The 230,686-nt window shown below is 36.4% G+C and carries 211 protein-coding genes, 2 tRNA genes and 1 other RNA gene (1 of these 214 cut by a window edge); 92 read left to right on the top strand and 122 right to left on the bottom strand.

Annotation, left to right across the window (positions count from 1 at the left end):
• A protein-coding gene (locus tag BUC16_RS14185; RefSeq protein ID WP_141226165.1) for a hypothetical protein crosses the window boundary here: on the top strand, positions 1-1,517 show its 3' portion. It extends 103 nt beyond the left edge of the window; the window shows 1,517 of its 1,620 coding nt (coding positions 104-1,620); the start codon falls outside the window, past its left edge; the stop codon is at positions 1,515-1,517.
• Positions 1,518-1,628: 111 nt separating this feature from the next.
• Here BUC16_RS14185 and BUC16_RS14180 read toward each other — a convergent pair whose 3' ends face one another.
• The 4 genes from BUC16_RS14180 to BUC16_RS14165 all read right to left on the bottom strand — a co-directional run bounded on the left by BUC16_RS14180 (position 1,629) and on the right by BUC16_RS14165 (position 4,982).
• Positions 1,629-2,072, bottom strand: a complete 444-nt coding sequence (locus BUC16_RS14180; RefSeq protein WP_244534369.1) for a DUF8439 domain-containing protein — start codon at positions 2,070-2,072, stop codon at positions 1,629-1,631.
• A 209-nt stretch (positions 2,073-2,281) separates the two neighbouring features.
• On the bottom strand, positions 2,282-3,367 hold the full coding sequence (dnaX, locus tag BUC16_RS14175) for a DNA polymerase III subunit gamma/tau (RefSeq protein ID WP_073371443.1): 1,086 nt from the start codon (positions 3,365-3,367) through the stop codon (positions 2,282-2,284).
• 111 nt (positions 3,368-3,478) lie between these two features.
• Complete coding sequence (locus BUC16_RS14170) at positions 3,479-4,591, bottom strand: class I SAM-dependent methyltransferase (protein WP_073371442.1); 1,113 nt, start codon at positions 4,589-4,591, stop codon at positions 3,479-3,481.
• An 85-nt stretch (positions 4,592-4,676) separates the two neighbouring features.
• Positions 4,677-4,982 carry a hypothetical protein gene (locus BUC16_RS14165; protein ID WP_073371441.1) on the bottom strand — a complete coding sequence of 102 codons (306 nt, stop codon included), beginning with the start codon at positions 4,980-4,982 and terminating at the stop codon, positions 4,677-4,679.
• Between the two features lie 215 nt (positions 4,983-5,197).
• On the opposite strand from BUC16_RS14165, the gene rnpB reads away from it, so the two are divergent.
• Together rnpB and BUC16_RS14155 are read left to right on the top strand one after the other, a co-directional pair.
• An RNA gene (rnpB, locus tag BUC16_RS14160) (RNase P RNA component class A) lies at positions 5,198-5,514 on the top strand.
• A gap of 35 nt (positions 5,515-5,549) precedes the next feature.
• Entirely contained in the window at positions 5,550-6,428 is an 879-nt protein-coding gene (locus tag BUC16_RS14155; protein WP_073371440.1) for a cupin-like domain-containing protein, read from the top strand.
• Between the two features lie 15 nt (positions 6,429-6,443).
• Here BUC16_RS14155 and BUC16_RS14150 read toward each other — a convergent pair whose 3' ends face one another.
• Both BUC16_RS14150 and BUC16_RS14145 read right to left on the bottom strand, forming a co-directional pair.
• Complete coding sequence (locus BUC16_RS14150) at positions 6,444-7,037, bottom strand: RsmD family RNA methyltransferase (RefSeq protein ID WP_073371439.1); 594 nt, start codon at positions 7,035-7,037, stop codon at positions 6,444-6,446.
• The gene (locus BUC16_RS14145; protein WP_073371438.1) at positions 7,034-7,852 is read right to left on the bottom strand and encodes a DUF3822 family protein; all 819 of its coding nucleotides are present in this window, start codon (positions 7,850-7,852) and stop codon (positions 7,034-7,036) included. The genes BUC16_RS14150 and BUC16_RS14145 overlap by 4 nt, the downstream gene beginning before the upstream one ends.
• A gap of 176 nt (positions 7,853-8,028) precedes the next feature.
• Between BUC16_RS14145 and BUC16_RS14140 the strand changes: the two genes are divergently transcribed.
• The 8 genes from BUC16_RS14140 (at position 8,029) to BUC16_RS14105 (ending at position 17,017) form a co-directional block, all read left to right on the top strand.
• Positions 8,029-9,450, top strand: coding sequence for an ATP-dependent DNA helicase (locus BUC16_RS14140; protein WP_073371437.1), 1,422 nt, complete (start codon positions 8,029-8,031; stop codon positions 9,448-9,450).
• A gap of 113 nt (positions 9,451-9,563) precedes the next feature.
• Entirely contained in the window at positions 9,564-10,394 is an 831-nt protein-coding gene (gene ygiD / locus BUC16_RS14135) for a 4,5-DOPA-extradiol-dioxygenase (protein ID WP_073371436.1), read from the top strand.
• Positions 10,395-10,502: 108 nt separating this feature from the next.
• Entirely contained in the window at positions 10,503-11,474 is a 972-nt protein-coding gene (locus BUC16_RS14130) for a c-type cytochrome (protein WP_073371435.1), read from the top strand.
• 80 nt (positions 11,475-11,554) lie between these two features.
• Entirely contained in the window at positions 11,555-12,835 is a 1,281-nt protein-coding gene (locus BUC16_RS14125; protein WP_073371434.1) for a calponin homology domain-containing protein, read from the top strand.
• Between the two features lie 75 nt (positions 12,836-12,910).
• Positions 12,911-13,327: a hypothetical protein gene (locus BUC16_RS14120; protein ID WP_073371433.1), complete on the top strand. Its 417-nt coding sequence runs from the start codon at positions 12,911-12,913 to the stop codon at positions 13,325-13,327.
• 12 nt (positions 13,328-13,339) lie between these two features.
• The gene (gene kdsB / locus BUC16_RS14115; protein ID WP_073371432.1) at positions 13,340-14,065 is read left to right on the top strand and encodes a 3-deoxy-manno-octulosonate cytidylyltransferase; all 726 of its coding nucleotides are present in this window, start codon (positions 13,340-13,342) and stop codon (positions 14,063-14,065) included.
• A 237-nt stretch (positions 14,066-14,302) separates the two neighbouring features.
• Positions 14,303-15,616 (top strand): M16 family metallopeptidase, encoded by a 1,314-nt coding sequence (locus BUC16_RS14110; protein WP_073371431.1) that lies wholly within the window; start codon positions 14,303-14,305, stop codon positions 15,614-15,616.
• 3 nt (positions 15,617-15,619) lie between these two features.
• Positions 15,620-17,017 (top strand): M16 family metallopeptidase, encoded by a 1,398-nt coding sequence (locus BUC16_RS14105; protein WP_073371430.1) that lies wholly within the window; start codon positions 15,620-15,622, stop codon positions 17,015-17,017.
• A gap of 57 nt (positions 17,018-17,074) precedes the next feature.
• Here BUC16_RS14105 and BUC16_RS14100 read toward each other — a convergent pair whose 3' ends face one another.
• Positions 17,075-17,740 carry a spermidine synthase gene (locus BUC16_RS14100; protein WP_073371429.1) on the bottom strand — a complete coding sequence of 222 codons (666 nt, stop codon included), beginning with the start codon at positions 17,738-17,740 and terminating at the stop codon, positions 17,075-17,077.
• Between the two features lie 60 nt (positions 17,741-17,800).
• Between BUC16_RS14100 and BUC16_RS14095 the strand changes: the two genes are divergently transcribed.
• The gene (locus BUC16_RS14095; protein ID WP_073371428.1) at positions 17,801-18,358 is read left to right on the top strand and encodes a 1-acyl-sn-glycerol-3-phosphate acyltransferase; all 558 of its coding nucleotides are present in this window, start codon (positions 17,801-17,803) and stop codon (positions 18,356-18,358) included.
• Here BUC16_RS14095 and BUC16_RS14090 read toward each other — a convergent pair whose 3' ends face one another.
• Entirely contained in the window at positions 18,359-18,823 is a 465-nt protein-coding gene (locus BUC16_RS14090) for a helix-turn-helix transcriptional regulator (protein ID WP_073371427.1), read from the bottom strand.
• Positions 18,824-19,134: 311 nt separating this feature from the next.
• Here BUC16_RS14090 and BUC16_RS14085 point away from each other — a divergent pair, with 311 nt between their 5' ends.
• The 4 genes from BUC16_RS14085 to BUC16_RS14070 all read left to right on the top strand — a co-directional run bounded on the left by BUC16_RS14085 (position 19,135) and on the right by BUC16_RS14070 (position 24,051).
• Complete coding sequence (locus BUC16_RS14085; protein WP_073371426.1) at positions 19,135-20,289, top strand: M14 family metallopeptidase; 1,155 nt, start codon at positions 19,135-19,137, stop codon at positions 20,287-20,289.
• Between the two features lie 63 nt (positions 20,290-20,352).
• Positions 20,353-20,832: an Lrp/AsnC family transcriptional regulator gene (locus tag BUC16_RS14080; RefSeq protein ID WP_073371425.1), complete on the top strand. Its 480-nt coding sequence runs from the start codon at positions 20,353-20,355 to the stop codon at positions 20,830-20,832.
• Between the two features lie 85 nt (positions 20,833-20,917).
• A complete protein-coding gene (locus tag BUC16_RS14075) occupies positions 20,918-23,503 on the top strand; it encodes a phosphoenolpyruvate carboxylase (protein WP_073371424.1) in 2,586 nt (861 codons plus the stop codon).
• 32 nt (positions 23,504-23,535) lie between these two features.
• Entirely contained in the window at positions 23,536-24,051 is a 516-nt protein-coding gene (locus BUC16_RS14070; RefSeq protein ID WP_073371423.1) for a DinB family protein, read from the top strand.
• Between the two features lie 97 nt (positions 24,052-24,148).
• Here the strand turns inward: BUC16_RS14070 and BUC16_RS14065 are convergent, their stop codons facing one another.
• The 5 genes from BUC16_RS14065 to aroB form a co-directional block, all read right to left on the bottom strand.
• Complete coding sequence (locus BUC16_RS14065; protein WP_073371422.1) at positions 24,149-24,550, bottom strand: DNA primase; 402 nt, start codon at positions 24,548-24,550, stop codon at positions 24,149-24,151.
• Positions 24,551-24,558: 8 nt separating this feature from the next.
• Positions 24,559-25,530, bottom strand: coding sequence for a deoxyhypusine synthase family protein (locus BUC16_RS14060; protein ID WP_073371421.1), 972 nt, complete (start codon positions 25,528-25,530; stop codon positions 24,559-24,561).
• A 90-nt stretch (positions 25,531-25,620) separates the two neighbouring features.
• Positions 25,621-27,021 (bottom strand): type III PLP-dependent enzyme domain-containing protein, encoded by a 1,401-nt coding sequence (locus BUC16_RS14055; protein WP_073371420.1) that lies wholly within the window; start codon positions 27,019-27,021, stop codon positions 25,621-25,623.
• Positions 27,022-27,075: 54 nt separating this feature from the next.
• Positions 27,076-27,255 carry a hypothetical protein gene (locus tag BUC16_RS14050; protein WP_073371419.1) on the bottom strand — a complete coding sequence of 60 codons (180 nt, stop codon included), beginning with the start codon at positions 27,253-27,255 and terminating at the stop codon, positions 27,076-27,078.
• Between the two features lie 59 nt (positions 27,256-27,314).
• A complete protein-coding gene (gene aroB, locus BUC16_RS14045; protein WP_073371418.1) occupies positions 27,315-28,382 on the bottom strand; it encodes a 3-dehydroquinate synthase in 1,068 nt (355 codons plus the stop codon).
• A 92-nt stretch (positions 28,383-28,474) separates the two neighbouring features.
• Here aroB and BUC16_RS14040 point away from each other — a divergent pair, with 92 nt between their 5' ends.
• Positions 28,475-29,644, top strand: a complete 1,170-nt coding sequence (locus BUC16_RS14040) for a proline dehydrogenase family protein (protein WP_073371417.1) — start codon at positions 28,475-28,477, stop codon at positions 29,642-29,644.
• A gap of 96 nt (positions 29,645-29,740) precedes the next feature.
• Here BUC16_RS14040 and BUC16_RS14035 read toward each other — a convergent pair whose 3' ends face one another.
• Complete coding sequence (locus tag BUC16_RS14035) at positions 29,741-30,478, bottom strand: NUDIX hydrolase (protein ID WP_073371416.1); 738 nt, start codon at positions 30,476-30,478, stop codon at positions 29,741-29,743.
• A 354-nt stretch (positions 30,479-30,832) separates the two neighbouring features.
• Here BUC16_RS14035 and BUC16_RS14030 point away from each other — a divergent pair, with 354 nt between their 5' ends.
• The 4 genes from BUC16_RS14030 to fucP are packed head-to-tail and all read left to right on the top strand — an operon-like array spanning position 30,833 to position 35,490.
• On the top strand, positions 30,833-32,215 hold the full coding sequence (locus BUC16_RS14030; protein WP_073371415.1) for a carbohydrate porin: 1,383 nt from the start codon (positions 30,833-30,835) through the stop codon (positions 32,213-32,215).
• Positions 32,216-32,264: 49 nt separating this feature from the next.
• Positions 32,265-33,119, top strand: a complete 855-nt coding sequence (locus tag BUC16_RS14025; RefSeq protein ID WP_073371414.1) for a sugar phosphate isomerase/epimerase family protein — start codon at positions 32,265-32,267, stop codon at positions 33,117-33,119.
• A gap of 51 nt (positions 33,120-33,170) precedes the next feature.
• Positions 33,171-34,109 (top strand): carbohydrate kinase family protein, encoded by a 939-nt coding sequence (locus BUC16_RS14020; RefSeq protein ID WP_073371413.1) that lies wholly within the window; start codon positions 33,171-33,173, stop codon positions 34,107-34,109.
• Positions 34,110-34,119: 10 nt separating this feature from the next.
• Entirely contained in the window at positions 34,120-35,490 is a 1,371-nt protein-coding gene (gene fucP, locus BUC16_RS14015; protein WP_073371471.1) for an L-fucose:H+ symporter permease, read from the top strand.
• Between the two features lie 285 nt (positions 35,491-35,775).
• On the opposite strand, the gene BUC16_RS14010 is transcribed toward fucP, so the two are convergent.
• Positions 35,776-36,282: a DUF2911 domain-containing protein gene (locus tag BUC16_RS14010; RefSeq protein WP_073371412.1), complete on the bottom strand. Its 507-nt coding sequence runs from the start codon at positions 36,280-36,282 to the stop codon at positions 35,776-35,778.
• 177 nt (positions 36,283-36,459) lie between these two features.
• On the opposite strand from BUC16_RS14010, the gene BUC16_RS14005 reads away from it, so the two are divergent.
• A complete protein-coding gene (locus tag BUC16_RS14005) occupies positions 36,460-38,376 on the top strand; it encodes a DUF294 nucleotidyltransferase-like domain-containing protein (RefSeq protein WP_073371411.1) in 1,917 nt (638 codons plus the stop codon).
• 2 nt (positions 38,377-38,378) lie between these two features.
• On the top strand, positions 38,379-38,975 hold the full coding sequence (locus tag BUC16_RS14000; RefSeq protein ID WP_073371410.1) for a 3'-5' exonuclease: 597 nt from the start codon (positions 38,379-38,381) through the stop codon (positions 38,973-38,975).
• Here BUC16_RS14000 and BUC16_RS13995 read toward each other — a convergent pair.
• The 5 genes from BUC16_RS13995 to BUC16_RS13975 form a co-directional block, all read right to left on the bottom strand.
• Entirely contained in the window at positions 38,972-39,469 is a 498-nt protein-coding gene (locus BUC16_RS13995; RefSeq protein ID WP_073371409.1) for a 4'-phosphopantetheinyl transferase family protein, read from the bottom strand. The genes BUC16_RS14000 and BUC16_RS13995 overlap by 4 nt on opposite strands.
• Positions 39,466-39,720 (bottom strand): acyl carrier protein, encoded by a 255-nt coding sequence (locus BUC16_RS13990; protein ID WP_073371408.1) that lies wholly within the window; start codon positions 39,718-39,720, stop codon positions 39,466-39,468. Before BUC16_RS13990 ends, BUC16_RS13995 begins: the two co-directional genes overlap by 4 nt.
• Positions 39,717-40,994: a beta-ketoacyl-[acyl-carrier-protein] synthase family protein gene (locus BUC16_RS13985; RefSeq protein ID WP_073371407.1), complete on the bottom strand. Its 1,278-nt coding sequence runs from the start codon at positions 40,992-40,994 to the stop codon at positions 39,717-39,719. The genes BUC16_RS13990 and BUC16_RS13985 overlap by 4 nt, the downstream gene beginning before the upstream one ends.
• A gap of 126 nt (positions 40,995-41,120) precedes the next feature.
• Positions 41,121-41,549 (bottom strand): 3-hydroxyacyl-ACP dehydratase FabZ family protein, encoded by a 429-nt coding sequence (locus BUC16_RS13980; RefSeq protein WP_073371406.1) that lies wholly within the window; start codon positions 41,547-41,549, stop codon positions 41,121-41,123.
• A 94-nt stretch (positions 41,550-41,643) separates the two neighbouring features.
• Entirely contained in the window at positions 41,644-42,033 is a 390-nt protein-coding gene (locus BUC16_RS13975; protein ID WP_073371405.1) for an acyl-CoA thioesterase, read from the bottom strand.
• Positions 42,034-42,103: 70 nt separating this feature from the next.
• Here BUC16_RS13975 and BUC16_RS13970 point away from each other — a divergent pair, with 70 nt between their 5' ends.
• The 5 genes from BUC16_RS13970 to BUC16_RS13950 all read left to right on the top strand — a co-directional run bounded on the left by BUC16_RS13970 (position 42,104) and on the right by BUC16_RS13950 (position 46,748).
• Positions 42,104-42,505 carry a glyoxalase gene (locus tag BUC16_RS13970; RefSeq protein WP_073371404.1) on the top strand — a complete coding sequence of 134 codons (402 nt, stop codon included), beginning with the start codon at positions 42,104-42,106 and terminating at the stop codon, positions 42,503-42,505.
• A gap of 206 nt (positions 42,506-42,711) precedes the next feature.
• Positions 42,712-43,821 (top strand): carboxylate-amine ligase, encoded by a 1,110-nt coding sequence (locus BUC16_RS13965; RefSeq protein WP_073371403.1) that lies wholly within the window; start codon positions 42,712-42,714, stop codon positions 43,819-43,821.
• A gap of 52 nt (positions 43,822-43,873) precedes the next feature.
• Positions 43,874-44,704, top strand: a complete 831-nt coding sequence (locus BUC16_RS13960; RefSeq protein WP_073371402.1) for a type 1 glutamine amidotransferase — start codon at positions 43,874-43,876, stop codon at positions 44,702-44,704.
• A 52-nt stretch (positions 44,705-44,756) separates the two neighbouring features.
• Complete coding sequence (locus tag BUC16_RS13955; RefSeq protein ID WP_073371401.1) at positions 44,757-45,953, top strand: ATP-grasp domain-containing protein; 1,197 nt, start codon at positions 44,757-44,759, stop codon at positions 45,951-45,953.
• 30 nt (positions 45,954-45,983) lie between these two features.
• Positions 45,984-46,748 carry a hydroxypyruvate isomerase family protein gene (locus BUC16_RS13950; protein ID WP_244534368.1) on the top strand — a complete coding sequence of 255 codons (765 nt, stop codon included), beginning with the start codon at positions 45,984-45,986 and terminating at the stop codon, positions 46,746-46,748.
• On the opposite strand, the gene BUC16_RS13945 is transcribed toward BUC16_RS13950, so the two are convergent.
• The 12 genes from BUC16_RS13945 to pckA form a co-directional block, all read right to left on the bottom strand.
• Entirely contained in the window at positions 46,749-48,401 is a 1,653-nt protein-coding gene (locus tag BUC16_RS13945; RefSeq protein WP_073371400.1) for a M1 family metallopeptidase, read from the bottom strand.
• A 55-nt stretch (positions 48,402-48,456) separates the two neighbouring features.
• A complete protein-coding gene (locus BUC16_RS13940; protein WP_073371399.1) occupies positions 48,457-49,887 on the bottom strand; it encodes a leucyl aminopeptidase family protein in 1,431 nt (476 codons plus the stop codon).
• Positions 49,888-49,902: 15 nt separating this feature from the next.
• Positions 49,903-51,030, bottom strand: a complete 1,128-nt coding sequence (locus BUC16_RS13935) for an alpha/beta hydrolase (RefSeq protein ID WP_073371398.1) — start codon at positions 51,028-51,030, stop codon at positions 49,903-49,905.
• Positions 51,031-51,159: 129 nt separating this feature from the next.
• On the bottom strand, positions 51,160-51,756 hold the full coding sequence (gene hisIE, locus BUC16_RS13930) for a bifunctional phosphoribosyl-AMP cyclohydrolase/phosphoribosyl-ATP diphosphatase HisIE (protein ID WP_073371397.1): 597 nt from the start codon (positions 51,754-51,756) through the stop codon (positions 51,160-51,162).
• 27 nt (positions 51,757-51,783) lie between these two features.
• A complete protein-coding gene (gene hisF, locus BUC16_RS13925) occupies positions 51,784-52,539 on the bottom strand; it encodes an imidazole glycerol phosphate synthase subunit HisF (RefSeq protein ID WP_073371396.1) in 756 nt (251 codons plus the stop codon).
• A complete protein-coding gene (gene hisA / locus BUC16_RS13920) occupies positions 52,529-53,260 on the bottom strand; it encodes a 1-(5-phosphoribosyl)-5-[(5-phosphoribosylamino)methylideneamino]imidazole-4-carboxamide isomerase (RefSeq protein ID WP_073371470.1) in 732 nt (243 codons plus the stop codon). Before hisA ends, hisF begins: the two co-directional genes overlap by 11 nt.
• 75 nt (positions 53,261-53,335) lie before the next feature.
• Positions 53,336-53,917, bottom strand: coding sequence for an imidazole glycerol phosphate synthase subunit HisH (gene hisH / locus BUC16_RS13915; protein WP_073371395.1), 582 nt, complete (start codon positions 53,915-53,917; stop codon positions 53,336-53,338).
• Between the two features lie 70 nt (positions 53,918-53,987).
• Positions 53,988-55,124 carry a bifunctional histidinol-phosphatase/imidazoleglycerol-phosphate dehydratase HisB gene (hisB, locus tag BUC16_RS13910; protein ID WP_073371394.1) on the bottom strand — a complete coding sequence of 379 codons (1,137 nt, stop codon included), beginning with the start codon at positions 55,122-55,124 and terminating at the stop codon, positions 53,988-53,990.
• A 3-nt stretch (positions 55,125-55,127) separates the two neighbouring features.
• Positions 55,128-56,168: a histidinol-phosphate transaminase gene (hisC, locus tag BUC16_RS13905; RefSeq protein WP_073371393.1), complete on the bottom strand. Its 1,041-nt coding sequence runs from the start codon at positions 56,166-56,168 to the stop codon at positions 55,128-55,130.
• A 93-nt stretch (positions 56,169-56,261) separates the two neighbouring features.
• On the bottom strand, positions 56,262-57,548 hold the full coding sequence (gene hisD / locus BUC16_RS13900; RefSeq protein WP_073371392.1) for a histidinol dehydrogenase: 1,287 nt from the start codon (positions 57,546-57,548) through the stop codon (positions 56,262-56,264).
• Positions 57,549-57,580: 32 nt separating this feature from the next.
• On the bottom strand, positions 57,581-58,438 hold the full coding sequence (gene hisG / locus BUC16_RS13895) for an ATP phosphoribosyltransferase (protein WP_073371391.1): 858 nt from the start codon (positions 58,436-58,438) through the stop codon (positions 57,581-57,583).
• 336 nt (positions 58,439-58,774) lie between these two features.
• Entirely contained in the window at positions 58,775-60,433 is a 1,659-nt protein-coding gene (gene pckA, locus BUC16_RS13890) for a phosphoenolpyruvate carboxykinase (ATP) (RefSeq protein WP_073371390.1), read from the bottom strand.
• A 368-nt stretch (positions 60,434-60,801) separates the two neighbouring features.
• On the opposite strand from pckA, the gene BUC16_RS13885 reads away from it, so the two are divergent.
• Both BUC16_RS13885 and BUC16_RS13880 read left to right on the top strand, forming a co-directional pair.
• On the top strand, positions 60,802-62,211 hold the full coding sequence (locus BUC16_RS13885) for a threonine/serine exporter family protein (RefSeq protein WP_073371389.1): 1,410 nt from the start codon (positions 60,802-60,804) through the stop codon (positions 62,209-62,211).
• An 80-nt stretch (positions 62,212-62,291) separates the two neighbouring features.
• Entirely contained in the window at positions 62,292-63,992 is a 1,701-nt protein-coding gene (locus BUC16_RS13880; protein WP_084546248.1) for a putative transporter, read from the top strand.
• Positions 63,993-64,071: 79 nt separating this feature from the next.
• Here the strand turns inward: BUC16_RS13880 and BUC16_RS13875 are convergent, their stop codons facing one another.
• A complete protein-coding gene (locus BUC16_RS13875) occupies positions 64,072-64,581 on the bottom strand; it encodes a DUF2231 domain-containing protein (protein WP_073371468.1) in 510 nt (169 codons plus the stop codon).
• A 469-nt stretch (positions 64,582-65,050) separates the two neighbouring features.
• On the opposite strand from BUC16_RS13875, the gene BUC16_RS13870 reads away from it, so the two are divergent.
• A complete protein-coding gene (locus BUC16_RS13870; RefSeq protein WP_073371388.1) occupies positions 65,051-65,785 on the top strand; it encodes a YoaK family protein in 735 nt (244 codons plus the stop codon).
• Between the two features lie 5 nt (positions 65,786-65,790).
• Here the strand turns inward: BUC16_RS13870 and BUC16_RS13865 are convergent, their stop codons facing one another.
• From BUC16_RS13865 to BUC16_RS13800, 14 genes are all read right to left on the bottom strand, one after another.
• Positions 65,791-66,759, bottom strand: a complete 969-nt coding sequence (locus BUC16_RS13865) for a YeiH family protein (protein WP_073371467.1) — start codon at positions 66,757-66,759, stop codon at positions 65,791-65,793.
• Between the two features lie 38 nt (positions 66,760-66,797).
• On the bottom strand, positions 66,798-68,825 hold the full coding sequence (locus BUC16_RS13860) for a hypothetical protein (protein ID WP_073371387.1): 2,028 nt from the start codon (positions 68,823-68,825) through the stop codon (positions 66,798-66,800).
• Positions 68,826-68,896: 71 nt separating this feature from the next.
• Positions 68,897-69,643 (bottom strand): 3-oxoacyl-[acyl-carrier-protein] reductase, encoded by a 747-nt coding sequence (gene fabG / locus BUC16_RS13855; protein WP_073371386.1) that lies wholly within the window; start codon positions 69,641-69,643, stop codon positions 68,897-68,899.
• 119 nt (positions 69,644-69,762) lie between these two features.
• Positions 69,763-70,191, bottom strand: a complete 429-nt coding sequence (locus BUC16_RS13850; protein ID WP_073371466.1) for a hypothetical protein — start codon at positions 70,189-70,191, stop codon at positions 69,763-69,765.
• A gap of 128 nt (positions 70,192-70,319) precedes the next feature.
• Positions 70,320-71,192: a succinate--CoA ligase subunit alpha gene (gene sucD / locus BUC16_RS13845; protein ID WP_073371385.1), complete on the bottom strand. Its 873-nt coding sequence runs from the start codon at positions 71,190-71,192 to the stop codon at positions 70,320-70,322.
• Positions 71,193-71,290: 98 nt separating this feature from the next.
• Positions 71,291-71,650, bottom strand: coding sequence for a hypothetical protein (locus BUC16_RS13840; protein WP_073371384.1), 360 nt, complete (start codon positions 71,648-71,650; stop codon positions 71,291-71,293).
• A 72-nt stretch (positions 71,651-71,722) separates the two neighbouring features.
• Positions 71,723-72,658 carry a UDP-3-O-(3-hydroxymyristoyl)glucosamine N-acyltransferase gene (locus BUC16_RS13835; protein WP_073371383.1) on the bottom strand — a complete coding sequence of 312 codons (936 nt, stop codon included), beginning with the start codon at positions 72,656-72,658 and terminating at the stop codon, positions 71,723-71,725.
• Positions 72,659-72,731: 73 nt separating this feature from the next.
• Entirely contained in the window at positions 72,732-73,298 is a 567-nt protein-coding gene (gene efp / locus BUC16_RS13830) for an elongation factor P (protein ID WP_073371382.1), read from the bottom strand.
• Between the two features lie 40 nt (positions 73,299-73,338).
• Entirely contained in the window at positions 73,339-74,124 is a 786-nt protein-coding gene (gene lpxA, locus BUC16_RS13825; protein WP_073371381.1) for an acyl-ACP--UDP-N-acetylglucosamine O-acyltransferase, read from the bottom strand.
• Positions 74,125-74,192: 68 nt separating this feature from the next.
• A complete protein-coding gene (locus BUC16_RS13820) occupies positions 74,193-75,581 on the bottom strand; it encodes a bifunctional UDP-3-O-[3-hydroxymyristoyl] N-acetylglucosamine deacetylase/3-hydroxyacyl-ACP dehydratase (RefSeq protein ID WP_073371465.1) in 1,389 nt (462 codons plus the stop codon).
• A complete protein-coding gene (gene lpxD / locus BUC16_RS13815) occupies positions 75,574-76,620 on the bottom strand; it encodes a UDP-3-O-(3-hydroxymyristoyl)glucosamine N-acyltransferase (protein WP_073371380.1) in 1,047 nt (348 codons plus the stop codon). Before lpxD ends, BUC16_RS13820 begins: the two co-directional genes overlap by 8 nt.
• Before the next feature lie 131 nt (positions 76,621-76,751).
• Positions 76,752-77,981, bottom strand: coding sequence for an HD domain-containing protein (locus tag BUC16_RS13810; protein ID WP_073371464.1), 1,230 nt, complete (start codon positions 77,979-77,981; stop codon positions 76,752-76,754).
• Positions 77,982-78,220: 239 nt separating this feature from the next.
• Entirely contained in the window at positions 78,221-78,904 is a 684-nt protein-coding gene (locus BUC16_RS13805) for a 2'-5' RNA ligase family protein (protein ID WP_073371463.1), read from the bottom strand.
• Between the two features lie 184 nt (positions 78,905-79,088).
• Complete coding sequence (locus tag BUC16_RS13800) at positions 79,089-80,294, bottom strand: IPT/TIG domain-containing protein (RefSeq protein ID WP_073371379.1); 1,206 nt, start codon at positions 80,292-80,294, stop codon at positions 79,089-79,091.
• Between the two features lie 372 nt (positions 80,295-80,666).
• On the opposite strand from BUC16_RS13800, the gene porX reads away from it, so the two are divergent.
• The 4 genes from porX (at position 80,667) to BUC16_RS13780 (ending at position 84,456) form a co-directional block, all read left to right on the top strand.
• Positions 80,667-82,250: a T9SS response regulator signal transducer PorX gene (gene porX / locus BUC16_RS13795; RefSeq protein ID WP_073371378.1), complete on the top strand. Its 1,584-nt coding sequence runs from the start codon at positions 80,667-80,669 to the stop codon at positions 82,248-82,250.
• Between the two features lie 61 nt (positions 82,251-82,311).
• Entirely contained in the window at positions 82,312-82,719 is a 408-nt protein-coding gene (gene tsaE, locus BUC16_RS13790; RefSeq protein WP_073371462.1) for a tRNA (adenosine(37)-N6)-threonylcarbamoyltransferase complex ATPase subunit type 1 TsaE, read from the top strand.
• A gap of 52 nt (positions 82,720-82,771) precedes the next feature.
• On the top strand, positions 82,772-83,965 hold the full coding sequence (locus tag BUC16_RS13785; RefSeq protein WP_073371377.1) for an alanine dehydrogenase: 1,194 nt from the start codon (positions 82,772-82,774) through the stop codon (positions 83,963-83,965).
• A gap of 116 nt (positions 83,966-84,081) precedes the next feature.
• On the top strand, positions 84,082-84,456 hold the full coding sequence (locus tag BUC16_RS13780) for a DUF4258 domain-containing protein (protein ID WP_073371376.1): 375 nt from the start codon (positions 84,082-84,084) through the stop codon (positions 84,454-84,456).
• A gap of 256 nt (positions 84,457-84,712) precedes the next feature.
• Here the strand turns inward: BUC16_RS13780 and BUC16_RS13775 are convergent.
• Positions 84,713-84,787 (bottom strand) — tRNA-Val (locus tag BUC16_RS13775).
• Between the two features lie 177 nt (positions 84,788-84,964).
• Between BUC16_RS13775 and BUC16_RS13770 the strand changes: the two genes are divergently transcribed.
• Entirely contained in the window at positions 84,965-86,752 is a 1,788-nt protein-coding gene (locus BUC16_RS13770) for an ABC transporter ATP-binding protein (RefSeq protein WP_073371375.1), read from the top strand.
• Positions 86,753-86,818: 66 nt separating this feature from the next.
• On the opposite strand, the gene BUC16_RS13765 is transcribed toward BUC16_RS13770, so the two are convergent.
• The 5 genes from BUC16_RS13765 to BUC16_RS13745 form a co-directional block, all read right to left on the bottom strand.
• Positions 86,819-88,090 (bottom strand): NAD(P)/FAD-dependent oxidoreductase, encoded by a 1,272-nt coding sequence (locus BUC16_RS13765; RefSeq protein ID WP_073371374.1) that lies wholly within the window; start codon positions 88,088-88,090, stop codon positions 86,819-86,821.
• A 141-nt stretch (positions 88,091-88,231) separates the two neighbouring features.
• A complete protein-coding gene (locus BUC16_RS13760; protein ID WP_073371373.1) occupies positions 88,232-89,815 on the bottom strand; it encodes a T9SS type A sorting domain-containing protein in 1,584 nt (527 codons plus the stop codon).
• 173 nt (positions 89,816-89,988) lie between these two features.
• Positions 89,989-91,332 carry a DEAD/DEAH box helicase gene (locus BUC16_RS13755; protein WP_073371372.1) on the bottom strand — a complete coding sequence of 448 codons (1,344 nt, stop codon included), beginning with the start codon at positions 91,330-91,332 and terminating at the stop codon, positions 89,989-89,991.
• Positions 91,333-91,562: 230 nt separating this feature from the next.
• Positions 91,563-93,101: a DEAD/DEAH box helicase gene (locus BUC16_RS13750; RefSeq protein ID WP_073371371.1), complete on the bottom strand. Its 1,539-nt coding sequence runs from the start codon at positions 93,099-93,101 to the stop codon at positions 91,563-91,565.
• A gap of 109 nt (positions 93,102-93,210) precedes the next feature.
• On the bottom strand, positions 93,211-93,738 hold the full coding sequence (locus BUC16_RS13745; protein ID WP_073371370.1) for a DUF6155 family protein: 528 nt from the start codon (positions 93,736-93,738) through the stop codon (positions 93,211-93,213).
• A gap of 159 nt (positions 93,739-93,897) precedes the next feature.
• On the opposite strand from BUC16_RS13745, the gene BUC16_RS13740 reads away from it, so the two are divergent.
• The gene (locus tag BUC16_RS13740) at positions 93,898-94,191 is read left to right on the top strand and encodes a DUF3817 domain-containing protein (protein ID WP_073371369.1); all 294 of its coding nucleotides are present in this window, start codon (positions 93,898-93,900) and stop codon (positions 94,189-94,191) included.
• Positions 94,192-94,279: 88 nt separating this feature from the next.
• On the opposite strand, the gene BUC16_RS13735 is transcribed toward BUC16_RS13740, so the two are convergent.
• The 9 genes from BUC16_RS13735 to BUC16_RS13695 all read right to left on the bottom strand — a co-directional run bounded on the left by BUC16_RS13735 (position 94,280) and on the right by BUC16_RS13695 (position 105,347).
• Positions 94,280-95,332, bottom strand: a complete 1,053-nt coding sequence (locus BUC16_RS13735) for a type III polyketide synthase (RefSeq protein ID WP_073371461.1) — start codon at positions 95,330-95,332, stop codon at positions 94,280-94,282.
• Positions 95,329-96,042, bottom strand: coding sequence for a methyltransferase domain-containing protein (locus tag BUC16_RS13730; RefSeq protein ID WP_073371368.1), 714 nt, complete (start codon positions 96,040-96,042; stop codon positions 95,329-95,331). Before BUC16_RS13730 ends, BUC16_RS13735 begins: the two co-directional genes overlap by 4 nt.
• 1 nt (position 96,043) lies before the next feature.
• Positions 96,044-97,177 (bottom strand): NAD(P)/FAD-dependent oxidoreductase, encoded by a 1,134-nt coding sequence (locus tag BUC16_RS13725; RefSeq protein WP_073371367.1) that lies wholly within the window; start codon positions 97,175-97,177, stop codon positions 96,044-96,046.
• Positions 97,178-97,431: 254 nt separating this feature from the next.
• Entirely contained in the window at positions 97,432-98,901 is a 1,470-nt protein-coding gene (gene ilvC, locus BUC16_RS13720; protein ID WP_073371366.1) for a ketol-acid reductoisomerase, read from the bottom strand.
• A gap of 49 nt (positions 98,902-98,950) precedes the next feature.
• On the bottom strand, positions 98,951-99,481 hold the full coding sequence (gene ilvN, locus BUC16_RS13715; protein ID WP_073371365.1) for an acetolactate synthase small subunit: 531 nt from the start codon (positions 99,479-99,481) through the stop codon (positions 98,951-98,953).
• 6 nt (positions 99,482-99,487) lie between these two features.
• Complete coding sequence (gene ilvB, locus BUC16_RS13710; protein WP_073371460.1) at positions 99,488-101,176, bottom strand: biosynthetic-type acetolactate synthase large subunit; 1,689 nt, start codon at positions 101,174-101,176, stop codon at positions 99,488-99,490.
• Between the two features lie 111 nt (positions 101,177-101,287).
• On the bottom strand, positions 101,288-102,961 hold the full coding sequence (ilvD, locus tag BUC16_RS13705; protein WP_073371364.1) for a dihydroxy-acid dehydratase: 1,674 nt from the start codon (positions 102,959-102,961) through the stop codon (positions 101,288-101,290).
• A gap of 48 nt (positions 102,962-103,009) precedes the next feature.
• A complete protein-coding gene (gene leuB / locus BUC16_RS13700; protein WP_073371363.1) occupies positions 103,010-104,125 on the bottom strand; it encodes a 3-isopropylmalate dehydrogenase in 1,116 nt (371 codons plus the stop codon).
• Positions 104,126-104,171: 46 nt separating this feature from the next.
• Positions 104,172-105,347 carry a 2-isopropylmalate synthase gene (locus BUC16_RS13695; protein ID WP_073371362.1) on the bottom strand — a complete coding sequence of 392 codons (1,176 nt, stop codon included), beginning with the start codon at positions 105,345-105,347 and terminating at the stop codon, positions 104,172-104,174.
• Positions 105,348-105,500: 153 nt separating this feature from the next.
• On the opposite strand from BUC16_RS13695, the gene BUC16_RS13690 reads away from it, so the two are divergent.
• Positions 105,501-107,045 (top strand): hypothetical protein, encoded by a 1,545-nt coding sequence (locus BUC16_RS13690; RefSeq protein ID WP_073371361.1) that lies wholly within the window; start codon positions 105,501-105,503, stop codon positions 107,043-107,045.
• A 48-nt stretch (positions 107,046-107,093) separates the two neighbouring features.
• On the opposite strand, the gene BUC16_RS17505 is transcribed toward BUC16_RS13690, so the two are convergent.
• From BUC16_RS17505 to BUC16_RS13670, 4 genes are all read right to left on the bottom strand, one after another.
• Complete coding sequence (locus tag BUC16_RS17505) at positions 107,094-110,753, bottom strand: RemA C-terminal-like gliding motility protein (RefSeq protein ID WP_141226163.1); 3,660 nt, start codon at positions 110,751-110,753, stop codon at positions 107,094-107,096.
• 307 nt (positions 110,754-111,060) lie between these two features.
• Positions 111,061-111,411 carry a transketolase C-terminal domain-containing protein gene (locus tag BUC16_RS13680; protein ID WP_396181127.1) on the bottom strand — a complete coding sequence of 117 codons (351 nt, stop codon included), beginning with the start codon at positions 111,409-111,411 and terminating at the stop codon, positions 111,061-111,063.
• A gap of 263 nt (positions 111,412-111,674) precedes the next feature.
• Positions 111,675-113,417, bottom strand: coding sequence for a DUF885 domain-containing protein (locus BUC16_RS13675; RefSeq protein ID WP_073371359.1), 1,743 nt, complete (start codon positions 113,415-113,417; stop codon positions 111,675-111,677).
• Positions 113,418-113,479: 62 nt separating this feature from the next.
• Positions 113,480-115,456 carry an alpha-ketoacid dehydrogenase subunit alpha/beta gene (locus tag BUC16_RS13670; RefSeq protein WP_073371358.1) on the bottom strand — a complete coding sequence of 659 codons (1,977 nt, stop codon included), beginning with the start codon at positions 115,454-115,456 and terminating at the stop codon, positions 113,480-113,482.
• Between the two features lie 169 nt (positions 115,457-115,625).
• On the opposite strand from BUC16_RS13670, the gene BUC16_RS13665 reads away from it, so the two are divergent.
• A complete protein-coding gene (locus BUC16_RS13665; RefSeq protein WP_073371357.1) occupies positions 115,626-116,057 on the top strand; it encodes a hypothetical protein in 432 nt (143 codons plus the stop codon).
• A gap of 115 nt (positions 116,058-116,172) precedes the next feature.
• On the top strand, positions 116,173-116,955 hold the full coding sequence (locus BUC16_RS13660; RefSeq protein WP_084546242.1) for an RMD1 family protein: 783 nt from the start codon (positions 116,173-116,175) through the stop codon (positions 116,953-116,955).
• 5 nt (positions 116,956-116,960) lie between these two features.
• Here the strand turns inward: BUC16_RS13660 and BUC16_RS13655 are convergent, their stop codons facing one another.
• Entirely contained in the window at positions 116,961-117,530 is a 570-nt protein-coding gene (locus tag BUC16_RS13655) for a DNA polymerase ligase N-terminal domain-containing protein (RefSeq protein ID WP_073371356.1), read from the bottom strand.
• A 449-nt stretch (positions 117,531-117,979) separates the two neighbouring features.
• Between BUC16_RS13655 and BUC16_RS13650 the strand changes: the two genes are divergently transcribed.
• The gene (locus BUC16_RS13650) at positions 117,980-118,720 is read left to right on the top strand and encodes a hypothetical protein (protein WP_141226162.1); all 741 of its coding nucleotides are present in this window, start codon (positions 117,980-117,982) and stop codon (positions 118,718-118,720) included.
• A 53-nt stretch (positions 118,721-118,773) separates the two neighbouring features.
• A complete protein-coding gene (locus BUC16_RS13645) occupies positions 118,774-119,040 on the top strand; it encodes a YciI family protein (protein WP_073371354.1) in 267 nt (88 codons plus the stop codon).
• A gap of 53 nt (positions 119,041-119,093) precedes the next feature.
• Here BUC16_RS13645 and BUC16_RS13640 read toward each other — a convergent pair whose 3' ends face one another.
• From BUC16_RS13640 to rocD, 13 genes are all read right to left on the bottom strand, one after another.
• The gene (locus BUC16_RS13640) at positions 119,094-120,218 is read right to left on the bottom strand and encodes an ABC transporter permease (protein WP_073371353.1); all 1,125 of its coding nucleotides are present in this window, start codon (positions 120,216-120,218) and stop codon (positions 119,094-119,096) included.
• A 97-nt stretch (positions 120,219-120,315) separates the two neighbouring features.
• Positions 120,316-121,422, bottom strand: a complete 1,107-nt coding sequence (locus tag BUC16_RS13635; RefSeq protein ID WP_073371352.1) for an ABC transporter permease — start codon at positions 121,420-121,422, stop codon at positions 120,316-120,318.
• Between the two features lie 97 nt (positions 121,423-121,519).
• Positions 121,520-122,254: an ABC transporter ATP-binding protein gene (locus BUC16_RS13630; protein ID WP_073371351.1), complete on the bottom strand. Its 735-nt coding sequence runs from the start codon at positions 122,252-122,254 to the stop codon at positions 121,520-121,522.
• Positions 122,255-122,412: 158 nt separating this feature from the next.
• On the bottom strand, positions 122,413-123,309 hold the full coding sequence (locus BUC16_RS13625) for an ABC transporter ATP-binding protein (RefSeq protein WP_073371350.1): 897 nt from the start codon (positions 123,307-123,309) through the stop codon (positions 122,413-122,415).
• 43 nt (positions 123,310-123,352) lie between these two features.
• Positions 123,353-124,228 carry an HlyD family secretion protein gene (locus tag BUC16_RS13620; protein ID WP_073371349.1) on the bottom strand — a complete coding sequence of 292 codons (876 nt, stop codon included), beginning with the start codon at positions 124,226-124,228 and terminating at the stop codon, positions 123,353-123,355.
• A gap of 25 nt (positions 124,229-124,253) precedes the next feature.
• Positions 124,254-125,498: a TolC family protein gene (locus BUC16_RS13615; protein ID WP_073371348.1), complete on the bottom strand. Its 1,245-nt coding sequence runs from the start codon at positions 125,496-125,498 to the stop codon at positions 124,254-124,256.
• Positions 125,495-126,088 carry a TetR/AcrR family transcriptional regulator gene (locus BUC16_RS13610; protein ID WP_073371347.1) on the bottom strand — a complete coding sequence of 198 codons (594 nt, stop codon included), beginning with the start codon at positions 126,086-126,088 and terminating at the stop codon, positions 125,495-125,497. The genes BUC16_RS13615 and BUC16_RS13610 overlap by 4 nt, the downstream gene beginning before the upstream one ends.
• A gap of 80 nt (positions 126,089-126,168) precedes the next feature.
• Positions 126,169-126,471, bottom strand: a complete 303-nt coding sequence (trxA, locus tag BUC16_RS13605) for a thioredoxin (RefSeq protein WP_073371346.1) — start codon at positions 126,469-126,471, stop codon at positions 126,169-126,171.
• Positions 126,472-126,506: 35 nt separating this feature from the next.
• Positions 126,507-127,931, bottom strand: a complete 1,425-nt coding sequence (locus BUC16_RS13600; RefSeq protein ID WP_073371345.1) for an MBL fold metallo-hydrolase — start codon at positions 127,929-127,931, stop codon at positions 126,507-126,509.
• Between the two features lie 80 nt (positions 127,932-128,011).
• Entirely contained in the window at positions 128,012-128,815 is an 804-nt protein-coding gene (locus BUC16_RS13595) for a sulfite exporter TauE/SafE family protein (RefSeq protein WP_073371344.1), read from the bottom strand.
• 71 nt (positions 128,816-128,886) lie between these two features.
• Positions 128,887-129,270, bottom strand: coding sequence for an SMU1112c/YaeR family gloxylase I-like metalloprotein (gene gloA2, locus BUC16_RS13590; RefSeq protein WP_073371457.1), 384 nt, complete (start codon positions 129,268-129,270; stop codon positions 128,887-128,889).
• A gap of 97 nt (positions 129,271-129,367) precedes the next feature.
• Positions 129,368-129,970, bottom strand: coding sequence for an HD domain-containing protein (locus BUC16_RS13585; RefSeq protein WP_073371343.1), 603 nt, complete (start codon positions 129,968-129,970; stop codon positions 129,368-129,370).
• Between the two features lie 173 nt (positions 129,971-130,143).
• On the bottom strand, positions 130,144-131,394 hold the full coding sequence (gene rocD / locus BUC16_RS13580; protein ID WP_073371342.1) for an ornithine--oxo-acid transaminase: 1,251 nt from the start codon (positions 131,392-131,394) through the stop codon (positions 130,144-130,146).
• A gap of 287 nt (positions 131,395-131,681) precedes the next feature.
• Between rocD and BUC16_RS13575 the strand changes: the two genes are divergently transcribed.
• Together BUC16_RS13575 and BUC16_RS13570 are read left to right on the top strand one after the other, a co-directional pair.
• Complete coding sequence (locus BUC16_RS13575) at positions 131,682-132,455, top strand: dienelactone hydrolase family protein (RefSeq protein ID WP_073371341.1); 774 nt, start codon at positions 131,682-131,684, stop codon at positions 132,453-132,455.
• A 34-nt stretch (positions 132,456-132,489) separates the two neighbouring features.
• Positions 132,490-133,509 (top strand): M28 family metallopeptidase, encoded by a 1,020-nt coding sequence (locus BUC16_RS13570; protein ID WP_073371340.1) that lies wholly within the window; start codon positions 132,490-132,492, stop codon positions 133,507-133,509.
• A gap of 128 nt (positions 133,510-133,637) precedes the next feature.
• Here the strand turns inward: BUC16_RS13570 and BUC16_RS13565 are convergent, their stop codons facing one another.
• The 12 genes from BUC16_RS13565 to BUC16_RS13510 all read right to left on the bottom strand — a co-directional run bounded on the left by BUC16_RS13565 (position 133,638) and on the right by BUC16_RS13510 (position 141,054).
• Entirely contained in the window at positions 133,638-134,117 is a 480-nt protein-coding gene (locus tag BUC16_RS13565; RefSeq protein ID WP_073371339.1) for a hypothetical protein, read from the bottom strand.
• A 96-nt stretch (positions 134,118-134,213) separates the two neighbouring features.
• A complete protein-coding gene (locus tag BUC16_RS13560; protein ID WP_073371338.1) occupies positions 134,214-134,519 on the bottom strand; it encodes a hypothetical protein in 306 nt (101 codons plus the stop codon).
• A 188-nt stretch (positions 134,520-134,707) separates the two neighbouring features.
• Positions 134,708-135,772: an ACR3 family arsenite efflux transporter gene (gene arsB, locus BUC16_RS13555; RefSeq protein ID WP_073371337.1), complete on the bottom strand. Its 1,065-nt coding sequence runs from the start codon at positions 135,770-135,772 to the stop codon at positions 134,708-134,710.
• A gap of 2 nt (positions 135,773-135,774) precedes the next feature.
• Complete coding sequence (locus BUC16_RS13550) at positions 135,775-136,407, bottom strand: arsenate-mycothiol transferase ArsC (RefSeq protein ID WP_170860877.1); 633 nt, start codon at positions 136,405-136,407, stop codon at positions 135,775-135,777.
• 232 nt (positions 136,408-136,639) lie between these two features.
• Complete coding sequence (locus BUC16_RS13545; RefSeq protein WP_073371336.1) at positions 136,640-137,110, bottom strand: DUF6428 family protein; 471 nt, start codon at positions 137,108-137,110, stop codon at positions 136,640-136,642.
• Between the two features lie 16 nt (positions 137,111-137,126).
• The gene (locus BUC16_RS13540; RefSeq protein WP_073371335.1) at positions 137,127-137,459 is read right to left on the bottom strand and encodes an ArsR/SmtB family transcription factor; all 333 of its coding nucleotides are present in this window, start codon (positions 137,457-137,459) and stop codon (positions 137,127-137,129) included.
• A 139-nt stretch (positions 137,460-137,598) separates the two neighbouring features.
• Complete coding sequence (locus BUC16_RS13535) at positions 137,599-137,928, bottom strand: YegP family protein (protein ID WP_073371455.1); 330 nt, start codon at positions 137,926-137,928, stop codon at positions 137,599-137,601.
• Positions 137,929-138,059: 131 nt separating this feature from the next.
• Positions 138,060-138,521, bottom strand: coding sequence for an SRPBCC family protein (locus BUC16_RS13530; RefSeq protein WP_073371334.1), 462 nt, complete (start codon positions 138,519-138,521; stop codon positions 138,060-138,062).
• Positions 138,522-138,628: 107 nt separating this feature from the next.
• A tRNA-His gene (locus BUC16_RS13525) sits at positions 138,629-138,702 on the bottom strand.
• Between the two features lie 62 nt (positions 138,703-138,764).
• Positions 138,765-139,481, bottom strand: coding sequence for a bacillithiol biosynthesis deacetylase BshB1 (gene bshB1 / locus BUC16_RS13520; protein WP_073371333.1), 717 nt, complete (start codon positions 139,479-139,481; stop codon positions 138,765-138,767).
• An 80-nt stretch (positions 139,482-139,561) separates the two neighbouring features.
• Positions 139,562-140,617 carry an isochorismate synthase gene (locus BUC16_RS13515; protein WP_073371332.1) on the bottom strand — a complete coding sequence of 352 codons (1,056 nt, stop codon included), beginning with the start codon at positions 140,615-140,617 and terminating at the stop codon, positions 139,562-139,564.
• 2 nt (positions 140,618-140,619) lie between these two features.
• Positions 140,620-141,054 (bottom strand): PaaI family thioesterase, encoded by a 435-nt coding sequence (locus BUC16_RS13510; protein WP_073371331.1) that lies wholly within the window; start codon positions 141,052-141,054, stop codon positions 140,620-140,622.
• A gap of 119 nt (positions 141,055-141,173) precedes the next feature.
• Between BUC16_RS13510 and BUC16_RS13505 the strand changes: the two genes are divergently transcribed.
• From BUC16_RS13505 to purL, 3 genes are all read left to right on the top strand, one after another.
• Entirely contained in the window at positions 141,174-142,700 is a 1,527-nt protein-coding gene (locus BUC16_RS13505; protein WP_073371330.1) for a right-handed parallel beta-helix repeat-containing protein, read from the top strand.
• A gap of 99 nt (positions 142,701-142,799) precedes the next feature.
• Entirely contained in the window at positions 142,800-143,888 is a 1,089-nt protein-coding gene (locus tag BUC16_RS13500) for an endonuclease (protein ID WP_073371329.1), read from the top strand.
• Between the two features lie 85 nt (positions 143,889-143,973).
• On the top strand, positions 143,974-147,627 hold the full coding sequence (gene purL, locus BUC16_RS13495) for a phosphoribosylformylglycinamidine synthase (protein ID WP_073371328.1): 3,654 nt from the start codon (positions 143,974-143,976) through the stop codon (positions 147,625-147,627).
• 70 nt (positions 147,628-147,697) lie between these two features.
• Here purL and BUC16_RS13490 read toward each other — a convergent pair whose 3' ends face one another.
• Positions 147,698-148,333: a porin family protein gene (locus BUC16_RS13490; protein ID WP_073371327.1), complete on the bottom strand. Its 636-nt coding sequence runs from the start codon at positions 148,331-148,333 to the stop codon at positions 147,698-147,700.
• Positions 148,334-148,658: 325 nt separating this feature from the next.
• On the opposite strand from BUC16_RS13490, the gene BUC16_RS13485 reads away from it, so the two are divergent.
• The 13 genes from BUC16_RS13485 (at position 148,659) to BUC16_RS13420 (ending at position 163,168) form a co-directional block, all read left to right on the top strand.
• On the top strand, positions 148,659-149,819 hold the full coding sequence (locus BUC16_RS13485) for an outer membrane protein assembly factor BamB family protein (RefSeq protein WP_073371326.1): 1,161 nt from the start codon (positions 148,659-148,661) through the stop codon (positions 149,817-149,819).
• A 35-nt stretch (positions 149,820-149,854) separates the two neighbouring features.
• The gene (locus BUC16_RS13480; RefSeq protein WP_073371325.1) at positions 149,855-150,328 is read left to right on the top strand and encodes a hypothetical protein; all 474 of its coding nucleotides are present in this window, start codon (positions 149,855-149,857) and stop codon (positions 150,326-150,328) included.
• Between the two features lie 229 nt (positions 150,329-150,557).
• Positions 150,558-151,592: a PEGA domain-containing protein gene (locus tag BUC16_RS13470; RefSeq protein WP_141226160.1), complete on the top strand. Its 1,035-nt coding sequence runs from the start codon at positions 150,558-150,560 to the stop codon at positions 151,590-151,592.
• 3 nt (positions 151,593-151,595) lie between these two features.
• On the top strand, positions 151,596-152,036 hold the full coding sequence (locus BUC16_RS13465) for a hypothetical protein (protein ID WP_073371322.1): 441 nt from the start codon (positions 151,596-151,598) through the stop codon (positions 152,034-152,036).
• A gap of 22 nt (positions 152,037-152,058) precedes the next feature.
• Positions 152,059-152,376 (top strand): hypothetical protein, encoded by a 318-nt coding sequence (locus tag BUC16_RS13460; protein WP_073371321.1) that lies wholly within the window; start codon positions 152,059-152,061, stop codon positions 152,374-152,376.
• A gap of 279 nt (positions 152,377-152,655) precedes the next feature.
• Positions 152,656-153,744 carry a PAS domain-containing sensor histidine kinase gene (locus tag BUC16_RS13455; RefSeq protein WP_073371320.1) on the top strand — a complete coding sequence of 363 codons (1,089 nt, stop codon included), beginning with the start codon at positions 152,656-152,658 and terminating at the stop codon, positions 153,742-153,744.
• 93 nt (positions 153,745-153,837) lie between these two features.
• Complete coding sequence (locus BUC16_RS13450; protein ID WP_073371319.1) at positions 153,838-155,610, top strand: AMP-dependent synthetase/ligase; 1,773 nt, start codon at positions 153,838-153,840, stop codon at positions 155,608-155,610.
• 200 nt (positions 155,611-155,810) lie between these two features.
• Complete coding sequence (locus BUC16_RS13445) at positions 155,811-156,242, top strand: MarR family winged helix-turn-helix transcriptional regulator (protein ID WP_073371318.1); 432 nt, start codon at positions 155,811-155,813, stop codon at positions 156,240-156,242.
• Positions 156,243-156,337: 95 nt separating this feature from the next.
• Complete coding sequence (locus tag BUC16_RS13440) at positions 156,338-158,728, top strand: 3-hydroxyacyl-CoA dehydrogenase/enoyl-CoA hydratase family protein (RefSeq protein ID WP_073371317.1); 2,391 nt, start codon at positions 156,338-156,340, stop codon at positions 158,726-158,728.
• 48 nt (positions 158,729-158,776) lie between these two features.
• Complete coding sequence (locus BUC16_RS13435; RefSeq protein ID WP_073371316.1) at positions 158,777-159,133, top strand: four helix bundle protein; 357 nt, start codon at positions 158,777-158,779, stop codon at positions 159,131-159,133.
• A gap of 51 nt (positions 159,134-159,184) precedes the next feature.
• On the top strand, positions 159,185-160,366 hold the full coding sequence (locus BUC16_RS13430) for an acetyl-CoA C-acyltransferase (protein ID WP_073371315.1): 1,182 nt from the start codon (positions 159,185-159,187) through the stop codon (positions 160,364-160,366).
• A 162-nt stretch (positions 160,367-160,528) separates the two neighbouring features.
• Positions 160,529-162,319 carry an acyl-CoA dehydrogenase FadE gene (locus tag BUC16_RS13425; protein WP_073371314.1) on the top strand — a complete coding sequence of 597 codons (1,791 nt, stop codon included), beginning with the start codon at positions 160,529-160,531 and terminating at the stop codon, positions 162,317-162,319.
• Positions 162,320-162,334: 15 nt separating this feature from the next.
• Complete coding sequence (locus tag BUC16_RS13420) at positions 162,335-163,168, top strand: DUF2971 domain-containing protein (protein ID WP_073371313.1); 834 nt, start codon at positions 162,335-162,337, stop codon at positions 163,166-163,168.
• 135 nt (positions 163,169-163,303) lie between these two features.
• On the opposite strand, the gene BUC16_RS13415 is transcribed toward BUC16_RS13420, so the two are convergent.
• From BUC16_RS13415 to BUC16_RS13310, 22 genes are all read right to left on the bottom strand, one after another.
• The gene (locus BUC16_RS13415; protein WP_073371312.1) at positions 163,304-164,374 is read right to left on the bottom strand and encodes an AI-2E family transporter; all 1,071 of its coding nucleotides are present in this window, start codon (positions 164,372-164,374) and stop codon (positions 163,304-163,306) included.
• Positions 164,375-164,419: 45 nt separating this feature from the next.
• Positions 164,420-165,115: a potassium channel family protein gene (locus BUC16_RS13410; RefSeq protein WP_073371311.1), complete on the bottom strand. Its 696-nt coding sequence runs from the start codon at positions 165,113-165,115 to the stop codon at positions 164,420-164,422.
• 10 nt (positions 165,116-165,125) lie between these two features.
• Positions 165,126-166,694, bottom strand: coding sequence for an efflux MFS transporter permease (locus BUC16_RS13405; protein ID WP_073371310.1), 1,569 nt, complete (start codon positions 166,692-166,694; stop codon positions 165,126-165,128).
• 2 nt (positions 166,695-166,696) lie between these two features.
• Positions 166,697-167,758, bottom strand: coding sequence for an HlyD family secretion protein (locus BUC16_RS13400; RefSeq protein ID WP_073371309.1), 1,062 nt, complete (start codon positions 167,756-167,758; stop codon positions 166,697-166,699).
• 9 nt (positions 167,759-167,767) lie between these two features.
• A complete protein-coding gene (locus BUC16_RS13395) occupies positions 167,768-169,114 on the bottom strand; it encodes a TolC family protein (RefSeq protein WP_073371308.1) in 1,347 nt (448 codons plus the stop codon).
• Positions 169,115-169,275: 161 nt separating this feature from the next.
• Positions 169,276-170,193, bottom strand: a complete 918-nt coding sequence (locus BUC16_RS13390; RefSeq protein WP_073371454.1) for a YihY/virulence factor BrkB family protein — start codon at positions 170,191-170,193, stop codon at positions 169,276-169,278.
• Positions 170,194-170,438: 245 nt separating this feature from the next.
• Complete coding sequence (locus BUC16_RS13385) at positions 170,439-170,885, bottom strand: META domain-containing protein (protein ID WP_073371307.1); 447 nt, start codon at positions 170,883-170,885, stop codon at positions 170,439-170,441.
• Between the two features lie 151 nt (positions 170,886-171,036).
• The gene (locus BUC16_RS13380) at positions 171,037-171,519 is read right to left on the bottom strand and encodes a hypothetical protein (RefSeq protein WP_073371306.1); all 483 of its coding nucleotides are present in this window, start codon (positions 171,517-171,519) and stop codon (positions 171,037-171,039) included.
• Positions 171,520-171,681: 162 nt separating this feature from the next.
• Positions 171,682-172,932 carry a BamA/TamA family outer membrane protein gene (locus BUC16_RS13375; protein ID WP_073371305.1) on the bottom strand — a complete coding sequence of 417 codons (1,251 nt, stop codon included), beginning with the start codon at positions 172,930-172,932 and terminating at the stop codon, positions 171,682-171,684.
• Between the two features lie 355 nt (positions 172,933-173,287).
• The gene (locus tag BUC16_RS13370; protein ID WP_073371453.1) at positions 173,288-173,944 is read right to left on the bottom strand and encodes a DUF4136 domain-containing protein; all 657 of its coding nucleotides are present in this window, start codon (positions 173,942-173,944) and stop codon (positions 173,288-173,290) included.
• Positions 173,945-173,988: 44 nt separating this feature from the next.
• On the bottom strand, positions 173,989-174,780 hold the full coding sequence (locus BUC16_RS13365; protein WP_073371304.1) for a DUF3575 domain-containing protein: 792 nt from the start codon (positions 174,778-174,780) through the stop codon (positions 173,989-173,991).
• A 107-nt stretch (positions 174,781-174,887) separates the two neighbouring features.
• Positions 174,888-177,128, bottom strand: a complete 2,241-nt coding sequence (locus tag BUC16_RS13360; RefSeq protein WP_073371452.1) for a tetratricopeptide repeat protein — start codon at positions 177,126-177,128, stop codon at positions 174,888-174,890.
• Positions 177,129-177,222: 94 nt separating this feature from the next.
• Positions 177,223-177,753 (bottom strand): DUF4251 domain-containing protein, encoded by a 531-nt coding sequence (locus BUC16_RS13355; protein WP_073371303.1) that lies wholly within the window; start codon positions 177,751-177,753, stop codon positions 177,223-177,225.
• Between the two features lie 39 nt (positions 177,754-177,792).
• The gene (locus BUC16_RS13350) at positions 177,793-178,680 is read right to left on the bottom strand and encodes a transporter (RefSeq protein ID WP_073371302.1); all 888 of its coding nucleotides are present in this window, start codon (positions 178,678-178,680) and stop codon (positions 177,793-177,795) included.
• A gap of 139 nt (positions 178,681-178,819) precedes the next feature.
• Positions 178,820-179,446, bottom strand: a complete 627-nt coding sequence (locus tag BUC16_RS13345) for an outer membrane beta-barrel protein (RefSeq protein ID WP_073371301.1) — start codon at positions 179,444-179,446, stop codon at positions 178,820-178,822.
• Positions 179,447-179,532: 86 nt separating this feature from the next.
• A complete protein-coding gene (locus tag BUC16_RS13340; RefSeq protein ID WP_073371300.1) occupies positions 179,533-180,285 on the bottom strand; it encodes a porin family protein in 753 nt (250 codons plus the stop codon).
• A gap of 16 nt (positions 180,286-180,301) precedes the next feature.
• Entirely contained in the window at positions 180,302-181,423 is a 1,122-nt protein-coding gene (locus BUC16_RS13335; protein WP_073371299.1) for a hypothetical protein, read from the bottom strand.
• Positions 181,424-181,627: 204 nt separating this feature from the next.
• Positions 181,628-182,824, bottom strand: a complete 1,197-nt coding sequence (locus BUC16_RS13330; RefSeq protein ID WP_073371298.1) for a porin — start codon at positions 182,822-182,824, stop codon at positions 181,628-181,630.
• Between the two features lie 233 nt (positions 182,825-183,057).
• Positions 183,058-183,933, bottom strand: a complete 876-nt coding sequence (locus BUC16_RS13325) for a DUF5777 family beta-barrel protein (protein WP_073371297.1) — start codon at positions 183,931-183,933, stop codon at positions 183,058-183,060.
• A gap of 9 nt (positions 183,934-183,942) precedes the next feature.
• Positions 183,943-184,713 carry a T9SS type A sorting domain-containing protein gene (locus tag BUC16_RS13320; RefSeq protein WP_073371296.1) on the bottom strand — a complete coding sequence of 257 codons (771 nt, stop codon included), beginning with the start codon at positions 184,711-184,713 and terminating at the stop codon, positions 183,943-183,945.
• 7 nt (positions 184,714-184,720) lie between these two features.
• Positions 184,721-185,233 (bottom strand): ankyrin repeat domain-containing protein, encoded by a 513-nt coding sequence (locus tag BUC16_RS13315; protein WP_073371295.1) that lies wholly within the window; start codon positions 185,231-185,233, stop codon positions 184,721-184,723.
• 10 nt (positions 185,234-185,243) lie between these two features.
• On the bottom strand, positions 185,244-185,639 hold the full coding sequence (locus tag BUC16_RS13310) for an OB-fold protein (protein ID WP_073371294.1): 396 nt from the start codon (positions 185,637-185,639) through the stop codon (positions 185,244-185,246).
• An 89-nt stretch (positions 185,640-185,728) separates the two neighbouring features.
• On the opposite strand from BUC16_RS13310, the gene BUC16_RS13305 reads away from it, so the two are divergent.
• The 6 genes from BUC16_RS13305 to BUC16_RS13280 all read left to right on the top strand — a co-directional run bounded on the left by BUC16_RS13305 (position 185,729) and on the right by BUC16_RS13280 (position 191,492).
• Positions 185,729-186,100 carry a c-type cytochrome gene (locus BUC16_RS13305; RefSeq protein WP_073371293.1) on the top strand — a complete coding sequence of 124 codons (372 nt, stop codon included), beginning with the start codon at positions 185,729-185,731 and terminating at the stop codon, positions 186,098-186,100.
• 15 nt (positions 186,101-186,115) lie between these two features.
• On the top strand, positions 186,116-186,661 hold the full coding sequence (locus BUC16_RS13300; protein ID WP_073371292.1) for a YceI family protein: 546 nt from the start codon (positions 186,116-186,118) through the stop codon (positions 186,659-186,661).
• A gap of 204 nt (positions 186,662-186,865) precedes the next feature.
• On the top strand, positions 186,866-187,393 hold the full coding sequence (locus BUC16_RS13295; protein ID WP_073371291.1) for a superoxide dismutase family protein: 528 nt from the start codon (positions 186,866-186,868) through the stop codon (positions 187,391-187,393).
• Between the two features lie 138 nt (positions 187,394-187,531).
• On the top strand, positions 187,532-188,101 hold the full coding sequence (locus BUC16_RS13290) for a YdeI/OmpD-associated family protein (protein ID WP_073371451.1): 570 nt from the start codon (positions 187,532-187,534) through the stop codon (positions 188,099-188,101).
• Positions 188,102-188,311: 210 nt separating this feature from the next.
• Complete coding sequence (locus BUC16_RS13285; RefSeq protein WP_073371290.1) at positions 188,312-190,192, top strand: PAS domain-containing protein; 1,881 nt, start codon at positions 188,312-188,314, stop codon at positions 190,190-190,192.
• A gap of 97 nt (positions 190,193-190,289) precedes the next feature.
• A complete protein-coding gene (locus tag BUC16_RS13280; RefSeq protein ID WP_073371289.1) occupies positions 190,290-191,492 on the top strand; it encodes an LETM1-related biofilm-associated protein in 1,203 nt (400 codons plus the stop codon).
• Between the two features lie 104 nt (positions 191,493-191,596).
• Here the strand turns inward: BUC16_RS13280 and can are convergent, their stop codons facing one another.
• A complete protein-coding gene (gene can, locus BUC16_RS13275; protein ID WP_073371288.1) occupies positions 191,597-192,232 on the bottom strand; it encodes a carbonate dehydratase in 636 nt (211 codons plus the stop codon).
• Positions 192,233-192,430: 198 nt separating this feature from the next.
• Here can and BUC16_RS13270 point away from each other — a divergent pair, with 198 nt between their 5' ends.
• Positions 192,431-193,372, top strand: a complete 942-nt coding sequence (locus tag BUC16_RS13270) for a LysR family transcriptional regulator (protein ID WP_073371287.1) — start codon at positions 192,431-192,433, stop codon at positions 193,370-193,372.
• Between the two features lie 43 nt (positions 193,373-193,415).
• Here the strand turns inward: BUC16_RS13270 and BUC16_RS17910 are convergent, their stop codons facing one another.
• Together BUC16_RS17910 and mnmC2 are read right to left on the bottom strand one after the other, a co-directional pair.
• The gene (locus BUC16_RS17910; RefSeq protein WP_073371286.1) at positions 193,416-193,613 is read right to left on the bottom strand and encodes a hypothetical protein; all 198 of its coding nucleotides are present in this window, start codon (positions 193,611-193,613) and stop codon (positions 193,416-193,418) included.
• Positions 193,614-193,757: 144 nt separating this feature from the next.
• Entirely contained in the window at positions 193,758-194,423 is a 666-nt protein-coding gene (gene mnmC2, locus BUC16_RS13260; RefSeq protein ID WP_073371285.1) for a tRNA (5-methylaminomethyl-2-thiouridine)(34)-methyltransferase MnmC2, read from the bottom strand.
• Between the two features lie 283 nt (positions 194,424-194,706).
• Between mnmC2 and BUC16_RS13255 the strand changes: the two genes are divergently transcribed.
• Positions 194,707-195,777: a branched-chain amino acid aminotransferase gene (locus BUC16_RS13255; RefSeq protein WP_073371284.1), complete on the top strand. Its 1,071-nt coding sequence runs from the start codon at positions 194,707-194,709 to the stop codon at positions 195,775-195,777.
• 97 nt (positions 195,778-195,874) lie between these two features.
• Here the strand turns inward: BUC16_RS13255 and BUC16_RS13250 are convergent, their stop codons facing one another.
• Positions 195,875-196,258, bottom strand: coding sequence for a pyrophosphohydrolase domain-containing protein (locus BUC16_RS13250; protein ID WP_073371283.1), 384 nt, complete (start codon positions 196,256-196,258; stop codon positions 195,875-195,877).
• An 80-nt stretch (positions 196,259-196,338) separates the two neighbouring features.
• Here BUC16_RS13250 and BUC16_RS13245 point away from each other — a divergent pair, with 80 nt between their 5' ends.
• The gene (locus tag BUC16_RS13245; RefSeq protein ID WP_073371282.1) at positions 196,339-196,527 is read left to right on the top strand and encodes a hypothetical protein; all 189 of its coding nucleotides are present in this window, start codon (positions 196,339-196,341) and stop codon (positions 196,525-196,527) included.
• Between the two features lie 90 nt (positions 196,528-196,617).
• On the opposite strand, the gene BUC16_RS13240 is transcribed toward BUC16_RS13245, so the two are convergent.
• Positions 196,618-198,645, bottom strand: a complete 2,028-nt coding sequence (locus tag BUC16_RS13240; RefSeq protein WP_073371281.1) for a dipeptidyl-peptidase 3 family protein — start codon at positions 198,643-198,645, stop codon at positions 196,618-196,620.
• Between the two features lie 304 nt (positions 198,646-198,949).
• On the opposite strand from BUC16_RS13240, the gene BUC16_RS13235 reads away from it, so the two are divergent.
• The 7 genes from BUC16_RS13235 (at position 198,950) to BUC16_RS13205 (ending at position 206,703) form a co-directional block, all read left to right on the top strand.
• A complete protein-coding gene (locus tag BUC16_RS13235; RefSeq protein ID WP_073371280.1) occupies positions 198,950-200,062 on the top strand; it encodes an SRPBCC family protein in 1,113 nt (370 codons plus the stop codon).
• A 62-nt stretch (positions 200,063-200,124) separates the two neighbouring features.
• Positions 200,125-200,667 carry an RNA polymerase sigma factor gene (locus tag BUC16_RS13230; RefSeq protein ID WP_073371279.1) on the top strand — a complete coding sequence of 181 codons (543 nt, stop codon included), beginning with the start codon at positions 200,125-200,127 and terminating at the stop codon, positions 200,665-200,667.
• A 33-nt stretch (positions 200,668-200,700) separates the two neighbouring features.
• Positions 200,701-201,117 carry a hypothetical protein gene (locus BUC16_RS13225; protein ID WP_073371450.1) on the top strand — a complete coding sequence of 139 codons (417 nt, stop codon included), beginning with the start codon at positions 200,701-200,703 and terminating at the stop codon, positions 201,115-201,117.
• Positions 201,118-201,123: 6 nt separating this feature from the next.
• Positions 201,124-201,594, top strand: coding sequence for a sensor of ECF-type sigma factor (locus tag BUC16_RS13220; protein WP_073371278.1), 471 nt, complete (start codon positions 201,124-201,126; stop codon positions 201,592-201,594).
• 217 nt (positions 201,595-201,811) lie between these two features.
• Positions 201,812-203,263, top strand: coding sequence for a hypothetical protein (locus BUC16_RS13215; RefSeq protein ID WP_073371277.1), 1,452 nt, complete (start codon positions 201,812-201,814; stop codon positions 203,261-203,263).
• 129 nt (positions 203,264-203,392) lie between these two features.
• On the top strand, positions 203,393-205,354 hold the full coding sequence (locus tag BUC16_RS13210) for a KUP/HAK/KT family potassium transporter (RefSeq protein WP_073371276.1): 1,962 nt from the start codon (positions 203,393-203,395) through the stop codon (positions 205,352-205,354).
• Positions 205,355-205,446: 92 nt separating this feature from the next.
• Positions 205,447-206,703: an RsmB/NOP family class I SAM-dependent RNA methyltransferase gene (locus BUC16_RS13205; RefSeq protein WP_073371275.1), complete on the top strand. Its 1,257-nt coding sequence runs from the start codon at positions 205,447-205,449 to the stop codon at positions 206,701-206,703.
• A gap of 103 nt (positions 206,704-206,806) precedes the next feature.
• Here the strand turns inward: BUC16_RS13205 and rho are convergent, their stop codons facing one another.
• The gene (gene rho / locus BUC16_RS13200; protein WP_073371274.1) at positions 206,807-208,609 is read right to left on the bottom strand and encodes a transcription termination factor Rho; all 1,803 of its coding nucleotides are present in this window, start codon (positions 208,607-208,609) and stop codon (positions 206,807-206,809) included.
• Between the two features lie 182 nt (positions 208,610-208,791).
• Here rho and BUC16_RS13195 point away from each other — a divergent pair, with 182 nt between their 5' ends.
• Positions 208,792-209,205, top strand: coding sequence for a DUF4293 domain-containing protein (locus BUC16_RS13195; RefSeq protein ID WP_073371273.1), 414 nt, complete (start codon positions 208,792-208,794; stop codon positions 209,203-209,205).
• 228 nt (positions 209,206-209,433) lie between these two features.
• On the opposite strand, the gene BUC16_RS13190 is transcribed toward BUC16_RS13195, so the two are convergent.
• The gene (locus tag BUC16_RS13190) at positions 209,434-209,928 is read right to left on the bottom strand and encodes a metallophosphoesterase family protein (RefSeq protein WP_073371272.1); all 495 of its coding nucleotides are present in this window, start codon (positions 209,926-209,928) and stop codon (positions 209,434-209,436) included.
• A 221-nt stretch (positions 209,929-210,149) separates the two neighbouring features.
• Between BUC16_RS13190 and truA the strand changes: the two genes are divergently transcribed.
• The 15 genes from truA (at position 210,150) to BUC16_RS13115 (ending at position 230,641) form a co-directional block, all read left to right on the top strand.
• On the top strand, positions 210,150-210,884 hold the full coding sequence (gene truA / locus BUC16_RS13185) for a tRNA pseudouridine(38-40) synthase TruA (RefSeq protein WP_073371271.1): 735 nt from the start codon (positions 210,150-210,152) through the stop codon (positions 210,882-210,884).
• Between the two features lie 134 nt (positions 210,885-211,018).
• Positions 211,019-212,773, top strand: coding sequence for an ABC transporter ATP-binding protein (locus BUC16_RS13180; RefSeq protein WP_073371270.1), 1,755 nt, complete (start codon positions 211,019-211,021; stop codon positions 212,771-212,773).
• A 179-nt stretch (positions 212,774-212,952) separates the two neighbouring features.
• On the top strand, positions 212,953-214,341 hold the full coding sequence (lpdA, locus tag BUC16_RS13175) for a dihydrolipoyl dehydrogenase (RefSeq protein ID WP_073371269.1): 1,389 nt from the start codon (positions 212,953-212,955) through the stop codon (positions 214,339-214,341).
• A gap of 128 nt (positions 214,342-214,469) precedes the next feature.
• Positions 214,470-215,801: a glycoside hydrolase family 28 protein gene (locus tag BUC16_RS13170; protein ID WP_073371268.1), complete on the top strand. Its 1,332-nt coding sequence runs from the start codon at positions 214,470-214,472 to the stop codon at positions 215,799-215,801.
• A gap of 218 nt (positions 215,802-216,019) precedes the next feature.
• On the top strand, positions 216,020-216,514 hold the full coding sequence (locus tag BUC16_RS13165; protein ID WP_073371267.1) for a YybH family protein: 495 nt from the start codon (positions 216,020-216,022) through the stop codon (positions 216,512-216,514).
• 524 nt (positions 216,515-217,038) lie between these two features.
• Entirely contained in the window at positions 217,039-217,401 is a 363-nt protein-coding gene (locus BUC16_RS13160; protein ID WP_073371266.1) for a cupin domain-containing protein, read from the top strand.
• Positions 217,402-217,490: 89 nt separating this feature from the next.
• Complete coding sequence (locus BUC16_RS13155) at positions 217,491-218,441, top strand: NmrA/HSCARG family protein (protein WP_073371265.1); 951 nt, start codon at positions 217,491-217,493, stop codon at positions 218,439-218,441.
• A 485-nt stretch (positions 218,442-218,926) separates the two neighbouring features.
• Positions 218,927-220,144, top strand: coding sequence for a site-specific integrase (locus BUC16_RS13150; protein WP_073371264.1), 1,218 nt, complete (start codon positions 218,927-218,929; stop codon positions 220,142-220,144).
• Positions 220,145-220,527: 383 nt separating this feature from the next.
• A complete protein-coding gene (locus BUC16_RS17750; protein WP_170860876.1) occupies positions 220,528-221,280 on the top strand; it encodes a hypothetical protein in 753 nt (250 codons plus the stop codon).
• Between the two features lie 89 nt (positions 221,281-221,369).
• A complete protein-coding gene (locus BUC16_RS13140; protein WP_073371263.1) occupies positions 221,370-221,651 on the top strand; it encodes a helix-turn-helix domain-containing protein in 282 nt (93 codons plus the stop codon).
• 97 nt (positions 221,652-221,748) lie between these two features.
• Positions 221,749-223,908, top strand: a complete 2,160-nt coding sequence (locus BUC16_RS13135) for a VapE domain-containing protein (protein ID WP_073371262.1) — start codon at positions 221,749-221,751, stop codon at positions 223,906-223,908.
• A 441-nt stretch (positions 223,909-224,349) separates the two neighbouring features.
• Positions 224,350-227,079, top strand: coding sequence for a class I SAM-dependent DNA methyltransferase (locus BUC16_RS13130; protein WP_073371261.1), 2,730 nt, complete (start codon positions 224,350-224,352; stop codon positions 227,077-227,079).
• 39 nt (positions 227,080-227,118) lie between these two features.
• Complete coding sequence (locus BUC16_RS13125) at positions 227,119-227,796, top strand: hypothetical protein (RefSeq protein WP_073371260.1); 678 nt, start codon at positions 227,119-227,121, stop codon at positions 227,794-227,796.
• Positions 227,797-227,892: 96 nt separating this feature from the next.
• The gene (locus BUC16_RS13120; RefSeq protein WP_073371448.1) at positions 227,893-228,966 is read left to right on the top strand and encodes a PDDEXK nuclease domain-containing protein; all 1,074 of its coding nucleotides are present in this window, start codon (positions 227,893-227,895) and stop codon (positions 228,964-228,966) included.
• Positions 228,967-229,114: 148 nt separating this feature from the next.
• On the top strand, positions 229,115-230,641 hold the full coding sequence (locus BUC16_RS13115) for a DEAD/DEAH box helicase (protein ID WP_211517992.1): 1,527 nt from the start codon (positions 229,115-229,117) through the stop codon (positions 230,639-230,641).
• Positions 230,642-230,686 lie beyond the last annotated feature (45 nt).

Genomic DNA, 230,686 nt, shown 5'->3' with positions numbered 1-230,686 from the left:
AAAAAGGATATATGTACGATATCACCAAAAATGATGCTGGCAACAGCAACATCACTTTTAAAATGAAGGTTAATAAAAAAAGTGATGATGTGTCTTTTGAAGAATACAGTTTTGACAAAAACATTAAATTCCTTGCAACTACTGAAGCGAAAGAAAAGAAAGAACAGAAAGCAGATGTTGAACGCACTTCATTAAATGTTTATGTTGGAGGTTCCAATTCGTTTGATGTGTTGAGTATGAAACTAAAATTGAACAAAGTGGTTAGATTAAAAACATGGAATCATGAAAAACAAGTTTATGTGACCAAGAAAGTACTTTCAGATGAAAGTATAAAACCGAAGAATGACAATGGAAAAGTATACTATGGATATGCTTCTTATTCTTCTTTGGATGATACAAAGAGCGATGTTTTGGCACTTGCCAAAGTAGAATCCAAAGACAAGAACAAAGCAGATCAATTTCTGGTCTTGATGATAAATGACAAATTGGAGCTGAAAGAAAAACCATTGGATTTAAACGTATCCTACTCTCTTGTATATTGCCAACAAATGCCAAATGAAAATATTGTTACAATATTTGCTCCTAATAAAGGAAAGTCAGATCCTTCTAATTATGTGTTTTGTGAATTTGATATCGAAGGAAATATTAAGAATAAAGTTGAATTCAAAAGCCCTGCATCGGCACTTCTTATTACTGCAGCTTATGAAAAGGACGGAAACATTTACTTCTTTGGAACTTCGACAAAATCGAAAGATGCATTTGCAGAAGTGTTTAACGAATATGCCCCTATTTATAATCCAGGAGGAGGTGGCAGTAATAAATTAGACCTAAAATGGAGAAAATCTTTGGATGAAGACATGGATAATTTTCATTTGCTGAAATTTAAGGGAAACCAACTTGCATTTGCCTCCACCACGGCAGTGCCGGAATTTAAATCTAAATTTAAAACCGCTCCCGGCGATAAAGGAGCAACGGTTTACAAAGGGAAAAAATTCTATATCGAGAACTTTTTCGTCACTAATACCGAGGATTATTTAATTGCGGGTCAATTAACCAGTTCCGTAAATATGGGTATGGGAAATCCGGTAGACTCCTACGAAGATATTATTTGCTTTCATTTTGACAAAACCGGGAGTTTAAAAGCACAATATGGTATTGGTAAAATGAACAACGACAAGAAAAGTGAAATTTTCGACATGAAACAAAATTTTTATCTTTCTTCAGACGGAAAAAGCTTGTATTGGGAACTTATGGAAATAAAAGGAGCGAAAGGCTATGAATCATTTCTTGATGCATATTATGGTTCTGCAACAGTATTTCCACTTTATTTCCCTCGCATCGTTAAAATTGATTTGGCCAATTCCACTCTTGGAACCATCAAGGCTTTGGGAGATCGAAAATATTTTTTGAAAAGAGATTTTCCTTCAATATTTGATAAATCCGAGAACAGTATCACTTATATTGGACTTGATGAAGATTGGGAAAAACTATGGGTTGGGAAAGTTTTGCTTCAATAATAGAACTACTCACGTAACAAAACTAAAAAACTGGCTGAAATTAATTTCAGCCAGTTTTTTTATTGCTTGAAAATCTCGGTAAATTTTAGAAATTAAGCTCAATAATATTTATTAAATATCCAAATCGAACGTCTTTTTCAACAACTCTAAATTGGGGTTGATTTCATTCAATCTATTGAATTTGTCCAAAGCCGTAAATGCAAATTTTTTCTCGATACTTTCATTTACAATAATTTTGATGTCAATATCGTGATTGTGCAAATGTCCTCTCAAATAGCCCAAAAGTCCGTTTAATTCGGTTTCGAAGTCTATCTTGGAACCTCCGTTGGGCAATTCGTGAATGATGGTGGTACCTTCTAATTTGGGATCGCTTATCATCAAAAGCGATTCCATTATCTTGTGTCCTTTATCTCCCAAACGCATTGCATATTTGTTCCAATACAACAACATGTCGGTTTCGTTGAAAGTCTCTGTTGGAAGATGTACTTCTTCTTTAACAATTCCTTTACTGCTTTCCTGCAATTCTCTTTTGGCACGAATGCTTGAAAGTGACAATGCAGAAAATTTAGGTCCTTCAGAAAGGTTTGCAGTTTGTGGTTCAGGTTGTGAAGTTTCGTTTGGGACAACTACATTAGAATGGTTGATTTCAACTTTTGGTTCTGCAACCTTTTCAATTTGACTTTTTTCATTGGCATTGGAATTGTTATTGCCATTGATTTTTTCAACAATTGAATAATCAGTTCTTCTAAAATAAGTGGGTGGAATTATAAATTGCTCAACTTTTTTTTTTCTCCATCAAAGGTGATGGAGGCAAGTTGCATCAAGCAAAGTTCAACGAGCAGTCGTTGGTTTTGGCTCACTTTGTATTTCAAATCGCAGTCATTGGCAATTTCGATTCCTTTCAACAAGAACTCTTGTGATGCTTTTTGACATTGAATGGCATACAGTTTTTGGGCTTGTTCGCCCACTTCCAATAAAGTTAAAGTAGCAGGTGTTTTGGAAACCAATAAATCCCTGAAATGCGAAGCCAAACCTGATACAAAATGGTGCGCATCAAATCCTTTGGCAAGAATATCATTGAAAGCAACCAATAATTCCGGGATTTTGTTTTCCAAAATCAAGTCGGTTACCGTGATATAGGTTTCGTAATCAAGAACATTCAAGTTTTCGGTAACGGCTTGACGGGTCAAATTATTGCCGCAATAGGAAACCACTCGGTCAAAAATAGACAAAGCATCACGCATCGCACCATCGGCTTTTTGGGCAATAATATGCAAAGCATCGTCTTCGCAAATCACGCCTTGGCTTTGGGCAACTTCGGCAAGATGTTCTTTGGCATCTTTTACGGTAATTCTTTTGAAATCAAATATCTGGCAACGAGAAAGTATCGTCGGAATAATTTTGTGTTTTTCGGTCGTGGCCAATATAAAAATGGCGTGTTTTGGCGGTTCTTCCAACGTTTTCAAGAAAGCGTTAAAAGCTGCCGAAGACAACATGTGTACCTCGTCAATGATGTAAACCTTGTATTGTCCTGTTTGTGGCGGAATGCGAACTTGGTCAATCAAATTTCGGATGTCGTCCACGGAATTGTTGGAAGCAGCATCCAATTCGAAAACATTGAAAGCAAAATCTTCATTCGGGTCGTCATAACCGGGTTGATTGATTTTTCGGGCAAGAATTCGGGCGCAAGTTGTTTTTCCAACACCACGAGGTCCCGTAAACAATAGGGCAGAAGCCAAGTGGTTGCTTTCTATGGCGTGTAATAAAGTACTGGTAATCGCCTTTTGTCCCACAACATCATTAAATGTTTGTGGACGATATTTACGTGCCGATACAACAAATTGTTCCATAGATTTTTATTCGAAAGCAAATATAGGTAATGGGATTATATTATGAAACCCTTAATTTGTTTAATTCTCATAATTTTCAAAATTTATAAAAAGAGAAGGATTTCAAATTTTTCAGGCAAAGACAGTTTTTGAAGAGTTCATAAATTTTAATCCCAAAAGAGGGTGTTTAGGCATTCCTTTTTGTTGTATCATTACTTTTAATTTCATCCCCATATCTACCAATAATCTGTAATTTATTATTGATTCCTGCATTGCAATTTCCAAATTTCCCTGATTGTTTTTTAAAGCGGCTTCTTGATATTCCTTGATTCCAAGTCCCAATAAAAAACTTGCTTGATCCACTATTCCACAGCAGTCCAGACCAAATTGCGAACCCCAATGGATGAGGGCGGAAAAATTGGTGTGTGTGGTAATGTCTTGTTCTCCGATGAATTGGTATGGGTTGTCGTTTGTTTGATGTTTATGATAACATAAAAGCGTGCCGCAACTTCTGTTGTTTTTATACAATTCAGATGACATATAGCCATAATCTATCGTTATCGCGTAGCCTTTGCGTAAGTATTGTGCGACTTCTTTCATCCAAGACAGTGCTTCCAAATTTACTTCTGTTCGGAATCCTTTTGGCAGATGAATGTTTAAGTTGTCAAAATAATCTATGAGTTCTTCTTTGGCAGGTTTCAAGACTTCTACAAAACCATCTTGGTAATCCACGAAAACTTCCATTAGCTGGTCTTCCATAATGACTTGATGAACCGAAAAATTATCGATTAATTCATTGGATAAAATACAACCCTCAATTTCATAAATCTCTTGGATTGCGGAATACCAACAGACCTTTTCGATCAAAAGTTTTTTTTGGAGTTCCTGCATATGGACACTTTTCTCGATAATGCAATAGTTTAGGTTTTTATACAAAAGAGTGTTGTTTTTGAGATAATCCAAAATATCGTGACACAACAAACCGGTTCCAGCACCGTATTCCACTATTTTGAATGGTTTTTTTTCTAAAATTTGCCACATTTCCTCTATTTGTCGACCTATCATGGCTCCAAAAGTTCCAGAAACATTGGCACTGGTATAAAAATCTCCATTGGCTCCAATTTTGTCCTGTTGAGAATTATAATATCCTAATTCAGGATAATACAGCGCCATTTCCATAAAGTCCCGAAACAGTATTGGACCTTCTTTTTTGATTCTTCCTATTATTATATTGGAAAGCAACATTGAAAAGTAGGATTAAAATATATTTTTGAAGTTAATTTATTCTTGCATGTATAAGCTAAGTAGAACTTTCAAAAAAGTATGATTTCTAGATTAGCTTGTTATTTCCTTCGATGCATAATTTGGCCAAAACAGTTGCGGCTTCACTTTCGGAGTTTGCCGAAAATCCAGCAACATAAACACCTCTTTCACCCGAATGGGCGGTTATGCCATAAACGACGGCTTCTTCATCGGGATCGGTGTCGCCTTCATAGCGATAGACATGTTCTATTTCATAATTATGTGGATTTTTTTGGATGGTTTCATCTTGAAGATTAAAATCGTGGATGAAACCCTTTTTATTCAATTGTTCCAAAGCTTCCGAAACGGTGGCATAATGATAGATCGGTTTCATAATATGTAAAATTTATTTGTTAGTGGTCATATCTGTTATCGCCTTTTATTTATAGGTGTTTGCTTTCGCAAACATGCTGATAGTGGCGATTTCATGATAAGTGATTTTATAGTTGACTATTAAAGGTAACTATTTTATTATGAATGTGTTGTGAAATAGTTGTTAAAGTGAAGTGGCTAAATATTGGAAAACCTTGTTAATTATAGTAAATTTGTACCGCAGGCCGCCTTATCGTCGTCCCGATTCATCGGGAGGGAGGAAAGTCCGGACACCACAGAGAAGCATAGCGGGTAACGCCCGTCGGTTCAAGAAATTGGATTAGGACAAGTGCAACAGAAAGTATGTACAGGTAATGCTGTAGTGAAACCAGGTAAACTCTATGCGGTGAAATTTCAAGTATATCGGCATTTAAGGGTTCTCGCCCGTTGTCGAAGGGTAGAAAGATTGATCCCGATAGTAATATTGGGACTAGATAAATGATAAGGCTCCGATTTATCGGGGACAGAATCCGGCTTACAGGTCTGCTTTTTTTATTTTTTTTATTTTCAAATTTATTTCTTAAAAACGATGAAATTGAATCTAGTTGAAATCCCAAGAGTTAAAACCATTTCCAAAGAAGATTTTTTCAATACTTATGTAAAAAATCAAAAACCGGTAGTAATCGAAGAACTTACAGTCGGTTGGCCTGCGTATCAAAAATGGAATTTGGAGTACATCAGGCAAGTTGCCGGCGACAAAATTGTACCACTTTATGACGATAGGCCCGTGTCCCACAAAGATGGATTCAATGAAGCCCACGCCAAAATGAAGATGAGCGATTACATCGACTTGATGTTGAAACAACCTACCAATTATCGCATTTTTCTCTACAATTTAATGAATGAGGTTTCCGTGCTACAGAAGGATTTCAAATGGCCGAATATTGGGCTTCGATTAGTGAAGCAATTGCCTATGTTGTTTTTTGGTGGAGAAAACTCCAAAGTATTCATGCATTTCGATATTGATTATTCCAATATTCTCCACTTTCATTTTCACGGCAAAAAGCAATGTATTTTGTTTCCTCCGTCTGAAACCCCATACTTGTATAAAGTGCCGCACGCCTTGATTTCCAGGGAAGATATTGACTTTGACAATCCCGATTTTGAAAAATGGCCAGCCTTGAAAAAAGCCAAAGGAATGATTTGCAATTTGAATCATGGTGAAATGCTATACATGCCCGAAGGATATTGGCATTACATGAAGTATATGACACCCGGATTTTCAATGAGTTTGAGAGCTTTTCCAAGAAAAATAACCAACTTGGGCAAAGCCGCATTTAATGTTTTTGTAATGAGACATTATGACGTTTTGATGCGCAAATGGAAAGGACAAGACTGGATTGACTATAAAAACAAACAGGCAATAATTAACACCAACAAAAATTTAAGAGATATTCAGAAAAACTAGAGTAGTCTTATAGATTTATTCTTCTTGAGAATCGTCGAAATCCTCTTCATCAATTTCTTCTTCAGAAGATTTTCCAATTTCGAAGAAACTAAAAAAAGATCCTCCATATCCTTTCTGGAACGAAAAATTAGGTAAATGCTCTAATTTTGTGTATTTAGAATGTTCAATGACCATCATTCCATCTTCTTGTAAGATATCTTTTTCGAAAACAGTCAAGACTACTTTTTCAAATGTTTTTTGGTCTAATCCATAAGGAGGATCGGCAAAAATAATGTCATAAGTTGCTTTATTTCGTTCCAAAAATTGAAAAACATCACTTTTGGTAGCGGCAATATTAAAATCATATTCTGCGGCAACTTGCTTGATGAATTTCACGCAACCAAAATCAGCATCGACAGAAGTGATTGGCGTGCTGCCACGAGAAGCAAATTCGAAACTGATATTTCCGGTTCCCGCAAATAAATCCAGTATTTTCAAGCCTTCAAAACTGAAATGATTGTTCAAAACATTGAATAATGCTTCTTTGGACATATCTGTTGTGGGGCGAACGGGAAGTCCTTTTGGCGGAAAAATGCGTCTTCCTTTATATTTACCTGAAATGATTCTCACGATTGGAATAAAATAAAATGTTTCTGGTTTTGGGCAGTTGAAAATGAATTGTTTTTCTGCAAATTCGACACGTCAAATAAGGATACATTTCTAATGTATTTGAAAGCCAATTGATAAAAATCGTCTTCCTCGGAAATGGTTCCCAATAATTCCAATTTGAAATTCTCGGGATTCATATTCAATTGTTCGGCAGTGAAAAGCAAATAGTAAAGAAAATCTTCAGGAGTTTGGTAATCGAAAGAGTTGAACAACAATAGCTTCTGATTTTGAACCACAACAATCTCAAAATGACCGGGATTGAAATTGACAATCATCTTTTTGTCGTCATTGTTTTTGGAGGCATCCAAAATTTTGGTAACCAAAATGCTGTTGGCGTGTTTATAATCGAAAGAACCAAACTGGTCAATAAAGAAATTATTAATGTTCACGTACGGAATGTAAACCGCATTCATTTGGTAATTCTGGATTTCGTCGAAAGCAAAAAAATCGGTATCAAAAACCTTGGTGTTGTATTGCAAATAACTGCCCAAGAAGTTCTCGTCAAAAAGCGGTTCCGGAACAAATGTCGAAAGATTGTTGTTGTGAATTACCAATATTTCGTCATAAGAATCCTTTAATTCTGGGTTGTCCCTGAAAGCATCGCCAAACAATTCTTCGATTTTTGTGGCTTTGTGGAAGGTATCAAAATGAATTTCTTTGACAGAAAGAATAGTATTATTTAAAGTGTCAAAGGCACAAAATGAAAGCCCCGTCAAGGAAACCTGAAGCGAGAGTTTTTTGTATTTTTTATCCGTAATAGTAGTGTTAATCGACATAGTTGCAAACTTACAAATTAAAAATTCAATGGCAATGACAAAAATCAATTACAATATCAATGGCAATGACAATGAAAATATCAAAATTATAAATCCAGGACAACAATTGAAAATTGGCCATTGCCATTGTCATTGCTATTGAAAACTTTCCTTACTTTGCAGTCAAATAACACCAAATGGAATCTTCCTTGTTTTATAGTCTTTTACAGAAAAAATTCCCTTTTACACCAACCTATAAACAGGATATATTTTTCCAAAAAATCGCTATTTTCTTGACCGAAAAAGACAACAACACGATTTTTGTCTTGAAAGGTTATGCAGGAACGGGAAAAACGACTGTGATTTCGACCATCGTCAATAATTTACTCGACATCAACAAGAAATATGTTTTACTGGCGCCAACAGGTCGTGCCGCAAAAGTAATTGCGAATTATTCGAACAAACCTGCGTTTACCATTCACAAGAAAATCTATTTTCCCAAGAAATCTTCCGGTGGCGGCGTTTCGTTTACTTTGCAACCTAACAAACACACCAACACGATTTTTATAATTGATGAAGCTTCGATGATTTCCGACACGAATTCGGATTCTAAATTGTATGAAAATGGTTCTTTACTGGACGATTTGATTTCCTATGTGTATTCGGGAACCAATTGCAAGATGATTTTATTGGGAGACACAGCCCAATTACCACCCGTGAACTTGGATATTAGTCCGGCTTTGGACATTCGAACTTTGGGTATGAATTACAATAAGGAAGTAGAACATATTGAATTGGACGAAGTAATGCGCCAGGAAGAAAACTCGGGAATTTTGCATAATGCGACGGAACTTCGGGAATTGTTGAAGGATTCTTTTATTGACGAATTCAAATTTGACCTCCAGAAATTCAAGGATATTGTTCGCTTGACAGATGGTTATGATATTCAGGATGCCATCAATTCGGCTTACAGCAATTACAGTATCGAAGACACGGCTTTTATAGTTCGGTCGAATAAAAGAGCCAATCAATACAATGAGCAAATTAGAACCAAAATCCTCGATAAAGAAAGTGAATTGTCTACAGGTGATTTTTTGATGGTGGTAAAAAATAATTATTTTTGGTTGAAAGACTCCGATCACGCTGGTTTTATTGCCAATGGCGATATTATTGAAGTGTTGGAAATATTCAATATCAAGGAATTGTATGGTTTTAAATTTGCCAATGTAAAAATACGAATGGTTGATTATCCCGACCAAAAACCATTTGAAACCGTCCTTTTATTAGATACCATAAAAAGTGAATCGCCATCATTGACTTACGAAGAGTCCAACAGATTGTATCAGGAAGTTTTGAAAGATTATGAAGGTGAAACCAAGTTCAAGCAATTTCAGAAAGTGAAAGCCAATGAGTATTTCAACGGTTTGCAAGTTAAGTTTTCGTATGCAATAACCTGTCATAAATCGCAAGGAGGGCAGTGGAATACGGTTTTCATTGAACAACCCTATTTGCCCGACGGCATCAACAGGGATTACATTCGCTGGTTGTACACCGCTATGACGAGAGCAAAAAATAAATTATATTTGATAGGATTTAAGGACGAAAGTTTTGTGGAATGATTATTTTAAAATTAAACCATTAAGAAAATTAAGGTTCATTAAGTGACAATACCAAAAATCTTAATTTTCTCAAATCTCTTAATGGTTTAAAAAACATTTTAATATTTTTTGTTATGAATACTTTAAACGATTTGCATAAAATTTCAGGTACTTTTTCGACCACCGAAAAAATGCCGGTTTTGTTTCTGGGACACGGCAGTCCCATGAACGCCATCGAGGAAAACCAATTTGTGACCGGCTTTCGGAATTTGGCTAAAACTTTGCCACAGCCCAATGCTATTTTGTGTATTTCGGCACATTGGTTTACCAATGGAACCAAAGTTACCGCAATGGAAATGCCACGAACGATTCACGATTTTGGAGGTTTTCCGCAAGCATTGTTCGAGGTACAATATCCTGCCAAAGGAAACCCTGAATTAGCATTGGAAACCAAAGAATTACTAAAACCTGTTGACGTGGAATTGGACGAACATTGGGGTTTGGATCACGGCACTTGGAGCGTGGTCAAGCATTTGTATCCCGAAGCCAATGTTCCCGTAATCCAGATGAGTATTGATTACACCAAATCTCCACAATATCATTTTGAATTGGCCAAAAAATTAAGTGATTTACGCCGAAAAGGAATCTTGATAATTGGCAGTGGAAATATCGTTCATAACTTGCGACTGGTCGATTTTCCAAATTTTAATGTAGACAATTACGGTTTTGATTGGGCTATTGAAGCAAGGGAAACCATCAACAATTATTTGTTGGACGGCAATTTTCAGCCGCTTATTGATTATGAAAAACAAAGCAAGGCATTTCAATTGGCAATCCCCACGCCAGACCATTATTTACCTTTGATTTATACCTTGGGTTTAAAAGGCAAAACCGAAGAACTGAGTTTATTCAATGACAAATTGGTTGCGGGTTCTTTGAGCATGACTTCGGTGAAAATTATGTAGATTGGTTTTTTTTTGTGGAAAATTCTTATATTTGGAGTTAATTAACCAAAAACCATTTACTAATTTGAAGAATTGTGTCTTTGAGCAATTCGTTAAACCTTGTCAATTATGAAAAAAATATTAAAATGGGGGCTATTGGCCATTATTCTTTGTATTGCAGGATTATTACTTTTTGTAAGTTTTGCTCTTCCCAATGTTGGAGAACCAGAATATTTAAAAATTGAAAAAACAAAAGAACGATTAGTAAGAGGAGAATATTTGGCTAATAACGTTAGTGTTTGCATGGATTGCCATTCTACGAGGGATTGGAGTAAATTTTCAGGACCTTTAACACCAGGAACTCTTGGAAAAGGAGGAGAAGTATTCGATCAAAAATTTGGTTTTCCCGGTGAATTTTATGCAAGAAACATAACACCTTCTGGAATTGGAGATTGGTCGGATGGTGAGATTTTACGGGCTATTTCCAGCGGAGTTGACAAAAATGGAAGAGCTTTGTTTCCTATAATGCCGCATCCAAACTTGGGAAAAATGGATAGAGAGGATTTGTATTCCATCATTGTGTATGTGAGATCTTTAAAACCTATTGCAAATAAAACTCCAGATTCAAAACCTGATTTCCCCATGAATTTCATCATTAACACGATTCCTAAAAAAGCGGAATTCTCACATAAACCTAGTGAAAAAGATGTTGTAAATTATGGCGCTTACTTATTTAATGCAGCTTCTTGTATTGAATGCCACACCAAACAAGAAAAAGGGGCCAAAATTGAAGGAATGGAATTGGCGGGAGGTTTTGAATTTATAATGCCATCGGGTGGAATTGCAAGATCGGCCAATATTACTCCTGATCATGAGACTGGAATAGGAAAATGGACAGAACAAATGTTTGTGGATAAATTCAAATCCTATACAGACAGTACTTATGTTCCGAATAAAGTGGGGAAAGGTAATTTCAATACCGTAATGCCTTGGACGATGTATGGTAAAATGAAAAAAGAGGATTTAAAAGCAATTTACGCTTATCTGAAAACCGTTAAACCAATTAAAAATACTGTTGTCAAGTTTTCGGAACAGTACTAATATATGGTGAATATTAAGCAAATTGATTTGTGGGGAAATCTAATATTTGGAAAAATAATAACAACCATTATTTATTTTGAATGAAAGAAAATAAAATATTACAGAAACTTTTAAATGAAAAATATAATTCTTTAGTTCTTCAGGAAAAAGAATTAGTTATTAAACATTTTGTGAGTCTAATGTCTCATAATTCAGATTTTGAAGATTCAAGGCGTTTAACTTCAGATTTATTTCATAAGCTAGAAAATGAAGATAGAAACTGTGTTAGTATTTTATATGGATGTATAGGTGGTTTTATTATTCACAGAACATTTTCTCCAGAATATAAAAAAGAATTTAAAATTGTAATTATTGATAAACAAATTGAAGATTTTGTTAAAGAAATACCTGTAAAAGAGAAGAGTGGAGTAATGTTAAACTTATACAAAATATTAGAATCAACTATCGGTATAAAATTAAAAGTAAGAAATGCATTTAAGTTAGGAGGCAAAGAATTAGGTTTGGGTGTGGGGATGCTAAAAATTGATGCATTTGAAATAATTATTGCTAAAGACAATGATGTTGAAACTGTTATTGAAGATATGAGAGATTTATTCAAACTAAACTCTAAATTAGAAGTAATTGAGAATGAGAATTTAAAATTAAAAACTAGAATACAAGAACTAAATAAAATTAATAAACCTCTAATAATTTCTGAGGGAAAGACAGATTGGAAGCATTTCATATCAGCTCTAAGATATTTTCACAATAAAAATGAATTTGAGTTAATTAGAGAAGATTGGTTTTTAAAATTTGGACTTGAATTAGATGTAAAAAATTCTATTTGTGGAACAAACTTCATTTTAGAATGTTGTGTTTCAGAATTAAATAGTATTCTTAAATCGTTTGTTAATTTTAGTAGATTTGAGAATGCAAAAAGTTCTAATAAAAAAATAGGAATATTTGATTCAGATGAAAAAAGTGCAAATATTTTTAGTGATGAAAAATCTCAAACGTTTTCAATAAAAATTGAACCTGAAAATATTTCTACTGAAATGCTATATTCGGATGAAGAAATAAAAACAAATATAGATGGTAAAAGATTATTTATAGGAGATGAATTTGACAAGAAAACCAAAAGACATTTTATCAATAAAGACTTAAGTCTTGGTGGTAATGGAGATAATTCTATATTGAATAAGGCAGGATTAAGGAAGATTATAGATAATTATGTATTTAATTCTAATGGAGATAATGTAGCTCTCACAAAAGAAATATTTGCACAAAAAGTATTTCTTGGAGAAATTAATATAAGTGATGAAAGTTGGGAAAATTTTAGACATATTTTTAATAAATTAAATAATATTTTAATTGTAAACTGAATATAATATTTGATTCGAATCTTCTAGCTAAAGCAAAAGTCCCGCTCGTGACCACAACTAAAAATAAAAATCTATATGAAAACAAAATTATCACTACTAATCCTAACATCAATTCTATTATTCTCCTTCGCAGCGGTCAAAACATCTGATGACGATAAATTAAAAAATAAACTCGTAGGTACTTGGAGTGGTTCTGAAGAGGACAATCAGCAAAACGGACTGACCAAGTATTGGATTAAGACCCATAATAAAAACGGTACTTTTATAATATTGTTCACGTCCATAGAAAATTGTGAAGTAGAAAGTCATGTTGAAAAAGGAAAATGGAAAATAAAAGACGGCTTGTTTTACGAAACATTTGATAGTGATGGAAAAACAGATGTTTACGCAGTCGAAATGTTGGACGATAATACTGTGAAATATAAAGCAAAAGAATTAAGTTTGGAGTTCGATAATAAAGAATACGAATTTGTTGAAACCAGACAAGAATAAATTAAAGTATAAATGAAAATAATAGCAGTCATTCCAGCACGTTACGCCTCAACCCGATTTCACGCCAAATTGATGGAAGATTTGGGAGGGAAAACCGTGATTTTAAGAACCTATGAAGCAGCGCAACAATCCAATCTTTTTGATGATGTTTTTGTGGTTACCGATTCCAATTTGATTTATGAAGAAATTGTTTCCAATGGCGGAAAAGCGATCATGAGCATCAAGGAACACGAATCAGGAAGCGACCGAATTGCCGAAGCTGTTGAAAACATGGACGTGGATATCGTGGTCAACGTGCAAGGTGACGAACCTTTTATCGATACACCGGCTTTGGAAAAACTGATTGAAGTCTATAAAAAAGACACCGAAAAGAAGGTCGATTTGGCTTCCTTGATGTGTGAAATCAAGGAGGTAGCCGACATCAACAATCCCAACAACGTGAAAGTGGTCGTGAATCAAAACGGTTTTGCCTTGTATTTTTCGCGATCCATAATTCCGTATCCAAGAGAAGCGAATGTGGGCGTTCGCTACATGAAACACATCGGGATTTACGCTTTCAGAAAACAGGCATTGATGGATTTCTACAATCTGCCGATGAAATCATTGGAAGCCTCCGAAAAACTGGAACAATTGCGTTATTTAGAATTTGGAAAAAGCATCAAAATGGTTGAAACTTCCCATATAGGAATTGGAATTGATACGAAGGAAGACTTGGAAAAAGCGAGAAAATTGATGTAAAAAAGAATCTTATGACCATTATTTTTAAACCATTAAGAAATTAAGAAGGTAAAGAGTAATTTAAATCTTAATTTTATTGGTTCAGTTAAAAATATTGTGAACGTATTCTTTTTTAAGGTATTAAGTGAATCAAAAAAAGTTAAAACGTTACAAATCTTAATTTTCTTAATTTGCTTAATGGTTTAAATTTTTATCTTTCACGTAAATACCTGTAGAATCTTTAATTAATAATAGTATATGAAAAAAGCAATGCTCTATCTGGCACTTTTGCTGGCCTTCACGGGACAGGCACAAATAAAAGCCGATGACGTGAAAACGTTTACGCTTGACAACGGAATGAAGTTTCTGGTTGTCGAAGATTTCTCCATTCCCAACGCCAATATGTACTTTTTTTACAAGGTGGGAAGTCGAAATGAACACCAAGGAATCACGGGGCTTTCCCATTTTTTTGAACACATGATGTTCAATGGAGCCAAGAAATATGGTCCAAAACAATTTGACAGAACCATGGAATTCAATGGAGGTTCCAATAACGCCTACACCACCGAAAACATTACAGTTTACACCGATTGGTTTCCGGCAGCTTCGGCAGAAATTATGTTTGATCTTGAAGGAGACCGGATTTCCAGTCTTAGCATAGATCCCAAGATGGTCGAAAGCGAAAGAGGTGTCGTGTTGAGCGAGCGTCGCACGGGACTTGAAAATTCGCCTTGGCGTCCTTTGTCGGAAGGATTGCAGGCAACGGCTTTTCAGGAACATCCGTATCATTGGCCAATTATTGGGTATGAAGATGATATGAAAAATTGGACACAGCAAGATTTGGAACGTTATTTCAAAACGTATTATGCGCCAAACAATTGTGTGGTGGTTGTTTCGGGGGCATTGAAATTGGAAAAAGTGAAGGAATTGGCCAAGAAATATTTCGAACCGATTCCAGCTCAACCCGCTCCACCAAAAGTGCATATCGTGGAACCTGTACAAACGGGTGAACGAAGAATTACAATCAAGAAAGAAGTAGAAACGCCTTATTTGATGATTGGATATAAAACCCCGGAATCCAAGAATGAAGATTACTATGCCTTGAATATTTTGAGTTCAGTTCTTTCAAGCGGAAATTCATCTCGATTGTATTCGTCACTCGTGGATCAAAAAGAATTGGCAACAGAAGTTTTTACTGATTATAGTGATACTTTAGACCCTAATCTTTTTAATGTATATTTAATCTCCAATCAAGATGTAAAAGAAACCGATTTGGAACAAGCGGTTTATGCCGAGATTGAAAAAATAAAAAAAGACGGCATCACCGAGAAGGAACTCCAAAAAATTAAAAACCAGAAATTAATGGAGTTTTACAATCAGGTAGAAACCATTAACGGTAAATCGAACAATATAGGTACATACGAAGTGTTTTTCGGTGATTATAGAAGAATGTTTGATGCTCCAGCCAATTACAACAAAGTCACTGTTGCCGATGTGCAGAGAGTTGCCCAAAAATATTTGACCAAAAGCAACCGAACCGTAGCCGTATTAAAAACCAATGTAGAAGAATAAATCATGAAAAAAATTATTCAAAAACTCATACTGTGTTTACTGGTAATTACTGGTGGTAACTTATCGGCACAAGGATTCAAATTGCCCAATTACACGACTTTCAAATTGGCAAACGGTCTTACAATTTCCTTGATGGAACAACACGACGTGCCTGTTATCAGTGTTTCGGTTGTTCTTCCCGGAGGTGCCATTTATGATTATGACAAAGCGGGATTGGCATCATTGACGGCAGTTTCCCTTAAACACGGCACCAAAAATTTCCCCAAAACTAAATTGGACGAAGAGTTGGATTTTCTGGGTGCCAATGTGGATACTTATGCCACAAAGGAATTTGCAGGACTTACTTCTGATTTTGCATCCAAGGACAAAGACAAAATCTTGAATATTATTAAAGAAATTTTGCTCAATCCTGTTTTTGATGCTGCTGAATTTGAAAAAGAGAAAAGCAGGTTGTTGGTTTCATTGGCACAACAAAAAGAAAGTCCAAAATCGGTCATAGGTCCTTATTTTGACACCTTGTTATATGGGAATCACGTTTATGCCAATGTTAAAAACGGAAACAAGGAAACCGTTGGCAAATTGACAGTGAATGACGTGAAAGAATTTTACAAAACCAATTACAAACCGAATGAGGCCGCTATTTGCATTGTTGGAGATTTCAAAGTCAATGAAATGAAAGCAACAATAACAAAGTTGTTTTCCGGTTGGGAAAAATCTAATTCGAAAATAGAAAATCTGGCTTCAAAACCAATTTCCAATCCAACAGAAAACAGGGTTTTGTTGGTCAATAAAGGAGACGCGAAGGAAACCACTTTTTATATAGGTTCGCCAGGCGTGAGCAGAAACAATCCCGATTATGTAGCTATAGAAGTGGTAAACACTCTTTTTGGAGGACGTTTTACCTCGATGCTCAATGACGAGTTGAGAGTCAATTCAGGTTTGACTTATGGTGCTGGAAGCAGGTTTAATAATTTGAAGAATGGTGGTTCTTTTTATATTTCCACTTTCACGGCTTCTAAAACGACAGAACCTGCGATTGATAAAGCATTGGAAGTATTGAAAAATTTGCACGCCAAAGGCATTGATGAAAAAGCTTTGGCTTCTGCCAAAAATTATGTCAAAGGGCAGTTTCCGCCAGAGTATGAAACAACGGGACAATTGGCAGGCTTGTTGTCACAAATGTTTTGGTATAATTTCGACAAATCATTCATCGACAATTTCGAAAAAAATGTGGATAGTCTTGATTTGGCAAAAGCCAACCAAATTATCACCAAATATTTTCCAAAGGATAAATTACAGTTTGTATTGATTGGCAAATCGGAAGAGATCAAGAAGATTGCCGAGAAATATGGCAAAGTCAACGAAGTCGAAATTAGCGACGACATCAAAAAAATGAAATAATAAATAGGGGATTAGGTTCCCCTATTTTTTTGCTTTACTTTTCGGAAAATGGTCAATTTAAAATTTGTTTTCAATTATGATCAACTCATTTAATTCTTCCATTTTATGCAATATCGTTGCGGTATATTTGGCAGAATCAAATGCATTAAAAAATTCTATATTGAGTTGTTTTTGTTTTTCGTTTAATAGCATTGTGTTGAAAAGAACAAAACCTTTCGAATTTAACAAAAGGCAAATTCTATCAATAAAAAATGCTTCAAACAAAAAATTGGGCATTCTGACATCTTGAAAAATATCGATGATGATCAAGTCGTATTTGTCCTTGGTTTTCAAAACAAATTCAAAGGCATCATCGATGATGATTTCCAAGTTTTGAATTTGGTCCAGATGAAAATATTCGTTGGCAATTTTGATTATGGCTTTGTCAATTTCAACTCCCGTAATTTTCCCCTCAAAATGAATTTCGTCAACCAATGTTTTTATGACACTTCCGCCGGCAACTCCTAGAACGAGAATCTTGTCCATTGTCTGGATTTTTTCGAAACCAATAAATTTCAAGCCTTTTCTCAAAATGCGTTGCAGGCTTCCATACGAATAGTTGGTATTTTTACTATCCAAAACCAATTCGCCATCCGTCCAGGTGACTTCCAGCGTTTGACTTATGGTAGATTTTTGTTTAAAAATATTGAATGGAATGATGTAACTAAACAGTTTTTTGAACATTGAAAAGATTTTTATCAAAAATAGGAGAATAATATTATTTTTACTGAAAAATGGGGCTAAATGAAAAGAAGTTTTTACAAATTTATTTTCTTTCGATTGATGGGTTGGAAAATTGAAGGTGCTTTTGACGAAAACATCAAAAAGTGCGTTGCAATGGTTCTTCCCCATACCAGTTGGCACGATTTCTATTTGGGTATATTTACAAGGGGAATTTGTGATTTAGAAATAAATTTTATTGCAAAGAAAGAATTGTTCCGTTTTCCGTTCGGTTATTATTTCCGGTGGATGGGAGGAGAGCCAATAGAGCGTAAAATATCTTTGAATAAAGTGGATGCCATCGTAAATGTATTCGAGAATCACGAAGAATTCAGGTTGGCCATTGCGCCGGAAGGTACCAGAAAAAAAGTCGAAGAGCTAAAATCAGGATTTTATTATATTGCCGTAAAAGCGAATGTTCCCATAATTCCGGTTGCATTTGATTTTGGCAGAAAAACGGTAAGCATTGGCAAACCATTTTATCCAACCGAAAATTATGAAGCCGATTTGAAAATCTTGCTAAAACATTTCGAAGGCGTATTAGGAAAAATTCCCGAAAAAGGATTTCATGCCGAAAAATAATTATTCCGGCGAATAGGTTTTAAAAGTTCCGTTTTTGTAGAAAATGACAATTTGATCAATTTCCGAATTTTTTTTGGACAAGACCGAGTTTTGCGTATTTGAAATAGAAGTTGCCAGTTTTTCTTCTACCGGATTTTTTTTGTTCGACAATTCTACAGAAAACAAATCGGTTGCTTTTTCTATTTTGGTTTCCGCAATTGGAGTGGGAGTTGACAGATTTATGTTGTTTTCAGATTCCGACTTAGGAAAAGTTCCCTTTCCATTCAAGACCCAATACAAATCTACCTCTGGAAATACATCCAAAATTTTAAGCATGAAATCCAGGCTCGGTTTGTTTCTTCCAGAAAGTAGGTGAGACAAACTGGAGCGTTGCACACCTATTTTATCGGCAAATGAAGAGGCATTTAAACTGTAATAATCCAGAATAATTTCCAGTCTTTTTATAAAATCTTCGGTGTTTACCATTGTGAATTAATTTAAAAACCAGTTGTTTTACAAATGTAACAAAAAAGGATGAATTCACCAAAATTACATTTGTAAAACGGCATAATAACGCAAATTAATCAAAATAAAAACTTTTGATTACATATTGTAAATATCTGATAATGTTTTTATTAATATCTCTTTTATTTAAATTAAACATTTGTAAACCATTGGCTTCATTGGAATGGACTGATAACCTTTAAATTTGTTTACATTAATAAATAATCGTCAATCTCTGTGGTTTACAAATGTAAAAATAAAGATGTTTACTTTTGTAAAACAAAATTATGACTATGAATTTAGAACAATTATTCGACGAAAATAAAGAGCAATCGTTGTATGGGCGTTATATCACTTTGGACTCGATAGAGTCTTTGTTGAACAAATTAAATACCAATAATCAATTGGAAATTATTGGAAAATCGGTACTGGATAAACCTATTTATAAGTACCAAATTGGTGCTGGAAAAATCAAGATTCTGCTTTGGTCCCAAATGCATGGAAATGAAAGCACGACAACGAAAGGACTTTTTGATTTTATAAATGTGTTGCATAACGGTTCAGAATTGGCAAAAGAGCTGCTTGAGGCATTTACTTTTTGCTGTATTCCGATGTTGAATCCTGATGGAGCCAAATTATATACTCGTGCAAATGCCAATAAAGTGGATTTGAATCGGGATTCGCAAGACCTTTCGCAGCCGGAAAGCAGGGTTTTGAGGGCGACTTTCGAAAATTTCAAGCCTGATTTTTGTTTTAATCTGCATGATCAACGAACTATTTTTGGGGTGGCTGATTCGGGCAAGCCGGCAACGGTTTCCTTTTTGGCGCCAGCTTATAATGAGGCGAGGGAAATAAATGATTCCCGATTGAAGGCAATTAATTTAATTGCAGGCATTAACGAGGTGTTGCAGCGTTATATTCCGGGACAAATAGGACGTTTTGATGACTCGTTTAATATTAACTGTATTGGTGATACTTTTCAATACTTGGGCGTTCCGACTGTTTTGTTTGAAGCGGGGCATTTTCCAAATGATTATGATAGGGAAGAGACTCGTAAATACATTTTCATGGCTTTAATTTCCAGTTTTAAAATAATAAACGAAAACGATATAGTTATTAGTAAATTTGATAATTATTTGAGTATTCCTCAAAATAAAGTCGTTTTTTATGATTTTATATATAAAAATATCAAAATAAATTATGATGGTATTGAAATAATCACGAATTTTGCATCACAATACAAGGAAGAGTTGATTGAAAACCAGGTTTATTTTAATGCTTACATAGCTAAAATAGGCGAATTGGATGATTATTTTGGACATCTTGAATACGATGGAAATAATGCTTTATATAGCGATAATCACAAAAATGTCCCTGAATTAGATCAAAAAGCTGACTTTTATTTAAAAAATATTACTAAATTTGTTAATGGTTTGATGATTTCATAAAACATAGACCGTTTTTTTAAATGTAAATTTTGCAATTGCAACAATAATATTAAATTAAGAATTATGAGTAAGTTCCGTTTAGACGAAGTAGATCACCAGATATTGGATATGTTGATTGACAACACAAGAATCCCATTTACAGATATAGCCAAGAAATTATTGATTTCTGCTGGAACTGTTCACGTTAGGGTAAAAAAGATGGAAGATGCCGGAATTATAATGGGGTCTTCATTGGTTCTTGATTATGATAAATTGGGCTATTCTTTTATTGCTTACGTGGGTGTTTTTCTTAACAACACTTCGCAAACCAAATTTGTTTTACAGCGAATTAATGAAATTCCGTTTGTGACCGTTGCATCTGTAACAACTGGAAAATTTAATATTTTTTGCAAAATCAGGGCAAAAGACACTAAACATGCCAAGGATGTAATCTTTATGATTGACGACATCGAGGGTGTTTATAGAACTGAAACCATGATTTCATTGGAAGAAAGCATAAATGACAAAAAGCGTTTGATGCATACTATTTTCAAGAATATGTAATTCATTTGAAGGCTATTATAAATGCAACCTCAAGTGAATTCTTGAGGTTTTTTTTTAAACCAACCATAATTAATTTTTAAGCGATATGTACACGCTCCCAAAAATAGAACGTTTCAATCAAGAAGTTCTTTCCAAATACCACATTTACAACAGCGTTTTTATAACGTTGCCTTTTGATTCCATTGACAATACAGGAGTTTTACTTCCGTTATTTACAGATGTTTGTGATACGGGTTTCAAAAAACAAGAAACCCCCAAGGAAATTGTGGACTTTTTTGCCAAAAAATACCTGCACAGCGTTTCTGAAACGGAGAAAATTGATTTGATGTTTCGTTTTATCCAATATATTGAACGTCAAATTGTTCTTTTTGACGCCATTGAAGACGCAGCTTTCCCGGTGGTAAATAACATGGAGGGAAGGGGATCTTTACGTGATATCAAGGAAAAATCAGATGCCAAGGGCAATAATGAAGAACTGGTTGATTTTCTTGAAAACTTCAATGTCAGAACGGTTTTAACGGCACATCCGACGCAGTTTTATCCTGGGCCGGTATTGGGAATCATCAATGATTTAACGGATTCGATTCGCAAGAACGATCTTTTGGGAATTAAGCAATTGCTGGCTCAATTGGGAAAAACTCCATTTATTCAAAACGAAAAACCAAATCCTTTTGACGAAGCGGTAAGTTTGATTTGGTATCTTGAAAACGTGTTTTATGAGACTGCCGGTGAAATGGTGCATTACCTTCAGAAAAATGTTTTTAATGGGGATTTTGTTCAAAATCAATTGATAAAGCTTGGTTTTTGGCCGGGTGGAGATCGTGATGGAAACCCGTTTGTAACCACGGAAATTACCCTTAAAGTAGCGGAAAGACTAAGAACTTCGGTATTGAAATGTTACTATGTCGAAATGAGAAGTTTGAAAAGAAAGTTGACTTTTCCGGGTGTGGACGTTTTGGTTGCTGAATTGGAACAAAAATTATATCGTTCTGTTTTTTATTCCAAAGGGGAGATTTTTATCACTTTGGATGAATTCAAGACTCAATTGAATAAAATTAGAACCATCGTCATCGAGCAACACCAATCTTTATATATTGAAGAATTGGAAGCTTTGCTGATTAAAGTGAATTTATTTGGATTCCATTTTGCATCGCTTGATATTCGTCAAAACAGTAAAATTCACGATGCCGTTGTCAAAGACGTGTTGGGTTATTATTTGAATTCAGGCTCTTCAGTTTTTCCAGCGAATTATTATGAATTGACCGAAGATGAAAAAATTGAAGTTTTGTCCAATGTTAAAGGGAATATTGATCCAAATGTTTTCGAGAACGAAATAACAAGATCGACGTTGGAGTCCATACAAGCCATAAAGAAAATCCAGGAATCAAACGGAGAATCCGGTGCAGACCGATACATCATCAGCAATAATGAAAGTGCCCTGAATGTTATGGAAACTTTTGCGCTTTTTCATTTAAACGGCTGGGATGATTTATCAGTGGATATTATTCCTTTGTTTGAATCGGTAGAGGATTTGCAGAATGCTCATGTTATTATGGAAAAATTGTATAATAATCCATCGTATGCCAATCATTTGAAAAACAGAAATAACAAACAAACCATAATGCTTGGTTTCTCTGACGGAACCAAAGACGGAGGTTATTTGATGGCAAACTGGAGTATTTACAAAGCCAAAAAAGAGTTGACAGCCATGTCCAGAAAATATGGAATTCATGCCATTTTCTTTGACGGTCGTGGTGGGCCTCCAGCACGTGGTGGTGGAAAAACACATAAATTCTACGCTTCATTGGGACCAAAAATCGAAAATGAAGAAATCCAGATTACCGTTCAAGGACAAACCATAAGTTCTAATTTTGGAACATTGGATTCTTGTCGATATAATCTAGAAAACTTGTTGAGCGCTGGTGTAACCAATCATATTTTTAGTAAAGATAAAAATGAATTGACACTTGGCGAAACCGATATTTTGGATCAATTGGCAGAATTAGGATATGAAAAGTATTTGAGTTTCAAGAATCATCCTAAATTTATTCCTTATTTGGAGCAAATGAGTACCTTGAAATATTATGCCAAAACCAATATTGGTAGCCGTCCTTCGAAAAGAAGCAAATCAGAACATTTGGATTTTGCCGATTTGAGAGCAATTCCATTCGTTGGTTCTTGGAGCCAATTAAAACAAAACGTGCCAGGTTTCTTTGGAGTAGGTTCTGCCTTGAAGCATTTTGAAGATAATGGACAATGGGATAAAGTCCAGGATTTATACAACAACTCTTTGTTCTTTAAAACCTTGTTGGAAAACAGCATGATGTCGTTGGCGAAATCATTTTTTCCTTTAACGGCTTATATGAGAAAAGATCCTGAATTTGGAGATTTTTGGCAGATTATTTATGACGAATTTTTGGAAACCAAAAGAATGTTGTTGAAAATTGCAGGTCATAAAGGCTTGATGGAAAACTATCCTGACGGTAAAGCATCAATCGATATTAGAGAGCGTATTGTGTTGCCGTTGTTGACGATACAGCAATATGCTTTGTTGAGAATAAATGAATTGAACAAGGAGGCAAAACCAAACTTGGAGTTGATAAACACCTACGAGAAAATTGTAACTCGTTCGCTTTTTGGAAATACAAATGCGAGTAGAAACTCGGCTTAATTTTTTAAAATTCTAATCTTAAATTCAATTTTATGAATTCCAATCAATTGCCCGTAAATGAATATTCTACATTCAATGCGACTTATATCAAAGCGATTGAAAATGTAGAATTATTGGAAGAATTAGAAATCAGTTTACACGATTTTATCAGATTTGTCCAGAATATTCCAATGGACAAATTTGATTATCGTTATGCTGAAGGCAAATGGACAATCAAGGAAATCATTCAGCATATTATTGACGCCGAAAGAATTTTTGCCTATCGTGCTTTGAGAATTTCCAGAAATGACCAAACGCCTTTACCTGGATTTGAAGAAAATGATTATGCCGTGAATACTGATGCCAATAGTAGAAGTCTTCAGGAATTGTTAACGGAATTTTCTGCTGTAAGACATTCTAATTTATTGTTGTTCAAAAGTTTTTCAGAGGAACAATTAACCCGAATGGGGATTGCATCCAATCATCCAATTTCGGTAAGAGCTTTAGGGTTTCTTATTATTGGACATTTAAAACATCATCAAAAAGTTTTTCAAGAAAGATATTTGTAAATTTTTGAGACAAAGTCGTCATTAAACCTAATTCTAATAAAATAAAAAAGGAACTCGATTAAGAGTTCCTTTTTTATTATGGTATATTGAAAATTAATTATTCATCATCATCCTCATCCTCGTCTTCAGGGATGTCGGTTTCATCTTTGTCGTCATCATCATCGTCATCATCTCCTGAAACTTCATCGTCTTTGTATTCAGGTTTGTCATCATCATCGTCGGCAGCGTCATCATCATCGTCTAAACTGATATCTGCAATTGGTTCGATTTCAATTTCATCATCCTCGTCATAATTTTCGATTCTGTCGGCAAGTTTGGTACTGATTTTTACTAAATAAATAGTGTCTTCAGTACGAACTTCTACAGCTTCTATTAATTCGTTTTTAGCATTTCTAAAACGGATAACATCGGAATCATCATAACCGTCAGGAAATTTTTCCACTAAAAGGTTTAAAATTTCGTTGGTCAGTTTGGCGTAGTCTACTATAACTCTCTTCATAAATTCTATTATAAATCTAACAAATAAGCAAAAATTAATGGAGCAACAATAGTTGCATCCGACTCAATAATAAACTTAGGGGTTTTTATGTCTAATTTTCCCCAAGTGATTTTTTCATTTGGCACAGCTCCAGAATAAGAACCATAACTGGTTGTTGAATCTGAAATTTGGCAAAAATAACTCCAGAAAGGAATGTCGTGCATTTCCATGTCTTGGTACAACATTGGAACAACGCAAATTGGAAAATCTCCTGCAATTCCTCCACCAATTTGGAAGAAACCTACACCATTAGTACTGTTCTTTGGATACCAATCCGATAAGAATACCATATATTCTATCCCAGATTTCATGGTTGATGCTTTCAATTCCCCTTTGATAACATAAGAGGCAAATATATTACCCATCGTGCTGTCTTCCCAACCTGGTACAATAATAGGTAAATTTTTCTCAGCTGCCGCATACATCCAGCTGTCTTTTAAGTCAATTTCGTAATATTCTTCCAAAACTCCCGAAAGCAACATCTTGTACATGAATTCGTGAGGGAAATATCTTTCGCCTTTGTCATCTGCATCTTTCCAAATTTTGTAAATGTGTTTTTGCAAACGACGAAACGCTTCGTGTTCTGGAATACAAGTATCGGTAACTCGATTTAATCCTCTTTCCAATAAAGCCCATTCGTCCTCAGGAGTCAAATCACGATAATTTGGAACTCTTTCGTAGTGTGAATGCGCTACAAGATTCATGATGTCTTCTTCAAGATTGGCTCCAGTACAAGAAATGATTTGTACTTTGTCCTGGCGAATTATTTCGGCAAAAATCTTCCCAATTTCGGCTGTACTCATTGCACCAGCCATACTTACCATCATTTTTGCCCCGTTGGCTAACTGTTGTTCGTATGCTTTTGCGGCATCAACTAAAGATGCAGAGTTGAAATGCAAGTAATGCTTTTCGATAAACTGACTGATTGGTCCTTTACTCATTTTTTTAAATTTAAAGATTTAAAAACCGAAAGATTGAAAAACATTCTCAAATGTAACGAATTTTTAAATCGACTAATTATTGTATTTATTTTATTTTTTGTCGTAACCTAAAATTTTTAAAACATCGTCCGCGGTTTGTTGTTCCGAGAATACTTCGGTTGCCAAAATTCCATTTTCATCCTTGTCTATCAAAATGTGTTTAGGCTGTGGAATCAAACAGTGGTGTAACCCACCGTAACCACCAATGGTTTCCTGATAAGCTCCTGTATTGAAAAAGCCAATATACAAAGGTTTTTCTTTGTTGTATTTTGGCAAATATATGGCATTCATATTCTGTTCGGAATTGTAATAATCATCGCTATCACAGGTCATTCCGCCCAATAAAACCCTTTCGTAAGTGTCATTCCAACGATTAACCGCCAGCATGATAAAACGTTTGTTAATCGCCCAAGTGTCAGGTAAAGTCGTGATAAAAGAGGAATCAATCATGTTCCATTTCTCTCTATCATTTTGTTGCTTTTGATACAAAATTTGGTAAATAGCGCCACCGCTTTCACCAACAGTATAAGAACCAAATTCGGTAAAAATGTTTGGTACATCCACTTCGGCTTCGTCACAGGCAATCTTGATTTGATTTATGATTTCGTCAATCATGTATTGGTAATCGTATTCAAATGCCAATGAGTTTTTTATTGGAAAACCACCACCGATGTTCAATCCGTCCAAGGTTGGGCATTCTTTTTTCAAAGCCACATATACTTTGATACACTTTACCAATTCGTTCCAATAATATGCATTGTCATTAATTCCGGTATTGATAAAAAAGTGCAACATTTTAAGTTCCAGCTTCTTATTGTCCTGAATTTGTTTTTTGTAAAATTGAACAATGTTTTTGTATCCAATACCCAAACGAGAGGTATAGAATTCAAATTTTGGTTCTTCCTCGGCCGCAATACGAATTCCGATTTTGAATTTTCGTTTGATTTGCTCTTGCAAGATGTCTAATTCCTCGTAATTATCAATAATTGGAATCGTATTTTTATGTCCGTTATTGATCAATCGGGCAATGTTTTCAATGTATTGGTCTCTTTTGAAACCGTTGCAAATTACATAAGTGCTTTTATTGATTTTTCCTGATTCCAACAAATTTTCAACAATATTGATGTCAAAAGCCGAAGAGGTTTCGATATGTATATTGTTTTTAAAAGCTTCATTCATAATGTATTGAAAATGGGAGCTTTTTGTGCAATAACAATAGTAATATTTTGCCTCGTAATTGTTCTTTTCCATCGATTTACGAAACCAGTTTTTGGCTTTGTTAATGTTGTTGGAAATCTGGGGCAAATAAGTGAATTTTAATGGAGTGCCATATTTTTCAACCAATTTCATCAAGTCGATATTGTGAAATTCGAGGTTGTCTTTGTTTAAAGTAAACTCTTCTTGAGGGAAATAATAGGTTTGATTTATTAAATCGAAATATTTTGTATTCATTTGATTTTGTGTATTTTAGATTAATTGTATTGTGAAAATAAATTAAGCTAAAATTCAAACCCTGATATTGGCATAAACAATTTGAAGCTTCTCGTGATCGGCTTTCAAATATTGAAAGATATCAAAACTAAAACTACCTTTAATACCATAAAAACGTTTCAATATTCTTTGAAAAGAACTATTGCTTTCAGTTTTTATGGAACTATAATTTCTTTGGTTTTGATTTTTTTTCATTGCCTGCAAATGTAAAAAATATAATAGACGTAATGCAACCCTTTTTTTATAAAAAAACTTTAAGATTTATAATCGTGGAAAGCCTTTAGAATCAATTCGTTTTCAACAGATTGATTTATTTTGATTTTCCCTATAGCTTGAATCAAAGCAAACTGTATGTTGCCATATTCATTTTTCTTGTCGTGAATCAGCAATTCTATTATGGGTTCGATGTCGTTTTCTTCAAAAACAACGTCGTCATAGATTGATTTTATGGTCGTTTTTATTTGATTGTAATCGTCATTGGTAATCAAATCTTTTTTCCAAGAAATATAACTTTCCAAAATCATTCCTATCGCAATGGCTTCACCGTGCAACAAGGTTTTCTTGTTTTCATTTTCCAGAAAATAACTTTCAATCGCATGACCTAAAGTGTGGCCAAAGTTCAATGCTTTTCGGATATTTTTTTCAGTTGGATCCTGCATTACTATTTCATTCTTGATTTCGACGGAACGGTAAATTAATTCATCAAAATCGGCATAATCAACCGCTTTCAAATCCAGGAATTTCTCCCAATACCTTGCGTCGTAAATCAATCCGTGTTTCAACATTTCCGCAAGACCGGAGCGCATTTCATCTTTAGAAAGTGTCTCTAAATATTGAGTGTCAATAAGTACCATTTTAGGAACATTGATAACGCCAATCTGGTTTTTCAAATTACCTAAATCAACGCCTGTTTTTCCACCAACAGAAGCATCCACCATGGAAAGTAAAGTAGTTGGAATGTGGATAAAATCCATTCCTCTTTTGAATGTTGAAGCAACAAAACCTCCCAAATCTGTAACAACTCCGCCACCTAAATTGATGACAAGACTTTTTCTGTCTGCTCCTAGTTCGGTTAAAACATTCCAAATTTGCACGCAAGTTTCTATGTTTTTATTCGGTTCGCCAGCTTCAAATTCAACAATTTCTATTTTTAAATCCGTTTCTAAATATGGAAGGAATTTAGACAAACAAAGTTCTTCCGTGTTACTGTCAACAATGATAAACAACTTGGAATAGTTGCTTTCGCTTATAAATGAGTGAAGTGCTTCATATCCGCTTTCGTTGAAATATATTGGATAATTGTTGGCTTGAATTGATTGCATAGTGTTGTATTAAATGAAAGCGCAAAATAAGGGATTTTTTGTCTAATAGTATTCAAAACTATCTTTATATTTGTGTTAAAACATCACAAAAAATGCGAAATATTTTCAATAACACACAAATTGCCTTTTCTTTAAAGAGCGATACAGAGTTGGACAGAGCTTATTTTCTTTTTAAAATGATTGCCAATGAACCGCTGGTTCGAATTGGAACCGCGGTTACGAATTTTGCCATAAAGGCCAATCTTCCGGTGGAAGGATTGATTCGTGCCACTGTTTTTGACCATTTTTGTGGTGGTGTGAATGAGGATGATTGCCTGACCGTGGTGGATAAAATGTTTACCAAAGGCGTTTCGTCCGTTTTGGATTATTCAGTCGAAGGCAAGGAAGAGGAAGAACAATTTGATGCCGTTTTGGAAAAAACCTTGAAACTGATTGCTTTTGCCAAAGAAAAGAAGGCCATTCCGTTTGCCGTTTTTAAACCAACGGGTTTTGGGCGCTTGGAATTGTACCAAAAAATAGGCGAAGGTCAACAATTAAATCCAGCAGAAACAGAAGAATGGAATAGAGTAGAGGAACGTTTTGAGAAAGTATGCAAGGCATCTTATGATAGTGACGTGGCACTGTTAATTGACGCGGAGGAAAGCTGGATGCAAGATCCTGTCGATGATTTGGTCGAAAAAATGATGCTGAAATATAATAAAACGAAACCAGTAGTTTTCAATACGTTGCAAATGTACCGCTGGGATCGATTGGATTATTTGAAAAAACTGCACGAAAAAGCAAAAAACGAAGAATTTCATATCGGAATGAAACTGGTTCGTGGCGCTTATATGGAAAAAGAGAATGAACGTGCCGAAGAGAATGGGTATCCAACGCCAATTTGTGCTTCAAAAGAAGCCACGGATGAAAATTATGATGCTGCCGTGAAATATATGGTTGATAATATTGACACGATGTCTGTTTTTGAGGGAACCCATAATGAAGCCAGTACTTATTTCTTGATGGATTTGATGGAAGAAAAAGGAATCAAATCGGATGACGACCGGATTTGGTTTGGCCAGTTGTATGGAATGAGCGACAACATCAGTTATAATTTAGCCAGCAATGGTTATAATGTAGCCAAGTATTTGCCTTTTGGCCCCGTAAAAGACGTGATGCCGTACTTGATTCGCCGTGCCGAAGAAAACACTTCGGTAGCTGGACAAACCAGTCGGGAATTGGCAATGATAAAAACGGAACGCAATAGAAGAAAAGAAAAATGAGTTTTATTAAAAATGCTGTCTATTGTTAAAAGTATTCAAATCTCTTCATGTGGCCCAGTTGGTTCAAACTTTTGGATTGCGGCAACAAATCAAAACCTAGATACTTATCAAATAACTTTCCTTGTAGATTTTTTGGTAAATATCTTTGCTGAACATAAAAAGCTGGGAAGGTTTTTTGGAAACACCCACTTGTTTTTCGTCTAGTTCGATCAGGTATTTCTTGGTCAATAATTTTCTTCTAAAATTTCGATTGTCAATTTCTACGCCCAATATGGATTCGTACACGTCTTGTAATTCCTTGACGGTAAATTTGTTGGGCAACAGTTCAAAAATAATGGGCTCAGACAGGGATTTTGCTTTTAAATCGGCATAAGCTTCGTTGATGATTTTTTTATGGTCAAATCCCAATTCCGGCAAGTTGTTTACCGGAAACCATTGCGCTTGACGGGTGTTTTTTTCTATATCAACTTCGTCGGTTTTTACCAAGAAATAATAGGCAATCGTTATGGTGCGCTGGTTGAAATTTTCGCTTTCCACCCATATAATGTCTTTTTCGTTCATCAAACGATTGGGGTCACCAAAGACCTTGAATTGTTTTTTGTAGAGATTGTCAAGCCCTGTCAATTCCCTTAAAACTCGGGTAGCTGTATCGTCCATGGTTTCATTTTCCAATGCATGATAGCCTGTCAACACATAATCGTTGACCAGGATTTCATGGGTTTCTTTGGATTCCAAATATCTTTTGATCAACAATACATTTAGTGATTTTGTAGTGCCGTCATAACCAAAAACGACGCAGTCGACCGATATATTGGGAATTATTTTAGGAGCCATATTGTGTTCAAGATATAATTAATGCCATTTTGCGGAACGAATAAACACTTTGTTAGAAGTCATTCCCAACTACAAAAGTAATGATTTATTTATGATTTTCCATTAACGTTATTTTGACGTTAAATATTTATTAAACGTCAAATGCACATTATTTAAACTGATTTAATTTAGCTGTAAATTTATTACATTATTATTTAAAATAGACAATAATTACATATATTTTAAAAATATTCATATTTTTTTATTGTTGTATGATATTAATTTTTACATTTGAAAAATAATAGTCAAATTGACGTTTATTAAAAAATGTGATAATTATTCCAAAAATAAAATTTAACGTTTAAAAACAAACCCATGAAAACCAAGCTTTTTTTATTATTAATTTCAATTATTTGCATAGCAGGATATTCGCAAGTTGTGATTACCAATCCAAATTTTTCATTGGGAACAACCGGTAGAATAGGTGTGGGTTTATCTCCAAATGGAGAGGGAAATATGTGGAAACCTTTAAACCTTTCGGGTCAAGGTTCCTTGGGAGGTAGAATGGAACAAACGGACTATGTTGATATTCTGCCTGCAATACATTTCACTCCAAAAATTATGGACAAAGACAGTACTAATGTCACGTTCCAAATACGTTTGGGAATGTATTCAGCCAACGGACAATTTGTTGGAAATGTGAGTTCTCGTTCCAATGGAGGATTGACTTTTATTCTGCCGGAAGCTTTTGTCGAGGCCAGAAACATTATGGGAAGTAAATGGTCGGCTTGGGCAGGAGCACGTTTTCGTCGTTATGATGACATCCACATCAGTGATTATTTTTATTTTGACGATCATTCCGCTCAAGGATTTGGGGTAAGCCACAAGAATACCGAATTGACGATGTTGATGCCTGCTTCCGCCGATTCAACCAATGTCTATCCTTATAATTACGAAATTACCGTTGCCGGAGCGACAAATCCAGCCATTCGTCAGCGCATGGTTTGGATAGGGGAGCACAGCATTCATCTTAAAAACGCAAGTATTTTAAAACTTTTAGGCGAATTTCATTATGTTTCGGCCAACTCCAAAGAGGCTTCCAAAGTGTATGCTGCCGATAAAGGCTGGGTTGTGGGAGCCAAATACAATAATGCGTTCAAAACCAAATTGCCGGGTTCGTTCAATCAGTTGTCTGCTCGTTATGGAGTTGGAATTGCCAATGGCGGCGACAACGGAAACACCTTTACTTGGGCAACTTATGGCGCACCGGATGAGGATGGAAAATACAAAAATGCGTATTCCTTTACGATGGTGGAACATTTTTTGTTGAATCTTTCGCAAAAATTCAGCATTAACGGTTATGGTGTTTTTACCAAAAGTAAAGGCGGTTCTTCCAGTACCAACACGGACGAATATTTCAACGGAAACCAATTGTACAACCAGAAAACGGATTTCGTGGTAGGCTTCAGAAGTTTCTATTATATTACCAAATGGCTTCATTTAATTGAAGAAGTGCATTATGCCGTTCGAAAAGACGGAGACAATCCCGATGCCAATATGTGGAAATTTTCTTTTGCACCAACGATTGTTCCATTGGGGAAAAAAGATCCTTGGAGTCGTCCACACCTTCGATTGGTTTATACGCTGGCACACTACAATGATTACGCCCGCGACCACAATTATTCGCCGTATTTGCAGGTGAACCAAAAAAGTTGGGGTTCTTATGTTGGAGTAAAAACAGAATGGTGGTTGTTTTAATAAACCCACTTTTAAAATATAAATACAACTAACTTAAAATTATATAAATATGCCACTTTTTGGAACCACAATTTTATCATTTATCCCGGGTTGGAGCACCGTGGGCGGACGTTTTGCCATAGAAAAAACGGCCGAATACGGTTTTGACATGCTTGAAATTATTTTGCCGGATTCTTTGGATTTCGATGCAAAAACAACAAAAAAACTGCTGGATAAAAACGGTATTTTAGGTTGTTGTACCTTAAATTTACCTACGAATTGCCATATTCCTTTTTATCCGGAACAAGCGACAGCTATCATGAAATCGGCGGTTGATAAAGTAGCCGAAATGGAAGGTGATTTTTTGGGAGGCGTTTTGCATTCCGCCATCGGAACATTTACGGGAAATCCTTGTACATTGAACGAAAAAACAATCATCAAGCAAGTTTTTTTGGAAGTCGCCGATTATGCCCAAAAAAACAACATTACGATTGCTCCAGAACCAATTAACCGCTACGAAAGCTACGTGTTTACTGCTGCTGAAGAAGTTTTGGATATGATAGAAAGTATTGGCAAGCCAAATATTGGCTTGCATTTGGATACCTTTCACATGAATATTGAAGAAAGAAATTTCTACGAGCCCATCATTAGAGCTGGAAACAGGTTGAAACACGTTCACATCACCGAAAGCGATCGTGGAATGACCGGCGAAGGCAACGTTCATTGGGATGATTTTTTCAAGGCTTTGGCTGAAATTAATTACCAAGGGCCGTTGGTTCTCGAGAATTTTTCTTCACAGATAAAAGAATTGGTTGGCCCAACGTCTTTGTGGAGGCCTTCCAAATACAATTCGGAAGATTTGGCCAAAGGAAGCTTGCTGTTTATGAGAAATATGGCCGATAAGTGGTATAAAAAATCATTATAGAGTATAAAAGGATTACCCGAAAATATTGTTTTACGCAAAAAAGATAAAAAAATGAAAAAGAAATTAAAAGGCGTTTGTTATGGAGAAATCCTTTTCGATGTTTTCCTGGAACACAAGAAAATTGGAGGAGCACCGCTGAATGTGGCTTCAAGACTAAATTCGCTAGGGGGACAGGTTGCCATGATCAGCAGTGTCGGAAACGATGCCAACGGCAAAATATTGGTCGATTATTTGAATAATCAAGGTATTAACACCAAGGCTGTTCAGGTAAATGAAACTTATCCAACAGGAATCGTGAACGTCATTTTGAATGAAAAAGGGAATGCGTCATACGACATCAATTACCCTTCGGCTTGGGATAAAATTGAAGCTACAAATGAGGCAATCGAAATAGTAAAAAACGCCGATTTTTTGGTTTACGGAAGTTTGTGCTCCAGGGATTTGGTTTCTAAAAATACCTTGGCAACGCTTTTGGATGTGGCCAAATACAAAATTTTTGACGTCAATTTGAGAAGTCCGCATTATGCCAAAAAAACTATTGTTGATTTATTGGAAACCGCTGATTTTATCAAGTTTAACGACGATGAGTTAAATGAAATTTGCGAGGACATGAATTCCAATAAAAAGTCTTTGGAACAAAATATTAAATTCATCGCAAAAGAAACCAATACACCCACAGTTTGCGTGACTTTAGGCTCTCACGGTGCAGTTTTGTATACCAACGATACCTTCTACCATAATTGTGGATTCAAAGTACATGTCGTGGATACCGTGGGTTCCGGTGATTCTTTTTTGGCTTCGTTAATCATAAAATTGCTTAACGGTGAAGACCCGCAATATGCCTTGAATCACGCCTGTGCTATCGGTGCAATTGTCGCGCAAAGCGAAGGTGCAAACCCGGTAATTCCGCAATCAGAAATAGACGAATTTTTATGTGGCTTTGACCAGACTTTTGGTGCCAAAAAATCAAACACATTTTCAAATAATTAATCAAAGAAAGATGAACCAATTCAAAAAAATTCCCGTAATCAGTAAAGAATTAGCTTTCCAATTTATCATCATCACCATATTGTTTGCCCTTTGGGGTATTGCCAATGAATTAACCGCCCCGATGGTGTCCACCTTTAAAAAGGTAATGCCCGAACTTTCCAATTTACAGGCCTCGTTTGTTCAAATGGCATTTTATTTTGGCTACTTTTTCATGGCTTTTCCAGCGGCACTTTTTATTAGAAAATACAGTTACAAATACGGTATTGTACTAGGGCTTATATTGTATGCCACTGGAGCTTTTTTATTTTATCCTGCGGCACATTATCAAAGTTATACTTTTTTCCTTCTTTCATTATGGATTATAACTTGCGGGTTGGCCTTTCTGGAAACAACATCAAATCCGCTAATTTTATTTCTGGGCAATAACGAAACCGCCACGCAACGGTTGAATTTAGCCCAAGCATTCAATCCAATTGGAGCGATAACCGGATTAGTGTTGGCGCAGCAATTGGTTATTGGAAGCATAAAATCTAACAATTACACGCCGGAAACATTCAAGGCTTTATCTGCAACTGAATTGGCGTCCATTAGAGAGCATGATTTAGGTATTATAAGTATTCCTTATATTGGATTGGGAGTTTTTGTATTGGCCATTTTGATTATTATTCTCTTTACCAAAATGCCGAAAACGGTGCATGAAGAAAAAATGTCCATCTCGGAATCATTCAAAAAATTATGGGCCAATAAAAATTACAAAAATGGGGTTGTTGCCCAGGCATTTTACGTGGGAGCCCAAATCTTGTGTTGGACATTTATGTATCAATACGTGGATAATATCAATGCAACTTATGGGTTAAATATTACTGCAACCAATTACAATATTGGCGCAATGCTGTTATTTTTGACAGGAAGATGGATAGGTACTGCCATGATGAAAACTATAAATCCTTCAAAAATGCTGGTCTATTTTGGTATTGGTGGAATGGTTTGTGCGTCTGGAGCGGTGCTTTTACAAGGAATGCCGGGATTGATATCATTAATTTCAATTTCAATTTTCATGTCCATCATGTTTCCTACAATTTACGGGATTGCTCTAAAAGATATGGGTGACGAAGCTAAAATTGGTTCTTCTGGTTTGGTTATGGCCATTGTGGGTGGAGCATTAATGCCGTTGTTGCAAGCAAGTGTATTGGATTGGGGTGGTCCAGGATTTTCAGATTTGAAAATTTTTGGATTTATTCCCGAAGTTAATTTTTCTTTTATTTTGCCATTAATGTGTTTGGGCGTTGTCACTTTATATGGTTTCAGCACTTTTAAAGTTTCTAAAAATATTCAAGCCAAAGAATTGGAAAATATGGATATTGCAAAAACTGTAGTTTAGTTTTTCATTCTAAAATTTTTATTTCTTTAAAGGAACGAGCAATAGGTTTATTGTTCGTTCCTTTTTTTTATTAATCGAGTGTATTATATAAATAGGTTACAATATTTCAAAATATTCTATTTTACATAATATAAATTATAGTTCAAATTATGACATTGTAGAAAAGGGCATAAAGTGGTATTTTTAATCTCTTTTTTTATGTAAATCAAGCTTTTATACTGTCAATCAATAAAAAAGCATTACCAATATTCTTGATAATGCTTTTAAGAAATAAATAGTTTGAATTTATTTTACAGAAAATGGAATATTCCATTTTTCCCAAGACAAGACAACTACATTTTTATTTATGGCATAGACCAAACTTTCAGCACTTGAATTTGCAATTTGTTGTTTTACGGCCACTCGCAATTGATCTTCGGCTTCACTATATTTATAAGCTCCCCATTGTTTTGCAACTTTATTGAAAACAATCACGCATTCTTTTTCGTTTGGAATCACAAAAAAAGAATATTTTCCTGCAGGCAATTTTTTGCCTTCAATGGTAAGTTCCTTGTCCGTTTCAAAAGTGGTCGCATCATTGGCACCAGCGCGCCAAACCTTGTTATACGGCACCAATTCTCCCCAAATTACTCTTCCTTTCACGGATGGACTACTATAATTAATGGTAATGGTAGCTCCATTAATTTTACCTGTTGCCACTGCTGCCGGGCTTGCTGGTTTATTTTGTGCATTGACGAAAGTTATGGTCAACAATGCCATAAATAATAGACAAATTTTCTTTTGTAATCTCATGGTTTAAAATATTTTAGTTTAAGTTATAAATTTAAAATAACTACGCTAAATTTGTCGTAGTTTTTAGTTTTTTTAAGAAAAAATTAAGAAATTTATAAATTAATCGTATTACTGAATCAATGACTGTATTATGATTTATTATTTATTATTTTTACATTCGACAAGACATAACCAACTATGAACACAATTGCAGAGCACATTGCAGATTTTTTGAAACAATATCCACCGTTTGATAATTTAAATTTCGAAGAATTGTCTGAAATCGCTACCAGTATTCGAGTGATTAATTTAGAAAAATATAAAACATTGTTTCAAATAAACGATGTTTTACACGATTCTTTTTACGTTGTAGCATCTGGAGTTATCAATTTATCGGTTATTGCAGACGCCGAAGAAACATTATTGAATAAATGTGTTGAAGGAGATATTTTTGGCTTGCGTCCTTTTTTTGCCAAAAACAACTATATGATGACGGCAAAAGCTCGTGAAGAAAGCATCATTTATGCCATTCCCATTGCTGTTTTTCGCCCGTTTGTAGCTCATAACCCAGAGGTTTTGGATTTTCTTTTACAAAGTTTTGCCACTAATACAAGCAATCCAGCTGACAAAGAAAATTTAAGCGGCAAACTAATTTCCGACAACGTTTATTTTTCCGATCAGCAATCGGAAATGCAATATGTTCAATTACTAAACTATAATAATACTCCCCTAAAAGTAGCACCAACAGCTATTGTTCAAGACGTTGCCAAGCAAATGACGGACGCCTTGACCACTGGAGCCATCGTTGCAGAAAACAATATTCCCATTGGAATCGTAACCAATACGGATATGTGTTCCAAAATTGCCACAGGACGATTCCTTGTCACGAGCACAATTGATAAAATTATGTCATCGCCGGTGGTTACGGTGATCGAGAACATTTCTTTGGCCGAAGCCCAGTTGATAATGCTGAAAAACAACGTGACCCATTTATGCGTAACCAAAGACGGTTCGGATAAATCGGACATCAAAGGAATAATTTCCGAACACGATTTAATCGTGGCCCAAGCCAACAATCCAGGGGTTTTGATAAAAGAAATTAAACGTTCCCAGTCGACAAAAGACTTGAAATTGATTCGAGATCGATTGACCAATCTTATCCAAAAATCAATTCAAAAAAATATTTCTCTTTCTAACATCAATAATATCGCGAGCGAAATCAATTCGGCCATTATCAAGCGTTCGCTTGAGTTGGCAATTTTGGATTTAGGCTCCCCTCCTGTTCGGTTTGCCTGGTTGAGCATAGGTAGCCAAGGGCGAAAAGAACAATTATTGTGCACGGATCAGGACAGCATCTTGATTTTCGAAGATGTGACTGCCGATAAATATAGAGACGTAAAAGATTACTTCCTGAAATTGGGAAAAAGAACGACTTCCAATCTTGAAAAAACTGGATATCCTTTATGTCCAAACGGGCATATGGGAAGCAACATGCTTTGGTGTAAATCATTGACTGATTGGACAAAACAATATAACAACTGGATTAATACTCCAGGAGAAAACAGCAATGAAATCAGTAGTATTTTCTTTGATTTCGAAATTGCCTTCGGTGAACAAAAAATTGAAGAAGCCATTGAAAACGTCATTTTCAACAATGTCAAAAACAATGCTTTATTTTTTGACTTTCTAGGAAATGATGCCTTGAGAAAAAATTCTCCCCTGACTTTTTTCAAAAAATTTAATATTGAAGAAGAAGGTGAACACAAAAAGAAGTTTGATATCAAAACACGAGCTTTAATGCCTCTAATTGACGGAGCTCGCCTGTTTGCTTTAAGCCAAAACATTAGAGGAGTCAATAATACGTATCTTAGATTCAAGCAATTGGCCATTGTAGATCCAAAAAATGCCGAAATTTACCTAAATTGCGCCGAAGCTTTCTTGACTTTATCAAAATTTAGAACTTTGGAAGGTTTAAAAAATGACAGTTCTGGACAATATATCAATTTGCAGGAATTGTCAAAAGTGGACAAGGAAAATTTGAAAAATGCTCTGGCTCCAATGAGGGAATTGGAAGAATTAATTAAAACAAAGTTTAAACTTACCCAATTTTCGTAAAAATGATAGAATGGTTAAAAAATATCAATAAAGAGTATCCTGAGTTCTGGAAAGAATATCTGTCTAAATTTGATACAAAATCAAATCGCTTTATTGTTTTATCCACTGAAACTACTGGTTTGAGTCTGCATAATGATGTCATTTTGTCAATCGGTTCTTTTGCCGTAATCAATAATAGTATCCGTATTGCAGATAGTTTTGAAACCATTTTGGCCCAATACAAATTTTTTCACGACAACGGAATTTCCAATGAATTTACGGTAGAAACCAAAATGAAAAAATTAGGAGAAGCCGAAGCTATTCAATCTTTTGTGGAGTTTATCGGCAATGCCGTATTGGTTGGACACCACATCGATTTTGATGTGGAAATGATTAATGCCGCCTTGGAAAGATTGGGTTGCGGAAGACTTCGAAATGAAGCCTTGGATATTGACGTGATGTATCGAAAATTGACCGACATCAACAACAAACAATTTTCGCTCGAAGAATTATGCAGTATATTCAAAATTCCAAAAAGTGATCGAAATTCTTCTTCCGAGGATGCTTATAAAATCGCCTTGCTTTTCCTGAAATTAAAATCAAGACTGGGATTGGATTAAATCATGACAATTTGTTCAAATCTGCCGTGATGACTTATTGACGTTGGTCTTGGAACAGAACTTTCTTTTTCAAAATAATTTGGAATCCCATTGTTTTTTAGAATATTTTTTTGATTTTCCAATGTGGTAATTTTGACAAAATCTAGAACATCTTCAACCGCAATGGTATGGATGAATTGTGGTGTAATTGCTGTTTTCGTGAAATAAATATCCTCTTTTATTACCACTTTTCCAAAAGTAATTCCGTCAATAATTTCCAAATCAAAACATTCCAATTGCAAAGGAAAATAGCCGCGAATTTGGGTCTGCCTATTGTAAATTTTATAAGCCGCTTCCTTCCTGCTCCATAAATTCCAAACCATGATTTCTGGATTTTGAGCATTTAAAATCTGAAATTGTTCATTTTTGGTAAAGATTTTATCCAAAAATCCTTTGCGTTTCCAATTGCTTTCTTTTTGGGCCAAAGCCAAATCCACGATGTCGTTTCCAATCATTTTTCGGATAATTTGGTTTCGATAATTTCCATGGCCGATTTCACATCCAGCATTCGTTCCATCGATTGATTGTCAATGACAATATCGTATTCTTCTTCAATATCCAAAATCACGTCAACCAAATTGGCAGAGTTGATTTTTAAATCATTGATAAAATCGGTGCTTTCCGTAAGACTTTCAAACGCTTCTTCGTTTTGAATATAAGGTTTCACGATAGTCTTTAACTTCAGGATTGTTTCTTCTCTACTCATAGGTTTTTGTATTTTTTAAAAATTACACATCCATTTACGTCGCCAAAACCAAAGCTGGCCTTGGCAATAATAGTCAATTCTTTTTCAATTAATTGTTGAGGAATTCGTGAAGCATCAATCAAATCGGTTATTTCGGGATGTAAATCTTCACAATTGATATTTGGAAAAATAAATCCGTGATGCAATTGCAAAACCGTCGCCACGCTTTCTACACTTCCAGCCCCCGACAAACAATGCCCAACCGTTGATTTCAATGAGTTTATATACGGAAAATCCACTCCACTTCTGCCCAAAGCTTCGCTCCAATTTTGAATTTCCAAACTGTCTTTTGAAGTGGCAGTCAAATGTCCGTTGATGGCATCAATTTCGTTGGTATGGATTCCAGCGTTTTCCAATGCGTTTTTGATGCATTTTTGTACGGCAACAGGATTTGGAGCCGTCATGGTGCCTTGTCCACGTTGTCCACCTGAATTTACGTTTCCACCAAGAACTTCGGCATAAATTTTTGCACCACGAGCCAAGGCCGTTTCCAAATCTTCCAGTACCAAAGCCCCTGCTCCACTCCCTGGAACAAAACCCGAAGCACTTGCCGACATTGGTCTTGAACCTTGTTCCGGCATTTCGTTATGCCTGAAAGTACATACTTTCATGGCGTCAAATCCTGCCCAAATATAAGGTCCGGAATCACTCGTACTTCCCGCCAAAATACGTTTTGCCTGTCCTGATTTTATGCGGTCAAAAGCCATTAGAATACTTTCTGTTCCAGTGGTACAAGCCGAAGAATTGGTTGTTACCTGGTTTCCCAATCCTAATTTTCCGCCCAGATAAGCACTTATTCCGCTGTTCATCGTTTGCGCCACGGCCGTGCTTCCCAGTTTTCGAGTTTGAAAATCGTCAATTTTATAGATGCTTTCCCTGAACTTGTCAATTCCGGAAGTTCCAGTTCCAAAGATGGTTCCGCTATCCCAATCGGGTTCGTCTTTGATTTCCATTGGTAATCTAGCGTCTTTCCAGGCATCAATTCCTGCAATAACGCCGTATAAAATACCGGATGAATTGAAATTTCGTAATTCCAATTCCGTGAAATACTGTAAGGATAATTCGGTGGAGACTTCTGGTTTTCCAGAAATTTGGCAAGAGAATTGCAATCGTTCCAATTCGGTATCGTGCTTTATTCCCGATGTTCCATTTTTTATGGCAGTGGTAAACGTATCAAGACCTACTCCATTTGGAGCAACAATGCCGAGACCTGTAATTACGACACGTTTATTCATATGTTGCAATTTATTGTTTTTTACCTGTCATATGTAATTGCTTCGCCTATTCGCAAAAGCTCTGGTCGCATATCATCATTTGTGTTTGCGACCAATTTAAGGTTATGCTCATTTCATATAAAATTATTAAACAATCATTCCAGCAATCGTTCCTTGGCAAACAATTTCATCTTTTTCATTTTTCATTATGACTTTGCATTTCAATTTACCAAATTTAAAATAAATTTTGTCAGAAATAACAATTATTTTTTCATTGGGAAAAACAGGTTTCAAAAACTCAATTTCTGTTGATGTCAAGGCAATTGAAGTGTTTTTATTGAATGTATCATTTACAAGATAGATTCCCAGACAGACCAATCCAATTTGCGCCATGGCTTCAGTTAAAATCACTCCTGGCGTGATAGGATAATCTTTAAAATGACCTTTGTAAAAATCTAAATTTTCATCAAAAGTATAAATCCCTTCCACCCTGTTTTCATCTATATACAGTAATTCATCCACAAACAAAAATGGTTTGGAATAAGGCAATTTTGACATGATTTCTTGTTTGGTCATATTTTCCCTAGCTCGAATTAGCATATTTAAATTGTGTTCAAAATGAATTATAAAAAAAAATCCGCTAATCTGCGGTATTTTTTTTTGAAGCTGATTATTGTTGCAAACGGTCTTTCACGAATTCAATTTCCGTTTTTCCGTGCGCTTTTGGCTTTCCATCAGAGCCCAAATTGACCATTGTCGTGTGGTCTATTGTTATGATGGTTTCTCGGGTCATCATGTTCCGAGCTTCACATTTTAGCGTAAGCGAAGTGATGCCAAACTTTATTACATCGATTCCTAATTCGATAATATCTCCTTGTCTTGCAGAACTTTTAAAGTTGATTTCCGACATATATTTGGTTACAACTTTTGTGTTTTCCAATTGTATGATGGAATACAAAGCCAATTCTTCATCCAACCAAGCCAATAATTTTCCGCCGAATAAAGTACCGTTGGGATTCAAGTCTTCTGGTTTTACCCATTTTCTAGTGTGAAATCTCATAATTGTTTATATATATCTACAAAAATACTTTTTCTTATCTCATTTTTCCATAAATTTAAAAGAAAAAACCATGGATCAAAGAGATACTTTCCTAAAAGAATTTAGAGGCGAAACCATTGGCACAATTTCCGGTCAATCCTCATCAGATGAATTGTTTCAAAATCAGGTTCTTCGTCCTATTTTGAAACTGCAAAACGATTTGTTTATTGCTTCATTTATCAATCATTTAGGCAAAAACAGAATCGATTTCAATGCTTTTTCAGTCGAAAAGAAATTGACGACCATTGAAAATGCCATTCAAAAAGACATTAAATTCCGAAATGCCTTGAAAGGGATGATTATAGCGCTTTTCACCATCGATGAATATGCGCTGTACATCAAAAACTCTTCCAGCCTCAACAAAAGAATGATGGGCATGCTGATCGAACAGTTGAAAAGTCAAGTACAATTGTTTGAATTCAACAAAATTTAAATATTGGCATTATAAATTGGTTTCCCGAATTTTTTATGTTTCTGGTTCAATTATTTTTATTATAATTGTTAAAAATAGAGATGTAAATAATCATAATCCCAAATAGGGAACTAATCTTCCATGGGGAGTTTTTAGTAAAAAACATTTAGAGTATTGAGTAAACAGGCTGAAAACTGCGACAGCGGCTGATCACTAAAAAAATAATTATGTCAAAGAAGTTACCCATTTTTACTCTCGGTGTTGAAGAAGAATATCAAATTATTGATCCTGTAACGAGAGATTTGCGTTCGCATTTGTCCAAAATCGTGGATGGTGCGAAAATAATATTGAATGAACAAGTAAAATCCGAATTGCACCAATCCGTGGTGGAGGTTGGTACGATGGTTTGTCGAAATATCAAGGAAGCCGAAGCCGAAATCAAATCTTTGAGAGGACATATCGTCAATTTGGCCGACAAACAAGGGCTGATTGTAGGTGGCGCGGGAACACATCCTTTTTCGAATTGGCTGAACCAACCCATAACCGACGATCCCCGTTACCACAACATTGTGAAAGAAATGCAAGATGCCGCGCGTTCCAATTTGATTTTCGGAATGCACTGCCACGTAGGCATTAAAAACCGGGAAATAGGCTTGCAAATCATGAACCAAGCCACTTATTTTTTGCCCCATATTTTTGCACTTTCTACCAATTCCCCTTTTTGGGAAGGACGGCAAACGGGATATAAATCTTATAGAACCAAGGTTTTCGACAAGTTTCCAAGAACGGGTTTGCCTGAATATTTTGATTGTGTTGCTTCTTATGATAATTTTCTGGAAACGTTGGTAAAAACCAATTGTATTGACAATCCGAAAAAAATATGGTGGGATTTGCGGTTGCACCCGTTTTACGACACGATTGAATTTCGCATCTGCGACATGTGTTTAACCGTTGATGAAACGATGTGTATTGTGGCCATTATTCAAGCAATTGTGGCGAAGTTGTACAAAATGTCCTTGGCCAACGTGAGTTTCAATATTTACAGAATAGCCTTGATTAAAGAAAATAAATTCCGCGCAGCACGTTATGGAATCGAGGGAAACATGATTGATTTTGGTCTTCAAAAAGAAGTAGAAACCAAGATGCTTATTACCGAATTGCTTGATTTTATTGATGATGTGGTAGACGAATTGGAAAGCCGAGAACAAATTAATTATGCTCATACCATTATGGAAACGGGAACTGGTGCCGACAAACAACTGGCCGTTTTTGAGGCAACGAAAGACTTTACCAAAGTCGTTGATTTTATTACGGGCGAATTCACGAAAGGACTTTAGATTTCAGATTTAAAAAATCGATACCTTTGCAAATAAATTAGATTACCCACTAATGCAGAATAGTACAATAAAAATAGCGGTTTTAGATATGTACAATGGCGAGCCCAATCAAGGAATTCGCTGTATCATTGATATCATCAACCGATTCAATCAAATTGTCACATTCCAAATTTTTGACGTTAGAAGGAAGTGGGAATTGCCGGATATCAAGCAATTTGATATTTTTATCTCGAGCGGAGGTCCGGGAAATCCTTTGGAAGGTGACGGTAATTGGGATTTGAAATACCATGCTTTCATCGACGAATTGACCAAATGGAACAATGAAAATAAAGTTAAAAAACACGTTTTGTTCATTTGCCATTCTTTCCAAATAGCGTGCAAACATTTTGGTTTGGCCGAAATTACCAAACGACATGACACCTCTTTTGGCGCTATGGCCATCCATAAAACAAAAGAAGGTCTTCAAGATCCACTTTTCGAAGGTCTTTCAGATCCATTTTACGCCATAGATTCCAGAGATTACCAAGTGGTCCAACCTAAATTGAATGTTTTTTCGAAAAAAGGTGCCAAAATTATTTCTTTGGAAAAAATCAGGGATCATGTTCAGTACGAAAGAGCGATTATGGCGGTTCGTTTTACCGATTATTTTGTGGGAACCCAATTTCATCCGGAAGCGGATCCAATCGGTTTTCTTTCGCATTTAAGAGACAAGGAAGTCAAGGAAAAAATAAAGAAAATAAAGGGGAAACGGAAATTCAGGAATATGCTGGAAGACGTTTTGGACGATGACAAAATATATAAAACCAATGAAACCATAATTCCAAATTTTCTCCGAATTGCCATCAATGATTTAATGATAAGCAAGAAGATACTGTCCAACTAGTTATATAATCGCATAATGTAATTTACGATCTGCCATATACAATCCTAAAAAAATGATTGACAAATACAGACAACTTTTTAATTCCCAATTTACTGATAAAAAGTATCAGGAATTAAAGGACGATATTGCTTCTGATTTTGATTATGAGCCCAGTTTTCGAATGGGAGAAACTCCATTTTTTATTTCCAATGAATTAAAAACACAGTTGTTGGAAGGTTGTGCAGACATCATAAAATTGATTCAACAGAAAGACTTTAAAAAATTAACGGACAAATCATTGGAATTAAACCATAAAGTTCCCAACGAAGACGAGCATACCACTTTTTTGTCCATAGATTTTGGAATTTGTGAGGAAAACGGAGTCGTTGTTCCCAAATTGATTGAGGTGCAAGGGTTTCCGTCTTTGTACAATTACCAAAACAATTTATATGAAAAATTCAAGAATCATTATCCGTTTCTTTCAGAATTGACACCGTTCATCAACGACATCACGCCACAGGAATATCTCGAAACGCTGGAAGAGGTAATTTGCAACAATCATCCAAAAGAGAACGTTATCCTATTGGAAATTGAACCCGAAAAACAAAACACGAAAATTGATTTCTATTACTGCCGAAGAGACATTGGCATACCGATAGTTTGTGTTACCCAATTGATTAAAAAAGGAAAAGAACTCTTTTACAAAAACGAAAATGGCGATGAAATTCGTGTCAAACGCATCTACAATCGTGTCATCTTTGACGAATTGGATTTGCGAACCGATTTGAAATTGAATTTCAATTTCTCGGACGAACTTGACGTGGAATGGGCTGGACATCCCAACTGGTTTTTCAGAATCAGCAAGTTTATTTTGCCGTTTTTGAAAGGAAAATATTTTATAGAAACCATTTTGTTGAGCGACTTGAAACAAATCCCCGAAGACCTGGAAAATTATGTATTGAAACCTTTGTTCTCTTTCTCGGGTTCCGGCGTAATTTTTCACGTAAAAAAGGAAGACATAGAAGCCGTGGTCGAAAAAGAACTTTACATTCTCCAGAAAAAAGTAAATTACATCCCAATCGTGCAATCTCCCGACGGAAAAGTAAAATGTGAATTGCGCGTGCTTGGCGTCTGGAAAAAAGGAGATGCCACTCCCACTCTACTCTGCAATTTGGCACGATTGAGCCGGGGCGAAATGATTGGCGTGAAATTCAACAAAGACAAGGATTGGGTTGGCGGGACTTTGGCGTTGTTTGAGAAAAACAATTGAATTAATACATAAAATAAAACAAGCATAAATTTGAAAGCTGCTATAAATCACTCTGTTGCAAGATGGTGTTTTGATGAAATGGATATTGAAACACTTTGTTTTGAAGTAAAAAAAATAGGAATAACGGGAATAGATTTGGTTGGACCTGAAGATTGGCCAGTACTAAAAAAATATGGATTGGTTTCAACTATGTGCAATGGAGCGGAACTAAATTTGGTCGATGGTTTTAATGATTTGCAATTTCACGAAAAACTGATCCAAAATTACTCCGAAATGATTCCTTTGGTAGCAAAAGCAGGATACAAAAACCTGATTTGTTTTAGTGGTAACAGAAGAGGTAAATCGGATGAAGAAGGTTGGAATAATTGTGTAATTGGATTGAAAAAACTAATCCCATTAGCCGAAAAACACGATGTAATTCTGGTTATGGAGTTGCTTAACAGCAAAATTGACCATATCGATTATCAATGTGATAAAACAGCTTGGGGCGTAGAATTGGTCAAACGTATAAATTCCCAAAATTTCAAACTTTTATACGATATCTATCATATGCAAATTGATGAAGGTGACGTTATTAGAACCATCGAAGAAAACCACCAATTTATAGCTCATTATCATACCGCAGGAGTTCCTGGTCGCCATGAAATTGATGATACCCAAGAACTAAATTATGCTGCAATTATGAAAGCAATTGCAAATACAGGTTTTAATGGTTATGTTGGGCAAGAATTTGTACCAAAAAACCCAGATAAATTGGCAGCTTTAAAACAAGCAATATTAATTTGTGATGTATAATTAATTAATTAATTTCAACGCATCCACATAAAAATCCTTGTCGACTTCCACTTTCAAATCTTTCGCAGTTTGATGTAAATTAGTCCATTCTGCTTGCGGTTTCAGCCATTGTTCTTTTCCATTCAAGGTTACTTTTAAAGACATATTGAAACCGGGGACACAATTCGTCCAGCGATAGGAAAGATTGTTGTCCTTGAATTTATATTCCAAGGCCGGGATTCTGGTATCTCTCAAATATTGGTCAAAAAATGGTTTTAAATCAAGTCCAACGGCTTGGCTTAAATAATCCTCGATTTGTTTGGTGGTAACGGTTTGGTGGTAAAACGTGCTGTTCAATCCTCGTAAAGTTGTTCTCCATTTCTCGTCGTCATTAACGATTTGACGCAACGTGTGCAACATATTGGCACCTTTGTTATACAAATCGGCACCTTCATTGTTTACATTGTACTTGCCAATCATTTGGCTTTTGTTTTGAATCTCGTTTCGCTGTCCTCTCACGTATTCTGCGCCAGCTTTCTTGCCATAATAATATTCCACGAACAGGTTTTCGGAATAGCAGGCGAAACTCTCGTGAATCCACATATCGGCAATGTCTTTGTAGGTAATATTATTGGCAAACCATTCGTGTCCTGATTCGTGAACAATAATATAATCGAATTTCGATCCCCAGCCAGACTCGCTGCGGTCTCTTCCTAAATAGCCATTTTGATATCCATTGCCATAAGTGATGCTGCTTTGGTGTTCCATCCCTAAATATGGGGCTTCCACGAGTTTGTAACTGTCTTTATAAAAAGGATAAGGGCCAAACCAATGTTCGAAAGCTTTGAGCATTTGAGGCACTTCCTTAAAGTGTGTTTTGGCTCGTGCCAAATTATCTCCCAGAACATAATAATTGCAGTCCAAATCGCCTTTTTCCCCTTTATAAACTTCGGAAAAAGAGACATAATCGCCAATGTTTATATTTACGCCATAATTGTTGATTGGGTTGGAAACATACCAAGTAAAAGTTCTGGTGCCATCTTTCAAATCGGTTACGCCTTGCAAACGACCGTTGGAAACATCCGTCAAATTCTGGGGAACATTGACGCTAATCAGCATATTGTCCACTTCGTCGTACATATGGTCTTTGTTGGGCCACCAAACACTGGCACCCAATCCTTGGCACGTCGAAGCGATAAAGGGATTTCCATTTTTGTCCTTGCTCCAAGTAATTCCTCCATCCCAAGGTGGATTCACGGCAATTTTGGGTTTGCCGCCATAAAACACGATAACTTCTTTTATCGCTCCTATCTTTTGTGGTTTTTTTAATTGGACAAAAAAAGCGTTTCCGTTTCTCTGGGATTTAAGCTCTTTGCCGTCTTGGGTCACTTTGTAAATTTCTAATGGCTTTTGAAGATCAATTTGCATCCTGTTGGACGACTTCAAAACCTTGTAGCGAATGGTATTGGAACCCGAAATCGTGCTGTCTGCGGGATTTACCTTGATGTCAAGATGGTAGTATTTCAAGTCCCACCAAGCTCTTTCGGGAGTTATACTGCCACGCAAAGTATCTTGTCTCGTAAAAGTTTCTTCTTTTTTTTCAAGAAGTCCTTGTGCTTTTACACCGTTAATAAGGAGTAAGGAGAAACAAACAAGACTTAAATATCTTTTCATAAAAACAATGTTTTCACCGCACACGAGCGACAGCGAACTGTCGAAGTCAAATTATTTATAAATTTTCAATGAATTTAGTCAATAAATGAACTCCATAAGCGGTGGCATGTTTACTTTTTGCAAATTCATCATCGCCAAAGGCCACTCCGGCAATATCAAGATGTGCCCAAGCCTTGTGGTTTTCGGTAAAATATTCCAAAAACTTGGCTGCACTTATCGCTCCGGCAACCGGTTTTCCGCTGTAGTTTTTCACGTCGGCAATTTCGCTTTCGATATCGGGTTTGTAGCAATCCCAAAGCGGTAATTGCCATAAACGTTCTCCAATGGCGTCGCCAGATTCTTGCAATTTCTTCGAAACAGCCTCATTATTGGTAAACAAGGCAGCACATTCGTAACCAAAAGTTCCCATTGCACTTCCCGTCAAGGTGGCCACATCAACAATATATTCGGGTTTGAAATTTTTGATTAAATACGACAATCCATCAGCCAAAACCAATCGACCTTCGGCATCTGTGTCAATTATTTCTATGGAAGTTCCATTATACGAATGAATGACATCGCTAGGCATAAAAGATTTGGCGTCCACCGAATTTTCGGCGCAGGGCACAATGGCTGTGATTTTTACGGGTAATTTCAAGTCGGCAACCAACTGCATTGCTCCAAAAACGGCTGCACCACCCGCCATGTCACATTTCATCTGAAGCATTCCAGAAGTCTTGATATTCAATCCACCAGTGTCAAAAGTGATTCCTTTTCCGACCAATCCAACATGTTTTGTTTTGGCATCCGCATTTTCGGGAACATAATTCATGACAACAAATTGGGGTTCGTTTTCGCTTCCTTTTCCAACGGACAAAAACGCACCCAAACCGGCTATTTTAGCAGCTTCGAAACCCAAAACTTCCACCTCGAAACCGAATTTTTTTCCAGTTTCGTTGGCCCAATTGGACAAATATTTCGGCGTGACTTTATTGGGCGGTAAATCGACCAAACGGAGAATTTCCAGTTGGGCGTCCGCAATTTTCAGGCCTTTGGTTACGGACTCGGAATAATCCTTTTTAGACAATAAGGACAATTCAAAACCTTCGTTCAAAAACGGATGTTTCTCAATTTTCTTGAAATGTCCTAAATCATAAGTTCCTAAATATATCCCTGAAATAGCGGCTTCGACTTGTTCTCCAGTGAATTGTTCCGGTAAAACCAAAGCAACGTTGGTACCAAATAATTCCTTCTGTTTGGAGGAAATTCTTCTGAAAATGGTCTTCAATGATTTATAATCAATGGCTGCCCCCAGCCCTATAAATATATGGGTACAATCGTATTTTTCGACCAAATAATGGGTGTCTTTTTTTCCATAAAACAATTTTGAATGAACCGAAACTCCGTGAAATTCGATGGGAACCAGACTTTTTGAATAGGTTTCGAAAACAGGAATTAAAATGGTTCCAGAAAAATTATCGAGGTTTTTGATTGTATTTGTTTTCATTTTTTAATTTTATTTTCAATTAAAAAAAAGCCACTCAATTGCTTTTGGAAACTCGTCACTCCAATAGGTTTCGTTGTGTTTTCCCAGCATATTGATGCTCAAATTAATTTTCATTTTATCCTTCACGAATTCGCTTGAAATAATATCGTCTTTTAAACTTTTTACTTCTTCAATCATGGTGTCACTTTCGGCACCGCCGGCATACAAATAAATCTTGGTATCATCGGTATTCGTTAAATCGGAGTCTATTTTTAGGTTTGGAACCACCCATAACGAAGGGGAGAAAACCATCAATTTTCCGTACACTTCAGGATAGCGCAAACCACTGAAAAAACTAATCAATCCACCCATGGAACTACCTCCTATTCCGGTAAACTCCCGTTCTTTTTTTGTTCTGTAATTTTTGTCGACAAAAGGTTTCAAGGTTTCCGTAACGAAACAAATGTATTTCTCGCCCTGTCCATTTCCAAGTACGGTTTCGCCCACATTGTATTCCTTTACACGATCTTCTTCTGCGTGTTCTATGCCGATGATGATAATTTTTCCGATTTTATATTCGGACATTACCGCCAGTTTTTTATCGATTTCCCAATTGCCGTGTTCTGCCGCTTCATTGAACAAATTTTGGGCATCCTGCAAATACATCACGGGATATCTTTCGTCCGATTTATCATAATCGTGTGGAAGCAAAGCCCATACTTTTCTGGTTTTGTTGAGTTGGGGGATTTCAAATTCGTCTGAAATCAACTGCACTTGCGGTAAAAAAGATTGTTTGAACGGCAACCAGTTTCTTCTCCATCTTGCCACGTGTTCATTCTGGATTGCCGTATGCTTTTTGGTCGAACGATTCTCGGTACGGTTTCCGTGGGCGTCAATTTCGACCGCGCTCCAATCGCCTTTGGTAAACTTGTATAAAAGCTCTTCTGGATAATCAAAATCGAGTGCAAATTCATATTGGTACAAATTATTATCGATTTTTTCCATCAAAAATCGGTTGTCTTGTGTATGCCAATTATTGAAATTTCCTGAAATGTAAACGGGTCTGGCATCGTCTTCATCCGTATTTAAAATAATTTGAAGTCCTTTTTTAGTGTTGTTTTTTTCTGGGGTAAAATAGGTATTTACTGAATTAATCTCTTGCATTATGTGTCAAAATTTGTAATAAAAAAGTAAATATAGTGGATTGATATTGGATAAAAAAGAAAAAAGAAAAACCCAATAATAAATGCTTTATTATTGGGTTTTATTGGCTAAAATTTAGTAAAAATAATTTTACTTCTGCCTTGATTTTAAAACATTCACGACATCATTCAATTGGAACCCTTTGGCTTGCAAAAGAATCAAGTAATGAAAAAGTAAATCAGCGCTTTCATCCAAGAACAAATGGTCATTGTTGTCTTTGGCTTCAATAACCACTTCTACAGCTTCCTCACCTACTTTTTGGGCAATCTTGTTGATTCCTTTTTCAAATAAAGAAGCTACATAGCTTTTCTCGGAATCGGCATTTTCTCTGCGTGTTTTGATGGTTTTTTCCAAATTTGAAATAAACCCATACTCTTGATTATTAGGTTCCTGCCAGCAAGTATCTGCACCTGTATGGCAAGTTGGCCCAACAGGTTTTGCCTGAATTAAAAGGGTGTCACCATCACAATCATTTTTAATATCAACCAATTCCAAGAAGTTACCGCTCTCCTCGCCTTTTGTCCAAAGACGTTGTTTGGAACGGCTGAAAAAAGTCACTTTTTTTGTTTCAATTGTCTTTTGAAGCGATTCTTCGTTCATATATCCCAACATCAGAACATTTTTGGTTTCTGAATCCTGAATAATAGCTGGAATTAAACCGTGTGCGCTTTTGATATCTATGTTCATTTTATTTTAGATTTTAGAGTACAGACTTTATATTCTGACTTCTATATTGTTATTTTTAAGTTCTTTTTTCAATGTCTTGATTTCAATTTCCTTGAAATGAAACACGCTTGCCGCCAAGGCTGCATCTGCTTTTCCGTCCACAAAGGTATCCACAAAATGTTGAATATTTCCAGCTCCACCCGAAGCAATTATCGGAATATTTACTAATTCGGACAATTTAGCCAAAGCTTCATTGGCAAAACCATTTTTGGTTCCGTCGTGATCCATCGAAGTAAAAAGGATTTCTCCTGCTCCACGTTGTTCTACTTCTTGTGCCCAATCAAATAATCTGATTTCAGTTGGAACTTTTCCTCCTACCAAATGCACAATCCATTCACCATCAATTTGCTTGGCATCGATAGCTACCACTATACATTGGCTACCAAATTTTTGTGCCAAATCATTAATCAACTGCGGATTTTTTACTGCCGATGAATTGATAGAAACTTTATCTGCGCCGTTTTGCAATAATACTTCCACATCTGAAACTGCTGAAATTCCACCACCAACGGTAAATGGAATATTAATCGTCGAAGCTACTTTTCGAACCAAATCAACCAGGGTTCTTCTTCTTTCTTCTGTTGCTGAAATATCAAGAAAAACCAATTCGTCAGCACCTTCATCCGAATAGATTTTAGCCAATTCCACAGGATCGCCTGCATCTCGCAAGTCCACAAAATTAACGCCTTTAACGGTTCTTCCGTTTTTGATGTCGAGGCAAGGGATTATTCTTTTAGTTAGCATTTTCTAAAATATAATTTTCTAGTTGTTTTAAACTAATTCTACCTTCATAAATCGCTTTTCCGATAATGGTCCCTTCACAGCCCAATTCGGCTAATTTTGGTAATTCATCAAAAGTAGAAATTCCTCCGGAAGCAATTAATTTAAGGCCTTCAGCTTGTTTCAAAATCTTGGCATATAAATCAAAACTTGGTCCTTCCAGCATTCCGTCTTTAGCAATATCTGTACAAATTACATACTGAATTCCTTTGTTTTGATAATCCTGAATAAATGGCACTAAATCTTCATCCGAATCTTCCAGCCACCCTGAAACGGCCACTTTTTCGTTATTGGCATCAGCTCCCAAAATAATTTTATCTGAACCGTATTCTGCAATCCATTTTTCGAAAATAGCCCTGTTTTTGACAGCGATACTTCCACCCGTGATTTGGTTTGCACCCGATTCAAAAGCGATTTTTAAATCAGAATCTGCTTTTAAACCACCACCAAAATCAATTTTCAGTTTGGTTTGTGAAGCGATTTGTTCCAATATTTTGTAGTTAACAATTTTGCTCGATTTTGCTCCGTCCAAATCCACCAAATGCAAATATTCGATTCCGTGGGCTTCGAATGATTTGGCCACTTCCAACGGATTTTCATTGTATATGATTTTGGTATTGTAATCGCCTTTCGACAAGCGAACACATTTTCCTTCGATGATGTCTATTGCAGGTATTATTCTCATTTTTTTTGTCATTGCGAGGAACGAAGCAATCTCATTCCGCTGATTTTTAATATTACATTACTACTATTGAAAATATTATAACTTCAAAAAGTTTCCAAGAATTTGCTCTCCAATATCTCCACTTTTTTCGGGGTGAAATTGAGTTCCATAGAAATTATAATTTTCCAATGCCGATGAATATTCCAGTTCGTAATTGGTTGTGGCAATCGTTTCGGCACAAATAGGAGCGTAAAAACTATGTACCAAATACATGTATTCGTTTTCGGCAATTCCTTTAAACAAATCTGATTTTAGATTGTAAATATTGTTCCAGCCCATTTGTGGCACTTTCACTTTCGAAGTGAATTTTACGACATCCACGTCAAAAATCCCCAATCCTTTGGTGTCTCCTTCTTCGGAATGGTTGCACATCAATTGCATTCCCAAACAAATTCCAAAAACAGGTTGTTTCAATGTTGGAATCAAAACATCCAAACCGCTTTCCTGAAGCATTTTCATGGCATAACTCGCCTCTCCCACTCCCGGAAAAATTACTTTGTCGGCAGCTTTTATTTCGTCCGGATTGTTGCTCAAAACGGCTTTGTATCCCAATCTTTCGATGGCAAACATAATGCTTTGAATGTTTCCTGCTCCGTAATTTATGATTACTATTTTCATTAAATATTAGATTTTTGATTTACGATATGCGATATTTTCAATTCGTATATCAAACTTCGTAAATCGTATATTACAACATCCCTTTTGTTGATGGCAAAATCATTTTCTCCGTATCACGTTTTACTGCAACTTTTATCGCTTTGGCGAATGCCTTGAAAATAGCTTCTATTTTGTGATGTTCGTTTGTTCCTTCCGCTTTGATGTTGATATTGGCTTTTGCCCCATCCGAAAAGGATTTGAAGAAATGATAAAACATTTCTGTTGGCATTTTGCCCACCATTTCGCGTTTGAATTCAGTTTCCCAGACCAACCAATTTCTACCTCCAAAATCAATCGCAACTTGGGATAAACAATCGTCCATTGGCAAACAAAAACCATATCGTTCGATTCCCAATTTGTTTCCCAATGCTTTCGCAAAAACTTCTCCCAATGCAATTGCCGTGTCTTCAATAGTGTGGTGTTCATCGACTTCCAAATCTCCTTTTACCATAATTTCCAGATCCATTTGTCCGTGACGCGCAATTTGGTCTAACATATGGTCGAAAAAAGCAATTCCGGTTTCGATTTTGCTTTTTCCTGTTCCGTCCAGATTTAGATTGATGTAAATATCCGTTTCATTCGTTTTTCTGATAATGGAAGCCGAACGCTCTTCCAATTTCAAAAACTCGTAAATCGTTTTCCATTCCGTGGTTTGCAAAGCAATAACGGCATCCAATTCGTGTCTTTTGGACGAAATTTCATCACTTCCCAGCTCTTCGTCCTTGCTGATAAAAATGGCTTTTGAACCAAGATTTTTAGCCAATTCAACATCAGTTATTCTGTCTCCTATTACGAATGAATTTTCTAAATCGTATGCCGGATTATTGATATATTTCGTCAACATGGCAGTTCCTGGCTTGCGGGTTGGCACATTTTCGTGTGGAAACGTTTTGTCAATAAAGACTTCGCTAAAAACTACGCCTTCATTTTCGAAAGCCTTCATTACCAAATTATGCACTGGCCAAAAGTAGTCTTCTGGATGGGAATCCGTTCCCAAACCGTCCTGATTGGTCACCATAACCAATTCAAAATCCAATTCGGCAGCAATTTTTCCCAAATATTGAAAGGCTTTTGGATAGAATTCCAATTTTTCGAAACTGTCCAATTGATAGTCATTTGGTTCCAACACCATTGTTCCGTCGCGGTCTATAAAAAGTATTTTTTTCATTTTTTAAGCTTTTAATGCTTCAATTAATTTCTTATTTTCTTCTTTAGTTCCAATAGTCAAACGTAAAGTATTTTCACATAAAGGCTGAGTCGTCCTGTTTCGAATCACGATTCCTTTGGCAATCAATTCGTCGTATCTTTTGTTGGCGTCATCCACTTTTATCAAGATGAAATTAGCTTCTGTTGGATATATTTTTTCGACAAATTTGACATCAACCAACACTTTAAGTAATTCCTCTCTTTGTGCAATAATGGAAGCTATTTCTGATTTTATTTTTTCAGTATCACTCAATCTTTCCAAAGCTCTCAACTGCGTCAATTCATTCACGTTGTAAGGCGGTTTTATTTTGTTCAAAACCGAAATTACAGCAGCTGAACCATAGCAAATTCCCAAACGAATTCCTGCCAAACCGTATGCTTTTGAAAGTGTTTGCGTAATAACCAAATTAGGATATTCGTCTATTTTAGCCAACCAGCTTTCCTTATCCGAAAAGTCGATATAGGCTTCGTCAATCACGACCAAACCTTTAAAATTCTGAAGTAATTGAGTTACACTTTCATCCGAAAAAGAATTCCCTGTTGGATTATTTGGCGAACACAAAAAGATGATTTTAGTATTGGCATCAACAGTATTTAAAATTTTCTCAACTTGTGGCTGAAAATCTGTCGAAAGCAACACTTCCCTATTTTCAACGGCATTGATATTGGCCAAAACGCCATACATTCCGTAAGTTGGCGGCAATGAAATAATGTTGTCAATTTTTGGTTCGCAAAAAGCCCTGAAAATCAAATCCAATACTTCGTCACTTCCGTTTCCTAATAAAATTTGGTTTGGATTTACGTTTTTTTGTTTTGCCAAAACCACTTTCACGTTGCTTTGTTGTGGATCCGGATAGCGATTCACGCCATTTTGGAACGGATTCTCGTTGGCATCCAAGAAAATCATGTCCGCCGTGTCAAAATCCTCGAATTCGTCACGTGCCGAAGAATAAGGCTTCATCGACTTAACGTTTTCACGGACTAAATTATTTATATCGAAATTCATAGTTTCTTTTTTTAAGAGAAAATAGAAAAAGAGAATAGAATATAGACTTTAGACCAGTCCATTAATTCTCTTAAACTCTATATTCTTTGTTCTTTACTCTCTAATCTTGTTCAATCTCAAAGTAACTGCATTTTTGTGTGCCTGCAATCCTTCGGCTTCTGCCATAATTTCTATCGCTTTTCCAATATTTTGAATTCCTTTTTCAGATATTTTCTGAAAAGTCATCGATTTTGTAAAACTATCCAAATTCACGCCGCTGTAATTCTTGGCATATCCGTTGGTTGGCAAAGTATGATTGGTTCCTGAAGCGTAATCACCGGCACTTTCCGGCGTATAATTTCCAATGAAAATCGAACCTGCATTTCCTATATTTTGAACATAAAAATTTTCGTCTTTGGTGCAAATAATAAAATGTTCCGGCCCATATTCGTCGATTAATTCCAAAGCAGTTTTGTCATTTTCGACAAAAATCAATTTCGAATTGGCAATGGCTTTTTCGGCAATGGCTTTTCTTGGCAAAACTTCCAGTTGTTTTTGAACTTCTTCTTCCACTTCATCAATCAATACTTTGGAAGTAGAAACCAAGATTACCTGACTGTCGGTTCCGTGTTCTGCTTGCGACAACAAATCGGAAGCTATGAAAGCCGGAATAGCAGTGTCATCGGCCACAATCAATAATTCAGAAGGGCCAGCCGGCATATCGATTGCCACGCCAAATTGGGTTGCCAATTGTTTCGCTACCGTCACAAACTGATTTCCGGGTCCAAAAATCTTGTACACTTTTGGAATTGATTTGGTTCCAAAAGTCATTCCTGCAATGGCTTGAATTCCGCCCACTTTTAATATTTTGGTAACACCACATAAATTGGCGGCATATAAAATGGCTGGATTGATGTTTCCGCTTTTGTCCGGTGGCGAACACAGAACAATTTCGTTACAACCTGCGATATTTGCGGGAACGGCAAGCATCAAAACCGTTGAAAACAAAGGCGCTGTTCCTCCTGGAATGTACAAACCTACTTTTTGAATAGGTCTTTTTTCCTGCCAACATTGTACACCTTCAGCAGTTTCTACTTCTATTTTAGCCGTTTTTTGAGCCAAATGAAATTTTTCTATGTTCGATTTTGCCAATTGAATGGCGATTTTCAATTCTTCTGGAATAGTTGCAATGGCTTGCTCTATTTCTGATGTCGTAACTTCTATGTTTTCAAATAGAACACCGTCAAACAGTGATGTATATTTGGCAACAGCCTCATCCCCTTTTTTTTGAATTTCCTTGAAAATCTCTTTTACGGTAACTTCAATATCGTCGATGGTCTGAGTTGGTCTTTTTAAGATGGAAGACCAAGTTTCCGGTTTTGGATTGAATATTTTGTTCATTTTTTATATCATTAAGATAAATTCCAATATTTTTAAAGCACCATTTTTTCGATTGGGCAAACCAGAATTCCTTCGGCTCCAGCTTCCTTCAATTGGTCGATAACGTCCCAAAAAGTGTCTTTGTCGATTACGGAATGAACACTGCTCCAACCTTCTTCTGCCAAGGGCATAACGGTAAGACTTTTCAAAACCGGCAATATTTTGCCAATTTCTTCAATTTTTTCGTTTGGAACGTTCATCAAGATGTATTTTGATTTTCTGGCTCTCAAAACGGATTCGATTCTGAATTGAAGTGTATCGATAATGGATTGCACTTCCGGAGTAACTTTTGGAGAAACCGCCAAAACGGCTTCACTCTTGAAAATTACTTCCACTTCTTTCAAATTATTTTTGAATAAAGTACTTCCGCTGGAAACGATGTCCACGATTCCGTCGGCAAGCCCAATGTTTGGAGCGATTTCAACAGAACCCGAGATTTGGTGAATGTCAACGGTCATTCCAAATGTTGCAAAATAATCGATAACGGTATTGGGATAAGAAGTCGCAATTCGCATTCCTTCCAAATCTTTGATAGAATTGTATTCGAATGTTTTTGGAACGGCCACGGAAACTTTACATTTAGAAAAGCCTAATTTCTGGATTACTTTGATGTTTTTTCCTTTTTCTACCAAAAGATTATCACCAACAATAGCAATATCAACCACTCCATCAATTAAATATTGTGGAATATCTGAATTTCTTAAGTACAAAACTTCCAAAGGAAAATTGGTTGCTTCGGCTTTCAATTGGTCATTTCCATTGTTGATGGAAATTCCACAATCTTTTAGAATTTGGATACTTTCTTCGTTTAAGCGTCCTGATTTTTGAATTGCAATTTTTAAAGTACTCATTTTTTGTTTGTTTTAGTTTTATACTGTTTTGCCTGAGTATAAACGGATGTAAAATAAAAAACCCGCTTGATGACTCAAACGGGTTTTTAAATATGATGATTTACACGCATACCATTAACACATCGCTTGAGAGCAATAATGAAAATGATGATGATGCAATTGAGTTGATAACATAAATTTTAATTCGATAATCCTTTTATTCGAGCGCAAATATACAAGATTATTTAATTACATCACAATTTTTTATTTAACTTAATCAGAAGAAATTGTTTAAAAAACATCAGCCTGCATGTCGTTTACCTTCGAAAAACGTCATACAAACAGATGTTTTACAATTTAATTTTGAGAAGCAATATCATACTTCAACGGTATCTGCCCCAATGAAGGCCCTGCTTTAACTAAACGTTTTCCTTCCTCGGTATTGGTATATTGCTCAAAATATTTGATGTAACGAGAAGCTAAATCTATGGCCTTGACAGTCCATTTTTCTTCGGTGGCATAGGTGTCTCTTGGATCAAGAATTCCTTCGCTTACATTTGGCAACACTGTTGGAATTGTCAAATTCAAGTAAGGGATTTTTCTTTGTTCTACCGTATCAATTTCTCCGCTGATGATGGCATCGATTATGGCCCTGGTGTTTTTCAAGGAAATTCTTTTTCCGGTTCCGTTCCAACCAGTGTTCACAAGATAAGCTTTGGCACCATGTTCTTTCATTTTTCCAATTAATGTTTTAGAATACATTGTTGGATGCAAAGTCAAGAAAGCTTCGCCAAAAGCTGGAGAGAAAGAAGGTTCTGGAGCCGTAATTCCTCTTTCGGTTCCCGCTAATTTAGAGGTATATCCACAAAGGAAATGGTATTGCGCTTGATCCTCGTCCAAAATTGACACTGGAGGCAATACACCAAAAGCATCGGCAGAAAGATAGATTATTTTGCTGGCATGTCCTGCTTTGGAAGGCAAAACGATTTTATTGATGTTGTAAATCGGATAAGAAACCCTGGAGTTTTCAGTGATGGAATGGTCGTGATAATTGATTTCTCCATATTCGTCAACGATGACATTTTCCAACAAAGCATCTCTTTTGATGGCTCTCCAAATGTCCGGTTCGTTTTGTTCGCTCAAATCAATAACTTTCGCATAGCAACCGCCTTCAAAATTGAAGACTCCGTTGTTGTCCCAACCGTGTTCGTCATCACCAATCAAATATCTTTTTGGATCGGCAGACAGCGTAGTTTTTCCTGTTCCAGAAAGACCAAAGAATACGGCCACGTCTCCATTTTCTCCCACGTTGGCCGAGCAATGCATGGAAGCCATTCCTTTTAACGGAAGATAATAGTTCATCATGGCAAACATTCCTTTTTTCATTTCTCCACCATACCAAGTTCCGCCGATGATTTGGATTTTTTCGGTAAGATTGAATACCACGAAGTTTTCTGAATTCAACCCTTGTTCTTTCCAATTTGGATTCGTTGCTTTGGAACCGTTCATTACGATGAAATCGGGCTCGCCAAAGTTTTGCAATTCATAAATAGATGGCCTGATAAACATATTGGTGACAAAATGTGCCTGCCATGCCACTTCCATCACGAAACGCACTTTAAGCCTGGTGTCTACATTGGTTCCGCAAAACGCATCAACAACATATAATTTTGGGGAAGTTGAAAGTTGTTTTAGTGTAAGAGCTTTTAAATCGTTCCAAATTTCTTTTGTTGTTGGATAGTTTGGAGTATTGATTCCGGATTCCTTGTCCCAGCAAATGGTGTTTTTAGTAATATCATCTTTTACAATATATCTGTCTTTTGGAGAACGTCCCGTGAAAACCCCGGTTTTTACCGCCACGGCTCCAGTATCTGTCAAAGCTCCTTTTTCATATCCTTTTCTTTTGTGGGATACCTCTGCTTCGTATAATTCTTCGTACGAAGGATTGTAAACCACTTCATGATAACCTGTAATTCCTAAATCGTGTAATTCTTGGATAATTTTGATATTTTTCATAATTTTTGGTATTGTTTTTTATTAATTATCTATTAAATTCTACTTCAAATTTAACAAAACAAAGATGAAAAAACCTGATATTTATCATATAAAAGTATAAATCTACGCAAACGATTTCTTTGTTTATCAAGGGTTTACGAAGGATTTTTAAAGTACTTTCAATGTATTATCCAGAGCTGTTTATGATAAATATCATATTATATCAATATTAAATTCCTAATTTTGAAGTGGCGAATAAATCTGACTTTTATTATGTTAATTGTACCACTTTTGTTTTCGTAAATGCATAAATAAACAACCTCTCATAAAGGCATGATAAAGTTAAGCAATATATCACCAACTTAAACGTCAAAAAATAGCTGTATATTATGACGATAAATCCGGATCCGGATTCGGATTTGAAAATTAAACCTAAACAGATTGAAATGATTGAAGAAAAAGAACCTCAAAGAGTACTGGAATTACTTACTGAAATTGGTAAAATGATGATGACAAGCGGTGCCCACACCGCACGAATTATCAGAAACCTGGAAAGGATTGCCAAAGGTTTGGGGTATAATTGTGAATTGGTTTTGACTTATACCGGAATCGTAATATCCATTTACAAAGAAAATAAACAAAAGGCGCATACGCTTGCCAGAACAGTTCGGGACAAAGGAATCAATTTTGAAACCATTTCGGAAATAAGCATTTTGTCTTGGGATGTTCTGGAGAATAAAATTTCCATTGACGAGATTAAGTCAAGATTGGTGCAAATAAGAACACGAAAAGTATACACTAATTTTCAACTCTATTTTTGGGCTCCTTTTGCCAGTGTGGCTCTTTGCATGTTGTTTGATGGTGACTGGATTCAGTCTTTGATTGTGTATGTTTCAACATTTATTGGGTTTTATGCCAGAAGAAACATGGTACTGAGACATCACAATCATCTCATGGCTTTTTTCGTTGCTTCCACTATTTCCATCTCCATTATTCATTTTTCGGGCCTGTTTTTCAATATCGAAATTGAACAAGCCTTGATTGTTTCGATACTGTACCTCATTCCAGGCGTGGTGATGATTAATTCGTTTATTGATTATTTGGAAGGTTATTTCGAATCGGGAACGGCTCGGTTTATCTATTTTTCAATGGCTGTTTTTATGCTTGCCTTTGGTTTTTTTGTTTCCAACATGATTTTCTCCATGCCTTTTGTCAATACTATCAATGCTTTTGATTTCTCCAATTTACAAGCCCAAGTTGTTGCGGCATACCAACCTACCGGTATTGCATTGCATACTTCCAAATTAATTTTTGGAGGGATTTGCTCTTTGGGATTTGCGCTGATATTCAATACTTCAAAAAGGGCAATGTGGACCGTTTTTATACTCGGAGCCGTTGGTTATTACATAAAATACCTTTTGTCCAATGATTGTGATGTCAATCTGATTTTATCCATTTTTGCAGCTTCATCTTTTGTGGGAATCTCGGGAATGTATTTCGCCCACAGAGCCCATACACCACCGATCATTTTCATGATTCCAGCCGTTATCAACATGATTCCCGGGCTGCTTAGTTACGAGTTCATGATGGGAATGATTCATTGGATTAGCAATGACAATGGACAAAAACCATCCGTTGAAGAAGTCATTCAAACTTTTTCTTATGGAATCAGTACTGTTTTCATTCTTTTTGCCTTGGCTTTTGGAGTCGCATTCCCAATAATTGTGTTCAAATCATACACCGTGAAAGGAAAAGATTTGAATGTCTTGATCAAAAAGTTGTTTACAAAAACCGCCTAAAATGTAATTTTCTATCTAAAATATAATTATCTAATTGAAGCTTGACTAAATGATTCCTTAACAATTAAATTTTAGCACTTATGTTTGAATGGTTTAAAATATTGTTTACTCCGACCGATGAGCCGGAAATGACACAGGCATTAATCGTATTGTTCTTGGCCATAAGCGTTGGTTTTTTTGTTGGAAGAATTAAAATAGGAAGTGTTTCATTGGGAGTGTCCGCCGTAATGTTTGTGGGGCTTTTTTTAGGGCATTTAGGGTACAGCATGGATGTGGAATTAATTCAATTCGTGCGGGAATTTGGTTTAATCCTGTTTGTTTATGGTATTGGTATTCAAGTTGGCCCTTCTTTCTTTTCGTCATTCAAAAAAGAGGGAATCATTTTTAATGCATTGGGAGTTGGAACCGTTTTTTTAGGAGGAATTATTACGTATTTAATCCATTTATTGGTCAATGTAAAAATTGAAAACGCCGTTGGATTGATGTCCGGTTCGGTTACCAATACTCCAGGATTGGGAGCTGCAAAATCAACTCTTGTAGAAATTCAAAAACAATTGAATCTTCCTGCCGACCACTTTTCGGATCCCGCCATTGCTTATGCCATTACCTACCCTGTTGGCGTTTTTGGGATAATCCTCATCATAATTTTAGCCAAAAACTTTTTGAAAATTGATTTGTCAAAAGAAGTTATTTTGCTGAATAAAAAAAACAAAGACTCTGAAAACAAAATTGTTCGTCAAAAATGCAGGGTTACCAAAGCCGCAGTTGTTGGAAAAACAATCAAACAGGTATTCAAGGAATTCCATATAGAGAACATAATTATTTCGAGACAAAAACATAGCGGAACACGAGTGGTTTATTCCCCTTCGATAGACTCCATCATACAAGAAAAAGACGTTTTGATGGTCGTTGCCAAACAAAAAGACATTAATCAATTTATAGATGTTGTTGGGAAAATTTCAACGGATTTGTTCATCGAATCTGAAGATGACGTTACCACAAAAATACTTAGTGTAACCAAAAAAACGGCTACCCACAAAACATTGGCACAATTGGATCTGTACAACCAATTCGACGTGAGAGTTACCCGTGTAATTCGTTCTGGACTGGAAATCTTGGCACAACCTACTTTGGAACTTTTTTATGGCGACACCCTGATGGTTGTTGGCGATAGACGTTCAATTCATGAAGCTGAAAAAATTATTGAAAATTCATCAAAAATACTGTTGGAGCCGGATTTTCTTTCTTTATTTGGCGGGTTGATTTTTGGTGTCATTATAGGTTCCATACCCATCATGATTCCTTCTTTGCCCGTTCCTTTAAAATTGGGATTGGCGGCCGGACCACTTTTGGCAGCGCTATTTATCAGTAGATATGGAGGCGTTGGGGTAATTCATTCATACATCAATAACGGCGCGATTCACTTCATGAAGGATTTCGGTATTTGTTTGTTTTTTGCCGCCGTGGGCATAAAGGCCGGTCACGGTTTCTATGACAATTTCATCGAAAACAACGGAATGATTTGGATTTATTATGGTTGTTACATCACTTTTATTCCATTGACCATCTTGGTGTTAATTAGCAGATTTATGTTTAAACTTAATTTTTATCAAATGGTGGGCATCATGAGTGGTTCCTATACTGATCCTGCAGCTTTGGCTTTTAGCACCAAATACTTGGATTCCGACATTCCTAACCAATCTTATGCCACGGTTTACCCTTTGGTAACCATCAGCAGGATTTTGGTGGCACAATTGCTCATCTTGCTTTTTGCTGGTTGATTTTATATTTATTTCATTTTCAGAAAAAGTGAGGCTGCCTATATAGACAGCCTCTTTTATGAAATGGTTTTCCTGAAAATTAATCTTTTTCTTTTTCGCCTTGTTCAATGGCAGCATTATTTTTTTCTGTGCCAATAGTTTGTGTGGCATTGTCCCTGATTTCCGTGTGACGAATTTCACCACCAGAAGTTCCGACATAAAGAGCAAATATTACCGAAACTATGGCGATAATCAATGTTATGGCGGCAACCAATTTTGATTTGACGTGATTTTTATAATCAAAATAAATTCCCAATAAAGAACAAAAACCCAATATATACATAACCACTGCAAAATTTTCAGACATCTCTTCGTGTTTATGAATAATTTCGTCACCAATGTTAGGCATGTCTTCCACTAGTTTTTCGGCACCTTCTCCAGTTGCCATACTGGCATAGGCAAATAATGCTCCAATGACAAATAAAACATAGGCAGTATTTTTAACCGAATCTTTTTTGATAATCATTCCAGCCATTAAGACTCCCAATCCCAAAATTGTACCCACGATTGGATAGTGATTCACCAACAAATGTAAATGTGCTTCGTTCATGATTTTATAGTATTTTAAGGTTAATAATTTATTCTTGCCCAGCCAATTAAACTCCAATAAATGCTCCAACAAAGCTACTATTTTTCTGCCTATTTTGTTCTTAATAATTTCTTAAATTGTATGTGGATTTTAAAATATAAACAATTGATGTAGAATATTTTATATTATAAAAATACATTAATTGAGAACAATAAAAAAGGGTCGAAAATTTTGTTTAAATCTTCTTTTCAAATTCTTAAGTCGTCATCCAAAAAGGCACAAATTGCGGTATCGAAATAATGCCTTTTTCATTGGAAAATTTGAGGACATTTGAGGACATTGCTTACGGCATAAATAGTCAATTAATCTATTGTTTTAAACAATTTAAGTCAAAACTAAAAACTATTAACCAAAATAATAAGTATTTTTACATTACTTAAAAACGTATTTCAGACCACATAAAAAGCCTGAATCCGTGAAATAAATAATCATGTTTCGTCACAAAGGAAAAAACAGGACTTTTGCACATAATTTGAGATTGGCAACCTTGCTGTCATTTGTTGCAGGATTAGTAAATATTACGGGGGTTTTGGCTTTGAAAACTTTGACAACAAACGTAACGGGTCATTTTGCCTTTTTTGCCGAAGAAATAATGAAACACGATTATGCCACCGCAATTACCTTTCTTGTTTTTACTCTTTTTTTTCTGTTGGGTTCCTTTCTTTCCAGTTTTTTGGAGGAATTGATTTCCACAAGAAATCCACAGCTTTCCCATTTATTTCCCATTACGTTAGAAATACTGATTTTGATAGGTGTCGGCGTTCTCGGGACAAGTTCGGGTTTAGTGTCTATTGAAGGTAAATTAACCGCTTTTTTTATGCTTTTTGCAATGGGAATACAAAATTCCTTGGTAACGAACATTTCAAATTCAACCGTTCGAACGACCCATTTGACGGGACTTTTTACTGATTTGGGGATTGAATTATCCAAATTGTTTTTTCATAAAAAACCAGAAGAAGTAAAAAGATTAAAGACCAGCATCTATTTGCGATTATCAATTATATTTTTCTTTTTTATGGGATGTTTTTCCGGCGGAATCATCTATCAATTCCTTGAAGTAAAAACACTTTTCATGGCCGCATTTTTTCTTTTGATTGCACAATGGTATGATTTTATGCGTCTAAAATTCCATCTAATTAAAAGAAAAAAATTTCAATACCGATAATTTTTCTAATTGAGATACACGATGCCAGCCAAGGATGCAGTTGCAATAAAAAACCAAAGCAGTATTCCTTGAAACAATGGTTTAAACCCAACGGATCGTAAAGTATTGAAGTTGAGTCCGGAACCAATTAGAAACAAAGTAAGTGTTAGTCCAACTTTGGCAACAGCCACAATACTTGGCGAATAAGCAGACACTTGCGGAATATAAGTATTGATGAGCATTGCCAAAATAAACAATCCAATAAAATAAGGGATTTTAATTTTGCCGGTTTTACTTTTAAATACAAAGGTTGTAATTAGTGCAATGGGAATAATCCACAAAGCTCTAGCCAATTTTACGGTTGTGGCAATTTGTAATGCTTCACTTCCATATTTATTTGCTGCACCAACTACTGAACTTGTGTCGTGAATGGCTATGGCGCACCACAATCCAAAATCCTGTTGTGTCAAATTTAACCAATGACCGATCATTGGGAACAAAAAAAGAGCTATTGAATTCAAGATAAAAATTACCCCTAATGCAACCGAGGTTTGCTTCTCGTCAGACTTGATTATGGGGGCAATTGCTGCAATGGCACTTCCACCACAAATGGCCGTTCCACAGGCAATCAGGTGTGATGTTTTCTTTTCGATTGACAACCATTTACCCAATAAATATCCGACACCAATTGTAGTTACTATGGATATAAAAGTAAATGTAAAACTGGTTGAACCAATTGCCAAAGCACTTGTGACACTCATCCCGAAACCTAATCCTACAACTGATATTTGGAGCAAATAACGAATGGCAATGTGATTAAATGGTAAAAAAGGATGACCAGAAAGATTCGCAACAACCAATCCCAACAACAAAGCCGTGGGTGGTGAAATTGAAAATAAAGCACTAACAACCAATAATAAAACAAAAAATATTTTTTGCAAGGCGCTGTTTTTTTCAAATAATGGAAAAGTGGTATTGTCCCGAGTTTTATCTATTTTATTCAACCAAAATTTATTTTATAAAAATTAATCATTTAAAGCATTCCGTTGTATTTTCTCAAAAACCACTCCGAAGCCAAAGTAATTGCCAGTAAAACCAACAGCCAAACCCAATCAATTAATGGAGTTTTGTCAATAATTTCTTTTTGGACGGCTTTGTAATTTTCGTTTTCCAAAAGTGATTTAATCAAGGTGTCTACTTGATTCGGGAGATAAACTTTGCCTTTTGTTTGAGTTGCCAATTGGTTCAATTTTTCCACATCGGGATTGACGAATTGTTTTTCGATGTCAAAATCCAGGATTTCAAAATGGCCGGAATAGCTTGTTTTAGAATTTAATTCTTTTACCGAAAAATTATATCCTCCTGCCGAAAGCCCGTCCAAATTGACTTTAAAGGAATTATTCCCTTTCAACAAATCGTAATTTTTGGTTTGCTTTGTTTTCGTATTGGTTACCGAAATAGTCAAACGTGCTTTTTCGTCGAATTCGTAGTTTTTATTGAAATAAGACGCCAAAATTTCTATTGCTTCCCCAGAATTATAAAAACTTTCGTGATTTACAACCAATGATTTCTTGGAATCATTCGAAGCCAAAAATTGAACAATTTTGTCCATGAAAACATCAAATTTTTCGAAAGACTGATTGTCGACATGACTTTGCAATCGCCATTTCCAGATATTTTCTCCCAATAAAAAAGCGGAACGTTTGCCTTGATTTTCGGCAAAAGCCAATAAAGGAGCATTGGTTTCTATATTCCTGATTTTGGACGTAAGCAAAGTCGAAATAGTTCCGTTTGTGGTTACCGATCCAAAAGCATTTTGCAAAGGAGCAAAATTTTCAAAGCCTATATCATCAATTGCAAAAAGGTTGAACTGCGAATTGAATTCGGCTAAATAATCTTCTTTTTGTCCACTCATTTTGAAAACCAAATTGCTTTGTTGCTGGTTCAAAAAATTGAAATCAGTGTTGTTTCCCGTGACAATAAATGTGTTAATTCCAGCTAATTTATTGTTCTCAAAAACAGACTTAAATTCATTTGTGGGCTGGTACAAAATTAAAATGTTGTAATCTTGTAATGAACTGATTGAATTTGGTTTAACTATGATTACTTTTCGTTGTGCATTAGTTTCAATGGCACGCTTCAAAGCGCCAAGATCTGGATGTTCAATTGTTGAAACAATGGCTATATTGGTTTTTTGATCTATGATTTCAACTGCAAAATTTTTGGTGTTGTTGTACCCGTTTTTTTCTTTTTCGTTGGATGAAATCGAGGCTTTAAAAACTTGTAATCCTACTTTGTCTGCAGGAAGCAACACGTTTAAAACTATCGATTTTTTGGATGGTGAAAAAGAAACACTTTGTTTGCTCAAAACCGAATTCCCCTGGGAAATCCGAAAATCGGCAGTTACATTTTTGTTTCCGGAATAGTTCAAAAATACTTCCACAGGAAATTTATTCTTGTGAAATGCATATTTATTGACATTCAACTGACTTACTTTCAAATCCAAAAATGTCGTTGTATCTCCAACAACCAAAGGATAAACGGCGTTGTTAGCATCAAAAGAATATACATAATCATTGCCCGAAGTTTGGTTTCCATCGGTAATCAAAACCGTTGGAAAAGTGGTGTTTTTATAGATGCTTTTCAGGCTTTTGGCAACTTCATCCAAATTGGTTTGAGTTCCCTTGAAATCAAACTCTTCCGATTGTTGAAATTCATTGTCAAATTGATAGGATTGGACATCAAATTTATCCTGCAACTCTTTGTTTTGGACAAGTTTTTTATACAATTCCAATGAAGTTTCTTTGGATTTCAAATCAAGAATGGAACTTGAATTATCCACCACGATTGGCAATGGGGTTTTGATGGTTTCCAGCGTTTTTCGACTCATTATTGGATTAATCAACAACAACAATATTCCAAAAATGGATAAAAAACGCAAAAAAGCCAAAACCAAGTTCACTTTCGACTTGGTTTTGGCTTTATAAAAATATTGAAAAAACGACAAACCACCTGCTATTAGTAAAGAAAGGAATAATAATAGAATCGTGTTTGTAGTCATATTTTTTTAGTTTCAGTAATTAGTATTCAATGTTTCAGCTGATTACTGAAAACTGGATACGGCCTACTTTTTTAAGTAAGCATTCCTCCGCAAACATTCAAGACTTGTCCAGTAACGTAAGTGCTCATGTCTGAAGCCAAGAAAAGACAGGCATTGGCAACATCTTCAGCAGTTCCTCCACGTTTCAAAGGAATACCATCTCTCCATCCTTTCACCACATCTTCGCTTAATTTCGCCGTCATTTCAGTTTCGATGAATCCAGGAGCAATGGCGTTGCAACGAATGTTGCGAGAACCTAATTCCAATGCCACTGATTTTGTAAATCCAATCGCACCAGCTTTAGACGCTGCATAGTTGGTTTGACCTGCATTTCCAGAAACTCCAACAACAGAACTAATATTAATGATGGAACCAGCGCGTTGTTTCAAGAAAGTTTTTTGAATGGCTTTTGTCATATTGAAAACCGATTTCAAATTCACGTCAATTACTTGGTCAAAATCAGCTTCCGACATACGCATCAACAAGTTGTCTTTGGTAATTCCAGCGTTATTGATCAAGATGTCAATCGTTCCAAATTCGGCCAAAACAGCATCAACCAAGGTTTGTGCTTCATTAAAATCGGCAGCATTTGATTGGTATCCTTTCGCTTTTACTCCCAAAGCATTCAATTCATTTTCCAATGCCAAAGCAGATTCTACAGACGAACTATAGGTAAACGCCACATTGGCACCGTTTTTAGCAAAAACTTCCGCGATTCCTCTTCCGATTCCGCGACTTGCGCCAGTGATGATGGCTACTTTTCCTTCGAGTAATTTCATATTAAGGTATAAGTTTATTATTATTATTTTGAGTTTCAAATATAGGTATAATGTAGTTGGTGCCAAAAAAAATGCCCTACGAATTATGTGGGCATTTTAATTATTTTATGGTTTGAAATTTAAAAAGCCACATTCCATCTTGGCAACTTGGCGTTTTCGTCCAAGAAATTTTGTAAAATTTGTCCTTCCAAGAAAGTTGGGATTACTTTATTTTTCTCGTTGAAAGTTTCGTACCAAGACACTTCCAATCTGGCGATATTTTCCAACTTCATTTGTGCTGGCCAAGAATATTTTCTTCCTGTTTTTGCAAATTGGTGTCCGTTTACGATTTTGTCGAACAAACCACCATTTTTGCTTTTCAAAGTTCCGTCATTTTGGATTGTTCCCGTAGAACCTACCATAATCAATTCTTTCTCTTCGCCTTCAACTGCGTAAACAAGGAAAATTCCGCTTCCAGTTTCTGATGCATTGCAAACTTCTTCTAAACTATCATCAACTGAAAAACTGAATTGGTTTTGAACTTTAATTTTTTTTAATTCTTTGTACATTTTATTTTTATTTATTTGCCACATGGCACCAAGGCACAACGTGATTTTTATTAACTTTAAAAATAGAAAAAAGTCTCAACACGATATTGAGACTTTTTTTGTTCTTATGATTTAAAGAATCTTTAGGCTTATCCTAAAACTTCTTTTACTTTTTTTCCAATCTCTGCAGGAGAGTCGACAACGTGGATTCCACATTCTCTCATGATGCGTTTTTTGGCTTCAGCTGTATCGTCGGCACCACCAACAATTGCACCTGCATGACCCATTGTTCTTCCTTTTGGAGCAGTTTCACCCGCGATGAATCCAACTACTGGTTTGCGGTTTCCATCAGCTTTGATCCATTTGGCAGCATCGGCTTCCAATTGACCTCCAATTTCTCCAATCATCACGATACATTCTGTTTCTGGATCGTTCATCAACAATTCAACAGCTTCTTTAGTTGTAGTTCCAATGATTGGATCTCCACCAATTCCGATTGCTGTCGTGATTCCCAATCCTTGTTTTACTACTTGGTCAGCAGCTTCGTAAGTTAAAGTTCCTGATTTAGAAACAATTCCAACGGTTCCTTTTTTGAAAACAAAACCTGGCATAATACCAACTTTTGCCTCTCCTGGAGTAATAACACCTGGACAGTTTGGTCCTATTAATCTAGAATTTCTTTCTTTAACATAATTATTTGCCTTAATCATGTCGGCAACTGGAATTCCTTCAGTGATGGCAATGATAACTTTGATACCTGCATCGGCAGCTTCCATGATTGCATCGGCAGCAAAAGCCGGTGGTACAAAAATGATTGTAGTGTCAGCACCTGCTTGATCTACTGCATCTTTAACCGTATTGAAAACTGGACGATCTAAATGTGTTGAACCACCTTTTCCTGGAGTAACACCACCAACTACATTTGTACCATATTCAATCATTTGAGATGCGTGGAATGTTCCTTCGCTACCTGTAAATCCTTGAACAATAATTTTGGAATCTTTATTGACTAAAACGCTCATGATATATTTTTTTTGTGGTTTTTTAAATTTGTGTTGCAAAAGTATAAAATAGTATACAGTAAACCGTATTGATTTTTTAGTATTTTGAAACTAAATTGTTATAATTGGCTCATTTGATATCCTCGAAATAATTTATTTTCCTTTATTTCCCAAATAACGAAAAAATTCCCCAGCAACATGTCTTCTCGCGGGTTTTCAAATGTCTTCACAAAATGGGAAAAACGCAATGAAACCAAGTTGTCTTCTTGAAGAATATGACTTATTCTAATCTTGGATCGAATATAAGCTTTTGCCATTTGATCCATAAGTTCCATGGTATCATCAAAATTCATTTGGATAAAACCTTGACTGCTATTCCAGTCGATAGTGACTTCTGGATGTAGCAACTCACTTACTATTTTCTTGTTCAAGAAAACATCAGATTTGTAAAAATCGAGTACAATATCTTTTGGGTTCATATTGAAAATTTTATTGATTCTTAATTGGTAAGCCTTGATTACTTTGCTTATTATCTAACAGTTTATGTCATTTTACAAGCTTTTTAATTTTTCCAAGATTACGGGAATCTTTTTAACATTGGCCAATTGTTTCAGTTTTTCGCGAGATTCCTCTATTGGCGTACCAAAATAACTTTTACCGCCTTCAACCGATTTTGTGACACCAGTTTGACCCAAGATTACCGCTTTTTCGCCTATGGTTATGCCGCTTGTGGTTCCTACTTGTCCCCAAATAGTGACTTCGTCTTCGATTATTACACAACCTGCAATGCCGGTTTGTGAAGCAATCAAGCATTTTTTTCCAATTACGGTGTCGTGACCCACATGGACTTGATTGTCTAATTTTGTGCCTTCGCCAATGGTTGTATCGCCCGTAACTCCTTTGTCGATTGTGCAAAGTGCGCCAATGCCAACATTGTCCTTGATAACCACTCTTCCTCCTGAAATTAATTGGTCGTAACCTTCTGGTCTTTTTTTATAGTAAAAAGCGTCAGCTCCAAGAATGGTTCCGGCGTGAATAATCACGTTGTCGCCAATAACCGTATGGTCGTATATGGAAACATTCGAGTGAATCAAGCAATTTTTTCCGATGACAACGTGGTTTCCTATAAAAGAATTGGGTTGGATTGTTGTCCCTTCCCCTACTTTGGCGGAAGCCGAAATGGCAACATTTGCGAATTGGAAAGGTTTGAAATGTCTCGTCAAGACATTGAAATCCCTAAACGGATCATCAGAAATCAACAAGGCTTTTCCTTCGGGACATTCCACATTTTTGTTTATCAAAATGGTGGTTGCCGCCGAGTTCAAGGCTTTGTCGTAATATTTTGGATGATCTACAAAAACAATGTCACCCGGTTCTACCACGTGAATTTCGTTCATTCCAGAAACAGGAAAGTTGGCATCACCAACAAACTCACAATCCAGAATTGCGGCAATTTCTTGTAGTGTATTTATTTTGGGAAATTTCATTTTATTTTAGGGTATAATTAAAAAAGGTTATACGTTCATCTATACGTATAACCTTTTTTAAACTAGAAATTATTTATTCCTTTACGCGTTCCATGTAATTTCCGGAGGTTGTGTCAATTTTGATTTTGTCGCCTTCGTTGATAAACAACGGAACATTTACTGTTGCTCCAGTTTCAACCGTGGCTGATTTAGTTGCATTCGTGGCCGTGTTTCCTTTCACTCCCGGTTCGGCATAAGTTACTTCAAGAACCACGGAAGCCGGCATGTCCACAGAAAGTGGCAAGTCAGTTTCCGTGTTGATGGCAATCATGACACTTTCGCCTTCTTTCAATAAATCTGGTGAATCCAATACATTTTTGTTTAATGATATTTGTTCAAAAGACTCCACGTTCATAAAATGAAATTCGTCACCTTCTGGATATAAAAATTGGAATTTATGGTTTTCCACACGCACTTCCTCTATTTTGTGTCCTGCCGAAAAAGTGTTGTCCAATACTTTTCCATTAGACAAGCTTTTCAATTTGGTTCTAACGAAAGCTGGGCCTTTTCCCGGTTTAACGTGAAGAAATTCGATAATTTTATAAATATCGTTATTGTATTTGATACACAATCCGTTTTTGATGTCTGATGTTGATGCCATTTATTTTATTTGTTAATTCGTTAATTGTATGTTATTGGGATTATGAATTCCCGGAATATCCTTTCATGATTCCTCTTGATGAATTCCTGATGAAATCCAATATCTCGTCACGTTCTGGAGTGGCCTCCATTTCAGCTTCGATGATGCCTATTGCTTGGGTGGTATTGTAATTTTTTTGATACAGAATTCTATAGATGTCTTGAATTTCCCTGATTTTTTCAGGCGTGAATCCACGTCTTCTTAATCCAACTGAATTTATTCCAACAAATGACAAAGGCTCTTTTGCCGCTTTTGTATAAGGTGGAACATCTTTTCTCAACAAGGAACCTCCTGAAATCATGGCGTGGTCACCCACACTGATAAATTGGTGAACTGCCGACAATCCTCCAATAATGGCATAATTCCCGATGGTTACATGTCCTCCCAAAAGTACACCGTTTACAATAATGGCATTGTCACCCACATGACAATCGTGTGCAATATGTGCCGCCGCCATAATAAGGCAATTGTTGCCTATCAAGGTTTGACCTGATGCAATTGTTCCCCTGTTGATGGTTACACATTCGCGTATGGTACAATTGTCTCCAATAATTGCCAAAGAATCTTCTCCACCAAATTTTAAATCTTGTGGAACGGCAGAAATTACTGCACCTGGAAAAATATTGCAATTTTTCCCAATTCTTGCGCCTTCCATTATGGTTACATTTGAACCTATCCATGTTCCGTCACCTATGACAACATTATTGTGAATTGTTGTAAAAGGTTCAATTACAACGTTTTTTGCAATTTTTGCACCGGGATGAACATATGCTAAGGGTTGATTCATGTGTTTAGTTTAATCGTTTAACTGTTTAATCGATTAATCGAACTAACGATTAACCAAATCAACAAAAATTATTGTTTTCTAGCTATTTGAGCCATCAATTCTGCTTCGGCAACGAGTCTGCCATTGGCGTAAGCATTGGCTTGCATGTGGCAAATTCCTCTTCTGATTGGAGTAATCAAATCACATTTGAAAGTCAGGGTGTCACCAGGCAATACTTTATGCTTGAATTTTACATTGTCAATTTTCATGAAATAAGTCAAATAATTTTCTGGGTCTGGAACGGTGCTCAATACCAATATTCCACCAGTTTGCGCCATGGCTTCCACAATGATGACACCAGGCATTACTGGAGCTCCAGGAAAATGCCCCACAAAAAAGCCTTCGTTCATCGTAACGTTTTTCAAACCAACGATATGACTGTCGGACATTTCTATGATTCTGTCAATGAACAAGAATGGAGGTCTGTGTGGCAAAACCGACATGATTTTATGGATATCCATCAAAGGCTCTTGGTTCAAATCATAAACAGGAACATAATTTCTTTGTTCGATTTTTATGATTTTAGCCATCTTTTTGGCAAACTGCGTGTTTACAAAATGACCCGGTTTGTTGGCAATTACTTTTCCTTGTATTCTGGTTCCAATCAAGGATAAATCTCCAACTACATCCAGCAATTTGTGTCTGGCGGCCTCGTTGGGATAATGCAAGTTCAGGTTGTCCAAGATACCGTTTGGTTTAACGGTTATTTCGTCTTTTCCAAAAGCTGTTTTAAGGCTGTTCATTGTTTTTTCGGAAATTTCTTTGTCGACATATACGATGGCATTGTTCAAATCGCCACCTTTTATCAATCCATTTTCCAAAAGGGATTCCAGTTCATGCAAAAAGCTGAAAGTTCTCGATTGGGCTATTTCCGTTTTGAACTCGGAGATATTTTTCATCGTGGCATTTTGTGTTCCCAATACTTTGGTACCAAAATCAACCATTGCCGTCACGCTGTAGCTGTCGCTGGGCATAACCATGATTTCACTTCCTGTTTCCTCGTCCGTAAATGAAATGACTTCTTTTACGACATATACTTTTCTTTTTGCTTCTTGTTCCAGAACACCCACTTTTTCGATTGCCTCCACGAAGTATTTAGATGAACCATCCAAAATAGGAAGTTCCGAAGCATCCAATTCAATGATAACATTGTCTAAATCGCAACCAACCAATGCAGCCAAAACGTGTTCCGGTGTTTGAATTTTGACACCCAGTTTTTCCAAGTTGGTTCCTCTTTGGGTATTTACCACATAATTTGCATCAGCTTCAATAACAGGATGTCCTTCTAGATCTAGTCTGACAAAGGTAAAACCATTATTGATTGGCGCAGGTTTAAAAGTCATTTTAACCTCTTTTCCTGTGTGTAATCCAACTCCAGTTAGTGAAATTTCTGTATTGATGGTCTTCTGTTTAACCATTGTTTCCATTTTTTTGGTTTAATATTTCTTTTTTTAATTCTTCTAATTCTGTAACGATTTTTGGCAAATTCTTGAAATGAACATATGATTTACTAAAATCATTGTATCCAAATGTTGGACTTCCCTGCAAGACTTCGTCGTCTTTTATGTTGCGGGCAACTCCTGATTGGGCTTGGATCCTGACATTATTGCCTAATGTCAAATGGCCGACAATCCCTACTTGACCGCCAATCATTCCGTTCTTGCCAATTTTTGTGGAACCGGCAATTCCGGTTTGTGCGGCAATTACGGTGTTTTCGCCTATTTCCACATTGTGGCCCACCTGGATTTGATTGTCCAACTTCACGCCTTTTCTTATGATGGTCGAACCCATCGTGGCCCTGTCTATCGTCGTGTTTGCCCCTATTTCCACGTCATCTTCAATAATAACGTTTCCTATTTGGGGAATCTTGGAAAATGTTCCGTCGGCATTTGGTGCAAAACCAAAACCGTCTGCTCCAATAATGGCACCGGAATGAATGGTACAATTGTTGCCAATCAAGGTTTCCGAATATACTTTTGCGCCGGCAAAAATAGTGACATTATCGCCAATTACAGAATTATCGCCCACAAAACTGTTGGGATATATTTTTACGTTTTCGCCCAAAACCACGTTTTCTCCAATGTAACAAAAGCTGCCCAAATATAAATTGGCGCCATATTTTACACTTTCCGGCAGAACTGAAGGTTGTTCAATTCCTGATTTGTTTGCTTTTTTGGCTTGATCGTAAAATTCCAATAATTTCGTGAAAGACATGTACGCATCTTCAACTTTTATCAATGTCGTGGTCAGTTCTCCTTCTGGAACGAAAGTGGTGTTTACTATAGTTATGGTAGCGTGGGTGGTATAAATGTAAGGCTGGTATTTTGGGTTGGCCAAAAAACTGATGGAACCCTCGGTGCCTTCTTCTATTTTGGATAATTTATACACTTCGGCTTTAGGATTGCCAACGACTTCTCCTCCTAAAACTCCCGCTATTTGTTCTGCTGTAAATTTCATCTTATTGGATTATATTTTTCATAGGAATAAGATGGAACTCTCTATAAAAGGTGTTGGTTATTTTCAAAAAAAATGTACTGGTTCGTTTCATCGCGACAAAAATATAAAAAATAGACTTTAAATGTTCTTTTTTATACAAGTTGTTTTGGGAAACATATGTAATATTTGGTCACCGATTTAGATAAAGTCTTCAAATTCAATTGGTCAGAGACATCGACGACATCTTCAATTGTTTTGTCTTTTTTCAAAATCCGTATCGGTTCGGCTTCTTTGCTATACGCTTGATTTTTTATTTTGCCCTTGAAAATAAAATAATTGGTTTCTGCCAAGTTGATGTTGTTTTCCAAGGCAAAACGTTCTTTCATTACGTTCAATTCTTCGGCAGAAGGTTTTTCTTCGGTTAATTTTATTTTCAACAAATCGCGGTTGATGATCATTTTGCTTAAAGAAGACAAGATGAAATCATCCTGCTTTTGCCAAGATTTCAAGGCACTAATAATGTCAAAATCATCCAATTGAGAAAATAAATCCAAGTTTTCGCTGGTGAATGTTTCCGTGGTGATTTTGTTTTGCATAAAGAACAGCAAGGGTTCGCTGCAGGGCAAAACAATTCCTTTTTGGGTCAATTCTTTGGCTCGTTTCAAGACTTTCATCAAAATCAACTCGGCCACCAAACTGGTTTTGTGCAAATACGCTTGCCAATACATCAATCGTCTGGACATCAGGAATTTTTCTACCGAATAAATGCCTTTTTCTTCAATGACCAAAACGTCGTCCACCACGTTCATCATCTGGATCAATCGTTCGGAATTGACATTTCCTTCGGCCACGCCCGAGTAAAAACTGTCGCGTTTCAAGTAATCCATTCGATCCATGTCGAGTTGGCTGGAAATGAGTTGCAACATAAATTTTCTGTGGTATTCCCCTTTGAAAACCTGGATGGCCAAACTGAGTTTGCCTCCAAATTCCAAGTTCAACTGGTTCATGAACAACAACGAAATGGCTTCGTGATGCACGTCTTCGACAATGCTTTTTTCCATGGCGTGCGAAAAAGGTCCGTGACCAATATCGTGCAACAAAATGGCAATGTACAAGGCGTTTTCTTCTTCTGGAGAAATTTCAACCCCCTTGAAACGCAAAACATCTACGGCTTTTTGCATGATGTGCATACAGCCCAAAGCGTGATGAAAACGGGTATGATGCGCACCGGGATAGACCAAATAGGACAATCCCATTTGGGAAATGCGTCGCAATCGCTGAAAATAAGGATGCTGGACTAAATCGTAAATTAAGGCATTAGGTATGGTGATAAACCCGTAAATGGGATCATTGAATATTTTTAGCTTGTTGATTTCGCTCACTATAATTTTCTTTTTGGGAAACAAATATAATGAAATTTAATCTGGCTGAAAATATTGGAAATAAATCTGCAAGGAATTCGTATTTAAAAGTTTCCGCCACGAATTGCACCAATTATCGCTAATTTTTATCAAATTTGAAGTTGAATTACACGAATTTTTCTGTTTTCAAGAATTTGTGTAATTAAAAAACACATTGTAATTTGTGTTTATTCGTGCAATTCGTGGCTAAAAATTTACTGCTATCCCAGTTTGAATTCCTTTAGTTCCTTGACCCATTTTTCCCTTTGATACCAATCATTGTAAACCAAATAACAGCTTTCGACTTTGACCTTTCCAAAATTGAAATCACGGTGTTTTTCCAAAATGGCAATTAGTTTTTCTTTGTTTTCAATTGGTTTTCGAAATCGTGCCACGGTGGAATGTGCGGTCTGGATGGCATAGCGTTTGTCGATGCTTTCTTCCAATCCTGATTCTTTAAAGTTTACCCTGAGTTTGTTTCTTAAATCGTTTAGGGAATTGGTATTGGGAAAACCTTGCAGCATTATTGCCGAAGGTGAAGCCGTTATCCCTTGAAAATTGATTTCCAGGTCGTGAATGCCCACGAGACTTTTTTCTATAACAGCTACATAATCCGGTAATGAAATCGTGGCCAAATCAAATCCGTCATAACACGAAATAATGGACAGTACCGTGATGTGGATATCGGAATCGGGATAGTAATATTGGTCGGGATCTATTTCTTTCAGTTCGTTCAAGAAAGCCTGAATCCTGTTTTTGGTTTGACTGTCGGGGCGAATTAGCAACGTCAAGCCAAATCGATGGTCTGAAGGCGAATCGATTTCATGTTCGATGTGGTAGGTATCGGCAACAATCTTTTCGATTGATTCTTTGTAAAGGATGTCGTAATGCTTTTTTAAGTCCATTGATACAATTCTGTTTTCGTTAAGCGAGTGATTACTACCATTTATTTTTAAGAAGTATTTGTCAACTTTTAAAAACATCCATTTTTATAAAATGCAGATATCGAGGTATAAACTATTGTGCATAAGAACCTTTATAATCGAATAAGAAGAATTGCTGTCATTCATGTTTTTTACTATAAATAGCTTATTCATAAATATGCTTCCAAATATGCCCTCTCATTCCAACAATTAATCCCACATTTTCATAAAAATCAATATCTTGACTATTTTGACGATCTGCAAACGTAAATTTATTAGTCCAGTTTTTTCCACCATCATAAGTTTGTAATATCATTTCATAATTATTGATTGGGTTTGAGAATGTACCAATACCATTATTTTTACTGATAAAATAGAAGTTTCCTATTAATTTATCACTTGTTTTATTCCAATTTGTATTGATGTCTTCCGTGAAATATAATTGATTACCTATAATTGCGTAAGCTTGATTTTCATCAATTAATTGGATATTTGTTACCTCTTTATTGAAAGAAGTATAATCGAAAAAGTTATTCTTTTTTTTAATTATTGTAAATGCTTCATAAGAAGATGCAATTAATGTATTATTGAATACACTTAAATATGAAAACATTGGAGGTCTAATGTTTCCACTATTAGGAAATTCATATTTTAAATCAAAATTAGAATTGTCATTGGTTTCATATATCCTGCCATTTGATGTAAGTAGATAACCTCTATTTGGTGATGAAAAATAAATTTCTTTAATATATTGACTAACAATGGTTTTTTCAAAAACAGGATTAAAAGATTTACCACCATCATTTGTGTAATGAACTATATTCTCGGAATTCCTATAAGTTGCAACCCATCCTTGATTTTCATTTATAAAAAATATTGATGACAAATTACTTTCCTTAAAATCTTTTATTAACGTCCAATTGTATCCACCATCAATAGTTTTGCATAATTTAGAATCAGCTATGACAAATGCAATATCTTTACTTACCATTTTAATACAACGTAAATTTTCATCACTAACAAGAAAATTAGTTTCCAATGGGAAGGTACCAATTAAATCCAGAGAAAATCTACCCACAGGACTTAGTCCAATTAAAACTTCGACATTTACTTTTTGATTGTGTATTGTAGGAGGTATTACAAATTTAATTGAGTTTTCTTGCTGTTCTATAGGGACAACAAACCTATTGTTAATTCTAATTTGCGAAATACTTTTAAGATAATTTCCTTCAATTGTAATAGTATCCCATATTCTTGCTTTTTCTGGATATGCTTTGGTTACATATTTCGTGCTTGAAATTATAATTTTATCAGTTTCACTAGAGCAAGAAAATAATGAGCCCAACAATAATAGAAAGAATATTTTTTTCATTTAAATTTTAAATTAATTATTATAATTGTGTAAATCAAATAATTTACATAATATAATTACTGCATTATATTTAATTTCTTTCCAAATGTATTAAATAATTCCTACAAAACATTGAAAATTTAATTTATTTTTCCTACTTACAAACCCTTGTTTTCAAGAAAATAGACAAGTTCATTGTTCTCTTTTTGTATTAGGGATTAAAGCTATTGTATTTGTTGCTCTCGCTATGTGATTGCCTCGTTCCTCGCAATGACATATCTAAACCCAATACCTTAAAAAAGTATTAAATTATCATCTCATTGGCCAATTCTCGTTTTAAAAAAAGTAATTTGGCATAATGATTTATTACTTTTGAATACCTTATACTAAACTATGGATACGATAAAAATACTTTGGGTCGATGACGAAATCGATTATTTGAAACCGCATATTTTATTTCTGGAAAAGAAAAATTACAGTGTCACCACCTGCAACAACGGGCGTGACGCGATTGATATTTTTGAAAACACCAATTTTGACATTGTATTTCTGGACGAGAACATGCCCGGAATGAGCGGCTTGGAAACACTTTCGGAAATGAAGGAAAAGAAATCCTCTATCCCGATGATCATGATTACCAAGAGCGAGGAAGAATACATCATGGAGGAAGCCATTGGCTCCAAAATTGCCGATTATTTGATAAAACCCGTGAATCCCAACCAGATTTTGTTGAGTTTGAAAAAGAATCTGGATCATTCGCGATTGATTTCGCAAAAAACCACCCTGGATTACCAGAAGGAATTCCGCAAAATTTCGATGGAAATGGCGATGGTCAATTCCTATGAAGATTGGGTGGAATTGTACAAGAAATTGATTTTCTGGGAATTGGAACTCGAAAACATCGATGACCAAGGAATGGTTGAAATATTGGAATCGCAAAAGACGGAAGCCAATTCGCAATTCGGGAAATTTATCGAGCGTAATTATGAAGACTGGTTTGCTCCAAAAGCGGATACCCGAGGCAAAGCCGAACGGAGCGAAGCTAAACCCATACAATCAAACACTTTGTTCAAAGAATTGGTGGTTCCGGAATTGAAGAAAAAAGACAAGCCTATTTTGTTTGTCGTGATTGACAATTTGCGTTACGACCAATGGAAAGCGTTCGAAAACGTGGTGGGCAATCATTATAAACTGGAAAAAGAAGTTCCTTATTTCTCCATTTTGCCTACAGCAACGCAATATGCCAGAAATGCCATTTTTTCGGGTTTGATGCCGCTCGAAATGGAAAAACAATTCCCCCAATACTGGAAAAACGACCCCGAAGAAGGCGGAAAAAACCTGTATGAAGCCGAATTTTTGACCGCTCAATTGAAACGATTGGGTTTGAACATCAAGGAAGATTATTTTAAAATCACCAATCTAGCCGGAGGAAAAAAACTGGCAGAAGGTTTCAAGGCTTTAAAAAACAACGACTTGGTGACGGTGGTTTACAATTTTGTGGACATGCTTTCGCACGCCAAGACCGAAATGGACGTGGTCAAAGAACTCGCTTCCGACGACAAAGCCTATCGCTCGTTGACTTTGAGCTGGTTCAAGAACTCGCCACTTTTGGAAATCATTCAACAGGCGCAAAAACTGGGTTTCAAATTGATTTTAACCACCGATCACGGCACCATCAACGTGAAAAATCCTTCGAAAGTAGTGGGTGACAAAAACACCAGCCTTAATTTGAGATACAAAACAGGACGCAGTTTGACCTTCGAACACAAAGATGTTTATGCCGTGAAAGAGCCAAAAAATATTGGTTTGCCTACCATAAATATGAGTAGTTCTTATATTTTTGCAAAAAATGATTTGTTTTTGGCTTATGTCAACAACTACAATCATTATGTGAGTTATTATAAAAATACGTATCAACACGGCGGCATTTCTTTGGAAGAAATGATTATTCCGTTCTTGATTTTTAACCCAAAATAAATAGTAATCAGTTTGCAGTTTGCAGAAAATCTGGACACTGAATGCTGAACCCTTAAATTTTATGGAAATCAACTTTTCTTTAGACCAACTCGAAGCAGTTGCCCAACAAATTTTGGAACAAAATCCGAATAAAGTCATCCTTTTTCACGGAGAAATGGGTGTTGGAAAAACGACTTTGATCAAAATTTTGGCCAAAACGCTTGGCGTAAACGACATGACCAGCAGTCCTACTTTTTCTTTAGTTAACGAATACCAAACAAATGACAATCAAACGGTTTACCATTTTGATTTTTACAGGTTGAACAAAGAAGTGGAAGCCTTGGACATGGGAGCCGACGAATATCTGTATTCCGGCAATTGGTGTTTTATCGAATGGGCGGAAAAAATCCCGAGTCTCATTCCGGAAGCGCATTCTGTCATAAACATCAGCCTGCTTCCTGACGGAAATCGATTTTTGTCATTAATTTAAGATCAAAATCTAAACTTTTTCCGTAAATTTACTTTTAATTTTTACAGTACCAATGGCAATCACCCCATTTACGAAGCAACAGTTATTACCTCAAGAAGAAAAACTTGAAATAGCAAGACACAAAAGCGAACTTTTCATTGGCGTGCCCAAAGAAACCAGTTTTCAAGAACGTCGCATTTGCCTTACTCCTGATGCCGTAAATTCGTTGACTTATCAAGGACATCGGGTAATGATAGAAGCCGGTGCCGGAGAAAGTTCCAGTTATTCCGATAAAGAATATTCCCATGCAGGTGCCGAAATAACGAGCGATACCAAGAAAGTATTTGGCTGTCCCATCATCTTGAAAGTAGAACCAGCCAGCACGGCCGAAATTGAAATGATTAATCCCGGGTCAATCATCATTTCGGCCATTCAATTGAAAACCAGAAAGAAATCTTATTTCACGGCTTTAACCAAAAAGAAAATCACCGCCCTTGCCTTTGAATACATCAAGGACGAGGATGGCTCCTATCCGGCAGTGAAATCCCTGAGTGAAATTGCGGGAACCGCCTCGATATTGATTGCCGCCGAATTGATGATTACCAATGAATTTGGAAAAGGATTGTTGTTCGGAAACATTACCGGAGTTCCCCCTACCGATGTTGTTATCCTAGGCGCGGGAACCGTTGGGGAATTTGCCGCCAAAACCGCCATTGGTTTGGGTGCCAACGTGAAAATTTTCGACAATTCGATCACCAAATTGAGACGATTGCAAAACCATTTGCCCCAACGCATCTTCACTTCCACCATTCAACCCAAAGCCTTGCTGAAAGCCCTCAGAAGATGCGATGTAGCCATTGGTGCCATGCGTGGCAAAGAGCGCTGTCCAATCATTGTGACCGAAACTATGGTGGAGCACATGAAAAAAGGAGCCGTGATAGTTGACGTCAGCATTGATACCGGTGGTTGTTTTGAAACCTCGGAAGTGACCACGCACGAAAACCCAACTTTTGTCAAAAATGATGTACTGCATTACTGCGTACCCAATATTCCTTCGCGGTATTCCAAAACTGCCTCGCTTTCCATCAGCAACATCCTCACGCCCTACCTATTGCAAATTGCCGAAGATGGCGGAATAGAAAGTGCCATCAGATGCAACAACGGCTTGAAAAACGGAGTCTATTTATACCACGGAATCCTTACCAACAAAGCCATTGGCGATTGGTTTGACTTGCCCAACAACGATATCAATTTAATCGTGTTTTAACTAAACTTTCTTTTATCTTTGCCGGAAATTTAATTTATGAAATCGCCAACAAACAAGAGTTTGCGCAAGCACTGGTGATACCATAAATTGACCTATAACAAATATATTTTACCTTTATGAAATTTGTACATCGTTTTGCCTATTACCTGTTGGGATTAATAATGGGGTTGTTTTTTGTGGCTGCCGTATTTAGCGGAAAAGACACGCGTTGCAATTATTTTCCCAATGCCAGGGTTTTAAATGACTTGAGAAACAAACCTTTTTATTATTCCGATAAAGCTTCCCTAATTTTGAACCAAAAATGGATTGATACCAGCGACATTAAAAACTGCCTGAAATTTGGCGACGTTGATTTCGACAAAAGCAACGTGAAAGTGGGAAGCGGGAAATTATATATTATTGACGGCAAAACCATCAAAAACCAAGAAATCAGGCTGGAAGTAATCAATTACTCCGAAAAAGCGGTTTTGAAAGATATTATCAAGAAATAGTATTTCTTGTTGCATAAAAAAAACTCCTCAACTTTTTTTAGTTGAGGAGTTTTTTTATGAGTATCAGTTACTAATACGAAATCGATAAAATTAACCACAGATTGAAAGTATTAACAAATATTTCTTAAATATTACAAATAAAATCTGTGAAATCCGTGACATAAAAAGTGCTTCGTACACTTTTTATATAAATTCATCTTTGGTATATTTTCAGTTTAGAGCAAAAAAAAACTTCCCAATTTTTTGAGAAGTTTTGTGGGCGATGAGGGGTTCGAACCCCCGACCCCCTCGGTGTAAACGAGGTGCTCTGAACCAGCTGAGCTAATCGCCCTTTTTAAGGGTGTGCAAATATACACTTAGATATTGTATTTGCAAACAAAACACGAAAATAAATTAAAATTTATTTGAAGTCACACAACAAACATTAAATCTTGATAGAAATAGTTGCCCATTTTTTAAGGATGAATTGGTATAATATTATATTTGTAAAAACAAAAACCAAAAAAGAATGGCTCGATTTAAAGAAAATGATTTACCAAAGTCAAAAATTACGGCAAGTTCACTCAGTAAAGCAACCATCATATTCAAATATGCCGGAGGCCATCGCTGGAAATTTTACGTAGGATTAGTTTTTCTATTGCTCACTGGTGCCACGGCCTTGGCTTTTCCCAAATTGATGGGAATGTTGGTTGACTGCGTAAAGGATAAAAGTTATTCCCAAGTGAACAACATTGCTTTATTGCTGATTGGAATATTGTTTTTGCAATCCATTTTTTCGTTTTTCAGGGTTTCCTTGTTTGTTAATTTCACGGAACACACCCTCGCCAATCTTCGACTTTCCTTGTACAGTAATTTGGTAAAATTGCCGATGCATTTCTTTTCGCATAAACGAGTTGGGGAATTGAACAGCCGCATCAGTTCCGACATCACGCAAATCCAGGACACGCTAACCACCACCATCGCCGAGTTTTTGAGACAATTTATATTGATTATTGGAGGCATTATTTTATTGGCAACAGAAAGCGTCAAATTGACCTTGTTGATGCTGTCCGTAGTTCCACTTGTGGCGGTTGCGGCAGTCATCTTTGGAAGATTCATTCGAAAATATTCCAAAAAAGTGCAAGACCAGGTTGCCGAAAGCCAAGTCATTGTGGAAGAAACAATGCAGGGAATCAGTATTGTGAAGGCTTTCGCCAATGAATGGTATGAAATTGCCCGCTATGACGGCAAAATCAAGGAAGTGGTAAAACTGGCCATCAAAGGCGGAAAGTACAGGGGTTATTTTGCATCCTTCATCATATTTTGTCTTTTTGGAGCCATCGTTGCCGTGGTTTGGTATGGCGTGCGATTGAGCATTAGTGGTGAAATGAGCGTTGGACAATTAATCTCTTTTGTGTTGTATTCCACTTTCGTTGGAGCTTCTTTTGGTGGAATCGCCGAGCTTTATGCCCAAATCCAAAAAGCGATTGGAGCCACCGAAAGAGTTTTTGAATTATTGGACGAAACTCCAGAAAAAATTAATTCAACCCAAAATTCACATTCCGTTCAAAAGATACAAGGCAATGTCACTTTCAAAAATGTGGGATTCACCTACCCTTCCAGAAAAGAAATGAAAGTCTTGAAAGGAGTGAACTTCACGGCCAACTTTGGTCAAAAAATAGCCATCGTGGGACCAAGTGGTGTCGGAAAATCGACCATTGCTTCGCTTCTATTGCGATTTTACAATATTGACAGTGGCGAAATATTGGTAGATGGAAAAAACATCTATGATTATGATCTTGAAAATCTTCGAGGCAATATGAGTATTGTTCCCCAAGACGTGATTTTATTTGGAGGAACCATCAAGGAAAACATCGCTTACGGAAAACCGGATGCTACCGAAGAAGAAATTATGTTGGCAGCAAAACAAGCCAATGCCTTGAGTTTTATCGAAAGTTTCCCCGAGAAATTTGAAACTCTTGTGGGCGAAAGAGGTATTAAATTATCTGGAGGTCAAAGGCAACGTATCGCTATTGCAAGAGCCTTGCTCAAAAATCCAAGTATTTTGATATTGGATGAAGCCACGTCATCATTGGACAGCGAAAGCGAAAAACTGGTTCAGGAAGCATTGGAAATCTTGATGGAAGGAAGAACGAGCATTATTATTGCACATCGTCTTTCGACTATTCGCAGTGCAGACCAAATCTTGGTTGTTGACGGAGGAGTAATTTCCGAACAAGGCACGCATCAGGAATTGATTGCCTTGGAAAACGGTATTTATAAAAACTTGAGTAATTTGCAGTTCAGCCATTCGTAAAATGAAACCTGTCAAATAGAACTTCAAAAAAAAGAATCAGCTTTAACTGATTCTTTTTTTTTGAAACTACGCATCCCTTTTTGTTCTTTTTTCGGGTCTGATGATCATTCGCAAGGATTGGTCTTTCGAGAAATAGGCAATCATCCAGTGGTAAAAAGTATTGATTCGGTTGCGATAAGTGATCAATGACATCAGGTGGATGAACAACCAGATAATCCAAGCCACAAAGCCTTTGAAGTGCATTTTTGGTTTAGGTAAATCAACGACAGCCTTGTTTTTGCCAATAATTGCCATGGAACCTTTGTCGTTGTATTTAAAAGGTTTTAACGGTTTGTTTTGAATCATTCGTTTGAAGTTTTCGGCGAGATTCACACCCTGCTGGATGGCCACTTGTGCCACTTGGGGATGACCTTCCGGGAAATTGGCATCGGTTAATTGAATGCAGGTATCACCAATCGCATAGATATTTTCGGTGACATTTACTTTATTGAAGGCATCCGTAGCCATTCGTTTGCCACGACCATAACTTTCCGTTGGAATTCCTTCAAATTCCCTGGCGGAAACACCTGCCGCCCAAATCAAGTTTTTGGTTTGGATAGTTTTTCCATCGGCAAAGTAGACGGTATCGTCTTTATAATCCACTACTCGAGTATTGAGTTTTACAACAACACCTAATTTGGTTACGGCTTCCAATGTATCTTTTTGGGATTCCTCGCTCATGGGCGACAACAAGGCGTCTCCACCGTCGACCAAATAAATATTGCTGGCGGAGGTTTGCAATTCAGGGTATTCCTTGAGTAAAATATTTTTGCGCATCTCGGCAAACATCCCCGAAACTTCCACTCCCGTGGGACCTCCACCAACCACCACAATGGTTAAATGTTTTCGGCGTTCGTGAATATCCTTGCAAATGGCCGCTTTTTCCAGATTTTTCAACAAAGCATTGCGCATTTCAATGGCATCATTTAGGGTTTTCATCGGGATGGCGTTTTTCTTGACATTTTCCATTCCGAAATAACTCGTTTCAGCTCCCGTGGCAAAAACCAACTGGTCGTAATGCAATTCGCCGTTATTGAGGATGATTTTGTTTTCGGCAGGAATTACTTTTAGCAATTCGCCCAAACGAAACTGCAGGTTCTTTTTGCCGGCAAAAAATTTTCGGAAAGGATAACTGATGCTGGAAGGTTCCAAAAATGCCGTGGCCACCTGATAAATAAGCGGCGGAAAGAAATTATAGTTGTTTTTGTCGACAAGAATTACTTCAATGCCTTTTTCGTTTGCCAATTCTTTGGCCAAGTTGATGCCGGCAAAACCTCCTCCAATAATTACTATTTGCATATCAAACCTTTATAAAATGATTGTTTATAAATGTACGATATAAACTTAGGAGCAAATATTAGTTTTTGAATTTTTTAACAGGTTTTTCTTTATTTGAACTCACAAGTATTGAAGCAAAAGCGTTGTTCAAGACGGAATACTTTAGATTTTGATAAATTTTTCAATAATTTTTTCCTGATTTTCAGGTTTAAATTCAATCAAATAAATTCCCTTTGGCAAATGTTCCAATCCCAGTTTAGAAATATTTTTTCCCAACTCAAGAATTTTTCCATTCAAGTCCATTACTTTGACTTCGTCCATTTTTTCTGAAAAATCCAGGTCTGATTTTACCGGATTCGGATAAAAGTTGGCTTTATTGTCTTTTAGGAAATTTTTATTGGAAAGTAGCTCGTAATCCAAAGCGTATAATCCTTTATTGGTGGCATTTTCTCCATAAAAATACAAGGTGTTGTCTTCCGTCAAAAGTTTGGATATTAAGCTAAATTTACTATTGTCCAAGACACAAAGCGTTCCGTCTGAAGTTCCGTCAGTAGCATACAATGAATAAGCCAAAGGTCCAATATTCACAATGTACAAAAGTTTGTTTTTGTGCAAATACCCGCCACTAATATTACTTGCAAATGAACTTTGGGTGCCGGGCGTGATATCTTTTACCAATTGTCTCTGCATAAGAGTCCAATTGTATTTCCAAATTTCCGAGCCGTATTCAGCACTGTTTTGCTGAATATAATCTTCATTGTTGTAGTAAACGACATTAATGTTATAGCCAGTAGAATATTCAAAAAAAGGTTGATAATTAGTTTCCACGGGAGTTGTCACGCCATCGGATGTCAAAACCTTGCCACCGCTGTTAATATAAACGGTATTGCCATGAACCATTACATCATTGACCGACGTGTCATAGACCGTATTAGTATTGAAAGTAAAAGAAGTATTGAGAAGTCCTGTTGTCAGATTTGCCGAATAATATTTCATTTTATAATCCGTGTCTTTCATCAAGAAAACGAGGTTGTCATTTACTTTGACAATTTCATCCCTTTGTTGGTAGATGTCGGAGCCCGAAACAACATTTCTTCCCACAATTTCCGTTATTGCTTTAGTGGACGGATTGTACTTGAAAAAGCCATAATAAACACCCATAGTAATGTATTGGCTTCTAAAGTACAACATTCCGGTATCTTTATCGTAATAAGTTGAACCAAGTCGATAGAAACTTTTATTGTTTGGAGAGTATATTTGTGTAGTTACATTGGTGTTTAAATCCAGAATATAAAGTCCTGAATAATTATAGTTTTCATAAATTATGTAATGGTCAAATATCTCGTAATCTTCGGCGTCATTCGAAATTACCGTTAGTTTGTTCGTGGTCGTATTTATTCTGGCAAGTCGAATTCCAATGTTAAAAAATATGTTGTTGTTTAATTTTTTTGCATTAAATCCGCCATTTGCAGGTAAATAAACGTCGTCTGGATATACATATTGGCTGTTGTCCGAAATGTTAACCCTAACGATACATCCTTTTCTGGTAATTGGGTTTGTGGATATTACTTTGTAGGTAGAACAATAAATATAGGACTGGTCTTTAAAAAAAGGAACCAATGTTTTGTCATCGGCAGTAGCGTTAGTTCCATACCCCACAGGACCGGGTATATAGGTTAAATTTTGCGAAAATAATTTTGTACCAATGATAAATAGGGCGAGGCAAACTAGTAATTTTTTTTTCATTTAAAATATTCAGGCAGTTAATAATTGTAGGTAATTAAGCCGACAAATGTTGTCGTCATAAACTGTTTGACAAAAGTAAATATATTATTTTTCTTAAATAATTTCCAAAAAAAAACATCAAATCATTTTTCTGTAAAATAATCATGATGTTTCCTTTTCAAGATTTGAAAAGTTTAGTGCTTTTTTGGGATTTTTTTGACCGGTTTTTCTTTATTTGAATCCGCTTTGGTTTGAAGCAATTGATTGGCCAATAATTTTTCGATCAATTCGTCTTTGGTCAAATGATGGAAGATGGTTTTGACTTTATTTTTGAAATCGGCCGAAACTTCGTGATTGGGTTTCGTCTTGAAGATTTGTTTTGCCCATAAAAGCGTGTTGTTTTCTTCGATATTTTCCGCAGTTGGTTTTTGAAATTTGGTAAATTTAATTCCCAATTCTCTTTCGAAATCGGCAATTTCAGCGACTTCCTCTTGTTGTAAAACCGTCAATGAAAGTCCCTTTGCTCCTGCCCTGGCAGTTCTTCCGCTACGATGCACATAGACTTCATAAACGTCGGGCAAATGGTAATTCACCACATAAGCCATTTCCTTGACGTCAATTCCCCTGGCGGCCAAATCGGTTGCCACCAAAATATTGATATGCCCTTCACGAAATTGCTCCATGATTCTATCACGGATTCCTTGCGACAAACTGCCGTGCAAAGCTCCTGATGAAAATCTATTGATGGCCAAATTCTTGGCTAGTTTGTTGACTGCTGCTTTGGTTTTGCAAAAAACAATACCTCTTTCTCCATCTTTGGAAGTTAGAAAGTGCATCAAAACATCCAATTTTTCGATGGGATCAACCACAATGTATTGATGGTCAATTCCTTGATTTCCGACGGTTTCCATATTGGCGCTAACCTGAACCACATTTTTGTTCAAATAGTTCTGGATCAATTGTTTTATGGTTCCGGGCATCGTGGCCGAAAAAAGAAATGTTCTGTGGTTTTTAGGTAATTCGGCAATGATTTCGTCCAAACCTTCTTTCAGGATGGTAACCATTTCGTCGGCTTCATCAAGAACGAGAAATTTTGTGTCTTTTAAACTGATGGCTTTGCGCTGAATCAAATCAATCAATCTTCCCGGCGTGGCCACAACAATATGCGTTGGCGAAGTCAATCGTTCGATTTGGGGTTTGATTGGAATTCCTCCACAAGTTTCGGCAATGGAAACTTCGGGAAGATATTTGGCAAAGGCTTCCAAATTACTAAAAATCTGGTGTCCCAATTCTCTTGTTGGCGCCAATACAACTGCTTGAACAGAAGTTGTGTTAGCGTCGATTAGTTGAAGTAATGGTAATCCGAATGCAGCCGTCTTTCCAGTTCCTGTTTTCGCCAATCCAACAAGGTCGGTATCGGTTGATAAAAGCAAGGGAATTGTTTTTTGCTGGATTTCTGTCGGCAAAACAATTTTTAAATCATAAAGTGCTTTTATAATGGATTCCTGGATTCCTAAATCAGAGAATTGTTTTGACATTTTTTAGATTTAATATTTATAAAATTGTTGTTTTATGAAAAGCTTCTCGATACATCAGGTCCAAAAGCGTGATACTACCATTGAGATTTTGTGTTAAAACACAATATGAACCACCCCGTCCTTCGGACACCCCTCCAAAGAGGGGAAGCGTTGTTGTTAAAGTTGAGAAAAAAATTCCTCATCTTAGTGACAATCACAACTGAAAACTGCGACTGACCTCTGGGCATCAATTAATCCGCTTCGTTCATGATTTTCTCGCGATACTTCTTCCCTATCAACAACACCAATTTTTGTTTGTAATCGTCCACCAACCATTCGCGGTAGTTTTTACTGCATTGACTTAAACATTTAGCGTAGCGCTTCAAACGGCATTCGATATCGGGATCCAATTCCTTGAATAATTCTTTGGCATCACGCAATTCTTCGGTATTGTCCACGCACATGGCGGCATGTTGCTCCAATGATTTGTCCAAAACTACTTTGGAACGCAAATTTTGGGCTATGGCCAATTTATGTTCTTCGTCAACGTCAAAAGTCACCACTTCGGTTTTGGCAAATTTGGCACGTAATTCCGGCGGCATGGTGTATTTGAAATACAATTCAATTTCGGTATCGTCACGCAAGTTTTCCAAATAGAATTCTGGCGATTTGAAGATGTGTTGCCAGTTTACGGGCTCATTCCACAATCCGAAACGGGCGGCATTATTTCCTAAATCGATAACGGTAAATTCATCTTTACCGGGCAATTTTCGAGAACCACGACCAATCATTTGAAAGTATAAAGTCAATGATTTGGTGGCCCTGTTCAGGATAATGGTTTCCACGGTAGGTTCATCAAAACCGGTGGTCAAGATTCCAACGGAGGTCAAAATCGCGTCAGGCGTGTGTTTGAACCAATGCAAAATATCTTTTCGTTCCTCGTTGCTGCTGGTATTGTCCAAATGACGAATTCCGTAGCCCGCTTCCCTGAACGTTTCATAAACATACAAAGAAGTGTTGATTCCGTTATTGAAAATCAAGGTTTTCTTGCCCAATGATTTTTCGGTGTAAGCGTGCAATAATTTTTCCTGCATCGCCATATTGGTGTATAAATCGTCGGATGATTTTACGGTATAATCGCCATTGATTCCGACTTTCAAAGAGGTCAAACCCACGTCATAACTATAGGTAACAGCTTTGGCCAAAAATCCTTTGTCAATCAAGGAACCAATCGTGTCGCCCACAATCAATTCATCGTAGCTTTCGTGCATCGGCAGTTTGATATTCGAACTCAAAGGCGTTGCCGTAACCCCCAAGATAAAGGCGTTTTTGAACGAACTCAATAATTTTCTAAAAGAATTGTAATGCGCCTCGTCGATGATGACCAATCCAATGTTGTCGAGATGCAATTTTTCGTCATTGATTCGGTTTTTCAAAGTTTCGACCATCGCCACAAAACAGGAATAATCGTTTTGATCCGGCAGTTCTTTTACCTTGCTGTTGATGATTTTGTTTTTTACGTCAAAGCCTTTCAGCATTTTTGAAGTTTGCTTGCACAGCTCGATTCGATGGGTCAAGACCACCACTTTCTTGTCGTGCTTGGACAAATACTGACGTACAATTTCCGAAAAAACTACCGTTTTTCCTCCACCCGTTGGCAATTGGTACAACAAATGATAATTATTTGTTGCATTGTCCAAGCGTTCAAAGATGGTTTCTATATCTCCTTTTTGATAGGAATAAAGTTCTTTTCTATCTTCTAATTCTGTTTCTAAAGTATTTTGAGACATTGTTTTTTATTGGATTTTTGCAAAAATACGCCTAAAAAAGAGTTATTCCACTAAATTATGTGACAAATAAAGTAGATGGATTAAATAAAATCGTTTATGGGGAGTTTCATTAATATTCGAAACGTTCGATGATGGCATTAAATTCTTCTTTGTTGAACCAGTTTTGTTGCCTCGTTTCATCGTTTATGGAAATGATTCTGGACTTGAATTCTTCCAATATTCCATTGGCAATCATAAATTTAATGGCTTGTTCAAAGGAACTGAGCATACTTTTAAAGAACGATTCCGGTTTCACGAGCCGCTCTGCCGAGAAAGTCTGTGCAATTTCGACGGAATACAGCATCACGTCGCCAATCACGAATGGATCTACTCCCAAAAGAATGAAATGCTTTATGTATTTTTGGGCCACGGAGCGTCGCATCTTTGGCTTTCTTGGCTTTCCCGAAGTTTTCTGGGGGAAATATTCATTCGAAATCTTGATTTTGCATTCCTTCAGCAGGGTGTCTTCTTTTGGATTAAAAACAAAATCATAATAGGTTTTAACAGCACTAAATTTCTCGTACAACTCCAAAACTTGTTCTTCAAGTTGTTGTTTATTTAATTCGGTCAAGTATTTTTTTAAATCGCGTTTGCTCATTATAACAGTTTATAAATACAAAAGTAAATGTAATCCACCAACTTTTTACCGTGTTTCTTAATTGTTGCAAATAAATCAGTTTTTAAGAATGTATTAGGAAAAAAAATCAATGTTAATCATTAGTTTTGCATTTCGATAACCCAAAACAACACTATTTTAATGGTACGAATTTTTAAAAACATCGCCATCCTGGAAGGAATCTCTTATTTGGTTTTATTTGCCAACATGCTTTTAATCAAGCCCACTAATTTAGCCCTTTACAAAACTTTTTTGTATCCAATAGGAATGACGCACGGCGTGTTGTTCATAGGGTATGTTGCCTTGGCATTTTTAATTACCAAATCCCAAAAATGGAGTTTCGGAACGCTTTCAATTGTCTTGCTTGCTTCACTCCTGCCTCTTGCAACCTTTTTTGTGGAAAAGAAATATTTGCAAATTCCCGTGAACAAATAACATAATTTGTTTTTATAAACAATAAATTTTGCCGTTGATTTGCTGATTTACAGATTATTTAAAATCAGCAAATCAACGGCTAACTATTTCAAAACTGCAACAATACCTTTTGTGCCGAAAATCCGGGACCAAAACTCAACATCAATCCTTTTGATCCTTTCTGGGGTTTGGCATCCATAATTCGTTCCAAAACATATAAAACGGTGGCACTGGACATGTTTCCGTACAATCGCAATACTTCTTTGGTGTCGTCTATATTTTTACCTAGATCAGAAAATAATTCTTCCACGGTTTGTACAATTTTTTTCCCGCCTGGATGAAAAATCAAATGATCCAAATCTTCTATTTTCAAATTGTTTTTCTCTAAAAAAGGATTTATGATATCCGGGAAATGTGAAGCAATCGTTTCGGGAACTTCAATATCCAAAACCATTTGCAAACCGGAATTCGTGAGTTTAAAACCCATTAAATGTTCCGCTTCATAAAAATGATACATTTCTTCGTCCAGAATTTCAGGACCTTCATCCTCATTGTGTGATGAAAGCAAAACACAGGCGGCTCCATCACCAAATATGGCAGCACTGACAATGTTTGCCATAGAAAAATCATCCAATTGAAAAGTGGCTGTTGGACTTTCGACGGCAATTACGGCGGCTCGTTTTCCAGGATTGGCTTTCAGGAAATTTTTGGCATAAATAATTCCAGAAATTCCGGCAGCACAACCCATTTCGGTCACTGGAAGCCGAACGATATCCTGACGCAATTGCAGCTTGTTAATCAGATATGCATCCAAAGAAGGAATCATGATTCCTGTACAACTTACAGTGATGATGTAATCTAAATCTTCGGGATTCCAATCGGCTTTTATCAAAGATTTTTCCAATACTTTCTCCCCTAATTCAATCACTTCACGAACATAAATATCGTTTCTTTCTTCAAATGAAGTGTTGGCAAAGACTTCAATGGGATCCATAATCGAATACCGTTTGTCAACGGCTGCACTTTCGAAAATCTTTTTTACTTTTTTGATGAAACGAGCATCTTGACCAACGAGCCAAGTATCCAGAAATGGAATGATTTCCTCTGTCTTTCTGGAATATTTAGGCAATTGCTTGGAAACACATTTTATTTTTACACTCATATTTTTGAAATTATCCATTGGTAACGGAAAGCCCATTTCCATTGAATTTTATAATTGTCCAACTTTGTTTTTTTTGAATAATGAACCAGTTCCTCTTTTTTGAAACCTCTCAATATGGAAACCAATCCATCTTTTTTAGGCATTGAATTCAGTCTGAAAACAAAACATAAAACCTGAAATAATCGATACGAAACAATACTTCTGTGTAAATCATTAATCACGAATCCGACACGGGAATTGATGTTAAAAAGAGTTATCAACGATGTAATTTCATCACACTTAAAATGATGTAATGTCAACGTGCACAGAATTATATCGCACTTTAATTCCGCGAAAGCTTTACCAAAAATATCTTCACACCGAAAGCTGATATTTGGATGCTTTTTTGATAATTTTCGCGCATAATCGATGGTGAAATTATTGGCATCAATACCGATTAATTTAAAGTTTAGATTGTTTTTCAAACCATAATCTGCCAATATCCGCAACATATCTCCATTACCACACCCTACATCAACAATCGAGACTTCAGTTGTTTTGGGAATCTTCGCAATCAAATTTTGAACGCCTTGTAAAGTCAGCTGGTTTCCTCCCAAGAGTTTATTTATTCGGGCAATTTTATCCAATGCATCTCGCAAGGTTTCGCCTTCCATTGCAAAATCATCCATAATTTCTGGCTCGTCAGATCTATATTTTGTGCTTACAAACATCCTAGGATTTCAAAATGATGGGTTTACCGTGTGTTTTCTGAATTATTTTGGGTAATATGAATGGAAAGATAACCAATAATCGCATAAGAAAAGTAGTTAATTTTTCTCTTTGCAATATTTTTGACAAAAATCGACCTGTAGTCAGTCTATTTTTGAAATTTCTGTTCCATTCCTGGATGTATTTTTCTTCCAATTTGTTTCGGGAACTGATTTTGTTGTCCAAAAACTCCAGAACTAATTCAGATGCGATTTGTGCACCATGAATTGCCATCGCCATTCCGTTGCCACACAAGGGATGAATTAATCCGGCCGTGTCGCCAATCATCAAAACATGGTTTTTGACAACTTCTTTTTTCTCGAAAGAAATCTGGCTTATGGTCAAAGGTTTTTCAAAAAGGAGTTCGCATTTTTTGAAAATATTTTTTAAATGCGGATTTTTATAAATTACATTTAATTGAAATTCATCAATACTCTTGTATTGCTTGAACGTATCATAATCAACCAAATAACAAATGTTTATTTTGTCGTTTTCCACTTTTGAAACACCACAATACCCCCCCCTGAAATTATGAAGTCCAACCAAATCATTTGGGAAATCTCCAGAATAATGAGCTTTCACGGCCAACCAAGGGGATTTTTTCCGGATGAAATCGCGATTTAATTTTTGGTCCATGTTGGATCGTTTTCCGAAAGCCCCAATTGCCATTTTTGACTTTATTTCTAAATTATTGGAAGTTGAAACAAGGAATTCATCATCAATGAATTGAATGTTGGCTACCGTGTCCTGAATAATTTGGCAACCATTTTCAATTGCTTTTTGACATAAATAATTATCCAAAACATAGCGACTGATTCCAAATCCACCCAAAGGCAAATCTCCTGAAATCATCTTTCCATTTGCCGTGGAAAATTCTATTCTGGAAATGGTTGAAGGTTCCAAGCTGGAAATTTCCAAACCCAGCCATTGGAAATAGGGCAAAACTTCATTCGAAATATATTCTCCGCAAACCTTGTGCTTTGGAAATTCATTTTTTTCAATCAAAATGATTTTCAATCCCAATTTTGACAAATGAACGGCACTCGCAAGACCCGCCAATCCTCCGCCAATAATTACAACATCTGGTTTTGTTTTCATGGTATCGCTAATTTAGTGATTATTTGAAACCGTTCAACTTTTGGGGAAATCAAATTAGCCAAAAAAAAGCGAGATAGAATTTCTACCTCGCTTTTCATAATTATCTCTTGGGATTACCTCACTTAACCGTCAACTCCGTTTTCGAGTTAAGTGAACGTATATGGCTATTTCTGTTTTCTTTAATACTTCTTAACTAATTCAAACTATCATAAAACTAAAGATACTCGCCAAATCCCTGCACACCAAAGTGTGTATTATCCAATTTTTTTCATTGCCGTCATTGATTCTCTCAACCAAGCTCCTACTTCTTCGATAGGATGTTGACGAATTTCTTTGTTTACTGCGATAAGAACAGCATTGTCAACACCATTTGAAGTTGAAAAAGGTTTACCAATTACATTAGTTTCAACCGTTTTCATAAAATCAACCAATAACGGTTTGCAAGCGTGATCGAATAAATAACATCCGTATTCAGCAGTATCAGAAATTACACGGTTCATTTCGAATAATTTTTTTCTTGCAATGGTATTGGCAATCAAAGGCAATTCGTGCAATGATTCGTAGTAAGCAGATTCTTCAATGATTCCTGATTCAGTCATGGTTTCGAAAGCCAATTCCACACCCGCTTTTACCATGGCAATCATCAATACTCCATTGTCAAAATATTCTTGTTCTGAAATATGGGCAGCAGTTGGAGCCGTTTTTTCGAAATTGGTTTCTTCAGTTGCAGCTCTCCAAGTCAATAAATTAACATCATTGTTATCCCAGTCGATCATCATGTTTCTTGAGAATTCTCCAGAAATGATGTCGTCTTGATGTTTTTGGAACAATGGACGCATAATGTCTTTTAATTCTTCAGCAATTTCGTAAGCTTCGATTTTTGCAGGATTGGAAAGACGATCCATCATGTTGGTGATACCACCATGTTTCAAGGCTTCAGTAATAGTTTCCCAACCGTATTGGATTAATTTTGAAGCATAAGCAGGTTCGATTCCTTTTTCAACCATTTTGTCAAAACACAAGATAGAACCAGTTTGCAACATTCCGCAAAGGATAGTTTGCTCACCCATTAAATCTGATTTTACTTCCGCAACGAAAGAAGATTTCAAAACTCCAGCTCTGTGACCTCCAGTAGCTACTGCATACGCTTTGGCTTGAGCCAAACCTACTCCATTTGGATCGTTTTCAGGGTGAACCGCAATCAAGGTTGGTACACCAAAACCTCTTTTGTATTCTTCACGAACTTCAGATCCTGGACATTTTGGAGCACACATGATAACAGTGATGTCTTTACGAATTTGCATTCCTTCTTCCACGATGTTGAAACCGTGTGAGTAGGCCAAAGTTGAACCTTGTTTCATCAAAGGCATGATGGCAGTTACTACCGCTGTGTGTTGCTTGTCTGGTGTAAGGTTACAAACCAAATCAGCCGTTGGGATTAATTCTTCATAAGTTCCCACTTTGAAACCATTATCAGTAGCATTGGTGTAAGAAGCTCTCTTTTGAGCAATTGCCTCGGCACGCAAAGTATAAGAAATATCAAGACCGGAATCTCTCATGTTCAAACCTTGGTTCAAACCTTGTGCTCCGCAACCTACGATAACTACTTTTTTTCCTTTAAGTGCTTCTATTCCATCTGCAAATTCGGATTGATCCATAAATTCGCAAACGCCTAATTGTTCTAATTGTAATCTAAGTGGTAATGAATTGAAATAATTTGCCATTTTTTAATTGTTGTTTAATATTTAATAATTTTTTAGACTTTTCTTTGGTCTAGTTCTGTTTTAACTCTTCTAATAATAAGGATGAAATTTCCATTTTTTCTTTCGAAACCGATATTCTTCCCGAACGTGCAAATTGCATAATCCCGAAAGGTTTTAGTTTATTGTACAAGTCGTTGATTTCATCACGTTTTCCAGATTTTGAAATCACGAAAAAGTCTCTTGACACGGTCACGATTTCAGAATGACTTTCTTTGATGATGTTCTGAATTTGTCTTTCGTCGAATAACAAGCTGGAGTTGATTTTGAATATGGCGCTCTCCAAAAAGATGGTTTCTTCATCAATATGATAAAAAGCCTTAATTACTTCGATTTGTTTTTCGATCTGGCCTACAATGTTTTGCACCCATTTTTCAGTGGTTTTTACCACGATAATGAAACGGGAAACATTTTCAATTTCCGATTCGGATACATTCAAACTCAATATATTGATGTGGCGTTTCAAGAAGATCCCTGAAATCCTGTTCAATAAGCCAACGTTGTTTTCTGAATAAACAGAAATGGTGAATATTTTATTTTCCATAATTTTTTAACTTAATCGCATATCAGAAACCGAAGCTCCTGTTGGAATCATTGGGAATACGTTGTTTTCTTTTTCTACCATAACTTCCAGGAAGTAAGAATCTTTTGAAGCCATCATTTCTGCAACGGCAGCATCCAACTCTTCTCTTTTGGTCACTTTTTTAGATTTTATGTGATACCCTTCGGCAATGGCCACAAAATTTGGATTAATCATTTTGGTTGACGCATAACGATTGTCAAAGAACAATTCTTGCCATTGGCGCACCATTCCTAAAAATTCGTTGTTCAAAACCACAATTTTTACCGGAACTTTTGTTTGAAAAATAGTTCCCAATTCTTGTATGTTCATTTGAAAACCTCCGTCTCCAATAATCGCTACCACTTCACGGTCTAGTCTTCCCATTTTGGCACCAATGGCTGCCGGCAATGCAAATCCCATTGTTCCCAAACCTCCAGAAGTAACGTTACTTTTAGTGGTATTGAATTTGGCATAACGACAGGCAAACATTTGGTGTTGACCTACATCCGAAACCATTATTGCATCCCCTTTCGAGTGTTTGTTGATCATTTCGATAGTTTCTCCCATCGAAATTCCTTTACCATTCGTTGGAGTTAATTCTTCATTGATAACGGCATCCAATTCAATTTTATACATTTCCTTGAATTCATTGTGCCAAGAATCATGTGATTTCTTGTCAATCAATGGAATCAAGGCAATCAATGCTTCTTTTACATCCGCCAAAACTGCTACTTCAGTTTTTACGTTTTTATCAACTTCAGCCGGGTCAATTTCGAAGTGAATTACTTTGGCTTGTTTGGCATAAGTGGCTAAATTTCCAGTAACACGGTCATCGAAACGCATTCCTAAAGCAATCAGGACATCACATTCGTTGGTCAAAAGATTCGGTCCATAATTACCGTGCATACCTACCATACCTACATTCAAAGGGTGGTCGGTTGGCAATGCTGAAAGTCCTAAAATGGTCCAAGCAGCAGGAATTCCTGATTTTTCAACCAATCTCTTTAATTGCTCTTCAGCTTGACTCAATATAATACCTTGTCCAAAAATGATATACGGTTTTTTGGCATTGTTGATTATATCTGCAGCTTCTTGAACTTTTTTAAGATTCAAAACTGGTTTTGGATGGTAACTTCTGATTCCAGTACATTTTTCATAACTAAAATCAAACTCGTCGAACTGGGCATTCTTGGTAATATCAATCAAAACTGGACCTGGACGACCCGATCTGGCAATATAAAAAGCTTTGGCGATAATTTCCGGAATTTCGCTAGCTTCCGTAATTTGATAATTCCATTTGGTTACTGGAGTCGAAATTCCAATAATATCCGTTTCCTGAAAAGCATCGGAACCCAATAAATGTTTCCCAACCTGGCCTGTAATACAAACTAAAGGCGTGGAATCGATTTGGGCATCTGCAATTCCTGTAACCAAGTTTGTTGCTCCTGGACCAGAAGTTGCAATCGCAACACCCACTTTACCAGTGGCTCTTGCGAAACCTTGGGCAGCATGAGCAGCACCTTGTTCGTGACGCACCAAAACGTGGTGCAATTGATCTTGAAATTTATATAATTCGTCGTAAACCGGCATTATGGCACCACCTGGATATCCATAAACCAAATCTACTCCCTCGGCTAATAAGCATCTGATAACTGCTTCTGCTCCTGATATTTTCATAGTGTATTTTTTTTTCAAAAAATCAATGGCAATGACAATGTCAAAAATCAATTTCAATAGTAAACTGATTATTTATATTTTCATTGATATTGCAATTGATATTGTTATTTATTATTTGTCAGTAACACATCCTTCAGAGGCACTGGATACTGAACGCATATATTTAAGTAAAACTCCTTGTTTGATTGGTGATACTGGTTGTTTCCAATTGGCCTTACGCTTAGCGAATTCTTCGTCAGAAATTTTCATGTTGATAGTATTATTCACTGCATCAATTGTAATGACATCTCCGTTTTCGATTAAAGCAATTCCTCCACCTTCGTAAGCTTCTGGAGTAACGTGACCTACCACAAAACCGTGTGAACCTCCAGAAAAACGTCCGTCAGTAATCAAAGCAACTGTGTTTCCTAAACCAGCTCCCATAATGGCAGATGTTGGTTTTAGCATTTCAGACATTCCAGGACCACCTTTTGGGCCGCAATAGCGGATAATGACGACATTACCTGGTTTAACTTCACCTGCTTGTATTCCCCTGATTACATCTTTTTCACCTTCAAAAACTACTGCTGTACCTTCAAAAAACTCTCCTTCTTTACCGCTAATCTTTGCAACACAACCTTCTGTAGCTATGTTTCCGTAAAGAATTTGAATATTTCCAGTAGCTTTTAATGCTTTTTGGATTTCAAAAATCACTTCTTGACCATCGTGTAAGTCAGGAATAGAAGCTAAATTTTCAGCAATTGTTTTTCCGGTTACGGTCAAACAGTCACCGTGCAAGAAACCTTCTTTCAATAAATATTTCATTACTCCCGGAACACCTCCCACATTATGTAAATCTTCCATTAAGTATTTTCCGCTTGGTTTCAAGTCGGCCAATAATGGCGTTTTATCACTGATGTCTTGGAAATCTTTCAATGTCAATTCAATTCCTACAGAGTGAGCCATTGCAATTAAGTGCATTACTGCATTCGTGGAACCTCCTAAAACAGCCACCATCGTAATTGCATTTTCAAATGCTTTACGGGTCATGATGTCTCTAGGCTTAATATCTTTTTCCAATAATATTCTGATGGCTTTACCGGCATCAACACATTCTTGTTTCTTTTCCGGGCTTAAAGCAGGATTAGAAGAACTGTAAGGCAAGCTCATTCCTAATGCTTCAATAGCTGATGACATTGTGTTGGCCGTGTACATTCCGCCACAAGCACCTGCACCAGGACAAGCATTTTGAATTACTCCTTTGAAATCTTCAGGTGTAATCGTGTTCTTGATTTTTTTACCTAAAGCTTCAAAAGCAGAAACAATATTCAAATCTTCACCTTTCCATTTTCCTGGGTGAATCGATCCACCATAAACCATGATGGAAGGACGATTTACTCTACCCATTGCCATTAGTGCTCCCGGCATATTTTTATCACAACCTGGAACAGCAATCATGCCGTCATACCATTGTGCCCCCATAACTGTTTCGATAGAATCTGCAATTACGTCACGGGAAACCAAAGAAAAACGCATTCCGTCATTACCATTGGAAATACCATCACTTACACCAATAGTATTAAAAATCAAACCAACTAAATCTGCAGCCCAGACTCCAGTCTTGATATCTTTAGCCAGGTCATTTAAGTGCATGTTACAAGGATTTCCGTCGTAACCCATACTCACAATTCCTACCTGCGCTTTTTTAAGATCCTCTTCTGTCAAACCAATTCCATAAAACATGGCTTGAGAAGCTGGTTGTGTTTCGTCTTGCGTGATTGTCTTGCTGTATTTATTTAATTCCATTGTTTTTTGTTTAAGGTCTTATTTTGAAACCTATTTTTTTGTATTTAATTATACTATTGTAGATTGTCCTATTTGAACAAAATCTTTTTTGAAATAATCATCTCCCTCGTTCAATATATAATTGGCGATAAAATCTCCTACTTCATTGGTGCCAAATTGGGAATCAACTTTCAAATCCACGGTGACGACATTGCTGAGAATGGCTTTTTCTACCGCTCCAATGACTTTTTTTGCTTCTTGCGTGAGTCCAAAATGTTCCAACAACAAGGCTACCGAAAGTATGGATGCTATTGGATTGGCAATATTCTTGTCTTTTGCTTCGGTATAGCAACCGTGAATCGGTTCAAATAACGAATGCGTGTCACCTATGGATGCCGAAGACATCAATCCGATGGAACCCGAAATAACGCTGGCTTCGTCAGACAAAATATCACCGAACAAATTATCGGTCAGCAAAATGTCAAACTGTCTTGGGTTCACTATAATTTGCATGGCCGCATTGTCCACATACAAACATTCTAAAGTTACCTCTGGATATTCTTTGGCAATTTCCGAAACGACTCTCCTCCACAAACGGGAAGTTTCCAAAACATTGGCTTTGTCCACCAAGGTTACTTTTTTGCGTCTGGATTGTGCGGCTTTGAAAGCTAAATGTGCAATTTTGGCAATCTCGTCTTCATTGTATTCACACAAATCCGAAGCATAAGTTCCAGCTTCGTTGGTTTTTTTTTCTCCAAAATACATTCCCCCGTTCAATTCCCTGTAAACAACGAAATCAGTTCCTTGCAGAACCTCTTTCTTTATGGGTGACGAACCCATTAATTTTGGATAAGCTTTTATGGGTCTAATGTTGGCATACAAACCCAATTCTTTTCTTAGTTTAAGCAAGCCTTGTTCAGGACGTACTTTTGCACTAGGATCATTGTCATATTTTGGGTCTCCAATGGCTCCAAACAAAATCGAATCGGTATTTCTACACAAATTCAAGGTTTGGTCTGGAAGCGGTTTCCCGGTTTTTTCGATGGCAATGGCACCAATGTAAGCATCTTCAAAAATAAACTCGTGATTATAAACCACGCCAATAGCATACAAAGCTTTTTTTGCTTGCAAAGTTACCTCTGGACCTATTCCATCTCCCGAAAGTATTGCTATTTTTAAATTCATTTTCTTTTTTTGTTCAATGTTAATAATGAACGTTGATTGGCCTAAACTAACTTCTTATCAAGTCACTTCCTATTTTGCAAGCTTCAATAATTTGATGAATATCAGTATCTAAAACTTCTTTTTTAATGTCTGCAAATTTCAAGAACTCCACATATACAATGTCCAATTGTACTTTGGTCAACTCGTAACCTACTTTTTTGGCTCTGTATGCCAATGCAGCCCTACCACTTCTTGCTGTAAGAATAATGGAAGACTCATTGACTCCAACTTCCAAAGGATCCATAATTTCGTATGTTTCCCTGTTTTTGATGACACCATCTTGATGAATTCCAGAACTGTGTGAAAAGGCGTTTGCTCCAACAATGGCTTTGTTGGGTTGCACCATCATTCCCATACTGTCAGAAACCAAACGACTCATTTCGTTCAATTGGCGAGTGTTGATGTTGGTATCCAAATTCAAGTAAGGATGTTGCTTGAAAATCATCACCACTTCTTCCAATGCCGTGTTTCCTGCTCTTTCCCCAATTCCATTTATGGTACATTCTATTTGTCTGGCTCCATTGATGGCACCGGCAATCGAATTGGCGGTAGCCATTCCCAAATCATTGTGACAATGACAAGAAATAGTCACGTTTTCGATTCCTTTTACGTTTTCTTTCAAGTATTTTATTTTGGCACCATACTCTTCCGGCAAGCAATAACCTGTCGTGTCTGGAATGTTAAGTACCGTGGCACCTGATTTTATTACTTCTTCACAAACTTGTGCCAAGAAATCATTGTCGGTTCTACCGGCATCTTCCGCATAAAATTCTACGTCTTCAACGAAAGATTTGGCATAAGAAACGGCATATTTTGCCCTGGCAATAATATCTTCTCTCGTGGTGTTCAGTTTGTGTATGATGTGTGAATTTGATGTTCCAATTCCAGTATGAATACGAGGTTTCTTGGCGTGCTTCAAAGCCGCTGCAGCCACATCAATATCATTTTTTACCGCTCTGGTAAGACCACAAACAGTAGCATTTTTTACAATTTTGCTTATTTCAGAAACGGACAAAAAATCTCCGGGACTTGAAACGGGAAAACCGGCTTCAATGATATCGACTCCCATTTCGTCTAATCTATTTGCAATGACGAGTTTTTGATTGGTATCTAATTTGCATCCTGGGACTTGTTCACCATCTCTTAAGGTGGTATCAAAAATTTGGACTTTCTCTCTATTCATTTTAAAATATTTAATGTAATTTCACATCTTCGAACAAAAATAGATTTCATTACTTTAATATAAAATTCATTTTTATAGATTATACTGTTTATAAAGAGAATAAAAACTTTTTAAAGAACTGAAAAACAACAAGTTACATTACTATATTTTACAATGGCTAACCATCAAAAAGATTCTTTATTTGTACTGATAAAATCACTTTCAAAATCTGAAAAAAGACAATTCAAGATTTTTGCGAGCCGACTCGAAACAAGTTCCAATACAAAATTTATAGAATTATTCAATATTTTAGACAAATCGGAAGTCTATGATGAGAAAACCATCTTGAAAAGTGGCATCATCAAGAAAGTGCAATTGTCCAACCTGAAATCGTATTTGTACAAACAAATATTGGTAAGCATCCGTTTGAATATTCCCAGCCAAAACATTCGCTACCAATTAAGGGAACAAATTGATTTTGCCGCCATTTTGTACAACAAAGGCTTGTACAAGCAAAGTTTGAAAATCTTGGACAAGACCAAGCAACAAGCCTTGGAAAATGATGAAAAGTACATGGCATACGAGATTGTGGAATTCGAAAAATTGATAGAATCCCAATACATTACCCGCAGTATTCAAGGCCGTGCCGATGAATTGGCCGTTCAAGCCAAAGAATTAAATTACAAGAACACCATTTCAAGCAAGTTGTCGAATCTTTCGCTCCAATTGTATGGCATCATGCTGAAAACCGGCTATGTAAAAAGTGATGCTGAATACAAATACATCGACGATTATTTCAAGAAACACATCTCTAAATTTGACGAGAAAAAGTATGGATTCCGAGAAAGATACTGGTACTATAATGCCTATTTATGGCGTAGCTTCCTGGTTCAGGACTTTCTGTCGTGTTATAAATATTCACACAAATGGGTGACTCTTTTTTATGACAACAGGAACATGATTTACCTCAATCCAGTTTTTTTCTTGAAAGGAAACCATTATTTGTTGGAGTCGCTGTTCATGTTGAAATACAAGACCAATTTCAAGAAATATCTGGAAATGCTCGAAGAGACCATCAACGATCCCTTGTTTCCGGTAAACGACAATATTTCTTCGCTTTCGTTCCTGTATTTGTACAACAACAAATTGAATTATCACATTTTGGAAGGTACTTTTGCCGAAAGTGAATACCTGATTCCCGAAATTCTGGAAAAAATAAAGCTGCATAGCGAGCATCTGGACGAGCATCACGAGATGTTGTTTTACTACAAGATTGCCAGTATTTATTTTGGTGTCGAAAAATATGCGGAATGCATATTCTATCTGGAAAAAATCATCAACAACAAAAACCTGTATGTTCGGGAAGATTTGGCTTGTTTTGCCCGATTATTGTGCTTGATTGCCCATTATGAATCCGGCAAGGATTTCAACTTGGAAAACCAATTGATAAGCACCTACAAGTTTTTGATCAAAATGAATGATTTGCATGAAGTGCAAAAGGAAATCATCCGCTTTTTGAAAAGATTGAACACCATTTACCCAAGCGATATCAAAAAGGAGTTCATAAAAGTGAAGGAACGTTTTGTCGAACTGGAAAAAAACACCTATGAAAAAAGGGCTTTCCTCTATTTAGACATTATTTCGTGGCTGGAAAGCAAAATCGAAAACCGCAAAATAAGCGACATCATAAAAGAAAAAGCCAAGTTGAGTAATCGATAAATCATTTGCTCAACATCAAAAAAATGGACAATTATAATGGAATTGGCTTCAATAAATTACTTTTTTTGAAACTATTTCACCGTTTTGCAAACTTGTTTTCACAATTAAAACTTGATGACTCGAAACCAAATTTGAAATTACCAACTCATTAGTATTCAGTTTTTCCCTTTGATAAACCTCCTTGCCTGATTCGTCATAAACAACCACTTTTTCCATGTTTTCGGCAAATGAATTTATATTGATTTGCTTGTCTTTGACCGAAACAACAATGCTGTTTTTTAGCATTTCAGTGTCGGTTGTTCCTAGAGTTTTGCCTGCATATCGCAATACAAAACGATCGTCAAAAGTTCCTTCAGTTGTAGAGAAGGTATAGTTCCCACTCTTTAAGTCAACTATTGTATTGGTCAATTTATCTTCGAGAAATACGGGTTGATTGGCCAATAACCCGTCGGTTTGATCAATGTTTATGGTGAATTCTCCAGTAATTACGGTTTTGAAACCCAACGGCACTTCGTCGTTTTCATCAAACGGCAAGGCGCGTCCTTGAATTACTAAATTCTTGTCTTGACTGATGCTGTAAAAATCTACATATTCATTGGCATCAAAACTTTGTCCATCGAAACGACGTTCGTAGTTATTTGTTGCATCGGTCACGTAACCAATTAAAACTTGCTTGAATGCACCTTCCGTATTGCTTAAATTCAACCAAATACGGTGCTTTTCCTTAGTGGGTTTTGCACTGAAAAACTGGATGTTGTCCATTAAGGATCCGTCAGAATTCAAACGCATGTTGTTATTGAACGTGATAGTTCCTGCCGCCTTGATTGTTCCAAAAAAACCTTGTCCAGCTCCTATTTTTCCTGAAGGCACGACACTTCCGCTTGGCGAAGCCGTTCCGTTTCCAACACTAACGCCTCCCACGGCATTATAAGAAGCATAATCATCTGATGTATAGGCGAAAACTCCAGAACCTGCCTTTCCTGGAATGTTCGAAGCTGCTTGAATGGCAGTTTTATGGGTCCAAAAATAAATTGTCCCATCTAAAACGGCTGCATTATAATCCAAAAAAGCTTCTGCATCCAAGGCTGATGGAAAAGGATTTCCTAGAAGTACCGCCGAATTTGTAGGGTTAATGGACAGGGTTTTGGTTCCGTTATTTGGAACACCCTTAAAAGTAGCAGTGATATTGTAGGCATCGTTATCGGATCTTTGCCCTCGAATAATGTAGCCTTTGCCGATGGACATTGTGGTCGAAATATTTACATCAGCCCAATTATCCACAGAAGAATCATAGGAATAAAAAGTTCCATAGGCATAATCTGGAGATATATCCAAGGTTTGATTGGCCACTGGAGATGACCAATAGGTATAATCAGTTTCTATCAGCGAAGGAGTTGTTCTCTTGTAGATAATAGACCCCGTATTTACCGCCTCACCATTCTTCTGTATTAAGCTGGCACTATTTTCAAATGTTAATGTTCCTAAAACGACAACTTCATTGGTAAGGGATAACGATCTGCCCAATTTTATGGTAACATTGGCTCCTGCTGAAATCGTGCAAGAACAACCTGTAATGTCTACATTGGGGTTTGGTGATGGAGGATAATTTCCATTAAAAACCAATATTTGACTTGCTGATGGAGTTCCATTAGACCAAGCGTTGCCATCCCATTTGTTAGTAGCAAGGGGATTAAACACTACATTTGCCGTTGCCAATGAGGTACAGCTTCCATTTGAAGCCGAAAAATTATAGGTTCCAGCCGCAAGTCCTGAAATTGTCATGGTGGTTCCCGTAATTGGATAATTTGTTGCCGCTGTCCCCGTTTGAAATAGAGTTCCTGAAGCAGGCAACCCACTTAAAAAGACACTTCCTGTTGGAGTGGTACAACTAGGCTGGGTTGTTGTTCCTACCGTAGGTGCAACAGGCCTGTCATTAACCGTTATCATCACTTCATTTGATGTCATTGGGCTTCCACAAGTGGGTGTAGAAGTACAGACTACATACCAAGTGCCTGCTGTCAATCCTGCTCCTGTTGGTGTATAGTTTGCCGTAGTTTCCCCCGATATTGGCGTAATCGTTCCACCCGAAACGGAACGTTTCCCCCATTGACGGCTAACAATTACTCCGCCATTAGTTGGACTAGATGTCAAAGCACTTCCAGAAGAACCAATACAAATTATTTGTGCTCCATTTGGCGTTACGGAAACTGCCGATAAATTTGTATTTAGTGTGGCAGTTACGTCTAGTCTTGAAGCACTCTCTCCACAACCGTTTATGGTTTGGCTTGCATAATAATGGGCTCCGTTTACCAATGCGGTAGTGGTGGCCAAAGCGCTGCCTCCGCTGTATGTTGCATACCATTTTATTCCTGTTCCCGTTGCCGCCAGATTAGCCACGGTGGGAAACGAAGCAGAACAAAAGGATTGGGATGATGAACCTGTTGGTGCATTGGGAGTATTGGTTAATTGCAACCACAAATAACTGCGGTTTGTATCACCACATCCAGAATTATTGGCATACACTTCAATATTGGCACTTTGTGAAGTATTCCCGGTTACAACAGTCAAAGTTGTCGTGCCTTGTCCACTAATTACTGACCATCCATTTGGAATGACCCAAATATAGTTCGTTGCATTTGGTACTGAAGCAATACTAAATGTTGCCGAAGTCGAGGCACAATAATTTGTGCCTCCTCCAGAAACAGGGTAAGTCGTACCACCATTCAAAGAAATTCCTCCCGGAGCAGGCATAGCGCCACTTACTGCGATTTTAACAACATTGGAATACAATACATTACAGCTTCCATTTTGCACAACAACACGATAAGAAGTATCAGCAGTGAGATTACTTGCGCCATAATCACTATTAGTATTGGATATAGAATTTACAGTAGTAAAATTATCTATTGAAGATTCCCATCTTAGTATGCTTCCGGTGTAACCACTTAAATTAAGATTCGTATAATTAGCCCCTGAACAGACATTAGTCTTTGGGGATGTCAAGGTTCCTGCTACTGTTGCCGGCGTTACGGTAACAGTTGTCGAAGCACAGGCCGTGGTACTGCATACACCACTATATCGGACATAATAAGTTGTTGTGGATGTTGGTGAAACTGTTATATTGTCTCCTGTCCCAACAGCTGTCCCTCCACAAGAACCTGAAAACCATTGGGCAGTTGCCACCGTTCCTTTCGAACCTCCGCTCAAAGTAAGTGTAATGGAACTTCCATTACAAATAGTTGTCGTTCCTGTTATTCCTGTTGGTGCCACTGAAATGGAATTTACCGATACCGTCACTGCGTTTGATGTTACAGCTGGACTACAGCTACCGCTAACTACAACATTATAACTTCCAGCATCAGTAACAACTGGATTTGTCAAAGTTAGTGTTGTTGTCCCTTGTCCGTTGATGACACCACCGTTTGACACGACAACACCATTTTTTCGCCAGGAATAAGTTAAACCAGTACCCGTGGCGACTACTGAAAGGGTTTGCGTTCCTGTTCCGGAACAAGTTGTAGCCGGAATGACGGGTTGCGTTATGATTGTTGGTGCTAAACAATCGTTGGCTACCACGGTTTGTCCAAACGAAAAATTCACGAAAAACAACAAAACAAGACAAAACCAATTGACACTAATAGCGAACGTATTTTGTAATAGTGATGACCAATAAACATCTCTAGCCATATTTAAATATAATCTATTCATAATTTTAAAAATTAGAACTTTTATACATATTAAATAATACCAATACTATTCAGCGAAGTCTTTCCAATTTCAGATATCACACTCAATAATTTGATATTTTTTTTTAACAAAATTACTTACTAAAATGTTTTTTTTTAACGATTAACGGTAATTTTATTAGTTATTTAACAACAACTAAGTTTATTTGTAAGTTATTACTTTTAAAATGAAAATCCCGTCCTGAGAATCAGAACGGGATCAAAAGCAAGTAATTTCATATAATTAGTAGTATTAATTATATAGAACGAAATTAAAATTTTATTTTATTCTAATACTTCAACAGCTCCAACAATTCATTTTCAAACCTTCCTTTCGGTAAATACTGTTCTTCCAAAGTCTTGGTAAACGGAATCGGACTGTCCAGGCTCGCCACGCGTCTTACCGGTGCATCGAGATGCGGGAAACAATTTTCCATAATCAAGGCCGAAATATCGCTGGCAATTCCCCAAAAAAGAGAGTCTTCCTGCAAAATAATCGCTCTGCCGGTTTTCATTACAGAAGCATAAATGTCTTCCTGACCAATTCCGGAAAACCATTTGGACACTTTCCCTTGTCGGATGAGAATCAACATCTTTTCTTCGATCAACCTTGGCAATAGCAACTTTTTGTACAAATCCAATAATTGGTTGTCGCTAAGATTTTTTCTATCGAAAGTCGTGGCGTATTTATTTTAAGGGTATTCCAAAAGTTCAAAAAAAAGGGCTTTACTTCATCTGGATTATGACAGGCCACAAAGTGCATCATACTTTTTTTTGCCACAGATTTCAAAGATTAAAACTGATTTCCCAAACAAGGCCAAAGGCAACGACCATTCTATTTGAACCGCAAAAAAAATACCGCAAATTTGCGAATTTGCGGTAATTTTTAAGCCTATATTTTGATTTAGTCTTTCGCCAACATCAATTCCTTGATGTATTTGACTGGCGCACTGCCATAGCTCAAGAATTTTTCGTGGAAGGCTTTCAAATTAAATTTATCTCCCTCCTTTTTCTTCAATAATTCCCTCAATTCATAGATTTCGTTGAAACCCGTGTAATACGAACACAATTGCACTTGGCTCAAGGTAGCACGTTTCCACTTCCCGTCAGCTTCGGCTTGTTGCTGGAATCCTTCTCTGGTCATCAATTTAATTGCGTCCTCTTTTGACATGTTTCTGGTGTGGACACTGATGTCCAAAATGGTATTGCAAGTGGCTCTCAAATGAAATTTATAATACATCAACCACATTTCATCCGAATTTTTATAACCGCTTTCCAGCATCATTCTTTCTGCATAAACCGCCCAACCTTCTACCATCGCTCCATTTCCAAAAACAGATTTTATGATGCTTGGCGACTGGTTGCTGTACACCAATTGCGTATAATGCCCGGGAACGGCTTCGTGAATGTTCAAAATTTGCAAGATGTAATCATTGTATTCCCTCAAATAGCTTTCGGCTCTTTCGGCAGTCCAGCCTTGCATGCTGCCCACATTATAGTAAGTATTGCCATTCTTGTCATACGGTCCTGCGGCCGAAATGGATGCACCTGCAACGCCGGCCATATATGCAGGCTCTTTGCGGACAACAAGCGGTTTCGACGGATCGATATAAAGCAAATCTTTGGCTTTTACAAAAGCGGTCAATTCCGGAATTTGTTTCTCTATTTCCGATTGAAATTTTTCTGGCGTGGTGTGCTGCAACGAAACTTTGTCGATTACTTGTTTGATAAGTTCCAATTTATCGGTTGGTTTTGGAGCCGAACCCATGTATTTAGACCATAATTTATCGGCAAGAACAAACATGTCATTATGCAATTCTTTCTTGTGCGCCACTGCTTTTTCATACATTTCATCTGCAGTGTAAGCGGATTGAATGTCGAAATTGAATTTTTTGGCATACAATTCTGCTCCCAAACGGAAAGAACGCGGTGTTTTGTTGTCTAATTTTTTCAACCAATCGGCGTACGATTTAATCGTGGAAACAGCCAATTTTGATTTTTCCAAAATCGATTTTTTCTCGGTTTCCGACAATTTACTTTTGGCCAAGGCCGCAACCAAGTCGGTTTCAAAAACGGAAAGACCACCCAAATTCTGCTCAATGGCCAATTGCGTATGTTCCAAGGTTGGATTTTTGATGTTCTTTTTCGCAGCTTCATAATAGGCCGGAATGTTCTTCATTTTCAAGTCGAAATTTCGCAATCTATTGTCTATCGAATCATAATTTCCATTGAGAATTTCGGCAAAAGCCCCACAAACATTGTATTCTGCGGGATTCCATTCATAAGATTTCATTTCATTGGCGGAGTAAACCGTGCTTTCCAATTGGTTTTTAATCATTTGGAAATCTGTTTTGTTGTTGTCCGAAAGATTTTCCAAACCATAATTTTTCAACGAATCCAAATTGGCGTTAGCGAAATCCAGTGATTTTTTGATAAAATTGGAATCAGGAACAACAAGGACGCTATCCAATTTATGATTCCCCAAGCTTGCAGCCCAATCGGGATTCAATTCCCAAAAAGAGTTTATGAAATGATCCTTGTACAGATCAAATTTCTTGTTGTCGTCTCCCCCTTCGGCGGTTTTTTGGCTTTTATTGCAAGAAGAAAGAAAGACAAGCAACAAAATGGGTAAAATTAATTTTTTCATATTTAGTTTGGTTAAATAATTTATGCCATAAAAATAACATTCTTTTATGAAATAACAATATGTTAATATTGTAACAATTTCAACAACTCCTTTTCAAACCTTCCTTTCGGCAAATATTGGTCTTCCAAGGCTTTTGTAAACGGAATGGGACTGTCGAGACTCGCCACGCGTTTTACGGGAGCATCAAGATAGTGAAAACAATTTTCCATGATCAAGGCCGAAATATCACTGGCAATTCCACCAAACAAGGAGTCTTCTTGATAAATAATAACTCTCCCCGTTTTCTTGACAGAAGCATAAATGGAATCCGTATCCAAAGGCTGCAAGGTCCTCAAATCCAATACATCGGCCGATATTCCAGGATGTTCGGACAAGGTTTCCAATGCCCAATGCACGGCTGCACCATAAGCGATAATGGTGACTTGGTTTCCTTCTTTCAACAAGGCGGCTTTGCCCAACGGAATCGTGTAATAATCGGTTGGGACATCTTGATAAATACTGCGGTACAATTGTTTATGCTCAAAAAACAAAACCGGATTCGGGTCGTTGATGGACTCGTTCAACAAACCTTTGGCATCGAATGGAAAAGCGGGATAAACCACTTTCAAGCCCGGAGTTTTGGTAAACCAGGCTTCATTGGTTTGCGAATGAAAAGGCCCTGCCTGTGTACCGGCACCGCAAGGCATTCGAACCACGACATCGGCTTTTTCCTGCCAACGAAAATGCGATTTGGCCAATAAATTCACGATGGGATTGAATCCCGTGGAAACAAAATCGGCAAACTGCATTTCGACAATGGCTTTGTATCCATTGATGGACAAACCCATTCCGGCCGAAACCACCGCACTTTCGCAGATGGGCGTGTTCCGAACCCGTTCTTTGCCAAACTGCTCGACAAATCCATCGGTAATTTTGAAAGCGCCACCATATTCTGCAATGTCCTGCCCCATGATGACCAAGTTTTCATGACGCTCCATCGATTGTCTCAAACTGCTGGAAATAGCATCTATAAACCGAATGTTTTTAACTTCTTTTGAATATTTAACTTCTTGAAATTCAAATGTTTTATAAACATCATTTAATTCTTCTTCATAAGTAGATTCAATTTCAGATTCGGCATTGGCAATGGCCCAATCTTTGTCGATTTCTTCCTTGATTTCGGCATGCAAAAAGGCATCAAAATCCTCGGTAAGAATTCTGTTTTTTTTTAAATAGTTTCTGTAATTTTCCACGGGATCTTTCTTTGCCCACAATTCCATCAACTCCTGCGGAACATACTTGGTACCGCTCGCCTCTTCGTGTCCCCGCATCCTAAAGGTTTTGAATTCCAGTAAAACAGGACGGGGATTCTCCACCATCGAAACTTTCAATTCCGACAATTTGTTATAGATTTCCAAAATATTGTTTCCATCCAGAATATGGCTTTCCATTCCATAACCAATGCCTTTATCCACCAGATTTTCACAGCGAAATTGCTCGTTGGTGGGAGTCGAAAGGCCGTAACCATTGTTTTCGATGATGAACATCACAGGCAATTCCCAAACGGCGGCAATATTCAGGGCTTCGTGAAAATCGCCTTCACTCGTGGCTCCTTCGCCGGTAAATACTGCCGTAATTTTTCCGTTTTGTTTCAGTTTGTTTGCCAAAGCTATGCCGTCGGCAATACCTAATTGCGGCCCTAAATGAGAAATCATTCCGATAATCTTGTAGTGTTGCGTGCCAAAATGGAAACTGCGATCACGACCTTTGGTAAAACCATTGGCCTTGCCTTGCCATTGCGAAAAAAGTCGGTATAAAGGAATGTTTCTGCCTGTAAAAACGCCCAAGTTTCGATGCATCGGCAAAATGTATTCATCGGAATCCAAAACCGCCGTGACCCCTACGGAAATGGCTTCCTGTCCAATTCCGGAAAACCATTTGGACACCTTTCCTTGACGAATGAGAATCAACATCTTTTCTTCGATTAATCGGGGCAACAGCAAACTTTTGTATAAATCCAATAATTGGTCGTTGCTGAGATTTCTTCTGTCGAAAGTCATAAATGGGTTTCTTGAATTGTCGTTTAAAAATAGGAAAAAAATACAGTTTGGAGGCGTAATAATCCTTTTTTTTATCCAAGGATTTTTTTTTTGATTTCTTAATGTATGCGGATTGAAAATTTTAATATATTTATAATAATTTACAAACTAAACCTTTAATGATATATCTATGAAAAAGAAACTTCTTATTATGTCAATGCTGTTTGGCGTATTTTCGTTTTCGAACGCACAAAGTATTGGAGACCTTACCAAGTCTGCAAATTCAACAGCCAGCAAAGCAGCAAGTGCAGCAACAAATTCTTTTGATGTTGCCGGTATTGCAAATCAAGTGATGGGGTTGCTTTCGCCAAAACTTAAATTGTCAGAATCCCAAAAACCGTTAGTCAATTCATTGGTAAACGAATTGCTGAACAAAAAGAAAAACATTTTACCGACAGCCGTTTCAGATAAAGCGGGCTATGCATCGAAAATGACGGCCATCAGGGATTTATTTCCTGCCAAAATGAAAAAAATAATTAAACCAGAGCAATATACGGCACTTCTGGGATTGTTGCCAAAATCGGCTTCATCTCCATCGGTTTTGACCAAAATGTTGTATTAATAGTACTCTAAAATGAATTTCAATCAAAAACCGAGACTCCCGTCTCGGTTTTTTAATGCCTAAAACAATGTTTTTGTAAGGCATTTTTTCTGTAAATTTGTATAAACAGTTTGTCATGGAAATCAGAATCGAAGCTGTCCAAATTGCCGAATCCTTCAACATCAAGAAATTCCGTGCCGAGTTTCGTGCCGAAGTATTTTCGGGCTCCACTTCCGAAGTGTTTTATGCATTGACGGAGAATAACCGCTATTTGTATGTCTTTGATTACGGCGTGGTGGTTTTTGCCAATTATGATGCAATAGCCAAAAGTGAATGCATTCAATTTATGAAAAGTTACGCCACTAAAATTGTCGATTTGGATTTATCCGAAGAATACAGAATCATCACGGACGAAAGACTAAACAAGGTTTTGGTCAAAAATGATTATGTTACCGTTGCGCAAATCGACTCTTCCCTGTTGCGAATCGTGATGCTCAACATCGGGCAATCAGTGGCATTGGAGCATTACGAGGTTTTGACGGACGAACTCATCACCTCTTCCAAACATTATATCCAGGAACTGGAAAATCATGGAAAACTGAGTATTTCCAAAACAAATTTGCTGAAATACATTGGCAAGGTATTGAACGTCAAAAACAGTATTGTCGATAATTTATACATTTTGGACGATCCCAATTTGGTTTGGGACAATGAAGAACTAAACTTGTTGAATCGCCACCTCAAAGCCAATTTTGACATCAATCCCCGTTTCAAGGATTTGGACTATCGACTTCAAATTGTCGAAAACAACCTGACCCTTTTTACCGATGTGCTAAACGTTCGAGAAAGCGCTCGATTGGAATGGGTGGTTATTATATTGATTGCCCTTGAAATTATAATTGCCTTATTTTTTCATTGAAAGTTTTACTCCAATTCGTCCAAAGTCATATCGGAAAGAACAGATTTGTCTTTGAGCAAAACATCCGAATCAGTCGCATATTCGTCATCCTTTTTTATCAAAAGCCAAGCATTTTTCTGGTTGACATGTAATCGAACCAAGGCAAATTCGCCTTTCAATTTCTTGCCGTCCAGGATAAAATCCAGTTTTCCGTTTCGAATATCTTCTTTATATTGGTTTTCAACGGTAGTGCCGTTTCGTTGATTAGACAAAGCATAAGTTCCTTTATCCCAAACGATAACGTTCCCTGCGCCATAATTTCCTTCGGGAATAGTGCCTTCAAAATCCTTGTAAGCATAAGGATGGTCTTCCACCATTATAGCCAATCTCTTCTCTTCTGAATGCATCGACGGCCCTTTTGGGATGGCCCAACTTTTCAATACGCCGTCCATTTCAATCCGAAAATCGTAATGCAAATGGGAGGCTGCATGCTTTTGTACTACAAAAATCAACTCGTTTTTTGATTTTTTGATAACGCCTTCAGGTTCCTTGGTCGAATTGAAATTGCGTTTTAGATTGTATTTACTCAAATCCATAGTCTTGGGGATTAGTTTTAAAAGTAATGTAAAAGGTACGATTTTTAAATTTATTTGCTGTAAGAAAGCTTATTTCTTTAAACGAAAAAGAAGAGAATTAATTTTGTAATATTCTCTTTTTCAATTTTTTGCATTTAATTTAACAAGACCTTCTTCCCCAACAGGGTCAATATATCCCTTGAAAAATCAGAATTGACACAGCAGTTGTTAAAATAAAATTGTAGGATTAATTTTAGGCGGAATAAAATAAATTTCTGAAAAAGCAGGCTTGGATAATTTTCTTAATTTTGTAACTAAAACCAGAATGGAAACCATCAATAAAGTCATGAAAATTGAAATTCCAAAAGTGAAAACAAACTAAAATAGTTGCCAACGCACCAATGAAAAAACTTAAAAAAATAGTCCAAGTTATTTTTCTTTCCATTGGAAGTTTAGCAATATTGTTTTTAATGTCCTTTCTAATCAGAAAAATCAGGGTTGAAAACGAAACCAAAATAATAAATGCAACAAATTTTGTGGTTCATTATAACGGAATTCTCGAAAGTGAAGCCGTAGCTATTTCCAAAGTTCTCGAATTGAATTATGAAAGAATTAGAACCGATTTAAACGACCCAAAACACGAAAAAATTACTGTTTATATTCATCCAAATCAAAATGAATTTAACGACGCGACCGGTTTGCCAAACAGTAATGCAAATGGAACCAGCCGTGGCCCTTTGGCATTCCATTTAAAATATGAAACTTGGTACAACAGCATTTTTCCACAGAAAATGGAAAAAGTGGCTGTTCACGAATTTACGCATTGCGTTCAACTCAATATTCTAATACAAGAGGCACTCTCGAAATCCCACAATGAAAAAGCATCTGATTTTGATGAAAATTTTGAGAAAGAATTTAAAAAAAACTATCCTCAATGGTTTTGGGAAGCGGTTTGCGATTATGAAGCAGGCATAGTAAACAACTCAAGTGTAAATTACGGAATGAAGAACAAACCTACTTTGAAAGAATTAAACAACAGCAACCAAATTTACAATGTGGGTTATACCATAGTGGAGTATTTTGTATCAAAATATGGAAAAGACAAACTGCCGGAATTTATAAAATCCTATTGTAATTTCGAAAAAGTGCTTGGAGTTACAGAAAAGGAATTTGAAACGGAATGGCATAAATTTGTGGAAGAAAAATATTAGTGAATAATCACCAACATATTATAAATAATGTTAAACCATAAAAAAGAACAGATATGAAAGCAGTATTGATTGGAGAATCCTCTGGAGCAAGCATGGATGAAATAATGTCCGTTTATCCACGCCATAAAATAGTAGTTGATGAATTTATTGCCAAAGGCGTTGTTTTGGGAATAGGACCATTTTCAGACAGGGGAAACATGGCTATATTCAAGACAAGAAAAGATGCGGAAGACTTTGCCCAGGCCGATCCATTCATTTTGGAAGGTTTGCTCAAATCATTCGTAATAAAGGATTGGGGCGACTCCTTGTTGCCTGAATAATTTTAGAACTGGCAATTCCAGTTAACACAGATAAGTAACCCGTTTCAGGTTCCTTAATTCACTTTTCTATAACTCCAAACCGCTATCCAGTTCAAGGCAAAAGCATAGAAAACAACGATAAAAAACGGTCTGGATATATCCGAAAAGTTAGCCCCTTTCAACATTACCATCCGGATAATTTCCACAAAATACCGAATCGGATTGAGGAAAGTAACATTTTGTGCCCATTGAGGCATACTTTCGATGGGCGTGAACAATCCGCTCATCAAGATGAAGATAACCGAAAAGAACCAAGCTATAAACATTGCTTGTTGCTGCGTGTCGGAATGGTTGGAGATAATTAAGCCGATGCCTAGAATGACCAACAAATAGACTGAAGTAAAAAAATAAATCAAGCCAATATTTCCTAAAACAGGAACACTGAAAACGGCTATTGCAATGATTAAACCCACTGTCAAAATCACCAATCCCAAGACCCAAAACGGAAACAATTTTCCGATGATGAACTGGTATTTTTGAATGGGCGTCACGTTGATTTGTTCCAAAGTCCCCATTTCCTTTTCACGAACAATGTTCATCGAAGACAGAAACAGCGTGAGCATTGTCACCAACAACACCAAAATTCCAGGAACCATGAAGGTTTTGTAATTCAACGTATTGTTGTACCAAAATGACGGAATCGTGACAATATTCAGGGGTTGAATGTAGGAAGCTTCGTTGTATTGGTACAATTGTGTTTGAATCTTTTGGTTAAAACCGTTGATGATTTGCGAAATATAGACACTCTCCACTCCTGCCGCCGCACCGTCGATGGCGTTGATGCTTACCGATAGATTGGTGAAATTCTCAGTGATTAAATCGCGTTCAAAATGATTCGGGATTTCGAGTATGGCATCCACTTTTCCGGTTTGCATCTGGAAATCGGCTTCTTTTTTGGACGAAAAGCTTTCAATGATGTTGAAATATTGGGAAGCTTCAAATTTCGAAATCAATTCCCTGGAAGCCGCGGAATGGTCGTTGTCCACATAAGAAAACTTGATGTTCTTGATTTCAAAACTCGCCGCATTCGACAAAATAAGCAATTGCACCATCGGCAAGACAAATATAATGGGCAGCATTGCTTTATTTCTAAAGATTTGCCGGAACTCTTTTTGGATGATGAATACTATTGTTTTCATAAATGGGACGCGGATGAAACTGATTTTAACGGATTTTCGCAGATTTTTTATTTTTTCATTGCCATTGATATTGGCATTGCCATTGAAATTGATATTTTCATTCCAACCTGATTTTATATTTTTTGATACTTACCACTATAAAAAACACCGTCATTCCGACCAGAATTAGTGTTTCTTTCCAAATCACGTTTATGGTTGCTCCTTTGAGCAAAATGGCCTTGATGATGATGATGAACCATTTGGCTGGAATAATGTTGCTGATGATTTGCAAGGCCATCGGCATACTCGAAACGGGGAAAATAAATCCCGAAAGCAGGATGACGGGCAGCATCAATCCCATCAAGGACAGCATCATGGCCGTTTGTTGCGAATTGGAAACCGTCGAAATCAATATGCCCAACGAAAGTGCCGTGGTGATGAACAAAACACTTTCGAAAGCCAATAAAAACAAGTTTCCTTCAATAGGCATTCCGAATACAAAAAATCCCAAAAGCAGGATAATGGTGGCGTTGATTATGGAAAGTAAAATATACGGAAACACCTTGCCAATGATAACTTGAAAAGGTTTCAAGGGTGAAACCAACAATACTTCCATCGTTCCCAATTCCTTTTCCCTAGTAATGGAAATGGAAGTCATCATTGCCGAAACCAGCATCAAAATGATGGTCATGACACCGGGAACAAAGTTGAAAACACTCTTCAATTCGGGATTGTAATACAATTGGGTTTGCGTTTGTATGAGGTGACTAGCTTTGCTGTTTTTATTGATTTCCTGCGTGTAATTTAGTAAAATGGAGTTGACGTAATTTGCAATAGTATTGGCCATATTGGGGTCGGTGGCATCCGTAATCACTTGTACTTTGGCTTGTTTGAGTGTTTGCAGATTTTTGATAAAATCGGTTTCGAATACCAAAACGGCCTTTACCTTTCCTTTTTGGAAAACGCTTTCAATCTGGTTTTCATTGACAATATCCTGTTCGATATTAAAATATTCGGAAGCCCTGATTTTTTTGATTATTTTGTGAGTTTCATCGTCTTTCGATTTGTCCAGAATCGCAATATTGACGTTGTTGATTTCGTTGGTAATGGCAAAACCAAACAACATGATTTGGGCAATGGGCATCCCGAAAAGAATGAACATAGTTCTTTTGTCACGAAAAATGTGATAGAATTCTTTAGTCACAAAACCGATGAATCTTTTCATTTTAAACCTTTAATTTTTTTTAACCATTAAGATATTTAAGAAAATTAAGCACAATCTTTAACTTAATAAATCTTAATATCTTAATGGTTTAAATCTGTTATTCCACATTTCTCGCCAATTTCAAGAACACATCGTTCATCGACGCCACATTGTATTTCTTTTTCAAGTTTTTAGGTGTGTCGAGCGCTTCGATGCTTCCTTCGACCATAATGGAAACGCGATCACAATATTCAGCTTCGTCCATATAATGCGTGGTGACGAAAATCGTGGTTCCTTTATCAGCTTCGGCGTAAATCATTTCCCAAAATTGTCTTCTGGTGATGGGGTCAACGCCACCTGTAGGCTCATCGAGAAAAACGATTTTTGGTTCGTGCAACAAAGCCACCGAAAAGGACAATTTCTGTTTCCAACCCAAAGGCAACGAACCAACCAATTTATCGACAGCATCTTCAAGTTCCAATTGTGACACCAATTTTTCCGTTTTTTCCTTGATTTGATTCCTGCTCAAACCATAAATTCCACCAAAAAAAGTGATGTTTTCCTTGATGGTCAAATCGTCATACATCGAAAATTTTTGACTCATGTAACCAATGCTCCGTTTGACCATTTCGGTGTTGGTTTTCACGTCAAAACCCGCAACCAAGGCTTCCCCGGAAGTGGGTTTGGAGATTCCTATAAGCATTTTCATCGCGGTTGTTTTTCCCGCACCGTTCGCACCCAAAAAACCAAAAATCTCTCCTTTGTACACTTCAAAAGAAATACTGTTGACCGCGATAAAGTTGCCAAATTGCTTGGATAGATTTTGAACTGCTATTATTTTTTCTTTTGTCATATTTTTTAAACCACAAATTGCACAAATTTATTTGGCCACAGATTTGCTTCGCCTGTTCGCTATCGCTCGAGTCACAGATTATCACAGATTTTTTCAAAATAACCAATACAAATAAATCCGTGACAATCCGCTTCATCCGTTTTATCCGTGTGCCATTTTTATAAATCCATAAAAACGTCCTCTATTGTTGGTCTCGAAATATTGATTTCTATTTCGGAATGCTTGTTCTTTTCCAAATATGCTGCCAAATCTTTTGGATTAAAACCAGCACTTTTATCAATATAATGAATGTATTCTCCAAAAGCATAAACGCTGTACTGGCTTGGATAATTTTTTAAATCCAGAATCAGTTGGTGCATGTTTTGGGTTCGAACATCATAAATAACTTTGTCGTAATTCTTGATGATGTTTTCGGGACTGTCTATTTTCAAAATACTTCCTTTTTGGAGGAGTGCAATTCGGTCACACAAAGCCGCTTCGTCCATATAAGGCGTGGAAACCAAAATCGTGATGCCTTTTTGTTGCAATCTTTTGAGCATTTCCCAAAATTCTTTTCGGGAAACGGGATCCACTCCCGTTGTTGGTTCGTCGAGAAACAAGACTTTGGGTTTGTGGATCAAGGCGCAACACAAAGCCAGTTTCTGTTTCATTCCGCCCGAAAGTACTCCTGCCCTTCTCGTTTTGAAAGGCTCTATTTGAATGTAAATATCCTTGATTAAATCATAATTTTCTTCAATCGTTGTCCCGAAAATCGTGGCGAAAAAAGTCAAGTTTTCCTCCACGGACAAATCTTGGTACAAAGAAAATTTTCCCGGCATATAACCCACCGAATCCCGAATGGCTTTATAATCCTTAATAACGTCAAAACCAGCCACAATTGCCGAGCCTTCATTAGCCAACAAAAGCGTGGTCAAAATCCTGAAAATCGTTGTTTTTCCTGCTCCGTCTGGTCCAATCAATCCAAATAATTCTCCTTCTTTTACTTCAAAAGTAATGGCTTCAACAGCTTTGGCTTTGTTGTAAGATTTGGAAATATTTTGGACAATAATACTCATACTCAATAACAATTTCAAAAATCAATTTCAATGCAATAAAAATTTATTTAATCCACATTTCGGCCGGCATTCCAATTTTTAAACTGCCGTCATTTTTAACTTTTACTTTTACGGCATAAACCAAATTTACTCGTTCTTCCTTGGTTTGGACAATTTTTGGGGTAAACTCGGCCGAAGACGCAATCCAGGAAATCGTTCCTGGACAAGATTTCATCTCTTTTTCGGCATCTATTTTCACGGTCACGTTTTGACCTATTCTTATTTGGGACAATTGGGTTTCACCAACATAAACACGCAAGGTCATTTCCGAAATATCGGCAATTTTATAGATGGGTTTTCCAAAAGCGGTCACTTCATTCGGTTCGGCATATTTTACCAAAACCGTTCCTTTAATTGGATTTATGATTTTGCTTTTCTGGATTTGGTCGTTGATTTTTTCGATTTGGACATCAATCGATTTTACTTCGTTTATGATGGGTGAATTCTGGGTTTGAACGCTTTTTATTTGTTCCAAAATAACACTCACTTTTCCGTCAATTTCATCCACTTGTCGTTTTGTTGCGGCATTTTCGGCAAACATGTTTTGTATTCTTTTTTTCTCGATTTGTGCTGTTTTGAGTTGCTCCTGCAAGACTTTGATTTGTGACAACACGTTTTCCGATTTCGAAAAAACGGTGCTTTTGGAAGCCATTAATTGTTGTTTATTGAAATACAATTGGGTGGTGTCAATCAATCCCACTTGAGTTTTTGGTTCCAAAATATCGCCTTCTTCCAGTTTTAAATACTCGATTTTGCCATTGGCTTCCGCCGAAATCGTGACTTCCGTTGCTTCAAAATTCCCGTAGCCATCAGCTTTATCGTTGTTTTTGTTGCAGGAAATCAGGCTTGATAAAATTAAAAGTGTGATTATTTTTTTCATTATTATTGTTTTTAAACCTTTGTTATTAATTTCCTTTAGCTACTTGATAATTCGCTTTCGCCAAAGCCAACTGGATTTCGTGCAACTTTTGATTGGTTCGGGCTTCGTACAAATTCGTGAATTCCACCAAATATTCCGAAGTGGTGATCACGCCGTTTTTTAATTGGGCATTGGCCGATTTTTCAACAGATTCCCTTAAATCGATAATTTCTATGTCGGTTTTGATGATTTCCTCGGATTTTTTTATTTCGTTTTCCATTTCCTGCAATTGCAAGGAATTGTTGAGTAAAAATGTCTCTCTTTCCGTGGCTACAATATCGGCAGAAACGGTTAATGCGTCTTTTTCGGCTTTGGATTTGTTCCAGTCAAAAACATTCCAATTGGCTCTCAAGCCGACCATAAAAATGGGCTGAAACGAATTGTTGATCATGTCCAAACCCGGATTTCCATAACCTGCAGTTCCAAAAGCATTTATTTTTGGCAAATTATTTTTGGAAACAACGACCTTCGAAGCTTCAATTTGTTGGTTTTGAAAATCAAAATATTTCAATTCTGGACGATTGTTTGCAGCAGTTTCCTCGGTAATTATGATTGGTTTTTGCAAAGTGGTCGTTTCTGGAACAGTTGTGTAAGTCAAGGAAGAAAGGTTTTCGAACAAGCGTTTTTTGTCAAATTTAATTTCCGAAAGTTGTTGCTTGATTTTCAGGTTTTCGGCTTCCAACACTTTTTCGGAGGCAGGAAGAATCGCGCCGTATTGAATTCCAGATTTGACTTCTTTTATCTTGGTAACCAATTGTTCTTGTTTGGAAACCAAAATATCTTTTCGTTCTTGTAACAGTAAAATGGAGAAAAATAACTGATTGATTCTGGCTTTGAGTTGGTATAAATTGACTTCGACTTGTTGCTGCTGTGTTTTGGCCTGGGTCTCTTTGAGTTTGGTGTTTGCGTCAATCAATCCACCGTTGTAAATGAGTTGGTTGACGTCCAAGTTCACACGATATTGGTCTTTATTCAAAGGTTCAATAAATGGATTTGGAATCGTGGTCACCTGATTTTGATAGGTTCCCTGTGCATTCAAATCAACTTTTGGGAGTTTTCCCGTTTTCAAGGCCTCCACTTCGTAATCGGATTTTTGTTGCAACAATCCAATTTGTTTGGCAATGGGATAATTCTTGTTGGCCAAAGCATAACAATCTTCCAATGTCAATGATTGCTGGGCATTGGAATAAAATACAAGCAATAAAAAGGATGTAATTAGTATTCTGTTCATCTTTTTATGGAATTTATGATTTGTTCGGCAATGCTGGTTTTTCGTTCTTCCATCATTTGGTTGAAAGCCGCATCGGAAATTTGCAACATCCCTTTGACCATCATTTGCGCTGCAAAAGGAAAAACCGTCAATGAAATGATGTTCATCAAAAGTTGTTTGGGATTGATGGGTTTGATGATTCCATCGGCGATTTCTTTTTCAATTTGTGAAACCAGCAAGGTAGGATTGGGTCTGTTTTCATTCTTTAAAAACGACATTACAAAAGCTGGATTGTTGTTCATTTCCTGAATGACAAATTGGGGCAAATAGGGATTTTGTATCACGAATGAAATGTAGCTGTGGGTAAACTTCCTTATTTTGTCAAAAACGCTGTCATTGGAACTGAAAATATCGTTGATTTGTGGTGCCAATTGACCAAAAGCATTCATGAAAACGGCTTCAAACAACAACTGTTTGTTCTTGAAACAATAATGCAACATCGCTTTGTTGATGCCCGCTTCATCTGCAATTTCCTGCATTCTCGCTCCCGCAAAACCTTTCTTTTGGAAAATTATTCGGGCGGAATTGAATATTTTTTCTTCGGTGGTCATTTTGATTTAACTATACGGTTTAACCATTTGGTTAACAAAGATAAATAAAAAAAGTATTTCGTGATGAAATACTCCAAATTTTAATGACTTTTTGCGACTATGTTTCTTATAATTTCTTCTTTGGACAAAACTCCGGATTCTCGCCATAACTGTTTGCCCTTTTGATACAAAATTATGGTGGGAACACCACGAACCTGATATTTCGAAGCCAAAGCCTGATTTTTGTCCACATCAATTTTCAATATAGTAATGCGTTCACCCAAACTGTCTTTCACCTCTTTTAAAATGGGAGCCAATGTTTTGCAAGGTCCACACCAAGTGGCGAAAAAATCAATTAAAACCGGTTTTTCTGATTGTATAATGTTTTCGAAACTAGTGCTCATTTATTATGCGAATTGGTCAAAAAAAATCTTTCTTTTTATTTTAATGTTGTCGGACAAACAAAATTTGTTGTTTTTATGTCCGTTTTTTTTATGGCATTGAATCCACCAGCCACATTGATTACGTTGTGATACCCTCTGGCTTTTAATATTGAAGCCGAAATCATTGAACGATAACCACTGGTACAATGCACATAAAACTCCTCTTCTTTTGGAAATTCAACGAAATGGTCGTTGATATTGTCCAATGGCGTTGAAGCAACATCAACGATGTGTTCTGCTGCGTATTCGCCCTTGTTTCTTACGTCAAAAACGAACACTTTTTCTTTCTCTCCGTCTATTTCAGCCAATAATTCCTCGAGCATTGCCGCCGAAATCGAATTGACGGTATCGTATTCCAATCCTTCGTTTTTCCAGGTGTCAAATCCTCCTTTTAGGTAGCCCAAAGTATTGTCATACCCTACTCTTGCCAGCCTGAGAATACTTTCCTCTTCCCTGCCCAAAGGTGTTATCAAAAGTATGGGTTGCTTGATGTCGGGAATTAATGTTCCAACCCAAGGAGCAAAATTGCCATCGATGCCTATGAAAACTGATTTTGGAATATGTCCTTTGGCATAATCATCTTGATGGCGCACATCCAGAATGACCACGTCAATTTCATTGGCCACCATTTCAAAGGTTTCGGTATCATATGCAACGGCATCCCTGATAATGTCTTCCACATTTTCATAGCCTTCTTTATTGAGTTTGGCATTCAACGGGAAATAAAGAGGCGGAGGCAACAATCCATCGGTAACTTCCTGGATGAATTCTTTCTTGGTCATATTGGCACGAAGCGCGTAGTTGATCTTTTTTTGTTCTCCAATGGTTCCAATGGTTTCTGTGCTCAAATTTTTTCCGCAAGCGCTTCCTGCCCCGTGCGCCGGATAAACAATCACGTCATCGGACAAAGTCATCACCTTGGTTCTCAAACTATCGAATAAAATTCCGGCCAATTCTTCTTTGGTCATATTGGCCGCTTTTTGGGCTAAATCTGGACGACCCACATCGCCCAAAAATAAGGTATCCCCGCTAAAAAGTGCGTAATCCTTGCCGTCTTTGTCTTTCAAAAGAAAACAAGAACTTTCCAAGGTATGTCCCGGTGTGTGTAGAACTGTTATCGTAATTTCTCCCAAGACAAAAACTTCGCCATCTTTGGCAATATGAGCCTTAAACTTGGGTTTTGCCGTAGGGCCATAAATGATTGGAGCGCCCGTTTTCTCGGCTAATGTCACATGCCCACTCACGAAATCGGCGTGAAAATGTGTTTCAAAAATATACTTGATTTTTCCTTTATCCTTATTGGCCCTGTCGATATAAGGTTGCACTTCTCGCAATGGATCAATAATGGCAACTTCTCCATTACTTTCAATATAATATGCACCTTGCGACAAACAACCAGTATAAATTTGTTCTATTTTCATTTTCCAAAGTGTATTTATATTGTAAAAATATCTATTTTTTTGATTGAAGCTATTATTGGCAGTAACATTTTAGCAAATTATTATGACCAGAAAAGTTCCCTCAAGATAATATAAATTCCCATGGCCAGTACAAACCAGCCAAAACCAGTTTTCAGTTTTGTTTCTTTTATTTTTTTGGAGATAAAATTACCAATAAAAATTCCAATAATTGATGCCAATGTAAAGAACAGCAACAACTGCCAATCAATGACTTGTTTTTCCATGATGTCTCCCGTAAAGCCAATCAATGATTGGGAAGAAACTATGAACAGAGATGTTCCAACAGCCATTTTTATGGGGGTTTTGGCAAACAACAACAAAATGGGAACAATCAAAAATCCTCCACCTGCACCGACAAATCCAGAAAGCAATCCGATAAGAATTCCCATCAAGATTACGCTATAATAATTGAATTTTTCGTTCTCCAAAACCACTTTTTCCTTAAAAGGTTTTATCATACTGCCCGAGACAACAATCATTACAACGGCAAAAACCACCATAATCAGCATTGATTTACTCAAAGTAAAATTCTCTGTAGAAAAGATAATATCAGGAATTCTGGGAACGAGTTCTTTTCGAGTAATAAAAACCGAAATCACGGCAGGAATACCAAATAAAACCATCTTTTTGAAATCGACTAATTTCTGTTTGGCTTTGTGAATTCCGCCTATCAAAGAGGTTGTGCCAATGATAAACAAGGAATAGGCTGTTGCCAATGTGGGTTCGATGCTCATCACGTAGACCAAAATCGGAACCGAAAGTATGGAGCCGCCACTGCCCAACATTCCCAATATCATGCCGACAAAAACAGCCAAGAAGTATCCGATTGTTTGAGAGATTTCCATTTATAAAAAATTTCAGGTACAAAAATAGGTGTATTCAATCCTAATTCAGCAACTTTTAAATTTTGGCGTTTTTATTTTTCATAGAATTCTATCGGCAAATTGTCCGGGTCTGCAATGAAAGTAAATCGTTTCTCGGTGAACTCGTCTATTCGAATGGGTTCGGCTTCTATTTTGGATTTTTCCAAATGAGCAATGACTTTCTCCAAATCATCCACTTCAAAAGCAAGGTGTCTAAGTCCTGTTGCTTCTGGCCTTGAAACTCTATTGGGTGGATCAGGAAATGAAAACAGTTCAATAACATAAGTGCCGTTGAGTTCCAAATCTAGTTTATAGGAATCCCTGTTTTCTCGATAAACTTCCCGAATGATGTCTAATCCCAAGACTTCGGTATAGAATTTTTTGGATTTTTGATAATCAGAACAGATAATGGCAATGTGATGCACTTTGTTTATCATTGTTGTTTTTTGATGCATTGATTTTTTAATGTATTTTGTTGATTGTCGATTACTCTCCATGCTCATCTCGAAAACCAGAATAGTGGCGGCGGTTTTCTTATTGATCAGTCGACTTTTTTAGAATCCCTTTTTTCACGCTTTCGTCAATTAAATTCTCTGCATAGTTCCAAATTGATGTAGAACCCTCTTTAATTGCTTTTTTCTTCTCGTAAACTTTTTCGTAGGGAACATTAAATTCTGCCCAAGTCCCGCCATTATTGGAACTGTTTTGCAGCAATGGTTCAAATCGGTCCATAGATTTCGCGAATTTTGCTTCATCAGTCAAGCCGTCTTCAAATTCTGTCCAAATTGCAATAAATTCTTCTGCCTGTTCACTCGGTAAAAGCCCAAATATTCGTTTGGCTGCAATAAGTTCTTCGTCTGTATTGGTATGGTTTATTACAGAGTCGTAAAGAAAAATGTCGCCTGCGTCAATTTCCACGATGTCGTGAATCAAAACCATTTTTAAAACCTTGAGCACGTCAATCGGCTTGTCCGAATGTTCTGCCAACACGATTGTCATCATTGCCAAATGCCAACTATGTTCAGCATCATTTTCGTTCCTGTCGCTGTTGAACAATTTGGTTTTGCGTTGAATGTATTTCAACTTGTCAATCTCTTTTATGAAACTTACTTGTCTTAATAAATTGTCTGTCTGCATTGTTTTATAATTTTTAAACTAATTCTCAAAGTTGTTTTGACTCCTCCGCTAACGGGGGCTAATATAGGCTCACTTTTCTGTCTAATACTATTTTCAAAGCAATCAAACATTCAAGCATAAGATTTGTTTCTATTGTTTTTTTTTCCTGCAAAAAATTAAAACATCAATCCCAATCACCTAAAATCATTCAACGCTTTTTCGATAATGGCAAGGCATTCCTGAATTTGTGTTTCGGTAATGACCAATGGTGGAGCAAATCGTATTTTGTTGCCGTGGGTGGGTTTCGCCAATAGCCCGTATTCGCTAAATTTCATGCAAATTTCCCAAGCCAAATCAGATTCTTCATCACAATCCACCACAATGGCGTTCAATAATCCTTTGCCTCGAACCAATGAAATCAAAGAATTTCGTTGGGCAATTTCGTTGAGTCCTTTTCTTAAAATAATTCCCAAACGTTCTGCATTATCGGCCAGTTTTTCGTTTTTAATTACTTCGAGAGCAGCAATGGCAACAACCGCTGCAACTGGGTTTCCGCCAAAAGTGGAACCGTGTTGTCCCGGTTTAATAACGTTCATGATGGCATCATTGGCCAATACTGCCGAAACGGGGTAAACGCCTCCCGAAAGTGCTTTTCCCAAAATCAGGATGTCGGGTTGGACATTTTCGTGATGAACGGCCAATAATTTTCCGGTGCGGGCAATTCCGGTTTGCACTTCGTCGGCAATGAACAAGGCGTTGTGTTGCTCGCAAAGTGCCTTGGCTTTCGCCAAATAACCTTCGGAAGGCACGTAAACTCCAGCTTCACCTTGAATGGGTTCCACCAAAAATCCTGCAATATTGGACGTGGATTCCAAGGCTTTTTCCAAGGCTTCGATATCGTCATAAGGGATTTTGATAAATCCGGAGGTGAAAGGTCCAAAACTTTTACGAGCCGTTTCGTCATTGGAAAACGAAATGATGGTGGTGGTTCTTCCGTGGAAATTGTTCTCGCAAACGATTATTTGTGCTTGATTTTCGGAAATTCCTTTTACTTCATACGCCCATTTTCTACACAATTTAAGCGCCGTTTCTACCGCTTCAGCACCCGTATTCATTGGCAATACTTTGTCAAAACCAAAATAATTGGTCACGTATTCTTCAAAATTTCCCAATTGGTCGTTGTAAAAAGCACGCGAAGTCAAGGTCAAGGTTTGTGCTTGTTTCACCATCGCATCAACAATTTTTGGATGGCAATGTCCTTGATTCACTGCCGAATAAGCAGAGAGGAAATCGAAATATTTCTTGTCTTCCAAATCCCAAACAAAGACTCCTTCCCCCCTTTTCAGAACCACGGGTAATGGATGGTAATTGTGGGCTCCGTATTTATTTTCTTTGGCTATCATTGCTGATGCTTTTGAAGAAAGGCTCGTATGGGTTGGTTTCATGGACAATTAATTTTCGATGTATTTTCAACAAAATTACTGTTTTTTTTCGCTTTTCCATCAGATAAAAAACAATCCTGTCAAACGCATAAGTTTTAAAATTACCGCAGATTCGCAGATTTTAGCTTGTAAACTTCAATTTTAAGATTATTTAGAGAAATTAATTCTAGGCAATACCGCTAAAATCTGCGAATCTGCGGTAAAACAACCCCTATTTTGTCCAGAAAAAATAATGGTTTACAATCCACAATTCTGTTTTATTTCAGATATTTGTGTAAAACAATACTCTCATGAAAAATATCCGCTATTTATTTTTAGCCCTCTTGTCGTATTCCAGCGTTTCATTTGCCCAATTGAAACCCGTGAAATATAACGATGGAACTCAAGTTTTGAACGGTTTTGGCATTCAACCTGCTAAAAAAAGTGCACAAAAACCGGGAATCCTGATACTTCCCGCCTGGATGGGAATCGATAAACTCTCTAAAGACACCGCCGAAAACTTGGCAAAACTAGGTTATCACGCTTTCGTGGCCGATATTTATGGTGAAGGAAATTATCCAAAAGATTATAAAGAAGCAGGGAAAAATGCTGGTTTTTACAAAACTAATTTCAAGGATTACCACAAACGAATCGCCTTGGCATTGGAGCAATTGATTAAATCTGGTGCCAATCCGGACAATATTGTGGTCATTGGCTATTGTTTTGGCGGAACGGGAGCCATTGAAGCAGCACGAGCCCATTTGAACGTAAAAGGAGCCGTATCTTTTCACGGTGGTTTGGGCAAAGACGCCAGCAGAGCGATAGAACCGATAACCGCCAAAGTTTTGGTTTGCCACGGAGCGGACGACCCTTACGAATCCAAGGAAGAAATCACGGCTTTCCAACAGGAAATGCGAGACACCAAAGCCGATTGGCAAATGATTTATTATGCCAATGCCGTGCATTCTTTTACCAATCCAGAGGCCGGAAACGACAATTCCAAAGGTGCTGCTTACAACGAAAAAGCAGCCAAACGTTCTTGGGAGCATTTGAAGATTTTTCTGGATGAAGTGCTGAAAAAATAAAACGGGTCAAATAGTCATCACTTAATAGATTCCCATGAAAAAAACATTTTTTTTAAGTTTTCTATTGGTTCTAAACCTGGGCTGTTCCAGTCAAATAGCCAAAGTGGCGAGCGTAGATCCTACGGAATACCTCAATACCATCACTGCCACTGATTTAAGAACCCATCTTACCGTCATTGCATCCGATGAAATGGAAGGTCGGGAAACGGGTTCTGTCGGCCAAAAAAAAGCGGGAAACTATCTCATCGAGCATTATAAAACCAATGCAGTTTCTTTTCCAAAAGGAGTCACGGATTATTACCAACGAATTCCGGCTTCTTTCCTGAACGCCATTCGCAACGATAATTTGCCTGATTCCGAAAATATTTGGGCGTATATCGAGGGTTCAGAAAAACCCAACGAAATTATCGTTATTTCTGCTCATTACGACCACGTTGGCATAAAAAACGGTGAAGTATACAACGGTGCCGATGATGATGGCTCGGGAACTGTGGCTTTGCTGGAAATTGCCCAAGCTCTTGAAATCGCCAAAAAAGAAGGCAACGGCCCAAAACGTTCCGTCTTGTTTCTTCACTTTACCGGCGAAGAGCACGGATTATTGGGTTCGAGTTTTTACTCCGAAAATCCCTTGTTTCCGTTGGCCAATACCATTGCCAACGTCAATATTGACATGATCGGTCGTCACGATGAATTCCACAACGATTCCAGTAATTATGTCTATCTCATTGGCTCCGATTATCTTTCGACAGACTTGCACAAAATTTGCGAAGCGGCCAATTCCAAATACACAAAGCTGCTTTTGGATTACAAATACAATGACAGAACCGACCCCAACCGTTTTTATTACCGCTCCGATCATTACAATTTTGGCAAAAACGGTATTCCTTCAGTTTTCCTTTTTACGGGTGTACACGCCGATTACCACCAGCCCACGGATGATGTCGATAAAATTGAATTTGATGCTTTGGCCAAAAGAACCCAACTTGCCTTTGCCATTGTTTGGGAATTGGCCAACAGGGAAAATCGTCCCGTGGTGGACAAAAGCGGAAACTGATTTTATTTTACCAACACGGATTGGCACAAATTGATTTGTGAAAATTCGCTCCCAGAACACATTATTCCAACAAAAAACCGCCTCAAAAATATTTCAAGACGGTACTTTTAAATTTAGTTTCTAAAAAATTAGTACGTGTAGGCAACTGCCTTCAGATCACCAATCTTGTTGGATGTTATCACAATAAACTGGTGTCCTTTCGATGCCGCTTTTTCTTTCAATCGGTTTTTTCCAATTTCAGACCTGGACAATCTCGTTTCTCCTTTAGCGTTGTCCAAATAACCAATTAAATTCTCTGCTTTTTTTAATCCAATTGTTTCAGATTCTTTCAGTACAACAACTTTTTTATAATCCGGTTTCTCGGAAAAATCAATCTTTTCAGATATCACCTTGGAATTGCTTTTGGATTTCTCGGTTAATTGAGCCACGGCATAGCGACTTATTTTATGTTCTTCCATACTATTAGGAAGCGCGTAGTGAACTAAATTGTTTTCAAATTTTATAAAGTTTACATCTAGTTTTTCCCCATTGTGTTTAATGATTTCGTGTGTTTGCGCAAAAAATTGAGCTGTAAACAATACAGCTATTACAGTAATTAAATTTTTCATTTTGGATGTGTGTTATTGAGCCACGACATAATCCCGGCTGATTTTTGAATAATTATTTTAGAATAGTTTTTAAATAATCAAACTATTGAAACCTAATTATGCTATTTCGGGAGGAGGAGTTAGATTTTCAAAACAAAATTCCTTGATTGTAAACGAATAAAAAGAATTGTTGTTTTTGATATTGGGCAACAAGAATGAATCCAAATTTAAATCATGAATTTGGCTTATAAACAAAGTCTTTAATTTACTTTCTGTTTTTTCTTCTGTTTCCCCTTTTTCTGTAGTTTCAAAATAACCGTATCTGTCATTTTCTATAAGCACGGATAATTTGTCACTAATCCATATTAAGGAAAAAATGACCAATACAAGTGAAATGAAAAGATTAAACAGGTTGTTTCTCACATCACAAATCTAAAGATTAAGACTTGTATTTACAAGATTTATCGAAGAATTAGACTTATTTATTTTTTCACGAAACTTGACTCCACAAAAAAGCCCCGAATCTCTTCGAAGCTATTGTGTTATGGGCGACTAAATGATAAATAATAATCTGTGCCAATTTGTGCAATCTGTGTTAAAATCAGTATTAATTAGTTTGTGAAATACTTTTTTCTGAACCAAAAAGCCAGGTTTACCAGGGCTATCAAGGCCGGAACTTCTACCAATGGGCCAATGACGCCTGCAAAAGCTTGACCGCTATTGATGCCAAAAACACCAATGGCAACTGCTATCGCCAATTCGAAGTTGTTTCCCGTTGCCGTAAAAGCGATGGCCGTGGATTTCGAATAATCGGCACCAAAATATTTCCCGATGAAGAAACTGATGACAAACATTATGGAAAAATAGATTACCAAGGGAAGTGCAATTCGCAACACGTCGAAAGGAATCTGGACGATTAATTCTCCTTTCAAGCTGAACATCAAAACAATGGTCAGCAACAAGGACACTAATGTTATTGGAGATATAAAAGGCACGTATTTGGTCTCGAACCAGTCAGCCCCCTTGAGAGCAATCAAGGCATAGCGACTGATAATTCCCAATGCAAAAGGAATTCCTAGGTAAATCCCCACGCTTTCGGCAATTTGCCCAATGCTGATGTTGACTTCAAAACCGGTATAACCAAAATAAGGCGGCAAAATAGTGATGAAAACATAGGCATAAACGCTGTACAGCAAGACTTGAAAAATACTGTTCAAGGCAATCAAGCCTGCCGCATATTCCCGGTTTCCATCGGCCAAATCATTCCAGACAACCACCATGGCAATGCAACGCGCCAAACCAATCAAGATTACGCCAATCATATATTCAGGATAGCCGTTCAATAACAATAAAGCCAAGAAAAACATTAGAATTGGCCCTATGACCCAGTTCAAAAACAAGGAAGCTCCAAGTACTTTGACATTCTTGAACACCTCTCCCATTTGTTCGTATTTCACTTTAGCCAAAGGTGGATACATCATTAATATCAAGCCGATTGCCAATGGAATGTTGGTAGTTCCACTCGAAAAAGAATTGATGAAATTTCCGCTAGAAGGGATGAAATAACCAATCGACACTCCTATTGCCATGGCCAAGAAAATCCAAAGCGTAAGGTAACTGTCGAGAAAACTTAATTTCTTTCTTCCCACGGCTGGCACACAATTATTTGCTGACATATTTATTGCTTGATTTGGGAGAATACATAAAACATTTCTGTGGCAATTTGCAGACTTCTTTCCTCGTATTTTTTGGCTTGTTGCGGCGTATTGTCAAATGCTTTCGGGTCTTCGAAAGTAATCGGAATTCGCACTTCGGCACCGGCAATAAACGGACAACCTTTATCGGCAGAAGAACAAGTCAAAATCGCCGCAAATTCGCTTTGTGGATTGAAATCGTCGTCAAACGTTTTGGAGAAACCGATAACGGGATGTTCGTTTTCGGCATATTTTATGGCATAAACAGGATTGTTTCCTAAGGCAATAGTCTTGATTTGAAAGCCTTGTTTGACCAATGTTTTGGCCGCCATTGGAAACATCGCCGTTGCTTCTGTCCCACCGGAATAACAAAACACGTTTTTCACGCCATAATGCGCTGCCGCTGTTTGCGCCCAAACTTGCGACAAATGGCTTCTTCTGGAATTGTGAGTGCAAATCAGGTTCAGGCGAATTTCTTGTTGATTGCTTGCTTTTCCTTGTATAAAATCTACAAGAGATTGCAAAACTACTTTACGTTTATCTGAAATACTTTCAAGGTTTAAAGTATTAATAACATTTTCAATTTCTGGAAACAGGATGGTTTTGGTTGAAGCCATTTTTGATATTTGTTTATTTATATTTTTTAGGTTTTAAATTTACCGTGATAAAACAATTTAACTCTACGCGTCAGTTCGAGTACTTTATTAAAAATGCGATAGCTTTTTTAATAAAATGTATCGAGAACCCCTAACGCCATTTGCTTCTCGATACAATTTTGAAGAGACGAGGTGTTTTTTATTACAGTAAAATCAAAAGTAAAATGGTATTATTTGTTTTAAAATTGAGGCATTAGCAGCAGCTTCCTCCAGGAGTACAGCAGCTGGATTCGCTTTTTATTTCGGATAATCTCACTTTAGTTTTATCAGCAGGAACTCCACATTGGTCTTGAGCCAAACAAGCTGTTTGTTTGTTGAGCAAAACAAAGTCCTTTCCGTTGAAATCCAAATCATATTTACCAATGGTTTTTGTTTGGTATTCCACTTCAATTTCGAAATCTTCGATGCCCAAAACCTTTTCGGACAATTCGATGATGTTGAGTAATTTTTGTGGTTTCAAACGGTGATCGAAATCGTTGGCATCCCATAATTGGAAGTTGACCACGGTTTCTTTGCGAACTGTTCCACCACAATCTATGAAGTTTTTGGTAATCAGTCCCACTTCGGTTACGTGAAAATGTTCCGGCACCGATGTCCCGTCAGCCAAGAGGAAGTTTACCTCTTCAACCGACTTCAAGATGTTTTTTGCTTGAGATAGTTTCATTTTTCCTTAATTTAAATTAACAACAATTGTTTTTTCTTTTCTCCAAATGCTTTGTGATGTCTTGGAAAAAGCCTTTTATTTTTTCGAATCCCGCTTCATCAATGCAATAGCAAATAGACGCGCCTTCGAAGTTTCCCTTTATTAATCCCGCATTTTTAAGCTCCTTTAAATGTTGCGAAACCGTTGGCTGTGCCAAGGGCAATTCGTTGACGATATCGCCGCAAATACAAGCGTCTACTTTTAGCAAGTATTCTATTATTGCTATTCTTGCAGGATGTCCCAATGCTTTGGCAAGAATGGCCAATTCATTTTGTTGGACTGTAAATTGATCTGTTTTGGATGCTCCCATCGTTATATTTTTATATTGCAATATTACGATAGTTATTTATGTATGACAAATTTAGAATGTTAAAAATTGGTTATAAATATGAAATAATAAAAAAGCCTCGATTATTTCGAGGCTTCAAATCGTATCATCAGAGAAGTATTTACAAATCTTCTTTCACATCTGCATCTGGAGCATTATTCTTTACCGATTCTATACCGTTGTCACGAGCCGCAACCGATTCATACATTTCGCTATTGCCTATAATTTGCCCATTACTGGCTTTAAGATTGAAATATGGTTTCCCGTTTTTGGCTTCCAATTTATCAAATCTAGAGTCCACTTGAGAATTATTTCTCACCGACTCTATTCCGTTTTCACAAGCTGCTTTAGTTGTATACCCTTCACTAGCCAGAATAACTTGCCCATTTCCTGCTTTTAACACAAACTGAAATTCATCATTTTTTCTTTTGCTAACCAAAAATGTTCCCATAGATTTTGTTTTTAAATTGATTAATCCCATAAAATTAATAAAAAACAACCAATAAGATATTAATGAAATACTATTATTTTCTTGCGAAAGTAAATTTTAAAAAAACTCCAATGACTTGGACGCTTTTGCGATTACAATGCCATTTTAATTAATTCCTTTTCGAGCCTGTCGAAGTTTTCCTCGTTTTTATCCACCACGAATGGCTTTAATTTATTGCATTCTTCGGGAGTGTCAAAAATCATCCTGAAAACAATTTTGGTCTTCTCGCTGGTTATTGCTTCAAAAGTGAACACTACATGAAACAGGGGTTTGGAAATGCGCTTCCAGGCTATCAGGGTGGGTTTCTCGATTTTTAAAAATTCGCATTCATTGGGATAGTTTCCTTTGCCGGGGCCGTGCATGACAAAACTCCATTTGCCGCCCGGCCTAAAGTCAAATTCGTTGAACGTATTGGTAAAACCAGCCGGTCCCCACCAATTTTTGAGATGATTTGGGTCGGTCCAAGCATAAAAAACAAGCTCTTGGGAAGCGTCGACAATTCGTGAACTTACAATTTCACAATCTGGCGTTGTTGAAAAGGCTTCTGTTGTCATTTTGTAAATATTTGATGGTTTCGCTAATTTACAAAAATTATTATTTCAAGAACCAAAGTTTATTCCACAAAAAAAGCCTCGAATTTCTTCGAAGCTTTTGCGTTCTGGGTGGCTGACCGGGTTCGAACCGGCGACCCTCGGCACCACAAACCAATACTCTAACCAGCTGAGCTACAACCACCATTTTTAACGAGTGCAAATATAGCACTAAACTTTGCTTTTGCAAACAAAAATTAAAAAAAATTATATCAAATCTCCTAAACTATTGACTCCCAAATATCTTTCGACCGTAAAACCTTCGGCATAATCCACGCCAATCAATCTTCCCAGGTCTTGGGCGCGGTAATTTAGGCTGTCCAAGAAGTTTTTTGACGCAATCGGTGTTTCGGGTTCGTTTGAATTTGGGTTGTAAAACTGGGAACCGTAAGCCAAAATAGCTTCAATTCTTTTATCGTTATAACCCGTTATGTCAACCACAAAATCGGGCGTGATGTTTTTCCACTGAATATAGTGATACACTAATTTTGGTCGCCAAGCTTGTTGCTTTTCGCCTTTGTGTTCCGTTTCGATCTTCATCAAACCCGAAAGAAAACAAGCGTCAGAAACCAGTTTACTGCCTTTTCCGTGATCGATATGACGATCGTCGATGGCATTGCAAATCACGATTTCGGGTTGGTATTTCCGAATCATTTCGATGATTTTCAATTGGTGTGCTTCGTCATTGACAAAAAAAGCATCTCGCATATCCAGATTTTCACGGACAGAAACGCCCAAGATTTTGGCAGCAGCAGCGGCTTCCTCATTTCGAAGTTCGACAGAGCCACGAGTTCCGAGTTCGCCACGAGTCAAATCAACGATGCCTACTTTTTTACCCAATGCGATTTCCTTGGCCAGTGTTCCGCCACAACCTAATTCTACATCGTCTGGATGTGCACCGAATGCTAATATATCTAGTTTCATTTAATGTTTTGTTTAAGTTTTCTTCAATTTCAATAGCAATTTTAATGACAATGAAAAATCTAAAATCGTTACTCTGCAATCTAAAATCTGCAATCTAAAACCTTTTTCATCGTTACCGATTTATTGCAGCTTTCCTCCCACTCCTTTTCGGGAACGCTGTCTTTCGTGATGCCGCAACCCATAAATAAATGCGCTTGGGAATCCTCTATTTCCATGCAGCGCAAATTTACGAACAAATCCGTTTGCTCTTCGATATTTAATTCCCCCAGAAAACCGGTGTAAAAACTGCGGTCATAATTCTCGTTTTCCAAGATGAAAGCTTTTGATTTGTCTTTTGGAAAACCGCAAACCGCAGGCGTTGGATGCAACAACAAGGCTACTTCCCGCAAGCTTGAACTCGAATTCAAAGTCCCCGAAATATCCGTTTTGATATGCCAAATACTTCCCGCTTTTAAGCTGTAAGGCTTTGAAACCACCATTTCTGAAGCCACATTTTTCAACTTTTCCACAATGTAATCCGTGACGAATTGTTGCTCTTCCTGTTCTTTTTTGGGCCAAACCACTTCAGTAGAACCTGCATCTTTTTGCGTTCCCGCCAAAGCTATCGTTAGGAACTCTTTGTCCTTTGCTTTCAACAATTGTTCGGGCGTGGCACCCAACCAAATCCCAACTTTTGGATGATAAAAGCAATAGACAAAAGTGGTTGGATACAACTGGACCAAGTTTTCGAAAACCGAAATCAAATCAAAATCAGCCAATTCCAGGGTTTCTTTTCGGGACAAAACCACCTTTTTGAATTCATTGTTTCCAATGGCTTGAATGCCTTTGGCAACCAAGTTTACGAAATTCTTTTTGGCTAGTTCGTTTGGACTATTACTCTCATTTCGGGAAACGACAATTTCTTTCTTTTGAAAAACGGTACTGATTGTTTCGGACTGGTTTTCGGGAATCAAAAATGTTTTACTCCCGTCAAAAGAGGCAAAAACAAATCCTTTTTCGGTAAAATCAGTTGCTTCAAACAAGCTGTCATTTTGCTGAAAAAGACCACTAATGGTGTTGCTATTCGGTTTTTTATAAATTACAAAAGGAAGATTTTGGGCAAATTGGTTTATGGCTTTTTTAAAAAATGCTTCCATTCTTATTTTCTCATTTTTCTTGTTGGCAGAATCATGTTCGTCAATTTACAAATTGAAACCAGCGCATTATTTTCGTCTGTAATTCGGATTTCCCACAAATGAATACTGCTTCCTTTGTGAATTATTTTGGCCGTAGCCGTAACGATTCCTTCGCGTTTTGCTTTCACGTGATTGGCGGAAATTTCAATTCCACGCACTTCGCTGTGTTCTGGATTTATAAACAAAAAAGAAGCCGCACTGCCCACACTTTCTGCCAAAGCCACCGAAGCACCGCCGTGCAACAATCCCATGGGTTGATGTACCGAAGGATTCACGGGCATCGTTGCCGTCAAATAATCGGGACCAGCATCGACATATTCAATATTCAGGGTTTGCATTAGGGTATTTTTCGAAATTTTGTTGCAATATTGAAGGATTTTCTCTTTGTCGAATGTCATGTGTCTTGTTTTAAAGGTGTAAATTTATGGAAAAGATGGCAAAAACAATTGGTATTATAAATTAAAAACGGTCGTGATATATACTAGTTTTTTCCTATTTTTACAAAAAATATAACCTAATGCGTCAGCTTACTTTTCTGTTTTTTATTGGAATCCTTATTTCTGTCAGCTCCTGTCGAACCGATTTTGAAACCGTGCCAAGCACCGGAGATTTAGCTTTTTCAAGAGACACCATTTATTTAGACACTGTTTTTACGAATATTGGTTCAAGTACATATACGCTAAAAGTTTACAATCACGGTAAAAACGACATCACTATTCCGAGTATAAAATTAGGCAAGGGATTGAGTTCAAAATACCGAATGACGGTGGACGGAATGCAGGGCAATCAAGGGAAAATATTTGAAAACGTAAATCTATTGGCGAAAGACAGCCTGTATATTTTTGTTGAAACCACCGCCAATATCGCCGACGCCAACCCAACCGATTTTCTGTACACTGACCAGATTTTATTTGACGGAGGCAGTAATTTGCAAAAAGTGGAATTGGTGACACTCATCCAAGACGCCGTTTTTCTTTATCCCAAAAAGTTTGCTGACGGTACCACCGAGACGCTTCCCATAGGCGATGAAGAAATTTATGGTTTCTTTTTGGACGACAACGATCCCATCAACGGCAACGAACTTCATTTTACCAACAAGAAACCCTACGTTATCTATGGTTATGCAGCCGTTCCCTCAGGAAAAACGGCTATTTTTGATGCAGGAACAAAAGTACATTTTCACGCCAATTCAGGATTTATCGTGGCTGCAAATGCTTCCATGAACGTGAATGGTGCAAAATCTACCACGGACAAGCTTGAAAACGAAGTAATTTTTGAAGGCGATCGACTGGAACCTGATTTTTCCAATGTTCCTGGACAATGGGGGGCAATTTGGCTTACCGACGGCAGCACCAACCACAAATTCAATCATTTAACCATTAAAAATGCAACTATCGGATTGTTGATCCAAAACAATAACGGAACTACGGTATCCATAAAAAATACCCAAATTTACGACTCTTCCAATTATGGAATTCTGGCCCAAACCGCCAAGATTAACGGGGAAAATTTGGTTATCAACAGTGCGGGATTGGCTGGATTGGCTTGTACTTATGGCGGGGACTATAAATTTACCCATTGCACTTTCAACAACAACTGGAATAGTTCCAGTCAAGTTTCTCTTTTGGTAAACAATTATTACACGGGCGCTATTCCGGAAGTCAAGAATTTGACTGCGGCGACATTCAATAACTGCATTATTTATGGTTCTTATTCCAATGAAATGATTTTGAACAAAAAGACGGGAGCAACATTCGAATACCAATTCAACAATTGTCTTATTAAGTTTAACAATACTTCAAATCAGTACACAAATCATCCTGAATACCAATTCACTACAGATCCAGCACATTATAACGGCATCATTCAAAACAAAGATCCTAAATTCTTCAAAATTGCAGAAAACAAACTGAATATAGATGATACTTCTGCGGCTTTCGCCAAAGGAAATGCGACTTATTTGGTTCCGTTGGATATTCTTGGAAACACCCGAACTTTGCCACCTGATTTGGGAGCTTATCAAAACAAGACTTTTCCGAAATAAATGTCGTTAATTTAACACCAATTCCTGAAATAACAGTTTGACTTTTAAGTAATTTTGTTTACTCCTATAATAAAAGGATTAACTCTAAAATAATATTTTATGAAACTAAAACTACTATTTTTTGCATTACTTATTTCCTTTTATTCATTCGCCCAAATTCCCACAGGGTATTATAATTCTGCCACAGGAACTGGCTATACTTTAAAAACACAGTTATACAATATCATTGCTCCTCACACTGAACTGTCCTATACTCCTGGTTTATGGGACTTGTATTATACTTCCGACGTTAGGGCTGACGGAAAAGTTTGGGACATTTATTCTAACTGTAATTTTATTTTCGGAACATTTGCAGCAACTGGTGGAAATCAAGACAATGGTACTGGTGGAACAGTAGAATGTGATAAATACAACCGAGAACATACGTTTCCAAGAAGTTGGTTTGGAGGTACTGTATATCCAATGTACACCGATGCATTTCATGTAATGCCTACCGATAAAAAAGATAATAGCATGAGAGGCAACATGCCGTATGGAAAAGTTGGAACCAGCACATTTACAACATCAAATGGTTCTAAAATAGGGAATTGCGTCGCTCCAAACACCCCTGCTTCCCTTACTGTCTTTGAGCCTGCCGATCAATACAAAGGCGATATTGCCCGAAATTATTTTTATATGGCAACTTGCTATCAAAATTTGATTGGCAGTTGGCAAAATTTGGATCCAAATGGCGCCAAAGTTTTGGATGGGTCTAATGACAAAGTTTACCAACAATGGTATTTGGATTTGATGTATTCCTGGCATATTGCAGATCCTGTAAGTACAAAAGAAACAGATAGAATCAATGCAGTTTATGCAGTGCAAGGCAATAGAAATCCATATATTGACCATCCTGAATGGGTTGTTGCTGTTTGGGGTACAGTTTTAAGCAATAAAAATATAGAAGGTTTATTAGCCAATATTTCTGTTTACCCTAATCCATCCAAATCCAATAAGATAAGTATTGAAACCGAGAGTGAACTTGACGAAATTCAATTAGTCAACATCAACGGACAAATTGTACAAAAAATAGTCCATCCAAAAGCAAATCAAAAAGTCTATACCCTGGATAATCTAAAGCAAGGTGTTTATATTCTGAAACTAAATTCATATAATAAATCAACAACCAAGAAGATTATCATCAACTAAATCCAATGCGGCCAATTTGCCGCTTTTTTTTTTAATCTTAATTGATTAAATTTGCAGCCAAAACAACACTAACTTCACTATCATAATGATTCATTTCTTTGAAAACAAAAGCAAAACGGTATATGCTGTTCAAACGCAAGACCTACTTTCGGCTCAAGACATTTCAAAACTCAACTGGCTTTTTGCCGACTCCAATAAAGTAGAAAAATCCGTTTTGTCGGATTTTTTTGTTGGCCCCCGCGCCACCATGATCACGCCTTGGAGCACCAATGCTGTTGAAATCACCCAAAATATGGGGATTTCTGGAATCATTCGAATAGAAGAATTCCACAAAGCTACAGACGAAACTTTTGATTTCGATCCGATGCTTTTGCAAAAATATAGCGAATTGAATCAAGATCTTTTCACGATTCACATTCAACCCGAAGCCATTTTGAATATTGACGACATTGCTGCCTACAACAAGTCCGAAGGATTGTCATTGAGCATCGAAGAAGTGGAATACTTGGATAATTTGGCCACCAAATTAGGTAGAAAACTGACGGATTCAGAAATTTTTGCATTCTCCCAAGCCAATTCAGAGCACTGTCGCCACAAAATTTTCAATGGAACTTTTGTTATTGACGGCGTGGAAAAAGAAACTTCTCTTTTTAAATTAATCAAAAAAACATCACAGGAAAACCCTAACGATATAGTTTCTGCTTACAAAGACAACGTGGCTTTTGTAAAAGGACCAAGAGTTCAGCAGTTTGCTCCCAAAACCGCCGACAAACCTGATTTTTACGAAATAAAAGAATTTGATTCGGTTATTTCCTTAAAAGCAGAAACACATAATTTTCCAACCACTGTGGAGCCTTTCAACGGAGCTGCGACAGGATCTGGAGGAGAAATTCGCGACCGTTTGGCTGGTGGACAAGGTTCGTTGCCAATGGCGGGAACTGCGGTTTACATGACTTCTTATTCCCGTTTGGAACAAGACAGACCTTGGGAAGATGCCGTGGCCGAAAGAAAATGGTTGTATCAAACGCCAATCGACATCTTGATCAAAGCTTCAAACGGAGCTTCAGATTTTGGAAATAAATTTGGACAACCTCTTATTACCGGTTCTGTTTTGACCTTCGAACACGAAGAAAACAACCGCAAATTGGGTTACGACAAAGTAATCATGCAAGCGGGTGGAATTGGTTACGGAAAACTGGATCAAGCCATCAAAAATAAACCGCAAGAAGGTGACAAAATTGTTATTCTTGGTGGAGAAAATTACAGAATTGGAATGGGTGGTGCTGCGGTTTCCTCAGCAGATACTGGTGCCATGAGTTCTGGAATCGAATTGAATGCCGTGCAACGTTCGAACCCAGAAATGCAAAAACGTGCTGCCAACGCCATTCGTGGTTTGGTGGAAAGCGACAACAACCCAATTGTTTCCATTCACGATCACGGTGCGGGTGGACACTTGAACTGTCTGTCGGAATTGGTGGAAGAAACAGGAGGATTGATCGATTTGGACAAATTGCCCGTGGGCGACCCTACCCTTTCGGCAAAAGAAATTATCGGTAACGAATCCCAAGAAAGAATGGGATTGGTTATTGGTCAAAAAGACATTGATTTACTTCAAAAAATTGCAGACCGTGAGCGTTCCCCGATGTACCAAGTGGGTGACGTAACGGCGGATCACCGTTTTACATTTGAGTCTAAAACTACCGGTTTAAAACCAATGGATTATGCTTTGGAAGATTTCTTTGGAAGTTCGCCAAAAACCGTAATGACGGACAAAACCATCAATTACGATTATCCGGCATTGGAGTATAGCGTAAAAAACATATCCACTTATTTAGAGCAAGTATTGCAACTGGAAGCGGTTGCCTGTAAAGACTGGTTGACCAACAAAGTCGATCGTTGCGTGGGTGGAAAAGTGGCCAAACAACAATGTGCCGGACCTTTGCAATTGCCATTAAACAATTGTGGTGTGGTTGCCTTGGATTATTTGGGAAAAGAAGGAATTGCCACCTCGATTGGACACTCTCCTATTGCGTCCTTGATTGATCCGGTTGCAGGAACAAGAACGGCTATTGCCGAATCATTATCTAACATTGTTTGGGCGCCAATCAAAGACGGATTGAAAGGAGTTTCCCTTTCGGCCAACTGGATGTGGGCTTGCAAGAACGAAGGTGAAGATGCTCGTTTGTACGCCGCCGTTGAAGCTTGTTCCGACTTTGCCATCGAATTGGGAATCAATATTCCAACCGGAAAAGATTCGCTTTCAATGAAACAAAAATATCCAAACGACGAAGTGATTGCGCCGGGAACGGTAATTATTTCGGCTGGTGGAAATTGTACCGATATCAGAAAAGTGGTGGAACCTGTTTTACAAAAAGACGGTGGTTCCATTTATTACATCAATTTGTCGCAAGACGAATTCAAACTGGGAGGTTCTTCTTTGGCACAAACGCTGAATTCAATCGGAAACGAAGCACCAACGATTAAAGATGCTACTTTCTTCAAGAATGCCTTCAATACTGTTCAAGAATTGATTTTAAACAATCAAATTTTGGCGGGTCACGATATTGGAAGTGGTGGTTTGATTATCACATTATTGGAAATGTGTTTTGCCGACGTGAATTTGGGAGCCAAAATTGATTTCTCCGTTTTTGAAGAGAAAGACATCATCAAATATTTATTTTCAGAAAATATTGCGGTTGTTTTCCAAGCCAATGACGATGCCTTGGTGGAAAGCGTATTGAACAACAAAGGAGTTTCTTTCTACAAATTAGGAAGTGCAACTACAAATGGCATACTGGACTTTGGCCCTTGCGGATTGGATATTGCCAAATACAGGGACATTTGGTTCAAAACCTCTTTCTTGTTGGATCAAAAACAATCCAAAAACGGAACTGCCCAGGCGCGTTTCGACAATTATAAAAACCAAGTATTAAACTATACTTTCCCTGCACACTTTACAGGAAAAAAACCTGAAATTGACGATTCCAAACCAAGACCTAAAGCCGCCATCATTCGAGAAAAAGGAAGTAACTCCGAGCGTGAAATGGCAAATGCCATGTACTTGGCAGGTTTTGACGTAAAAGATGTTCACATGACCGACTTGATTTCGGGACGTGAAACATTGGAAGACATTCAATTCATCGGAACTGTTGGGGGATTCTCGAATTCAGATGTTTTGGGTTCTGCCAAAGGTTGGGCCGGAGCATTCAAATACAATGAAAAAGCAAACACGGCATTGAAAAACTTCTTCAAAAGAGAAGACACTTTATCTGTCGGAATCTGTAACGGTTGCCAATTGTTTATGGAACTGGAAGTAGTCAACCCTGAACATGAAGTTCACGGAAAAATGCTTCATAACGACAGCCACAAACACGAAAGTATATTTACTTCGGTAACAATTCAAGAAAACAAATCGGTAATGTTATCGACTTTGGCTGGAAGCACGCTTGGAGTTTGGGTTTCCCATGGTGAAGGAAAATTCAATTTGCCATACGCAGAAGACCAATACAACATCGTTGGAAAATACGGTTACGAAGGATATCCTGCGAACCCAAATGGATCGGCTTTCAATACCGCAATGATGTGTGATACAACAGGCCGCCACTTGGTAATGATGCCTCATATTGAGCGTTCCACTTTCCAATGGAACTGGGCCAATTATCCAAAAGACAGAAATGACGAGGTTACTCCTTGGCACGAAGCTTTTGTGAATGCCAGATTGTGGATTGACAAACAGTAACATCAAACTTCATAAAATTGAAAAAGCGTCCCGATGTATCGGGACGCTTTTTTTATGGAGTGACAGATGATTAAAATTTATAACCCATTGTTAGTTGATGCCACATATTTTTATAACGGGGTGTTGACGAATTTCCGTCACCTTCGTTGGTTTTGATATCCCAACCAGTTCTTAATCCAAAAACCAGCTTATCCACATTGATGTCAACTCCACCGGTTAAACCCATAATGTTTTTAGTGATGTCGTCATTGTCGAACTCTTGTTGTTGAATAGAATTAATGTTTCCACCAGTAAATTCGTCTTTTTGTTTCAACAAATACGAAAATTGGGGCCCGAACAACACGGTTACTTGTTCAATTGGTTTCACTGCAAATAAAAGAGGCACATCAATAAAATCAGTTGTCCTGGTCATTTCATAAGAACTTCCGAAATACGTTCCCGAGGATTTGAATCCTTTTTGGGAATACAAAACTTCCGGCTGAATCCCAATGAACGTTCCAAATGGAATGGCAACAAATGCTCCCGCAGCAAATCCAAATTTGGAATCGGCAACAAAATCTTCGTTGTCAGAATCATACACATTAGAATAATTGGCACCTAATTTTAATCCAAAGGACAAGGTCTCACGGTTGTCTGTTGTGTATTGTGCATTTCCATTTGTTACCGTGACAGTGACGAATGCAAGCATTAAAATTACTTTTTTCATTTTTTTTAAATTTAAGTTATAAGCGTATTACTTATTATTCCACAAAGATGATTGAGTTGTCAGGAAAGCATCTTACAGAATATTCGGTAAAAGTTGCATAATTGTCACATAAAGAAAATTCTGTCTCGGCCTTTTTGATAATACGAGGTTTCGAATAGAGAAAAATAAATTAAACCTTAAATCTATTTTTAAAAGTATTTTGCTCAATAATAGCCTTATTTTTAATGCAATAAATTATAAAAAACATTGTTTTTAACATTTTTTTGATATTTTTACCTGCCAAAACCTACTAACCGACCTAGATATGTCAAAATTTTGCTTTTTAATGGCACTTTTCATCAGTTCCATTGCTTGGTCACAAACCGAGTTTTTTAATTCAAAAATCAATTTTTCCGAAAATGAACTTAACGGTTTCTACTCCTCCATCAGTGTAGACAGTACCCGAATATATTTTAATGCCAATGATTATACGGTTTATGCCTACGACAAGAAATCGGGTGAATTAAATTGGTCTTATTATCTTTCCTACAAGACGAACAATCCTCCAATCCCTTATCGAAACAGCCTGTTTGTAGGCAAGCACAGCAGCCAGTACCATGATGAATGCGTTCAACTTAACTCCCAAACCGGTGACACGATTCAAACCCTAACGATTCAATCTATCGACACCAAACCTGTTTTCAGGGACAACATCATGTATTGCACGGCCATTGACGCTGGATTTGGAGGAGCTGTGATGGCTTATGATTTGAAAAAAAACAGCGTGATTTGGGAAAAATTTATTGCCCACGGTGTTAGTAAACAACCTTATTATCTACAAGACAAAATCATTGCCAACGCCGAAGACGACAATTGGTTTGAACTGGATTATAATGGAAAACTATTGGACACAACTTGCAAAAACAAGGTGGATATATTTGTCGAGGATATAAAATGCGTCAGGAATTTTAAATACTTGATCCACAACCAAAAGGAAGTTCACGGAAATTATTTTGACGAGGATGAAAAGGTAAAATTAAAATACACCAAAGACAAGACCATTGTTTTGGGAGAAAACAAAATGCTGGTTATTAACAACAGGAATAAAACAGAAAAAGAAATAAAACTGGATGAAGTGCTTTCTCTTCCAGAAGACCAATTGGGCATTTATATAGAAATTTTTAAAGCAGAAGAAAATACGGTTTGGTTTTTTTATAGAAACAACCTTGTCAATTATGACTTCAAAAATGACAAACTCCTTCGAAAAGTTGATTTAAGTTCCTGGAATCCACACCAAATCATATTGGAAAACAGGACGATTTGGTTGATTTCCAAGAACGACGGAAAGTTGTACGGACTCGATTTTGAACCCGACAAGAAAACGGCAGATACAATAGAAGCCAAAGCCCGAATGGAAAGAGAAATAAACAACCCCAAACCAGCGGATCCCAAAAAGATTGAAGCGGCTAAAGCGGCACAAGAAAAAATGAAAAATAAAGCGAACTGATTTTGTTATAAAACATTCGATTAACCAATTTCAAAATGAACAAAACAAATCCATTTTACTCGTTTTTATTCTTGTTGTCAGTCATTGGATTATCCAATGCGCAAGCTTCTAAACCAGAATTTCAGAAAACGGTCGACAGCATCAATGCGATTATCAAGGCAAGTCCGCAAGCTTATTATATGGACACTAAACATTACAATGAGTTTATAACAAAAATTAGCGTAACCAAACAAGGCATTGTCAGTTTCACGGACAGCGTTCCCAAACCCGAAATCAGTTCGACAAAAAGCACAAAAAAGGAACTCATATCTGATTGCTGCCCCCAACCAAACTCCAGAAAACTTGATTTGTTTGAGGTAAAAAAATGGAATCTTGTTTTTCCTTATGTTTATCTAAAAAATAAAGACGATGAAACTTTTGCCAAGTTTTTAGGCTTTCAAAAGCCAAATTTATCTGCACTCAAAAAACAATTTGAAAAACTGGCCACTTTGTGTAAAAAAGAAAAATAATAAACTAATATGGCTTTTGGAGAAGTCAAGATAAAAGAAATTCTTCCCAAATTAATTATGAAAGTCATGAATAATCAAAAAAAATGGACATCACGATATTCGGTAATTATTGAAAATCAATCACTTCAAACAAAACAGCAACAAACCGACTTTAAAATTAAAAACAGCTTTAAAAAACAAATCATTATTTAGCTTATTTTAGCACCCTCAAAAATAAAACCCCAATTATATGAAAAAATTAATACTTTTCACTTTTCTAATGCTTTCCAGCAGCATGATGCTAGGACAAAATGCTTATATACAAGTTTCTGGAGAACCTGACCTATCCGTTTTCCTAAACAATAAATTTAAGGCAAAAACTACGGCCGAAATTGGTGGCTGTGTCATTGAAAATGTCACACCGGGCAAAAACCTGATCAAAGTTGTGAAAGAAGGTTATATTCCGTTTGAAGAAACAATTACAATCAAAAAAGGAGAAGTTTTTTCATATAAAGTAAGACCTTTTTCCAAAAACACTGTTTCCATTTCTGAAAATGGAAACTCCGGCGAAACTGAAAAAAAGGCTTCAATTGAAACAGGAAAACTTGTTATTCAATCCCTTCCCATCAACATAAAAATCACCATCCCTTCCATCGAAGGCGTAACCAATAGCCAAAAAACCAAAGACGAATGGGTTGTGGACAACATCGCATCAGGAAGTCGTGATGTAACCTTTATATTCAATAAAAAAATCATTAAAAAATCTTTCGAAATTATTGGAGGTGAAACCACCAATGTCTTTATAAACATGATGAATGGTGAGTATAAAACAAGAAACACCATTGACGAAAAAATCAAGGTAACCAATTTTATAGACAGCCTTTCGACTGTGTATAAATTTGAAGCCAGATTGAAAAAAGAGGATTTTAAAAACTATAATCCTGAAGTGGCAAATTATTACAATAAAAAAAGCACGGGTATAATTGCCGGTGGCTTGGCGGCTTTAGGCTCAAAAACGCCAAAAGGAAACGCGCCAAAACAAATTGTTTTTGACAAAAACGGGGAACTCATAAAATATGAATATAGTATTGGTATCAACAAAAACAACAAATCTGAAGTTGTGGACTATTACAACAAAATAGTAGAACAGATAAAAAATTTCCCAGAACCCAACAAAACCATTACACCTGCAGCAACTACAGTTGTCGATGCCGACACGAAAATTAAATTTTCTTTGGGCACCAAAGAACTGTTAGTACTTTTTGAACCCGTGGAAATAAAGTAAAAAATGTCCCAAGTCAACCGCTTTCAGGACGAAAACCTAATCCTTTCCGATTTCTATAAAGAAGTCTGGGTGGTGTGTTCGTCCTGCACAAAAAAAGCCATGGCCACGGTAAATTTTGAAACCAAAACGGCTCGTTTGTTTTGCCTGCATTGTGGCCACAACAAAGAAACCACTACGGCTTTAATCAAGAATGGCACAATAAAAACGGCAGCACACCAGTATTTTCAAGCGGAACTTTGGTTAAAAGCAACTTTCAAAAACGAGCTTTTTTGGGCATACAACAATAAACATCTGGAGTATTTGGAACGCTACATTGGTGCCAATTTGCGGGAACACAAAGACAGAACCCATTTTACACTCTTGGAAAAACTGCCCAAATTTTACCACGAAGCCAAAAACCGGGAAGGTTTGTTAAAAATCATTTCAAAATTGAAAAGTAAATAATAATTTGATTCTTCGACCACAAATGATAAAAAACATAAAATACCTTTACCTTTTTATTTTAGTTTGCGGTTGTGCGCCAAAAACTGAAATAGCAAAATACGGACAGCATTACCAGAAGTTCAATGATTATAAAAGTCTAGCGGAAGCCGTAAAATTGATGCCGACGGATATTTCCACTTCAGAAGTAAAAAAGATATTGGGCGATCCTATCGATAATGGATTCGATTACCGTTATCTGGTAGATTCAACAGGAGTGAATAATTGTCCCGTTGGAGCCGTTTTCAATATAGACCAGAAAGGCAAAATAACAAATCGTTGGATTGATGAAATTTGTGAATAAGTTATAAATATAACCTGAATTTCATTGAATGATTCAACCGTTGTCAACACAAAAAACTATTCCTTTCCGATTACCATCATAAAGCTCGGGTTCTGTCTTTGTGCTCACGCAAGACAGAACCCGTTTAGCTTTCAAATCATGTCGAATGCTCCTAGTATATCCTGAAAATGTCCATTTTTATTGACAAAAGCCAAAATATCACTCCAACTTGGCCATAATTTTAGTTAAAAAATTCTATGTTTAATTTCAATTCACTAAATTTCGGATAAAGGATAAAAAATGACAGGAAAACATAATTTAATTCCAAAAGACGAATTTCTATTGGAGCATTTTTTTGAGTTATCTCCAGATTTACTTTGTATTGCAGGATTTGACGGTTATTTCAAGAAAATAAACCCGGCAGTTTCCAAGCTATTGGGGTATACCAACGAGGAATTATTTTCAAGACCCATCAATGAATTTATTTATGCCGATGATCAGGATATTACTTCAAAAGTTCGAAACGAACTCACAAAAAACAACCCACTGCTGAATTTTGAAAACAGGTATGTTACAAAAAGTGGAGAAATAGTGTGGTTGTCTTGGACTTCGATGCCATTAGACAATCAAAAACTAGTATATGCCATTGCCAAAAACATTACCCACAACAAAAAGCACGAAGAGGAACGAAATTTACTGCTTACCAATTTCGCTAAAATCAACAAGGATCTCAAAAAATTAAGCTACACCAGCTCCCACGATTTGAGGTCTCCGGTAAACAATCTTCTTTCCATTTTTAGCCTTTTGGATGTTTCTAAAATTGAAGATCCCGAGACACTTCAATTCATAGAAATGCTGAAATCGACCAGTGAAAGTTTGAGGCAGGCTTTAAATGATTATGTGGACATCTTGATTTTGGAGGAAAATAATGTTGCACAAATTGAAGAATTGAGCTTGAACGAATCCCTAAATACAGTGTCACGTTCCATAAATTCTTTAATTCAAGATTCAAAAGCCACCATTAGCGTGGACTTTTCTGAACTGGAAAAAATTAATTTCAACAAAGCTTATCTGGAAAGCATATTTCTAAATCTAATAACCAATTCCATTAAGTATGCCCAACCGGGCAGTTTGCCAATTATTTCCATTCATTCCAGAAAAACCAACGGAATCAGCCAATTGATTTTTTTGGACAATGGACTTGGATTTGACATGAATGTCGTAAAAGACAAGATTTTTGGTTTGCACCAAAAATTCCACAATCATGTTGACAGCAAAGGCATCGGACTCTATTTGGTGTACAACCACGTCAACAGCCTGGGAGGCAACATCACCGTGGAAAGCGAAGTCAATGTGGGAACGAAATTTATTATATCGTTCAAAGATTAAATTGACTCGACACAAATAGTAACTCTTTTTTTATATAGGATAGTCCAAAATTCATAATTTTTACTAATTTGCATCTAATTAATACTATTCAAAATGACCGAAATCACCCGATTATTTGATTTTCCATACTATCAATTAAAGCATTACAACATTCCGGATGCTTTGGTCACCAAGTATAATGGTGTTTGGGTTAAAACATCGACCGAGGAATATATAGCCAAAGCCAATGCCGTTTCCAGGGCATTATTGCGAATGGGAATTCAAAAAGAGGATAAAATTGCCTTAATATCTACCAATAATAGAACCGAGTGGAATATCATGGACATTGGTATTCTACAAACCGGGGCACAAACTATTCCCATCTATCCCACTATTTCTGAAACTGATTACGAATACATCCTCAATCACTCCGGTTCCATCTATTGTGTTGTGTCCGATATTGAAGTGTTGCAAAAAATAAATCTGGTAAGAGCAAATCTTCCCAATCTTAAAGAGGTGTTTTCTTTTGACGAGATTGAAGATTGCAAAAATTGGAAAGAACTACTTGTGCTTGGGGAAGATCAAGGCAATCAAGACCAGGTCGAAGAACGAAAAAACAGCATCAAATCTGAAGATTTGGCCACCATAATATACACTTCCGGAACAACCGGAAAACCAAAAGGCGTGATGCTTTCGCATAAAAATATTGTATCCAATGTATTGAGCAGCACTTCAAAAATTCCTTTCGAAAAGGGAAAAGGTCGTGCCATGAGCTTCTTGCCCATTTGCCATATTTTCGAAAGAATGGTTTTATATTTATTCCAATATTATGGTGTTTCCATACATTTTGGCGAATCGATTGAAAAAATAAGCGACAATATAAAGGAAGTAAAACCAACCGTAATGACCTGCGTACCAAGGCTTATTGAAAAAGTTTATGACAAAATCTATTCTAAAGGACTGGAACTGACAGGAATAAAAAGAAAATTATTTTTTTGGGCAGTTGATTTAGGCTTAAGATATGAACCCTATGGTACCAATGGATTTTGGTATGAATTTCAGTTAAAAATTGCCAGAAAACTCATTTTCAGCAAATGGAAAGAAGGATTGGGAGGCCATTTGAATTTATTGGTTTCAGGAAGTGCAGCTTTACAACCCAGATTAGCCAGAGTGTTTGCGGCAGCAGAAATGCCAATTGTGGAAGGATATGGATTGACTGAAACTTCGCCCGTAATTGCCGTAAATGATATGCGGAATTTTGGTTTCAAGGTGGGAACCGTCGGCAAATTGATCGACAACGTGGAAGTCAAAATTGCCGAAGACGGAGAAATTCTTTGCAAAGGTCCCAATGTAATGATGGGCTATTTTAAAGATGAAGCCTTGACTAAAGAAGCTTTAGCCGGTGGATATTTCCACACGGGCGATATTGGCGAAATTGACAGCGAAGGTTTCCTTAAAATTACGGACAGAAAGAAAGAAATGTTTAAAACTTCCGGAGGTAAATACATTTCTCCACAGTTGTTGGAAAATGCGATGAAACAATCACGTTTCATTGAACAAATCATGGTGATTGGCGATGGGCAAAAAATGCCGGCAGCCTTCATTCAACCCAACTTTGAATTCATCAGGGAATGGGAAAAACTGCATAAAATTCCAGTAGACAATACCAATGCAGAAATTGTTTCCAATCCAAAAGTTATAGAACGCATCAAGGAAGAAATAGATATCTTGAATGAAAAATTCGGAAACTGGGAAAAAATCAAGCGTTTCGAATTAACGCCAGATGTTTGGTCTATTTCTGGTGGTCACCTCACTCCCACCCTAAAACTAAAAAGAAAAATAGTGATGGAAAAATATAAAAATCTATTTGATAAAATTTACGGTTAAAGACCACCAAAAAATAAATAAAATACAGCAAATTTTAATTTTCATTATTTTATGTTTTTACGTATCAACTCCTCAATTTATTGGGGAGTTTTTTTATAAAAATGAAATAATTTTAAAAAAATAATTCTTATTATTATGCGTGCATAGCATTTTTTACTATATTTGGAATACCGAAGACCAAAACAAACCAACTATTACGCATGAAAGACAAAACCATAGATTACATACTACGTGCCACTTGGCAAGCCGTAGCAAGAATGTATAACGAAGAAGCCTCAAATTACGGTGCCACAATGGCAACAGGTTTCACCTTGTTGTCTATTGATAAAGACAAAGGAACTCCTTCAACCACCCTGGGGCCAAAAATGGGAATGGAGGCTACAAGCCTTACAAGAACCCTGAAAAACATGGAGGAAAAAGGATTGATTATTCGCAAGAAAAATCCTTTTGACGGTCGTGGTGTTCTTATTTATTTGACCGACTTCGGGAAAGAAAAAAGAGAATTATCAAAAGAAACGGTACTCAAATTTAATGAAGCCGTAAAACAAAATGTTTCGGAAGAAAAACTACAAAATTTTATTGAAGTTGCTGAAATCATCAACGAGTTAATCACTGAAAAGAAAATATTTTAACTCCATAAAATATTCAAGCTTCATAAAAACCCTCCTCACATGGGAGAAATTTTACGTAAAGTAAAACTATAAACAAAAACTATAAACCGTTTAAAATGAAACGATCTATTAAAAAAGTTGCAGTTATTGGATCCGGTATTATGGGTTCAGGAATTGCTTGTCATTTTGCCAATATCGGCGTCGAAGTATTGCTTTTGGACATCATTCCAAACGAACTTACCGAGGCTGAAACCAAAAAAGGATTGACTTTGGAAAGCAAAATTGTTCGCAATCGTTTGGTCAACGAACATTTTCAGAATGCTTTAAAATCAAAACCATCCCCTATTTATCATCCAAAATTTGCCAGTCGAATCACGACTGGAAATACAACCGATGATATGGCTAAAATAGCTAATGTTGATTGGATTATTGAGGTAGTTGTGGAACGTTTGGATATTAAAAAATTAGTATTCGAACAAATCGAAAAATACCGCAAACCGGGAACATTGATTACTTCGAACACTTCTGGAATTCCAATTCATTTTATGAGTGAAGGAAGAAGCGAAGATTTTCAAAAACACTTCTGCGGAACCCACTTTTTCAATCCAGCGCGTTACTTGAAATTATTCGAAATTATTCCTGGTCCACAAACTTCAACTGAAGTATTGGATTTCTTGGCTAATTATGGGGAGAAATTCTTGGGTAAAACTTCGGTTGTGGCCAAAGATACTCCTGCTTTTATTGGAAATAGAATTGGGATTTTTGGAATCCAGAGTTTGTTTCATTTGGTAAAAGAACTGGGATTAACCATCGAAGAAGTGGATAAATTGACTGGCCCAGTGATTGGTCGTCCAAAATCGGCTACTTTCAGAACTGTTGATGTCGTTGGATTGGACACTTTGGTTCACGTTGCCAATGGTATCTACGAAAACTGTCCAAATGATGAAGCTCACAAGTTATTCAAATTGCCGGATTTCATCACAAAAATGATGGAAAACAAATGGTATGGAAGCAAAACAGGACAAGGTTTTTACAAAAAAGTAGACAAGGACATTCTTTCTTTAGACTTGGATACATTAGAATATCGTGCTGCCAAAAAAGCTTCTTTTGCAACTTTGGAATTAACAAAAACCATTGACAAATCCATCGATCGTTTTAAAGTATTGGTAAAAGGAAAAGACAAAGCAGGTGAATTCTACAGAAAAAGTTTTGCCGGATTATTTGCTTATGTTTCCAACAGAGTCCCTGAAATCTCGGACGAATTATACAAAATTGACGATGCCATGAAGGCCGGTTTTGGTTGGGAAAATGGCCCTTTCGAAATTTGGGACGCGATTGGTGTTGCCAATGGAATCGAAATAATGAAAGCCGAAGGATTAGTTCCAGCAACTTGGGTTACTGATATGTTAGCTTCTGGAACTTCAAGTTTTTATTCCGTTAAAGAAGGTGCTACTTATTTCTACAATATTCCAAATAAATCGCAATTCAAAGTTCCAGGACAGGATGCTTTTATCATTTTGAACAACATTCGCGAAAGCAAAAAAGTGTGGAGCAATAGCGGAGCAATCATACAAGATTTAGGAGACGGAATTCTGAATTTGGAATTCCAATCCAAAATGAATACCATCGGTGGTGATGTGTTGCAAGCCATCAACAAAGCCATTGATTTATCTGAAAAAGAATATCAGGGTTTGGTTATTGGAAACCAAGGAGCGAATTTCTCCGTGGGTGCCAATATTGGAATGATATTCATGATGGCGGTCGAACAAGAATATGACGAACTGAACATGGCCATCAAAATGTTCCAGGACACCATGATGCGGGTACGTTATTCAGGAATTCCAGTCGTGGTTGCTCCTCACGGGATGACCTTGGGTGGCGGTTGTGAAATGAGCATGCACGCAGACAAGGTGGTTGCTGCCGCAGAAACTTATATTGGATTGGTTGAATTTGGAGTTGGCGTAATTCCAGGTGGCGGTGGATCAAAAGAAATGACGTTGAGAGCTTCCGATTTATTCCGCAAAAACGATGTGGAATTGAATGTGCTGCAAGAATATTTCCTGACTGTTGCAATGGCCAAAGTTTCGACTTCGGCACACGAAGCCTTTGATTTGGGAGTCTTACAGCACGGAAAAGACGTTGTAGTTGTGAACAAAGACCGCCAGATTGCCGAAGCAAAAAAACACGCCTTGTTAATGGCCGAAGCGGGTTACACCCAGCCGATTCGTAGAAATGACATCAAGGTTTTGGGAAAACAAGCCTTGGGAATGTTCTTGGTGGGAACCGACCAAATGGTTGCCGGAAAATACATCTCCGAACACGACAAAAAAATTGCCAACAAACTGGCTTATGTAATGGCTGGCGGCGATTTATCCGAACCAACATTGGTATCCGAACAATATTTATTGGATATCGAAAGAGAAGCTTTCTTGAGTTTATGTACAGAAAGAAAAACACTGGAAAGGATTCAATTTATGTTAACCAAAGGAAAACCTTTGAGGAATTGATTGTATAATGTATGTTGTAAAAATTGTATAATGTAAAAATTTTAACAGATGAATTATTTCAAAGAATTAAAGGTTTGGCAAAAAGCAATTGAGTTAGTTACCAACACCTATTTAAAAACAAAAAGTTTTCCAAAAGAAGAAATTTATGGACTTACCTCACAAATAAGACGTTGTGCCGTTTCAATTCCATCAAATATAGCCGAGGGTTGCGGAAGAAAAACAAGCAAAGATTTTAGCAACTTTTTAGGAATTTCGCTTGGTTCTGCATTTGAATTTGAAACTCAATTGATAATTTGTAAAAATTTAGAATTTATAAACCAAGAAGATTTTAATTTTCTAGAAGCTGAAATACAACATATACAAAATATGATCAATAAGTTGCAAACTACATTAGAAAACAAATAGTCATTTCGCAAGTACAATATACAGTATACAATTTACTAAATACAACATCCAATGAAAACAGCCTATATAGTTAAAGCATACCGAACTGCCGTTGGAAAAGCACCAAAAGGAGTATTCCGTTTCAAACGCCCTGATGAATTGGCGGCAGAAACCATTCATTTTATGATGAATGAATTGCCTGATTTCGACAAAACACGCATTGACGACGTAATGGTTGGAAATGCGATGCCGGAAGCCGAGCAAGGATTGAATATGGGACGATTAATTTCCTTGATGGGATTAAAAGTAACCGATGTTCCGGGTGTAACGGTTAACAGATATTGCGCTTCAGGAATCGAGACTATCGGAATGGCGACTGCCAAAATCCAGTCTGGAATGGCGGATTGCATCATTGCCGGTGGAGCCGAAAGCATGAGTTTTATTCCAATGGGCGGCTACAAACCCACACCCGATTATGCCGTTGCCAAAGAAGGTCACGAAGATTATTATTGGGGAATGGGACTCACTGCCGAAGCCGTTGCCAAACAATTCAATATTTCGAGAGTAGACCAAGACGAGTTTGCGTATCAATCCCATATGAAAGCCTTGAAAGCGCTAGCCGAAGGCAAGTTTGACAAACAAATTGTTCCAATAACCATTGAGCAGACTTTTATCAACGAGAATGGCAAAAAAGAAAACAAATCGTATGTGGTCAACAAAGACGAAGGGCCAAGAGCCGGAACTTCCATAGAAGCATTGGCAGGATTAAAACCTGTTTTCGCAGCTGACGGAAGCGTGACTGCGGGAAATTCATCCCAAATGAGTGATGGAGCCGCTTTTGTTTTGATCATGAATGAAGAAATGGTCAATGAGTTAAACCTCACTCCCATTGCTCGTTTGGCCAGTTTTGCTTCAGCAGGAGTTGAACCCAGAATTATGGGAATTGGTCCCGTGAAAGCCATTCCAAAAGCCTTAAAGCAAGCTGGATTGGAATTGAAAGACATTGATTTGGTCGAATTGAACGAAGCATTTGCCTCGCAATCACTGGCAGTAATTCGGGAATTGGGATTAAATCCCGATATCGTGAATGTCAACGGTGGAGCAATCGCATTGGGACATCCTTTGGGCTGTACAGGTGCAAAATTGTCTGTCCAGTTATTCGACGAAATGAAACGCAGGGGAAACAAATACGGAATCGTTTCAATGTGCGTGGGAACAGGACAAGGCGCTGCAGGGATTTATGAATTATTATAATATTACGCTCCGCAAAGTCTCTGACTTTGAGGATGTGAAAAGCGGTCTCTGACCGAAGTAAGGAAGGTCGAAGACCTTTAAACGCAACCACAAAGTCGGAGACTTTGCGGAGCAAGGTTTACGAATTGTTGTAATTAGAAAATAATATTAAAAAATATAGCCATGGCAGATAAAACAAGAGGTGGTCAATTCATCGTAAAAGAAACAAAATGCGAAGATGTCTTCACTCCTGAAGATTTCAACGAAGACCAATTAATGATGCGCGACTCTGTAAAAGAGTTTATCGACAAAGAAATCTGGCCCAATAAAGATCGATTCGAAAAACGAGATTTTGCCTTTACGGTCGAATGCATGCGCAAAGCAGCTGAATTGGGGCTATTGGGCATATCCGTTCCAGAAGTTTATGGCGGAATGGGAATGGGTTTTGTCGATACCGTACTCGTTTGCGATTATATTTCGGGTGCCACGGGTTCTTTTTCGTCTGCATTTGGAGCGCATACCGGAATTGGTACCCTGCCAATAACTTTATACGGCACCGAAGAGCAAAAGCAAAAATACGTTCCAAAACTGGCTTCCGGTGAATGGTTTGGTTCGTATTGCTTGACCGAACCGGGTGCTGGATCGGATGCCAATTCAGGGAAAACAAAAGCCGTTTTATCTGAAGACGGAACACATTATAAAATTACGGGGCAAAAAATGTGGATAACCAATGCAGGGTTTTGCAGCTTGTTCATCGTTTTTGCACGAATTGAAAACGACAAGAACATTACTGGTTTTATCGTTGAAAACGACCCCAACAACGGCATTTCAATGAATGAAGAAGAACACAAACTCGGAATTCGCGCTTCTTCCACCCGACAAGTTTTCTTTGCCGACACCAAAGTTCCTGTCGAAAACATGCTTTCCGAAAGAGGAAATGGTTTCAAAATAGCAATGAACGCTTTGAATGTGGGTCGAATTAAATTGGCTGCCGCTTGCTTGGATGCACAACGCCGCGTAATTACAAATGCCACAAAATATGCCAATGAAAGAGTGCAGTTCAACACGCCTATTTCACATTTCGGGGCTATTAGATACAAATTGGCCGAAATGGCAGCCTCTTGTTATGCGGGTCAAAGTGCGACCTACCGCGCTGCAAAAGATATTGAAGACAAAATTAAAGATCGTGAGGCCAATGGCGAATCACACCAAGATTCTGAACTAAAAGGCATTGAAGAATTTGCCATAGAATGTTCCATATTGAAAGTCGCAGTTTCCGAAGACATCCAAAATTGTTCCGACGAAGGCATCCAAATTTTGGGAGGAATGGGATTCTCGGAAGACACTCCAATGGAAAGTGCCTGGCGTGATGCGAGAATTGCCCGTATTTATGAAGGCACGAATGAAATCAACAGAATGCTTTCGGTGGGAATGTTGATCAAAAAAGCCTTTAAAGGTCACGTTGATTTGTTGGGTCCAGCAACAAAAGTCCAGGAAGAACTAATGGGAATTCCATCTTTTGACACGCCTGATTATTCGGAACTATTTTCTGAAGAGAAAGAAATGTTGGGCAAATTGAAAAAAGCATTCTTGATGGTTGCCGGAGGTGCGGTGCAAAAATACGGGCCCGATTTAGATGCCCACCAACAATTATTAATGGCTTCTGCTGATATTCTGATCGAAATTTATATGGCAGAATCTACCATTCTGAGAACCGAAAAATTGGCAAAAAAAGCTGGAGAAGATGCCGTAAAAGAGCAAATTGCAATGGCAAAACTGTACTTATACAAAGCCGTTGACGTGGTTACCCAAAAAGGGAAAGAAAGTATTATTTCTTTTGCAGAAGGCGATGAACAAAGAATGATGCTGATGGGATTGCGCCGTTTTACAAAATACACCAATATGCCCAATATCATTGGATTAAGAGAAACTATTACAACTAAATTAGTAAGTGAAAATCAGTTTTGTTTTTAGAACCTTTTTAGTTTTATGGAAATCACAAATATATATCATGGAACATTAGATGATGGGGAATTTCCTTCGATTGTTTATAAATATAGAGATTGGAATTTCAATCACCACGACCGTTATATAAAAAATCGGGAAGTGTATTTAGCAGCTCCAAGTTCTTTTGAAGACAAAGTAGATTGTAAAATCCCTGTTCGTTATGATTTACTTAATGAAAAACAAACAATGGCATTTGCTATGCGATTATCCAAAATGGCAAATCCACATTTTACAAGACAACAACATAGAAAAGATATTAGAGAATGGGCAAAGCAAAAACTTTTAAAGAATCAGGCATATTTAGAAAACTATCAAAAATTTTATAGTGAGCAACACGATATGAGATTGGGAGTCTTAAGTTTAACAGCTGAACCGTGTCTAGATGCTATGTGGGAAAAATATGCAAATTCAACAAAAGGTTTCTGTATTGGTTATAATTCACGTATAATGTTTGAATACTTAGGAGGAGGAGGCGCAGTAAGTTATGTCGAGGAGTTACCTATTTTACTTCCGGAACCAATAATGACGTGGCATCAAATTCGAACTAGTCAAATTTTTTCAAAAGAAAATAAATGGAATTTCGAAAAAGAATATAGAACACATATGTTTTGGGAATCACCAGCAAAAATAACTGATCGCCAAATTAGGTTACCTCGGGAAGCTTTTAATAAAATTATTTTAGGAAAAAACATTTCGTCAAAAAATAAATTAGAAATTATAGCTGCGGTAAAAGATTATATAGGTGATATTCCAATTTTAGAGTATGACAACTTTTACTACCACCAGCAAGCGTATCTTCGCACGCGTGAGGGATAGCAGCTAGCTACCGAAGTAGCGCGGATAGCCCGACACCATAAAGAAAAGGAGCCAACTCATTAACGTAATGAGTTGGCTCCTTTTCTTTATGGTGGCACGCCCAAACGAGCTTTTGCCAACTGATGAAGTAAATTATTATTCTGCGATAGTTTTTTCGGGTTTGTCATCCATCCAGGCTTCAAACAATTTATACCCAATAGAAAACACGATTGGTCCCACAAACAAACCGATGAATCCTGACATCATAAAACCACCAATCACTCCCAGGAAGATTACCAACATGGGCACCATGGCACCTTTTCCCAGCAATAATGGTTTCAGCACATTGTCGGAAAGTCCGCTTACGATGAAAAATACGGTCCAAAGTAATGCCGAAGTGGTATCGTCCAATGAAAATAGATACGCAATCACACCAAGATTGATGATAATTGGCCCAATCTGAATAATGGACAACATCAAACACAAAAGCGTAAGCACGCCCGCAAAAGGAACACCACAACCAAAAAGTCCCACGGCCTGAATCAAGGTTTGGATAATGGCCACACCCAGAATTCCTTTGACCACCTGATATACGGTTGATACTGAAATATTCAAAAATTCTTCGCCCGAATCACCTGATATTCTTTTGATGAAATTGGTGGCTAAATTTTGGGCGCTTGTCGAAACCATCAAAACTCCGGCAATGATAACCGACAGAATAACCTGAAGCAAAGAACCTATTGAACTGGCAATACTTCCCAATACAGATTTTGACACTTCCACGATTTGGGCTTTGTATTCCAATAATCCTTTCTCTAAATCGGTGGACAAGGCATAAAGGAAATTATAGGCTTTATCCCCTATTATTGGCCAGTCTTTGATATTTTGTCCCGGTGCCGCCACTTTTAACGAGCCATCCTCTACTCCTGCTTTTAATTCGACAAGTGTAGTTGTCACCGAATTAAAAAAGACAACTGTTGGTATAATGATAAGTGCCAATATAGTTGCAATGATCAAGAATGAAGCCAGGCTTTTTCTTCCTTTTAATTTCTTTTGTAAAAAATCGAATATGGGATAGAATGTAATTGCCAATATAATTGCCCAAAGAATTGGCATCATAAAAGGCAATAAAAGTTGAAAACAAAATCCTAAAATCAGGAACACGAGCCCTAATTGCAAAATTGTTTCGAAAATCTGTTTACTCTTAATCTCTTTAGAATTTTTCATGTTATTTTGGTTTAAATTGATGTAATAAATAGAATTTAGATTTGTTTAATTTTCTTTTTGACTACCTGAATTAGCGTCTGAAACCAAACGACCTATCAGAATTACGGGATACAAAACCCCTATAAAAGCTTCGACCTGTACCAAAGCACGAGCCATTGGATGCAGCGGAACAATTTCGCCAAAACCAGTCGTGGTAATGGTTATATAACTAAAATACATAAAATTGGCATCCAAGCTATTCGATTCAAATGGTGGTAAAGTAACCTGAAAAGAGCCTTCAATATGCAGGTAAAAAAATTGATATACAATTGCCCAAATATTGGCCATCAACATATACACCACCACGGAACCAATTACTCTATAAGATGTAATGGGTCCTGGTTCGAAGACTTTAAGCAGCACCAAAACGATCAACAACAAAAAAGTACTTATGGAAATAATAAGATCTGTTAGTATCGTAAATGGTGTGGGATTAAAAGCGCTAATCCAACCAAAGACAATAAATAAAACAGGAACTATGGAAATCAATACTGCCTGTTTTCTGCTTTTGGATAAGGCAAAAATACCCGCCATAAGAAACAACATCCAAAAGATATTGAGTACCACTAAAAAAAAGGAAAAGCTTCCAAACATTGGAATCAGGACAAAATGCATTACAAAAAGTAAAATAAGCATTCCACTGAGTCCACTTTCCTGGTCCCAAAGGTGATTTAAAAAACGATATTTCTTTATTCTTTCCATAAATGTAATGTTAAAAAGGTATTGGTTCTAATTCAACCCTTCCAATTGGTCTTCTTCCGAGTCCGAACAGCAAAAGAATTATGATAGGCAGAAAGCAAATAGCCGACATTACCAAATAAATATCTTTATAAGCCAGTAATATGGAAGCCTGAGATGTTTGGTTGGAAAGGCTTTTTTCTGCCATTTTCTGCGCCTCGACTTCTGATAATCCCTGATGTAAATAATAATATTTTGTATTCAATAATTTCGTTTGCGCTTGTTGATTAGCCGATGACAATTGCTGGCTTAAACCTGTCTTGTGATGTATATTGACATTTGATATATGAGTACCTAAAATAGCTCCACCTAACATAGTGGCAAAAACAATACGGGAAATCACTCCACTCATCATTCGGGAATCGCCCAGGTTTTTGGGAACTCCTTCTGAAATATACAATGCCGAAATGGGATACAAAAAACCTATTGCCAATCCTTTGAAGATTAAAGGTAGTAAAAAATCGGTAGCGGTAATACCAGGGTAAAATCGAAAAAAAAGAATAATGTGAAACATTCCGTAACAGGCAAATCCGGCAATCCAAATGGTGGCCAAATAGATTCTTTTGTACAAAAGATAGGTCGATAACGGAATGGCTATAAAAAGGCCTATCAATATCGCTAAATGGATTTTTGCCTGATAAACGGCATCAAAACCAAGCACTCCCGACATATAACCTGTAACCACACTTCCCGTTCCATTCATTAATCCCGTATAAAAAAAGAGAAGCGAACCAATTACCACATTTTTGTATTTGAAAACGTCTGTATTGATTAAAGGTTCTTTGGTAAAACGAACGTGAATTAAGTAAATCCCAACTATAATCAATAAAAAGGCAACGGCAATACCTATTTTAGGATCCGAAAACCAATTTCTGGTCTGCCCTTCGGCACAAAGAAAAAGAATTAGCGCAAGAAAGAAAATCAAAATCAGCCAGCCTCTCCAATCGAATTGAAACTTCGCTTTCATTGGTGCCAAGTCTTTTTTATAAAAATACCAGGCCAAAAGAATACACACCAAAAAGTTGATATTCAAAAAGTAAATACCAAAAGTCCAATTGTGAATACTGGTAAATTTTGCTCCAAAAAATTTATACAGATGTTGGCTTCCCTGCAGAATAAATTGGATAATGCCATACATAATGGGCATATTAAAAGCCGGATTGTATTTTAGTATAATAGGAATCATAGAGGCAAATATTCCTGTAACAGAAATAATGGCCACGAGTGAACGCCAAAAAGTAAACCAAAAAATATTAATAGAATACAAAGAAGCCGTATTGAATAGTATGGACAAAAAACTCGCCGATAAAATCAAAGTGCGTAATGGAATTTGCTTCCCTATCTTTAATCCTAAAGGTATGAAGGTTATCATTGCAAAAAAAGGAATGTAACTGCAATAAGCAAAAACAGTAGTCGAAGCACCAAAATGTCCTAATATTTGTGAATTATCGTAAGTCGTCACATTCAAGGCATTAAAAAAAGGAATGGTAAGGATGTATAATCCAACCAGATTCAAAATACCTCCTTTTTTTAATGCACCCATTTTTATTTTTTTACTTCAACCGTAACATTCATTCCTGGTTTTACTTCTACTAATGCATCAGCCTGTCCTTCAAATACTATTTTTACAGGAATACGCTGGGTGATTTTTACAAAATTTCCTGTTGAATTATCAGGTTCCACCATCGAAAATTTAGCACCCGTTGCTGGCGAAAATCCGACTACTTTTCCTTTGAATTCTTTGCCGTCGAGTGCATCAATGGTAATGGTTACCTCCTGCCCTGCTTTAATTTTTTCAACCTGGGTTTCTTTGAAATTTGCCGTAACCCATTTTTGTTTCAATACTATCGAGGCAACCACCTGATTGGTAGTTACCAAATCACCGACAGATAAAGTACGTTCACCCACAAATCCATCAATTGGAGCTTTAATTACGGTATAAGACAACTGCAATTTTGCGGCATCTAAATCGGCTTGTTTTCGAGCTATAGTTGCTCTGGCGGCCTCTAAATTAGTTTTGCTTTGTTCGGTAATGGAACCACTGGCCAACAATTCATTTTCTCTCGCTTTAAGATATGCTTTTGTCGATTGTAACTTGGAAACCACCTGATCATACTGATTGCGGGTTACAGCCGAATCCGCATACATATTTTTAAATCGTTCGTAATCTTTTTGGGCTTTCTCCAAATCGGCCAAATCTCCTGCCAATTTTGCTTTAGATGCCGCCTGATTGGATGTAGAAGTAATTATCGTTTGTTCCAATGAATGTAGATTTCCTTCAGCTATAGCCAAATCTGCTTCGGCTTGTTTCACTTTTATAATGTATTCTTCATCATTGAGTTTTACCAAAGTATCACCTTTATGAACAAATTGGTTCGATTCAAATTTAATATCTGCAATATGCCCCGTTGCTCGTGCCGCAATGTTATTCATGTAAGCATCAACCTGGGCATTATTGGTGGTTTCATATCTGCTAAAATCAAAAAACAAACTTAAAATCCATAGTCCTCCAGCAAGCAGGAAAATAAAAGAAAGAATAGTCAATATTCTATTTCTCTTTTTCTCGCTTTTAACGGCAGCTTCATTGATTGTTTTATCTTCACTCATATTAAAAAATTAAAGTTTCCCCATAGCGTACTGTAAAGAATAGTATTGAATAATCGCATCTATATTGGCATTATTCAGCGAAATTTTTGCTTCATTCAACTGTAATTCGGCGTCAACAATATCACTGATTAAAGCAAAATCATTATCATAGCGGCTTTTTACAATTTTGTAATTGCTTAGTGCCAAATCAACATCTTTTTTAAAAGTTGTAATGTTCCTAACACTTTCGGTAAAGCGAACATAAGCTGCTTTTACATCTTGGTTAATTACATCTTTGGTAGCATCAAGTGCGATATTGCTTTTATCTATTTGTTGCTGATCCGCATTGGCTCTATGTTTTATATTATAAAAACTGGAAATATCCCAATTGAGAGAAACACCGGCTGCCCAATAATTGAGAATATTATTGGAATAATCAGGCCATTGTGCCGGGTACTGTGTATTGAAAAGCAAATTGGCATTCACATAAGGCTTGTAACCGCTCTTGGTTATATCCAAAGAAGATTCGGCTATCTTTACGTTAATTTCAGATCTTTTGATTTCGAAACGGTTTTGGTAGGCTTCATTCAAACTTTCTTCCAAACTCACTTCTTTTGTCGGAATCAAAATCCCATCCAATACAGGTTTTAATTTGGTATTGGTAGGCAGCCCTGTCAATATGTCCAAATAATTACTAATCAACTCTATGGAATTGGAACTTCGAAAAACCGCCACTTCAAAATTTGACTTTTGCAATTCAGTTCTCAATAAATCACTTTTAAGGTTTTGTCCATTGGCAACTCTTGACTCCAACTGTTTGATTCGTAAATCTGTATTGACTATGTTTTGTTTGGTAACCTCAATTTGCTTGTATAGTTTTTCGAGAGTAAAAAATTGTGTGGTAATGGTTTGTTTGATTTCTGTTTCCGTCATCTTGGCAACCGATTCCTGCATACTGACTATTAGTTTTTGCTTGTCAATCTGGTTATTGATTACTCCCCCGTAATACAAGGGCATGGACGCATAAATATTGGCGGAAGCCTGTTGGTTAAAATAATCAACAGTGATGTTTTTTTCATAAAAACCCTCAAAGACTTTGGGATTTCCAATATAATTATAACCCATATTCAAGCCTATAACGGGAGATTTGGCTATTTGAGTCTGGTTTAGGTTCTCATTGGCTATAGCGACATCCGTGTTGGCTATCTTAAGTTGATTGTTATTCTGAATTCCCAATTGTATGGCTTCATCCAGTTTTATGATTCTCACATTTGTCAAATCAACATCTTGAGAGTATCCAATTATATTGGTAAAATAAGCCAATACTGCAATCCAGTATTTTACTTTTAGCTTTTTTATGAGGAAATGCTGTTTCACCTTTTCTTAAATTAAATTTCAGGTATTCATTCAAAAACATCCTTTTTGTGAAGAACAAATATATAAATTTTAACAGTTTTTATGATGAAAAAGGCTGGTAAATTTCAAAACTTTGATAAAAATTAATTTTAAGCTAAAAAATCAAGAAAAACAAAAACTAGTTATTTCTTCGGAAGCTCCGTAACCTCCACCTTGATAGAAACGGCATAGGTATTAGGGATAATTTTATTTCCGTGGGCATTGGCATATACTTTAGTGAATTCGGCTCCAAAATACAAGATTATGGCCGAATAATATACCCAAATCAAAATAATAATGACCGAACCAGCAGCACCATATACGGTGGCAACGGTTGAACTGCCTAAATAAAAACCAATGGCAAATTTGCCAATCATGAAGAAAAAAGAAGTGAAACTGGAACCTATCAAGGCATCTTTCCAGACAATGTCACCGTCGGGAAGCGTTTTGAAAATAATAGAAAACAATATGGTCGTAGTGGCAAACAAAATCAGTATGTTGAGTATGTAAAACAAATAAATGGTCGAATCGGGAAAATAAACCAGCAAACGGGTGTTGATAATGTCCATGACCGTGTTCACCATTAAACTGACCAACAACAAAAAACCTACCGAAGCAATCATGGAAAACGACATAAGCCTATTTTTAATGAATTTTATAAGCCCCTTGTCCGGTTTTGCTTTCAACCCCCAAATATAATTGATGGAACTTTGAATTTCGGCAAAAACACCCGAAGCACCAATGAGCAACAAAGTACCTCCAAAAACCGCCGCAAAGGCATTGCTGTCGGACAATTCTATGTTTTTGATGGTTTCCTGGATTTGGAGTGCCGCTTCATTGCCCACCATTCCATTTATTTGACCGAAAAATTTCCCCGTAACCGCTTCACGTCCGAAGAAAATACTTGAAATGGACATAATGATAATCAACAATGGCGGTAATGAAAATATGGTATAATACGACAGCGAAGCGCTCAGTTTTATTGCATTGTCATCATCAAATTCCTGGTAGGTCTTCTTCAACAAATTCCAACTGATCAAGGCCACTTCTTTGTGTTTCATTTTCATGATTATTATTTATGGTATCCCTTTACAGGAATCCTTTTCTTTGAACAAAGCTAGGCCTATTAAGCTGTATTGGTACCCAAATACCCAAACAAAACGATAATTGTAATAGAATACTTGGTTTGAATGTTGTATTGATTACTATTCAACGTGAATAACGTGAATTGTTGGCCTTGTAGTATTTGATGTAAACAATACAAATGTACTTTTCCTGCAAATCAAGTTAATCGACTAGTTTTTCCCTACTTTACAACTGTGTCCACTTTTTCAAAACGCATCATCGCAATATCTCCCATAATAAAATTTAATGTTTTTCCATCTTCAGAAATGGAATAGGAATCTATTTTTTCCAATGTCTTCATATAAGTGGTTTCCCCCTCACCTTGACAAGCCATCATAGTCATCCCGATTTTGGATTCCTTGAAATTAATCTTGTTGCCGTCCAGAAATAATGCGCCAAAATATTGGTTGCAACCATTGTTGCCCGAAATCTTGCTGGATTTCAAGTCAAAATTAATCGTTGGTTTCTTGTTGGGATACAAACCGTCAAATGCTATTCTGGGGCCGGTAATATAGTTCAATTGCCAAGTTCCTTCAAGTGTTGCCGTGGTTTTTGAAACAGATTTGGTTGAATTGCAAGACGTGAATGTCATACATAAAATAGCGAATGTTAAAACAATGGTTTTCATGATGTTTACGTTATAAATTTGATAATATAAAATAGTTTTTTTTAAAAGAAAATATGTAACTAACCTAATCAACAATATGTTGAACTTGGCTGACAAAAAAAGCGCAGTGAACTATTTCACCGCGCTTTTATGGCATAAAATAAAAACATTTCTATTTTGTTTTTAACGCTTCAATTTCTCCAACAAAAGGAATAGAATTTTGAATTTCAGACTGCACCGTAGTCTGCATATAGTTCTCGAATTGAATTATTTTTGCTGCATTAATTGCACCCACGGCTTTTTTATATTTGTCATAATATTTTGAAAACAACTTTTGGTAATCCAAATTGTTTTTCAATCCCGCTTTTGCAATTTTATTAGCACTTTCATCGGTAAGGTTTGCAAAATTTGCAGCATAATCATTTATAACGGCAACTTTGGCTGTACCTAGAGCTTTACGTTCTACCTCAAATTCATCATAAATTTTCCAAAAAGCGTCAGCTTGTGCTGCTGGTATGGCCATATAAGTCTGGGCCAATTCTTTCTTTGATTTTCCATAAACACCTTGAATGATTTCAAGATCTTCTTTATCTGCATTTTGAGCAAAAACACCAGAAGTAAGTGTTACCAATACTATTAAAAATACTTTTTTCATAATCTTAAATTTGTAAATGTTAATTGGTTAAATTCAATCAAATTTAAATATTTATTTACTATCAAAAAAATAGTTTCCCCTATAATTTTTTATTTTTTTTCAAGTCAACTAAATTAGTAAACATAAAGAAATCAACCAATTAAAAATTAACTTGGTTCAATTCTAAAATGTTTCTCCTGCGTTCAGGTAAAATGCTTTGGAATGGCGTCCCCAAGCGTAATTCATGATTAGATTGGTTCTTGTGGCCTTGTCAATCAAAATACGCAAACCAACTCCCACCGCCGGCTGAATATGTTGAAATAGCCGAATGTCGCGATCTTTGTCGCTGGCCGTAGTCAAATTTCCAAAGACTGTTCCACTGATTAAATTACTGCAAAGGATGGGAAATCGATATTCTGTTTCAAAATACACCATTTTTTGACCACGAAACAATCCTTGGGTATATCCTTTTCCGCTTCGACTTCGCTGATCCCAGCCTAGGGATGGCAAATTAAGATAAGGAACCGTGCCCATCGTCACAAACTGACCCGTTGCCCATATACAAAAAACATGTTGCTTGTTGAGTTTGCTTAAGGGCATAAAATAACGATATTCCATAAAAAGCACATTGCTCGCATGCTGATTGGTACTCAAAGCCGGGTTAAATCGATAATTGATATTGGCAAACATCCCATGATTGGTATTAATCTGGTTATCCCTGGAGTCATATAATAAATTAAGACTCACGCCATTTACAAAATATTCATTTTCGTTATAGTCGTATTTTTTGCTGTAATTGTAATGATTGGTAAATTGTCCTTCAGCAACATTTAGATTCTCGTCCGTTATGGTGGTGTACCAATCCAGATGCACTCCAGCACCTACATAATAGTTGTTTTTGATTTCCCAAGAAGCGGTTTGATGAAACTTGAAATAATTATAATTCATTGGTTCTTTCAAATCATTCAAGTCAAAACCAGTGTCGTTGGAACGACGAGGAATAATATCGGTTCCCAACCCATAGTTAGCTTGTGAAAAAATGTAAAAACGCCAGTCTCCACTCAAAAACACTTTATTGCTTTTAAGCATCACGCTGTTTTTAAAATTAAGAAGCATCTGTTTTTTTTCGGTATAAGTAGCTCCAAGATTTACGGAGGAATATTTGTCTTTTTCAGATTTCCCCTTAAAAGTATATTGGGAAACAAAACCGTATGAAAAACCCGTGGCAGGTTGCGAACCAATAACGGGTATTATTAGAAAAAAATTATTTTTTACCGGTTTCAAAACAAGAACGGAGTCCTCCTTTTTAAAAAGTTCCTGAAGGGATTTTTCTGGACAATACTTCAAGGAATCACTGGCAGTTTGGGCAATTACGCAAAATTGCATAAAAATAATCAGCAATAAACTAAAACAAAATCTACATCTTTTACTCATATTGCAAATTTATAAAATTATGGCTAAAAATACGGATAATTTATTCTTGCCTCAGGGCATTCGCTTTTTAATTTTTTTAGCCACAAATTTCACGAATTAGCACAAATTCATAATGAATAGAAACAAATTAACACTAATTTTCTCTTTTTAAAAAGAATTTGTGCAATTTTAAGAGTGTAAAAATTCGTGTTCATTCGTGGAATTCGCGGCTTCTTTTTTATTTTTTAAAAGTGAATGCCTTGTCTTTGCCTCCATGTATCCTCGAATAAAGAGTAATCTGGAACATTATAATAAAAAAGCAGGCCATAAAGGACAATTGTCCTTTATGGCCTGCTTTTTTATTTACCGGAAGATACTATTTCTTTTTAGCTTCTTTTTTAGGCTCTTCTTTTACAATCAATCCTTTATTCGTAAGTTCTGTTTTTACGGCAAAAAGTATTTCGTCTAAAGTTTCATTTATTTTGGTAGGATTCATTGTTGAAGTAGTTCCTGACCAAAGCAATTTATTTGATTTCACGTCAAAAATATTGGTTTCCACATAGTAGGTCTTGTTTTCTTCGTAATATCCTGGCGTGCCATAATAACCACCACCATAACCCCAGCCGCCGTAACCGCCGTAATAACCACCACCGTAACCCCAGCCACCATAATAAGTGGTACCTTGAACATAATCGGTAGTTTTTTCAATATCGGTTAAACGCATCAAAATAATACCTTCAATACCTTGATTCAATAAATCGGCCACTACCAGTTTTTGGTCTTGTTGGGTTGGTTTTAGATAGCTGTATGAAGCCACGAAATTTCCTCTTGGTGATGAAGCCACAATTTTGTCTTCAGCAATTCTTCGGGAAGAATCATCCTTCATTTGGGCAATAACCAACACTTTATTGAAAGGCTTGATGGTCGTTCCATTCAAAGAAGGATCTGACCAAGATTTTACAATTTGAGTTGATGGGCCACATGCAGTAAATAAGCTGATGGCTAGCGCTGCTAAAAATAGTTTGTTTTTCATATTTGTTTTTGTTTGTTTATAATTTGTTTTTGGAATACTTTCTATCAAAATCGATATCCTATCTGGATCATGTAACGATACCCCAAACTGGTGGTGCTTTTAGTTCCTTTTCTTTGAAACTCGCCAGTATCATTGCCTATTGTACCGCTATAGCCCGGGAATTTATCTTTCAATGCTTCGTTCAACTTGTCAAAAAACAATTGTCGATCTTCATCGGATAAATTTCCTCCCACATCTGCTTTTAATTTATATCCAGCAACTCCAGGTCCCAAAAGAATCATGTCGACAGATAACCGTTTCCAAAACACGAACTGGTAACCCAATTCAACCCCAACAGTATGAATATTGATTTTCAAGTCCGAGTCCACTGTTTGGGGTGGTCCTGTCCCATCTTTGGTAAATTCCCAACTGTGTTCCTTGTTGAAAGTATTATAGGAATAATAAGGTCCCACATATACCCCTCTTGGAGCATTGTATTTATTCAATTTAGACAAATAAATGCGATAATCTCCCGAAATATGAAAACCTCCTTCATTAAGTATTGATTTGGCTTTCAACTCGCTGTCATCAACAAAACTAAAAGGAGAAAGTGACGCTTGACCTATATTGATGGAGAATGACTTATTGTTTTTCAATACTCTTTCATAACCAAAAATAAGAGATTTACCGCCAAAAATCAAGGGATTCGTGATGTTGAACCGAATCGTGTTCTTGAATTCTTTTTCAGGTTTAGCCGAACTGTCCGAAGTTTGGGCACTCGTGTTTAAACTGCTGAACACAAAAACAATAGAGAGGACCAATAGGCTTTTAAACCTTTTTGAGTTAGTGTTTTTCATAAGATTTTATTTATGGTGTCAGTAAGTAAATGTACAAATCATAATTTAAAAAAAAAATGTTTTTTTAACAAAAAAAAACTAAAAATGGAATCCAAAATATTTCATTATCAAATACCAAGATTGCTAAAAATTTGTTGATAGTTAGGATTATTGGGATCTAATTGTTTCAACTTCGAGGCGGCTTGCTGGGCTTTTACCCTATTGTTGGATTGAATGTAAACAAAAGTAAGTGCATAATACAGTTCGGGATCAGATGGAATAAGCGTTATTCCTTTGAGCAAAACGGTTTCGGCTTGTTTGGTTTTCTTGTTTTGATTCAACAGCAATCCATAATTGTAATATACTTTGGGATTCATCGATTTCAACTCCATCGCTTTGGCAAACGATTTTTCTGCTTCGGGAATATTATTTGTTTCATTATGCAGCAAGGCCATATTATAATAAACACGGTCATTTTTCGGATCATTTTTCATGGCCGATTGTAATGCTTGCAAAGCTTGTTTGTTCTTTCCTTGCAGGTTGTAAACCACAGACAAATTAAGCAGGGCATAATTCATGTTGGCATCTTTTTTTAGACCTCGCAAATAAAACTTTTCGGCATTGGCATAGTCCTGCGATTTCATGTAATAATCGGCCAACATAACATTTCCCACAGAGAAATCGGTTTGATATAGAAGCGATTTTTCCAATTCAATCTTGGCAGATGAAAAGGCTTTTGCATATTCACTTGGTATTTGTTCCACTGGAATACCAAGATAAAGATCGGCTGCGGCAATCCGAACCGCCCTCACCTTGTCTGAAAGTAAAGCTCCCACGGCATCACGCCAACTTTCGGCTGGAAATGAAGCCAAACTTCTCAATGCTCGATACCTAATTTGTGCTTCCTTGCTGGCAAGTCTAGCCATGATTGTGTTCAAACTGGTTTGTGTTGGAATACTGCCAAGATAAAAAGTGGCGGTGGCCTTGATTATTTTTGGAACAAATTTGTTGTCGATAAGATTGGTCAAATGTTTTTCACTGTTGGCATCTAGCCTACTTCCAGGAACAAGATCATCGGCAAAATGATATTTTCTTTTGGGTCCATACCATTTGATTATGGCATCCGCCAAAGTTTTTTCCGATTTGTCTTTATGACAGTTGCTGCAAGCGTTGGGAGTACCATATTTTACTGATAAATCAGGTCGGGGCACCCTGAAACTGTGATCATGACGCAAATCATTGCCCATATACAATTTGCCCGGCATATGGCAGTTTTTACACTCCGATGACGGACTGCCTTTGGGATGAAAAGTATGACTTGGCACATCATATTTGGTTGGAATATGACAAAGTGTGCAGGTTTTGTTGCCAATACGCTTCAATTTCGTACTGTGGGGATTATGGCAAGTGCTGCATACCAGTCCTTTTGCAAACATTTTACTTTGCAAAAAAGAAGTATATATATAATCTTCGTCATCCACCTGTCCGTCGGCATGAAAAAATTCGGTATTCGGTATTTGTGGAATATAGTTGTCCATAATCTCTTTGCTGGCAATATGAGAACCACTCAATTCCGACACGCGAGCATGACAAGGAGCGCAAGTATTCAATTGTTCGGTTTGTGTTGATTTTTTAGTCTGTTTCAGAAAATTTCCCGCCACTTTTTCTCCCGATTTATAATCATCGCCGTTTATAAAATCAACGTGTTGCATTCCTGCTCCGTGACAACTTTCGCAACTGACATTGATCAGGCTGTAACTCGATTTATAAGTGTCTGTCGCAACGTCATAATTCTTTTTTAGATTGGTCGAATGGCAAGTAGCACACATCGTGTTCCAGTTTTGGGCATTTCCTGTCCAATGCAGCCAGTCATGCGAAGCTATTTTTTGTCCTGCATATTGGTTGAACCATTTTTTCTTGTTCACGTCCCAACTGAGTCTGGGCACTTGCAGGCGCCCACCCGGAAATTGAATCAGGTATTGTTGCAATGGAGTAAATCCAAAGATGTATTTTACTTCGAAATCATGGTTTTTGCCATCATCACCTTCGGTGTTGATAAAAAATTTGGCTCCTTTTTTAAAAAAGCGACTGCTGACTCCATCGGCAGTGAAGGTCACGTTGTTGAAATCCCCTTTTACGGTAGAATCATTTGGCGGCAACATCGACATATAGTGATGTGATTGTTGCCATTGATTAAATTCGGTGGTGTGGCATTTTTTGCATGACTGATCCCCAACATAAGCATTATTATTGGACTCAATCTCGGTATATTCAACATCTTTGGAACTGCAACTATCCACAATAAATACCCTAAAGATTACAAGAAGTACTATGAGGACCAGTACCAAAACAGTTGATTTTTTGAACATTGAATGCGTTTTTAATAAAGTATTTAATAAAAGAAACCAATTAATTGAACGCAATTCAAAATGGTTCACTTATAGATTTATCCTTCAAGCAAAACTATTTTTTAGGAAGTTTTTCAATATCGCCATCGTAAGAAATAGAACTCCTATTATTGCTGTTTACGGTAAGATAGGCTCCTCCCTCAAGATGTACCGAAAGCATTATGGTATACGAATCGCGTTCTCCCCTGACTTCAACTTTTATTATATAGTTTTTTTTCGTCTTTTCTACGGTGTAAACGGTAGGTTTCCCTTCAAAATCCATTCCGTTGTCTCCTCCATATGTAACTCCACTATAGCCTCTGCCAAAATAAGGCAAATAACTCTTGATCAAATCAGGATGGAATTCCATCTCATAAGAAGTATCGCTTAAAGTTATGTTTCTTCCTCCTTGTGGGCTAACACTTCTTGGAGAAAAAACAAATTCTTTGGAATCAACCAAAAGCGCTACCTCCTTCTGTTTTGCTATTTTGGCTTCTTCTTTTATTTGTTTTTTTGTTTTCTCTTGGGCATTTGCATTTGCAAAAGAAAAAAATGCAACAGTCAGTATTAAAAAACTAACCAAGTTGTAATTGAATTTTGTTTTCATGTTAGTTTAAATTTAAATATTTTTTTTAATGGTACTTTTCTAAAAGAAAACATACTGATAAGCAAACGTTATGGAATCATAATTTAATCCAAGATTTGACATTAACCCGGTATGAAATTGCAACCGCAAAGATTGTGCCTTTGAAATTGGAGCCGAAAAAGTGGCACCAATCCTCCAGTCATTTATTGTTTTAGAAGGAATACCGTCAATTCTTGTTTCTCCCACTTTGTACCAATTCGTATTGAGTCCCACCCACATTTGATTTTTGAAATAATAACTGGCATGCGCCTGAAAAGTAACAGTTGGCTCCTGTTTCAATTCTTTATTGGTGAGATATTCAGTGTTATTGGTGTAAAACCAAGTTCCAAAATAAGCTTCTGTATAAATGTGTGTAAATCTTCGTGAAATGCCTATTTCTGGTTTAAATGCCCAACGATTGCTTCCAAGATTTATTGCTTTATCCTCGAAATATCTTCCCGTGGGAACCGAGGTGACCAAACTCACTCCAAAGATGGCTTTTTGCTGATACTGTCGAAAATCTTTTCTGTCCAGAGCAGGAGATCCCGTTAAATTAACCCCGAGTCGAATGCGCATGTCTGCCATGCCGGTTCGGGAACCCGTAATTTGTTCCCCATTTTGAATCAATTGTCCTTGCATGTCCGCAAAAGGCAAAGACACTTGAACCCTGGCCAGTTTCTTTGCAATGCCAAAACTGCGGATATAGTTAATGCCGATACTATGGGTACTCAACTTGAAATCTTTGATCGGCAATGCTGGATCGGTAAGCACATTTCCTGAAATAAAGCCATAACCAAGTGCCAAAACATTTATCCCTTTAGGAACATTGGCGTATGCTCTTGGTTCCAGATCTTGACCTTGAACCGAAACATAAAAGAAACAAATTAATATACCAAAAATTATTTTCATCCTTGAAAATGGAAATAAAGGCTTATTCGATTGACAATGCATTGGTTCAAATTATTAAAAGGAAACTGTACGACAAAAAATGAAACAAAAAAAGCTGCAAATCTTGTCGACATTGCAGCTTTTTCTTTTATTGTTTTTTTTAGCGTTTGAAGTCAAATGCGAGAGCAGCTCCTAAACCAAATTGATAAATTGATGCATCACTAGGATAAGAAACATAACCCCAACCTGGATAATAATACGTGTCTGAACCATAAGTAGCCCAAATAGTCTGGAAATAAGCCTGCAATTTCACTGCAACTGTTTCTGAAGCTTTTATTTTTACACCAGCTTTGAAATCCCATGCAAATCTTGCACTTGAATTATTGTCACCTGATGCCCAACCAACTCCCAAATCCAAACCTAAAAAAGGAAGCAACTTTGGATTGCCTGTTGGGAAATAATTGTTACCTCCAATTAAAACATAATTGATGGCTGAACTGTCATTTCCAATATTGTCTTGTCCCGGCCCTAGAGCTGGTGTAAACAGAGGAGTTTTGGTGTCCATTCTAAGGTATTTCAATTCAATGGATTTTGTTGGTCTTACAAAAAATTCTGCACCCAATCCATATTGGAAAGCTCCTTTAATTTCAATGGAGGAAAAGTCGGAATGGATTTCATCGTCAAAAGTATAACCTCCATACAAATTAAGACCTATATCTCCTTGACTTTGGGCTCTAACACCTAAAGCACTTAAAAAAATCACTGCAATAATTGATAGTTTTTTCATAGTTTTTAGTTTTATTTAATATTAAGTTTTGTTTGTTTTTGGTCTAATTCTCAAAAAAATGCTAAACAAATGTATAAGATTATTTTCTATTTACCAATATTTTTGGCGTCTTTTTCTGATGTCTCTTTTTCAGCTGCTTTTTTGGCCGCTTTTGCTTTACCTATTGGTATTCCTGCTGTTATGTAAAATGAACGGTTATATTGCTTGGGACTAGAATCTCCTTTCATTACGGTTACCAAACCATAATAATAATTGACTCCCAAGTTCATTCCGTTACCTCCCATTAAGCGATAACCTAGGCCTAATGCCAAGCCGGCATCAACAACGTGAATTCGGTCTCTAATATTATTTTTATACTCCAAATTTTCGCCCTCATAATCGTTCTTGAATTCATCAAAAGCTTTACCGAGCAAGCCTAATTGCGTTCCTGCTTTGACATACATATTGTTTTCGAATTTGTACTTGATCATGATGGGCACGTTAAAATAATTTATTTTTCTGTCAACGTGACCTCCTGCAAAAGCATTATCCAAAACCGGGTCGTTCAAGGAATAAACAGCCAAACCATCGGCTCCCATGGTTGATTTTACGATTACTCCAGTATTCAAGGCCCATGAAGGATTCTTGAGCAAAAAATCAAAATAAAACCCCAGATTGAAATCCGTCCTGTATTTTGCCCCTTCTTGATTGGATATCGTCGAAAAATTGACACCTCCATCCAAACCAAACTCCACTTTTGGAGAATTAAGCATGTCTCCAAAAATCAAGGAGATCAATACTTGTGAATTCACTGATTGAATACAGAACAGCAAGGAGGCAACCAGTAAAGCTTTTTTCATAATAAACATGAATTAATTACAATCCAAAACGGTATTGAAGACTGGTCATAAATTGTTTACGCGTTCCTAAAAACCCATACTCGGCTCTCAACATAAAATGTCTGTTGAATTGGTATTGGGTTCCTACTATAAAATTCCACATGTCTTTTGGCGCTTTTTCGAGAGAATACTGCACGGTTGAAGAAGAACCAGTACTCAATGCACCATCAACTGCGGTTAAGAGGTTTCCAGCACTTTCCAAAGCTCGATTGGCAGTATTATGTTTGGCTTTGTTCACGGGATTCGCTTGCTCAGCATTACTCAATCCATTCCACCAATTATCTACCGCTGTTTGTTTTTCGGCCACTTTTACAAAACCATTATCCACTTTTTCTTGTAGATCATCTGTAGGCAATAAACCATTCAATGGCAAAGAACCAGCGGTTTCACTTTTTAAATGCACTCTAAAAGCTCCTGCCCAAAAGGCTATATTTCGATCAGGTTTGCTGAATCTAAAAGTTTTCCCCATTCTAGGTCCAAAAATGAAAGCCTGTGCCGGTTTTTCCAAGGCACTGATGTCTGTCCAGGAAACATTCATGTCTAGAGCCAACCAACCTCCTCCTATACCAATGGTGGGCGTAATTCCCAATCCAAATGTGGTTCCGTCAAAATTGGCTTTAGAACCAAAAGACATAATTTCAGACCAATTATTATCGGCATCGGGAACCCATATTCCGGCATTGATTGCCGTTGATGTTTTGGCTTTTCCCAAGATACCATAAACATTCAAGAAAGGGAATAACCAAATATCAGGTCTAACATTAATGGCATTGGCGGTGGCGGTGGCGTCATTAAATCGCACAATCTCGTCTAAATTGTATTGGGGACCATTGTTAAATCCTACATTCAAATTATCAATGACCAACTCTGATTCCTGCCAAAAATAATTCACGGAAACACCCGCTGAATAAGGTAGTTTAAAGCCTTTTTTTGTTGCTTTTTCTCCCCATATTGGTAGCGCATAGGGATATTCGGTTGTTTTAAGGCTGTCTTTAACTGCTTCGTTCTTTTTTCCAACAACTTTGTCAGTATAGACTTGCGCAAAAGTTTGCACACTAAAAAAAACTACAACAAAAAGAATTAATCTATTGTTTTTCATTGGGTTAGTTTTAAATTATTTATTTTTAATTCTTTTACTAATTTATAAAAATTTATAAGGAATCAACTTTTATATTTAACAATTGTTAAAAAAAAGAAAAAAAATGAGTTTCCACTAAAAAAATCAAAAAACAATATTGATGCAAATCATCGTAAATCGACTTGCTCTTTTAGACTTTCCATAAAAAAACAATCAACAACAGCATTACAAAACCAATAATGGCGCGACAATGCCGACACTGAATTGACCAGTGGTAAAATCTTTAGCACCGAAAGCGTTTTCTGCATAAGAAGCGAAATCATATTTCCTGGCTACATAACCCGCAAAAAAGCGCAAATTTATGTCCTTGAAAGGCATATATTCAATGGTTGGAATCAGACCGTAACTAGTCGACAATTTGCTGCTCCCATTAGGATCTGGATTCCCTTTCCAAGAATGGTCACAATTAAAAATACTCAGTATCAAGGTTACTTTAGAAGCAACAGCCCACTCTCCCCTGAACCAGTTTTCCACATAAAGAGCATCTTGGGCAGCATATTGATATTGGCTATCTATAATCCTTGAAATGATTCCATTACGATCCAGGCCTTCATCACTGTATTTGAAATCATAATACAATGCAAAATTTTTACCTTTAAACTTGTTGCCTAGCGCATAATAATGCATGTGGGCACCTTGTGCTTCATTAAAAAAGCTGTAACTCCAGGTAGTTTGAAACTTGCCTTCAAAAAATTTTCCCCTCCAATTAACTACCGTTGCCAAAGGATATTCCGATGGATTTATTGATGGCGGTGCACTTGTTCCATATTGCTCTTCATAAGTCCTGTTTCTCGAATTCAATACCTGAAAAGAAAAGGTATGATTTTTACTTTTTAATGTGTGGGAAATTCCGGCTCCAACCAAGAAATTATCGGCATTTTTTATGATGTCGTTATAAGACATAATGTCTATTGGATTAAAATCGAATTCATACCCTCCCCAATCAGCACATAATTTACCAAAAGAAAATTGGGTTCTTGTTGCTAAATCAATTTTTACCCAAGCCAAGTCAACCGCTCTGGTAATATTGTCCAAACTTCCCAGTTCGGGTTCCCTGGTGTATCTACTACGAAATCTAAAATAAACTTTATCGTGTATTTTTCCTTTCATTTCCAATCGCAACTGGTTCACTTTAAAATTTGAAATATCATGATTATTATCCGTAAAATAACTGTCAAATCCCATGCGGGTATTAAAAATAACGTCAATGTTTTTCAATAATTTTTGTCTATCCTCAGGTATCAATGATTTTATGGAATCAGTCATCAGCAAGTTCCCTTCATTGGTTTGTGTCTCTACTTTTTGACCCATGGAAATGATTGGTATCAACCCAATTATCAAATAAATCCAATATTTTTTCATATCCAATTAATTTTAAATTTATTGTCCTAATAAAAAACCAACCATTATGGCAACGCCAATGGCTACCACACCAGGTAAATTAAAATTATGATTGACTTCGTATTTCCCAAAAGGGTTTCTGAAAATTAAACCTTAAGAGACAAGACATTATAACATTGGTATAATTAATTTAAATTTAGCCTGAAAAATATTTTACAACTATTTGAAAAATTAAATTTCATTGCCAAAAATTCTTAAAAAACACGAACCAGATTAAATCCAAAAGCAATTTCACCTTTACTCCACCTACCGGCAGTTTTTCCTAAATACCCAGCCTCATGCATGGCGCGAGAATTGGTAAAATGCATTTGAAAAACGTGTCCGCCAGTTTCAAGATCCACTCCTATCGAAAAAGGGTTCTCATATATAGATTGGCTTGCTCTATTCAAATGGGCGGCATAATCCATATTAACAGACCAACGTTTGGCAAATTTATACCTACCTCCCATTCCTATGGCAAATTGATCATTGTCTTGAGGATTAGGTGAAATAACGGTATTGTTTTCATCCAAAATATCTTTCAAAGTGTTTTCATGAAAATAGGATGGCGCAATTTCCAACGACAATTTTTCCGTGAATTTCCTGGATATCAATAGTTGGGTGACATAAGTCAGTCGATTTTCGAATTCCATCTTTGGATAATTTTCCTCTTTCATTTCGGCATTGACCGCAATACTGTTAAAGCCCACAATGGCAAAAGGAAATCCGTCTTTTTCTTGTGCTACTAATCGGTATTTAAATCCCAAATCAATAGTTTCTTCAAAACCGCTTCTGGCAATATGTACCGTCAGCCAATCTTTGAATCCGTATACAAATTTAATTTGGGTGTTCGCATTGTCAATACCAAAAAAATCATCGAACCCATGATTTACGTAGTCGAATCGATGGGCAACAACCAAATAAAAATCGCCTTTTCCTGCAAGTTTTGTCGATTCCAGATTGACAATTTTTAAAGACTTAAAAGCCGATTCCACTTTCGTATCGGCTTTTGCAGTGTCAATTTCAGTCAACAAACTGTTTTGCGAGAAAACACAAATCGGGAATAACACGGTAAATAATAGTTTTTTCATAAAAGTTGATTAGTTAACAACCACTATTTTTTTCCAACTCTTCTCTTTTTCATTTACCAGTTCAATCAAGTAAACACCAGTCTGCAATCCACTAATGTTTACCCCAACATTTTCACTATTATCCTTTACTTCCACAGTTTTTACAAAAGCACCAGTTTGGGAGTATATGTTTATTTTTTCGAGAAAAGTTTTTGTTTTCACCACAAATTCACCCGTTGTCGGATTTGGATAAATTTGGGTTGCACTTAAAGAAAAATCATCTATTCCAAGAGAGGATAAAGATACAGATCCAGCATTATATCTATTGGATCCATGATACTGCAATGGCGAATTAATTGCGGAAACGGCATGTGATCCCGCCAAATTTATTGAACTATTTGAAAAATTAAAAGTATAATCTGAACCTTCCGCAACAAAAGGTCTTGTGGCAATAATGGTTCTTGTTCCTGAAAAAACGGTATTGCCTGTAACAGTCCAATTATTCACGCCATCATCACTAGGAGTGTTTCCTTCACCATTATGGGTTGCATCTATCAAGGTTGATCCATTATAATAAACTAAATCATTACCTGAAGTCATGGCTCCACTAAAACTCCCAAATGTTATGGCAAACCACCTATCAGACGGCCCCTTGATGGTCATGGTGGCAGTAGAACTTGAATTGTCTAATTTTAATTTAACTGAAAAATTTGTTAACAAATCTACAGTTTCAGTTTCCTTCTGTTGAGAAAATCCAATCGTACCCATAACCAAGATCAAAAATGTAATTATTCTTTTCATAATAAATTTATTTTAGGAGGTTAATAATTTCGTCATCATTTGAAAAAACTGCATATTCAAAAGCCGTCTTTCCTTTATTGTCAATTTTTGATTTGTCTGCTTTATGACTCAAAAGTAATTTTATGACATCAGCATTTTTAAACTGGACAGCATAAATTAGAGCCGTAGTTCCATTGGCATCAGTTAAATTTGGATTTGCATTTTTTTCCAACAACGCCAGAACTATTTCTTTGTTTCCTTTTACTACAGCCGCCATCAAAGGAGTCCCCATGGGACTGTTTCCATTTATGTCTTTAACGTTTTTTATCAAAAAAAGGGCTACAGCCAAATTTCCCCTATAACTAGCCAAAACCAAAGGGGAATACCCTTGTTCATTACAAGAATTTATTATTTCGGAGTTTTGTTCCATTGCGATTTTCACTTCCTCAACTGTGCCTTTTCTGGCAATGTCAAAAATATCAGTTTGAGAAAATCCCGATTGGAAAACCAATAAGAAAAAAAATAGTTGTAAATACTTCATAATGCATAATTTACGGAGTTAAAAAAATACATTGATCCATTTTTAATTCTTCGACTAAAGCATCATATCCAATAAAACGTCCTTTAATTTTTATTTTGGCATTAAGCTGAAGCTTTTTTGGCACTTCTTCTTTAAAGGTTGCAAATAACTTGTCATTTAGGAGAATCGATTTTGTTGCAACATCAACGCTGGACAAATTACCTGTAACTTCAATCGTTTTGTCTAAATATTTACGATTTGCAGAAATTTCATTAGCTTGAAACTCCAAAAAAATATCGGTTACTGCAATACTATAGCTTTCTTTTTCGTTAGTTATATCCCGATGCTCTTTGTAAGTATAAAGATAAATACCTACAACGCCCACAATAAGTAAAATAAATAATATTATTATTATTTTATTTTTCATTATATTTATACTTATTTTAAAACAAATTTAACCAATTAATCGTTAATGATTGGTTTTTAATTCATTTTTTTAACATAAAAACTATAATTATGAAAACACGAATCTTTCTCGTTATATCTGTATTATTTCTATTAGTGAGTTGTTCAAACGATTCCGAATCGGATTTGATGAATAATCCCACTCCTACTCCAAACCCAAGCACGATAACTTACATCAATACCATAAAATCAATTATGGACAGCAATTGTATTTCCTGTCATGGAACCACCCCTTCTGGCGGTGCTCCAATGTCATTGACCACTTATCAAAACGTGAAAGACGCCGTAATGAACAGAGGTTTAATTGACCGAATTTCTAGAGCCCAAGGTGCTGCTGGAATGATGCCATATAACGGAACAAGATTGCCTCAAAGCACTATTAATCAAGTTATCGATTGGAAAAACAATGGATTTGCAGAATAATTTATTTTTATTTCTATGAAACGAATTATAGTTTTATCGGCTATTATTATTTTGACTGGATTCAAGACTTTTTCCCAAGACAAAAAAATCACCAAAACGGGTAAAATAATTTTTGAAGCCTCCGTTCCGTCTTTTGAAGAAGTCAAGGCAAAAAACGAGTCCGTTACCTGCGTGGTGAACATAAAAACAGGAGAAATTGCCAGTTTAGCCCTAATGAGAGGGTTTCGTTTTAAAGTTGCTTTAATGGAAGAGCATTTTAACGAGAATTATATTGAAAGCGACAAATATCCAAAAGCTACTTTTAATGGCAAAATCCAGGGTTTTGATTGGGATAATATTGGAAACTCCCCAAAAGAATATAAAATGAATGGAATACTTGAAGTACACGGAAAATCAAAAGAAATTTCCACCAGTGTTTTTCTTAGAAAAGTGGATAATGGCCTAGAAATTGTTTCAGATTTCAAAGTCAAGATAAAAGACTTTAACATAGATATTCCCAAAGTATTGAGTATGAAAGTCGCCGAAACTGTAAATATTAAAACATTATTTTTAGTAAAATGAGCACCTTGTCTCAACACCATAATATAATTATATTTCAATTCAATGGAGATTATTTCTCCTCTTTCTACGCCAACATTTTCATGATCTTGAACGGCATTATCCTCAATAAATTTTTCTCGATGGCAACTATGGATTTTTTGCAAATGATTTCAATCTTCTAAGCAGGATTACTTATATTTGACCAACTTTACAAAATCAAATACAATGAAAAAAATAAGCTTCTCCGTTGCATTACTCTTAGCCATCCTCATTGGATGCAAAACAAAAAGCAATTCCAGTGATTCCAAGAATTTGAACATCGCATTCGAATCAAAAAGCAACAGCAACGTAACCGGAACCGCCACATTCACGGAAAAGAAAGGAAAAGTAACATTCACGGCCAAAGTATCCGGATTAAAACCGGGAGTTCACGCCATCCACATTCACGAAAAATCAGATTGCTCGTCTCCCGATGGTGTTTCGGCTGGAGGACATTGGAATCCAACCTTCAAAAAACACGGACAATGGGGAGTTGGCGAATACCACAAAGGCGATATTGGCAATTTCACGGCCGATGAAAAAGGAAACGGAACCATTACTTTAACCACGGACGAATGGTGCATTGGATGTGAAGATGCCACCAAAGACATTCTTGGAAAAGGATTGATCGTTCATCAAGGCTCCGATGATTTTACGAGCCAACCTGCAGGAAATGCCGGCGCCAGAGTGGCATGTTCTGCAATTATAAAATAATAAAAATCATTTCAGATTTTTGATTGTAGATTAACGATTTTAGATTTGGTGTTGGTAAATAAAGATTCCTCGGTTTTATTAGGACTCAAACATCAGGAATCGTTATTCTATAATCAAAAATCCATTACTTCAAAACATTTGGATAAAAAAGAACACCACTATTTTAAAAATGCCAAAGAATGGCGGAAATGGTTGCACGAAAACCATAATAAATCCACGGGAATTTGCCTGATTTTCTACAAAGTGGGCAGCGAATTGGAAAGTATGCGTTGGGAAGAAGCCGTTCAAGTGGCGATTTGCTATGGCTGGATCGATTCGACCGTAAAAAAAATGGACGACGAACGCCGTAAACAAGTTTTTTCGCCCCGAAAAGACAAAAGTGTTTGGAGCAAACTGAACAAAACCTATATTGAAAAACTCATTGCAGAAAATTTAATGCACGAAAGTGGATTGGCCAAAATTGAAATTGCCAAGCAAAACGGCTCCTGGAATTCATTGGATGCCGTTGAAGATTTAATTATTCCAGAAGACTTGTTCAAAGCATTTGAACAAAACCAAATTGCTTTTGAAAATTATCAAAACTTTAGTCCCTCTTATCGAAAAGGATATCTCTATTGGTTAAATCAGGCCAAAAGGACCGAAACCCGAAACAATAGAATTGACTCCATAATTGACCTTTGCCAACAAAATAAAAAATCGAGAGATTAATTTATTTTAAAATGCTCTCGACTCTATAACCAAAATTTTATTATAGTACGAAAAAACATCTACAAAATCTTATAATTTTCATAAAACACGACCGTTTATCGATTAAATCTGCTTTTGGTAGATTCAAATTTATTATTTTTGCATAAAATATTGATTTTCTGCTGAATATGCCTAACTATTATTACAGTAGAGGAATTTGATGCCATGACTATGAGAGATGATTTAAAAAAAACAGACGATCTTGAAAAAACAATAAAAGAAATTTCCGATTACAAATATGCACTTGATGAATCGGCAATTGTTGACATTACCGATCAAAATGGTGTTATCACTCACATAAATGATAATTTCTGTAATATATCTAAATATTCCCGTGAAGAACTAATTGGCAAGGATCACAGAATAGTTAACTCAGGTTACCATTCCAAAGAATTCTTTAAAGAACTTTGGGATACCATCTTGAACAAAAAAGTATGGAAAGGCGAATTAAAAAACATAACCAAAGACGGTTCTATTTATTGGGTTGACACTACCATTATTCCTTTCTTGGATACAGAGGGCAAGCCTTATCAATTTTTAAGCATTGGTTCTGATATTACCGAAAAAAAGAAAGCAGAGGAAGAACTCCAAAAAACAATAAAAGAAATTTCCGGTTATAAATATGCACTTGATGAATCGGCAATTATTGCAATTACCGACCAAAGAGGCAGTATCACCCACGTAAATGATAATTTCTGCAAAATATCTAAATATTCCCGTGAAGAACTAATAGGACAGGATCACAGAATCATCAACTCGGGCCATCATTCCAAAGAATTTATCAAGGAACTTTGGGGCACTATTGCCAAGGGAAAAGTTTGGAAAGGCGAAATAAAAAACGAGGCAAAAGACGGTTCTGCCTATTGGGTTGACACCACTATCGTTCCATTTTTGAATGAATATGGCAAACCTTATCAATATGTTGCCATACGTTCCGACATTTCAGAAAGAAAAAAAGGTGAAGAAGAACTTCAAAAAACCATCAGGGAGATTTCCGATTACAAGTATGCTCTCGAAGAATCGGCTATTATTGCCATAACCGACCAAAAAGGTTTTATTACCCACGTGAATGATAATTTCTGTAAAATATCAAAATATTCCCGTGAAGAATTGATTGGACAGGATCACAGAATCATCAACTCGGGCCATCATTCCAAAGAATTTATCAAGGAACTTTGGGGCACTATTGCCAAGGGAAAAGTTTGGAAAGGCGAGATAAAAAACGAAGCAAAAGACGGTTCTGCCTATTGGGTTGACACCACTATTGTGCCCTTTTTGAACGAATATGGCAAACCTTATCAATATGTTGCCATTCGCTCGGATATCACCAAAAGAAAAAATGGAGAAGAGGAATTGAACCGATATGCCAATACTTTAGAAATAGCAAATAGACAACTTGTTGATTTTACCAATATCGTTTCCCATAATTTGCGCGGACCAATGGTGAGCATCAGTGCATTTCTCGAATTCCTAAAAGAAACAGATGACAAAGAAGATCAAAAAGAGTTGATTGAAAACATGACCAATACAATCAATCATTTAAATGCTGTTTTTGAAGAATTGATTGAGACCGTTCAGGTAAAACAGGACACCGAAATAAAATTGGATGAAATTGTTTTGAAAGAAGCAATGGACAAGGTACTTCTTGGGTTTGAAATACAAACCAAATTGCATAATGCCAATATTCACTTTGATTTTGATGAGGCTCCTGTAGTTAAATATCCGCATAAATATCTAGACAGCTTGTTGCTGAATTTGATAAGCAATGCCTTTAAATATAAATCGCCAACAAGACCACCCGTAATTAAAGTCAAATCCGAAGCAAAAAACGGAAATATTGTGCTGTCTGTTTCCGATAATGGACTAGGAATTGATTTGGAGAAACACAAAGACAGTCTTTTTAAAATCAGAAAAACATTCCACGATCATCCGGAAGCCAAGGGTTTCGGATTGTTCATGACCAAAACCCAGATAGAAGCCATGGGAGGAACCATTTGGGCAAAAAGTACCTTGAACGAAGGAACTACTTTTTTTGTTGAAATGAAAAAATAAAAATTTCACAAAAATTCTTGAAGAAATCATTTTATAAATCAAATGAAGTACAAATTGATTCATAAAAAAACATAGCTTTGCAGCTCAAAAAAAAGCAATGATTAACCCTTCGGCAAACGGTTGGATAGACAAATTTTTCTTGAAGCAAAAATCCTCTTTGCCTCCTGTCGAAATACATCCCAATACATTTTACACAAATGTCAGGAAAACAGGATTTATTTATGGTCATATTGTTTCTTTTGACACAAAGTTTCCAATACACAATAAAGGCTGGCTACAAAACGAAACGTCTAAAGTTTCCCTTCTCAATACCTTGTTTGAAATCTACGGACTGTCTTCAAACGAAAAGAATCCCGAAAATTTTATTTCAAAAGCGGTTGCTTTCTACAACCAAATGAATCCCCAAGGATTTAGTCTTTTCAAGAAAATATTGCCGGACGACTCGCCTTCCTTGACCTTGGAAAAACTAATCGATAGTCGAGTTCAAACCAATGTTGACATCATCAGCAAAAATTTTTCGCATATTGTAACCAATGCGCTGCTTTTTATAGATGTTTTGGCTTTTCGCCAATACTTGATTCACGGAAAAATTCCAGAAAAATATTTAAAAAAAATCGAGGAAGCCATTATCAGCATCGTTTCCTTGGCGTTGACCACCAAATCCACTAAATCGAAATACGACGATTTATTGATTAAACTATTCGAATCCTCCGTTCGGTACAGTAAATTCTCGAAAGTAAACATCAAGAACTTGGAAGAACTGAAACTGGATTATTTCACGAATGAATTGGAAAAAAATTATTTGATCGACATGGCGGGAATGGCTTTGTGGAGCGACGGCATCATCGAGAACAACGAAGCTTATTTTCTGCACAAATTAGCTGAATTGATGGAGGTTCCTGATGATTTTGTCACCGAAAGCATCGAAAAAACCAATGAATTCATTGTTCGATACAAAAACGAAATTCCTTATTTCAAATACTCCAATCCAGTCAAACATTTTTACGACCAGACCACTCAAACAGTCGTAACCCTTATTGGTCGCAACAAAAACAGGTTGGTCAAGGAAATTGTGCAAAGCAAAGAATTAATGCTCCTATTGGCGCATTCCACCCGAAGAGATTTGGATGAAAAAGAAAAGAAAAAAGTGCGAAAACAGTTGTTGGATGTATGCAAAACGATTCCGTCTCTAGCCATATTTCTATTACCTGGCGGAAGTTTGTTGCTCCCTATTTTCATCAAATTTATACCAACACTCTTGCCTTCCGCTTTTAACGAGAATTTGGAAAACGAGGATTAAACCTAGTTTTTCAAGACAAAAAAAGCCAAGAATTCGCAAATTAACTTGCAAATTTTTGGCTAACTAAGTATGACCAAGTAGTCTTTCTACTGGTCTTGGTAAAATTAAAACTTCAATTGATACACATCATCCAAATCCTTGTCTGAACTAAAATTGACGTTCAAATCGGTTACGTATCCAGAATTTAATCCGTAAACCCAACCGTGAATAGATAACTCTTGTCCTTTTTTCCAAGCCGATTGAACTATAGATGTTTTGGCCAAATCAAAGACTTGTTCAATAACGTTAATTTCAACAAATCTGTTAAAACGATCTGTTTCATTTTCGATAGCATCCAATTCCTTATGATGAAAACGGTAAACGTCTTTTATATGACGAATCCAGTTGTCAATTATACCAACAGAATCATTTCCCATGGCAGCTTTTACACCTCCGCAACCATAATGACCGCAAACCAATACATGTTTTACTTTCAAAACATTGACCGCATAATCCAAAACACTCAACATATTCATGTCCGAGTGGATGACCATATTGGCAATATTTCTATGCACAAAAACTTCTCCCGGTTTGGCTCCAATAATTTCGTTGGCAGGAACTCTACTGTCCGAACAACCAATCCAAAGCAATGGCGGCTTTTGACCCATAGCCAAATCCGTAAAATAATTAGGATCCAATGCCAAAGTAGATTCAACCCATTCTTTATTGTTGTCTAATATTTTTTTATAAAAATCGCTCATTGATTTAGTTGTTTTAGTTTACCAAAAATAGAGAAATATAATCAATGTAGAACTAAGTTATAAGGTTCATTACCTAACAATCCAAAACTTTTTAGTTGTATAAATACCTATTTTTGTCTAAACTTTTAAAAATAACAAAGTTCGCGTACTATAAATTAAATTGATTGTTTTTATATTTGCATCACAAAATACTATACAATGACAATTACCCAACTGCAATATGTTTTGGCCGTAGCCGAACATAAAAATTTTACGCTAGCTGCCGAAAAATGTTTTGTTACACAACCTACATTGAGCATGCAAATTCAGAAAATAGAAGAAGAATTGAACGTGCTGATCTTTGACCGAAGCAAAAAACCAATCCAGCTTACGGACATTGGCCAAAAAATCGTGAACCAGGCCAAAAATATCGTCATTGAAGCCGACAGAATAAAGGATATTGTAGAACATCAAAAAGGATTTATTGGCGGGGAATTTCGATTGGGAATTATCCCAACGATCATGCCGACACTTTTGCCGATGTTCTTGAATAATTTCATCAAAAAATATCCAAAAATAAGACTCATCATCGAAGAATTAAACACGGATGACATTCTGCTCCGCTTAAAAAATGGACATCTCGATGCTGCCATTGCCGCAACTCCTTTGGAAGACGAAAAAATAAAGGAAATTGTCCTGTATTATGAACCCTTCGTGGCTTATATTCCAGAAAATTATGTCATTTCACACAAAACCGAAATAGAAGTTTCCGACTTGAATCTGGACGATATTCTGTTGCTACAGGACGGACATTGTTTCCGCGACGGGATTTTAAATTTATGCAAAAGCCAAAGTGTTTCCACCAAAAACACGTTTCAATTGGAAAGTGGCAGTTTTGAGACATTGATAAAATTGGTAGATGAAGGATTGGGAACCACGCTGCTCCCCTATTTGCATACCCTGGATTTAAAAGAAAAAGACCAATCTAAATTGAGACATTTCAAGGAACCCAAACCAGCGCGCGAAGTAAGCCTGATTTATCCCAAAAACGAATTGAAAATCCATATCATCGACGCTCTTAGAACTACCATTTCCGGAGTTGTGAAAGGTGCCATTGCTTTCCAAAATGTTCAAATAATCAGTCCAATTCAAAAGAAATAAAAAAAAACCGCCTCAATTTATATTTTGAGGCGGTTACTTCTTTTTATGAATTTACAATTAGCAAACATTGTTTTAATTCAGGCTTTTCGACTGTAAAGGTTAAAAGCCATTCCCGTAATAAATCCATTTCGTAAGGCAACAAAGCTTTTATTGCTTTTTCTAGTTCTTTACAAAAAAGAGAGGGATCGAAACTGACTCTTTCGAGCACAGATTTAGTATAATCAAACATCATTTTGGACATGGTTAATTAAGATTTTAGGGTTAGATCTTTAATTTAATAACATTGTAAAAATAACATTTTATTTTATAAAATGCACAAAATTGTCAATGAATATCATAAATTTTGTTGTGTTTCTATTGTGTAAATACAACACTTATTAAAAGACTATCCGTCTTTTCTGGCACGGAACATTTCTCTTTTTCCGGGTGCTCCTTCGAGTTTTTCTACGGTAAAACCAGCTTCCATCATACTCCTTTTTATAACTCCACGAGCGGCATAAGTTACCAAAACGCCTTTTGGTTTAAGGGCATTATGCATTTTTTGAAAAATCGCCGTACTCCATAATTCGGGTTGAACGTCATATCCAAAAGCATCAAAATAAATTAAATCGAATTTTTCTTTATCATCAATATCGGCAAAAAATTGTTTCCTTTTAGTGAAAACAAAATCTTCGCGCAACATAATGGGTTCTTCCCAACGGCATTCGTGCAATTTTTCGAAAATGGGTCTTTCGTTTTCGACACCCAATTCGGCAACATAATTCATCGATGCCGCTTCTTCTACAGAAACCGGATACGCTTCCACTCCAACATAATGAATGGTTTGTTGCAGTTTTGGAGATTCCAAAAAAGTGATGAAAGCATTCAAACCAGTTCCAAATCCTATTTCCAAAATGGAAACAGAATCATTTTCAAACAAAGAGAGTCCTTTTTTTATGAAAACGTGCAGGGCTTCTTGGATAGCTCCAAATCTGGAATGATAACATTCGTCCCATTCTTCGATATGAATGGTGGTGGAACCGTCACGTGTTTGAATTATATTTCTTTTCAAAATGATTTTGGGATTTTTTGGGTTACATTATGCAATATTTGGCCAAATTTAGTCAAATACCATTTATGTATAACCATCAAACTTTCCTATTTTTTATGTATTTCATAAAATCAACTCCCCATTTTCCATTTTTTTTGGAAGATAAATAAATCTCAATTAAATGCTGTAATTAATGTTTTTTTGACAAGTAATTTGATGATTTTTATTTAATTTTGCAAATGTAAATTCGGGTAGAATCATCCTACTTTTATAAAAAATAGTTTTAATTTTAGAATAACTAATTATGAGTGCAACACAGACCAACAAAATTGAAATCATAAAAGCCGCAACTTCAAAAATAAAGAATGTGGATTTTGACAATTTACATTTTGGAGAAGTTTTTACCGATCATTTATTCGAATGCGATTTTACAAATGGCGAATGGCAAAAACCAATCGTCAAGCCGTATGCCCCATTTTTATTGGATCCGTCTGCAAAAGTATTTCATTATGGTCAAGCTATTTTTGAAGGAATGAAAGCTTACAAAGATGACAACAACGATATTTGGTTGTTTAGACCTGATGAAAATTTCAAACGTTTCAATAATTCTGCCGTTCGTATGGCAATGCCTGAAGTTCCAGAATCTATTTTTATGGACGGTTTGAATGAATTATTGAAATTAGACCAAGAATGGATTCAAAAAGGAAACGGAAGCAGTATGTATATCCGTCCGTTCATGATTGCTACCGGAACTGGAGTAATTGCAAATCCATCTGACGATTATAAATTCATGATTCTTTTGTCTCCGGCAAAAGCATATTATTCTGGAGAGGTAAAAGTAATTATCGCAGAACATTTCAGTAGAGCCGCAAACGGTGGAATTGGAGCTGCAAAAGCGGCAGGAAATTATGCTGCGCAATTTTACCCAACTAATTTGGCCAATAAAGATGGTTTTCAGCAAGTAATTTGGACTGATGACGCCACGCATACCAAATTGGAAGAAGCGGGAACAATGAACGTGTTTTTTAGAATTAATGACACTTTATTGACGGCTCCAACCAGCGAAAGAATTTTGGACGGTATCACCAGAAAAAGTTTAATTGAAATGGCAAAAAAAGAAGGACTCAACGTAGAAGTTCGTCCGGTATTGGTTTCTGAATTGGTTGAAGCTGCCAAAAACGGAGCTTTAAAAGAAATCTTTGGAGCAGGAACTGCTGCGGTGGTAAGTGTTATCAAAGGATTCTCTTATCAAGATGTTTATTATGAATTGGCTCCTGTCGAGAAATCATATGCTTCATTTTTGAAAGAAAAACTAACCAGCCTTCAAAATAAACTTTCTGAAGATCCATTTGGTTGGACAGTTAAGGTTTCTTAAATAAGACCAAAATTATAAATATAAAAAGAGCGATTTTCAAAATTGAAAATCGCTCTTTTTATATTTTGTCTCAAACTTTGACAAAATGAAATGATCACTACTTCAGAATTTTGGTGAAATCCGGTTTAAAATAATTGGGTCCTTTCATCACTTTTCCGTCTTCACGATAAATAGGTTTTCCGTCTTCTCCCAATTTACTCATATTACTTCGTTGAATTTCGTCGAAAACTTCTTCAATTTTATGCTGTAAACCGTGTTCTATAATTGTTCCGCAAAGAATATACATCATGTCGCCCAATGCATCGGCAATTTCTGTTAAATCATTATTCAGAACCGCTTCCAGATATTCCTCGTTTTCTTCTTTCATCAAATTGTAACGAAGCATTTTTTTATTTTCGCCCAAATCGGCTATTGGATTTTCACTATGTCCAATTTTGAAAGCGGTGTGAAATTCTTTTACGGCATTAATTTGCTTTTGCATAATTTTATTTGATTAAATGAGGGAGCAAATTAGTAACTTTTACTAAACAAAAGCCTAAATTTGCCCAAAAAATTTAAACTATGTTTAGTCAAGGACAATTAGCATTTGCAGCTGCTTTTTTTGTGGCTTTTGTTATCGCAATGATTTTCGCCTATAGAAAAGATGCCAAGTTGCACAAAATATTCTACAAAGGAAATTACAAGATTTTGATTGGATTCATCATTTTTATCTTGATTTTATTTCTGATAAAAATTTATTTTAAGCGTTAGATTAAAAAAAAAAAAAGGATGTCCGTCAAGACATCCTTTTTTTTTATCAATCTGTCTAGTCCTGAAATAGCGATACACAAAAAAAGTATCCTATGGAAGGAAATTATAGTTTTTGGAATAATTCAACATTTGCTCCGCAAAGGATTTAGGTTGCTTTACTTCTATCGAAATAATTTCTCCTTTGGCATCCAATTTTGGAACCAAAACAGGGTTTACAAAACCACTGTATGGTGCAGATGCAAATTGTTTGCATCTTTCCAATACTTCTGCGTGTAATTTTTGGTCTACTTTCACTCCGTAAGTATCAACCAAAGCTTTACCCGCTTCAAAATCTCCTTCGGATTTTATGCGTTGTATTTCACGCAACAATTGCCCAAATAATTCGTGTAGTTTGTCGTAATCGGTAATGTTGAAATACGTTTTCCCGTTACGGGTAATTTTCTCGATTACGTTGTCTTTTTTTCCTTTTTCGAAAGCCCAAGCACTTACGTACTGACGGTTTCTCATGTGTGCTTCTTCAATATCGGAACCTGGCTCCAAACGCTCCAGTTGCATCATTAGTCCGTTTCGGATATAGTTGTCATAGGATTGCATTCCCAGTTTTTTCCAATCATCAACCAAACCTAATTCTTGTATTTTTGGGTTGTAAATAAAATATAATCCCACTAAATCAGCTCTTCCTTCTTCAAGAGTGGAAGCGTAATTTTTCAAGGTCTTTTCTGGAGTTAACACACCTGGATTTAATTGTCCCGAGGCGTGACCTATAACTTCGTGTAATGAAGTATGCATCTTGCCTCCTAATTCACCATATTTTTCAGCCAAAGCAATTTCTTCTGCATCGTTTGCAAACTCTTCTATCTTTCCTTTTGCCCCACCTTTTGCATAAGAATCAATGATATTCATCAATGATACTGATTTCGACCCATGTTCGGCACGAATCCAATCGGCGTTTGGAAGATTGACACCAATTGGAGTTGCTGGTGAAGAATCGCCAGATTCGCCGGCAACAACTACAGTTTTGTAGGATACACCAACCACATTTTTCTTTTTGTGTTCCGGGAACAAAGTAGAATTGTCTTCAAACCATTGAGCATTTTTAGATACCACTTCCATTTTTTTGGACAAATTAAAATCTTTAATTTGAACAATGCTTTCATAAGAACCTTTATATCCCAAAGGATCATTGTAAACTTCTATAAAACTGTTGATGTAATCAATATTTCCTTCCGTGGCTTTAAGCCAGGCAATATTATATTCGTCCCATGTTTTTAAATTTCCGGTTTTATAATAACTGATCAGTAATCCCAAGGCATCTGCTTGTGCTTTATTTTCGGCAACACCTTTTGCTTTTTCCAACCAATAAACAATTTTGTCGATGGCGGGGCCGTACATTCCACCGCTTTTCCATACTTTTTCTTCTAATTGTCCTTTGGCATTGCGAACTAATTTGGAATTCAAACCGTAAGAATAAGGTCTCTTTTCATCAGGACTAATTTTCTTGGCATAAAAATCGCCCGCTTCTTTTGCAGTTATTCCTTTGTCATAAAAATTGCCGGCAGAACCCTCCAATAATCCTTTTGACTCATCCAAATTTACTTTTTTGGCATCGGCATCGTTGAATAGAACTTCCACAATTGCTGGTGACAAACTTGTTTTCGTGGCTTTCATCAACCCGCTGAAATATTCTTTTGAAAAGACTGGCTTGATTTTGTCATTGGAATAATGATGGTGAATTCCGTTGGCAAACCAAACTCTTTTTAAATAAATTTCAAAATTTTTCCAATCGTTTGAAGTTTTATCCCCTTTATAATTGACATAAATATTTTCGAGGGCTTTTCTAATTTTTAGGTTGTATTTATAATGTTGATCCCAACCTATATCACGACCCGAATAACCGGCTTGGGTAAGATAATATACTAATTTTTGCTCTTTTAGCGTTAGATTTCCCCAACCTGGAATTTGGTAACGCAAAACTTTTATATCGGCGAATTGTTCGACAACATATTCAAAAGAATCATTTTGGGCAGTTTTTACACCTGTAGTTTTTGTCATTTGTGCATTACACGCAAATGAAACTCCAACGGTCATAAAAACACCTACAATTTTAAGTAATTTCATAGATTTAAAAATGTTTTATTGTTTTATTTATAACACAAAATGGCTAAAATATGTATTTTTTAAACATTTTACAATGCGCGCATAATATTTAAGATAAAATTATGAAACACTAAAAAACTTGAAAGTGATGCTTAATACAGCATTATTAACACAACTTTTTGACATTCTGATTTTTATAATACCAATCCAACTTTTTGATTGGCACCAATCAAATTTGAATTAGAAAAAAATTATTAAACTTTTACTGTAGTTAAACGTATTGATAAAATTTCTAACTTTACCACTGAAATTAACCTATTCGATTATGAGAATTCTAAAATATCTTTTTCTTTTATTATTACTTAGTTTAGTGGCATTGTCCATTTTTGTTGCCACACAAAAAGGAGAATTCACGGTTGAAAGAAGCAAGATTATCAATTCACCAAAATCGGCTGTATTTAATTATGTCAATGATGCCAATAATTGGAAAGAATGGAATTCGTTGGCAGTCGAAGATTCCCTGATAAAAATTACCCCATCACAAAATACAATAGGTAAAGGCAGTTCATTTTTTTGGCAAGGAGAACAAGGAGAAGGTGATTTTCAAACCATAAATACCAAAGAGAACGAAAGCATAATTCAAAAAGTAAATTATAACGGCAACTCAGCCGATGTTTCCATAACTTTCAAAGATACTTTGGGAAAAACAAAAGTGTCATGGAAAGCGAAAGGACAAATGGGTTTTCTTTTTAAGGTAATGACTGCTTTTAATGGTGGTGCCAATAAAATATTTGGTTCCATGTTTGAAAAAAGTTTATTCAATTTAGACAAGAAACTGGATTACGAAATCAATACCTTTTCGATAAAAGTGGATGGTTTAGTGGATAAACCAGAAACTTATTATTTGGCACAGACATTTACCAGCGAATTTTCGAAAGTGGGTAAAAATTCTGGAATAGTTTTCTCCAAGATTACTGATTTCTGCAAAAAAAACAACATTACCATCAACGGCAAACCATTTGTTATTTACCATACTTATGATACAAAAAATGAATTGACAAAATTGTCGATTTGCATTCCCATCAAAGATCCTATTTTCATCACTGAAGGAAGCGATATTTCGTCAAAAACCCTTCCGCTGTTCCAAGCCTTGAAAACAACTTTAACGGGGCATTATTCCCATAACAAAAAAGCGCTGGACAAAGCAACGGAATATCTTCATTCAAAATATCTCGGTACAGATGCCGCTTTTTCACACCTTGAAATATACACGATTGGCAAAAACGAAACAAACAACCCGTCAAAATGGATTACCGAAATTTATTATCCCATAAGACAAAAAGTGGTGGTTAAACCAGCTGCAGCAATTCCGGCATCTACATCGGAAAAAGTGGTTCCTAAAGCTCAAATTGAAAAAGAAATTCCTTCTGAATTTTAATCTTTTTTCATTTTAATTAAACCTTTTTGATAAATTCCAGTCTAAACCCATAAATAATAGCCTTGCAAGAAGAAAAGGAATTTATTCAAGAATTATTAAACCCAAAGACGCAAAATCAGGCGTTTCAAAAGCTCTTGAAAGAATACCAAAAACCTTTGTACAATCATATTCGGAACATAGTTTTGATTCATGACGATGCCGATGATGTCTTGCAAAATACTTTCGTGAAAGTATTTCAAAATTTGAATAAATTTAAAGGGGAAAGCAAGCTTTTTTCGTGGATGTATCGTATTGCAACCAATGAATCTTTAACTTTTTTGAACAATAAAGCAAAAATAGGCGGAGTTTCTTCGGAAACATTACAAAACAAAACCATCGATAATTTAAAAGCCGACATTTATTTTGATGGAAACGAAATTCAAATCAAGTTGCAAAAAGCAATTATACAATTACCTGAAAAACAACAACTGGTTTTCAAAATGAAATATTTTGAAGAGTTGAAATATGAAGAAATATCAGAAATCCTGGGAACATCGGTGGGAGCTTTAAAGGCATCATACCATCATGCAGTAAAAAAAATCGAAGCCTTTGTAACAGCAAATTAAACTTTTTGACTATATTTAAGTCTAATGAATATCATGAAAACATTTAAACTAGATAACGAACCGAAAATTGAATCCGGATTTAAAACTCCCGAAAATTACTTTGACAATTTTTCGGCAAGAGTAATGGAACAATTACCGAAAGAAGAGCCAAAAACAATTTCTCTTTTTTCCAAAAGAAAAACTTGGATATATGCAGCAGCTGCTATTTTGGTTTTAGCATTGACCATTCCTGTTGTTTATACTAATTTCTACAGCAGTTCATCAGAAATTGATGAAGCAACATTAGAGAATTACATTAGCTATCATTCCACTGTTTCCGATGCAGATTTAGTCAATCTCCTTGATGAAAAAGACATCCAAAAAATTAATGTCGATTTGAACATTGATGACAAGCTCATAGAAAATGAACTTTCGCAAGACAGCAATTTAGAACACTACATATTAAATTAAAACACAATGAAAACAAACAATACATTTCTAAACAAAACACTTCTTATCATACTGTTTTTACTTTCAATTCACACTTTTGCACAACAACCAACAGGAGAAAAGAAAGAACAAATCAGAGCGTTAAAAGTCGGTTTCATCACCAATGAATTGTCATTGACCACAGAAGAAGCCTCGAAATTTTGGCCTATTTACAATGCTTTTGATGACAAACAATTTGATTTGAAAAATCAGAAAATGAAAGCATTCAAATCCAGAATGGATGATGATGCCTTGGATAAAATGAGCGAGAAAGAAGCTGCTGCCCTACTTGCGCAAATGGAAAATACCGAAGATGATTTGTACCAATTAAGAAAAAAATTTATTGCCAACATAAAGGGTGTTATACCAGCAAAAAAAATCATAAAATTAAAAAAAGCAGAAGAGGATTTTAAAAGAAAATTATTGCAACAATATCGCGATAAAGGACCTAAAAAATAATTCTTTCTTCATTCAATAATTAGGAAAACCAAGAAATAGTTCAATCTGTTTCTTGGTTTTTTTATTTTAATTATTTTATTTTTACAAAATTACAAAACTAACAAAGTGTTGTTTTTTCAGATCATTAAAACACAATCTGCACTAATGTAATTGGCTTACTAATTTTATTGGCACAGTAATTGGATAATCGTAATCAAATAACTTAATATATTTAATTATGAAAACTCAACTATTAATATTGACCCTGATGACTTCTATATTTGCAACGCAAATGCAAGGGCAAAATAGAACTATCGTAAATGCAACCAGTTCTGAAATTAGCGATAATTTGGATTTAAGAGTTGTAGCTTCACTTTTTGGCGACTCAAAAAACCTCCAGGATTTTGAAAGACAATTGAATGACCCCAAATTACAAATATCAAATTTAGATTTAAATAATGACAACCAAGTCGATTACTTGAGAGTGATTGAATCGGTAGAGAATAGAACACACGTCGTTATCGTCCAATCTGTTCTTGATCGCGATTTGTATCAAGATGTTGCCACTATTGAAGTAGAAAAAGACAATTACAACCAAGTGCATATACAAGTAGTTGGAAACACCTATATGTACGGTCCAAATTACATTTATGAGCCAGTGTATTACACAACTCCGCTTATTTATGCTTCCTTTTGGCTGTCTGGTTATCGTCCGTATTATTCTTCTTGGTCTTGGAATTATTACCCAAGCTATTACTATGCCTGGAATCCATACCCAGTTTTTAGATACAGAAATAACGTGAATTATTGTCTTAACACCTATTATGGTTACAACAATTACAATTATGTAAACTATAGAAGAAGCAGTTATGCGGTAAATATATACAACTCAAGACGTTCTAATGGTTACGAAAAACAGCATCCGAATTATTCTTTTGAAAGAAGAAATTCCAATATATCCAATCGTTATGAATTGGATCAAAAAAGAAACAACCAAAATGGCGGTTATAGAAACGGAGTTGGTTATTCATCAAACAGAAACGAATCTTCAAGAGTGACAAACCAACAAAGAACGGAATCCCAAAGAGGTTATTCACAAAACAGAACCGAGTCTCCAAGAGTGGCAACCCAACAAAGAACGGAGTCCCAAAGAAATTATTCTCAAAACAGAGCTGAATCTCCAAGAGTGGCAACCCAACAAAGAACGGAGTCCCAAAGAGATTATTCTCAAAACAGGAACGAGTCTCCAAGAGTGGCAACCCAACAAAGAACGGAACCACAGAAAGGTTATTCTCAAAACAGGAACGAGTCTCCAAGAGTGACAACCCAACAAAGAACGGAACCGCAAAGAAATTATTCCCAAAACAGGAATGAATCTCCAAGAGTGGAAAACCAACAAAGAACCGAACCACAGAAAGGTTATTCTCAAAACAGGAACGAGTCTCCAAGAGAGGCAACCCAACAAAGAACGGAACCGCAAAGAAATTATTCCCAAAACAGGAATGAATCTCCAAGTATGGCAACCCAACAAAGAGCGGAATCCCAAAGAAATTATTCCCAAAACAGAGCTGAATCTCCAAGAGGTAATGCTTCACAAAAATCAGAAGCCAAAAACGGAAATTCTTCATCCAGAAATTCAGTTTCCGGCGATGCTAATAACTCTTCAAGAAACGGTAACAGAAGATCATAACAACTTTTAAACTCTATTTAGAACACGGTCCTTTCGACCGTGTTTTTTTTATCAAGTTTTTTTATATAAAAATCAATACTATTTTTAAAAAGAGTAAATTTGCCAAGTTTTTTATATATAAATATAAATATGAGTATTTCGCATAAAGACTTACACAGTAAGTTAACATTAGGAGGTTTATTAATTTCATTGGGAATAATTTACGGTGATATTGGAACCTCTCCTCTCTATGTAATGAAAGCCATAATTGGCGAACACATTATAGATGCAGATATTGTCTTAGGAGGAATATCCTGTGTACTTTGGACACTTACGTTGCAAACTACCATCAAATATGTACTGATTACTTTAAGTGCTGACAACCACGGTGAAGGAGGAATTTTTGCCTTGTATGCCTTGGTCAAAAAAACAAAGATTAAATGGCTGATTGTTCCGGCCATCATTGGCGGAAGCGCCTTGCTTGCCGACGGAATCATCACGCCCCCCATCTCGGTATCCTCTGCTGTCGAAGGGGTTAAAACATTTTATCCAGAAATAAACACCGTTCCCATTGTTATTGGAATTTTGTTTGTGTTGTTTACCATTCAGCAGTTTGGCTCTAAATTGGTAGGTCGTTTTTTTGCTCCATTAATGCTTCTTTGGTTTGGTATGCTTGGAGTGTTGGGTATCATCCAAGTAATGAAACATCCTGAAGTTCTAAAAGCAATTAATCCTTATTATGCTTATCATTTATTGAGTATTCACCCCGAAGGTTTTTACGTCTTGGGTTTTGTCTTTCTATGTACCACTGGAGCCGAAGCATTGTACTCGGATATGGGGCATTGTGGACGAAAAAACATAAGAATCAGCTGGATTTTTGTAAAAATCACATTAATCTTGAACTATTTTGGTCAAGGAGCTTATTTAATTCACCACGAAGGACAAACCTTGCTTGGATTAGGTGGCGAAAATGGAAATCCATTCTATTTAATAATGGCCGATTGGTTTCAACCCTTTGGAATTGTTATTGCCACTTTAGCTGCTGTAATAGCTTCTCAAGCCTTGATAAGCGGTTCGTTTACTTTGATAAACGAAGCGATGCGATTGAATTTCTGGCCAAAAGTGAAAATCAAATATCCTTCGGAATTAAAAGGACAATTGTATATCCCATCGATAAACTGGTTATTGTTCCTTGGATGTGTTGGCGTGGTCATACACTTTGAAAAGTCCAGTAATATGGAGCACGCCTATGGATTGGCTATCATATTATGCATGATAATGACCACGGTATTGCTCAATTATTTTATGATAATGAAAAGAGTAAAACTGTATTTTATGGTTCCTTTGATAACTATTTATCTGACCATTGAATTTGGCTTCTTGATAGCCAATATTACCAAATTTGCCGAAGGAGGTTATGTAACCTTAATTATTGCCATTATACTGATTTCCGTAATGACAGTTTGGTTCTTTGCCAAGAAAATCAACAAGAGTTACACCCAAATCGTTAAAATTGAAGATTATAAAAAAGTACTGTTGGAGTTAAGCAACGATCTCTCCATACCTAAATATGCTACCCATTTAATATATATGACAAATGCCGGTAGAACAGATGAAATAGAAGAAAAAGTAATGTACTCCATTTTAAGAAAAAGACCAAAACGTGCCGACATCTATTGGTTTGTTCACGTCAATATTTTAAATGTACCTTATAAAACCGAATACAAAGTAACCGAAATTACTGAAGACACCTTATTCAGGGTCGATTTTAATTTAGGTTTCAGGGAGCCTACAAAAATAAGCTTGATGTTCAAAGAAGTTATCAAGGACATGGTAAGAAAAGGAGAAGTTGACGTAACCAGTAGATACGAATCTTTGAATAAAAACAATATTATCGGTGATTTCAAATTTGTTTTATCCGAGAAATATTTATCCAACGACAGTGATTTAACTTTCTTCGAAAAAGTAATCATGAATTCGTATTTCTTCATCAAAAAAGTAAGTTTATCTGAAGAAAGTGCTTTTGGTTTGGACAGTGGTTCCGTGAAAATCGAGAAATTCCCAATGGTGCTTCACGCTCCGGAAAATATTGGACTAACCAGGGTTCAATAAAAACATCAAAAAAACACTGTATTAAAACAGTGTTTTTTTTTTGAAAAAATATTAAATCATTTAGTAGTACCTTTGCACCTCAATTATTCAAAATGAGATTACACAGAAATTTAGTTTACACCACCATCGACGCCTTAAATGCCATCTTCAATGAAGGCGAATATGCCGATAAAGTAGTGGCACGTTCTTTAAAAAAAGACAAACGTTGGGGAAGCTCCGATAGAAAATTTGTTGCCGAAACCATCTACGAAATTGTACGTTGGAAAAGATTATACACAGAAATCGCCGAAGTAAAAGAACCATTCGACAGAGACAATCTTTGGAGAATATTCTCGGTTTGGGCTGTATTGAGAGGCTACCCTATCCCCGATTGGCGTCAATTGGAAGGAACTCCTGAAAGAAAAATAAAAGGACGTTTTGACGAACTTTCAAAAATTAGAACCCTGAAAGAATCCATCCCGGATTGGATGGACGAATTGGGCGTGAAAGAATTAGGCGAAAAAGTTTGGGCAAAAGAAATTACAGCCCAGAACCAACCTGCCAAAGTAATTCTTAGAACGAACACTCTAAAAACTACCAAGGAGCAATTAAGAGCCATCTTGATGGACTTGAACATTGAAACTGAATACCTGAAAGACCAACCTGATGCTTTGGTTTTAAAAGAAAGAGCCAACGTTTTCCTGACGGATGCTTTCAAGCAAGGTTTTTTTGAAGTTCAGGATGCCAATTCACAATTAGTTGCTGCCTTCCTTGACGTAAAACCTGGAATGCGCGTGGTGGATACTTGTGCTGGTGCTGGTGGAAAAACATTGCACATTGCCGCTTTGATGGAAAACAAAGGACAATTGATTGCAATGGATTTGTACGAAAGTAAATTGAAGCAATTGAAATTAAGAGCCAAAAGAGATGGTGCTTTCAATATTGAATACCGCATCATCGACTCAACCAAAGTAATTAAAAAATTACACGAAAGAGCCGACAGAGTTTTGATTGACGCACCTTGTAGCGGTTTGGGAGTTCTGAAAAGAAATCCGGATGCCAAATGGAAATTACAACCCGAATTCATAGACAACATTCGTAAAGTTCAGTCTGAGGTTTTGGAAAGTTATTCCAAAATTGTAAAACCGGGCGGAAAATTAGTGTATGCTACTTGTTCCATTTTACCTTCTGAAAATCAGGATCAAGTTCAAAAATTCCTGACTACCGAAATTGGAAAACAATTCAACTTCATAAAAGACCAAAAAATACTGGCATCAGAGTCTGGTTTTGATGGATTTTATATGGCTTTGTTGGAACGCAAAGAAAGTATAGACCAGATAGAAAAAAGAATTCAGAAAGAAGTAGAATAAAATATCGATTTTAGACTTTATAATTCACAAAAAACTCCGATAGGTATTCCATCGGAGTTTTTTTATAATTGAAATTTGATATTGATATTGAAATTGATATTGTTTAATCATTCATCGAAATCAAGAATTCCTCGTTATTTTTGGTTTTCTTGAAACGATCGTTGATGAAATCCATTGCTTCCACAGGGTTCATATCAGAAAGGTATTTTCTCATAATCCACATTCTTTGCAATGTTTTTTGATCCAACAATAAATCATCACGTCTGGTGCTGGAAGAAGTTAAATCAATCGCAGGAAAAATACGTTTGTTGGCAATTTTTCTGTCCAATTGCAATTCCATATTACCCGTTCCTTTGAATTCTTCAAAAATAACTTCATCCATTTTCGAACCAGTTTCTGTCAATGCCGTGGCAATGATACTCAATGAACCACCGTTTTCAACATTTCTGGCCGCTCCAAAAAATCGTTTTGGTTTTTGCAAGGCATTCGCATCCACACCACCACTCAATACCTTGCCAGATGCGGGTTGTACCGTGTTATAAGCTCTTGCCAAACGCGTAATAGAGTCTAGCAAAATCACTACATCGTGACCACATTCTACCAAACGTTTTGCTTTTTCAAGAACGATATTCGCTATTTTTACGTGTTCTTGCGGCTCTCTGTCGAAAGTGGAAGCAATTACTTCTCCACGAACACTTCTTTGCATATCTGTAACCTCTTCCGGACGTTCATCAATCAATAAAACAATCAAATAAACCTCTGGATGATTGGCAGCAATGGCATTAGCAATGTCTTTCAACAACATGGTTTTACCAGTTTTAGGCTGTGCCACAATCATGCCACGTTGTCCTTTTCCTATTGGAGAAAATAAATCGATGATTCGGGTTGAAATCGTGCTTTGCCTTTCGGCCAATTTAAATTTTTCAGATGGAAAAACAGGAGTCAAATGTTCGAAAGATACACGGTCACGAACGACTTGTGGGTCGTGTCCGTTGATTTTTAAAACGCGAACCAATGGAAAGAATTTCTCGCCTTCTTTTGGAGGACGCACCACTCCTTTTACTGTATCCCCGGTTTTAAGTCCGAACAATCTGATTTGTGAAGTGGATAAATAAATATCATCTGGCGAAGCCAAATAATTATAATCCGATGAACGAAGGAAACCATACCCATCAGGCATCATTTCCAATACACCTTCACTTTCAATGATACCGTCAAATTCAAAATCAGAATCCCTGAAATTGTTTTTCTTGTTTTTGAAATTGGGGTTTACATTACCATTGCCGTTTTGATTTACTTCGTCAGTTCGCTTTCGCTCGTGTGGATTTTGGTTAGGATTCTGGTTTTGTTTATGTAATTGGTTGGGGTTTATTTTTTTGGCAGGAGCGCTAACTTCTGGAGTGGTTTCAGTATTTTCAGGAGTTTCAGCTTCTGAATTTACCTCATTTGTTTCGGTAGATTCATTTTCTCCACTGGCTAATTTTGCTTCTTCTTTTTGCTTTTGTAAAGCCATTTTCTTTTCGTAAGCTGATTTATTGAATTTGATTACCTTGCCTACTTTCTTCTCTGCAATTTCAGGTGCTTTTTCTTCTGTATTGGTAGTTTCCACAACAGGAGCAACTGTTTCAACCGGAGTTTCTTCTGCAAAAAGGGAAGCATTAACAGGCTTCTGGATGGCAGGTTTTTTCTCGGCTACAATTCGGGTTCTTTTTGGTTTGTCGTCTTCCGCTTTCTTTTCCTCTTTTTTATTCTTGGGATCAGCATCAGAACTTGCCGACTGAAGTTCCAAAATCTGGCTAATTAATGCCTCTTTTTTTACTCCGTTAAATTTTATTGTTTTAGCCGCTTTAGCTATTTCCTGAAGCTCGGAAAGCTTCATTTCTTTTAATACAGAAATGTCAAACATAAATGTTCTATGAGTTTAAATAATTGGGAATTACTATAAAAGTGTGTAGTAAATTTTTTGATTTTGAATTCGCCGAAGAATGAAGTACTTACGGATTTGTTATGCAATAATACAAAATAATTTTCAGGATACAATAGTATTTATTAAAAAGAAAATATATTTTTGTCAAAGAAATCAGAACAATGATACAAAGAATTCAAACCATATATTTACTTCTTGCCTTTGTGGTAACTGGTGTTTTACCATTTATTTTTCCGTTATGGACAATGGCTGATGGCAAAGACTACTTTTTTATGCAAAATCAAGTGTACATTGTAGTTTTAGGATTGAGTACAACACTTTCCTTGTTGAGTATCGTTTCGTATAAAAAAAGACAAAATCAATTTGTAATGGGCAGATTGAATATAATATTAAATTTAATTTTATTAGGCTTGTTTGTTTATCGTTCACTAAATTTATCTGGAGAAACAGTTGCTGTTTCTGAGAAAGGTATTGGGATGTTTCTGCCAATTGTTGCTATCGTATTATTAGTGTTAGCTAATAAGGCCATCAAGAAGGACGAAGATCTTGTAAAATCTGTGGATAGGTTGAGATAATCCTATAATCTTATGTTTATGTGCGAAGGAAACCCGAATGAAAGTTCGGGTTTTTTTGTGGTCTTTTTTAACTCAGAAATAGTTGTAATTTAAGTAAAGTTTTTGTCATTTCGACGAAGGAGAAATCACATAACGAGAGCAACTAATGCGATTTCTCCTTCGTCGAAATGACACGCCGAGAATATGTTTTTCTTCTTAATTGCACTGAAGCGACCTGAAAACTGAACTCTACTTCTTCCCTATTTCTATAATCTCTAAATCTTTGATTTTGTCGCCATCAATCACGAAACGCAACATCGTTCTCACTTGATGGAAACCACTTTTTCCGGCAGCTCCCGGATTCATGTGCAAAAGATTATGCTTCTTGTCGAAAATCACCTTTAAAATATGCGAGTGCCCGCAAACAAACAACTTTGGAGGATTCGCTGTCATTTCAGCTTTAACATTTGGATTGTATTTTCCGGGATACCCGCCAATATGCGTAATCCAAACATCTACTCCCTCACACATAAATCGATTGTGCAACGGAAATTCCATTCGGGCTTTATCATCGTCGATATTACCGTAAACACAACGTAACGGTTTCAACTTCTTTATTGTGTCCGTCACGACCAAATCGCCAATATCACCGGCGTGCCAAACTTCGTCAGCCTGTTCCACATATTTTAAAATGGTGTCATCAATATAACTGTGCGTATCGGAAAGTAGAAGGATTTTTTTCATATCGTCATTGCGAGGAACAAAGCTATCTCATCCTCATTTTTTACTAAGTCGCAAAGTTATTATTAAAGATGAAAGATTAACTATTTTTAATTTCCGTTTTGGTAAAATTTTAAAGGTATAATCAACTTAAATCTTTGTAAATTTGCCACTATTAACCCTTTCACTGGACACTTTTTCAGTATTATTGGCTGAATTTGAACACTGGACACTGCGCACTAAACTTGAGGTATTTTATAAAACTGGCATACAACGGAACCAATTATCACGGATGGCAATACCAACCCAATGCTGCGTCTGTGCAGGAAACCCTGAACAAGGCAGTCTCGGTCATATTGAATACTGAAATTAGCCTTATGGGCGCAGGACGTACGGATACTGGGGTTCACGCCACAGAAATGTATGCGCATTTTGATTTTGAAAAACCTTTTGATTTAAAAAGCATCATACACAAACTCAATTCTTATTTACCCAAAGACATTGTGGTCTATGCCATTATTCCCGTTCCTGACGAAGCGCACGCCCGTTTTGATGCCAAAAAAAGAACCTATGAATACCATATCAATACATTCAAGGATGCTTTTTTACAGGACGGAAGCTGGTATTTCCACCAAAAATTGGATTTGGACTTGATGAATCAAGCTTCAAAATTATTATTCAATCATATTGATTTTCAATGTTTTTCCAAAGTTAACACGGATGTGAATACATTTGATTGCACTATATTTGAAGCACATTGGACACAAGAGAATAACCAAATTGTATTCACGATTTCGGCCAATCGTTTCCTCCGCAACATGGTTCGCGCTATTGTGGGAACATTGGTAAACGTTGGTTTACACAAAATTACATTGGACGATTTCAATGAAATTATTAAAAGCAAGAATCGCGATAAAGCTGGTTTTTCGGTTCCTGCACACGGATTGTATTTGACAAAAATTGAGTACGATTATTTGTAGAAAAAAGAATCAAAATTTTAGAATTAAGTATTAAGACAATAAATATTTGAATTAATTCTTTTATTTTGAAATTGCCATTGAAATTGATATTGCAATTAAAATTGAACATCAGGATATAGCTCCTAAAAAAATATATGAAAGCAAAAGTATTTGACACAACAGTATTTAAAAGAATATTAAAATACACCAAGCCTTATAAATGGCGATTCAATAGCGTAATTGCATTTGCTGTTTTCTTGTCTTTATTTGCCGCATTGCGTCCTTTAATTTTACAAGGAACCGTGGACACTTACATCAAACCCAAAGACAATTATGGGTTGTTATTGTATGTGACCTTGATGGGAATTACTTTATTATTAGAAGTTATTTTTCAATTTTTCTTTGTGTATTGGGCAAACTGGCTGGGACAAGACATTGTAAAAGACATCCGGACGAAACTCTTCAAACATATGTTGAGTTTCCGAATTAAGTATTTTGACCACCTGCCAGTTGGACAATTGGTGACCAGATCAGTTTCAGACATCGAACAAATTGCCCGTATTTTTAGTCAAGGTTTGTTCATGATTGCGAGTGACGTGATGAAAATGATTGTTTGCTTGATCATAATGTTTTGGATGAATTGGCAACTTTCATTAATTGTAGTGTTTGCGATGCCGATATTGGTTTTTTTCACGCGAATATTTCAAAAGAAAATGCAAATCGCTTTCGAAGAAGTGCGAACCCAAATTGCCAACATGAATTCCTTCGTTCAAGAAAGAGTTACGGGAATGAAAATTGTTCAATTATTTAATCGGGAAGATATTGAATCTGAAAAGTTCAGAGAGATTAACGGAAAACACAATAAAGCCTGGATAAAAACCATCTTGTACAACTCCATTTTCTTTCCCATTGCCGATATCATTTCGTCGTTAACCCTAGGTTTTATCGTGTTTTATGGCGGAATTCAAATTATAAATGGAAATTCATTTACGACTTTGGGACAAATGACGGCTTACACGATGTTTATTGGAATGTTGTTCAACCCGCTGCGTCAGATTGCGGATAAGTTCAACGAGATGCAATTGGGAATGATTGCTGCCAATCGTGTTTTTGACATTCTCGACACCCAGGACCAAATTCAGGATACCGGAACGGTTGAAGCTCCAATTTTTAGAGGAAGCATTCAATTCAAAGATGTTCATTTTGGTTATATCGCCGAAGAATATGTCATAAAAGGTATTGATTTGAATGTAAAAGCTGGTGAAACCGTGGCCATTGTTGGTGCAACGGGAGCCGGAAAATCGACGATCATCAATTTGCTGAATCGTTTTTATGAAATCAATAGCGGAACGATTTACATTGACGATCATAATATTGAAAACTATACTTTGAGCTCGTTACGTAAACAAATTGCAGTGGTATTGCAGGACGTTTTCCTTTTTGCAGATACCATTTTCAACAACATTACCCTAAACAATCCTGATATTAGCCGTGAACAGGTTCTGGCTGCTGCCAAAAAAATTGGCGTTCACAAATTCATTATGAGCTTGCCTGATAATTATGATTTTGACGTGAAAGAACGTGGTGTAATGCTTTCGTCCGGGCAACGTCAATTGATTGCTTTTTTGCGTGCTTACGTAAGCAATCCGAGTATTTTGATTTTGGACGAAGCCACTTCTTCAATTGACACCTATTCCGAAGAATTGATTCAAAAAGCTACCGAAACGATTACGAAAGGAAGAACTTCCATCGTGATTGCCCACCGATTGGCTACTATCATCAATGCCGATAAAATTGTGGTAATGGACAAAGGCCTGATTGTGGAACAAGGAACACATCAGGAATTGGTAGGCAAAGAAGGTGGTTATTATAAAAACCTGTATGATTCGCAGTTTGCCGTTGAGTATTGATTTTAGTAATTAGCGTCTAAAAGCAAAAGCCTACCGGCTAATTACAAGTTACTAATCACTTCTAAAAAATTCTAACAATTTTAAGTTACAACGCATTAAACTTTTAAAGCCGAAACTTCCTTGTAATAAAATAAATCCTTAAATTCGCACACTGAAATTAATTTAGAAAAAAGATAAATATGAAATACGATATTATAGTTTTAGGAAGTGGCCCAGGCGGATATGTAACTGCCATTAGAGCATCACAATTAGGCTTTAAAGTTGCCGTAATCGAAAAAGAAAACCTTGGTGGTATTTGTTTGAATTGGGGTTGTATCCCTACGAAAGCATTGCTGAAATCAGCGCAGGTTTTTGATTACTTAAAACACGCTTCTGATTATGGATTGACTGTTTCATCTTTTGATAAAGACTTCCCGGCGGTTATTCAACGTAGCCGTGGAGTTGCTGATGGAATGAGTAAAGGAATTACTTTCCTGATGAAAAAAAACAAAATTGACGTTATTGATGGTTTTGGAAAAATAAAACCGGGTAAAAAAATTGACGTTACGGATAAAGACGGAAAAGTTACTGAATACAGCGCTGACCATATTATTATTGCTACGGGAGCTCGTTCTCGTGAGTTGCCAAACTTGCCACAAGATGGTGTAAAAGTGATTGGATACAGACAAGCAATGTCATTACCTGAGCAACCTAAAAAAATGATTGTGGTTGGTTCTGGAGCAATTGGAGTTGAATTTGCACATTTCTACAACTCAATGGGAACGGATGTTACCATCGTGGAATTTATGCCAAACGTAGTGCCTGTAGAAGACGAAGATATTTCAAAACAATTTGAAAAATCTTTGAAAAAAGCGGGAATCAAGGTAATGTTAAATTCTTCCGTGGAAAGAATTGATACTTCTGGAAAAGGAGTTAAAGCATTCGTAAAAACAGCTAAAGGAGAAGAAGTTTTGGAAGCCGACATTTTATTGTCTGCTGTTGGAATCAAAACCAACATCGAAAACATCGGATTGGAAGAAGTGGGTATTGCTGTTGACAGAGATAAAATCTTGGTAAACGCTTACAACCAAACGAATATCCCTGGATATTATGCAATTGGTGACGTTACTCCAGGTCAGGCTTTGGCACACGTTGCTTCTGCCGAAGGAATCAACTGTGTGGAGAAAATTGCTGGTCTTCACGTTGATCCTATCGATTACGGAAACGTTCCTGGTTGTACGTATGCCACACCAGAAATTGCTTCTGTAGGTTTGACGGAAAAACAAGCCAAGGAAAAAGGATACGAATTGAAAATTGGGAAATTCCCTTTCTCGGCTTCTGGAAAAGCAAAAGCTGCCGGAACTCCTGATGGTTTCGTAAAAGTAATTTTTGATGCCAAATACGGCGAATGGTTGGGTTGTCACATGATTGGTGCCGGTGTTACGGATATGATTGCAGAAGCAGTTGTAGCTCGTAAACTGGAAACAACTGGTCACGAAATCTTAAAATCGATACACCCTCACCCAACAATGAGTGAAGCGGTTATGGAAGCTGTTGCTGATGCTTATGGCGAAGTGATTCACTTGTAAATTTTAGTATTCAGTTGCAGTTTGCAGCCTTGAAATAATTATAAATCCGTTTTGTGAAAGCAAGGCGGATTTTTACTTTCTCCCCTCTTCAAAAATATTTTAAATGCACTTTCAAATAAAAAAATTCAATGAAATCCTATCAAACAATTTCCTTGTTTTTAGCCATGATCTTGTCTTTAACCAGTACAAAGTACACTACAATCATGGCGCAGACAAAATATGTGGCACCAGAACTTCCAACAATTCCAAATAAAACATTTAACATCAAAGATTATGGTGCTGTTGGAGATGATGTAACAGACAACACCAAAGCCATTCAGGATGCCATAAATGCCGCAACCAATGCTGGAGGCGGTAAAGTCATAATTCCAAAAGGAACCTACTTATGTGGGCCCTTAGAGTTTGCAAACAACCTGAACCTGCAAATTGATCTTGATGCAATACTAAAAATGCTGCCAATGGATAAGTATCTCGGTGTCACGGCGGAAGGCAAGTCTTTTATCTATGGCGTAAAACTACACGATATTGCCATAACAGGAAAAGGAATGATTGACGGACAAGGGAGTCCTTGGTGGCCATTTGCCAAAACAGAAACCGTAAAGCGTCCCAGAATGATTGAATTCAGGGATTGTGACAAAGTCTTGTTTGACCAAGTAAAAATGATAAATTCCCCTAAATTTCATATAACAGTAGGTGGAAAATCATCAAATATAACAGTACGAAACGTTATTATTCGCGCTCCTTCATCGACCGATCCAGTGAATCCAAGTCATAACACGGATGCTTGTGACGTGACAGGAAAAAAAATATTGATACAAGGTTGTGATATTAGCGTGGGTGACGATAATTTTACCTGTGGCGGCAATACCTCGGATGTTCTAATCACAGGTTGTACGTATGGTAACGGACACGGTGTATCCATAGGAAGTCCAACGAAAGGCGGAGTGTCAAATTTTACTGTTGAAAATTGCACATTTACCAATACCGATTTTGGCATCCGCATAAAATCCGATCGCGACCGTGGTGGATTGGTCGAAAATATTACTTATCGAAATCTAAAAATGACCAATGTTGGCATTCCAATTCTGATTTATGGTGCTTATATGGCAAAAAAAGACACTCCTTACAGAAATTTGCAAAAGCTGACACCTGAAATTGCCGCTACTTATCCTCCGGCAAATGTAACGGAGCTGACACCAATCTACCGCAATATCACTTTCGAAAACATTATTGCAACTGCGGTAAAAGGAAATCGGGCAGGTTTAATTTGGGGATTGCCTGAAGCTGCTGCATCCAATATTATCCTAAAAAACGTTACCATCACGGCTGATAGACCTTTCGGTATTTTCTTTGCTGAAAGCGTTCAACTACAGAATTTCGACATAAAAACCAATGAAGGCAAAAACAAATTGGTATTCACGAATGCAAAAATAACTTTGGATGGAAAAGAATTAAAATAATGATGGATACGAAATCGGAGAGAAAACCTGAATTTGTTTTTTTCTCCAACCAATACTAAAATTGTCAATTGATTTAAAAGTCAATTTTTCTTAAATCTCATAAATCCGCTTTACCTACTTAAAGCGGATTTTTTTTGTTAATAAATAATTCCACAAAAAAATAACCTTGATAATCAATTATTTATACCTTTAATAGATTATTAACCAAAACCTTTACCATGAAAATAACACATCTAATCAAAGTCGTTTTAATTGCCTTAATTTTGGTAACCATCAGTTGTAAAAAAGAAACAGAAGTTGCAACTGAAATTAAATCCACATTTAATTTGGACGAAGCAAAAGCAGCAATAGAAACTGCCGGTCAAACATTTGTCATAGCCATGAACAAAGGCGATTCCATCGCGCTGGCGAATTGTTACACCACAGATGCCAAAATGTTGGGACCAAATCAAAAAGCAATCATTGGAAGACCTGCAATTCTAAAAACTTTTAGCGGTTGGATTAAAGAAGGAGTGCCAACATTCACCATGAAAACCATAGAAATATGGGGCAACGAAGAAATGATGGCAGCAGAAGAAGAATGGACGTTTTCAGACAAAGATGGAAAAATACTGGATTCCGGAAAATCAATAGAACTTTTCAAAATGGAAGACGGAAAATGGCGACTGTATCGAGATTGCTATAATTCTGACCTGCCTATTCCCAAGAAATAATTAAATTTATTCTTTAAAATAAAATCCGCTTTGTTTTCACAAAGCGGATTTTTTTGTGCAAAATTCCCAAGACAGCAACAATAAAAAAAGTTAAAATACTAAATATTAATTATTTACATAAAATAAAATGTCTTTTTTAAATTCTATTATTATTTTTTTTGTAATTTTAAATACTACTAAAAAACGTTTTTTTGCCTCAAATATTTAAAGATTGTTTTGCTTAAACATTTTGTGTGAAAAACAGATAAGCATCGTGCAAAAAATATTTATTTCAATAAAAAATTGGACCAAAAAACAAATATTTACATTGTATCCCTGGACATAAAATGGTCACTTTTCTTTTAAAGTAACCATGACATGGAACATAAAGTTTGATTTTCAGAAAAATAACATTCTCGAAAACCCCAAAGACAATAGGCAAAAGCTACACAAATAACTTTATAAAGTGGAAACTAGTAACCACTATAAAAAACAGGGTAGAACTGAAAAACCATAAGAGTAGGCAAAATTTAAATTAAACTATCATGAAAAAACCAATTTTAATGATGTTGTCAGTGATTCTGTTTATGGCAACAGTACAAAAAGGTATTGCCCAGGAAAAAGTTGAAAAATGGCCTGGGGTAACTATCAAAGTATTAACCGACAATGACAAGGTTAATGTATCAGAAGTAACCTTCAATCCTGGAGCAGTTGCCGAATGGCATTCCCATCCACAGTATGCAGTTTATGCCGTAACTAACATAAAAATGAAGGTGGAAATAAAAGACAAAGAACCAGTCGTCGTCGAATTGAAAGCAGGGCAAGCAATGTATTCACCAGCTGTAACCCACCAAACAACAAATGTGGGCAAAAAGCCATTTACTGCCATTGTAACCGAAATGAAATAAATAACGGTTTAGCAAAATAGTAATGCAATAATTTAAAGGATTAGAAGTGCCATCAAAATTAATATAGAACCTTAATATTCAAAATCAAAATGGAAAACAAAAAAGTAATCACTGTCTTTGGTGCCACAGGTGCTCAAGGTGGAGGCTTGGTCAGGGCTATTTTAGCAGATAAAAATAGCGACTTTTCAGTAAGGGCAGTAACAAGAGATGCCAATTCTGAAAAAGCAAAAGGCTTGGCACAATTGGGTGCACAGATTGTCGTGGCGGACATAGATGACGTTCAAAGCATAAAAAAAGCCCTGGAAGGTGCTTATGGAGCATACTTTGTTACTTTTTTTTGGGAACATTTCTCCGTTGAAAAAGAACAACAAGAAGTGGCCAATTTTATTAAAGCCGCAAAAGAAGTTCATCTAAAACACATCATTTGGTCCACATTGGAAGACACCAGGAACTGGATGTCGCTAGATGATGACAGAATGCCTACATTGCAGGGAAAATACAAAGTACCGCACTTTGATGGCAAAGGCGAAGCTGATAAATTCTTTGTAGATGCGGGCTTGCCTACAACATTTTTAAGAACTTCATTTTACTGGGATAATTTCATCCATTTTGGCATGGGGCCCAAAAAAGGGGAAGATGGCAATTACTATATTACTTTGCCGATGGATACTAAAAAATTGGCCGGCATAGCTGCAGACGATATAGGCAAATGTGCTTATGGAATATTCAAAAAAGGGAGTCAAGTCATTGGAAAAACAATTGGTATTGCCGGCGAAAAATTAAATGGTGATGAAATGGCGGAAAAACTTTCCAAAGCCATGGGAATAAATGTAATTTACAATAATGTAAGCCCTGAAACCTATAGAAGTTTCGGCTTTCCTGGAGCTGATGATTTGGGAAACATGTTCCAGTTCAAAAGAGATTTCAATGCCGACTTCAATGGAGCAAGAAATGAAAGCTTTTCAAAGGAGTTAAACCCTCAATTGAAAAATTTTGACCAATGGCTTTCCAAAAATGCATCGAAAATTCCTTCGGATTAAAGCAATTAATAACTTGTCTTTCTAAATAAAAAACTTTTACAAAGAATAGAATTCCCTGATTGCAAAAGCAGTTGGGGATTTTTTATGGTTTTTGGTGTTGGAAAATTTGTAAGAAATAAAATCGGTTTTTAGATGGCTTGCTTTCGAATTTTTATATATTTGATGAAACTATAAAGCGAAACAAACCTTCGCCAATATACCCGATTTTGGGTGTATATACGAAAGTTTGTTTCGCCTATATACAAGTTATCTACAACTTTTCATCCAACCATCCGATTTGCACTTAAAGTACTGTATTTGTTGACATTGTATTTTTTACAGATGCAGAATAAAGCATAAAAAAGCATCGAAATACTTGTTTTGTTGTACCTATTGTTGTACCTTAGTACTACGTTGCACCCGATTGAAAACCCAGTATTTACAATACTTTCACTCGTTTGCATTCCTTTACAAATATAGTACAACATTCCTAAATTCTCTTTATTATGGCATCGGTAAAACTAATTTTAAGAACACATCAGGCAGACCAAACTGGACACAGCCCTTTGTATATCCGAATTATAAAAGACAGAAAAACGAAATTTATCACTGCTGGAGTGAAGCTTAAAGAGAGTGAGTGGGATGAAGCAAAGCAGAAAGTAAAAAAGAACCATTCAAATAGTGCGAGGATGAATGCTTCATTGTCTCAAAAAATTGCAGATGCTGAAGGACAGGTTGCCGATATGGAACGCAAAACAAAAACAGTATCCGTTAAAAAACTCAAAGAAGCCATCAAAGGAAAAGAAGTGCCAAACTTTTTCGAATATGCCTATAAGCGATTAGAGAAAATCAAAAGTACTGTCTCCTACTCCACATACAAAGCCTATACAACACAGGTAAATAAGTTCCAAACATATATGGGAACAAAGGATGTATATTTTGATGAAATTACGGTAGCTTTATTAAACGACTATAAATTTCATTTAGGCAATACATTAGGCAACGGAGATACAACTCAACGCCTTTCCATAATTGTGCTCGGAACCATTTTCAGGGATGCTATCAGGGAAGAAGTAATTCCAGAAACAATGTTTCCTTTCAGCAAAGTGACTTTAAAAATCAGCGCATCTAAAAGACTATTTCTAAACAAAAAACAGATTGACGATTTAACCCAATTAAAACTCATAGAAGGCAAAAAAGCAATGATGTGGAGAGACTTATTTCTATTTTCTATTTATGCAGGCGGATTGCGTTTTAGCGATGTTATCGAAATGCAATATTCCAATTACAATGAAGCAGAACATAAAATTCAAAAACACATTCGTAAAACAGGAAGAGTTCATCAGTTTAAAATTGGAAAGGTTGCCATAGATATTTTGGAAAAATATAAAAAAGCAAATGCCAATCACAATGATTATATCTTTCCTGTAATTGAAAACAAAGAAGCTTATGAAAGTAGTCCCGAAACTATTTATTTCTATACCGCCAAGTACAACAAACTAGCCAATTGGCATTTGAAAAAATTGGGAGAAAAAATAAAACTCCCTTTCGACCTATCATTTCATTTGAGCAGACACAGTTTTGCTACCAATGCTTTAAATAACGGAATGAGAATCGAACACGTTTCTAAACTTATGGATCATCGTGACATAAGTACAACGCAAGTTTATGCAAAAATCATTAGTGAAGAATTAGATAAGGCGGTTGACAATTATATTTTTTAATGAATTAATACTACAAGAGTATTCAAAATCCTAATAAGATGTTTTTGTTTTATTAGGATTATTCTACTTAATTTATGTTACTTTGTGTAATCATCCCTAAAAACAAATTTATTTTATCAAGTAGAATTTTTCGTGATTCATAACTGAAATAAAGGTTATTAATTCACGATAGTGTTTTTTTATTGCCCCATAAATCAACCAACTATAACCAAACCTAATCTTTGCAAGTGAATATAACCAATTCAACCCTTATCTTTTCTGACTTTAAAGAAATGATAGCTTTTACAAACACTGAAACAACAAACAAAGACTATGACATTATCATTGAAAACGAAATAAATTCAGAAAGTTATTGCCTTGCTCTATTGCAAAAATTCAGCACAATGCCACTTTCACATTATTCAAATTTCATTAATCATCAGATAAGTTTAGTAACCAATCAATGCGGATGGCTTATAAATCTCGAAGAGTTTATTCATTACAATGAAGCAACTTTTAAATCAAAAACCGCAGTTTTAAAATACAACAAGATTTTTCATTTAATAGAACAAAAACAAATCGAAAAGCAATCTCCGAGCATACAAGGAATTCCTTTCTGTCAGTCTAAAAAATTAATCAATTCTGAATGTGATGATCGTTATTTTTCCTTTTATGAAACCAAAATAAAAGTGGAAAGAATAGAAAACTTTACAGAAAAAATCATTCATCTAACCGATGAAATTTTTCTGTACAAACAAGCCGAAAAGTATTCAATCAACATCTTTCTAAAACCCTACGACGAGCAATGTCAGCAATTAATTGAGCATTTGCAGACCATTCGTAAATTACAGAATGATTTTGAAAAAGAGCAAAACAACAATATCCCAAACCAATTGCCTTTCAAAAAAATGCGAATCAATTGCAATTTAAATCAGTTTGTTGATATTTATTATCAGTTTTCAAGAGAATTATTTGTAGAAGGCAGATCAATCATTGATGGTTCCGTGAATGATTTGGTTGCAATTATAGTAAATTCTTATGTTGACAAGGAAGGAAAAGAAATAAGTCCTGAAACAGTCAAAACATTACTCACTCCCTCTCGAACCGATAAACGTCCGAAACCCCATAAAAGAATAGACATTGACAAAATGCTCTAAAACAAAATAGTCCTGAAAGACCATTTCAGGACTTTTGGACTTTTTTACACTTCCCACATTTGCACCATAACATTTAAAAAACTTTAAAAATGGATGCAATTATTTTCACAAAAGACCAGTTCACAGATCTAATGAGCAAATTAGACGCAATTCAAAGCCAACTTTCTACAAAGGCTGACCCAAAGAAAGAAACTTTCCTGGACAATCAGGAATTTCTTCTTCTGATGAAAATTTCAAAACGTACTGCACAAACCTGGAGAGACGAAGGCAAAATTTCCTTTAGCCAAGTCGGAAACAAAATCTACTACAAACTTTCGGATGTTGAAAAACTCCTAACCGAGCATTACAACAAATCTTTCAAAGGAAAGTAAAATGAAAGAGCGTAACGGAACTTGTGAAGCTTGCAATTGCAAACTTCACAAAAACGAGAACCAACAACCGCCAACTATTAACCATCAACTTTAAGCTATGGTAACAATTTTTAAAAACTTCAACGAAGTTGTAGAACACAAATCACTTCTCGCAATTTTAGACGAAATCAAAACAGGCAAATACAGACACGCCATTGTTTATCTCCGAAAATCATTGTCAGAAAAGAAACAAGAAGCCTACGATAAAGCCAAAAAATCACTTCCAGCATTTACACCTTCAGCAAAATTTGTTGGAGGTCGTAAATTGGAATTCTTAGCTGAATATTCAAATTTCATCATACTTGACATTGATAAATTAAGTCCAGCCGATTTGCAAAATGCTTCGCATTTGGCCAATCAAAATGAATTCACTTTTGCCAGTTTCATTAGTCCATCAGGAAATGGTTTAAAAATTCTAGTAAAAATAGACACTTCAAAAACCGAACACAAAGAAACATTCTTATTGGTCCAGGAGCATTATGAAAAATTATTAAATCTAGAAATTGATAAGTCCGGCAAAGACATAACCCGATTATGTTTTTATTCTTCGGATGAAAATTTATATCTCAACGAGAACGCTCAAGTCTTTGCGAGTGTAACGAAGCAATCACATTCAACTGAATTTCTCGAAGTTCCCAAAACTGAAAACCAACAACCGACAACCGACAACACCGAAGCCATCTACAACCACTGCATAAAATTCACCGAAAAAAAAGTACAATTCGTGAATGGCAGTCGAAACGTATTCGTACATCAATTAGCGTGCAACCTAAACCGAAAAGGAGTTTCGTTACACGAAGCTTTGGGAAACATTCTAACTGATTTCGGATATGACGAAAAAGAAGTTACCCAAGCGGTAAATAGTGCGTATGGAAATAGTCACGAGTTTGGAAAAAATGAAAAAGTTGAAACTCCTAAAAAAGAAAAAGACAAAAAAGACTTTTCAATAACTGATACTGCGGATTATGACGACGAAGACAAACCTAAGCCAACCCAAATAGATCGTTTAGAGTTGTTTTTATCAAACAAATATGTATTTCGTCATAATATCGTTTCGGGAAAACTAGAATTTCAATATTTCGGTAAAAAGAAATGGAATGTGATGAATGATTTTATAGAAAATTCAATGCTTCGGGAATGTTTAAAAGGACGAATCAAAACCAATTTATCTTCATTAAGAAATTTGCTTTATTCTGATTTTTGTGAATTGTACAACCCATTCGAAGATTACTTTTTTAATTTACCAACCTATGACGAGAAGACCGATTACATCACTGAATTAGCCAACACAATAACAACCACCAAACAAGATTTGTGGCAACAATGCTTCAAAAAATGGTTAGTCGCAATGGTAGGCTGTGTACTCGATGATAAAGTGATAAATCACACCGTAATTGTATTCAGTGGCAAACAAGGATTAGGTAAAACAACTTGGGTAGAAAAACTCGTTCCCAAACAATTGAAAGAGTATTTATTTTCCGGAACTATCAACCCAAACAATAAAGATACGTTAGTACAGCTGGCAGAATGTATGCTAATCAACTTGGATGAACTCGAAAATCTAAACCGTTCCGAAATTGGATCACTCAAAGAAATCATTACAAAAACTCAAATCAGAATGCGCCGAGCCTACGGACACAATAACGAAACAATGCCCCGCAGAGCATCGTTTGCAGGAAGTGTCAACACAGCCCAATTCTTAAACGACAGTACAGGAAGTAGACGATTTCTATGTTTTGAATTAGAAGGTATCCAATACCAACACGATGTAGATATTAATATGGCTTTTTCACAAGCTTTATATCTTTTCAAAAGTGATTTTAGATTTTGGTTCGATCAGGAAGAAATCAAATCCATCACAGCAAGTAACGAACAATACCAACTCCGAAGCCCGGAAGAAGAATTGCTTTTAACTTGGTTTGAACCGATTATAAGAAACGAGGATAATCAATTTATTGACAAAGACGGCAATATTTTAATCCCACAACCATCAGGTGGAAACATTGGAGGGATGCTTTTTCTCAACGCTTCTCAAATTGCTTCAAAATTAGCTGATAGAGCAAAACTAAATCTAAACGATGGAACAATCAACAAGCTCGGAAAAGCACTCAAAAAGCACAACTTCGAACGCTTAAAAAAGAACGGAATATTTGTCTATGCAGTATTTGAAAACACTTGGGAGGAAGTAGATAATAAAAACAAAGAAATTTCAGAATAACTAGTCATTTCAATGAATGAACTGAAATACTTTAGTTTTCGTCAATTTCATAGGGTAAGGTGGGTAAGCAAAAAACGTTGAAACTTTTTTTGTTTTTTTTCAAAATCAAAATTCAGGCAACATAATACCAAAACAATGCAAATTAATACAACTATCGTTTCGTTTTGCGTTGTTTTATTCGGATAAATCCGAAAGTTTTAAAACCCAAAAAAAGTAAAAATCTTTACTTAAAATTTGCTTACCCTACTTACCCTATGTTAATAAGTTACCCTTTTACTTCCATTTGCTTTTTCGTATTATTGTAAATAAATTCAATCTAATTTTTTATTAGCATCAAGATGTTTACAAACCATTACTAAGGAATAATCAAAAGTTAGAAAAAAACAAAACATTTATTATAAACTGAACAAATAGAGGTTTGGTGTCAAACAAAATTTAAAAATGAACATTGCACAAATAGAATCAAACCTTCAAAATTTAATAGCAAGCTATACTAATGAAACTTTCATTTATGAATTTTTGTTAGCCTATGGTTTGCCAAAAGCCTCAATAACACGATTACAAAAAGGAAATTTAAACCTTTCTAAAATAGAAGGAGAAATATCTTGGAAGAAAAAAGTGTTTTTCAAACCTGTATTTAATCAAGATTTACATCTGTCGATTTCCGAAATAAAAAATACCCTCAAACAAGAACAGCGTTTTGTTATCGTTACCGATTTCAATATTTTGCTAGCCATTGATACGAAAACAAGCGATAGTTTAGATATCGATTTTACAGCATTACCAAAACATTTTGATTTCTTTTTGCCTTGGGCTGGAATGGAAAAAGCAACGCATCAAAATGAAAATCCTGCTGATGTAAAAGCTGCCGAAAAAATGGCAAAGCTTTTTGACGAAATCAAAAAAGACAATCCCGATAATTCTCCTGAATTTATTCACGGATTGAATGTATTTCTTTCTCGCTTGTTGTTTTGTTATTTTGCTGAAGATACCGGAATTTTCGAAAAGAATTTGTTTACTCATTCTATTCAAAACCACACACAAACCGATGGTAGTGATTTAAGCGACTATCTCGATAAAATGTTTGAGGTAATGAATACGCCATCAGGTGTTAGAAATAATCTACCTGTTTATTTGGATGCCTTTCCGTATGTAAACGGTGGTTTATTCCAAAACAAACACAAAGCACCCGTTTTCACACGCCGAAGCCGACAAGCTGTTTTGGATAGTGGCGAACAAAATTGGGAAGCCATAAATCCTGATATTTTTGGTTCGATGTTTCAGGCAGTTATTTCGATAGATCAACGCGGTAGTTTAGGACAGCACTACACTAGTGTGCCTAATATTATGAAAGTAATAGAGCCTTTGTTTTTGAATGATCTAAAAGAGGAATTCGACGTTGCAAAAAGCAATATCAAAAAGCTGAATGCTTTATTAAGCCGTTTACAAAACATAAAAATATTTGATCCTGCCTGCGGAAGCGGTAACTTCCTGATTATAGCATACAAAGAATTACGTCGCTTAGAGATGGAAATCCTAAACGAATTAAATATCCTAAACGGAAAATCAGGTTCTGGTAGCCTGGATTTTGGAAGTGATTTTCTTTCCAATATTACGCTAAATAACTTTTACGGTATTGAATTAGATGATTTTGCTTACGAAGTAGCAAAGCTTGCTCTATGGTTGGCAGAGCACCAAATGAATCAAGAGTTTTTTAAAGCCTTTGGCAAAACCACCCCAACCTTGCCTCTCAAAGATGCCGGACAGATTACACAAGGTAATGCGTGTCGTTTGGATTGGGAATCTGTTTGCCCGAAAAACATTAACGCGAGCACAGAGCTTGCCGAAGTGTATATTTTGGGAAATCCGCCGTATTTGGGAAGCAGTATGCAAAATGCAGAGCAAAAAGAGGATATGCGATTGGTATTCAATAATAATGAAAATTATAAAAAACAAGATTATATTTCTTGTTGGTTTTATAAAGCAGCATTATTCTTAAATGAAAATTGTTGTTTTAGTTTTGTTACGACAAATTCTGTTTGTCAAGGAACACAAGTAGAAATGACTTGGCCGCTAATCTTTAATCTAAATCTCGAAATATTTTTTGCTCATAAAGATTTTAAATGGTCAAATAGTGCCAAGGATAAAGCTGCTGTAATTTGTTCAATAATTGGAGTAAGAACAAAATCAAATAAGGCCAAATATTTATTCACAGATACAATACAAAAAAAAGCAAATAATATAAATGCGTATTTAATCAATAGTAGTGACACAATAGTCGGTAAACGAACATTACCGTTATCGAGTTTTCCAAAGATGACTTCTGGAAACAAACCTTTGGACGGTGGTAATTTAGTTCTGACAGGTGAAGAAAAAGAAGCTATTTTGAGTAATTATCCTAATTCAGAAAAGTTCATTAAGAAATTTATAGGAGCATTTGAATATATAAACGGAGCTGAAAGATGGTGTTTGTGGATTTTAGATGAAAATTTAAATGAGGCATTAACCATTCCTCCAATTAAAGAACGAATTGAAAAAGTTAAGTTTTTCAGAACAAATGGAGGTAATAATGCTAAGAACAAAGTTGATTCTTCTCATCGTTTCGAGTTTTGTAATGAAGCTAAAAATTCTCAAATAATTGTTCCTAGAGTTTCTTCGATTAGAAGAAAATATATTCCATTAGGTTTTTTAGAAGTAGACACCATAATTGCAGATTCAGCTCAAGTAATTTTCGAAGCGGAACCATTTGTATTTAGTTTGTTAAATTCTATGATGCATATGGTATGGGTAGATGTTACCGCTGGACGATTAAAGTCCGATTATCGTTATTCATCTTTTTTTTCATATCATACATTTCCTTTTCCTAAAATTTCCGATTCCCAAAAACAAGAATTAGAACAATGCGTTTTTAGAATTCTCGAAGAAAGAGAAAACCATTCCGAGAAAACCTTGGCACAATTGTATGATCCCGAAAAAATGCCTGAGGGTTTGCGTGAAGCACACCATTTGAATGATTTGGCAGTAGAACGTTGTTATCGTTCTAAACCTTTTGAAAGCGATGAGGAACGATTGGAATACCTTTTCAAATTATACGAAAAAATGATTGCGGAGGAAAAGGAAAAAGGGACGTTATTTAAAGAAGAAAAGAAAGCTAAAAAAGTCAAAAAGTAAAGGGAGAAGTTAAATTTTAAACTTTTAAAATAATTATTTATGGATATATCAAATTGGATTACTTTATCAGGAGTTGTTTTTTCGGCATTATTCTCGGGAATTTTAATTTGGGTTACCTTCAAGTTAGGAGAAGATCAGAAAAAATTGCAGCGGGATATAAGTAATCAAAACATTACATTTCAACAGGAAATATCGGATTTGAATTTTAAAACAAACCTGTACCAATATCGTGTAAATTGCTACTTACAAATTATTCAGGTTCTTTATGAGATAAATTTCAGCCGAAAAACGTTGTTAGATATTTTAAGTGGTAAAATGGATGTATTAGGGTTACTCAGCAAAATAGAGGAAAATAAAAATGTGCTCCTTAAAGCAGGCTATGAATCAAGAATACTTTTTGATAAAAATGTCGCTGATTATATTGAAAAGGAAATATTTTACAATTATAACTTACTTTTTGAAGGATTGACAGAATTAGTTCTTAAAACAAATTTTGTAGACTATATGACAAATCTGAATCAAAATCATACACTGGAAGAGTACTTCAGTCTATTGAGTACTCATAAACTTAAAGAAACAATCATTTCACAGTACCCAATGGCAAAAAATGTATTTGAAAGTGCGGAAAATTTGAAGAACTATTACATATCAAATAAATTAGGTCAACAAATGTCACAATACTTTGATTTAAAAAATTTAGGAAAAACAGAAATCTAACAACTACATAGCTGTAAGTTGTATAAATACAGCTATAAAAAAAAGGAACGTTATTTCAAGAAGAGAAGAAAGTTAAAAAGTAAAAAACAGCAAAAAATGAGTGAAATAAATTTGTTTGATTTGGAATACAAAAAATGGATTTCGGAATTGAAAACCAAAATCCGTTCCACCCAAATAAAAGCGGCAATAGCTGTAAATACCGCTTTGATCCGTTTTTATTGGGATTTAGGTAAAATGATTTCAGAGAAACAGACCGCTTATGGAACCGCATTTTTAGAACAAGTTTCTAAAGACCTAAAAGCAGAATTCCCTGAAATGAATGGTTTTTCGGTAACCAATCTCAGGTATTGTAAGCTGTTTTATAACTATTTGGCAAATCCTCCCCAAGTTGGGGATGAAAGCAATATTGTAAATCCTCCCCAAGTTGAGGACGATTTAAAAGGGAATTTGATTTTTCAATTACCTTGGGGACATATAAAACTTCTTATCGATAAAATAAAAAATACAGCTGAATCTCATTTTTATATACAGGAATCTATTGCCAATAACTGGAGCAGGGATGTTTTAGCCCTGCAAATAAAAACCGATTTGTACAAACGACAAGGTAGTGCCATTACCAATTTTGCACATACCTTGCCCGATCCTTTTTCTGATTTGGCACAACAAACGCTAAAGGATCCTTATGTTTTTGATTTTATGACAATGTCAAAACCATTTCAGGAGAAAGATATCGAGAAACAATTGGTTGCACATATTACAAAGTTTTTATTAGAATTAGGCAAAGGATTTGCATTTGTAGGACAACAATTTCACATAGAAATTGCCGAAAATGACTATTATATCGATTTGCTTTTTTACCATATAAAACTGAAATGCTATGTGGTAATTGAATTGAAAAACACCAAGTTTATCCCCGAATATGCAGGTAAACTCAATTTTTATTTATCGGCAGTAGATAGTCTGATAAAACAAGAGGAGGACAAACCCACAATAGGGATTTTGCTATGTCGTGATAAAAACAACATCGAAGCTGAATTTGCTTTGCGAGACATCAATAAACCAATGGGAATAAGCGAATTTCAGTTTACCGAAATACTGCCAGATAATTTAAAAAGCAGTTTGCCAACCATTGAAGAGATTGAATCCGAGTTGAAAAATTTAGAAGAGTAATAGTGTGTTTTTTTTTTGAGAACGATGAGCAACGAATGGAATAGAAAATATTCAATTCAAAAAAAGATAAAACCAAAAATAAAATCTACAAACACATCAATACCAAGGGTTTGTTTATTTGTTTTAACAAATATTTAAAAAATAAAATATGCCAGATATAGTAAATGTAAACTACCATAATACCGGAAATAGTACAAAAATAAATACTATGGGTATGCGAGAAATGCAAACTCGTGCTTTTGAATCTCGTGATGCGCAGTATTTATTACTCAAAGCACCTCCTGCTTCGGGTAAATCTCGTGCCTTAATGTTTTTGGCTGTGGATAAATTAGTAAATCAAGGCATCAGGAAAGTAATTGTAGCAGTTCCCGAGCGTTCTATTGGTAGCTCATTTTCTAAAACCGATTTAAAAAAAGATGGCTTTTTTGCCAACTGGGAACCAAACGATGTTTACAATCTTTGTACTCCCGGAGAAGAAGGCAGTAGCAGTAAAGTAAAAGCTTTTCATAAATTTATGGATAGCGACGAGAAAATATTAATTTGTACACACGCTACTTTACGATTTGCTTGCGAGGAGTTGGACGAAGCAAAATTCAATGATACTCTGTTAACTATAGATGAATTTCATCACGTTTCCGCTGATGTCAATAATAGATTAGGAGAATTGTTAAAATCAATAATGAACAAATCTACTGCTCATATTATAGCAATGACAGGTTCTTATTTTAGAGGTGACAGTGTCCCTATTTTAACACCCGAAAACGAAGCTAAGTTCACCAAAGTAACTTACAATTACTACGAACAATTGAATGGCTACAACTTCCTGAAATCATTGGGAATTGGTTACCATTTCTATACAGGAAAATATACTTCGGCAATATTGGACATTCTCGATACCTATAAAAAAACAATACTTCATATTCCAAATGTAAATTCAGGAGAAAGTACAAAAGACAAGCACAATGAAGTCAATTTTATTTTAGATGCCATTGGCGATGTAATCAAACAAGATAGTGAGACTGGAGTAATTCATATCAAGCGACATAGTGATGGAAAAATAATAAAAGTTGCCGATTTGGTAGAAGATAGTTCCCGGGAAAGAGACAAAATCGTAAACTACTTGAGAAATATTAAATCCCTAGATGATATGGATTTAATCATCGCACTGGGTATGGCAAAAGAAGGCTTTGACTGGCCTTTTTGTGAGCACGCCTTAACAGTGGGATATAGAGGTTCATTAACCGAAATTATTCAAATTATTGGTCGTTGTACTCGGGATAGCAACAATAAAACACACGCACAATTTACCAATCTTATTGCAAGTCCGGAAGCCATTCAAGATGATGTAAAAGTAGCGACTAATAATATGCTGAAAGCCATTACAGCCTCATTGCTAATGGAACAAGTATTAGCACCAAATTTCAATTTCAAAACTAGAATTGATAATGATGATGAAGAAGCAGAACCAGGCGAAATAAAAATAAGAGGATTTAAAGAACCTAGTTCAAAGAGAGTGAAAGACATTCTCGAATCGGATTTGAATGATTTAAAAGCAACTATTCTGCAAGACGATACTATGCTTAAAGCAATGCCGGGAAATATAGATCCCGAAGTAATAAACAAAGTGTACGTCTTCAAACTAATTTGGACTTTTACTAAGAGAGTGTTCTGTTAATTAATTCAAAGATAAATGTTTTTCTTTGTTAGTTGAATTTTTAAA

This window comes from Flavobacterium fluvii, assembly GCF_900129545.1.
GTDB classification, from domain to species: Bacteria; Bacteroidota; Bacteroidia; order Flavobacteriales; family Flavobacteriaceae; genus Flavobacterium; species Flavobacterium fluvii.
This window is presented reverse-complemented; position numbering and strand designations above follow the sequence as displayed.

Bases quoted from the DNA above. Each gene is read 5' to 3' on its own strand.
- dnaX (WP_073371443.1), bottom strand. From the start codon at position 3,367: ATGGAACAATTTGTTGTATCGGCACGTAAATATCGTCCACAAACATTT.
- BUC16_RS14170 (WP_073371442.1), bottom strand. From the start codon at position 4,591: ATGTTGCTTTCCAATATAATAATAGGAAGAATCAAAAAAGAAGGTCCA.
- BUC16_RS14165 (WP_073371441.1), bottom strand. From the start codon at position 4,982: ATGAAACCGATCTATCATTATGCCACCGTTTCGGAAGCTTTGGAACAA.
- BUC16_RS14155 (WP_073371440.1), top strand. From the start codon at position 5,550: ATGAAATTGAATCTAGTTGAAATCCCAAGAGTTAAAACCATTTCCAAA.
- BUC16_RS14145 (WP_073371438.1), bottom strand. From the start codon at position 7,852: ATGTCGATTAACACTACTATTACGGATAAAAAATACAAAAAACTCTCG.
- BUC16_RS14140 (WP_073371437.1), top strand. From the start codon at position 8,029: ATGGAATCTTCCTTGTTTTATAGTCTTTTACAGAAAAAATTCCCTTTT.
- ygiD (WP_073371436.1), top strand. From the start codon at position 9,564: ATGAATACTTTAAACGATTTGCATAAAATTTCAGGTACTTTTTCGACC.
- BUC16_RS14130 (WP_073371435.1), top strand. From the start codon at position 10,503: ATGAAAAAAATATTAAAATGGGGGCTATTGGCCATTATTCTTTGTATT.
- BUC16_RS14125 (WP_073371434.1), top strand. From the start codon at position 11,555: ATGAAAGAAAATAAAATATTACAGAAACTTTTAAATGAAAAATATAAT.
- BUC16_RS14120 (WP_073371433.1), top strand. From the start codon at position 12,911: ATGAAAACAAAATTATCACTACTAATCCTAACATCAATTCTATTATTC.
- kdsB (WP_073371432.1), top strand. From the start codon at position 13,340: ATGAAAATAATAGCAGTCATTCCAGCACGTTACGCCTCAACCCGATTT.
- BUC16_RS14110 (WP_073371431.1), top strand. From the start codon at position 14,303: ATGAAAAAAGCAATGCTCTATCTGGCACTTTTGCTGGCCTTCACGGGA.
- BUC16_RS14105 (WP_073371430.1), top strand. From the start codon at position 15,620: ATGAAAAAAATTATTCAAAAACTCATACTGTGTTTACTGGTAATTACT.
- BUC16_RS14100 (WP_073371429.1), bottom strand. From the start codon at position 17,740: ATGTTCAAAAAACTGTTTAGTTACATCATTCCATTCAATATTTTTAAA.
- BUC16_RS14095 (WP_073371428.1), top strand. From the start codon at position 17,801: ATGAAAAGAAGTTTTTACAAATTTATTTTCTTTCGATTGATGGGTTGG.
- BUC16_RS14090 (WP_073371427.1), bottom strand. From the start codon at position 18,823: ATGGTAAACACCGAAGATTTTATAAAAAGACTGGAAATTATTCTGGAT.
- BUC16_RS14085 (WP_073371426.1), top strand. From the start codon at position 19,135: ATGAATTTAGAACAATTATTCGACGAAAATAAAGAGCAATCGTTGTAT.
- BUC16_RS14080 (WP_073371425.1), top strand. From the start codon at position 20,353: ATGAGTAAGTTCCGTTTAGACGAAGTAGATCACCAGATATTGGATATG.
- BUC16_RS14075 (WP_073371424.1), top strand. From the start codon at position 20,918: ATGTACACGCTCCCAAAAATAGAACGTTTCAATCAAGAAGTTCTTTCC.
- BUC16_RS14070 (WP_073371423.1), top strand. From the start codon at position 23,536: ATGAATTCCAATCAATTGCCCGTAAATGAATATTCTACATTCAATGCG.
- BUC16_RS14065 (WP_073371422.1), bottom strand. From the start codon at position 24,550: ATGAAGAGAGTTATAGTAGACTACGCCAAACTGACCAACGAAATTTTA.
- BUC16_RS14060 (WP_073371421.1), bottom strand. From the start codon at position 25,530: ATGAGTAAAGGACCAATCAGTCAGTTTATCGAAAAGCATTACTTGCAT.
- BUC16_RS14055 (WP_073371420.1), bottom strand. From the start codon at position 27,021: ATGAATACAAAATATTTCGATTTAATAAATCAAACCTATTATTTCCCT.
- BUC16_RS14050 (WP_073371419.1), bottom strand. From the start codon at position 27,255: ATGAAAAAAAATCAAAACCAAAGAAATTATAGTTCCATAAAAACTGAA.
- aroB (WP_073371418.1), bottom strand. From the start codon at position 28,382: ATGCAATCAATTCAAGCCAACAATTATCCAATATATTTCAACGAAAGC.
- BUC16_RS14040 (WP_073371417.1), top strand. From the start codon at position 28,475: ATGCGAAATATTTTCAATAACACACAAATTGCCTTTTCTTTAAAGAGC.
- BUC16_RS14035 (WP_073371416.1), bottom strand. From the start codon at position 30,478: ATGGCTCCTAAAATAATTCCCAATATATCGGTCGACTGCGTCGTTTTT.
- BUC16_RS14030 (WP_073371415.1), top strand. From the start codon at position 30,833: ATGAAAACCAAGCTTTTTTTATTATTAATTTCAATTATTTGCATAGCA.
- BUC16_RS14025 (WP_073371414.1), top strand. From the start codon at position 32,265: ATGCCACTTTTTGGAACCACAATTTTATCATTTATCCCGGGTTGGAGC.
- BUC16_RS14020 (WP_073371413.1), top strand. From the start codon at position 33,171: ATGAAAAAGAAATTAAAAGGCGTTTGTTATGGAGAAATCCTTTTCGAT.
- fucP (WP_073371471.1), top strand. From the start codon at position 34,120: ATGAACCAATTCAAAAAAATTCCCGTAATCAGTAAAGAATTAGCTTTC.
- BUC16_RS14010 (WP_073371412.1), bottom strand. From the start codon at position 36,282: ATGAGATTACAAAAGAAAATTTGTCTATTATTTATGGCATTGTTGACC.
- BUC16_RS14005 (WP_073371411.1), top strand. From the start codon at position 36,460: ATGAACACAATTGCAGAGCACATTGCAGATTTTTTGAAACAATATCCA.
- BUC16_RS14000 (WP_073371410.1), top strand. From the start codon at position 38,379: ATGATAGAATGGTTAAAAAATATCAATAAAGAGTATCCTGAGTTCTGG.
- BUC16_RS13995 (WP_073371409.1), bottom strand. From the start codon at position 39,469: ATGATTGGAAACGACATCGTGGATTTGGCTTTGGCCCAAAAAGAAAGC.
- BUC16_RS13990 (WP_073371408.1), bottom strand. From the start codon at position 39,720: ATGAGTAGAGAAGAAACAATCCTGAAGTTAAAGACTATCGTGAAACCT.
- BUC16_RS13985 (WP_073371407.1), bottom strand. From the start codon at position 40,994: ATGAATAAACGTGTCGTAATTACAGGTCTCGGCATTGTTGCTCCAAAT.
- BUC16_RS13980 (WP_073371406.1), bottom strand. From the start codon at position 41,549: ATGACCAAACAAGAAATCATGTCAAAATTGCCTTATTCCAAACCATTT.
- BUC16_RS13975 (WP_073371405.1), bottom strand. From the start codon at position 42,033: ATGAGATTTCACACTAGAAAATGGGTAAAACCAGAAGACTTGAATCCC.
- BUC16_RS13970 (WP_073371404.1), top strand. From the start codon at position 42,104: ATGGATCAAAGAGATACTTTCCTAAAAGAATTTAGAGGCGAAACCATT.
- BUC16_RS13965 (WP_073371403.1), top strand. From the start codon at position 42,712: ATGTCAAAGAAGTTACCCATTTTTACTCTCGGTGTTGAAGAAGAATAT.
- BUC16_RS13960 (WP_073371402.1), top strand. From the start codon at position 43,874: ATGCAGAATAGTACAATAAAAATAGCGGTTTTAGATATGTACAATGGC.
- BUC16_RS13955 (WP_073371401.1), top strand. From the start codon at position 44,757: ATGATTGACAAATACAGACAACTTTTTAATTCCCAATTTACTGATAAA.
- BUC16_RS13945 (WP_073371400.1), bottom strand. From the start codon at position 48,401: ATGAAAAGATATTTAAGTCTTGTTTGTTTCTCCTTACTCCTTATTAAC.
- BUC16_RS13940 (WP_073371399.1), bottom strand. From the start codon at position 49,887: ATGAAAACAAATACAATCAAAAACCTCGATAATTTTTCTGGAACCATT.
- BUC16_RS13935 (WP_073371398.1), bottom strand. From the start codon at position 51,030: ATGCAAGAGATTAATTCAGTAAATACCTATTTTACCCCAGAAAAAAAC.
- hisIE (WP_073371397.1), bottom strand. From the start codon at position 51,756: ATGAACATAGATATCAAAAGCGCACACGGTTTAATTCCAGCTATTATT.
- hisF (WP_073371396.1), bottom strand. From the start codon at position 52,539: ATGCTAACTAAAAGAATAATCCCTTGCCTCGACATCAAAAACGGAAGA.
- hisA (WP_073371470.1), bottom strand. From the start codon at position 53,260: ATGAGAATAATACCTGCAATAGACATCATCGAAGGAAAATGTGTTCGC.
- hisH (WP_073371395.1), bottom strand. From the start codon at position 53,917: ATGAAAATAGTAATCATAAATTACGGAGCAGGAAACATTCAAAGCATT.
- hisB (WP_073371394.1), bottom strand. From the start codon at position 55,124: ATGAAAAAAATACTTTTTATAGACCGCGACGGAACAATGGTGTTGGAA.
- hisC (WP_073371393.1), bottom strand. From the start codon at position 56,168: ATGAATTTCGATATAAATAATTTAGTCCGTGAAAACGTTAAGTCGATG.
- hisD (WP_073371392.1), bottom strand. From the start codon at position 57,548: ATGAACAAAATATTCAATCCAAAACCGGAAACTTGGTCTTCCATCTTA.
- hisG (WP_073371391.1), bottom strand. From the start codon at position 58,438: ATGAGTACTTTAAAAATTGCAATTCAAAAATCAGGACGCTTAAACGAA.
- pckA (WP_073371390.1), bottom strand. From the start codon at position 60,433: ATGAAAAATATCAAAATTATCCAAGAATTACACGATTTAGGAATTACA.
- BUC16_RS13885 (WP_073371389.1), top strand. From the start codon at position 60,802: ATGACGATAAATCCGGATCCGGATTCGGATTTGAAAATTAAACCTAAA.
- BUC16_RS13880 (WP_084546248.1), top strand. From the start codon at position 62,292: ATGTTTGAATGGTTTAAAATATTGTTTACTCCGACCGATGAGCCGGAA.
- BUC16_RS13875 (WP_073371468.1), bottom strand. From the start codon at position 64,581: ATGAACGAAGCACATTTACATTTGTTGGTGAATCACTATCCAATCGTG.
- BUC16_RS13870 (WP_073371388.1), top strand. From the start codon at position 65,051: ATGTTTCGTCACAAAGGAAAAAACAGGACTTTTGCACATAATTTGAGA.
- BUC16_RS13860 (WP_073371387.1), bottom strand. From the start codon at position 68,825: ATGACTACAAACACGATTCTATTATTATTCCTTTCTTTACTAATAGCA.
- fabG (WP_073371386.1), bottom strand. From the start codon at position 69,643: ATGAAATTACTCGAAGGAAAAGTAGCCATCATCACTGGCGCAAGTCGC.
- BUC16_RS13850 (WP_073371466.1), bottom strand. From the start codon at position 70,191: ATGTACAAAGAATTAAAAAAAATTAAAGTTCAAAACCAATTCAGTTTT.
- sucD (WP_073371385.1), bottom strand. From the start codon at position 71,192: ATGAGCGTTTTAGTCAATAAAGATTCCAAAATTATTGTTCAAGGATTT.
- BUC16_RS13840 (WP_073371384.1), bottom strand. From the start codon at position 71,650: ATGAACCCAAAAGATATTGTACTCGATTTTTACAAATCTGATGTTTTC.
- BUC16_RS13835 (WP_073371383.1), bottom strand. From the start codon at position 72,658: ATGAAATTTCCCAAAATAAATACACTACAAGAAATTGCCGCAATTCTG.
- efp (WP_073371382.1), bottom strand. From the start codon at position 73,298: ATGGCATCAACATCAGACATCAAAAACGGATTGTGTATCAAATACAAT.
- lpxA (WP_073371381.1), bottom strand. From the start codon at position 74,124: ATGAATCAACCCTTAGCATATGTTCATCCCGGTGCAAAAATTGCAAAA.
- BUC16_RS13820 (WP_073371465.1), bottom strand. From the start codon at position 75,581: ATGGTTAAACAGAAGACCATCAATACAGAAATTTCACTAACTGGAGTT.
- lpxD (WP_073371380.1), bottom strand. From the start codon at position 76,620: ATGAAATTTACAGCAGAACAAATAGCGGGAGTTTTAGGAGGAGAAGTC.
- BUC16_RS13805 (WP_073371463.1), bottom strand. From the start codon at position 78,904: ATGGACTTAAAAAAGCATTACGACATCCTTTACAAAGAATCAATCGAA.
- BUC16_RS13800 (WP_073371379.1), bottom strand. From the start codon at position 80,294: ATGAAAAAAATATTCTTTCTATTATTGTTGGGCTCATTATTTTCTTGC.
- porX (WP_073371378.1), top strand. From the start codon at position 80,667: ATGGATACGATAAAAATACTTTGGGTCGATGACGAAATCGATTATTTG.
- tsaE (WP_073371462.1), top strand. From the start codon at position 82,312: ATGGAAATCAACTTTTCTTTAGACCAACTCGAAGCAGTTGCCCAACAA.
- BUC16_RS13785 (WP_073371377.1), top strand. From the start codon at position 82,772: ATGGCAATCACCCCATTTACGAAGCAACAGTTATTACCTCAAGAAGAA.
- BUC16_RS13780 (WP_073371376.1), top strand. From the start codon at position 84,082: ATGAAATTTGTACATCGTTTTGCCTATTACCTGTTGGGATTAATAATG.
- BUC16_RS13770 (WP_073371375.1), top strand. From the start codon at position 84,965: ATGGCTCGATTTAAAGAAAATGATTTACCAAAGTCAAAAATTACGGCA.
- BUC16_RS13765 (WP_073371374.1), bottom strand. From the start codon at position 88,090: ATGCAAATAGTAATTATTGGAGGAGGTTTTGCCGGCATCAACTTGGCC.
- BUC16_RS13760 (WP_073371373.1), bottom strand. From the start codon at position 89,815: ATGAAAAAAAAATTACTAGTTTGCCTCGCCCTATTTATCATTGGTACA.
- BUC16_RS13755 (WP_073371372.1), bottom strand. From the start codon at position 91,332: ATGTCAAAACAATTCTCTGATTTAGGAATCCAGGAATCCATTATAAAA.
- BUC16_RS13750 (WP_073371371.1), bottom strand. From the start codon at position 93,101: ATGTCTCAAAATACTTTAGAAACAGAATTAGAAGATAGAAAAGAACTT.
- BUC16_RS13745 (WP_073371370.1), bottom strand. From the start codon at position 93,738: ATGAGCAAACGCGATTTAAAAAAATACTTGACCGAATTAAATAAACAA.
- BUC16_RS13740 (WP_073371369.1), top strand. From the start codon at position 93,898: ATGGTACGAATTTTTAAAAACATCGCCATCCTGGAAGGAATCTCTTAT.
- BUC16_RS13735 (WP_073371461.1), bottom strand. From the start codon at position 95,332: ATGAGTGTAAAAATAAAATGTGTTTCCAAGCAATTGCCTAAATATTCC.
- BUC16_RS13730 (WP_073371368.1), bottom strand. From the start codon at position 96,042: ATGTTTGTAAGCACAAAATATAGATCTGACGAGCCAGAAATTATGGAT.
- BUC16_RS13725 (WP_073371367.1), bottom strand. From the start codon at position 97,177: ATGAAAACAAAACCAGATGTTGTAATTATTGGCGGAGGATTGGCGGGT.
- ilvC (WP_073371366.1), bottom strand. From the start codon at position 98,901: ATGGCAAATTATTTCAATTCATTACCACTTAGATTACAATTAGAACAA.
- ilvN (WP_073371365.1), bottom strand. From the start codon at position 99,481: ATGGAAAATAAAATATTCACCATTTCTGTTTATTCAGAAAACAACGTT.
- ilvB (WP_073371460.1), bottom strand. From the start codon at position 101,176: ATGAAAATATCAGGAGCAGAAGCAGTTATCAGATGCTTATTAGCCGAG.
- ilvD (WP_073371364.1), bottom strand. From the start codon at position 102,961: ATGGAATTAAATAAATACAGCAAGACAATCACGCAAGACGAAACACAA.
- leuB (WP_073371363.1), bottom strand. From the start codon at position 104,125: ATGAATTTAAAAATAGCAATACTTTCGGGAGATGGAATAGGTCCAGAG.
- BUC16_RS13695 (WP_073371362.1), bottom strand. From the start codon at position 105,347: ATGAATAGAGAGAAAGTCCAAATTTTTGATACCACCTTAAGAGATGGT.
- BUC16_RS13690 (WP_073371361.1), top strand. From the start codon at position 105,501: ATGGCTAACCATCAAAAAGATTCTTTATTTGTACTGATAAAATCACTT.
- BUC16_RS17505 (WP_141226163.1), bottom strand. From the start codon at position 110,753: ATGAATAGATTATATTTAAATATGGCTAGAGATGTTTATTGGTCATCA.
- BUC16_RS13675 (WP_073371359.1), bottom strand. From the start codon at position 113,417: ATGAAAAAATTAATTTTACCCATTTTGTTGCTTGTCTTTCTTTCTTCT.
- BUC16_RS13670 (WP_073371358.1), bottom strand. From the start codon at position 115,456: ATGACTTTCGACAGAAGAAATCTCAGCAACGACCAATTATTGGATTTA.
- BUC16_RS13665 (WP_073371357.1), top strand. From the start codon at position 115,626: ATGAAAAAGAAACTTCTTATTATGTCAATGCTGTTTGGCGTATTTTCG.
- BUC16_RS13660 (WP_084546242.1), top strand. From the start codon at position 116,173: ATGGAAATCAGAATCGAAGCTGTCCAAATTGCCGAATCCTTCAACATC.
- BUC16_RS13655 (WP_073371356.1), bottom strand. From the start codon at position 117,530: ATGGATTTGAGTAAATACAATCTAAAACGCAATTTCAATTCGACCAAG.
- BUC16_RS13650 (WP_141226162.1), top strand. From the start codon at position 117,980: ATGTCCTTTCTAATCAGAAAAATCAGGGTTGAAAACGAAACCAAAATA.
- BUC16_RS13645 (WP_073371354.1), top strand. From the start codon at position 118,774: ATGAAAGCAGTATTGATTGGAGAATCCTCTGGAGCAAGCATGGATGAA.
- BUC16_RS13640 (WP_073371353.1), bottom strand. From the start codon at position 120,218: ATGAAAACAATAGTATTCATCATCCAAAAAGAGTTCCGGCAAATCTTT.
- BUC16_RS13635 (WP_073371352.1), bottom strand. From the start codon at position 121,422: ATGAAAAGATTCATCGGTTTTGTGACTAAAGAATTCTATCACATTTTT.
- BUC16_RS13630 (WP_073371351.1), bottom strand. From the start codon at position 122,254: ATGACAAAAGAAAAAATAATAGCAGTTCAAAATCTATCCAAGCAATTT.
- BUC16_RS13625 (WP_073371350.1), bottom strand. From the start codon at position 123,309: ATGAGTATTATTGTCCAAAATATTTCCAAATCTTACAACAAAGCCAAA.
- BUC16_RS13620 (WP_073371349.1), bottom strand. From the start codon at position 124,228: ATGAAAAAAATAATCACACTTTTAATTTTATCAAGCCTGATTTCCTGC.
- BUC16_RS13615 (WP_073371348.1), bottom strand. From the start codon at position 125,498: ATGAACAGAATACTAATTACATCCTTTTTATTGCTTGTATTTTATTCC.
- BUC16_RS13610 (WP_073371347.1), bottom strand. From the start codon at position 126,088: ATGACCACCGAAGAAAAAATATTCAATTCCGCCCGAATAATTTTCCAA.
- trxA (WP_073371346.1), bottom strand. From the start codon at position 126,471: ATGAGCACTAGTTTCGAAAACATTATACAATCAGAAAAACCGGTTTTA.
- BUC16_RS13600 (WP_073371345.1), bottom strand. From the start codon at position 127,931: ATGAAAATAGAACAAATTTATACTGGTTGTTTGTCGCAAGGTGCATAT.
- BUC16_RS13595 (WP_073371344.1), bottom strand. From the start codon at position 128,815: ATGGAAATCTCTCAAACAATCGGATACTTCTTGGCTGTTTTTGTCGGC.
- gloA2 (WP_073371457.1), bottom strand. From the start codon at position 129,270: ATGATAAACAAAGTGCATCACATTGCCATTATCTGTTCTGATTATCAA.
- BUC16_RS13585 (WP_073371343.1), bottom strand. From the start codon at position 129,970: ATGCAGACAGACAATTTATTAAGACAAGTAAGTTTCATAAAAGAGATT.
- rocD (WP_073371342.1), bottom strand. From the start codon at position 131,394: ATGAAACCAACCCATACGAGCCTTTCTTCAAAAGCATCAGCAATGATA.
- BUC16_RS13575 (WP_073371341.1), top strand. From the start codon at position 131,682: ATGAAAAATATCCGCTATTTATTTTTAGCCCTCTTGTCGTATTCCAGC.
- BUC16_RS13570 (WP_073371340.1), top strand. From the start codon at position 132,490: ATGAAAAAAACATTTTTTTTAAGTTTTCTATTGGTTCTAAACCTGGGC.
- BUC16_RS13565 (WP_073371339.1), bottom strand. From the start codon at position 134,117: ATGAAAAATTTAATTACTGTAATAGCTGTATTGTTTACAGCTCAATTT.
- arsB (WP_073371337.1), bottom strand. From the start codon at position 135,772: ATGTCAGCAAATAATTGTGTGCCAGCCGTGGGAAGAAAGAAATTAAGT.
- BUC16_RS13550 (WP_170860877.1), bottom strand. From the start codon at position 136,407: ATGGCTTCAACCAAAACCATCCTGTTTCCAGAAATTGAAAATGTTATT.
- BUC16_RS13545 (WP_073371336.1), bottom strand. From the start codon at position 137,110: ATGAAACTATCTCAAGCAAAAAACATCTTGAAGTCGGTTGAAGAGGTA.
- BUC16_RS13540 (WP_073371335.1), bottom strand. From the start codon at position 137,459: ATGGGAGCATCCAAAACAGATCAATTTACAGTCCAACAAAATGAATTG.
- BUC16_RS13535 (WP_073371455.1), bottom strand. From the start codon at position 137,928: ATGGGAACATTTTTGGTTAGCAAAAGAAAAAATGATGAATTTCAGTTT.
- BUC16_RS13530 (WP_073371334.1), bottom strand. From the start codon at position 138,521: ATGACAACAGAAGCCTTTTCAACAACGCCAGATTGTGAAATTGTAAGT.
- bshB1 (WP_073371333.1), bottom strand. From the start codon at position 139,481: ATGAAACTAGATATATTAGCATTCGGTGCACATCCAGACGATGTAGAA.
- BUC16_RS13515 (WP_073371332.1), bottom strand. From the start codon at position 140,617: ATGGAAGCATTTTTTAAAAAAGCCATAAACCAATTTGCCCAAAATCTT.
- BUC16_RS13510 (WP_073371331.1), bottom strand. From the start codon at position 141,054: ATGACATTCGACAAAGAGAAAATCCTTCAATATTGCAACAAAATTTCG.
- BUC16_RS13505 (WP_073371330.1), top strand. From the start codon at position 141,174: ATGCGTCAGCTTACTTTTCTGTTTTTTATTGGAATCCTTATTTCTGTC.
- BUC16_RS13500 (WP_073371329.1), top strand. From the start codon at position 142,800: ATGAAACTAAAACTACTATTTTTTGCATTACTTATTTCCTTTTATTCA.
- purL (WP_073371328.1), top strand. From the start codon at position 143,974: ATGATTCATTTCTTTGAAAACAAAAGCAAAACGGTATATGCTGTTCAA.
- BUC16_RS13490 (WP_073371327.1), bottom strand. From the start codon at position 148,333: ATGAAAAAAGTAATTTTAATGCTTGCATTCGTCACTGTCACGGTAACA.
- BUC16_RS13485 (WP_073371326.1), top strand. From the start codon at position 148,659: ATGGCACTTTTCATCAGTTCCATTGCTTGGTCACAAACCGAGTTTTTT.
- BUC16_RS13480 (WP_073371325.1), top strand. From the start codon at position 149,855: ATGAACAAAACAAATCCATTTTACTCGTTTTTATTCTTGTTGTCAGTC.
- BUC16_RS13470 (WP_141226160.1), top strand. From the start codon at position 150,558: ATGAAAAAATTAATACTTTTCACTTTTCTAATGCTTTCCAGCAGCATG.
- BUC16_RS13465 (WP_073371322.1), top strand. From the start codon at position 151,596: ATGTCCCAAGTCAACCGCTTTCAGGACGAAAACCTAATCCTTTCCGAT.
- BUC16_RS13460 (WP_073371321.1), top strand. From the start codon at position 152,059: ATGATAAAAAACATAAAATACCTTTACCTTTTTATTTTAGTTTGCGGT.
- BUC16_RS13455 (WP_073371320.1), top strand. From the start codon at position 152,656: ATGACAGGAAAACATAATTTAATTCCAAAAGACGAATTTCTATTGGAG.
- BUC16_RS13450 (WP_073371319.1), top strand. From the start codon at position 153,838: ATGACCGAAATCACCCGATTATTTGATTTTCCATACTATCAATTAAAG.
- BUC16_RS13445 (WP_073371318.1), top strand. From the start codon at position 155,811: ATGAAAGACAAAACCATAGATTACATACTACGTGCCACTTGGCAAGCC.
- BUC16_RS13440 (WP_073371317.1), top strand. From the start codon at position 156,338: ATGAAACGATCTATTAAAAAAGTTGCAGTTATTGGATCCGGTATTATG.
- BUC16_RS13435 (WP_073371316.1), top strand. From the start codon at position 158,777: ATGAATTATTTCAAAGAATTAAAGGTTTGGCAAAAAGCAATTGAGTTA.
- BUC16_RS13430 (WP_073371315.1), top strand. From the start codon at position 159,185: ATGAAAACAGCCTATATAGTTAAAGCATACCGAACTGCCGTTGGAAAA.
- BUC16_RS13425 (WP_073371314.1), top strand. From the start codon at position 160,529: ATGGCAGATAAAACAAGAGGTGGTCAATTCATCGTAAAAGAAACAAAA.
- BUC16_RS13420 (WP_073371313.1), top strand. From the start codon at position 162,335: ATGGAAATCACAAATATATATCATGGAACATTAGATGATGGGGAATTT.
- BUC16_RS13415 (WP_073371312.1), bottom strand. From the start codon at position 164,374: ATGAAAAATTCTAAAGAGATTAAGAGTAAACAGATTTTCGAAACAATT.
- BUC16_RS13410 (WP_073371311.1), bottom strand. From the start codon at position 165,115: ATGGAAAGAATAAAGAAATATCGTTTTTTAAATCACCTTTGGGACCAG.
- BUC16_RS13405 (WP_073371310.1), bottom strand. From the start codon at position 166,694: ATGGGTGCATTAAAAAAAGGAGGTATTTTGAATCTGGTTGGATTATAC.
- BUC16_RS13400 (WP_073371309.1), bottom strand. From the start codon at position 167,758: ATGAGTGAAGATAAAACAATCAATGAAGCTGCCGTTAAAAGCGAGAAA.
- BUC16_RS13390 (WP_073371454.1), bottom strand. From the start codon at position 170,193: ATGAAACACAAAGAAGTGGCCTTGATCAGTTGGAATTTGTTGAAGAAG.
- BUC16_RS13385 (WP_073371307.1), bottom strand. From the start codon at position 170,885: ATGAAAACCATTGTTTTAACATTCGCTATTTTATGTATGACATTCACG.
- BUC16_RS13380 (WP_073371306.1), bottom strand. From the start codon at position 171,519: ATGAAAAAAGTATTTTTAATAGTATTGGTAACACTTACTTCTGGTGTT.
- BUC16_RS13375 (WP_073371305.1), bottom strand. From the start codon at position 172,932: ATGAGTAAAAGATGTAGATTTTGTTTTAGTTTATTGCTGATTATTTTT.
- BUC16_RS13370 (WP_073371453.1), bottom strand. From the start codon at position 173,944: ATGAAAAACAAACTATTTTTAGCAGCGCTAGCCATCAGCTTATTTACT.
- BUC16_RS13365 (WP_073371304.1), bottom strand. From the start codon at position 174,780: ATGAAAAACACTAACTCAAAAAGGTTTAAAAGCCTATTGGTCCTCTCT.
- BUC16_RS13360 (WP_073371452.1), bottom strand. From the start codon at position 177,128: ATGTTCAAAAAATCAACTGTTTTGGTACTGGTCCTCATAGTACTTCTT.
- BUC16_RS13355 (WP_073371303.1), bottom strand. From the start codon at position 177,753: ATGAAAACAAAATTCAATTACAACTTGGTTAGTTTTTTAATACTGACT.
- BUC16_RS13350 (WP_073371302.1), bottom strand. From the start codon at position 178,680: ATGAAAATAATTTTTGGTATATTAATTTGTTTCTTTTATGTTTCGGTT.
- BUC16_RS13345 (WP_073371301.1), bottom strand. From the start codon at position 179,446: ATGAAAAAACTATCAATTATTGCAGTGATTTTTTTAAGTGCTTTAGGT.
- BUC16_RS13340 (WP_073371300.1), bottom strand. From the start codon at position 180,285: ATGAAAAAAGCTTTACTGGTTGCCTCCTTGCTGTTCTGTATTCAATCA.
- BUC16_RS13335 (WP_073371299.1), bottom strand. From the start codon at position 181,423: ATGAAAAACAATAGATTAATTCTTTTTGTTGTAGTTTTTTTTAGTGTG.
- BUC16_RS13330 (WP_073371298.1), bottom strand. From the start codon at position 182,824: ATGAAAAAATATTGGATTTATTTGATAATTGGGTTGATACCAATCATT.
- BUC16_RS13325 (WP_073371297.1), bottom strand. From the start codon at position 183,933: ATGAAAAAACTATTATTTACCGTGTTATTCCCGATTTGTGTTTTCTCG.
- BUC16_RS13320 (WP_073371296.1), bottom strand. From the start codon at position 184,713: ATGAAAAGAATAATTACATTTTTGATCTTGGTTATGGGTACGATTGGA.
- BUC16_RS13315 (WP_073371295.1), bottom strand. From the start codon at position 185,233: ATGAAGTATTTACAACTATTTTTTTTCTTATTGGTTTTCCAATCGGGA.
- BUC16_RS13310 (WP_073371294.1), bottom strand. From the start codon at position 185,639: ATGAAAAATAAAATAATAATAATATTATTTATTTTACTTATTGTGGGC.
- BUC16_RS13305 (WP_073371293.1), top strand. From the start codon at position 185,729: ATGAAAACACGAATCTTTCTCGTTATATCTGTATTATTTCTATTAGTG.
- BUC16_RS13300 (WP_073371292.1), top strand. From the start codon at position 186,116: ATGAAACGAATTATAGTTTTATCGGCTATTATTATTTTGACTGGATTC.
- BUC16_RS13295 (WP_073371291.1), top strand. From the start codon at position 186,866: ATGAAAAAAATAAGCTTCTCCGTTGCATTACTCTTAGCCATCCTCATT.
- BUC16_RS13285 (WP_073371290.1), top strand. From the start codon at position 188,312: ATGAGAGATGATTTAAAAAAAACAGACGATCTTGAAAAAACAATAAAA.
- BUC16_RS13280 (WP_073371289.1), top strand. From the start codon at position 190,290: ATGATTAACCCTTCGGCAAACGGTTGGATAGACAAATTTTTCTTGAAG.
- can (WP_073371288.1), bottom strand. From the start codon at position 192,232: ATGAGCGATTTTTATAAAAAAATATTAGACAACAATAAAGAATGGGTT.
- BUC16_RS13270 (WP_073371287.1), top strand. From the start codon at position 192,431: ATGACAATTACCCAACTGCAATATGTTTTGGCCGTAGCCGAACATAAA.
- BUC16_RS17910 (WP_073371286.1), bottom strand. From the start codon at position 193,613: ATGTCCAAAATGATGTTTGATTATACTAAATCTGTGCTCGAAAGAGTC.
- BUC16_RS13255 (WP_073371284.1), top strand. From the start codon at position 194,707: ATGAGTGCAACACAGACCAACAAAATTGAAATCATAAAAGCCGCAACT.
- BUC16_RS13250 (WP_073371283.1), bottom strand. From the start codon at position 196,258: ATGCAAAAGCAAATTAATGCCGTAAAAGAATTTCACACCGCTTTCAAA.
- BUC16_RS13245 (WP_073371282.1), top strand. From the start codon at position 196,339: ATGTTTAGTCAAGGACAATTAGCATTTGCAGCTGCTTTTTTTGTGGCT.
- BUC16_RS13240 (WP_073371281.1), bottom strand. From the start codon at position 198,645: ATGAAATTACTTAAAATTGTAGGTGTTTTTATGACCGTTGGAGTTTCA.
- BUC16_RS13235 (WP_073371280.1), top strand. From the start codon at position 198,950: ATGAGAATTCTAAAATATCTTTTTCTTTTATTATTACTTAGTTTAGTG.
- BUC16_RS13225 (WP_073371450.1), top strand. From the start codon at position 200,701: ATGAAAACATTTAAACTAGATAACGAACCGAAAATTGAATCCGGATTT.
- BUC16_RS13220 (WP_073371278.1), top strand. From the start codon at position 201,124: ATGAAAACAAACAATACATTTCTAAACAAAACACTTCTTATCATACTG.
- BUC16_RS13215 (WP_073371277.1), top strand. From the start codon at position 201,812: ATGAAAACTCAACTATTAATATTGACCCTGATGACTTCTATATTTGCA.
- BUC16_RS13210 (WP_073371276.1), top strand. From the start codon at position 203,393: ATGAGTATTTCGCATAAAGACTTACACAGTAAGTTAACATTAGGAGGT.
- BUC16_RS13205 (WP_073371275.1), top strand. From the start codon at position 205,447: ATGAGATTACACAGAAATTTAGTTTACACCACCATCGACGCCTTAAAT.
- rho (WP_073371274.1), bottom strand. From the start codon at position 208,609: ATGTTTGACATTTCTGTATTAAAAGAAATGAAGCTTTCCGAGCTTCAG.
- BUC16_RS13195 (WP_073371273.1), top strand. From the start codon at position 208,792: ATGATACAAAGAATTCAAACCATATATTTACTTCTTGCCTTTGTGGTA.
- BUC16_RS13190 (WP_073371272.1), bottom strand. From the start codon at position 209,928: ATGAAAAAAATCCTTCTACTTTCCGATACGCACAGTTATATTGATGAC.
- BUC16_RS13180 (WP_073371270.1), top strand. From the start codon at position 211,019: ATGAAAGCAAAAGTATTTGACACAACAGTATTTAAAAGAATATTAAAA.
- lpdA (WP_073371269.1), top strand. From the start codon at position 212,953: ATGAAATACGATATTATAGTTTTAGGAAGTGGCCCAGGCGGATATGTA.
- BUC16_RS13170 (WP_073371268.1), top strand. From the start codon at position 214,470: ATGAAATCCTATCAAACAATTTCCTTGTTTTTAGCCATGATCTTGTCT.
- BUC16_RS13165 (WP_073371267.1), top strand. From the start codon at position 216,020: ATGAAAATAACACATCTAATCAAAGTCGTTTTAATTGCCTTAATTTTG.
- BUC16_RS13160 (WP_073371266.1), top strand. From the start codon at position 217,039: ATGAAAAAACCAATTTTAATGATGTTGTCAGTGATTCTGTTTATGGCA.
- BUC16_RS13155 (WP_073371265.1), top strand. From the start codon at position 217,491: ATGGAAAACAAAAAAGTAATCACTGTCTTTGGTGCCACAGGTGCTCAA.
- BUC16_RS13150 (WP_073371264.1), top strand. From the start codon at position 218,927: ATGGCATCGGTAAAACTAATTTTAAGAACACATCAGGCAGACCAAACT.
- BUC16_RS17750 (WP_170860876.1), top strand. From the start codon at position 220,528: ATGCCACTTTCACATTATTCAAATTTCATTAATCATCAGATAAGTTTA.
- BUC16_RS13140 (WP_073371263.1), top strand. From the start codon at position 221,370: ATGGATGCAATTATTTTCACAAAAGACCAGTTCACAGATCTAATGAGC.
- BUC16_RS13135 (WP_073371262.1), top strand. From the start codon at position 221,749: ATGGTAACAATTTTTAAAAACTTCAACGAAGTTGTAGAACACAAATCA.
- BUC16_RS13130 (WP_073371261.1), top strand. From the start codon at position 224,350: ATGAACATTGCACAAATAGAATCAAACCTTCAAAATTTAATAGCAAGC.
- BUC16_RS13125 (WP_073371260.1), top strand. From the start codon at position 227,119: ATGGATATATCAAATTGGATTACTTTATCAGGAGTTGTTTTTTCGGCA.
- BUC16_RS13120 (WP_073371448.1), top strand. From the start codon at position 227,893: ATGAGTGAAATAAATTTGTTTGATTTGGAATACAAAAAATGGATTTCG.
- BUC16_RS13115 (WP_211517992.1), top strand. From the start codon at position 229,115: ATGCCAGATATAGTAAATGTAAACTACCATAATACCGGAAATAGTACA.